The following is a 201,349-nucleotide window of genomic DNA, read 5'->3' as shown; positions in this document are numbered from 1 at the left end:
CCTCGGCGCGAGCCGCAAACTGACCCGCCCCTACCGGCCGCAGACCAACGGCAAGATCGAACGCTTCAACCGCACCCTGCTCGACGAATGGGCCTACCTGCGGCCCTACACCAGCAACACCGAACGAACAGCAGCCCTGACAGACTTCCTGCACACCTACAACCACCACCGCAGCCACACCGCACTCGGCGGCCACCCACCCATCACCCGCGTCAACAACCCCGCGGGCCAATACATCTAGGCGCTTCTTTCAGGGCGTGCGCGCGGGCGGTGGTGTCCGCGGTTCACAGCGGTTGGAGTCTCTTGACTTCAACCGCTGTTGAGGTTGGAGGGTGGGGGCATCGAATCGATTCCCACGTCCGGGAGGACCAGATGCACGCCGTTGTTCTTCATGAGTTCGGGCCCGCCGCGAACCTCTCGTACGAGACCGTGCCGGACCCGGAGCCCGGGCCGGGGCAGGTGCGGATCGTGGTGCGGGCCGCGGGGGTGCACTTCATCGAGACCGTGATGCGGGCCGGTGCCGCCAGTGATCTCGCGCCGCCGCTGCCCGAGTTGCCGTCGATCTTCGGGGGCGAGGTCGCCGGGGTCGTCGACTCGGTGGGGGCCGGGGTCGGGCCGGAGTGGCTGGGTCGGTCCGTCGTGACCGCGAAGGGGAGCCCGGGTGGGTACGCCGAGCTGGCCGTCGCCGATGTCGGGGCGCTGCACGCCGTGCCCGAGGGACTCGGGTTCGAGGCCGCCGTCGCCATGGTCGTCACCGGGACCACCACCATCGGGCTGCTCGATGTCGCCGAACTCCGTCCGGATGACGTGGTGTTGGTGACGTCGGCCGCCGGGGGTGTGGGGCGGCTCGTGGTGCAGTACGCGCATGAGATGGGGGCCGTGGTCGTCGGTGCCGCGGGTGGGGCCGCCAAGGTCGCCGCCGTGCGCAAGCTCGGGGGCGGGGGCGGGGCCGAGGTGATCGGTGTCGACTACGACGAGGACGGATGGGGCGACGAGGTGCGCGCGCGGATCGGCGGGCGGCGCGTCAGTGTCGTGGTCGACGGGGTGGGCGGGGAGAAGGCCGCCGCCGCGTTCGAACTGCTCGCCGACGGGGGCCGGTTCGTGTCCATCGGGTCCGCGTCCCAGGTGGAGTTCGTGCCGGGTGACGCGGTGCTCGCCGAGCGCGGCATCACGTACCGGAACGCGCTCCTTGAGCTCCTCGGGAGCCCCGAGGAGCGGCCCGACCAGGAGCGGCGCGCCCTCGCTGCCGCCGCGGCGGGGCGGCTCACCCCCGCCGTCCAGTCGTTCCCGCTGGCCCACGCCGCCGAGGTGCACGCCGCGCTGGAGCGGCGGGAGACGACCGGCAAGGTGGTGCTGGTCCCGTGATGCCGTGGCGGCTCGGCGTCTTCCTGCCTACGGCGTCCTGACCCGCTCGGGGGACTTGAGCAGGTCGACCATGCGGGACAGGCCGTCGGCGCCGTACCCCTCCGCGACCGCGCGCTCCAGGAGCGCCCGCAGCGGCGTGAACAACTGGTCGCTGACGCCGTGTTCGGCCAGCGTCTCGGTGAAGTTGGGCAGCACCGCCAGGTTCATCTCCAGGTTGGACACGTCCGTGAGGTGCTGCCCGGAGTCGATGGACGCGGCGGTGCCCGGCACGATCCCCTGGGTCATCGCGACGACCCAGTCCGAGAGGAGTGGCGCGAAGTCCTTCGCGGGGACGCCCGCGCTGCCGACCAGCGCGTAGGCCTGGGCGACGCCGATGGCCATGCCGTACATGCCGGTGAGCAGCGACAGGTCCCACAGGGCGGCGAGGCCCGCGTCGGTGCCGACCCACTTGGTGTCGGCGAGGGCGGCAAGCGTGTCGCGGTGGCGCGCGTACGCCTCTTCGTCGCCGCTGTAGAGGATGTACGCGCCGGGGCCCGCGATCATCTGCGGTACGGCCATGATGCCGCCGTCGACATAGGCGATCCCGTGCTCCTGCGCCCAGGCCGCCAACTCCCGGGCCTGGGACGGAGTTCCGTTGGTCAGGTTCACCAGGGTGCGGCCGCGCAGCTCCGCGGCGAGTGGCTCGAACAGCTCGCGCACGCTGTCGTTCGTGGTCAGGCAGGCGATCACGAGCGGGCTCGCGGTGACCCCGGCCGCGGGGGTGTCGGCCGGGGTCGCGCCCTGTGCGACGAGCGGTCCCGTCTTGGCCGCCGTGCGGTTCCAGACCGTCGTGGGGTGGCCCGCCTTCAGCAGGGCCGAGGCCAGGGCGGAGCCCATCAGGCCGAGGCCCAGGACGGAGACGGGGCGGTGGGTCGGGGTGAGGTCGGTGGCGGGCACGGGAGCTCCTTCGAGGGTGGTGCGGAGGGGGCGCCGAGCGCGCCGGTCTCGCTGAGGTGTTCCGGGGAACACCTCGATCCTCGCCGTGCCCGCACTGTCCGACAAGTACCGACTATTTTGTGAGGTACTCACCAGAAGGTAAGTAATGGCTGGCCGGGGGCCAGTGGCTACCAGGCCAGCGCGTTGGCCGCCGTGGACTGCCAGTACGTGACGAACGCCGAGTCGTCCACGTACACGCCCCCGGCGGGCAGCTTCGGCTTGGCCATGGCGCCGACGCCGCCGTTCATCGCGCGGTTGGAGAAGAGGACGCCGAGCTTCTTGGTCTTGAAGCCGCCTGCGCCCTCGGGGGACTCCGTGCGGATGCCCGCGTACGCCGACTTGCCCGGCTCCAGGGTGACCGTGGCCTGCGGCACGCTGTCGCGCAGGACGCTGGTGGCGGAGTGCGACTGGCCGAAGCGCAGGAACGGGGCGCCGTACGCGTAACAGGTCTTGGTGCCGGTGTTCTTGGCCCGCAGGAGCAGGTGGTCGACGGGGCGGTCGACCTTCTTCACCGTCACCTTGGTGTTGGCGGCGGTGCAGGTGACCGGGGCCGCCGTGGCGCCGGTGCCGCTCGCGGACGCGCTGCTCGCGAGGGCCGGGACGGAGAGGGCCGCGGTCAGGGCGAGGGCGGTGGCCGCGGTGCGGGTGCGGAGAGTGGTGCGCATAGTGGTGCCTTCTCTTGTTGGTCGCGTGCTGGTTCGGTCGGTGGGTGTGCTGCGGTACGTCAGTACGTGCGTGCGTCCGTCAGGACGTGAGCGCGTCCGCCGAGCTGGTCAGCCAGTACGTGACGCGCAGCTTGTCGTCGATGTGCACGCCCTTGGCCTGGAGCGCCGCGTCGGCGAACTTGTCGCTGCCCTGGAAGCCGATCTGGAGGCTCTGCGCGGTGCGGCCCTCGCCGCCGCTGCCGTCGCCCGCCGAGAGGATCGCGGCCGCGTAGCCCTTGCCGCCCGGCTTGAGCGAGGTGACCGCCTGCGGCTTGCTGTCCTCGATGACCGGCGGGACCGACTGGGCGCCGTCGAACTTGAGGATCGGGTAACCCGCCAGGTCGCACATCTTGGCGCCGGTGTTGCTGATCGTGAGCAGCATGTAGTTGAGCGGGCGGGACACCGGTGTGGCGGTCACCGAGGTGTTGTCCGCGGTGCAGGGCACGCGGTTGGCGGGGTCGTGCGGGTCGGACCCCGTCCCGCCGCCCGAGTTCTCCTTGGCGCCGGACGAGCCGGAGCCCTCGCCGCCGGAGCTGCCGCCCGGGTCGCCGCCGCCCGCACCGTCGGTGCCGCCGGCCGCCTCCCCCGCCCCGCTCTTCTCCTGGCCCGATTCCGGGGCGGTCGAGGAGGAGTTCGCGGCGCCTTCGTCCCGCGTTCCGGACGCGTCGTCGTTGCCGCAGGCGGCGAGCGTGAGCGCGGCGAGGGCGAGTGTCGCGGCGGCGAACAGGCCGGCGCGGGGGCGGCGGGCGGAGGCAGACATGGGTGATCTCTTCCTTCGGAATGTGACGGGGGCTACGTGCGCCGCGCCGAGGACTTGGCGGCAGCGGCGTGTTTGGATGACCCAAGCTTGTGCGGCGTGTTGTCCCGGTGGCCAGAGCGGCCGGACAACGAGGGACACTGGAACGCTCGTACCGGCTCTGACCTGCGGGAACAGGGTTTCCTTGGAACGGTCGGCTGGAATGGCGGACAGGGTGGAGGAAGAGTGGGGTCGGGTGATCTCGCGGCGCTGCTGCGGGAATTGAAGGACCGGTCGGGGCTCAGCTACGGAGTCCTCGCCAAACGGCTGCATGTGAGTACGTCGACGCTGCACCGGTACGTCAACGGCACCGCCGTGCCGACGGAGTTCGCCCCGGTGGAGCGGCTCGGCCGCCTCTGCAGAGCGAGCCCCGACGAGTTGGTGGAGCTGCACCGGCGGTGGATCGTGGCCGATGTGTCGCGGGGGCGGAAGGCGGAGGGGGCCGCTGGGGCCGCCGGGGCTGTGGAGGTCGACGGGGTTACGGGGGCCGCAGGGGCTGTTGGGGCCTCTGGAGCTGCTGAGGCTGCTGGGGCTGACGAGGCCACCGAGCCCGCTGAGCCGGTCGCGTCAGCCGAGCCGGTCGAGCCCGTGGAGGCTACCGTGCCCGTGGAGGCCACCACGCCCACCGAAGCCGTTCCCGCGTTCCAGCCCGACCCTGACCCTGATCCCGACCCTCACCCGGAAGCCGACCCGGCACCGGCCCCCCGCCCGGAGTCCGAGCTCCCCTCGGTCTCCAGCACCCCCGCCCCCGCGACCACGGCCACCGGGGCACGCCGAAGCGGCCGTCTGTCGCGCCCGCGCCGACGGCAGCTCGCCGTCGTGGGTGCCGTCGGCGTCGTCCTCGCCCTCGGCGGCACCGCGCTCGCGCTGCAGAACGCGTCCGGCGAATCGGGCGACGGGCGGGACAAGAAGGCCGACCGGGCCGTGCCCTCGGCGGACCTGGATCCCTCCGGCACAGGGCGGAACCGGGACGAGAACCCGTCCGCCACACCCTCCGCCAAGGAGGACCAGGACGACAAGGACGAGAAGGGCAAGAAGGGCGAGGCGAAAGGGAAGGGCGAGGAGAGCGAAGGGAAGGGCGGACAGGGCAAGGGCGGCACGTCATCGGGCGGCGGCCAGAGCGGCACCGGCTCCTCCGGCGCCGCGAAGGGCACCCCCGTCACCGCCCGCGTACGGCCCTTCCCCTACTACCCGAACCCCTGCAGCCAGCACTTCCTCATCGACCGCGAGCCCGGCGACATGCTGCAGCCGCCGTCCGAGCGGGAGGCGCCGACCTGGGTGCGGGCCATGGGCGGGGTCCAGGCCGCCGGTGGCTTCGTCGAGGTCACCCTGCAGGGCACCGGCGAGGACACCGTCGTACTGGAACGCGTCGACGTCGACGTGCGGCGCAAGAGCGCGCCGCTGAAGTGGAACAGCTACCAGTCGGGCAACGGCTGCGGCGGCCCCGTGGGCATCAAGTCCTTCAACGTCGACCTCGACACGGCCCAGCCGACCGCCGTCCCCAAGTCCGGGCAGCGGAAGTTCCCCTACAAGGTGAGCGAGTCCGACCCCGAGGTCTTCTACTTCGAGATCAACACCGAGAACTACGACGTGCAGTGGTCCCTGAACCTGCAGTGGTCCAGCGGCGGGCGCAGCGGGGTGCTGCGGATCGACGACGCGGGCAGGCCGTTCCGCACCAGCGCCGACGAGGGGCGGCCGGAGTACAAGTGGCCGAACGGGGCCACGAAGTGGAGCAGGGAGGAGCCGCAGTCGCCCGACCAGGGCTGAGCGGACACCGCCCGGGCCCGTGGGAGGCCGCGGGCCCCAAGGAGACCGGGGCCGCGGTGGAGCCCCGCCGTCCGCATTCCGAAAAGGGTGTTGCGGGCGGCGGTCACCTGTCTACCCTGCCGGGACCCACGTACCGGGAGGGACCCACGATGACCGTCGCCAGCAGTGCCACCGCCCCCACGCCGCCGCTCGCCGCGCGTGCCGCCGCCATCGGCGGCTCGCCGGTACGGGACATCCTCGCGGTCACCGCCCGGCCCGAGGTCATCAACTTCGCGGGCGGACTGCCCGCGCCCGAACTCTTCGACGCGAAGGGCGTGGCCGCCGCATACCAGGCCGTGCTCGCCGAGGCGCCCGGGCGGGCCCTCCAGTACTCGACGACCGAGGGCGAGCCCGCGCTGCGTACCGCCGTCGCCGAGCGCTACACCGCCCGTGGCCTCGCCACCGGCGCCGACGACATCCTCGTCACCACCGGCTCCCAGCAGGCCCTGTCCCTGCTCGCCACCGCCCTCGTCGAGCCCGGCGACACCGTCCTCGTCGAGAACCCCTGCTACCTCGCCGCCCTTCAGGTCTTCGCCTTCGCCGGGGCGCACGTCGTGGCCGTCCCCGGCGACGCCGACGGCGTCGACCCCGAGGCCCTCGAAGCGCTCGTCGTCGAGCACCGGGCGAAGCTGCTGTACACCGTCCCCACCTTCCAGAACCCGACCGGGCGGACCATGCCCGCCGGGCGGCGGACCGCCCTCGCCGAGGTCGCCGCCCGGCGCGGGCTGTGGATCATCGAGGACGATCCGTACGGGGAGCTGCGGTTCGAGGGGGAGCGGGTGCCGTGGATCGCCTCCTGCCCGGGCGGGGAGGACCGGACCGTGGTCCTCGGGTCCTTCTCCAAGGTGATGGCGCCAGGGCTGCGGCTCGGGTGGCTGCGGGCGCCCGCCGAGCTGCGGCGGGCCTGTGCCATCGCCAAGCAGGCCGCCGATCTGCACACTCCCACCGTCAATCAGCTCGCTGCTGCCTGGTACTTGGAGCGGTACGACCTGGACGCGCATGTGGGGCGGGTGGCCGCCGTCTACGGGGAGCGGCGGGACGCGATGCTGGCGGGGCTCGGGGAGGCGTTGCCCGCCGGGTCGGAGTGGAATCGGCCCGAGGGCGGGATGTTTCTCTGGGTGCGGCTGCCTGAGGGGTACGACGCGACGGAGCGGTTGCCGGGGGTCGTCGGGCACAACGTGGCGTACGTGCCGGGGGCGCCGTTCTATGGCGGCGCCCCGGACCCGCGGACCCTGCGGCTGTGCTTCGTCACCCAGACGCCCGAGGAGATCGGCGAAGGCCTGCGGCGGCTTCGGCGGGGGCTGTCGTGACAACCCCCGCCGGGGTGGTCACAGGCGCTCAGGGGTCCTGATGCCCAGCAGTGCCATTCCCTGGTGCAGCGTCCGTGCCGTCAGGTCGCACAGGAACAGGCGGTTCTCGACCTGGGCCGGGGTGTCCGCCTTGAGGACCGGGCACTGGTCGTAGAACGTCGTGTACAGGGACGCCAGTTGGTAGAGGTACGCGGCCAGCTTGTGCGGGGCGTACTCGGCCGTGGCGTCCGCGAGGACCTCGCCGAAGGCGTCCAGGTGCAGGCCCAGCGCCCGCTCCGCCGGGGCGAGTTCGACCTCGGGGTGGGCGACGGGGCCCGCGCCCTCGGCCTTGCGGAGGATCGACTTGATGCGGGCGTACGCGTACTGGAGGTAGACCGACGTGTCGCCGTTGAGGGACACCATCTGGTCCAGGTCGAACTTGTAGTCCCGGTTCGCCGACGTCGACAGGTCCGCGTACTTCACGGCGCCGATCCCGACGTACCGCCCGTTCTCGACGATCTCCTCCTCGGAGAGGCCGATCTTCTCGGCCTTCTCGCGCACGACCGCCGTGGCCCGCTCGACCGCCTCGTCGAGGAGGTCCTCGAGCCGGACCGTCTTGCCCTCACGCGTCTTGAACGGCTTGCCGTCCGCGCCGAGCACCGTGCCGTAGCCCATGTTGTGCGCGGTGACGTCGTCGTTCAGCCAGCCCATCCGGCGGGCCGCCTCGAAGACCATGCGGAAGTGCAGCGACTGGCGCACGTCCACGACGTACAGGAGCGACGTCGCGTGCAGGTCCACGACCCGGTCGCGGATCGCGGAGAGGTCGGAGGCCGCGTAGCCGAAGCCGCCGTCGGCCTTCTGCACGATCAGCGGCACCGGCTGGTCGTCCTTGCCGCGGATCTCGTCGAAGAAGACGACGAGGGCGCCGTCGGAGCGGACGGCGACGCCGGACTCCTCCAGGAGGCGGGCGGTCTCCGGCATCATGTCGTTGTACGCGGACTCGCCGACGATCTCCTCGTCGCGGACCTCCATGTCCAGCTTCTCGAAGACCGAGTAGAAGTAGACCTTCGACTCGTCCACGAACCGCTGCCACAGGTCGAGGGTCTCCTTGTCGCCGGACTGCAGCGCGACGACGCGCTTGCGGGCCCGCTCCTTGAACGCCTCGTCGGCGTCGAAGACCGCGCGCGAGGCCTTGTAGACCCGGTTCAGGTTCGACATGGCCTGGTCGCCGTCGGTGTCGGTCTCCGGGGCCAGCTCGCTCGGGTTCTCGATCAGATACTGGATGAGCATGCCGAACTGGGTGCCCCAGTCGCCGATGTGGTGGCGGCCGATCGTCTTCTCGCCGGTGAAGTCCAGCATGTGCCGCAGGGCGTCGCCGATCACCGCGGAGCGCAGGTGGCCGACGTGCATCTCCTTCGCCACGTTCGGCTGGGCGTAGTCGATGATCGTCGTGCCCGGCGCGTCCTTGAGCGGCACGCCGAGGCGGTCGCCGTCGGCGGCGCGGGCGGCGAGGGTCCCGGTGATCGCCCGGTCGGTGACCGTGATGTTCAGGAAGCCGGGGCCGGAGACCTCGACGTCGGCGAGCAGGTCACCGTTGGTGATCCGCTCCACGACCTGGCCGGCCAGCTCCCGCGGGTTCGCCTTCGCCTTCTTCGCGAGCGCCAGAATCCCGTTGGCCTGGAAGTCGGCCCGGTCGCTACGTCGCAGCAGCGGGTCCGCGGAACCGGCCTCCGGCAGGGCAGCCGAGAGGGCGTCCGCGAGGCGCTGGTGGACGGAGGCGGTGAGGGACGTGACCGGGGCCATGAGCTTCCGTTCTCGTAAAAGGGGGTGCGTCAGGGTGAGCGTCAAGTGTCCCATGGGGAGAGGCGCCGGTTCGCCTCCATAAACGCGACCCGCCCGTCGCGGCCGAGCGCCCCCGGCCCCAGCGCCGGAAGCGACCCGCCCGCCCCGGGGGAAGCAACCCCGGAGCGAGTCCTTCCGTCTGGGACAATGGCTTACGCCAGATTCCCTGAATCCCGAGGAACAAGAGGACGTGCCGATCGTGGCTCAGAGCACCGATACCACCGACTGGGTCTCCCGCTACGCGGACGAGGTCATCGCCGAGTCGGAGCGTCGTGCCCCGGGCAAACCGGTTACTGTCGCCTCCGGCCTGTCCCCCTCCGGCCCCATCCACCTGGGCAATCTGCGCGAGGTCATGACCCCGCACCTGGTCGCCGACGAGATCCGCCGCCGGGGCCACCAGGTCCGGCACCTGATCTCCTGGGACGACTACGACCGGTACCGCAAGGTCCCGGCCGGTGTCCCGGGCGTCGACGAGTCCTGGGCCGAGCACATCGGCCGGCCGCTGACCTCCGTGCCCGCGCCCGCCGGGTCGGCGTACGCGAACTGGGCCGAGCACTTCAAGGCCGCGATGGCCGCGTCCCTCGCCGACCTCGGCGTCGAGTTCGACGGGATCAGCCAGACCGAGCAGTACACGTCGGGGACGTACCGCGAGCAGATCCTGCACGCGATGCGGCACCGCGCCGACATCGACGCGATCCTCGACCAGTACCGCACCAAGAAGGACCCGGCCAAGGGCAAGAAGCAGCAGAAGCCCGCCGACGAGGCCGAGCTGGAGGCCGCGGAGGGCTCCGGCGCGGCGAGCGAGGACGACGGCAGCGGCGGCTCCAGCGGGTACTTCCCGTACAAGCCGTACTGCGGTCAGTGCGGCAAGGACCTGACCACGGTCACCTCCTACGACGACGACTCCACCGAGCTCGCGTACGTCTGCACGGCGTGCGGCTTCGAGGAGACCGTCCGGCTGAGCGAGTTCAACCGCGGCAAGCTGGTCTGGAAGGTCGACTGGCCGATGCGCTGGGCGTACGAGGGCGTGATCTTCGAGCCGTCCGGCGTGGACCACTCCTCGCCGGGCTCGTCGTTCGTCGTCGGCGGGCAGATCGTGCGGCAGATCTTCGACGGGGTGCAGCCGATCGGCCCGATGTACGCGTTCGTGGGCATCAGCGGCATGGCCAAGATGTCGTCGTCGCGCGGCGGCGTGCCGACCCCGGGCGACGCCCTGAAGATCATGGAGGCGCCCCTGCTGCGCTGGCTGTACGCCCGCCGCAGGCCCAACCAGTCCTTCAAGATCGCCTTCGACCAGGAGATCCAGCGGCTCTACGACGAGTGGGACAAGCTCGCCGCGAAGGTCGCCGACGGCTCCGCGCTGCCCGCCGACGCCGCCGCGTACGCGCGCGCCGTGGGCACGGCCGCAGGACCGCTGCCGACGACCCCGCACCCGCTGCCGTACCGCACGCTCGCCTCCGTCGCCGACATCACCGCCGGGGCCGAGGACCAGACGCTGCGCATCCTCTCCGAGCTCGACCCGGCCGACCCGCTGGCGTCCCTCGCCGAGGCGCGGCCGCGGCTCGACAAGGCCGAGGCGTGGATCAACACGCACGTCCCGGCCGACCAGCGCACGGTCGTGCGGGACGAGCCCGACAAGGAGCTGCTCGGCTCCCTCGACGAGGAGGGCCGCGAGTCCCTGCGGCTGCTCCTGGACGGCCTGGACTCGCACTGGTCCCTGGACGGCCTGACGCACCTCGTCTACGGCGTCCCGAAGGTCCGCGCGGGCTTCGCGGCCGACGCCGGGCCCAAGGAGCTGCCGCCGGAGATCAAGACGGCCCAGCGGACGTTCTTCGCGCTCCTCTACCACCTGCTGGTGAGCCGGGACACGGGGCCGCGCCTGCCCACGCTGCTGCTCGCCGTGGGCGCGGAGCGGGTGCGGAAGCTGCTCGGCGCGTAGGCGTACGGCTGGACGTACTCGCGTACGGCGTGCGGGGGGGGCGGGTCCATTCCGGGCCCGCCCCCTTCGTGCGCTGCCGCCGGGTGCATCCTTCGGACTATCCCGGTTTCGGCCCCGGGCACGACGTACCGGCAGGTCGAGGTGGTGATGCTTGATCCATGAAGGAAATCATCGCCATCATCGGTTGGATCGTCGGCGTCCAGGGCGCACTCGGCCTCGCGGGACGCCTCTTCGGGGACGGCCCCTGGGGACTCGTCCACAAGTGGTGGGACGTGCCCACCGCCGGGTACGCCGTGCTGCTCGCCGTCGGGGCCGTGCTGGCGTTCTACGGGGAGCAGGGGCGGGCGCGGGCCCGGCGTTAGCGGCGGTCGCCGTCAGGTCGGGGGCGGCGCCTGCGGCGTACGACGAGGAAGGCGCCTGCGGCGGCCACGGCGAGCGCGCCCGCTGTGACGGCGGCCACGACGGTCGTCGTGTCCGAGTCTTCTTCGGCCTCGGTCCCGGCTTCGGCCCCGGCTTCGTCGGCGCACTTGGAGCCGTCGGCCGGTCCGCCCGCCTCGACGGTCAGCTTGCCCGCCTTCGTGTCCTCGCCGGGGTGCACCGGCTCGGTGAAGCGGACGGTGTACGTACCGGGTTCGGCGTCGCAGCGGACCTCGGCGCGGGCCTCCAGCGAGACCTTGCCGGTGGACTTCAGCTCCACCGGCCCCTCGAAAGCCTCGGACCGCACGGTCGCACCGTCGTCGAGTTCCGGGTTCACCGTGGACAACTTGACCCGGGCGCCCGGGAGTACCGAACTCGGCGTGATGGTCAGTCCGCCGCTGCCGTCCGAATTCGCGAGCGCGCTGTCCGCGAGGGCGTTATCCGTGAGGACGCCATCCGCGAAGGCGCTCGGAATGGCCGCGAGGGAAAGCGTGAGCGTGAAAGCTCCCACAACGGCGGCGTATATGCGTGGCATACGATGCAGTCCTCAGGTTCGGACAACCGAGTTGATTCCGGTCGCGGGATCCGTTCGTTGCGATCCTACCCAGGGGGGCCCTGAGCAGCGATTTTGACCAGGCTGCCCAGTCATTCGGAACGTGCTCGAATCCGTGCCGCGAGAGTTTTCCAATGCCGGGCGACAGAAGGTCAGTTGTGCGAATATCTCGTGGGCCGCGTACGGTCGCCGTGGGGGTGGGTGGCGTATTGCTGGCCGCGCTGGCGACGTCGACCATTGCCGCTACCGCCGCCGTTTCTCCCTCCGTTTCCGTTCCCCCCTCCACCTCCGTTTCCGCCTCTGCTGCTGCCGCTGTGGAGGGCAAGGAGCAGTGGGCAGTTGAGGACGCCGAGGCGTTCTGGACGTCCCGGCGCATGGAGTCGGCGACTCCGGCGCCGACTGTCGAGGGGAACGCGACGGGCGGCGCCGAGGCCCCTGCCGACGCCCCCGCCGAGGTCGCTGCCGACCGCCGCACCGCCGCCCGCGCCGGTGCCGCCCAGCGCGGCGCCCCCGCCCCTGCCCCGCGCGCGGCGGCCTCCGGCACGTACTACAAGGGCTCCAAGACCATCGGCGTGCTCTACTACGTCGACAACGGCCTGGCCTCGCACCACTGCACCGCCAGCGTCGTGCACAGCCCCAAGGGCAATGTGATCCTCACGGCCGGGCACTGCGGCAACGGCAGCAAGTACGCCTTCGTGCCCCAGTACCGCACCGGCAAGTCCCCGGCCCAGCAGCCGCACGGCATCTGGGCGGTCGACCGGGTCTTCAAGGACCCCCGGCGCACCGACACCGGCCCCGGGTCGAACCTGGACTTCGCCTTCGCCACCGTCAAGCCCGACGAGCGCGGCCGTCAGGTCGAGCAGATCACCGGCGCCAACAAGCTCACGCGGACGCCCGGCTACCAGGTGCGGGTCACCGTCATCGGCTATCCGAAGGTGCGGTACGACCCCAAGGACCAGGCGGTCAAGTGCGGGGCGAAGACGACGCGGCTGGCCGGGTACAAGCAACTGCGCATGAAGTGCGGCGGGTTCCACGGCGGCACGTCCGGCAGCCCGTGGCTGCTGGACTACGACGAGCGGACCAGGACCGGCAAGGTCGTCGGCAACCTCGGCGGGGTGGGCGGCGGCGGAGCGACCTCCGACGTGTCGTACGCCCCGTACTACGACGACGAGGTGTTCAAGCTCTACCAGGACGCCGTCGACAACGTCGCCGAGGTGCGGCGGCCGCCGCTGCCGTACAGCCCCGGCACCGGCGAGACCTGGCAGCACGCCAAGCGGTTCGCCTCCGGCGACTACACCGGCGACGGCAAGGCCGACCTGATCGTCGTGTGGACCGACGGCGAAGTCACCCTCCACACCGGCGACGGCAAGGGCGGCTTCTCCGGTGAGCGGCGGCTCAAGGCCGCAGGCGGAACCTGGAAGCACGCCACGGCCATCACCGGCGGCGACTTCACCGGCAGCCGCCGCTCCGACCTGATGGTGCGCTGGTCCGACGGCGAGGTCACCCTCCACCCGGACCTGAGCACCGCCGGATTCGGCCGCGAGATCAAGCTCGCTCGCGCCGGGTCCACCTGGAAGCACGCCGCGCAGATCACCGCGGGACGCTTCACCGCCAACAAGCGGACCGACGACGTGGTCGTCCGCTGGAGCGACGGCGAAGTCACCCTCTACAGCGACGTGGACGGCCGCGGCTTCAAGAAGGAGAACAAGCTCAAGAAGCCCAACGGCACCTGGAAGCACGCCACCCTGCTCACCGGCGGCGACTTCACCGGCAATACCCACTGGGACCTCATCGTCCGCTGGAGCGACGGCGAACGCACCCTCTACCAGGACGTGACCGCCACCCGCCTCGGCAAGGAGACCCGGATGCAGGCCCCCAACGCCCGCTGGAAGCAGGCCAAGGCCATGACCGCCGGAAACTACAACGCCAACGGACGTCCCGACGACCTGATCGTCCGCTGGGCCGACGGCGAGGTCACGCTCTACGCCGACACCAGCACCAGGCTCGGTGCCGCACGCACCCTCGTACCGCCGAAGACGTCCTGACGGCCGCTGGATCGCCGCTGACGCACGCACCACAGGGCCCCGGGATCGCACCCCCGGGGCCCTGTGACGTGTCTCAGACAGCGTGCGCCGCCCGGCTGGTCTCAGTCGGCGTACGTCTCTCAGACGGTGTGCGCGGTCCAGCCGATGGTCTCGCTCGCGTGCTTGCCGTCCGCCGTGACGCCCCCGCCGTAGATCTCATTGAGGCGGATCTTGAATCCGGTGTTGCTCACCTCGTGCAGCCGGACTCCCGGCGTCTCGGGGCCGTTGAAGGTCTGCACCGTGACCTGCACGATGATGTTCGAGCCCGCGGGGAACGGGGTGGGGAAGTCGACCCGCTTGAACGTGTCGGTCTTGCCGCCCTGTGTCTCAAGGGAGTGCGCCGAGTCCAGGTTCAGCTTGCCGCTTTGGACCATGCTCATCGCGTCAGCCCTTCGTCCGTGCCCTCCGGAGGCGCCGGTCGGCGCCCCGGATGCCGCTGTGGGGGACAGCCGATTCAAGCGCCGCATCCGGTGCGCCGGTAAGTCCCTTTCACGACAGTTCCGAAGGCGGGCCCGGGCAGGGGGCGAGGGCACCCCCGCACCGTCACCGCCAGGGCCGCAGCCGGGGCCGCCAACCCGGTACCGCCCGGCGGTAGGCCTCGTACTCCGCGCCGAAAGTGCGGCTCAGCCTCGGCTCCTCGTACCAGGTGGCGAAGGACCACATGACCGCCCCGGCGATCAGGGCATACGTCAGCAGGGCGGGGCGGGCGAGGAGGAGGGACTGGCCGGTGATGGCGGTCACCACGGCCAGGTACATCGGGTTGCGTACGTAGCGGTACAGGCCGCCCACCACCAGGTGCTCCGTCGGTGCGAGGGGTGCCGGGGTGCCGAGGCCCTCGACCACGAATCGTACGAAGGCATGTGTCAGCACCACTGCTGCCGCCGCGACGGCCACGCCGCCCGTCACGCGTACCGGCAGCCACCAGTCACCGCTCTGCCAGCGCGTCAACCACCACGGGACCAGGCCCGCCACCGTGCCCGGGGCGAGGGCCATGAAGAGTGAACTGCCCACTGCCGCCGCCGACTTGCGCATGGGGTCAGCATGGCGGGGTGTGCGCCGTCACGCGATGTGTTCCTCGGCGTCCAGGTTCTGCTGGTAGCGGTCGCGGAAGCCGCGGAGGTACGGGCGGAGGGTGCTCTCCTGGAGGGGGCCGCCTGCCTGGCCTGTGACTCCGTAGAGGTCCATCAAGTACAGGCTGAACTGGCGGGCGTTGGGGTAGTCGCCCATTTCGCTGACGTACTTGCGGAAGGCGGTGAAGTACGCCTCCTCGCGGGTCATGTCGTCGGGGAGGCCGGAGCCTTCCGCCGCCGCGGGCTCGGGGAGGGGCTCCGGGTCCGGCTCCGGGGCGGGTGCGGGGGCCTGCTCCTCGCGCGGGCCCGGGATGAGGTGGCCGTTCGCGAGGGGGCGGGTGCGGCCGGGGCCTGCGGGGACGCGGAAGCCCGAGCCGTCGTCGACGACTTCGGGGGCCTCGTCGAGGGCTTCGTGGCCCTGGCCGGGGTGGGGCCGGCCCTGGGCGTGCTGCGGGTGCTGCTGGTTCTGCGGGAACTGCCGGCCCTGGGCGTGCTGCTGGTTCTGCGCGTATCGCTGCTGGTCGTACGCCTGCTGGTCGGCGTACTGCTGCTGCTCGTACGCCAACTGCTCGTCATAGCCCTGCTGCTGGGCCTGTTCCTCGTACCACTCGTCGTACGGGGCCTCCGGGTCGTACGACATCGGTCCTTCGCCGTACTGCTGGGGCGGCTGCGGGGCCGCGAACCACGGGCTCACGTGGGCGCCGGGCTGCTGCTCCTCGGGGTGCTGCTCCTCGGGGTGCTCCGCGGGGGCGGGCTCGGGCTCCGGGAGGGGCTTGGGCTCGGGGGCGGGGTCCTTGGTCAGGGCGGGCGGGGCCGCGGCCCCGGCCTTCGTCAGCTCCGGCTGGGACGGGCCCGGCTGGGACGGGGTCAGCTGGGGCGCGGGCGGGAACAGGGCGGGTTCGATGCCGGCGGCGGCGAGGCCCGCGGGGGCCGTCTCGGCGAGGGGGACGCCGTAGCGGGCCAGGCGCAGCGGCATCAGGGATTCGACCGGGGCCTTGCGGCGCCAGCCGCGGCCGAAGCGGGAGCGCAGGCGGGCCTGGTAGACCAGGCGCTCCTGCTCCAGCTTGATGACCTGGTCGTACGAGCGCAGCTCCCACAGCTTCATGCGGCGCCAGAGGAGGAACGTCGGCACGGGGGAGAGCAGCCAGCGCGTCATGCGCACGCCCTCCATGTGCTTGTCGGCCGTGATGTCCGCGATCCGCCCGATCGCGTGCCGGGCCGCCTCGACCGCGACCACGAAGAGCACCGGGATGACCGCGTGCATGCCGACGCCCAGCGGGTCCGGCCAGGCTGCCGCGCCGTTGAAGGCGATGGTGGCCGCGGTGAGCAGCCACGCCGTCTGGCGGAGCAGCGGGAAGGGGATCCTGATCCAGGTCAGCAGGAGGTCGAGCGCCAGCAGGACGCAGATGCCCGCGTCGATGCCGATGGGGAAGACCATCGAGAAGGTGCCGAAGCCCTTCTTCTCGGCCAGCTCCCGCACGGCCGCGTACGACCCCGCGAAGCCGATCCCGGCGATGACCACCGCACCGAAGACGACGACCCCGATGAGTATCCGGTGCGTACGTGTCAGCTGCATCGCGGCCACCCGCGAACCCCTCCCTGTCCATGCCCGTCCGGCTGTCCCAGTCCGGCGTGTTGCGAGCGACAGCCTGGCACATGTGTGCGTGCGCCCGTGTGCCGGTACGGCAGCCGAGGCGTGATCGGGCACGGCGGGAGCCCGGCCGCGTGGGCGGCCGGGCTCCGGTAACTCCTGGGCGTGAGCGCCGAGTCGGGCTGATCCCCCGCGTGCGAGGGGGCTCGGGCTACTCGCTCTTGGGCTTCGCGTCGGTCTCCGGCTTCGCGCCGGAGCCGTCCGAGCTGTCCGAGGACTTGTCGTCCTTGGCGGGCTTGTCGTCCTTGGCCGAGCCGGACGGCTTGTCCGCGCCGCCTGCCTTGTTCGCCGCCGCGACCGCCGCGACGGCCTCCTTGGCGGCCTTCTCGGTGGCCTTGGCGAGGGTGGACGCGTCCGGGGACTTGTCACCGGCGAGGCCGGCGCCGTTGTAGTCGACCGTGACGACGGCGTTCTCCACGCGGGCCACGAGCGTCTGCTGCTTGAAGGTGTCCTTCTCCTTCTTGACGTCGTAGCTGACCAGCGTCGCCTGGTCGCCGACGCCCGGCACCGGCGTGGTCTTGACGCCCTTGGCGTCCTTGGCCGCCTGGGCGTCGGTGACCTGCTTGGTGAAGTTGCCCTGGGCGCGCTTGGCGCCGCTGCCGAGCGACTGGTCGGACTCGAAGCGGTTCAGCGAGACGCGCAGCCAGCGGAACTGGGAGCCGTCGACGCCGTTGTTGTCGAGGCTGTCCCAGGTGCAGTTGCCGCGCGTGGACACGTCGTCCGACGTACCCGTCTTGCCCGCCTTGTTCTTCGCGGCCGGGACCAGGTCGCCGAGCGTCTTCTTGGAGAGCGTGTCGCAGGGCTCGGGGAGCTTGGCGAACGCGGCCTTCTCCACGGTCGCCGCCTTGTCGCCGGAGCCACCGGAGTCCTCGGACCCGCCGGAGGCGGACGCGGAGGCCTTGTCGCCGCTGTCCTTCTTGTCCCCGTCCGACCCGGAGTCGCTGCTGCAGGCGGAGGCGAAGAGGATCACCGGTACGGCGGCTGCGCCCACAAGTACGCGGGTGAGTCGCTGACGCTGTCGCTGTGCGGGTCGGTGCATGGTTCCTTCACTCGTGTTCGCTCTTGGCGGCCGTGCCGTTCGATGGGGTCGTTGAGTCACCGTACGCGGTGTGCGACGCGGGTGACCCGGCTTCCGGGCAGCCCGTACGCGCTCGGAACAGCCGTCAGCCGTCGAACCTGTCGGCGAGGTTTTCCGCCAGTTCGCGCGCGTTGTCCTGCATTTCCTTGGAGTCGGGGACCTCGGTGCGGCGGGCCGGCTGCTCGTCGTACTCCACCGTCACGATCACGTTCGACGTGCGGAACACCACAGTCACGGTGCGCTGCCGGGTCGCCGACGCGGCGGTGGTCAGGACGTCGTCCAGGAACGCCTCGTCGCCGAGGTCGTCCAGGGTGCGCGGCTCGTACCCGGCGGGCGTCCCGTCGTCCGCCGCCGAACCGCCGTCCGGCTCGTCATCGCCCTCGGCCGCGTCGGCGCCGTCGCCCTTCTCGGCGGAGACGTGCGCGGCGGCGGGGGCGCCCTCGGCGCTGGGGGAGCCGCTGGAGCCGTCTGAGGGGTCCGAGCTGCCCGGCTTGCCGGATCCCTTGGGGTCCTTGGTGCCACCGGACCCGCCCGGGGTGCCGGAATCGCCCGAATCGCCCGACTCCTCGGGTTCCTCGTCCGACCCCGACGAAGACGGCTCCGGAATGTCCGCGTCCCGCAGCTTCGTCCGGTACAGCTCCTGCGCCCGCGTGTCGTCGCTGACCGTCCCGTCGTACGACACCACGCGCTCGAAGTTGACGAGCAGGTGGTGCGTGGCGTCGGCCGACTCGATCTTCCAGCGGCAGCCCACGCGCCGGTCGGTGTCGTACGTCACCGTGGGGGACCCCGCGTACGCCTTCTCGCGCTGCTTGGCGTCCTCGATGTCCTTGATGCCCGGCAGCATCGAGTCGAGCGTCGAGTTGTCGACCGCGCCGCAGGGCTCGGGCAGGGTGCGGTACTTGCCGGGCTCCGCGGCCGCCGTGGAGCTGCCGGAGTCGCCGGACTTGCCGTCGTCGCCCCCGCCGGTCCCCGAGCCGCCGCTGCAGCCGGCGAGCAGCGCCACGAGGAGTGCGGCTGTGCCCGGTACGTAGACCCTCCGCTGCACCGTGCTGGCTCCTCTCGACGTGGACGGGTCCGGCCCGGCCCGTGCGGGCCGGCCCACCGGGCCTGTCCGGCCTGGTTATTCGGTTGCCGCCGACGGACGGCCGGTGGACACAATGTGTATCGCACGCGCCGCTGTGGATGCCGGTCCGTTATCCCATACGTCGACCTTGGCACCGGTATTTGCGTTTCAAGTCTTTTGTTGTTGTACGGGGGAAAGAGGAAGCTATGTCGTACGTGGAGATGCCGGGAGCGAACGTTCCCATCCGGATGTGGGCGGACCCCAAGACGGTCGAGGGCGCCGCGATGCAGCAGCTCCGCAACGTCGCGACGCTGCCGTGGATCAAGGGCCTTGCCGTCATGCCGGACGTCCACTACGGCAAGGGCGCGACGGTCGGCTCCGTGATCGCGATGCGGGGTGCTGTGTGCCCGGCGGCGGTGGGGGTCGACATCGGGTGCGGGATGTCGGCGGTGCGGACGTCGCTGACGGCGGCGGACCTGCCGGACGACCTGTCACGGCTGCGGTCGAAGATCGAGCAGGCGATTCCGGTGGGGCGGGGGATGCATGAGGATCCGGTCGAGCCGGGGCGCTTTCATGGGATGGCCACGGGGGGTTGGGACGACTTCTGGGGGCGGTTTGATGGGGTGGCTGAGGCGGTGAAGTTTCGGCGGGGGCGGGCGGTAACGCAGATGGGAACCCTTGGCCAAGGAAATCATTTTGTCGAACTCTGTATTGATGTGTCGGGTTCGGTCTGGCTGATGCTGCACTCCGGCTCCCGGAACATCGGCAAGGAACTGGCCGACCACCACATCGGCGTGGCCCGCGAACTGCCGCACAACCAGGGCCTGGTGGACCGGGACCTGGCCGTCTTCGTCGCGGACACTCCGCAGATGGCGGCGTACCGCAACGACCTGTTCTGGGCGCAGGAGTACGCGAAGTACAACCGCGCGCTGATGATGGCGCTCTTCAAGGACGTGGTCCGCAAGGAGTTCAAGAAGGCCGCGCCGACCTTCGAGCAGGAGATCTCCTGCCACCACAACTACGTGGCGGAGGAGCGGTACGACGGCATGGACCTGCTGGTCACCCGCAAGGGAGCGATCCGCGCGGGCTCCGGGGACTACGGCATCATCCCGGGCTCGATGGGCACCGGCTCGTACATCGTGAAGGGTCTCGGCAACGAGGCGTCCTTCAACTCCGCGTCGCATGGCGCGGGCCGGAAGATGAGCCGCAACGCCGCGAAGAAGCGGTTCTCCACCCAGGACCTGGAGGAGCAGACGCGGGGCGTGGAGTGCCGCAAGGACTCCGGCGTCGTGGACGAGATCCCGGGGGCGTACAAGTCCATCGACAAGGTCATCGAGCAGCAGACGGACCTGGTCGAGGTGGTGGCCAAGCTGAAGCAGGTCGTGTGCGTGAAGGGCTGAACTGCGGGCGGGGCCCGGGCCGTTGTCGGCCCGGACCCCGCTGCTCAGTACGTCGACTCGCGTTCGGGGTGGGGCGGGGTGCTGCTGAAGGCGGGACGCCTACTTCGCGTGCATGACCGCGTAGATCATGACGAAGGCCACGATGTGGATGCCGAAGAGGAAGTAGGCGAGGTACCACCACACCAGGCGTTCGTTCTTCTTCTCCTGGGCGAGGCGGCGGGACTCCTGCTCGTGGCGGAGGCGGTCCAGCGGGTCGGGGGAGTCGGGCGAGCCGCCGGGGGTGCCGGGGTCGTCGGCGGCGTAGGTCATCACTGCTCCCGGTGGACCTTCGTGTTGGACGCCTGGGCGCGGGGGCGGACCACGAGGAGGTCGATGTTCACGTGCGGCGGCCGGGTGACCGCCCAGGTGATCGTGTCCGCCACGTCGTCGGCGGTGAGCGGCTCGGCCACGCCCGCGTAGACCTTCGCGGCCTTCTCCGCGTCGCCGCCGAACCGGTTCAGCGCGAAGCCCTCCGTCTTGACCATGCCGGGGGCGACCTCGATCACCCGGACCGGGGTGCCGACGATCTCCAGGCGCAGGGTCTCGGCGAGGACGTGCTCGGCGTGCTTGGCGGCGACGTAGCCCCCGCCGCCCTCGTACGTGCCGTGGCCCGCCGTCGAGGAGACGACGACCACGGTGCCGTCGCCGCTCGCGGTGAGGGCCGGGAGCAGGGCCTGGGTGACGTTCAGGGTGCCGATGACGTTCGTCTCGTACATCTGGCGCCAGTCCGCCGGGTCGCCGGTCGAGACGGGGTCGGCGCCGAGCGCGCCGCCCGCGTTGTTCACCAGGACCGCGATCTCGCGGAACGCCGTCGCGAAGGTGTCGACGGCCGCGCGGTCGGTGACGTCGAGCTCGTACGCCGTCGCGCTGTGCCCGGCGTCGCTCAGCTCGGCGGCGAGGGCCTCGACGCGGTCCTTGCGGCGGGCCGTCAGGACGACCCGGTACCCGGCCGCCGCGAGGCCGCGGGCCGTGGCCGCGCCGATGCCGCCGCTGGCACCCGTGACGATCGCGATGCCGGGCTTGGCGGGCGTTGCGGCGGACATGCGGGCTCCCTGGGGGTCGCGGTGGTGCGGGGCGGGCTGGTGCGGGGCGGGTTCGCGTCGTACGTGCGTTCCGTGCCGCCTCGGCCAGCATAGGCGCGCCCCGTCCGGGGCCGACGGCCAGTCGCCTGGGTCCCCGCTAGTCCCCGCGCGGGGCGTACATGATCACCGCCATGCCCGCGAGGCAGATCAGCGCCCCCGTCACGTCCCAGCGGTCGGGCCGGTAGCCGTCCGCGACCGCGCCCCACGCGATCGAACCGGCCACGAAGATCCCGCCGTACGCGGCCAGGATGCGGCCGAACTCGGCGTCGGGCTGGAGCGTCGCCACGAAGCCGTACGCGCCGAGCGCGATGATCCCGGCGCCGATCCACACCCAGCCCTTGTGCTCGCGAACCCCCTGCCATACCAGCCAGGCGCCGCCGATCTCGAAGAGCGCGGCGACGGCGAACAGGGCGGCGGAGCGGGCGACGAGCATGGTCAACAGGGTGGCATGTGGGGGGTTGGGGGGTCCGGAGCGGCGGCGGGTGGCATGTATGGCGGTGGTGTGGATGGCGGTGGTGCGGACGCCGGTGGTGCGGGTGTCGGTGCCGCGGCTGCCGGTGGTCCGCGCCGCCCGGGCCCGTTCGGGTCCGGGCGTGTTCGGTCGGGTCCGGTCGTGTTCGTCGTGGAGGTAGTCGTGCGGGTGCTCTGTGTGGGGGCCGTGGTCGCGGGGGCGGTGCTGTGGGGGATCGGGGGCGCCGGGGCCGCCGGGGCCGTCGTGGACGCGGTACCGGAGGCGGATGTCGCGTACCACGGGCAGGTGGCCATGACCCGGGGGCTCGCGGCGGTCTCCCTGACGCCGGAGAACCACGGCCCGGACGATGTCCCCGGCGCCACGGTCCGCCTCGTCTGGTCGGTGCCGCTGGCGGACGGCATGCGGCTGCCGGACACGTGCGTGCGGGCGGGCGAGCGGGGCGTGCTGTGCCGCACGGGCGCGCTGCCCGCGGGAGCGCGGGGCGAGCGGCTGCACCTCGCGGTCCGGCTCCGCGGGGCGCCGCGCGAGGTGACGGTGACGGTGGGCACCGTCTGGAACGGCGGCGCCGTCGACCACAATCCGCGCAACAACGAGCATGCGGTGCTGGTGCTCGACACCGGGGACTCGTACTACTTCTGACTACTTCTGACCTGGCTGTCCGCGGTTCCCGGGGCTGCTCTCGGCTACTCCTGGCCGGGCCCGGGCGGGCCCGTCAGGTCAAGGCGCCAGTCGTTGCACCGCATCCAGTGCCCCTTCGGATACTCCATGTCCTCCTCGCCGAGCAGCGTGAAGCCCGCCGTGCGGCAGACGCCGTTGGACGCGGGGTTGTCCACGGACGGGAACGCGTGCAGGTGCCGGTGCAGGGCCGCGCCGCGGGCCTCGGCCACCACCAGGCGGACCGCCGTGCCCGCGATGCCGTGGCCCTGGAACTCGGGGACCACGCCCCAACCTGCCTCCCACACCTCCTCGCCCCGGTGGGTGGTCTCCCAGAAGCCGACGATGCCCGCCGACGCCCCCTCGGGGCCCGCCGCGATCCGGAACATCCGGCCCCGGCGGCCGTCGTCCAGGCCCAGATACCGCTGGTGCCGGTCGAGCAGCTTCTCGTGGGTCTCGGGGCCGCCCAAGTGCGCGGTCATCGCTGCCGAGTTGTGCCGTACGAGCAGCTCGAAGTCGCCCTCCGACCAGGGCGCGAGCCGGATGTCCTGAGCCTGTGTTCTCTCCATGACCTCACGGTAGGCGGAGGGTCTGACAACGCCCCGGGACCTGCCGCCCGCCGGGCTGTCGCGCTCGTTCGAGACGGGCCGTGCCCCGCTGCGTACCGCCGTCCCATGAACACCACCCACCAGACCGGAGACCTCCTGGCCCCCACCGCCCGCGCGATGGGCGTCCTCGGCGAGCCGGTGCCGGTGCCCGAAGGCGCCTCGGACTTCGACCGGCTGCTCGCGGCGACGGGCCGGGACCCGCACTGGAGTTGAGCCCGGCCGACCAGAGCTGAAGCCGCCCGCAGCACAACAGCACAAGCGGCACAGCAGCGCCGGAGCACCGCCGTGCCTCACGGCGCCCGCAGCGCCTCCACGGCCATCCGTGCCGCCGTCCCGATCACCGAGTCCGCCGACGGCAGCGTCGCCGCCGTACGGGCGGCGCGGGTGAAGACGGCGACGGCGTAGCGGCCCCCGTCGGGGTACTCGACGACGCCGACCTCGTTGCGCACGGTCGGCAGGCTGCCGGTCTTGCCCGCGACGTGGACGTCGTCGAAGGGGAACCCGGCGGCGAGGCGGTGCGGCCAGACCTGGAGGCCGAGGACGCGGCGCATGGCCAGGCCGTGCTCGGGGGTGCAGGCCTCGTCCCGCCACACCGCGCCGAGCAGGCGGGTCATGTCGCGCGGCGTGCTGTGGTTGGTGCGGGCGGGGTCCAGCGCGCGCAGCCGGGCGATGACGTACGGGTCGGTCAGGGCCTGCGCGCCGCCGGGGCCCGCGTCCTCGCGCATGGACGCGAACATCTCGCGGAAGCTGTGCACGGCGCGGGTGCGGCCGAGGCCGAGGCGGGCGGTGGTCGCGTTGACGGCGTCGAGGCCGACGCGGGCCAGGAGGAGTTCGGCGGCGGTGTTGTCGCTGACGGCCATCATCAAGTAGGCGGCGTCGCGCAGGGACATCCGTACGGGGTCGAGCATCGCGGACAGGCCGGTCGGCCCTGACGTGCGGTCGCCGGGCGGGCACTCGACCTGTTCGGTGAGGTCAAGGCGCCCCGCCGCGGCCTGCTCGTGCAGCGTGACGAGGACGCACAGCTTGTGGACGCTCGCGGTGACGACGGGCTGGTCCGCGCCGACGCCGACCTCCGCGCCGGTGTCGATGTCGACGGCGTGCAGGCGGCCCGTGACGCCGGCCTCGGCGAACGCCTCCTGGAGGCGGATGGGGGTCGTGGTCACAGCCAGTACTCCGCGGTCGGGCGCAGGTGGAGCGGGCGCGGGGGCGCGTCGGCGGTCAGGGCGGCGGTGTCGCGCAGGGCGCGCGTGACCGCTGCCGCGAACGTACTCACCGCGGTGTCGCCGCGCCCCTTCGGCCAGGCCACCGAGTGCCGCCAGGCCAGCGGGGCACCGGCGAGGGGCCGCCAGACGATGTCGGGGTCGGTGCCCGGCGGGTGCACGGGGTGGGCGTCCTTGGGGCTGAAGGCGACGGCGTGCGAGGACAGGATCAGGCCGCGGACGAAGCTGGCGCCCTGGCCGTGCCGGACGGCGGTGGGGGTGTAGCCGTCGCGGGCGCAGGTGGTGAGGAGGTCGTCGTGCAGGGCGGGGGCCGCGCTGCGGTGGAAGAGGACCAGGTCGTAGCCGGTGAGGGCGGTGAGGGGGACCTCCGGCAGGGCGGCGGCGGGGGCGCCGCGCGGCAGCAGCACGCCGACCTCGCGGCGCAGCACCGGGCCGAGTTCGAGGCCGGTGACGTCGCAGGGGTGGTGGATGAGGCCGACGTCGAGGTCGTGGGCGGCGAGCTGGGCGAGCTGTTGGGTGGTGGTCAGCTCACGCAGCTCCAGTTCGACGCCCGCGTGCTGCTGCTGGAAGTCGGCGAGGAGCGCGGCGACGGTCTCGCCCGCGACGTCCGGCGGGAGTGCGGCGCGCAGCAGTCCGCTCTCGCCGTCGCGGATGCGGCGGGCGGTGGCGAGCAGGGCCTCGGAGCGGGCGAGCAGTTCGCGGGCCTCGTCGAGGAGCAGCGTCCCGGCCTTGGTGATGGTGACCTGTCTGCTGGTGCGTTCGAAGAGGCGCACGCCGAGGTGGCGCTCCAGGCGCTGGACGCGTTGCGACAGGGGTGGCTGGGCCATGCCGAGGCGCTCGGCGGCCCGACCGAAATGTGACTCTTCCGCAACAGCCACAAAGCACTCCAGGTGCCGCATCAGGTCCACAAGCAGCAATGATATCGCGGATTAATCAATGGGTGAGTGATATCGAACTTGGACATAGGGGGTGGGTCGCTGTTCTGCTCGGGGCATGACCCCGCTCTCTTCGGTGCGGCCCGCGCCCGCCCTCGTACGTCGTCGAAGCTCCGTGCGCCGCTGGTCCGGCGTCCTCGTGGTGGGCCTCGCCCTCGCCACGGGCTGCTCCACCGCATCCGAGTCCGGCTCCGCGGACTCCTCGGCGTCCTCGGCGTCCTCGGCGTCCTCGGGCTCCGGCAAGTCGGCGGCCGCCGCCGACACCCGCGAGCACCTCCGCGTCGACGGCACCACCCGCGACTACCTCCTGCACCGGCCCACCGCGCCCGCCTCCGGCCCCCGCCCCCTCGTCATCGCCTTCCACGGCCGCGGCGCCGACCCCGCCGAGATGCGCGAACTGACCGGCCTGAACCAGGCGGCCAAGGCCCGCGGCATGCTGGTCGCCTACCCCGAGGCCCTGCGCAGGACGTGGGGCGCGGGCGCGGCCCCGTCCCGGTCGCGCCCGGACCCCGACGCCGACGTGCGCTTCACCCAGGCCCTGGTCGACAAGCTGGTCCGCACGGAGCGGGCCGACCCCCGGCGGGTGTACGTCGTGGGGTTCTCCAACGGCGGCTCGATGGCGCTGCGGGTGGCGGCGGACCGGCCGAAGCTGGTGGCGGGTGCCGTGTCCGTCGCGGGGCAACTGCCCACCGGGCGGGACGAGGTGCGGCCGTCCGGGCCGGTGCCGGTGATGGTCGTCTACGGCGCCAAGGACCCCGTACGCCCCGTGACCGGCCTGGCCCGCCCGGGACCCGCGCCCCAGGGGCAGGAGCCGATCATGGCAACCAAGTCGGCCCGCTCAAGCGTCAAGGATTTCGCCACCGCGGGGCGTACCGAGGGCCCGGCCGAGCAGTCCCACAAGGGCTACGACCGCACCGTGTGGCGCCCCGGCCCCGGAACGGTCCCCGCCGAACTCCTCGTCGTGCGCGACGCGGGGCACACCTGGCCCGGTACGCGCGTCACCCCGCCCAAGGGCTTCGGCCCCGCCAGCAAGGCGCTGGACACCACCGGCACGGTGCTCGGCTTCCTCACCGACCAGAGCCCGCGGCCCCCGCACGAGGCCAAGACCCAGGAGCGCAGCGACCGATGAACGAGAGCGACCGATGAACGAGAGCGACCGATGAACGAGAGCGACCGATGAGTGTGAGCGACCGATGAACAAGACCGTCCGCCGCGCAGCCGTCTTCTGCGGGCTGCTCGTCCTCGCCCTGCTGGTGCGCGCGACCTGGGTGCAGTTCGTCAGCGCGCAGACGCTCGCCGAGCACGACCAGAACCGGCGCGTGAAGATAGCCGACTTCGGCCAGCCGCGCGGCGACATCATCGTCGGCGGCGAGGCCATCACCGGTTCCGTGGCCACGGCCGGATCGGACTTCAAGTACAAGCGGGTCTTCAAGGAGGGCCCGATGTACGCGCCGGTCACCGGCTTCTTCTCGCAGTCCCAGGGGCAGACGTTCCTGGAGGGCGTGCACAACGACCTGCTCAGCGGCAAGGACAGCAGGCTGCTCGGCTCGCCCCTGGATGCCCTGACCGGTGAGAAGCCCCAGGGCGGCGACGTGGTGACCACCATCGACCCGAAGGCGCAGAAGGCGGCCTACAAGGGCCTCACCGACCTGGACGCCAAGGGCGCGGTGGTCGCCCTCGACCCGCGCACCGGCAAGATCCTGGCGCTCGCGAGCACACCCTCGTACGACCCCTCGGTGTTCTCCGGGATGTCCGGCAAGGACGGCAAGGCGTTCCAGAAGCTGAACAAGGACAAGACGAAGCCGCTCAACAACCGGGCGTTCCGCGAGACGTACCCGCCGGGATCGACCTTCAAGATCCTCACCGCGGCGGCCGCCCTGGAGCACGGCACGGTCACCGACATCGACAAGCCGTCGCGGGCCCGCGCCCCCTACCGGCTGCCGCAGAGCACGACGGAGATCGGCAACGTGGTGCCGAACGACATGTGCGACAAGGCCTCGATGCGGACCGCGATGCAGTGGTCGTGCAACAACGTCTTCCTGGACGCGGCGCTGCGGACCGGCAAGGACTCGATGCGGGAGACGGCGGAGCGGTTCGGCTTCAACGAGGAGCAGTTCATGCCCGTACGGACGGTCGCGAGCGGCTATCCGGAGCGGCTGGACAAGCCGGGGACGGCGCTCACCGGCATGGGCCAGGGCAGCGTCACCACCACCCCGCTCCAGATGGCCATGGTCACCGCGGGCCTCGCCAACGACGGCAAGGTCATGAAGCCGTACCTGGTCGAGGAGTTGCGCGGCGCCGACCTCTCGACGATCGAGAAGGCCGAACCGGAGGAGCTGGAGCAGGCCGTCTCGCCGGAGAACGCGCGCAAGGTGCAGGACATGATGGAGTACACGGTCACCGACGGCACCGGCGACAAGGTGGCCATCGACGGCGTCACCGTCGGCGGCAAGCCCGGTACCGCGCAGCACGGCGCGGACGTGCGCGACGAGCGGCCGTACGCGTGGTTCGTGTCCTACGCCAAGCAGTCCGACGGCACCTCGCCGGTGGCGGTCGCCGTGCTCGTCGACCCCGAGGACATGGACATCTCCCGCTCCGAGATCGCGGGCGGCAAGCTGGGCGCGCCGATCGCGAAGGCGGTGATGCAGGCGGTCCTCAAGCGGTCCTGACCGCGCTCCGGACTGCGCCTGGTGTGGTCGCCGCCGTGCGGCTCAGGGCCACACCAGGCAGTACGCCTGGTGCCCCGCGTCGTGCAGGCGGTGGCTGAAGTCCTGCCACTCGTGCAGGAGTTGGTAGACGTTGAAGGCGTCCCGGGGGCCGCCGCGGTCGGGGACCGTGGACCAGATGAAGGCCGCCGCGCCGACCGACTCCTCGCCGATGCCGCGCAGCGGGTCGACGACCGTCATGGGGAGCTTGACGACGGCGTAGTCGGGGTGGAGGACGACCAGTTCCAGCGGCGGGACCTTGTGCAGGGGTATGCCCTCGATGCCGGTCAGGACCATCGCGGCCACCGTCTCCGGCTTGATCTTGGTGAACATGCCGCCCATGCCCAGCTCGTCGCCGCCGAGCTCCTCGGGGCGCATCGAGATGGGGACCCTGGCCGCCGTGGCACCGTCGGGGGCGCCGAAGTATTTGTAGGTCACCCCCACCCCGCCGCTCCTGTTTCCCGCCCGGTCACCCTGCACCCTGTCCGGCGTCCGCTGCTCGGGGGCCGGGACCGCCTCGGCCTCTCGCCGGTGCTTGCCCCGCCGGGCACGCCGGGGACCGAGGCCGTCGGTCCCCTCGCCCAGTCCGCCACCGCGCTGCATATCTCCACCCGACTGCTTTTCTAGAGCGCGCGGACCCCGCCGCGCAACCCGATCATCGTGTCAGTGACCTCCCCCACGGTCACCCGCCGAAACGTGGGGTGAAACACCAGTCCACCGGATTTCCGCAGCACGGCCCCACGGCGAGGCCGACAGTGCGGAAAGCCGCCGCACAGGAGGCCCGGCCACGATGTCCGGACCCTCTGACACCATGGTTCATGTGAGCTTCCCGTATAGCGCCCCAGTTTCGCAGACTCTCTTCGACCGTGCGGCGGCCGTGACGCCCGGCGGTGTGAACTCGCCCGTCCGCGCCTTCCGCGCCGTGGGTGGTACGCCCCGTTTCATGGTGTCCGGTACCGGTCCGTACCTGACGGATGCCGATGGCCGCGAGTACGTGGACCTCGTGTGTTCATGGGGACCCATGATCCTCGGGCACTCCCATCCCGAGGTCATCGCCGCCGTCCAGGAGGCCGTCGCCCGCGGCACCTCCTTCGGTACGCCGGGTGAGGGCGAGGTCGCCCTCGCCGAGGAGATCGTCGACCGGGTGGCCCCGGTCGAGCAGGTCCGCCTCGTCTCCAGCGGCACCGAGGCGACGATGTCCGCCATCCGGCTGGCCCGCGGCTTCACCGGCCGGGCCAAGGTCATCAAGTTCGCCGGGTGCTATCACGGGCACGTGGACGCGCTCCTGGCCGCGGCCGGGTCGGGCGTCGCCACCCTCGGCCTGCCCGACACGCCCGGCGTCACCGGCGCCCAGGCGGGCGACACCATCGTGCTGCCGTACAACGACCTGGAGGCCGTGCACGAGGCCTTCCACACCCACCCCGGCGAGATCGCCTGCGTGATCACGGAGGCCTCGCCCGGCAACATGGGTGTGGTGCCGCCGCGGCCCGGCTTCAACGAGGCCCTGAAGTCCGCGTGCGCGAAGAACGGCGCGCTGTACATCTCCGACGAGGTCATGACCGGATTCCGGACAAGTAAAGCCGGATGGTTCGGAGTTGACGGTGTCACGCCCGATCTCATGACCTTCGGAAAGGTCATGGGCGGCGGATTCCCGGCCGCCGCTTTCGGTGGCCGCGCCGATGTGATGGGTCATCTCGCGCCGGTCGGCCCGGTTTATCAGGCGGGCACGCTGTCCGGGAATCCGATCGCCACGGCCGCCGGGCTCGCGCAGTTGCGCCTCCTCGACGACGCCGCGTACGAGAAGGTGGACGCGGTCTCCCTCGAACTGCGCGGACTCGTGAGCGAGGCGCTGAACAAGGAAGGCGTCGCGCACCGGGTGCAGAACGCCTCCAATATGTTCTCCGTGTTCTTCACCGACCGCGAGGTGCGGAATTACGACGACGCGAAGACGCAGGAGTCGTTCCGCTTCACCCCGTTCTTCCACTCGATGCTGTCGCAGGGCGTCTATCTGCCGCCGTCGTCCTTCGAGTCCTGGTTCGTTTCCACCGCCCATGACGAGCGTGCCGTCGAGCGCGTCGCCGCCGCCCTGCCGGCCGCCGCGCGCGCGGCGGCCGCTGCCACGAATTCCCCGGAGGCCACCGCATGACCGCGGCCAGCACGAGTGCGGGCAGTGAGATCACCGTCGTCCACCTGATGCGCCACGGCGAGGTGCACAACCCCGACGGGATCCTCTACGGCCGCCTCCCCGACTACCACCTCTCCGACCTCGGCCGGCAGATGGCCGACCGCGTCGCCGAGCACCTGTCCGCCAGGGACGTCACGCACGTCGTGGCCTCCCCCCTGGACCGGGCCCAGGAGACCGCGACCCCCATCGCCAAGGCGCACGGCCTGGACCTGGCCTCCGACGGGCGGCTCATCGAGGCGGACAACGTCTTCGAGGGCAAGACCTTCGGCGTCGGCGACGGCGCCCTGAAGAACCCGGAGAACTGGAAGCACCTGGTCAACCCGTTCAAGCCGTCCTGGGGCGAGCCGTACATCGAGCAGGTCGTGCGGATGATGGGCGCCCTGGACGCGGCCAAGGACGCCGCGCGCGGGCACGAGGCCGTGTGCGTCAGCCACCAGCTGCCGATCTGGATCGTGCGCAGCTTCGTGGAGAAGCGGCGGCTCTGGCACGACCCGCGCAAGCGGCAGTGCACGCTCGCCTCTTTGACGACGTTCACCTATCGCGGCGACAAGATCGTCTCCGTGGGTTACTCGGAACCTGCCCGGAATCTTGTCCCTAAGCACCTTCTCGCGGGCGCCAAGCCGGTGAAGGGAAAGAGCAAGGCATTCGGAGCGTGACGCCCAAGCCGCGCCGGTAGGACGGGGTCCGGCTAAGGGGGCTTGTGTTTGCGGGGAATCTGCGGACCGGCTGTGGCTGGTCACGCAGTTCCCCGCGCCCCTTTCGGGGCGCCCTGTTACGCCGGGTGTTCGCTATGCGTTGGCTGTGTGTTCGCTGTGTGCGCCGGGTAATGACGCGAACACCCTATGGCGCGGAATGTCTTCCCTCTGTAATAGACCCCATATTGATGCTCCTGTTCGGAACCCGGCTCTTCGTCGCACCCTCTAAGGGGTTGTCCTTCAGCCAGGAGGACCAAAAGCGCGACGAATGGGGTTGGAATGCGGGACGACAGCCGCACGGACCGGGACCGCGGAGTACCGGCGATGCGCCGGACCTCCCTGAGTCGCCGGGGGGCGCTCGGCCTGGGGGCCGGTGCGGCGGCGGCCGTGGGCCTTTCGGCCTGCGGCTCCGGTTCCGGTGATGCGGGATCGGGCGCGGACAACGCCAAGGAGGGCAAGCCGGGTACGCCGAGTCGCCCGGCGAAGCCGATCGGCGACGGTTCCACGGCGTTCACGGGCAAGCAGCCGAACCAGCCCGAGAAGCCCCGCCCCCTGGAGCCGGGCGAGACGCCGCCGCAGTTCGTCGTCTTCTCCTGGGACGGCGCCGGCGAGGTCGGCAACGGCCTGTTCCCGCGCTTCCTGAAGCTGGCGAAGGAACACGACGCGCGGATGACGTTCTTCCTCTCCGGGCTCTACCTCCTCCCCGAATCCAAGAAGCGGCTCTACCGGCCGCCGAACAACGGCGTCGGCGCCTCCGACATCGGCTACCTCACCGACGGCCACATCAAGGACACGCTGAAGTACGTGCGCCAGGCCTGGCTCGAAGGCCACGAGATAGGCACCCACTTCAACGGCCACTTCTGCGCGGGCACCGGCTCCGTCGCCAACTGGACGTCCGCCCAGTGGCAGTCCGAGATCGACCAGGCGAAGTCGTTCGTGACGAAGTGGCGCACCAACACCGGCTGGGACGACCTGCCGCCGCTGCCCTTCGACTACGAGAAGGAACTCATCGGCGGCCGCACCCCCTGCCTGCTCGGCCAGGACAACCTGCTGCCGACCGCCAAGAAGCTCGGCTGGCGCTACGACGCCTCCTCGCCGGGCGGCCGCCAGAAGTGGCCGGACAAGAAGATGGGCATCTGGGACCTGCCGCTGCAGGCCGTGCCGTTCCCCGGCCACACCTTCGAGGTCCTGTCGATGGACTACAACATCCTCGCCAACCAGTCGAAGAACTCCACGAAGGCCCCGCCGTCCAACTACCCGGGCTGGCGCAAGCAGGCCACCCAGGCCTACCTCAAGGGCTTCCAGCGCGCCTACGAGTCCAACCGGGCGCCGTTCTTCATCGGCAACCACTTCGAGGAGTGGAACGGCGGCATCTACATGGATGCCGTCGAGGCCGCCCTCAAGGGCATGGCCGGCAAGAAGGACGTACGCCTGGTGTCCTTCAAGCAGTTCGTGGACTGGCTCGACGTGCAGAAGCCCGAGGTCCTCGCCAAGCTGCGCGGCCTCGAGGTCGGACAGCAGCCCGCGGGCGGCTGGAAGACCTTCCTGGGCGGCGACTCGTCGGCCAACGAGGGCGACGCGGAGAAGGACCCCGGCAACGCGGCCTGAAAGGGGACTTTCCGCTACTGCGGGGGGCGTCGAAGATCCCCGGAACGGGCATGCGAAACTTTTCACATGAGTGCCGCCCGCCGCGCCCCCCGCAGCCAGAACCGCAGCCTCCGCCGAAGCGTCCGCAGCCGTCGCAGTCGTGCGACGCTGCTGGCGGCAGGCGCCGCGGCGGCCGCGCTGGCCCTCTCCGCGTGCTCCTCGGGTGGCACCTCCGGCGGCTCGGGGAAGACCAACTTCCTCACCGGCAAGGACGGCATCGCCACCGTCAAGAAGGGTGACCGGCACGACGCCCCGGGCATCGACGGCGAGACTCTCGACGGCAAGAAGCTGAGCATCGACGACTACAAGGGCAAGGTCGTCGTCCTCAACGTCTGGGGCTCCTGGTGCCCGCCCTGCCGGGCCGAGGCGCCGAACTTCGTGAAGGTCGCCGCCGACACCAAGGACGACGTGCAGTTCGTCGGCATCAACGCCCGCGACCCGGAGAAGGGCCCGGCGATCTCGTTCGAGAAGGACTACAAGGTCGCCTACCCGAGCCTGTACGACCCGATGGGCAAGCTGATGCTGCGCTTCCCCAAGGGCACGCTGAACCCGCAGTTCATCCCCTCCACGATCGTCATCGACCGGGACGGGAAGATCGCGGCGCGCTCCCAGCAGCCCCTCAACGAGGAGAAGCTGCGCAAGATGGTCGACCCCCTGATCGCGGAGAAGTGAGCGCCTTGTCCGCCACTCTCGCCGCCACCACGCTCGCCTCGTACGGCCAGAACGACACCGTCCTGAACGGGGCGCTCCTGTTCGCCGTGCCGGTCGCCGTCCTCGGCGGGCTCGTGTCGTTCTTCTCGCCGTGCGTCCTGCCGCTCGTGCCCGGCTACCTCAGTTACGTGACCGGGGTCAGCGGCACCGACCTCGCCGACGCCCGCCGCGGCCGGATGGCGGCGGGCGCGGGCCTCTTCGTGCTCGGCTTCACCGTCGTGTTCGTCTCCAGCGGCGCGCTCTTCGGGTACTTCGGCCAGAACCTCCAGGACTACCAGAGCGTCATAACGCGGGTCCTCGGCGTCCTGATGCTCGTGCTCGGGTTCTTCTTCATGGGCCTGATGCCCTGGCTCTCGCAGCGCGAGTTCCGCTTCCACAAGAAGCCCGCCGTCGGTCTCGCGGGCGCGCCGCTGCTCGGCGCGCTCTTCGCCGTCGGCTGGGCGCCGTGCGTCGGGCCGACGCTCGCGTCCGTGAACCTGCTCGCGATGGACCAGGCGAGCGCCGGACGCGGGGCGCTCCTGAACGTGGCGTACTGTCTGGGACTCGGGCTGCCGTTCATCATCGCGGCGGTCGCCTTCCGCAAGGCGCTCGGCGCCTTCGGCTGGGTCAAGCGGCATTACGTATGGGTGATGCGCGTCGGCGGCGGCATGATGATCGTGACCGGGCTGCTGATGCTGACCGGCGTCTGGGACAGCGTGCTCCAGCAGATGCAGGTCTGGAGCAACGGTTACTCGGTGGGGATCTGATCCATGAGCAAGACGACGACCAGCGCCGCCAGCGCCGCCAGCGCCGCCAGCGCCGCCAGCGACGCCACCGGCGCCCAGGACGAACACGGCGACCTCGGCGCCGCGGGCGCCCAGCTCTCCACCGCCCCCCTCGATGACGCCGCGGGCCCCGCAGCTGGGCCGAACATGCCCGCGCTCGGCGTCACCGGCTGGATCCGCTGGTGCTGGCGGCAGCTCACGTCGATGCGGGTCGCGCTGCTGCTGCTCCTGCTGCTCTCGCTCGGCGCGATCCCCGGCTCGCTGATCCCGCAGGAGGGCACCGACGAGCTGAAGGTGCAGGACTTCAAGGAGGTCCACAGCACGCTCGGGCCGCTCTACGACAAGCTCGGGCTGTTCCACGTCTACAGCTCGGTGTGGTTCTCCGCGATCTACATCCTGCTGTTCGTGTCCCTCATCGGCTGCATCGTGCCGCGTACCTGGCAGTTCGTCGGCCAGCTCCGCGGCCGCCCGCCGGCCGCGCCCAAGCGGCTCACCCGGCTGCCCGCGTACACCACCTGGCGCACCGAGGCCACGCCCGACGAGGTGCACGAGGCCGCGCGGCGGCTCCTGAAGCAGCGGCGCTTCCGCGCCCACCAGGTCGGCGGCTCCGTCGCCGCCGAGAAGGGCTATCTCCGCGAGGCCGGGAACCTGGCCTTCCACGTCGCGCTCATCGTGCTCCTGCTCGCCTTCGCCGCCGGACAGCTCTTCAAGTCCGAGGGCGGCAAGCTGATCATGGAGGGCGACGGCTTCTCCAACACCCTCACGCAGTACGACGATTTCAAGTCCGGCAGCCTCTTCGACACCGGGGAACTGGCGCCGTTCAGCTTCAAGCTCGACCGCTTCGAGGGCTCGTACGAGAACTCGGGTCCCGAGCGCGGCACCGCCCGCACCTACAAGGCCCACGTCACCTACAGCGAAGGCGCGCACGGCCCCGAGAAGAAGAAGACCATCGAGGTCAACAAGCCCCTTGAGGTCGACGGCTCGAAGGTCTACCTGATCGGCCACGGCTACGCGCCCACCGTCACCGTCCGCGACGGCAGGGGCAAGGTCGTCCAGCGGGTGTCCGTGCCGCTGCTGCCCATCGACTCGATGGGCACCGCCACCGGCGCCATCAAGATCCTCGACGGCTACCGGAACAAGGACGGCGAGAAGGAGCAGCTCGGCTTCAACGCCTTCTTCGTGCCGACGTTCGCCGGTGAGGGCAACGGCCAGATGTTCTCCCAGTTCCCCGCGCCCTTCAATCCCCGGCTCGCGCTGTCCGCGTACCACGGCAGCCTCGGGGTGGACTCCGGTGTTCCGCAGAACGTGTACCAGCTCGACACGCGGAAGATGACGAAGTTCAAGGACGCCAAGGGCGAGCTCCTGAAGAAGCGGCTCAAGATCGGCGAGACCCTGAAGCTGCCCGACGGCGCCGGCTCGATCACCTTCGAGAAGGAGCTCAAGCAGTGGGCGAGCTTCCAGATCTCGCAGGAGCCCGGCAGCACCTGGGCGCTCGGCGGTGCGATCGCCGCCATCGCGGGCCTCGCCGGGTCCCTGTTCATCCAGCGCCGCCGCGTGTGGGTGCGGGCGACCGAGGGCCCCGACGGCGTCACCGTCGTCGAGATGGCGGGCCTCGGCCGCAGCGAATCGGCGAAGGTGCCCGAGGAGCTGGGCGCGCTGGCCGCGCACCTGCACGAACAGGCACCGAGCGCACCCGACGCGGACACCCCGTCCGACCCCGACCCCACCCCCGATGTTGTTCCTGCCGAAGGGGCTGAGAAGTGACTCTCGCCACCACCCTCGCCGCCGAGCCGAACGAGAACCTCGCGCACATCAGCAATGTGCTGATCTACTCCGCGATGGCCGTCTATCTGCTGGCCTTCTTCGCGCTCATGGCGGAGTGGCTGTTCGGCAGCCGCAGCAAGGTCGCCCGTACCGCCGCCGCGCTCACCGAGCAGTCGCAGCGGGCCGAGGAGTCCGCGGCCAAGGCCTCCGCACCCGCCGTCACGGTCCGCTCCAAGGGCGGCACGGCCACCCTGGAGCGCCCGAAGCCGGCGGCCAAGGAGGCACCGAAGGTCGTCACCCGCGCCGCCGCCGGCAGCCGTGACGTGCCGGACGGCCCCGGTGCCGCCGCCGGTGACGCGCAGGGCGACCTCTACGGCCGCATCGCGGTCTCGTTCATCGCCCTCGGCTTCCTCATCGAGGTGGGCGGTGTCGTCACCCGCGCCCTCTCGGTGGAGCGCGCGCCGTGGGGCAACATGTACGAGTTCAACATCACCTTCTCCTCGGTGGCCGTCGGTGTCTTCCTGACGCTGCTCGCCCTGAAGAAGAACGTCCGCTGGATCGGCCTGCCGCTGATCACCTCGGTCCTGCTCGACCTCGGCCTCGCCGTCACCGTCCTGTACACCGAGTCCGACCAGCTGGTCCCGGCGCTGCACTCGTACTGGCTGTGGATCCACGTGTCCACGGCGATCTTCTGCGGCGCCGCGTTCTACGTCGGCGCGGTCTCCACCGGCGCGTACCTCTTCAAGGACAGCTACGAGGCCAAGCTGCAGCGCGGCGGCACGCCGGGCCGGTTCGCGACCTCCGTGATGGAGCGGCTGCCCGCGGCGGCCTCGCTCGACAAGTTCACGTACCGCATGAACGCGGCGATCTTCCCGCTGTGGACGTTCACGATCATCGCGGGCGCGATCTGGGCGGGCGACGCCTGGGGCCGCTACTGGGGCTGGGACCCCAAGGAGGTCTGGTCGTTCATCACCTGGGTGGCGTACGCCTGCTACCTGCACGCCCGCGCCACCGCCGGGTGGAAGGGCCGCAAGGCCGCCTACCTGGCCCTGATCGCCTTCGGCTGCTGGCTGTTCAACTACTACGGCGTCAACATCTTCGTGAGCGGCAAGCACTCGTACGCCGGCGTCTGATCCGGTACCCCGGCGAGCGGCCGGTTCCCGTGACCCAGGTCACGGGAACCGGCCGTTGCCGTAGGGACAGGTAGGGGGACGTGGAGACGAATCTGGGGGAATCAACGGAACAGGCGCCGCCGCCGGAAGCCGCGGAGCGCCGCGCGCGCCAACAGGCCCTGCGCACCCGCATACGGGACGGCGACGCCGACGCGTTCGGCGAGGTCTTCGACACTTACGCGCGGTCCGTCTACAACCACGCGTACCGCCTGACGGGGGACTGGTCGACGGCCGAGGAGGTCGTCTCGCTGACCTTCCTGGAGGCGTGGCGGCTGCGGGACCGCCTGGACGTGGACGGGGGTTCGGTACGGCCGTGGCTGCTCGGGATCGCCACGAACGTGACCCGCAACCAGCGCCGCGCCACGCGCAGACACACCGCCGCCGTCGCCCGGCTCCCGCGCGCCGAGGCCGTCGCCGACTTCGCCGACGAGGTCGCCGGGCGCGTCGATGACGCGGGGCAGCTCGCCCTCGTCCAGGCCGCGCTGAAGAAGCTGCGGCGCCCGGAGCGGGAGGTGCTCGCGCTGTGCGTGTGGTCGGGGCTCGGGTACGAGGCCGCGGCCGCCGCGCTCGGCATCCCGGTGGGGACGGTGCGGTCCCGGCTCTCCCGGGCCCGTACAAAACTCGCGAAAGCGTTGGAACCGCCCGCGAGGCGCGGACAGGTGAGAGAGGACCGCGGCACCGCGGTCAGGCCCATCCAGGAGGGACACCGATGAAGTCCGAAGCCGAACCCGACTTCCCGACCTTCCCGCCGCCGAGCGAGCGGGACCTCCCGCCGGGCCGTCACCTTCTGCTCAAGGAGCACCTGATGACCGAGATCCGGCAGTCCGAGGCCCAGACCTCCGGGGCCCAGACCTCCGGGGCCCCCGGGACCCGCGAGCCCGCTCAGCGGCGGCGGAAGCAGTGGCTGCGGCCCGCGCTCGTCGCGGGCGCGGTGGCCGCCGCCGTCGCGGCGGGTGTCCTGGTCGCCTCGCCGTTCGGAAGCGAATCGGCCCAGGCCGGACCGCCGTCGAAGGAGACCGTGAAGATGCTGGAGGCCATCGCCGACGCGGCGAAGCGCTCGCCCGCGCCGAAGAACGTCCGGGACGACCAGTTCGTCTACATCAAGAGCAAGGTGGCCTACAGCTCCGACGAGGGGCTTGACCCCCTGCACCAGCGGGAGCACTGGCAGTCCGTGGACGGCAGGCACACGGGGCTGCTGCACGAGCCGCGGAACGACCACGACAACGTGCCCATGAAGCCGGAGCTGCCGCTGTCCTCGTCGGACAGCAACTACCGCAACCTGGAGAAGCTGCCGACCGACCCGGTCAACATGCTCGACTGGCTGAACAAGGTGGCCGACGAGGACAGCAACGGCAAGCCCTTCGTGGTCGTCGGCGACATCACGCGGGAGGCCCTGATGCCGCCGGAGCAGGCCGCGGCCCTCTACCTCGCCGCCGCGAAGATCCCCGGCGTGAAGCTGGTGGACGACGCGGTGGACGCGGCGGGGCGGCACGGGGTCGCCATCGCCCACGAGGACGACGGGGAGCGCACGGAGCTGATCTTCGACAAGAAGACCAAGGCGTACCTGGGCGAGCGCACCGTCCTCACGGAGGACAAGCCGTATGCCGAGGAGGGCGAACTGATGGCCAGCACCGCTGTCCTGGAGCGGAAGGTCGTCGACAAGGCGGGCCAGCGTCCGTAGGCCGACAGGACCTGGCGGGACGCTGCCGGGTACGTGACCCCGGGGGACGTGTGCGTGAGGCTGGACCCATGAGCGAAAGCAACGTAGCTGTCGAACAGGGGACGAGCCGGACACGGGGGGACGCGCACACGCTCCACTGGGTGCTGCTGCTGCCGCACCCGGTGGAGGCGGTATGGGAGGCGGTGGCCACCCCGGAGGGACTGTCGGGGTGGCTCGCTGCCGCCGACGTGTTCGAGCCGCGGCTCGGCGGGGCGGTGACGCTGCGCTGGCTGAACTCCCAGGACCAGGCGGCGGGCACGCACTCGGGGCACGTCACGGCGTGGGACCCGGACGTCGTCGCCGAGTACACGGTCGACCTGCACGGGCGGTGCCGGTTCCACCTGGAGCCCGCGGGCACCGGGCTGGCGGCGCTGCGGTTCACCAACGAGATGGTCGGCGACGACTCGCTGCGGCGCGACTGCCTCGCGGGGTGGCACCAGCACTTCGAGTACCTGGTGGACGCGCTGGCCGGACGGCCGGTGGACTGGTCGGCGTGGAGTCCGGAGCGGTTCCGGGAACTGCGGCGCAGCTACGACTAGTCGGCCGTCGGCCGGTCGGCCCCTGCCGGGTCGGCCGACCCGGCGACGCGCAGCAGCAGCTTGCCCGTCGTCGTGCGGCCGCCCATCAGCTCGTGCGCCCGCGCGGCCGCCGCCAGCGGGAACTCGCCGGTGACGGGCAGCGTCACGGTGCCGTCGGCGACCGTGCGGACGGCGCGCCCGGCGATCTCGCGCAGCACCTCGGGCGCCGTCTGCGCCAGCGTCAGGATCGAGAACCCGGCGACCGACCGTGCCCCCGGGTACAGCTCAGCCTGCCCCACCCGCCACGGCTCGGCGGAGCCGGCGTTGCCGAAGGAGACGAGGCGGCCGAAGACGGCGAGCGCCGCCAGGCCCGCGCGGAACGTGTCGCCGCCGACCGGGTCGAGGACCAGGTCGACGCCCCGGCCGCCGGTGGCCGCGCGCGCCGCGTCGGCGAAGCCGTCGCCGACGAACACCTCGTCGTAGCCGTGCTTGCGCGCGTACTCGGCCTTCGCGGCACTCGACACCACGCCGAACACCCTGGCCCCCGCCGCCTTCGCCAACTGCCCGGCCACCGTGCCGATACCGCCCGCCGCGCCCTGCACCAGGACCGTCTCGCCCGCGCGCACCCGGCCGACCTCGTGCAGCAGGGCGTGGGCCGTGGGCAGCACGGTGGGGAGGGTCGCGGCGGTACGGAGGTCCACGCCGGGCGGCAGCGGGAAGGCGGTCGTGGCCTCGGCGAGCGCCACCTCCGCGTACGCGCCGCCCGCCGTCAGGGCCGCCACCTCCTGGCCGACGTCCAGTCCCACGACGCCCGCGCCCACCGCCCGGACCCGGCCGGACACCTCGAGGCCCGGCACGAACGGCAGCCCCGGCACCCGGTAGCCCTCGGCGCGGGCCTTGAGGTCGGCGAAGTTCACGCCGGCGTACGCGACGTCGACGGTGACCTGGCCGGGGCAGGGCTCGGGGACGTCGGTCTCGACGGTCCGCAGGACGTCGGGGCCGCCGAACTCTTCGATCTGGACTGCGCGCATGGGGGTGCCTCCGGGAGCCGGGTGTTCGATCCTCGTTGAACACCCAGGACTGTATGGTTTGGATCGAACACTCGGCAAGTGGGGAGGCGGTGCGGCGTGGTGGGTACGGAGGGCACGCAGGGTGCGAGGCATCGGGCGGCGCCGGTGCACGCGCGGCTCGCGGACGTCACCGTGCAGGAGGCGCTCGCGGCCCTGGCCGATCCCGTACGGATGCGCCTGGTACGGGAGTTGGCGTCCTCGCCGGAGTGGACGCGGGCCTGCGGCAGCTTCGACGTACCCGTCGGGAAGGCCGCGCTCAGCCACCACTTCGCCGCACTGCGGGCGGCGGGGGTCGTCGAGCAGCGCGACGAGGGGGCGCGGCGGGTGAACCGGTTGCGGCGCGCGGAGTTCGACGCGCGGTTCCCGGGGTTGCTGGAGCTGGTGCTGCGGGGGGACTGAGGGGACTGCGGGGGACTGCGGGGGCTACGGGGTGGGCCGGGGAGCGGGCCGGGCGGACGCTCGGCTCACGGTCAGTCCATCGTGATCGCGTCCAACTGCGCCCGCAGGTACGTGTGCGAGTCCGTGCCGCGTACGTCCGTGCCCGGGTCGCACTCGTAGAAGTACACCAGCGACATCAGCTCCTCCGCCGGGGCGTCCGCCGGGGGCGGGAGCACGCGGTGGCGGCCCGAGCGCCAGCGGCCCGACGTCCAACGCGCCATCAGGTCGCCGACGTTGATGGTGAACGCCTCCGGGTCGTGCGGGGCGTCCTGCCAGCCGTCGGCGTCCGTGAACACCTGCAGGCCGCCCCGGCCCGCCTGGCGGTCCAGGACCGTGACCGTGCCGAAGTCCGTGTGCGGGCCGATGCGGAACTGGCCCGGCTCCGGTTCGCCCACGGTGTCCCGGCCGGGGTACCAGTTGATGTTGAAGCCCCAGGTGGGGTGGCCTGTGTGCCGGGTGAAGCGGTCCTCCGGCTCGCCGAGGACCACGGCGAGAAGTTCGAGGATCGCGTCGGAGAGTGCCCTCATCCGGGTGAGGTACGTCTCCACGTCGGCGCGCAGGTGGGGGGTTTCGCTCGGCCAGGTGTTGGGGGCGAACCACTCCGCGTCGATCTCGGGGTCGCCGGTCGGGTCGTCCGCGGCGAAGGAGAGGGATTCCTTCAGGTCGGGTGGGGAGGCGGCGCCTTCGGCGTAGCTGTTGGCCTCGGCGCCCGGGCCCAGCCAGCCCCGGCTGCCGACCTTCACCGCGTAGGGCTCCTTGGCGGCCGGTGGGAGCCGGAAGAACGTGCGGGCCTCGGCGCGGATGGTGTCCCTCAGCTCCGGGCTCACCCCGTGCCCCTTGACCAGCAGGAAGCCCGCTGTGCGCAGGGCTTCGTCGACCGTTTCCGTGACCTCGGCGGCCAGCCGGGTACGGGCGGCCGGGGTGCCGGTGAGCCAGGGGTGGAGGTCGATGGTGGGGATCGTCATGCCCTCATGCTGCCCGCGCGGGACGCCCCAGTCCCGCCCCTTCCCGAAACCATGGGCTCCGCCCCTGGACCCCGGGGGCGGGTGCCCCTTCGGGTGGGACAGTCCCCCCGATCGGCGGTGCGCGCCTCGTCCTCAAACGCCGGACGGGCTGAAAGCTACTTCGCCGACGTGGGCTGATGGTGCACCGGGCAGGCGGTGCGGACCACCCCGGCCGAAGTAATGGCGGGGGTGGGTGGGAGAGAGCCCGTCCGGTGTTTGAGGACGAGGCGCGCAGCGCCGATGAGGGGGGAACGGGGACGGAGCCCCCATAGGGCGACGCCGGTCAGGCGTCGTCGCGCGGATCGCGGTCCTTCTCCAGTCCACGGAGGAAGTCCGGGTTGTCGTCGGGGGCGACCCAGCCACCCCGACGCCCCCGCCCGCCGCCGTCCCGCCCGGCCGCAGGCCGCTTCTTGCCGGTGACGAACCAGGCGATGGGCCCGAGGAGCACCTCGCCGAAGAGGAGCACGATGATGACCCACACCACCTTGGGCAGGTGGCGGACTTCCTTCTCGGGCGTGTTCAGGACGTCGATGAAGGCGTAGATCCACACGGCCAGGACCAGCAGGAACGGCAGATACCTGAGCATGCGCTGGAGTTCCCCCAAGGAGCGGAGTACGGGCGCCGACAGCCGGCCGATGCGCCCCCGGTGACCTGGCCAGGGTAGCCGGTGACCGATACTTGACCGCATGGCTTATGACGATCTCCGCTCTCTGCTCCGGGCCCTGGAGCGCGAGGGCGATCTCAAGCGCATCAAGGCCGAGGTCGACCCGTATCTGGAGGTCGGCGAGATCGTCGACCGGGTGCAGAAGGCGGGCGGCCCGGCGCTGCTGTTCGAGAACGTCAAGGGCAGCGCGATGCCCCTTGCGATGAACGTGTTCGGCACCGACCGACGGCTGCTCAAGGCCCTCGGCCTGAAGTCGTACGGCGAGATCAGCGAGAAGATCGGCGGCCTGCTGAAGCCGGAGCTGCCGCACGGCTTCGTCGGCGTACGGGAGGCCTTCGGCAAGCTCGGCGCGATGGCGCACGTACCGCCGAAGAAGGTGAAGGACGCGCCGGTGCACGAGGTCGTGCTCCGGGGCGAGGACGTGGATCTCGACCAGCTGCCCGCGCTGTTCACATGGCCGAAGGACGGCGGTTCGTTCTTCAACCTGGGGCTCACCCACACCAAGGACCCGGAGAGCGGTGTCCGCAACCTCGGGCTCTACCGCCTCCAGCGCCACGACAAGCGCACCATCGGCATGCACTGGCAGATCCACAAGGACAGCCGGAACCACTACCAGGTGGCGGCGCGACGGGGCGAGCGGCTGCCGGTCGCGATCGCCTTCGGGTGCCCGCCCGCCGTGACGTACGCGTCCACCGCCCCGCTGCCCGGCGACATCGACGAGTACCTGTTCGCGGGCTTCCTGCAGGGCAAGCGCATCGAGATGGTCGACTGCAAGACGGTGCCGCTGCAGGTGCCCGCCCAGGCGGAGGTCGTCATCGAGGGCTGGCTGGAGCCCGGCGAGATGCTGCCGGAGGGGCCGTTCGGCGACCACACCGGCTTCTACACGCCGCAGGAGCCGTTCCCCGCGCTGACCATCGACTGCGTGACGATGCGCAAGCGGCCGCTGCTCCAGTCGATCGTCGTGGGGCGGCCGCCGACGGAGGACGGCCCCCTCGGCCGGGCCACGGAGCGGTTCTTCCTGCCGCTGCTGAAGATCATCGTGCCGGACATCGTGGACTACCACCTCCCCGAGGCGGGCGGCTTCCACAACTGCGCGATCGTCGCGATCGACAAGAAGTACCCGAAGCACGCGCAGAAGGTCATGCACGCGATCTGGGGCGCGCACATGATGTCCTTGACCAAGCTGATCGTCGTCGTGGACTCCGACTGCGATGTCCATGATCTGCACGAGGTGGCGTGGCGGGCGCTCGGCAACACGGACTACGCGCGTGACCTGTCGATCGTCGAGGGACCCGTCGACCACCTCGACCACGCCTCGTACCAGCAGTTCTGGGGCGGCAAGGCGGGGATCGACGCGACGAAGAAGTGGCCCGAGGAGGGCTACACCCGGGACGGAGGCTGGCCCGACATGGTCGAGTCCGACCCGGACACGGCGGCGAAAGTCGACCGCCGCTGGAGGGAGTACGGCCTGTGAGTTCCGCGTCCGCCGCACTGCCGCAGCAGCCCGGCCGCACCAAGGCGTTCCTGCGCCTGGTCATGATCGAGCACTCGGTGTTCGCGCTGCCCTTCGCCTACATCGCCGCCCTGACCGCGATGTTCCAGTGGGACAAGAACATCCACTGGGGGCGCCTGCTGCTCGTGACGATCTGCATGGTGGGCCTGCGTACGTTCGCCATGGCCGCGAACCGGATCATCGACCGTGAGATCGACGCCCGCAACCCGCGCACCGCGCACCGCGAGCTGGTCACCGGCGCCGTCACCGTGAAGTCCGCCTGGACCGGCGCGCTGATCGCGGTCGTCGTGTTCCTGGGCTCCGCCGCGCTGCTCAACCCGCTGTGCCTGGCGCTCGCGCCGATCGCCGTGATCCCGATGGTCGTCTACCCGTACGGCAAGCGGTTCACGAACTTCCCGCAGGCCATCCTCGGCATCGCGCAGGCCATGGGGCCCATCGGCGCCTGGCTCGCGATCACCGGCGAGTGGTCGTGGACGGCCGTCATCCTGGGCCTCGCGGTGGGCGTGTGGATCGGCGGCTTCGACCTGATCTACGCCTGCCAGGACGTGGACACCGACCGGGAGGTCGGCGTCCTCTCGGTGCCCGCCCGCTTCGGCATCCCCGCCGCGGTCTGGGGGGCGCGCGCCTGCCACCTCGTCACCACGGCGCTGTTCGTCTGGTACGCCGTGGAGACCGACGCGGGCGCCTTCTTCTGGCTCGGCCTGCTCGTCGTCGCGGGGGCCTTCCTCTACGAACACAGCATCGTGCGCCCGCACGACCTGTCCCGCCTCAACCGTGCCTTCTTCCAGGTCAACGGCTTCATCGGGATCGCCCTGTTCGCCTGCGCCCTGCTCGACCTGCTCGTCCGCGGCCTGACTGTCTGACGGGCCGTGGGCGGGCGCGGGCGCCCATGGATAGGCTTCACAGTGTGAATGCAGGAGATACGCAGCGTAGGCCTTGGATCGTGGGGGTGTCCGGCGCGTCCGGTACGCCGTACGCCGCTTCGGTGCTGCGGGGGCTGCTCGCCGCCGGGGAGAGCGTGGACCTGGTGGTGTCGCGGGCCTCGCGCCTGACGCTGCTCGACGAGACGGGCATCGCGTTCCGGGACGCGCACTGGCGCGACGACCTCGGTGACTGGCTGGCGCGTGGCGCCGACGGCAAGCCGGGGACGTTCCGGGTGCGTACGGACGACGTGCGGTACTGGGCCGCGGGGGATCTCGCGGCGGGGCCGTCGTCGGGGTCGTACGCGACGAAGGGCATGCTGATCGTCCCGGCGTCCACGGCGTGCGTGGCCGGGGTGGCGCTCGGGCTCTCGAAGGACCTGCTGCAGCGCTCGGCGAGCGTGACGCTCAAGGAGCGGCGGCCGTTGGTCGTCTGCGTACGGGAAACACCGCTGAACGGGCAGACGTTGAAGCACTTGGTGAGCCTGGACGAGGCGGGCGCGATCGTGCTGCCCGCCTCTCCGGCGTTCTACGCGGGGGCGACGCACATCCAGGATCTGGTGGACTTCGTCGCCGGGCGGGTGCTCGACGCGGCGGGGGTGCCGCACGAGCTGTACCGCCGGTGGGAGGGCGAACTCGGCGGTGCGTCGGGAGCGGGTGGCTCCCGGCCGGCCGAGGGCGGCTCCGGTGGCGCTTAGCGCTTCTTCGCGGCGCGCGGCTTCTTGCCGGCCTTGCGCGCGGCGGTCGGGGACTGGTGGGCACGCGAGCGGTTGGCCAGATCCTGCAGCTCGCGCATACGGGCGTAGGCCATCTCGATCGTGTACACGGGGAAACACTCTCCTGAAGTTCGAAGGATCGTCGCCGATCCGCTGAGTTTTCGAAAGATTCACAGGGGCTCGACCCTGTTACGCCTTAGATTCTACACGTAGACTCGAAAAAACGCTAAATAATGAAAGGCATCGACCTATGGACGCCGTGGACAGGCAGCTCATCCAGGCTCTGCGCGAGAACGGCCGCGCCTCCTACGCCGAGCTCGGGCGCCTCGTCGGCCTCTCCGGCCCCAGCGTCACCGACCGCATCAACCGCCTGGAGGCGGCCGGCGTCATCACCGGCTACCGCGCGACGGTCGACTCCGCGTCCCTCGGCCTCGGCGTCATCGCGCTGATCGGCATCTCGCTGTCCGACGCCGCCGACCACGAGGACGTGGCGCGGCGGCTGAAGGACCTGCACGAGATCGAGGACTGCTGGTTCATCGCGGGCGACGACTCGTACATGCTCAAGGTGCGGGCCTCCGACGTGGACGGCCTGGAGAAGACCATCCGCAGGCTCAGCGGCACCAAGGGGGTCTCGCGGACGCGGACCACGATCGTGCTCTCCACGAAGTGGGAGAACCGGGTCGGGGAGCTGCCGGAAGAGGTGTAGGCGCGCGTCGCCGTCGGGGCACCTCCCGCCCGGAGGGCCGGGACGCACCGAGTACGGTTGGTCGGGTCTGTCGCAGGTCGTCGGAGAGAGTTAGAGGTACGGCAATGGACGCAGGGCTCAAGCGCGCTCTTGAGGAGAAGGTCCGCGCCGGTGAGCGGCTGACCCGCGAGGACGGCATCGCGCTGTACGAGTCCGACGACCTGGCCTGGCTCGGCGGGCTCGCCCACGAGGTGCGCACCCGCAAGAACGGCGACGTCGTGCACTTCAACGTCAACCGTCACCTCAACATGACGAACGTGTGCACCGCCTCCTGCGCGTACTGCTCGTTCCAGCGCAAGCCGGGCGAGAAGGACGCGTACACGATGCGCATCGAGGAGGCGGTCCGGCTCGCCAAGGCGATGGAGGGCGAGAACCTCACCGAGCTGCACATCGTCAACGGGCTGCACCCGAACCTGCCGTGGCGCTACTACCCGCGCTCGCTGCGGGAGCTGAAGGCCGCGCTGCCGGACGTCTCCCTCAAGGCCTTCACGGCCACCGAGATCCACCACTTCGAGACCATCTCGGGGCTGAGCGCCTCGGAGATCCTGGACGAGCTGATCGACGCGGGCCTGGAGTCCCTCACCGGCGGCGGCGCGGAGATCTTCGACTGGGAGGTCCGGCAGCACATCGTGGACCACCGCACCCACTGGGAGGACTGGTCCCGGATCCACCGGCTCGCCCACGAGAAGGGGCTCAAGACCCCGGCCACGATGCTCTACGGCCACATCGAGGAGCCGCGGCACCGCGTCGACCACGTCCTGCGGCTGCGCGAGCTCCAGGACGAGACCGGCGGCTTCCAGGTCTTCATCCCGCTGCGCTACCAGCACGACTTCGTCGACGTGCAGGACGGCAAGGTCCGCAACAAGCTGCAGGCCCGGACGAAGATGGCCTCCGGGGCCGAGGCCCTCAAGACCTTCGCCGTCTCCCGGCTCCTCTTCGACAACGTGCCGCACGTCAAGGTCTTCTGGGTCATGCACGGCGTCGCCACCGCGCAGCTCGCCCTGCAGCACGGCGCCGACGACATGGACGGGTCCGTCGTCGAGTACAAGATCACTCACGACGCCGACAACTTCGGCACGCCGAACAAGCTGACCCGGGACGACCTCCTCGACCTCATCCGCGAAGCGGGCTTCCGGCCCGTCGAGCGGAACACCCGCTACGAGACGATCCGCGAGTACGCGGGGCCCGACCGCGAGCTCCGCGAGGCGCCGCAGCCCATGCGGTTCTGAGGGGAGCACCCCCCTCCTGCCCGGTCGAGGGATCGTGCTTCACTGGATGGGCTCGTCCAGTCCGGGCACGGCCGGGCTATTTCGGAACGGAAGAGTGGATTGACATGCTCCGCTACACGCTGATGCGCCTCGGGGTCTTCGCGGGCTGCTTCTTGGTCGTCTGGGGCCTCGTCTACTCCGGCGTCGTACCGCGCGGCCTCGGTGGCTCCAACCTGCTGTGGGTCGCCCTGCTCGCCCTGGTGGTCTCGGCGCCGATCAGCTTCGTCCTGCTGCGCAAGGAGCGCGACCGCGCTTCGGAGAAGGTCGTGGCGAAGGTCGACAACGTCAAGGCCAGCCTGGAGCGCAACCGCACGCAGGAGGACACCGCCGACGACAGCGCGCGCACCGCGCAGTCGTAAGGTTCGTCACAGGCGCCCACGCACGCAGAGAACCCTGGTACCGGAGCATGTCGCTCCGGTACCGGGGTTTCGTCGTTTCTGGGACCCTTGGGACCCCTCCTACCTCAAACAAGTCCTTTGATGAACTCAAAGTTCAAGTGTTAACGTGTTCGACATGAAGACAGCAGCCGCCCACCGCATCGCCACGAGCGTCCCGCTCGTGGCGCGGCTGCACGTCGATCTCTGCCGCTGCATGTCCGCGGCCTGTTGCCGCGTCTGAACCACCGAACAGACCCACAGCAGCCCCCCGAACAGACCCACTGCAGCGGTGCCCGTCGGCCCTTCGCGGTCGCCGCTCCTCAGTCCCCCGTCTTTACCCGGAGTGTGTCCGTGTCCGCGAATTCCGCGTCCCCCGCCGAACCCAAGCCCGGCTTCCAGATACCGAAGTTCCTGAAGCTGCCCTTCTGGGCCCAGATCCTCGGCGGTCTGGTGCTCGGCGTGCTGCTCGGCTGGCTGGCCCGCAGCCAGGACATCGACTGGCTGGTCACCACCCTCGCGAAGGTCGGCGACACCTTCATCGGCCTGCTGAAGCTGGCCGTGGCCCCGCTGGTGTTCTTCGCCATCCTGATCTCGATCACCAACCTGCGGAAGGTCAACAACGCCGCCCGGCTCGCGTCCCGCACGCTCCTCTGGTTCATGATCACGTCGCTGATCGCGGTCGCCATCGGCCTCGTCATCGGCCTGGTCACCAACCCGGGCGCCGGCACCGGCCTGACCCCGAAGGACGGCGCCAAGCCCGAGCACACGGGCTCCTGGATCGACTTCCTCACCGGGATCATCCCCAGCGACGTCATCACGCCGTTCACCAAGCTGAACGTGCTGCAGATCGTGTTCATGGCCGCCGTCGCGGGCATCGCCATCCTCAAGATCGGCGACACGAAGGCCAAGCCGATCCTGGACCTCAGCGAGTCCGTCCTCGAACTGCTGCAGAAGGCCCTGTGGTGGGTCATCAAGCTGTCCCCGATCGGCACCATCGGCCTCATCGGCTTCGCCATCGCCGACTACGGCTGGAACCTGATCAGCAAGTACGCGACGTTCACCGCCGACATCTACATCGGCTGCGCCCTGGTGATGTTCGGCGTCTACCCGCTGCTGCTCGCGTTCGTGGCCAAGGTCAACCCGCTGCAGTTCTTCAAGGGCGCCTGGCCCGCCATCCAGCTCGCCTTCGTCTCCCGCTCCTCGGTCGGCACCATGCCGGTCACCCAGAAGGTCACCGAGCGGCTCGGCGTACCGAAGGAGTACACGTCCTTCGCCGTGCCCTTCGGCGCCACCACCAAGATGGACGGCTGCGCCGCGATCTACCCGGCCATCGCCGCGATCTTCGTGGCGCAGATCTTCGATGTGCAGATGGGCATCAAGGAGTACCTGCTCATCGCGTTCGTGTCGGTCGTCGGCTCCGCCGCCACCGCCGGTCTGACGGGCGCCACGGTCATGCTGACCCTGACCCTGTCCACGCTGGGCCTGCCCATGGAGGGCGTCGGCCTGCTGCTCGCCATCGACCCGGTCCTGGACATGATGCGCACGGCCACGAACGTCGCCGGTCAGGCGCTCGTCCCGGTCGTCGTCGCGGCCCGCGAGAACATCCTCGACAAGGAGGCGTACGACAACGCGTCGGCGTCCCCGCTGGACGCGCCCGACGCCGGCCCCGCGCGGGAAGAGCCGCTGCCCGTCGCCGCGTAGCTCCCGCGCCGCTCTGCCGCCACTGTGCCCCGCACCGGAATTCCGGTGCGGGGCACGCTCGTTGCGGGTAGGGCTGGGGGCGGTGCGGTGAGGTGGCCGCCAGGTGACCTCCGGGCGTCAGGAAGACCGCCGTACGCTGATCCGTGGACGGATGGTGCGGGAGGCGGGGGCCGGGGTGTCGGATGTGAAGGTCGTGAGGGCCGTGCAGGCTGCGAAGAACGGGGGCAAGCCGGTGCGGCAGAAACGGATGCCGCGGGCCGTGCGGGAGCGGCAGATGCTCGACGCCGCCGTGCACACCTTCGGGCAGCGGGGCTACCGGGCCGCCTCGATGGACGAGATCGCCGAGCTGGCCGGGGTCTCCAAGCCGCTCGTGTACCTGTATCTGAACTCCAAGGAAGAGCTCTTCACCGCCTGCATCCGGCGGGAGGCCGCCGCGCTCATCGAGGCCGTCCGCGACGGCGTCACCCCCGGTGAGCCCGCCGACCGCCAACTCTGGGACGGGCTGCGGGCGTTCTTCACCCACACCGCCGAACACCCGGACGCCTGGGCCGTCCTGCACAGCCAGGCCCGCACCGTCGGCGAGCCCTTCGCCGCCGAGGTGAACGTCATGCGCGAGGAGATCGTCGCCTTCGTGACGCTGCTCATCGCGGAGGCCGCCCGCGCCGCCCACCAGGACCCCTCCCTGCCCGACCGCGAGGTCGCGGGCCTCGCCCACGCCCTCGTCGGCGCCGCCGAGTCCCTCGCGGGCTGGGCCATCACCCAGCCGTCCGTGTCCGCCCACCAGGCCGCGGCGACGATGATGAACTTCGCCTGGGCGGGTCTCGGCGATCTGATGGAGGGGCGGTTCTGGTCACCGAACCCGTGACGTGGACCCGGCCGGTCGGCCCGCGCAGCTCGAACGCGGCGCCCTCGGCCGCGTACGTCACCGTGCCGGGCAGCAGCACCGGTGCCCTGAACTCGGCGTAGGCGCACAGGTACGCGCCGGCGCCGTACGTCGCCTCCGCCTCGCGCTGGTGCTCCGCCACGCAGCGCGCGAACGTCCACATGCCGTGCGCGAGGGCGCGCGGGAAGCCGAAGCCGCGGGCCGTGAGCGGGTGCAGGTGGATGGGGTTGCGGTCGCCGGAGACGGTGGCGTAGCGGCGGCCGAGGTCGGCGGGCAGGTGCCAGTCGGCTTGGGCGGGCAGGTGGGTGGTGGGCGCCCGGTCGGGGGTGCGGTCCGGTGGCCGCTCGCCGGTCGCGCGATGGCGGGACAGGTAGGTGCTGCGGGACTCCCACACCGTCTCGCCCGCCACCGCCGCGCTCGTGGTGATCGTCGCCTCGGTGCCGCGCCGGTGGGGCGCCAACCGCGTCGCGCACGTGGTGAGTTCGAGGTCCTCGTCGGGGAGCGGGGCGCGGTGCTGGACGATCTCCACGGATGTGTGCACGAGGCCGAGCAGGGGGAGCGGGAAGTCGCGGGCCGCCATCAGACGCATGGTCTGGGGGAACGCGAGGACGTGCGGATAGGTGGGGGGCAAGGGGGCGCCGCCGGTCGGGCCGTCGCCGTCGCCGACTTCGCTCCGGTTCCCGCTGTCCGGGCCGGGCCCGCCGCCCGGTCCGGCGGCGAAGCCGCAGAGTCGTTCGTACGCCACGAGGCGGTCGACGTCGGTCCGGACGCGGGCCGTCGCGGGGCCCGGCAGCGGGGCGTCCGGGCGGGGCCGCTTGAACGGGGACCGGACCGCTCCCCGGAGCAGGGTGAGCGCGAGCGAAGCCATGAGGGGGGACCCTTCTTGTCGCTGGGGGGCGGGGAGTCGGGCGGGGCGGGTGCGGCGGGGGTGCTGGGAGGCGGCGAAGCCGCGGGCCGTGAAGCCGCGGGCCGTGAAGCCGCGGGCCGTGAAGCCGCGGGCCGCCGAGGCCGGATGTCCGGGGCCGGGCGCCCCGGGCCCTAGGGCGTTTCTGATGGCTCTTGGTCGGCCGCCAGGGAGATCGTCGGCGCAACGGGAGCTGCCCCGCGAGGTGCTGCTCGCCCCGGCGCCCACACCCGTGACAGCCATCTGACGGTTTCAAGAGCCGTCAGAAACGCCCTAAGCGCCGAGGAGGCTCTGGCCGCAGACCCGGATGACCTGGCCGTTCACCGCGCCGGTCGCCAGCCACGCCGTCGTCTCCGCGACGTCGACGGGGAGGCCGCCCTGGCCCAGGGAGTTCATGCGGCGGCCCGCCTGGCGGATGAGCATCGGGACGGCCGCGGTCATGCGGCTCTCGATGAAGCCGGGCGCCACGGCGTTCACCGTCACGCCGTGCTCCGCGAGGGCCCGGGGCGCCAGGGAGCGGACGAAGCCGACGATGCCCGCCTTGCTCGCCGCGTAGTTGGTCTGCCCGGCGTTGCCCGCGAGGCCCGCTATGGACGCCGTGGCGACGATCCGGCCGCCCCGGCGCACCGTGCCGGACTTCAGCAGGAAGTCCGTCGTGCGCAGGACGCTCGTGAGGTTCACGTCGAGGACCGAACTCCAGCGGTCCGCCGCCATGTTGGTGAGCCTGCGGTCCCGGGTGATGCCCGCGTTGTGCACCAGGACGCCGAGGCCGCCCGGCAGCGCGGCGGCGATCCGCTCACCGGCGTCGTCCGCGGTGATGTCGAGGGGCAGCGCGGTGCCGCCGACGCGCTCGGCGACGCGGCACAGGTCCGGTTCGGCGGACGGCACGTCGAGGACGACGACGTGGGCGCCGTCGCGGGCCAGGACCTCCGCCACGGCCGTTCCTATGCCGTGGGCGGCGCCGGTCACGAGGGCGGTGCGGCCGGCCAGCGGGCGGGCGGGGTGGGGCAGTTGGAGGACGGCGCCGGGGGCGGTGGCGTCGGCTTCCCCGGCCCGCACCGCGTGCTCCGCGCCCCCGGCGTACGCGGAATCGGCTGCGCAGCCGCCGGACTCGACGGACTCGGCGTACTCAGCGGACTCGCCGTACTCCGAAAGATCCCCGACCTCCACCACCTGCCCGCTCACGTACGCCGACTTCGGCGAGAGCAGGAAGCGCAGCGTCGCCTCGGCGGCGGGCGCCGACGGGGTGCGGACGAGCTGGACCGTCCTGCCGCCGCCCAGCTCCTTGCCGAGGGAGCGGACGAAGCCCTCCAGGGCCTGCTGCGCCGCCGCCTGGTGGTGGTCGGCGGGGGACAGGGGCGCGCCCAGGACCACCACGCGCCCGCAGGGGGCTATGGAGCGGACGACGGGGTGCAGCGTGGCGTGCACGTCGGTGAGCGCGGCAACCGTGGAGACGCCGGTCGCGTCCAGTACGACGGCGGCGGGGCGACGGCTGCCCAACGGGCCGTTGTGCGGGGGCAGGCCGGTGCGGGTGAGGCTCTCGTGCAGGCCGGGGAGCGGGATGTCGCCCGCGGTGAGGAGCAGGACCGGGCCTTCGAGGGCCGGACGCAGGGGCGACCAGCGGCGCAGCGGGACCGGCTGGGGCAGGCCGAGTCTGCGGGTCAGGAAGCGGCCGGGGGCGGTGTGGGTGAAGGTCGCGTAGCGGTCGGCCATGGGGCAAGCTCCCGGCTCGGTGCTGGATCTGGTTTCGCGGTCCTGCGCGCGCGATGCTGAATTTACTTCCGAGTAAGGTTACTTGGGGGTCAGGGGGCTGGTCGAGGGGGCGGCCGGTGCCTGATCGAGGTGGTGAGAGGGCTCGTACCGGCGCGTTTCCGGGGCGGGCGCCGGGCCCGGACGAGCCGTCCGCGGTCACGGAGCGTGACTGGGCTGAACGGGCGGGGTGGGCCGGGGGCACCTAAGGTGACCGAAGGGGAACCGCACCTCTTGGAGGTCGCTGTGCGCAGCACACCCGCGCTCACCGCCGTCGCAGCCCTGGCCCTGGCCCTCACCGGCCTGCCCGCGGCAGCCGACCCGTCCGAGCCCGCGAAGGCGGACCTCAAGCGCTTCTACACGCAGAAGATCAAGTGGGCGGCCTGCAAGCCCGACGTGCAGAACCTGTCGGAGGACGTGACCAAGGACAAGGACGTCAGCTGCGGCAAGGTCAAGGTCCCGCTGGACTACGCGCGCCCCGGCCGGGGCACCATCGGCCTGGCGCTCCTGAAGATCAAGTCCAGCGGCGACAAGCGCGGCTCGCTCCTGGTGAACTTCGGCGGCCCCGGCGGGGCGGGCGTGTCCGGGCTCGCGGACGCCAAGAAGGACTTCGGCTACGTCGGCAAGGGCTACGACGTCGTGGGCTTCGACCCGCGCGGGGTGGGCCTCAGCGAGCCGGTCAGCTGCGGCGGCGACCCGGAGCCCGGCGACGACGTGGCGGACCCCGGCGACGCCTCGGCGGTGCTGGCGGAACTGCGCCGGACGGCCGCGGAGTGCGCGCAGGAGTCCGGCCCCGTGCTGCCGCACATCGGCACCGTGAACGTCTCCCGCGACCTCGACGTCATGCGCCAGGCCCTCGGCGACAAGAAGCTCAACTACCTGGGCTTCTCGTACGGGACGCGGCTCGGCGCGGTGTACACGGCGCAGTTCCCGAAGAAGGTCGGCCGGATGGTGCTCGACGGCGTGGACACGCTGACGGAGGACGTGGCCGAGCAGGGCCTGGTCGGCGCCGAGGGACGGCAGACCGCCCTGGACAACTTCATCCTCTGGTGCACCAAGAACGCGGGCTGCGTCCTCGGCGAGGACTCGCGCAACGCCCGGCACGCCATGACCAAGCTCATCGAGGACCTCGACGCGTACCCGCTGAAGGCCATGGACGGCCAGGAGTTCACCGGCCAGGACGTGGTGAGCGTGCTCGGCACCGCGCTCTACAGCAGGCAGGCCTGGCCCGCCCTGTCCCAGGCGCTGGGCGCGCTGCTCGCGGACGGTGACCCGCGGGCGCTGCTTCGGATGGGTGGCTCGGTGGGGGCGACGGGCGGGCGTACGGAGATCCCCGCGGACAACTCCGCCGCCGCGCTCATGGCCGTGAACTGCGCGGACGACCCCGACCGGCCGGACGCGAAGAAGGTCGAGAAGGAAGTCGGCCGTCTCCAGGAGGAGTTCGAGGAGGCGTCGCCCGTCTTCGGCAAGTCGATGCTGCTGCCCGTGCTGCTCTGCTTCGGGCGGCCCGCGGGTACGGACTACATTCGCGCCGACGTACGTGACGTCGACACCCCGAAGTTCCTGCTCGTCGGCACCCGCGGCGACCCCGCCACGCCGTACCGCTGGACGGTGGAGACCGCCGAGCGGCTCGGGTCCGCCGCCGTCGTCCTCGACAACAAGGGCGACGGGCACACCGGTTACTTCGGCTCGAAGTGCGTGAAGGACAAGGTGGACGCGTTCCTGCTGTACAAGCAGATGCCGAAGGACGGGAGTTCGTGCGCGGCGGAGTGACCGGGGGGCCGTGGCTACGGGCTCGGTGGCGCCGTACGGGCCGCCGGGTCCAGGCTCAGCATCGCCGTCTCGTCCGCGCTGCCCGGCTCCGCCTGGTAGGTGATCAGGCGCTGGCCGCCGGTGCGGGCGAGGCGCATCACCTCGAACGTGAGGGTCATCGGGCCCGCCTTGGGGTGCGCGAAGGACTTCACGCCGCCGCTGCGCTCCCGCACCTCGTACCGGTCCCACATGCGCGCGAACTCCGGTGACTTCAGGCAGAGTTCACCGACCAGGGCGGCCAGTTGCGGCGAGTCCGGGTCGCGGCCGCCGACCGCGCGCAGGTGCGCCACGGACTGGGCGACGGTCTCCTCCCAGGGCACGTACAGCTCGCGGCCCACGGGGTGCAGGAACAGATAGCGGGTGATGTTGCGCTGCTCGGCGGGCCAGTCGAACAGGCCCGGCAGCAGACGGCGGCCCGGGGTGTTCGCGGCGAGCAGGTAGTTGTGCGGGCTCACCACGTACGCGGGCAGCGGGCGCAGCGCCTCCAGCATCCGTACGACGGTGTCGCGCACCGTGAACTCGGTGGTGGGACGCGGCTCCGTGAGGCGGCCCGACGCCAGCTCGGCCAGCTCGTGCAGCCGCTCGTGGGCGTCGCCGGACAGGCGCAGGGCGCGGGCCAGGGAGTCGATCACGGCCGGGGAGGGGTTGGTCTCGCGGCCGCGTTCCAGGCGCGTGTAGTAGTCGACGCTCACCCCGGCGAGCGTCGCCAGCTCCTCGCGGCGCAGCCCCGGGGTGCGGCGCAGCCCCGTCCCGGCCGGGAGGCCCGCCTCCGCGGGGCTGACCTGGGCGCGGCGGGCGCGCAGGTAGCGGCCCAGCTCGGTGCCGCTTCTCTCCGGGGAAGTGCCGTGCGTCATGGGTCCAGTGTCCGTGACGCGGCGGAGAAGTGGGGGGCCGTGTCAGGGCCAGGAACGCCGCGGTCTGCCGGGGGTGGGCGCGGGCGGGGATCGTGAATCCCGGTCAGTTCCTGATCGAGGACTCCGCGGCCCCCGTGTCCGTCGTACCGAGTCCCCCGTACCCGTCGTACCGAAAGGCCCGTCATGACCTCCGTCCTCCGCCCGGACCAGCGCGTCCACCCGTCCGAGGCGGTCCCGTCCCCGGCAGCAGCGTCTTCGGCAGCCCGGCCCTCGGCCTCCGCGTCCCCGGCCTCCGCGTCCCCGGCCCCCGCGCCCTCGGCCCCCGGGCCCGCGCGCCGAGCCACCCTCGCCCTCGTGGCCTCCCTCCTCGGCTTCACCGTCATCACGGTCGACGTCTCGGCGGTGAACATCGCGCTGCCCGGCATCCGGGCCGACCTGCACGGCGGGATGACCGGCCTGCAGTGGGTCGTGGACGCGTACACGCTGATGTTCGCGGCGCTGATGATCTCGGCGGGGGCGCTCTCGGACCGGGCGGGGGCGCGGCGGGCGTACGCCTGGGGGACGGGCCTGTTCGCGCTCGCCTCGCTGGCCTGCGCGCTGGCGCCGGGCATCGGGTGGCTGATCGCGGCGCGGGTGGCGCAGGGCGCGGCGGCGGCGGTCGTGATGCCCGCCTCGCTCGCGCTGATCCGACAGGCGTACGACGACCCGCGGGCCCGGGCCCGGGCCATCGCGCTGTGGACGGTGGGCGGTTCGGTCGCGATGGCGGCGGGCCCGGTGCTCGGCGGGGTGCTGTCCGAGACGGTGGGCTGGCGCGCGGTGTTCCTCCTCAACCTGCCCGTCGGCGCCCTGGTCCTGGCCCTCCTGAGCCGCACGGCCGGGTCCCCGCGCCGCCCGGCCCCGCTCGACGTACCCGGCCAGCTCACCGCCGTCACGGCCCTCGCCGGACTCGCGTACGCCGTCATCGAGGGCGGCCACGCGGGCTGGACGCACCCGACGGTCCTCGCGGCCGGCGCGGTCGCGGTCGCCGCCGGACTCGCGTTCCGCGCCGTCGAGAAGCGCCACCGCGCCCCCATGGTGCCGCTGCCCCTGCTGCGCCAGCGGGAGGTCGGCGTCTCCCTCGCGGTCGGCTTCGCCGTGAACGCGGGCTTCTACGGGGTGGTGTTCCTGCTCGGCCTGTACTGCCAGCAACTGCTCGGCATGTCGGGCATCACGACGGGCCTGATGTTCGTGCCGCTCGCCGTCCTCATCACCTCGACGAACCTCGTCTCACCGCGCCTCGCCGAACGCGTGGGCCGCCGCCCGGTGATCGTGACCGGCCAGCTCATCCTGGCCGCGGCCATGTTCGCGCTCCTCCCCCTGGCCGCGGACACCCCCCTCTGGCTGGTCCTCCTGCTCCTCGCCCCGACAGGCATCGGCGGCGCCCTCGCCGTCCCCGCCCTCACGGCCCTCCTCCTCGACGTCGTCCCCGGCCACCGCGCGGGCACCGCGTCCGGCCTCCTCAACTCCCTGCGCCAGACGGGCGGAGCGCTGTCGGTGGCCCTGTTCGGCGCCCTGATCGGCGGCGCGGACGGCGGCACCGGCGGGTCCGGCTTCGCGGTGGACGGGATGCGGCAGGGGCTGGTGGTGGTGGGCGTGACGCTCCTGGTGACGGCGGGGCTTTCGGGGTGGCTGCTGCCGCGGGGGCGGGCGACGGCTTCTTGAGCGACCTGCTCTTGAGCCACCTGCTCTTGAGCTACGCGGACCCGGCCTGATCCGGCCCGACCCGGCCTACTTGGACTCGACCCGTCCCTGCGGGTCGGGTTCGGCTGCCAGGGCCTCAAGTGCCGTCTGCCAGGCGGTATCCCCGGGGTGGAGCCGGGTGCGGAGGTAGGCCCAGGTGAGCTGCTGGACGGCGGTCACGCGGGCGGGGCTCTCGTCGGTGGTCTCGGCGACGTCGTAGCCGGAGACGCCGCCGAGGCCGTGCTCGCCGCCGAAGAGGGTGAGCAGGGACTTGGGGCCGGGGGCGAGGGTGTACGGATCGGCGTGCCAGGACGGGCCGTTGACCGTCAGGTGGGTGGAGTCGTCCCGGTCACCGGCGACCACGAGCGCGGGGGCCGTCATCTTCGAGAAGTCCGTGGTCGTGAGGAACGGCAGGCTCTCCGCCATGGACCCGGTGAGGGCGTCCCCGCCCCGGCCGGGCGCGCCGAGCAGTACGCCCGCCGTGATCCGGGGCTCGGTCAGGTCCACCTCCGTGCCGTCGTCCGGGTCGGTGAGGCGGGCGCCGAGGAGCAGGCTCGCGGTGTGTCCGCCCATGGAGTGCCCGGCCACGGCGACCCTGGCGCGGTCCAGGCGGCCGGGGAGTCGGGGGACGGCGGCCTCGATCGCGTCGAGGTGGTCGAGGACGTGGCGCATGTCCTCGGCCCGCGAGCGCCAGAACATGGGCGCCCCGGGGGTGTCGGGGGCCAGGCGCAGGGACCTGGAGCTGAGGTGGGTCGGCTGGATGACCGCGAAGCCGTGTGCCGCCCAGAAGTCGGCGAGGGGGGCGTAGCCGTTCAGGGAGGAGAGGTGGTTCGAGAAGCCCTGGCCGTGCGAGAGGAGGATGACGGGCAGGTCGGCGCCGTCGCTTCCGGTCGCGGGGACGGAGACGCGCAGGTGCAGGTCCACGGCTCGGCCGGGAGTCGGCAGGACCACCGGGCTGACGGACAGGACGGGGGCCGGCGAGCCGAAGAGGTCGGCCGCGCGGGTCGATGCGCTCATGGGGTGTTTCCCTTCGATGGCCGCTGCCGCGGGACTCGTGCGGTCGCCGGTGGGCAGGGCGTACGGGAGCGTCCGGCTTCGGCTAGGCTGAAGCGGAACGTTGTTCCGATTAATATACGGAACCGTGTTCCGTTTCAGCAAGGGCCTTCGGGCGAGGGTCATCGGAAGGGCCTTCGGGTGCGGGCCGACGCAAGGGCCTTCGGGTGGGGGCCGTCGGAGGGAGAGTGCGGTGCCTGCTGCGAATGAGTCGGCCGCGAAGGGGTCCGCCGGGGCCGGGGCGGACGCGTCCGGTGGGACCGGAGTCGGGACGGCGTCGGGCCGGAGCAAGCGTGCCGACGCGCTGCGCAACCAGCAGACGCTGCTCACCGCCGCCGCGTCCGTGTTCGTCACCTCGGGCGTCGACGCCCCGATCCGCGAGATCGCGGCCAGGGCGGGCGTCGGCGTGGGCACGATCTACCGCCACTTCCCGACCCGGGCGGACCTCGTCGTCGCCGTCTACCGCCATCAGGTCGAGGCCTGCGCCGAGGCGGGCCCGAGCTTGCTGGCCGAGGCGGCATCCCCCTTCGAGGCGCTGCGCCAATGGGTCGACCTGTTCGTCGGCTTCCTGGTCACCAAGCACGGCCTCGCCGGTGCGATGCGGTCGGACAGCAGCGGTTTCGACGCGCTGCACGGGTACTTCCTCGACCGGCTCGTGCCCGTCTGCGCGGACCTGCTCGACGCGGCGGCCGAGGCCGAGGAGATCAGGCCCGGCACGGAGGCGTACGAGCTGATGCGGGGGGTCGGCAACCTCTGTATCGGCCGGGACGACGATCCCCGTTACGACCCGCGGCGTCTGGTCGAGCTGCTCCTGCGGGGCCTGCGGCGCGGACAGGAGTCCTGAGGGCATGGCGTACGTACGGACGTACGGAATTGCCGTGAGCCCCTGACGTACGGAGCTGCCGTAAGCCCCTGACGTGCGGAAACGGTGCAGCCGCCCGCCCGAAGGCGGACGGCTGCACCCGACAGCACGGTCCCCGCTAGCAGTTGCCCTTCGCGGACTTCCCCGCGAACCGCTCCGCCAGCCACTGTGCCGCCAGCGGCGACTGCGTGATCACGCCGGTCACGTGCTCACCGATCGGGACGGTGTGCCACTCCACGTTCGCCTTGCGCGCGCACCAGTCCTTGCGGACCTGCTGGCCGACGCCGTACGGGATGAGCTCGTCGCCGAGCGCGTGGTAGAGGTACACCGGCGCGTCGGGGGCGCGGGTGCCGACCTGGGACTCGCGCAGGCGCTGCTGCCAGTCCGGCTGGTCGAGGGGGTTCTTGACCGTCATGTCCTTGATCCGCTTGAACGAGCCGAGGACCGCCCCGTCCGCCACGCAGCTGTTGCGCAGCGCGCCGATCAGCGCCTTTCCGGCCGGGTTGAGGTACGACTCCAGCTTCAGTTCGGGGAAGGCCGCGTTCTGGCCGATCGCCGCCATGAAGATCAGGCCCGAGCCGTACGAGCCGTCGTTGAAGGCGGCCACCTTCTGCAGGTCCCCGGGCACGCCGCCGGTCGCCGTGCCCTTGACCTTGAGGTCGGGGGCGTACGAGCCGTGCAGCTCGGCCGCCCACGAGGAGGCCTGGCCGCCCTGCGAGTAGCCCATGATGCCGACCGGCGAGTCCTTCGAGAGGCCCGCCTCGGGCAGCCGGATCGCGGCGCGGGCGGCGTCGAGGACGGCCTGGCCCTCGGCCCGGCCCACCGTGTACGTGTGGTCGCCGGGCGTGCCGAGGCCCTCGTAGTCGGTCACGGCGACCGCCCAGCCGCGCAGGGTGAGCTGCTGGATGAGGTTGGCCTCCATCGTGGTGCCCCGGGGGAATCCGGCGCTCGGCGCGCAGTGGTCGCCGACGCCGACCGTGCCGACGGCGTAGGTGATCAGCGGCCGGGGTCCGGTGCGGCCGTCCTGCGGCACGATGACCGTGCCGGAGACGGTGTTCGGGGCGCCCTTGGCGGTGGTCGAGCGGTAGTGGATCTTCCAGGCCTTGGTGTGGGTGGGCTGGCCGGGGAGGGGGTGGAAGGCGCTGGGTTCGGAGCTGAGGACGTCGCCCGGGGCGGCGGTGGGGGCGCGGTCCTCGGCGGCGGCCTTCGCGTCCTCCGCGTGCGCGGTGGTCGTGAGGGTCGCGGCCGCCAGACCTGCGGCGGCGACTAGAGCGACCGTTCTAAAGCTGGTGGGTAGGTGCATGCGGCTCTCCCGACTGTTCGTGGGGGAAAGAAAGGTCGAGCGGGTCGAGCGGGTGGAGCGGGTCGAGGGGGGACGGGCAGGGATTGGGTACAGGCGTCGACCGTAGTGACTGCTGAGTAAGTTCCGGGCTGACGGGAACGCTCAGCTTCGTTGACCTGGTGTATCAGCCCTGCCCGAGCGGGGCGGTGAACCTACGGCGTGCGCCCCCGGCGCGTCGGCGCGGTCGGCCTCCGCCGGGTCGGGGGCGTGGGCCTCCGCGACCTCCTGCCCGCCCGGCACCTCCGCCCGATAAGCCCCCGGCGTCGTCCCCGTCCACCGCCGGAACGCCCGGTGGAACGCCGTGTCCTCGGAGAACCCAAGGCGCGCCGCGAGCCGTGCGATCGGCTCGCGTCCCTCCGCGAGCCCCGCGATCGCCGCGTCCCGCCGCACCGCGTCCTTCAGCCGCTGGTACGAGGTCGACTCCTGCGCGAGGCGGCGGCGCAGCGTCGCCGGGCTCACCGCGAGCCGCGCCGCGATCTCGCCGAGCGACGGCAGCCGCGGCGAGGTGCGCAGGCCCACGGCGAGGGCCCGCCGTACCTGCTCGGCGACCGTCGTCCCGTACTCCCGCCGCGACAGCAGGTCGAACGGCGCCCGCCGCAACATCGCCGCCAGCGCGTCCTCGTCCCGCACCAGCGGCGCGGCCAGCCAGTGCGGGGCGAGTCCGGCGCCGGTGCGCTCCGCGCCGAACCGGACGGGGCAGCCGAACAGCTCCTCGTACTCGTCCTTGTGCGGGGGCGGCGGATGCCCGAAGTCGGCCCAGCGCAGCTCGATGCGGCGGCCGATCAGCCAACTGCACAGCCGGTGCCAGATGATGACCAGGCACTCGGCGAGGAAGAAGTCCTGGTCGAGGTCGTTGCGTACGGTGAAGACGACGCCGTCGTCCGTGCGTGTCAGGACGAGGTCCGGGCCGCCGGGGAACAGCCCGTAGAACGTCACCCCGCGCTCCATGGCCGCCCCCAGATCGCGGCAGCCGAGCGTGGCGTAACACATCATCGCGAACGTCCCCGGCCTGCTCGGCGACGACCCGAGCCCCAGGAACTCGTCCTCCGTGGCCCGGTACAACTCCCGGAACAGCCGCGCGAACTGGGCCGCGGTGACGCGGGCCCGATCGTCCCCGAGCAGCAGCGGCGGTATCTGCGCGGCCTGCAGCAACGGCACCGTGTCGACACCCCCGCGCTCGGCACCGCGCAGCACGGCCCGCACATGGTGCACGGTGATCGTCCGCCTCGCCATGGCCCCGACGTTAGCCGCCGGGGGCGAACTCAAGAAGGGCGCCGGGGGCGGGTGCCGTCGCCGGGAGCCCGGTGCGCGCGGGTGGCGGCGGCCTGGGCGGCCTTCCACACGCGACGCGTGCGGTCACCGACGGGGCAGTAGTCCGTGGTCCGGCAGGACGGACAACTCTCCAGGTGGCCCAGGTAGTCGGCGTAGATCCTGGTCGCCCGCTCGTCCGGGTCGGACGTCGTGGGGTTCACGGCTGCACCGTCCGCAGGGGCAGTGGTTCGGCGATGTCGAGGAGCGCCCGTAGTCGGGCGGTGGCGCACAGGCTCCCGGGGAACGGCGGCAGCACCACCCAGCACGCGAGCATCGACACGCGGCCGGGGCGCGGGACGCCGAGATGGCTGCCCGTGCCCAGCCGCTCTTCGTCACCCTGCCAGCGGGAGTCCGGTGCCACGAGGACGTAGTACGGGCTGGGGCCGCTGCGAAGGTCGCGGATGACAGGGCCGTGCAGCCACTCGGCCAGGGCCGCGGCCACCGTTTCCGGTACGTCGCTGCCCACCGCCGCGTGCACCCGCTCGGACGGAACGCGAATCGCGTCGAAGCGTCGGCCGAGCGGCAGCAGCGCCACACCGTGGTTGCTCCACTCCGAAACGGCCTGCCGCGGCACGGGGTGCGCCCTGGCGAGCCAGTCGGCGATGGCTCCTCGGTCCGGGCTCTGCTCCCGCTCGATGCTTCTCGGGACTGGCTCGGGGGCCACAGCCTCGCCCATGTCGACTCCCTCGCGGTCGGCCATGTCCCCGGGGCCGTTCGCGCGGCGGCCGGGGTGGTGTTGTGACTGCCGACGCTAGGGGCACACTGTCGAGGCCAGCCAGCGATGTGCAGCGATGTGCGTAGCACTCTTTGAAGGGCGGCAGCACTGATGTGCGCTCTTGACGACGTACGGCCCGGGCGGGAACTTGGTGCACATCAGCGCACCCATTTCAACGCTGGAGACAGCCATGGACTTACGGTTCATCGGGATCGACCCCGACACCGGGAAGAACGGGTCACCCACGGCCTGGGTGGACCAGGAGAACGCGGACATCGTGATCCAGAGCTACACCGCCGACCAGCGGACGCGATCCCAATGCGAAGCCCGGACAGCACCGGGGCACGTGCCGGGCATCCCCGACCACGAGACCGTGATCCGCGTTCCTGCCCGCCTGGTCCCGGTTCTGAGGGAGGCCTGCGATGCCGCAGAACGCGCTCAGCTTTGACGACCTTCTGGAGACCGCGCAGCACTCGGCGGTCCACCTTGAGATGCGTGATCAGTACGCCGTCGGTGACGAGGCCGATGACTTCCACTCCTGGGCGCGAACCGGCCGTCGGGACGTCGACCCCGGTTCGGAGTACTGGGCACCCTGGGTGGACATGATCTCCAGGGCGGTCGCCCGTGGTGTGGTCGTGCGCCGTGCGCGGATCGTGTCCGAACCAGTCACCGACTACATCCGCTACGAGCACGCCGGGGCCGTCGTCAACGTCGCGGCCGGGGAACAGGTCAGATGGCTGCCCCGTCCGCGTGCGGTCGACTTGCTGCTGCCGGGCGCGGACCTGTGGATCTTCGACGGCAGGCGAGTGCTGTTCAACCACTTCACCGGCGACGGGAACTGGGCCGACCCGGACATGGAGTTGCGCTCCGAACCAGGCATCGTCACACAATGCGTGGACGCGTTCGAAGCCGTCTGGGACCGCGCCATCCCGCACGAGCAGTACGAGATCCACTGACAGAAGGCACCACGGCCAGCTCATGCCCATCTCCCCGTCCTCCTCGGCCCATGCCGCCCGCGAGAACGTGGTGCGGCGGCTTCGAGACCTGCGGAGAAGCGCCGGTCTGACGGTCACTGAGCTGGCCGCCCGATGCGGCTGGCACCACGCCAAGACCAGCCGGATCGAGAACGCGCACACCCCGCCCTCGCCCACGGACATCCGGCTGTGGTGCCGCGCGACCGGCGCCACGGAACACGCCCCGGACCTGATCGCCGCCTCTCAGAACGCCGAGTCGCTCTATCGCGAGTGGCGTCGCCGCGTTCGGACAGGCCTGGCCCGGTTGCAGGCCGACTACACCGAGCTGTACCGGTCGACCGAGCTACTTCGCACGTACTCCCCGGTGCTCATCCCTGGACTGCTCCAGACGGAGGGGTACGCAACAGCCCTGTTGAGCAGGAACGCCCAGCTCCTGGACGTCCCCGACGACGGGGCGGACGCCGCAGCCGCACGCGTGCGGCGCTCGCAGGTCATCCACGAGCCGGGCCACCGCTTCGTGTTCGTGATCGAGGAAGCGGTGCTCCACTACCGACTCGGTGATTCGGACGCGATGGCCGCGCAGTTGGGATACCTGATGACCGCCGGTGCGCTCCCTCAGGTGTCGTTCGGGATTGTCCCGACGGCGACGCGCGAGCGTGTGCTGTCGCCGCAGGAGATGTTCGACGTACACGACGACACGCTGGTGTCGGTCGAGCTGATGTCCGCCGAGGTGAATGTCACCCAACCATCCGAGATCGCCTTGTACGTGAAGGCATTTGAGCAACTCCGGAGCATGGCTGTGTACGGCGCCGAAGCGCGGGCTTTGATCGTGAAGGCGATCGAGTCGCTGCGTTGACCCTGGGCGGGGGGGCGGGCCCGGCCACACCCCTGAGCGCCCCGGCCAACACCGCTGACGTTTCCCGTCATCCCGCCCGGCCTTCGGTCCTCCCTAGCGTCGTACGCATGACTCCCCCTTCCGCGCCACCGCAGGCCGAACGCCCCCGGACCCTGTCCGTCCTCGCGGAGTGGGCGGCCGACCGCCACGGCGGGCTGCCCGCGCTGCGGTTCAAGCGGGACGGCGGCTGGCAGGAGGTGTCGTACGAGGGGCTGCGCGCCGCCGTCCGGGACGTGGGCCGCGCCCTTCTCGGCCTCGGCGTCGCCCCCGGCGACCGCGTCGCGATCCTCGCCGAGACCCGCGTCGAGTGGACGTACGCCCACTTCGGCGCCTTCGCCGCGGGCGCGGTCGTCGTGCCCGTGTATCCGACGGCGGGCGACGACGAAGTGGCCTGGGTGCTCGGTGACTCCGGCGCGTCGGTGGTGCTCTGCGAGGACGCGGCGCAGGCGGCGAAGGTGGAGCGGCTGCGGGGGAAGCTGCCGGGGGTGCGGGAGGTCGTGGCGATGACGGGGACGGAGGCGTACGCGGCGGCCGCGCCCGGCACCACCGACGCGCCGCAGGAACGGGCCGACGACCTCCTCGCCCGCGCCCACGCCCGCGCGCCCGGCGATCCCGCCACCATCATCTACACCTCCGGCACCACCGGCCCGCCCAAGGGCTGCGTCCTCACCCACGGCAACATCGGCGCCGTACAGGACGCCTCGCTGCCGCTGATCGAGGGCGGCCCGGGCGACGCCACGTACCTCTATCTCCCGCTCGCCCATCTCCTCGCGCAGCTCATCGAGTTCACCACCCTGATCGAGGGCGGCACGCTCGTGTACTTCGGCGGCCGGATCGAGGACGTCGTCGCCGAGCTGGCCGAGGCGCGGCCCACGCATCTGCCGTCCGTGCCGCGCCTCTTCGAGAAGATCCACTCGGTGGTGCTCTCGCTCGCGGAGTCGCAGGACGGCGGGCGCGCACGCTTCGAGGAGGCGGTACGGATCGGGGTCCTCGCCGCCGACGGGGCGCTGCCCGACGAACTGCGGGACGCGTACGAGGCCGCCGACAAGACGCTGTACGGGCCGGTCAGGCAGGCGCTCGGCGGGCGCGTGCGGTGGGCGCTCACCGGTGGCGCGCCGATCGCCCCGCACGTCCTGGACTTCCTGCGGGCCTGCGGGATCCGGGTCTTCGAGGGGTACGGGATGACCGAGTCCGGCGGCGTCATCAGCCTCAACCACCCGGCCGCCGTGCGGTACGGCACCGTGGGGCGGCCCATCGCGGGCTGCGAGGTGCGCATCGCGGACGACGGCGAAGTACTCGCGCGCGGCGCCAACGTCTTCCCCGGGTACCACGCCGACGAGCCCGCCACCCGCGCCGCCCTCGACGCCGACGGCTGGCTGCACACCGGTGACCTGGGCTCCCTCGACGAGGACGGCTACCTGCGCATCACCGGCCGCAAGAAGGACCTCATCATCACCTCGGCGGGCAAGAACCTCACCCCGTCCCTGTCCGAACTCGCCATCCAGGCCTCCCGGTTCGTCTCCCGCGCGGTGATGGTGGGCGACCGGCGGCCCCACCCCGTCGCCCTCATCACCCTCGACGCGGAGGAGGTCGCGGGCTGGGCCACCCGGTCGGGCCTGACCCTCGCCGAGCCGGTGTCGGCCGACCCGAGGGTCCGCGCCCTCGTCCAGGAGGCGGTCGACGCGGCGAACGCGCGGGTGTCGCGCCCGGCGAGGATCCGCGCCTTCGCCGTCCTGGACGAGGACTTCTCCGTGGCGGACGGGCTCCTGACGCCGAGCCTGAAGGTGCGGCGGCGGGCGGTGGTGGAGCGGTACGGCGCGGTGGTGGAGAGGTTGTACGCGGAGGGCGGGGGTTCTTCTTGAGGTGAGGGGTTCTCACTCTGGGGAGCAGCGCCTGAGTTAGAACCCCTCACCTACGAAATGCCCACGAGCCGCAGCAACGCAGTCGCCCCCGCCGCACCCACCACGACGAACGCGAACGGCGCGCGCCGCCACGCGAGGACACCCCCGACCAGCACCCCCAGCGGACGCGCCCAGCCCGCGAAGTCCTGCCCCTCGGTGAGCGCACCGGTGGCGAGCAGCGCGACGAGCAGCACGGTCGCGCCCACGGCCAGCAACTCCTGTACGCGGACGGGCAGTTCGACGCGGCCGTGCAGGAGGGGGCCGGCCAGGCGGAAGGCGTAGGTGCCGGCGGCGAGGACCAGGACGCAGAGGAGGTAGGCGTTCATGAGGGGGTTCCCGGGGAGGCGGGGGCGGGAGTTTCGGGGGCCTGGGCCTGGGCCTGGGCCTGGGCTTGGGCTTGGTCCTGGGGCTGGGCTTGGTCCTGGGCCGGAGCCAGGGCCACGTCCGGCACCGGAGCCGCAGCAGCCGTCGCCTTGCCCGGACGCCGCCGTATCGCCACGAGCCCGAGCAGCGCGAGCAGCACCGGCGCCCCCGCGGGCAGCACCGGCGTGGCCGCCACGGCGATCACCGCGCCCAGCGCCCCGGCCCTGCGCGCGTTGCCGCTGTCCCGCAGTGCGGGCATGACAAGGGCGAGCAGCACCGCCGGGAACGCGGCGTCGAGCCCGAACCGCCCGGTGTCGCCGAGCACCGACCCGGCGAGCGCGCCGCCGAGCACGCTCACGTTCCACATGGCGAAGAGACCGATTCCCGATATCCAGAACGCGGCCTTCCGGCTCCGCCGGTCCGGCTGGGCGAGGACGAACGCGGCCGTCTCGTCGGTGATCAGGTGGGCGCCCACGAGGCGTGCGGCCCAGGACCGGCCGAGGCTGTCGGCGACGGCCAGGCTGAAGGCGGCGGTACGGGTGTTGAGCAGCAGGCCGGTGGCCGCGGCGGCCGCGGCGCCGCCGCCCGCGGTGAGCACGGCGACGGCGCTGAACTGGGCGGAGCCCGCGTACACGAGCAGGGACATGGTGACGGGGACCCAGACCGGCAGGCCGTCCGCGACGGCGATCGCGCCGAAGGAGACGCCGACGATGAGGTCGGCGGCCCATACGAGCGCGATGTCGCGCAGGACGCCCGGGGGCAGGTCGGAGAACCGGACAAGCCCCGTCGTTCGCTCTACGGGGTCATCCGTTCGGTGTGGCGAACGCATGGCACGTAGCATGAACAGACGGGGAAGCGTTCGTCAAGCCGAACGATTGGTACTCTGTACCGAACGATCCGGCTCGCCCGACTGACAGCTCAGGGAGTGTGCACCGCATGACCGACCTCGGCGACGGCACCAAGGACCCCCGCCCGGGCGGCGGGCGGACATCCGAGGGCCTGCCCCGCGAGTGGATCGCCGCGGCCCTGCGCCGGGAGCGCACCCGCGCCGGACTCTCCCTCTCCGAACTGGCCAAACGCGCCGGAATCGCGAAGTCCACGCTGTCCCAGCTGGAGGCGGCGACGGGTAACCCGGGCATCGAGACGGTCTGGGGGCTGGCCGTTGCCCTCGGCGTGCCGTTCAGCGTCCTAGTGGAGCCACCGGGCCCGGCCGTCACCGTGATCCGCGCGGGCGAGGGCCCGACGATGCACGCCGAGCAGGCGTCGTACGCGGGCACGCTGCTGTCCGCCGGACCGGCCGGTGTGCGCCGCGACATCTACCACGGCGCGATGGAGCCCGGCTCTGTCCGGGAGTCGGAGCCGCACATCCCCGGCTCCGTGGAACACCTCGTCGTCAGCACGGGGCGCCTGGCCGCGGGCCCGCGCGGTGAGGCGGTCGAGCTGGCGCCCGGCGACTACATGTCGTACCGGGGCGATGTCCCGCACGCGTACGAGGCGTTGGCGCCGGGGACGACGTTCGTCCTGGTGATGCAGCACGTCTGAGTCGGCCCGGGACGGGGGTGGGTCCGGGGCGGAGCTCCGGTTTCGGGAAGGGGTGGGACGGGGCAAGCCTCCCCGGCAGGGGGCCACCTCACCCCTTGCGTGACCTCCCCCCAGGCCTGGAGGTCAGCAACTGCTCACGCAGCGCCGTGAGTTGATGCGAGGTCTCCACGGCCCGCCCCTCGTCCAGCGTGGTCAGCGCCAGCAGCAGCACATCGGCGACCACCAGCGCGGTGAGCGCCTCCGTGGTGATCCCCGTGGGTGTGTGCGGCGCGGTGAGGACGGCGTCCACCCGCTCCCCGTACACCTCGGCCAACTCATCGGTGACCAGCACCACCCGGGCCCCCACGGCCCGAGCCCGGTCGATCAGCACGGAGAGCTCGGGCAGTGCCCGTCCGGGCTGGAAGATGACGACGGCGTCCGCCCGCCCCAGCGCGAGGAGGTCGTCGGCGAGCGCGAACCCGGTCGCCCCCACATGCCGCGCCCGCCGTCCGATGCGGCCGAGCGCCAACGCCAGGTGCCGCGCGGCGAGTTCGGACGCGGCGACCCCGAAGCAGTGGATCCCGTCGGCCTCGGCGAGCACCCCGACCGCCGTGCGCAGCGCCTCGTCCGAGGTGAGGCGGCGGGTGTGCTCGATCCGCTCCTGCGCCTCGTCGAAGACCTCGTCCCAGATGCCGCCGAGGTCCCGGCCGACGTGTGCGATGCGCTGGGCGAGCCGCACCTCCGGGGCCACGCTGGAGGTGAAGTCCGCCGTCAGGTCGCGCTTGAGCGCGGGCAGCCCCGCGTACCCGAGGCGCTGGAGGGCCCGGACGACGGTGGCGTTGCTCGTCCCGCTGGCCGAGCCCAGCTCCTGTGCGGACGCGAACAGCAGGGACTCGGCGGGGGCGCCCGCCAGATACTGCGCCACTGCCCGCTCGGACGCGGACAGCGCCTCCCACTGATCCCGCACGGCGGCCCGCAACCGGGCCAGACCCCCCGCGGCACCGTCCCCGCCGGGCCCTGACCCGCCCGGCCCCGCCGTGCCGCTCCCGCCGCCCGCGCCGCCGTCCTCGCCCTCAGGCACCCCTGAAATCTTCATTACAGCTATTGACTCCCGTGTGATGCCCGTTACTCTCCTGGACAACGCATTCCAAGGAGAGAGAGTTCCGTAACCGACGTTACAGGACGGCGGTCCCGGGGACCTCTCCGTCGCGAGGAGAAGCATGGCACCGCGCACCACCCCCGCAGGCCCGACCGACCCGCTCCCGGCCACCCCGCCTGCGGCCGACCAGGCCGCCCCACTCCCGGTCGACCCGTCCAGAACCCTCCCCCTCATCGAGATATCAGGCACCCCCACCGCCCGTGGCCGCCAGTACGGCGAAGCCGTCCGCCCCCAGCTCCACGCGTCCCTCGCGTACTACGAGGCCGCCTTCGGCCAGTCGGCCGGGCTGACCTGGGAGCAGGTGACCGCCCGCGCGGCCCGCTGGCTGAAGCCCGTCGAGGAGTACGCGCCGCACCTCGCCGAGGAGATGGCCGGGATCGCCGAGGGCGCGGGCGTCGGCCTCCTGGACGTCCTGGCCCTGAACGCCCGCGGCGAGGTGATCTACGACCGCTCGTTCAAGGACATGCCCACCCCCCGGACGGAAGAAGAACCCCCGGACGGCTGCACCTCCTTCGCCGCCTACGGCGAAGCCAGCGGCGACGGCCACGTCTACGCGGGCCAGAACTGGGACTGGCGCGCCGGAGTCGCCGACACCGTCGTCATGCTGCGCGTCGTCCAGCCGCCGCACCCCACCCTGATCATGCAGGTCGAGGCCGGCCAGATCGGCCGCCAGGGCGCCAACTCCGCCGGGATCGCGCTCAACGCCAACGGCCTCGGCGGCCGCTTCAGCGACGCGGTCGGCCTGCCGCAGACCGTCGTACGCCGTAGCGTCCTGGACCAGCACGCCGTCACCGACGCCGTCGACGTGCTGTGCCGCACCCGCGCCCACATCGCCTCGAACGCCCTGCTGACCTGCCGCGAGGGCTTCGCCCTCGACCTGGAGACGACGCCCGCCGGGCACGGCTGGATGTATCCGACGGAGGGGCTGCTCGTGCACGGAAACCACTACCAGGCGGGCGTTCCCGCCGCCCTCGCCGACGGCTACCGCCCGCTGTCCCCGGACTCCCTCGTCCGCGTCCCGCGCGCCGAACAAGGCCTGCGCGCCCTGCGCACCGCCACCGGCCCCGACGAATCCCTGAAGATCATCAAGCAGGCCATGTCCGACCACCTCGGCCACCCCGAGTCGCTGTGCACGCACCCCGACCCGCGCCGCCCGCCCGTCAAGCACTGGGCCACCCTCGTCTCCTCCTGCGTGGACCTGACGACCGGCGACTACCGCGTCACCGCGGGCACCCCCTGCGACCGCGACTACCAGCACCTTCCGTGGAACCTCTACGACGGCCCGTACGGAGATGTGAGATGACCACGAAGCGCCCGACGGGCCTGCAGCGCCCGAAGTGGCCGGCGCGTCCGCGTGCCGTCGGCGCCGGGCTCACCGCGACCGCCCTGCTCGCCGTCGCGGGCTGCGCCGGTGCCGACACCTCCGCCCTCGGCGGCAAACCCGCCGACGCCGCCCGGCTCAAGCTGTCCGCCACCACCCCGCCCGCCCGCGGCCAGCTCGACCGCGCCGACTGGCTCCTGGAGGACGAGCCCGACTCCCTCGACCTCGACACCCAGGGCACCAGCGCGGGCCGCGTCGTCCTCACGAACGTCTGTGAGCGGCTCTACCAGCTCCAGCCCGACATGAGCGTCAAACCGTTCCTCGCGGAGCGGGCCCGAACGCCCGACAGCCGCACCCTCGTCCTGACCGTCCGCGACGGCGTCACCTTCCACGACGGCTCGAAGCTCACCGCCGCCGACGTCCTGTGGAGCCTGAAGCGGCACGCCGACCCGGACATGGAGCAGGCCGACGAGTTCGGCAACGTGCAGAAGATGGAGCAGACCGGCGCGCGCGAGGTCACCGTCCGCTTCAAGCAGCCCGACGCCCTGTTCACCAAGGCGCTCGCCGGGGACGCGGGCATCGTCTGGAACCCGCGCCGAGTGCGGGCCGCGGGCAAGGAGTTCGGCACCCCCGGGCACGGCGACGCCTGCTCGGGTCCGTACCGCCTCAAGAGCTGGAAGTCCGGCGACTCCCTCACCATCGAGGCGTACGACGAGTACTGGGGCAAGCAGCCGCTGACCCGGCGCGTCGACTTCCGGTGGGCCTCCGACAGCGCCCTGGTGAACGCCCTGAAGACGGGCGCCGCCGACGGCGCGTACGCCGAGTCGCCCAACACCGCCGCCGCCCTGCGCACCACCAAGGGCCTCAAGCAGTACTACGGCCCCTCCACCGCCTCCCTCGTCCTCATTCCGACCGCGCGCGGCGGCCTCAAGGACCCCGCGATCCGGCGCGCCCTGTCCCTGGCCCTGGACCGCCAGGGCATCGCGAACTCCGGGTACGGCGGGCTCGTCCAGCCGTGGGCCGCGCCGGTCGGCGCGGGCGCCTGGGGGTACGAGAAGGAGCACTTCGCCGCCGCCCAGCGGAAGTTGACGGCCGTCGCCCCCGTCTCGCCCACCGCCGACGACCTCGCCGAGGCCAAGAAGCTGGTGAAGGAGGCGGGCGCGCCGGACGACCCGATCGTCATCGGCACCGACAGCAGCCAGGGCCGCACGGTCGTCGCCAACGCCACCCGCGCCGCCCTCCAGCGCATCGGCCTCAAAGCCCGGATCAAGACCGTCCCGCCCGCCCAGTTCGAGGAGTTCTACAGCGACCCCGGCGCCCGCGCCGACATCGACGCCCTCGTCGGCGACTGGTACATCTCCAAGTCCGACCCCATGGGCTTCTACGACAACGGCCTCTCCGACTCCGCCAACAACTGGGTCGGCTTCAAGGACGCCACGTACGACCGCCTGACGCACCGCGCCCTCGCCACGCTCGACGACGAGCGCCGGGCTCGGCTCGCCACCGACCTCCAGCGGCGGTTCGTCGACGCGGCCGTGTGGATCCCGGTGGCGCAGGTGCCGACCGCGCTCGTCCTCAGCGACGAGCTGACCGGCCCGCCCGCCTCCCAGGCGTACCTCTACTACCCGTGGGCCGCCGAACTCGGCCCGCGAAAGGCCGGGTGAGTCCCATGGCCCTTCGCCTCGCACTCCGCGTCGGCCGCCGCCTCACCGGCGTCCTCGCGACGCTCCTCGCCGCCTCGTTCGTGATTTTCGCCGCCGTGTACGCGGCGCCGGGCGACCCCGCCGTGTTCCTCGCGGGCGGCCGCGACAAGCTGACGCCCGAACGGCTCGCGCAGGTCCGCGCCGAGTACCACCTCGACGAGCCCCTCTTCGTCCAGTACGGCCGCTGGCTCTGGGACTGCGTCCACCTCGACCTCGGCCGCTCCTTCAAATACAGCGACCAGGTCGCCGACCTCGTGGCCGCCCGCTTCCCCACCACCCTCCAACTCGTCCTGTACGCCACCGTCCTGTTCGTCGTCCTCGGCGTCGGCGCGGGTGTCCTCGCCGCCGTCAAGCGGTCCACCTGGGTGGACTCGGCGGTGGTGGGCGCCACGACGCTCGCCGCGTCCGTGCCGTCGTTCGTCGCGGCCATCGCGCTGGTGTCCTTCTTCGGCGTACGACTCGGCTGGTTCCCGGTGACCGGCAGCGGCACCGGCTTCCTCGGCACCGTCCGTCATCTCACGCTCCCCGCCCTGTCGTTGGCACTCGGCGCGCTCGCCCTCGTCAGCCGCGTCACCCGGCAGGCCATGGTCGACGCGGCCGCCTCCGACCACGTCGAGGCCGCCCGCGCCTCCGGCGTCCCCGAACGCGACATCGTCCGCCGCCACGTCCTGCGCAACGCCCTCGGCCCCATCGTCACCATGTGCGGCCTCGTCATGGCGGGCATGCTCGCCGGAACCGTCGTGGTCGAGACCGCCTTCGGCCTCAGCGGCATCGGCTCCCTCCTCGTCGGCGCGATCAACACCCACGACTTCCCCGTGGCCCAGGCCGTCCTCCTCCTGATGGTCACCGGATACATCGTGGTCACCACGCTGGTGGACGCGGTCCACCCGCTCCTGGACCCCCGAGTCGAAGGGGCGCACCGATGACCACGACCCCGACCGAAGGAGCGGCCCGATGACCGCGATCCTCGACGACACCCCGTCCCCGCCCCTGCCGGCCGTCCGCGGACGACGCCCCGCCGGCGTCCTGGTGGCCGGAACCCTCCTCGCCCTGGTTGTCATCGCGGCAGTGTGCGCCCCCCTCCTGGCCCCCTACGCCCCCGACACCATCGACCTCTCCTCCTCCCTGGTCGGCACCGGCCACGACCACCTCCTCGGCACCGACTCCTCCGGCCAGGACCTCCTCTCCCGAGCCCTGTTCGGAGCCCGCAGCAGCCTCATGGCCCCCCTGGCCCTGCTCGCGGTCGCCGGAGTCCTCGGCGTCACCCTCGGCGTACTCGCGGCCTGGCGCGGCGGCTGGGTGGACGTCCTCGTCTCCCGCCTCACGGACGTGATGTACGCCTTCCCCGGCCTGCTGTTCACCGTCCTGATCATCGCGGTGTTCGGCGCGGGCATGACGACATCCGTCCTGGCCCTGGGCCTCGCCTTCACGCCGACCGTCGCCAAGTACACGCGCTCCCTGGCCCTTTCGGAGGCCCGCAAGCCGTACGTGGACGCCTACCGCGTCCAGGGCATGGGCGGCCTCCGCATCTGCGCCGCCCACGTCGTCCCGAACCTCGCCCGCGCCATCCTCGGCTATCTGGTGGTCCTCTTCGGCGAGGCCCTCATGTCCCTCGCGACCCTCTCCTACCTGGGCTTCGGCGCCCAACCCCCCTCCTCCGACTGGGGCCTGATGGTCCAGGAGGGCCAAGCCGCGATCGTCCAGGGCGCGATGCTGCCCGCACTCGTACCCGGCACAGCCATCGCCCTGGTGGTCGTGTGCTTCAACGTCGTCGGCGTCTGGGCCGCCGACCGTCTGGGGAGGCAGTGATGAGCGAAATCCGCGTGCCGGGCACGGGTGGTCCGGGTGCGGCGCCCGACGCCCTGCTGGAGGTCACCGACCTGACCCTGCGGCTCCCCGGCGCCGCCCGCCCCGTCCTCGACTCCGTCTCCCTCACCGTCGCGCCCGGCGAAGTCGTGGCGCTCGTGGGGGAGTCGGGGTCCGGTAAGTCGACGACGGCGAAGGCCGCCCTCGGGCTGTTCCCGCCGGGGGCGGTGGCCTCCGGTTCCGTACGTTTCGACGGCGCCGAAGTGCTCGGCCTCACCGGCGAACGCCTGCGCGCCCACCGCGCCCGGGGCGTCGCCCTGGTCCACCAGGACCCGCGGGCCGCCCTCAACCCGGTGCGCCGCGTCGGCGACTTCCTGGTCGAGCGGGGCGCGAGCAGGTCGGAGGCCGTCGAACTGCTCGCCTCCGTGGGCCTGCCGGACCCGGAGCGCCGGGTGCGCCAGCGGCCGCACGAGCTGTCCGGCGGCATGCTGCAGCGCGTCGTCATCGCGGGTGCCCTCGCGGCCCGCCCGCGCCTGCTCCTCGCCGACGAGGCGACCAGCGCGCTGGACGTCACCACGCAGGCCGACATCCTCGCCCTCCTGCGCGGGCTGCGCGCGGAGCACGGGCTCGGGCTGCTCTTCATCACGCACGACCTGCACCTGGCGGCGGCGTACAGCGATCGTGTGTACGTCATGTACGCGGGCCGAGTCGTCGAATCCCGTACCGCCGGGGCCCTCTTCACCGCCCCCGCCCACCCCTACACCCAGGGCCTCCTCACCTGCTCCCCGACCCTCGGCGACACCGGCACCCCGCTCCACCCCATCCCCGGCCGCCCCCCGTCCCTCTCCGACACCTTCCCGGGCTGCCCCTTCACCGACCGCTGCGCCCACTCCCAGCCGACCTGCGAGACCTGGGCCCCGATCCAGGTCGCCCTTCCCGATGGCGGCACGGCGGCCTGCGCCCTCCTGGCCGACAGCGACCGGCCGGTCCCCTCTGTGGGCAGCTGGTCCGCCCGGAGGGCGGAACGGGTGGGCACAGCCCCGTCCAACGGCACCGACACGGCCCAGGTGATCCACGAATGACGTCCCACCTCCTGCAGGCGGACAGCCTCAGCAAGACCTACCCCCTGCCGGGCGGCAACTCCCACCAGGCGGCGGCCGACGTTTCCTTCACCGTCCCCCCGGGCGGAGCCCTGGGCATCGTCGGCGAATCCGGCTCCGGCAAGACCACGGTGGCCAGAATGCTGGTCGGCCTCGTCCGCCCGGACCACGGCACGATCACCGTGGCGGGCAGGGCCAGGGAACCCCGTCCCCCGAGGGGCACAAAGGCCCGCCTGGCCAGGGCGAGGGAGATCCAGATGGTCTTCCAGGACCCCTACGTCTCCCTGGACCCCCGGCTCACGGCAACCCAATGCCTCCGTACGGCACTCCGCCTCCACGGCCGGCCGGACACGAAGGCCACGGAGCTCCTGGACCGGGTGGGCCTCGGCCCGAGAGAGGCCGACGCCCGCCCGCGGGACCTGTCCGGCGGCCAGCGCCAGCGCCTGGCGATCGCCAGGGCCCTCGCGGTGGATCCCAGGATCCTGGTCCTGGACGAGGCGGTCGCGGCGCTGGACGTGTCGATCCAGGCGCAGATCCTCCAGCTCCTGGCGGAGATCAGGGCGGAGACGGGGGTGGCGCTGGTGTTCGTGAGCCACGACCTGGCGGTGGTGCGGCACGTCACGGACGAGGTCCTGGTGATGCGCGCGGGCAGGGTGGTGGAGCGGGGCCCGACGGCCCGGGTCCTCTCGTCCCCCGAGGACCCGTACACCCGCCTCCTCCTGGCCTCCGTCCCGACGGCGGAGGGCTGGGACCCGACGGACGCGGCCCGCGCCCGCGCGTCCCTGGACTCGGCGTAGCCCTTGCGGGGGCGCCCCAGTCCCGCCCCTCCCCGAACCCGGGGCTCCGCCCCTGGACCCCGGCCCCCGCCGACGTCCCCTCCGGGTGGGACAGCCCCCGCCGATCGGCGCTCCGCGCCTCGTCGTCAAACGCCGGACGGGCTGAAACTGCCGGGTCGGGCCGAGAGGGCCGCTCCGGCAAGCCACCAGCCCGTCCGGCGCTTGCGGACGAGGCCGAAGGCCGATCAACGCCCACCACGGCACCCACGGCAGAAAAAGGCAGGAGCCCCGCTGCCTCCACAGGATGTGGGGGCGCAGGGCTCCTTGGGTACTGCTTCCGTTCCGGATCAACCCACCAACTACGCGGGGGTGACGTTCTCCGCCTGCGGGCCCTTCGGACCCTGCGTGACGTCGAAGGTCACGGCCTGGTTCTCCTCAAGGGAGCGGAAACCGCTGGCGTTGATCGCGGAGTAGTGCACGAAGACGTCGGGGCCTCCGCCTTCCTGGGCGATGAAACCAAAGCCCTTTTCGGCGTTGAACCACTTCACGGTTCCGGTAGCCATAAGCCCTCCTTGGGCCAAAGGGTTGCCCTGCTCCAGAACCTGCGATTGTTGAAACAACTGCAAAAGTCTGAAAACGACGAGAGCCTGCGGGTCACATGCTCCGCAGGCTCTGTACTGCAAGGGAAACCAAACTGCAACTTGCGGTGAGCTTAGCACGCAGGCACCCGGAAGCAATAGGGATCAAGATCACGTCACCCGGAGGTTTGACGGGATCTCAAGCAGGGTTGACGGAGGCGCTCCGGGCCCCCGGCGACCGCACCGTACCGCGACGGGTCTAGCCTCACCGATGTGGACAATTCTCCCCCTGACACCTCGGACGGGGGCGCCTCGGACGGGGCCGCCCCGGCCCGCACCGCGCGGCCGCGCGTCGGCCACATCCAGTTCCTGAACTGCCTGCCCCTGTACTGGGGTCTGGCCAGGACCGGCACCCTGCTCGACTTCGAGCTCACGAAGGACACCCCGGAGAAGCTCAGCGAGCAGCTGGTGCGCGGGGAGCTGGACGTGGCGCCGGTGACCCTGGTCGAGTTCCTGAAGAACGCCGATGATCTGGTCGCCTTCCCGGATCTGGCTGTCGGCTGCGACGGGCCCGTCATGTCCTGCGTGATCGTTTCGCAGGTGCCGCTGGACCGCCTGGACGGGGCACGGGTCGCGCTCGGCTCGACCTCGCGTACCTCCGTACGGCTCGCGCAGCTCCTCCTCGCGGAGAAGATCGGCGTACGGCCCGACTACTACTCCTGCCCGCCCGACCTCGGCCTGATGATGCAGGAGGCGGACGCCGCCGTCCTGATCGGGGACGCCGCGCTGCGCGCGAACCTCATCGACGGCCCGCGGCTCGGCCTGGAGGTCCATGACCTGGGCCGGATGTGGAAGGACTGGACGGGCCTGCCGTTCGTCTTCGCGGTGTGGGCCGCGCGGCGCGACTACCTCGCGCGTGAGCCGGAGGTCGTACGGGAAGTGCATCAGGCGTTCCTCGCGTCGCGGGACCTGTCCCTGGACGAGGTCGCGAAGGTGTCGGAGCAGGCCGCGCGCTGGGAGGCGTTCGACGCGGGCGTGCTGGAGCGGTACTTCACGACGCTGGACTTCCGCTTCGGTGCGGCGCAGCTCGCGGGGGTGGCGGAGTTCGCGCGCCGCGTCGGGCCGTCGACCGGGTTCCCGGCGGACGTGAACGTGGAACTGCTGCGGCCGTAGGGCCGGTGGCGGCCCCGGGGTCCGTGCGCCCCGGGGCCCGGCCGGTCAGGCGGCCGGTACGGGCGCCTTCATGTGCTCGCTGATCCACTGGATCGGCCCGTTCCCCATGCCGGGCACGTACGAGTGGGCGCTGTGGGTGCCGCCCTGGATGACGTTCAGGCGCGTCTTGACCGGGCCCTTCCCGTACTCCTTCATGAACGCCTCCAGGTTCGCCTGCCCCTTCTCCGCCGTTCCGACCTGGAAGGCGATGTCGACCTCGGGGCCGCCGCGCGCGATCAGGCGCCGGGCGAGCCGCCCCGGGTCGTTGGCGAGGCGCTCCGTCTCGTGGCCTCGCCACAGGGGCGAGTCGGGCACCGTGTCCGGGCCGCTCGCGATGACCGCCCGGAACCGGTCCGGGTGCTTCAGGACCGACTTCAGGCCCACGAATCCGCCCGACGACGAGCCCATGAAGGCCCAGCCGTCACGCGAGTCGAAGGTACGGAAATTCGCCTTCACGAAATCCGGCACGTCATCCGTCATCCAGGTGCCCATTCGCGGCTGTCCCGGTATGTCACTTCCGTCGTAATAGAACTTGTCATCGGGATTGAGGACGGGCATCACGACGACGAACGGCAGGCTCTTTCCTTGTCGTGACCACTTCGCGATGGAGCTCTCCAGCTTCAGGTCGGTGCCCATCCAATAGTTATTGGGGTAGCCGGGGCCGCCGGGCAGCGCGATGAGTACGGGGAAGCCGCTGTGCGCGTACTTCGGGTCGAAGTATTGCTTGGGAGCCCAGACCCATACCTTTCCGGTGAACCCCGACTTCTTGCCGCGCAGCGTCGTCACGCCGATCTTGGTGCCGTCTTCCAGGGTGCTTTCCGTGACGAAGTCCGCGCGCGGCCCCGTCGGCATCCGGCTGCCGCTGGCCTTCGCCCGCTGGGTGGCACCCGGGTCCGGGGAGGCGGACGACTTCGGGTTGTCGAACGTGACCGGCTCGGGCTCGTCGGACGAGCAGCCGGAGAGGACGGCCACGGCCAGTGCGGCGGCCACGAGGGCGGCTGGGCGGGTCGGGCGGCGGTTCATGGCGCTCCAAGAAGGCGTGCGGGGCGTACGGGGAGACGTGCCGTACGGGGAGTCGTGCGGGGAGCCGTACGGGGCAATCTGGTCATTTACGGATAGATAGATGGCGGCGGGCCGCCGTCCGTTCCCGGCTGCGCGCCCGCGCGCCCCGCCGCATTACGCTGGCCGTCGACACGGGCACGCGGCGGACACCGGCGGACGCCGGGGGACCAACCGGCGGGCGCCGCGTGGGCATGCGGTCAGCGCGTCTGGGGGAGGCCTTCGCCATGCACCCGCTCGAAGCGGACGAACCCGCCGTCATCGGCCCCTACCGGCTGCTCGGACGCCTCGGCTCCGGCGGCATGGGACGGGTCTACCTGGGCCGCAGCACCGGCGGTCGCACCGTCGCCGTGAAGATCGTCCACCCGCACTTCGCCCTCGACGAGGAGTTCCGCGCCCGGTTCCGCCGCGAGGTCGACGCGGCGCGGCGGGTCGGCGGCGACTGGACCGCCCCCGTCCTGGAGGCCGACCCGGAGGCGTCGGTGCCGTGGGTGGCGACGGCGTACGCGGCCGGGCCGTCCCTGACCGAGGCGGTGCGGGACGGCGGCGCCCTGCCCGAGCACTCGGTACGCGTCCTGGGCGCGGGCCTGGCCGAGGCCCTCGCGCACGTCCACGGCCTCGGCCTGGTCCACCGCGACGTGAAGCCCTCCAACGTGCTGCTCACCATGGACGGCCCCCGCCTCATCGACTTCGGCATCGCCCGCGCCACCGACGGCACCGCCTCCCTCACCTCGACGGGCGTGTCCATCGGCTCGCCCGGCTACATGTCCCCGGAGCAGATCCTCGGCAAGGGCGTCACCGGCGCCGCCGACGTCTTCTCCCTCGGCGCCGTCCTCGTCTACGCCGCGACCGCGGGCACCCCCTTCCCCGGCGACTCCTCCGCCGCCCTGCTCTACAAGGTCGTCCACGCGGAGCCCGAACTCGGCTCCCTCACCGGCGACTTCCACGACCTCGTCGCCGCCTGCCTCGCCAAGGACCCCGCCGACCGCCCGGCCCCCGCCGCCCTGGCCCGCCACCTCGCCCCCGAGGGCGCCGCGTCACTGGTGGCGGCGGGCTGGCTGCCGGGGCCGGTGGTGGAGCGGGTGAGCCGGAGCGCGGTGCGGCTGCTCGACCTGGAGGTGGACCACACCGGCGGCGCGGACGGCGGGAACGGGTCGGGTGCCGCGCCGGTTCCGCTGTCGGGGCCGGTGCCGTTCACCGGGGCGGCGGGGGTGTTCGGGCCGCCGGATGCCTCGTACGGGGCGCAGGGCGGGGCGGGGCCGTACGGGGGTGTGGCTCCGGCGAGGACCGACGCGGGGGCGCCCGCTGCGGCGCCGGTCGACGGAGCGGTCGGCGGGGGGTCGTTCGGCGCACCGGCCAACGCCGCACCGGCCAACGCGACCCCGTCCAACGCAGCAGCCAACGCACCGGCGAACGCGGCCCCGTCCGACGCCCCGCCCACCGGCGGCCTCTCGCTCTCCGTCGCCGCGACATCCGCGCCCGTGAGCCCCGACGGCCGTGGCCGCAGGGTGAGTTGCACGGTGGCGCTCGCCGTCGCCGGAGCGCTGGCGGCCGTCACCGTGGGGTCGGTCTTCGTGTTCAACCTGCTGCCGGGGGACGGCGGCGGCGCCAAGGACTCGGCGGGGCGCCAGCCGAGCGCGACGGGAGACGCGGGGGAGACGGGCGCGACGGGTGTCGTGCCGGTGCGCTACCTCGGCGAGTGGCGCGGCAAGGCGTCGGCGCGCGAGGGCCTCGTACCGCTCGGCACGTTCGACGTGACCGTACGCCAGGTGCCGCGGGCCGGGCAGCGGATCGGCGCGGTGACGCAGACGGACCTCGTCGGCGACAAGTGCGTGGACATCCTGACCCTCAAGTCGGCCTCGCCCAAGGAGCTCGTGGCCACGGGCGTCGGCGCCAAGGACAACCCGGACCAGTGCTCCCAGGCCTCCCATACGGTGCGATTGCGACCGGTCGGGTCGGAGCTGCAGTACACCTCCGAGGACCCGAAGGCGGGGGATCCGGCGGCGCGGCTCGCGAAGGTCAAGTGACCGTCGACGGCCCGTGGCGCCCGTGGGCCGGGGGACATATGTGCACCTGCAGGGCTATGGGGGATTAGTCGACTGGTGGGAATTGTGCGGAAGTCGGGGGATCGCCGGGGCTGGTAAACCTGGGATTGACAGGTGCGGTAGCGTCCCACGTGGCAGTTGAGATTCTTTACTTTCGTGATACGGGGAGGTACCGATGGCTGACGACATCGACCGCGGTGCAAAACTCGAGAAGCTTCAGAAGCTGTACGAGGCGTTCCAGAAGAAGGAGGGTGAGGTCCGCGACCTGATCCACCTCCTGGACGGCCAGGCCAACGACAGCCACGGCTTCTGGAAGGGTCCGGGCGCTGACCGGTTCCGCGACGACTGGCGTGAGTTCAAGCCGCAGCTGAACCGCCTCGCGGACTCGCTGGGCGACGCCTACAAGTCGGCCAAGAACAGCCACGACCGGATCGAGCAGGCAACGTCGGTCTGACGTGGCGCTCTGACGCCGCGGTACGCGAATGAGGGGGCCACCGGCAACGGTGGCCCCCTCACTTGCGTGGTCCGCCCCGGATACGCGCGTGGTCCGTGTCGGCGCGGGCGCCTGCCTCTCGGCGGGCGCCCGCCGCGCCTCAGGCGTCGAGGATCGCCTGCACCGGCATCATCTGCCCGCTGCGCACGAGAATGCCGCGCCCCACCGGCCCGCCGCCGGACCCGGTCGGCACCCGGACGTTGAACAGCTCGCCGTCCGACGCGCTCTGCGGGGACAGGATCAGCCCCTGGCGGGAGCGGCGCGCCTCGACCACGAAGCCGCGGTACTGCGAGCCGAGGGTGTCCGTGGCGCCCGCCGCGATGACCGCGATGCCGCCGTCGCGCCCGTTCTGCGCGACCTCCTCCAACGGCCGGTCCAGGGAACCGTCGTAGAGCATGTCCGCGTCGTCCGCCACGACGGCGTACTTGCCGTCCGCACGCTCGATCAGGTCCTTCAGGTCGCGTTCCGAGCTGTCGGCGGTCAGGACGCCGAGCACCCCGGCCTCGCCCTCCAGTGATCGCAACGGCGAACGGCGGGGGGTGACGAGGATGAGCGGCACCTGGTTCGCGAGGAGGGTCCGGGCCGCCACGAGGAGCGCCGTGGAGCGGCCGGATTTGGGCGGTCCCGCGATCACGAAGCCGGGGCCCGACTCCTCCAAGTCGATGCCGATCGGCTCCAGTTCGTCGCCGCCCACGCAGAACAGCGCCCACAGCGGCGACGGCGGCACGAACGCCGGGTCGAGGGCGCGGGTCTGCTCCAGGGTGATGCGCATGGGCAGTTCGTCCACGCGCAGCGGACGGCGCTCGCGCGGCGGCGTCGGGTGCCTGCGCTGCGCCTCCTGGGCGATCTCCCGCAGGGCCGCGACCTGGGCCTGGCCCGAGGGGTCCGGCGCGAGGAGGGCGATCTGGCTCTCCTGGACGCCGTGGTCGGTCAGGCGCAGGGCACGTCCGGACGGCATGTCCTTGGGCACCTCACGGGCGGACAGGCCCGCCAGGGAGTACTCGTTGGCGTCCGTGAGCCGCAGGATCAGCTTGTCGGCGAACGACGGTGAGATCTGCCCGCTGAAGCCGCTGCGGTCGGCGGTCATGACGACCTTGACGCCGACCGCGGCGCCCTCCCGGAAGATCTTCACGATCATGTCGACGAGCCGGCCGTAGTCGATGCTCTCCAGGGCCGCGACGTAGCCCTCCCAGTTGTCGAGGAGCAGCACCATCCACGGCAGCCGGTCCGCGGGCGCGGCGATGGCCCGCTGCTCGGCCGCGCTGGAGAGGCCCTCCAGGGCGAGGAACTGCTGGCGGCGGGAGATCTCGGCGGACAGCCGGTCGAGCAGGCGGCGCACCCGGTCGGGCTGGTCGCGGGTGACGATGGCGCCGCAGTGCGGCAGGTTGGCCAGCGGGAGCAGGGCGTTGGCGCCGCAGTCGATGCCGTACATGTGCACGTCGGCGGGCGAGGTGTCGCGCGCCAGCGATCCGGCGAGGCTGCGCAGCGCCGTGGACCGGCCCGAACGCGCGCCACCGGCCAGCATGATGTGCTCGCCGTGCACCAGGTCGAGTGCGAGGGGCGTACGGCGCTGCTGTGCGGGCAGGTCGGTGAGGCCGATGCGGATGGGCGCCACCTCGTCGGCCGCGCGGGGCTCCTCCTCGGGGGCGTCCGGCAGCTCGCCCAGCCAGAGCAGGTCGGGCAGCGGGGGCAGCCACGGGCTGCGCTGCTCGCCGAAGCCCATCAGCTCGGCGCCCTCGCGGATCGCGCCGACCAGCACGCTCAGGTCCGTGACCAGCGTGCCGTCGTCGTCGTTCGTGGCGAGCCGGGGCGCCGGGCGGCCGAACGCGGCCCAGTCCACCGGGAACGCGGTCGCCTTCGGCCGGTCGGAGTCGTTGCTGGGCCTGCGGCCACCGATCCGCGCGGACTGCACGGCCACGAGGGACTGCGCCCCGGACCGTACGTAGGCACGTCCTGGCGTGGACTTGGCGATGGCGCCCGCGTCCGGGGCGTCGATCACGTCGGAGGACTCGCCGCCGTCGGTCACGCGCAGGGCGATGCGGAGGTTGGTGTTGGCGCGGATGTCGGCGCTCACCACACCGGCGGGCCGCTGGGTGGCCAGGATCAGGTGGACGCCCAGGGAGCGGCCGCGGCGGGCGATGTCGACGAGGCCCGCGATGAAGTCGGGGAGTTCGGCGACGAGGGACGCGAACTCGTCGATGATCAGGACGAGCCGGGCCATCGGTTCGAGCTCGGGGCGGATCTTGCGGGTGTCGTTGTAGTCCTCGATGTCCTTGGTGCCCGTGTCGAAGAGGATCTCCTCGCGCCGCTTGAGTTCGGCGGCGAGCGAGGCGAGGGCGCGCTCGGTGAGGTGGGCGTCGAGGTCGCTGACCATGCCGACGGTGTGCGGCAGTTGGGCGCAGTCCTGGAAGGCGCTGCCGCCCTTGTAGTCGATGAGGACGAAGTTCAGGGCGTCGGGGCGGTTGGCGAGCGCCAGCGAGGCGATGATCGTCTGCAGGAGTTCGGACTTGCCCGCGCCGGTGGTGCCCGCGACCAGGGCGTGCGGTCCGTCCTTGCGGATGTCCAGGGTGAAGACGCCGTCGGCGGCGATGCCGATGGGCACCGAGGTGGTGGAGCCGCCCTGGCGCCAGATCTTGGCGACGTCCGCGCCCGCCGGGTCCGGCATGCCGAGCAGCGAGAGCAGCCGGGCCGCCGTCGGCAGCGCCGCGTCGGCGTCGTCCTGGCTGACGTCGCGCACCGGCGCCAACGACCGCGTCACCAGCTCGCACCACGCGCCGGACACCTGGTCGGCCAGGACGTCACCGACGTCCTCCAGGCCGCCGCCGCTGATCCGCACATGGCCCGGCCGGTCCGGCAGGCCGATCACGGCCGCCTTGCACTCCTCCGGCAGCAGCCGGTCGTCCTCGTCGATGCAGACCGCGAAGATGCCGTGCTGCGGGCCCTCCTGGAGCAGTTGCGGTACGCCGGGCATGCGCCGCAGCAGCCGCGCACCGTCCAGGACGAGCAGCGTGAACGGGTCGGGGCGCAGCCGGTTGGAGGCCCCGAAGTCCGACGAGCTGGCCTTGCGGCGCTCCAGCTCGGCCTGCAGCTCGTGGATGCGGCGGCCGACGACCTCCGGCTCCGCGCCGACCAGCGACAGGCAGTCCTGGCCGCTCTGCGGCGCCGTGTGCGGCAGCCAGTGCGCCCAGTCCCAGGCGGCCTTGGCGTCGGGGTTGGCGGAGAGCACGACGAGGGAGAGGTCGCGGGGGCTGTGCAGGCCGGTGGCCTGGGCCAGCAGCCAGCGGGCCACGGCGAGGCCGATGCGGCGCTCACCGGCCACGCCGATCACGCCCAGTTCGGGCAGCGGCAGGACCACGGGGACGTCGGCGATGAGGGGCGGCTGCGGCGGGTCGTCGAAGCTGCTGCCCTTGGCGGCCCGCAGCTCGATCTCGGCGGGCAGTTCGGCGAGGCCCACGCGGAGCTGCAGGACGTCGGGGTCGACGAGGCGCCGCTCCCACAGGCGACGGCGCGGGCCGGTCGCGTACAGGAGGAGTTCCGCCGGGTCCGGGTGGGCGGCGCGGCGGGCCCGCTGGTCGTTCTTGCCGAGCTCGATCACCTGCGCGTCGAACTCGACCAGGGCGCGCTGGTAGTCCTTCACTTCCTGCTTGTACTTCTTGCGCGTGTGGCGGGCCTCGCTGAACCAGTAGCCGAGCATCATCAGCGGGCTCATCGCGCAGAACAGCAGCGTGTAGACCTGCTTGGTCATGAAGTACATCGTCAGGCCGAAGATGGCGGGGATGAACGACGTGATGAGCTGCAGCCGCGGCCCCTCGCCCTTCACCGGCTCGGCGGGCACGGTGAGCCGGGGGCGGTGCCGCAGCGGGGAGAAGCGGGGCGGGCGGTTGTAGGCGTACCCGCCGTCGTCCGTCGGTGCCAGGTGCGCGTCCGGGGCCTCCGCCTCCGCCAGGACGAGGCGGGTGTCGCCGACGCGGATGAGCTGGCCCGCGGGCCAGGGGCAGTCGGTGGCGACGGGGGAGTCGTCCAGTGCCAGGGGTACGCCGTCCTGCGGATGCAGCGTGACCTCACCGCTGACGTTCACCGACAGGCGGAACGCGAGGCCGGGGACGGACGGGTCGGCCACGGGGAGCGTGCAGGCGGGGTCGGAGCCGACGCTCACCGTGCCCGCCTGGACGCGGGTGATGCGGCCGGTGTCCGGGCCGCCGCACACCCGCAGCTCGAACCGGCCCGCGGGCTCGCCCGCGCGCAGGAACGGGCCGATGGAGTCGTCCGTGGTGACGCGCACACCGTCGCGCAGCGCGGAGGACGCGGGCGCCGCGGGGTCGTGCAGCGTCCCGTCCACCCACAGGCTCGGCGGGCCCCCGAACCCCTGGGCCTTCGGCGCGGCGGGCCCGACCCCCAGCGACGCGGGAAACCGCCCCGTGACCACATTGCTGGAGTCGGCCGCGACGGTGAGACAGGCCGCGGCGTCGGCGACCGTCGCGTCCTCCTCGACGGCCAGGAACACGTCCTGCGCCGCCGCGCCCTCCCGCACGACGGTCACCATTACCCGCATACCGACAAATTCCTCTCGGCCTCAGCCCGCACTCACCACAACCACGACAAAGCGACGCCCGAACTCCCGGGCGCCTTCACTCGCCTTACTTGTCCTTCTTGGGATCCTTGGCGTCCTTGACGGCCTGGTCGCATTGCCGGGCCACTTCGCGCAGCGCCTCGGCGACGTTGTCGCATTTGGTCTTCCAGCCGCCCAGGTCGCCACGCACATCGTCCGCGTGCGGCCCGGCCCACTCCTTCATCTGTTTCGTCGAGAAGTCGCGCGTGGCCTTCGGCAGGTCCTCGATATGGTCCGCGAGGCTGCGCAACTGCCCAGCCCTTTTCGCCTGCTCCTGCAGCTCTGGATCCGCCACCTCGACTACCTCCCCGTTGGACTGGCGATACCGGTACGAGAGTACTCAGCGGCCCTCGGCGGTGTCGAAGGGCGGGATCGCGGGGGTGTGCGGGCGTGGAGTTCGCCGCGGTCTTTGCCGGGTTCCGTTGCAGTGAGTTGCCTGCTTTGGGGGGCTTGACCGGATATCGCTATTGGCGGAACTGCGGACCCTGTGGATAGCGTCAATCCGTCGGACGCGGCTCTGCGGTGGCGTCGGGAAGCGGCTTCGGTAAGCAAGGGTGCGGAAGCGTGTATTCCGTGGAGAAGCCGACGAAAATGTGATCCGCCTTAGGCGCGCACCGCGCCCGGGTACCGTACGCCGCACTCGACAAGCGCACGTCCCGCGATGTCTTCCGAGGATCAGAGGACCAGAGGAGTAGAGAAATGCCTGCTATGGATCCGGCCCGACGGCGACTGCGTCTCGCGGACGCGCACATCAGTGTGCTGGGACTCCTGGTGGAGGAGGGGGAGGTGCCGGCCGAGCTGGCGCAGGCGCGGGCGGAGTTGCGGGACGCGGGCATCCTGGACGCGGACGAGAAGATCTCGGCGGAGCTGTATCCGCTGGTGTCGACGCTGATGGAGCCGCACGTCATCGCCCGCGTGGAGATGACGGGCCCGCAGGGCGTGTCGACCAGCGGCGCGGTGGTCGGCAACGACTTCGTCTTCGCGCACGAGGGCTGGCCGGGCGAGGAGGAGTCGGAGTACGTCCCCGTGGAGCCGGAGATGCTCGTCTTCGCGCTGTCCCGGATGGTCGACCTGCACAAGGGGCCCGCCGACATCACGGACGCCGACGACGTCGGTGAGGAGATCGTCGCCACCATGGGCGTGCTCGACGCCGTCCTCGACCGGATGGAGTCCGAGGGCCACGAGGAGCACGCCGCCATCGCCGAGGCCGTGCGCGCCCCGGCCCGCCTGGCCGAGGTCCTCTCGCACCTCAACTGCATGTGGCGGATGACGGTCGCCTGGCCCGGTGGCGAGGACGTCCCGGACGGCCTCGGGGTCTCCGCGATCGCCGTCTGGGACTGCGGTCTCGAGGGCTACTGGATCCGGGAGGCACCGGCCGAGCCGGTCCGCGAGGGCCAGGTGGACGAGAGCAGTGAGCTGAAGGTGCGCCGCGTCACCGCCAAGGAGATCTGGGAGCTGATCACGGACCTCCTGCCCGATCAGGAGCAACTCCTCGTCGACCCGGCCGCGTAGGCCAGGCGGTCGTCCGAACGCAAGCCGAAGCGGTCGCCCGCAGGGAAGCCGCATGCAAGCCGAAGCGGTCGCCCGCAGGGAAGCCGCACCAGCACACGCGACGCAGTCAGGTTGGACTCAGGGGGACAAGTGACGGACAGCTCCATGCGCCTGGCCAAGCCGGCGGATCTTGAGCAGCTGGCGAAACTGATCGACGGCAAGGGCAACTTGCAGGACCGCCTGGACGAGGCCTTCACGCGCGCCTCGACCCTCGGCGTCCGGGACAAGCTCGCCCCGATCAACCCGATGTCGTCCTGGGTGACGACGACGGCTCCCGATCTGCGCAGGCGGGCGGCCATCATCCGGGCGGGGGACGGCGACCCGCTCGCCGCGGCCCTGTACGCGGGCTTCACGGCGGAGCAGCTGAAGGACGCGAACCTGCCGCCGGACATCATGCTCATCGCGAACGCCTCGGTGGCCAACGGCGGGAAGTTCGACCCCAGCTGGCTGAAGAAGGGGGAGCACGAGACCCTCAGCGACTGGATCACCCGCATCAAGGGCGAAGCCGTCGCGAAGATCACGGGCAATGAGAACCTGGGCGAAGTCGTCAGCGACTACATCGAGTTGACGGCGCTCGCCTCCACGGTTCCCGGAGCCTTCAAGGTCGCGGCATCGGGCACGTGGGGCCTCATCAAGTACTTCAGGAAGGGCGAGTTCCTGAAGGCGCCCGGTACGACGCTCGCGCAGATCCTGAAGGGCCAGGCGCCGAGCTACATTCCGTCGAGCATCGCCCGGCAGGGCGCCGCGATCGGCGCCAGGACACCGGCGGCGATCCTCAACGTCATGACGGGAGCGGACAACTACGCCGCCCTGGCCGGCAAGACCTGGGCGTGGGAAGCCAGCCTGCTCAAGGTCGGAAAGGGCGCGGCCGCCCTGAAGACGGCCACCGGCGGCAGCCGCCTCGCGGCCTTCGCCGCCGGTGCGGGCGCGGCGGCGAAGACCTCCGGCTGGTGGCGGGCCACCGGCATCGCCGGCAGCATCGCCGCCACCGGCATCGGCGCGTTCGACCTCGTCCAGCAGGGCAACCCCGTCGAGGCCTTCAAGCGGGACAAGGCCGGGTACATCTCGGACGTGTCCGGCGTGGCCTTCAACGCCTCCCTCACCGCCGCCATGATCGCCCCCAACCCGGTGACCATCGGCGCCGCCGCGGTCACGGGTGTCGTGTACGGCGTCTCGTCGGTGATCGACAACTGGGACAAGGTAAAACAGTTCCCCGGCAAGGTCGCCGAGGCCGGTACCTGGGCGAAGAACAAGGTCGGGGAAGGGTTGGACAAGGCCAAGGAAGGCGGCAAGAAACTTTTGAAGAAGCTCAATCCGTTCGGTTAGCGCGGCCGCACGGCCGACGGTGGCCGGGAAGTCGTACGGCCTCGGTGTCAGGAAAGTGGAGAAGGTCGGGAATGGTGAACGACGGGTTTTCCTTCGAGCTGCGGCGCGGTGAGCCGACGGGCCAGGTCCGGCTCCGCGACCGGGTCTACTGGTGGACCGGGGAGGTCGGCAACCTGGGCGGCGTCGAGCTGGCGTACCCGGCGCGCGAGGTGGTGCCCGTGGCCGACCGAGGGCTGTACGTGGGCACGGCGGTACGGGGCGACAGCATCCCGCCGTCCACCTTCCAGGGCCTCGGCTACACCGTGCGGCCGCGCCTGGCCCGCGGGGTGCTGACCGTCGCGGGCCAGGCGGCGACGTTCTCGCGGAGCACGTGGAGCACCGACAGGAGGGGCCGGGCGCTGCGGATCGCGGCGCTCGGGCGGGAGTACACGTACCGCGAGGACCGCGACAAGAGGCATCACACGCTGGAGCGCGCCGGTGCCTCCGTCGTGATGACGCGCTCCGGGTGGAAGAACCCGAAGACCATCTCCGGCACCACCGCCGGTGCGACGGACTCGGTGGACCTGAGCCTGGCGATCCTCTTCGAGGGCATCTACACCCGCAACTTGTCGCTGGGCGGAGCGATGATCTCCGCGCCCGGAAGGCTCTTCTCCCGCGTCGCCTCCTGAGCCCGCCCGCCCGGCCGGCGCGGGCCCGCCCGCGCCCCCCCAAGCGGCCCCGGCCCACCCCGGCCCACCCCGGCCCCCCCGTCCCTGTACCCCACACCCACCCCGCCATCAGGGGCGGGAGTACCACAAGCGAGACTGAGCGGCATGCCTTCACTCGACAGCTCCCGCGGCCGTTTCAAGTTCGCCGACCGCCACATCGCCGTCTTCGCCCACCTCCTGGAGAAGGAGACCCCGCCCGCCGAGCTGCACCACTCCCTCGGTGAGCTTCAGCAAATCGGTCTCGTGGGCGCCGAGGGTGAACTCTCCCCGCTGCTCCTGGAGTTCCTCACCGCGCTGGCCCGGCCGCTGGTGATGATCCAGGCCGAGGTGACCGGTCAGCACGGCACCCTCGTCCACGGTCTCGTCGTGGGGCAGGACGCCGTGTACTCGCACGACGCCTGGCCCGGCGAGGAGGAGTCGGAGTACGTACCGATCGAGCCGAAGACCCTGGTGTGGGAGCTGGCCCGCAAGGTGAAGCTGCGCCGGGGCGAGCAGGACGAGTCGGAGATCTCGGGCGTCACCGAGATCACCACGACGATGGGCGCCCTCGACGCGGTGTTCGCCGCGCTGGAGGGCGGGTCCGACGACCTGGACACCGCGAAGGCCGCGGCCGTCTCCGCCCTGGCCGCGGCGAGCGACCTCGCCGAGCCCGAGCTCACCGCGCTCGTCGACCTCACCCTGTCCCTGGACTCGACGTGGCGCGTGACCACGGCCTGGGGCGACGAGCGGGCGCAGGCGGCGGGCGAGTCGGTGCGCTCCATCGCCGTGTGGGACTGCGGCCCGCACGGGCACTGGCTGCGGGTACAGCCCGCGGAGCCGGTCCAGGAGGGCCAGGTCGGCCCCGAGAGCACGCTGCGGCTCGTGCGCTCCAACGCCGGTGAGGTCTGGGACAAGCTGGCCGACCTGCTGCCGGACAAGGCGGATCTTGTCGGTACCGGAGCGTCGGCCTAGCGCACGCGGTCACGCTCACAGCCGCGGTCCGGCGCACGGTCACGCGCACAGCCGCGGTCACGCTCGCACTCAGGGGGATGAGAAATGCGCAACGTCAATCCGGACGACCTGGATCAGCTCGCCAAGCTCATGGACGGCAAGGGCGGTCTGGCGGACAAGCTGGACGAGGCCTTCACCCGTGCCTCGACGCTGGGTGTCACCGACAAGCTGGGCCCCATCAAGCCCATGCGGTCCTGGGTCACCACGACCCCGCCCGACCTGCGCAAGCGCGCGACGCTCGTCCGCGGCGAGCAGCTCTTCGAGCGTGGCCACCGGGAGACGTACAGCGACTGGCTGGCGCGGATCGAGGCGTATTACCTCGCGAAGGTGCCCGGTCTCAAGGACCTCGGCGAGAAGGACATCGAGGCGTTCATCAAGACCGCCATGGAGGTCACCGGAGCTGCCAAGATCGGCGGCCTGACGCTGGCCGCGAGCCTCGGCATGGGCAACGTCTTCCTCAAGAACTCCTGGAAGCAGGGCCTGCTGCGGGCGGCCGTGGAGTCCTCCTGGCTGGGCAGAGGGTCCTTCCGCGCCGCCCTGCAGCGCAGCCTGCTGCGGATCCCCGCCGGTGAGCTGCGGTCGCTGTCGGCGCCGGGCAGCTGGCTGCCGGGACAGCTGGGCAACTTCTTCACCCGCAGCAGGCTCTACCAGCAGGCCAGCCGCGTTCCGTTCACGGCGGGGCTGCGGGCGGACCTGCTGTCGCGGGGCTGGGACGGGTTCCGCGCCCTGCCCGGGGTGCGCTCACCGCTCGTCACCCGGGGCATCAACTTCCTGGTCGGCTCGGACGCGCTCGCGGCCCGGTACGGCGGGCTGACGCACTCCGGGGCGTTTGTGACGCGCTCGGGGCAGGCCAACCTGTTGCGCATCGGGCGTTCGGCCGCGTACTTCCAGCGGCTCAACAACGCCCGGCCCGCCGTCATCGCGGCGGGCAAGACGGCGTCCCCGTTCCTCAAGGGCCTCGGCGCGGCGAGCAAGGCGGGTGGCTTCCTGCGCGTCGCCGGTGTCGGCGCCAGCGCCCTGTCGACCGGCGTCAGCGCGGCCAACGTCTGGGCGCAGGGGAATCCCGTCGAGGCGTTCAAGAAGAAGGGGGCCGGATATGTCGCGGATGTGGCGGAGGTCGGCTTCAACGCGTCCCTGACCGCCGCGATGGTCGCCCCCAACCCGTTCACCATCGGCGCCACCGTGGTGACCGGCGCCATCTACGGCGGGGCCAAGGTCGTCGAGCACTGGGACGACATCAAGGAGGGCGCGGGCAAGGCCAAGGACTGGGTCGGGGACAAGGCGAAGGACTTCGGCAAGAGCGTGGCGAAATCGAAGCTGAATCCCATGAACTGGTAGCCGCGCGAGCTGCCGCGGGCCCGTGCTCCACAATGGGGAATCATGTCGGAATTTCAGTTTGAGCTGGAGTGGTACCGGGGCAGGAAGCTCCCCGGCCACGCCACCAAGGTGCACGGGCTGACCGGGACGGTGGGTTCCTTCGGGGACGTCACCGTGGAGGTCGAGTGGCGCAAGCCGGGCCTCAAGGGCGGCCACCGGCAGTACGAGGTGCGGTTGTACGGGGAGCGGATGCCCGACGTGGTGTACCGGACGGTGGGTCCCCCCAAGCCGAGCCTGCGGAACGCGCGGTTCGACGTGGCCGGTGAGCGCGTTCCGCTCGACTACAACGCGAAGGCGCTCCGGAACAAGGACCGGGCGCTGCGGATGACGTGCCAGGGGCGGTCGTACGAGTACGTGGTGGCGGGCTTCGAGCGCGGGGCGACGCTCAGCCGTCCCGGGGTGGAGATCACCATGACCCGCGGCAAGAACCCGCGGGGCAAGAGGCACGGCAGCTTCGGCGCCGTGACGGGCGAGGCGGAGGCGGACGCGCTCGACCTGGCCCTGGCGATCGTCTTCGAGCACATCGAGACGCGTGAACTCACGGCGTCGGAGCGGGTGACGGGGCTGCTGGGCAGGGTGCTCGACCCGCGCCCCGGGGAGTCCAGCTACTAGCCGGTCCAGCTACCAGCCGGGGCCCGGCCCGGGCACCGGCTAGTAGCGACGTGGCCTCACCCCGGAGGGCTCAGCGCAACGCCCCCGGGGGCCTCAGCACAACGGCAGCCCGTCGAACTGCGCCGCGAGCCCCCGCTTGGTCTTGAACTTCTGGCCCGGCTTGAGGGTGTTGCAGCCGGAGTCGGGGGCGAAGGACCAGCGGACCTTGACCCGCTTCGTCGACGAGCACTTGTTCGTGACGTACGCGGTCTGCGAGATGATCCCCTTGTCGACCTTGACCTTGACGCACGAGGGGGCGGCGGCGCGCGCCTGCGCCGGTGCCGCGTGGGCCGTGCCGGTCATGGCGAGCACGGCGAGGCTGGTGGCCCCGACGGCTATGGACCGCTTTGCGAGCGAAAGCGTGCGCAACGTGATGTCTCCCATCGGTGAACGGGTCCCGGCCGCTGCCCGCCTCCGCGGAGAACGGGACGTCGACGGCAGCGGACCGGCCTTGGCACCGCCAGACTCTACTGGCCGGATTCCACCGCTCTTGAGCCGCTCCTCGACTCACCCGCGCCTCAGTGCTGCTGAGGCTGTGTGACCGGGTGCAGCGGGGCGGACAGGGCGTGCAGGAAAGCGGCGCGGTCGCGGGTGGCGACGGTCAGGAACTCCCCGCGCCGGGTGGCGATGACCACGCTGTCCATGCCCATCGGCAGGCCCCAGGCGCCACCCATGAGCCGGGGGTTGGCGTGGCTGCCCTTGGCGTCGGGGGAGAGGACGTTGGGGGTGTTCAGCGAGGTGGCGTAGCGCTGAGGGGCGCTGGGGAGCTGGCCCTGGGCGGCGGCGCGGACCGACGCCGGGTCGATGTCCGTCAGCGGGAGGCGCTCGCGGCCGACGCGCAGCGTCGTGGCGTCGATCTCGATGCGGTGGTAGATCCGCTTCGATATCGGCACGGCGAGACACGGCAGCAACAACAGGAGGAAAGCCCCGGAGACCCCAAGCCAGACACCGAAGTCGTCAGGCAGGGTTTCCACCCCCATGTAGCCAATTCCGGCCAGATAGATGCCAATGCACACACTGGACCAGGTCTTCGGCGATTTCTCGACGTACGTCATGTTTCTTCCTTGTCGGATCCGGCCTGGTAAGAGGCGCTGCGGGCGATCCGACGCTACTCAAACGGCGTGCGGTTTCGCCAGAGCGAACGCCGCCGACGTGAGGCGTCGATCGGCCCGGCGCCGACGTGGGCGTACCGTCGCCCCATGCTTCTCTGGCTCAACGGCCCCTTCGGCGGGGGCAAGACGCAGACCGCGTTCGAGATCCAGCGGCGGCTGCCGGGCAGCGTCGTCTGTGATCCGGAGTACGTCGGGTTCGGGCTGCATCGGATGCTGCCGCCCGCGTTGCGCGGTGACTTCCAGGATCTGCCGGTGTGGCGGCAGGCGGTGTACGACGTGCTCGATCTGGCGCTGGCCAAGCACGAGGGGACGGTGATCGTCCCGATGACGGTGGTCGAGCCCGCGTACTTCCAGGAGACCGTCGGGCGGTTGCGTGAACGCGGGCACGACGTACGGCACTTCGCGCTGCTCGCCGACCGGCGCACCGTGCTGAAGCGGCTGCGCGAGCGCGGTCTCGGGCATGTCGTGCGGGTCGTCGGCGGGCGGGACGTCCCGCTGCGGCGTGAGAGCTTCGCCGTCTCGAAGCTCGACCTCTGCCTGGAGCGGCTGCGGGAGCCGGAGTTCGCCGAGCAGGTGTGGACGGATCACGTCTCCGTCGCGCGGACCGCCGACCGGATCGCCGCGTCCACGGGACTCACCCTCGCACCGAACACGGACAACGCGGTGCGGGGGCGGCTGCGGCGCGCGTGGACCGGCGTCAAGCACATGCGGTTCGACTGAGGCGGCGCGCGGGGTGGGGGAGCGTGGGGGCGCCTTCGCCGTCGTGCCGTCGTGGCCGCCCGCCGGCTCACCGGAGCCGGTGGGCGGCCACGACGACGTCACCTCGTCACCGGCGGCCGAGCGCCCGCTTCAGTCGCTTGCCGGACGGCGACTCGTCCAGCGTCTTCCACAGCTTCGCCGAGCTGGTGGACGTGTAGACGCCGGGAGCGCCCTGGTCGCCGCAGCCGTCGCCGTAGGAGACCACGCCGATCTGGATGGGGTCCTGGCGGCCGGGCACGGTGCGGAAGATGGGGCCGCCGCTGTCGCCCTGGCAGGAGTCCTTGCCCTCGACTCCGGCGCAGAAGTTGACCTTGGAGCTGTAGCCGTTGTAGCTGACCTTGCACTCGTTGTGGGAGAGGATCGGCACCTTGACCTGGCGGAGCCGGTCCGGGGTGTGGGTCATCGCGGTGTCCGTGTTGCCCCAGCCCGCGACGGTCGCCTTCTGGCCGGGGCGCAGCAGCGAGTCGGTGCCCTGGGTGGGCAGCTTGACCGGGCTGATGCCGCGGACCGGCTTGTCCAGCTGGATGAAGGCGACGTCGTACGCCTCCTGGCCCTTGAGGTAGCGGGGGTGGACGACGATGCTGCCCCGGCTGCCGGTGCCCTTCGTCTTGGCGTTGCGTATCTGGCCCTGTCCGCTCTTGGAGAGGACCGTACGGCCGACGGCGACCTGCACGGTCTTCGCCTTGACCGGCTTGCCCGCGTCGTCGACGAGGCAGTGTGCCGCCGTCATGACGACGTCTGCCGAGATGAGGCTGCCGCCGCAGAACTGGCGGTCGAAGGCGCTGCCGGACCCCTTCTCCAGGACGGCCACCATGAACGGGTAGGCGTCGTTGGAGACTTCGGTGCCGCCGATGATCGCGTTGGCGGCGGGCGCGCTGGTCGCCACCAGGGCGAGGGCGGTCGCGGCGGTCGCGGCGGCGAGGGTGGCGCGGGACGCGCGGCTCGTGCTGGTGGTGTCACCGGCCGCGCGGGTGGTGCGGGAAGGACGTGAAGGAAAGGAAAGTCTCATGGGGGTTGAATTTCTCTTTCGATGGATTTGTTGAGTTTTGCAGCGCCTTGTCGGAGCCGATACGGGACCGGCATACGTGCAGATTCGGCGCCGAAGAGTGAGAGGGCGCCGCGCGAGGGCGGGTTCATCCCGGCGTGCGGATCTCTCCGCCAACGCATCGTGCAAGTCGGATAGTTCGGGCATGTCGCCCCTGGGGTGGGGCGGTGCGGCAAATTTGTGCGGAGGTTCTGGGGAGGTGTGGCAATCGTCCGGTGCGTCCGGCCGCGCGCCGCGGTGACCCGCCCGCTCCGTCTCACGTTCCGCTCGGGGCCCCGGGAACCGCTTCCGCCCCTCCTGGCGTCGTTCTGGTGCCCGAGGGATGGGTGTACGGGGCGTGCCGGGGCGAGCGGGGTGGGGATTCCGTTGGCGGGATGTCGTCGCCCGAAAGGGTTGCGTGCAAAGCGAGTTGGTTCGCAATTGCATATGGGGGTATGTTGACGCACTCCCGGCGTGACGTCGGAACCAAGGGGCCCGTATTGCGCGTGAATAACGATGAACCGTGTGAGCTTCGCGATCCATAACGCGCCTTGAGGGGCTTATGTGCTGCTGATACGGTGCGATGGCTTGACACCGCGCCTGAGGCTGACGGGCCGATGGAACCCCGGCCGAGGCGTATGCGAGTCGCATCTGGGTGTCTCAAATGACGGATTTTTCTGGGTCGTACGGGGAGCGGTTGCGTGAAGATCCAAGAGCGTACGGGGGCGGGCAACAACCGTTCCGCCGTGTCGGCTCCGGCAGGCGTCGGTGAACGCCTTCCCACTGCGCCTCGCGAGCGCAAACCGGCGCTGGCCGCTCTGGCAGTCCTGCTCATCCTGGTCGGCGCGCTCGGCGCCACGGTGCTCGTACTGCGGGCGGGGGACCGGGTCGAGGTCGTCAAGGTGACGGAGCGGATCGCGCCGGGCGAATCGGTCAACAAGGACAACTCCACCTCGGTGATGGTCGCGGCGGACTCGGACGTGCACTACGTCAAGTACTCCAAGCTCAGCGCGCTGTCGAAGCTCAAGGCCAAGACCACGCTCTACCCGGGCACCGTCGTGGTGGGCGAGATGTTCGACGACAAGGGCGGCCTCCCCACGGGCAAGGCCTCCGTGGGCCTCTCCCTGAAGGAGGGCCAGTACCCCTCCACGCTCCAGCAGGGCGACACCGTCGCCCTCTACCGGGTCGCCGCGAACGGCTCCTCCAGCTCCGACGACGACAAGGGCACCGGCGGCGGCAACTCGTCCAGCCGTACGCCCCTCGTCGCCGACGCCCGGGTCGGCCTGGTCAACAGCAACAAGGACTCGACCATCAGCACCGGCAACCTGAGCATCACCGTCCTCGTCGACAACGAGGACGTCGCCGCGGTCACCAGCGCCGCGTCGCTCGGTGAGGTCGCCGTGGCGGTTGTCCCCGGCGCCGACAAGTAGAGGCGAGTAGAGGAGACATGGCCCTCATCGCCCTCGCCGCCGACAAAGGCTCCCCCGGCGTCACCACCGCGGCCGTAGCGCTCGCGGCGGTGTGGCCGCGCCGGGTGCTCGTCGCGGAGACCGATCCCGCGGGCGGCGACCTCGTCTACCGCAGCGCCGCCGCGCACGGCGGCCCGCTCAACCCGAACACCGGCATGCTGTCCATCGCCGCGACGGCGCGCCGAGGCCTCGTACCGGATCAACTGTGGGACCACACCCAGCCGTTGTCCGGCGGCCTTGAAGTGCTCGTCGGGCTCGGCACGTCCGAGCAGGCCGCCGGGCTCGTCGGGATCTGGCCGACGCTCGGGCGTGCCTTCGCCCAGCTCGCCGACTCGCCGAACGCCCCGGCCGACGTCATAGCCGACTGCGGGCGGATCGCGGGGGACAGCCCGGCGATCGAGCTGTTCCCGCACGCCAACCTGGTGCTGCTGATCTCGCGTACGGAGCCGGAGGCCATCGCCCGGGTACGGGACCGGGCCGCGGCGCTGTCCGCGAAGCTGCACGGCGGGCCGCGTGGCGCCGCCACCCTCGCGACCCCGCTCATCGGCGTCGTCCTGATCGCCGACCCGGGGAACTCCGGGAAGCTGGTGCACCAGGTCAACGAGATGCTGATGGCCGCGCAGACCGGCGCCCGGGTCGTCGGCACCCTCGCCGACGACCCGGCGGGCGCCGACCAGTTGGCCGGGCGTAAGCGCGGACGGCTCGACAAGTCGATGCTCATCCGGTCGGCCCGCAAGGTCACCGTCGACCTGTACCAGCAGTACGGCGCGGCCTGGGCGAATCCGGCCGCGGGCCCGGCCGCGGGCCCGACGGCGGGTGCCGGGCGATGAGTGCGGTCGACCACCAGCTGGTGAAGCGGTTCCGGCAGGACGCCGGTGACCGCATCGCCGAGCAGCGCCGCCTGGACCAGGTGTCCGGCGTCACGCCGATGTCCAGCGAGGACGAGCGGCAGTACGCCCGCGCCGTCATCGCGCAGATCCTGGAGGAGTACGCGCGCGGCGAGATCAACGCCGGGCGCACCCCGCTGGACGCCGAGACCGAGGAGCAGTACGCGGCCGCCGTGCACGCCGCGCTCTTCGGCGTCGGCCGCCTGCAGCCGCTCCTGGACGACCCCGAGGTCGAGAACATCGACATCAACGGGTACGACCAGGTCTTCGTCGGGTACGCCGACGGGCGCGAGGCCAAGGCCGAGCCGGTCGCCGAGACCGACGAGGAGCTGATCGAGCTCATCCAGATCCTCGGCGCCTACTCCGGTCTGTCGTCGCGGCCCTTCGACTCCGCCAACCCCCAGCTCGACCTGCGCCTGCCCGACGGCTCCCGCCTCTCGGCCGTGATGGACGTGACCCGGCGGCCCGCGCTGTCCATCCGGCGCGCGCGCATGGGCAAGGTGTTCATGTCCGACCTGGTGGGGAACGGGACGCTCACGCCGGACGTCGCGCACTTCCTGGCCTGTGCCGTACGGGCGCGCAAGAACATCATGATCGCGGGCGCCACGAACGCCGGAAAGACGACGCTGCTGCGGGCCCTCGCCAACGAGATCCCGCCGCACGAGCGCCTCATCACCGTCGAGCGCGCCCTGGAGCTCGGCCTCGACACGTTCGCCGATCTGCACCCCAACGTGGTGGCGTTCGAGGAGCGGCTGCCCAACTCCGAGGGGCAGGGCACCATTTCGATGGCCGAGCTGGTCCGCCGGTCGCTGCGCATGAACCCCTCCCGCGTCATCGTCGGTGAGGTGCTCGGCGACGAGATCGTGACCATGCTGAACGCGATGTCGCAGGGCAACGACGGCTCGCTGTCCACGATCCACGCCAACAGCTCAAGCGAGGTCTTCAACAGGATCTCGACGTACGCGCTGCAGGCTTCCGAGCGGCTGCCCATCGAGGCCAGCCAGATGCTCGTCGCGGGCGCCGTGAACTTCGTCGTCTTCATCCAGCGGCGCAACAACTACCAGACCGGCGGCAAGCTCCAGCGCATGGTGACGTCCGTCCGCGAGGTCAACGGCGTCGACGGCCGGGTGCTCTCCAGCGAGGTCTTCGCCGAGGCGCCGGACGGCCGGATCGTGCCGCACGCGCCGATCGCCTGCATGGACGACCTCGCCGCATTCGGCTACCGGCCCGCCGGGCAATGGGGGTGAGCACGACATGAACGCACTCGGCTCCATGGGCGGCGTGTTCTCGCTGCCCGTGCTGTACGGACTGGCCTGCGGTGTCGCCGTCGGCGGCGGCCTCGCGCTGCTCGCGGTCGCGGTCCGCGGACTGCCCGTCAAACCGGCCCACGAGAAGCAGCGGGCCAGCCAGCGGATGAGTGAGCTCGTCCGCTTCGTCGGGCAGCGCGGCTCCATCGCGATCGGCGTCGGCCTGGTCGTGCTGCTGCTGACGCGCTGGGCGGTGGCCGGCATCGCGTCCGGCATCCTCGTCTTCTTCTGGGACAAGCTGTTCGGCGGCGCCGCCGAGGAACGCCTGCAGATGAAGCGGGTCGAGGCGCTCGCCGCCTGGACCGAGTCGCTGCGCGACACCATCGCGGGCGCGGTCGGCCTGGAGCAGGCCATTCCGGCGTCCGCGCGGGCCGCGGCGCCGGTGCTGCGGCCGCACCTCGACGCTCTCGTGGACCGGCTGCGGGCGCGCACCCCGCTGCCCGAGGCCCTGCAGGTGCTCGCCGACGAGATCGACGACGCCTCGGCCGACATCATCGTCGCGGCGCTCATCCTCAACGCCAAGCTGCGCGGGCCCGGCCTGCGCCAGGTCCTCGGCGCGCTCGCCAAGTCGGCGCGCGAGGAGGTCGACATGCGCCAGCGCGTGATGGCGCAGCGCGCCTCGACCCGCCGCTCGGTGCAGATCGTCGTGGCCGTGTCCATCGCCTTCGTGCTGGGCCTGTCCATCTTCAACCGCGAGTTCGTGTCGCCGTACAGCACGCCCGTCGGGCAGCTCGTGCTCGCCTGCGTGTGCGGCCTGTTCGCGCTCGGCTTCTGGTGGCTGCGCAAGCTGTCGACGGTCGAGACGCCGGACCGTTTCCTCGTACGCGACGAGCCGGGCGTCCAGTTCGTACGTCCCCGGGGACCGGGCGGCGCCCCGCTGCCCGGCGCCGTGGGCCCCGAGGGCGCGCCCGGCCAGCAGCCGCTGCCGCCGCACGCCAACACCACCGAGGGGGTACGCCGGTGAACCTGACCATGCCGATCGTCATCGGCGCCACACTGGGCCTCGGCATCTTCGCCCTCGTCCGCGCGCTGATGCCGTCCAAGCGCAGCGCGGTCGCCACGGTCGCGCGCATCGACGCGATGCGGGCGCGCGGCGCCGCGTACGAGTCCGCGCACCGCACCGCGGACGCCGAGGTCACCGGGCGGCTCGGGACGCTACGGGCCCGGGTGGGCGCGCGGGCCGCCGAGTTCTACGTCCAGCAGGGCTGGGAACTGCGGTCGCTGCGGGCCGACCTGGCGGTGCTCGACCGGAGCTGGGAGAAGTTCCTGGCGACGAAGGTGCTGCTCGCGGCCACCGGCATCGTCTTCGGCCCGTTCCTCTTCGCGATCATCCTGACCCTCGGCTTCGGCCGCAGCCCCATCATCCCGGTGTGGCTGGCCCTGATGTTCGGGGTGCTCTTCTTCTTCCTGCCCGACCTCGAAGTGCGCAGGGACGCGCAGGAGAAGCGGCGCGACCTGCGGCGCGTCATCGGCGCCTACCTGGACCTGGTCTCCATGAGCCTCGCGGGCGGCCGCGGCCTGCCCGAGGCGCTGATGGCGGCCGCCGAGGTGTCCGACGGGTGGGCGACGCAACGTATCCGCAACGCCCTGGCGGACGCCCGGATCACCGGCATCAGCCAGTGGCAGGCGCTCGGCTCGCTCGGCGAGCAACTGGGCGTCGAAGAGCTCAAGGACCTCTCCGCGTCGCTCGCCCTGGTCGCGGACGACGGCGCGAAGGTACGCGAATCGCTCGCGTCCCGCGCCGAGACGATGCGCCACCGCGAGCTCGCCGAGATCGAGGGCAGCGCGGGCGAGAAGTCACAGTCGATGCTGGTGGCACAGCTGTTGCTGTGTGCGGGATTTCTGGTGTTCCTCATCTTCCCGGCGGCGATGCGCGTGTTCCAGGCCTGAACCCCCGTCCCGACGACGGGGACACGTCGAAGAGCGCTCCACAGACCCGTACATCCCCCCACACACTCTGCTTTCGAGAGGACAACTCACCATGAACGGACGGAACCTCAGCACCGGGATCCCGGCGGTCGACTTCCTCGTGACCTTCCTGCAGGGGCGCGTGCAGCGCGCCCGCTCCGGCGAGCTCGACCGCGGCGCGTCCGCCGTCGAGTGGGTCATCATCTCGGCGGTCGTCGTGGCGATCGTCGGCGTGGTCGCCGCGATCATCAACAACGCGCTCAAGGGCGGCGCCGACAAGGTCAGCGACTGCATCGAGGGCGCCGACGCCAGCAAGACCTGCTGAGCGGGCGACGGACGACGGTGACTGGCTGTTGACGCGATGAAGGACGACGGGGGCGGGAGCGGGCGAGGGGTGAACCGCGACCGGATGCCGGGATTCGTGCGCCGAAGGGTGGAGGCCGCCTCCACCCGCGGCGAATCCGGCATGACCGCGATCGAGTTCGTGCTGCTCACCCCGGTCCTGTTCTTCCTGATCTTCGCGACGGTGCAGTTCGCGCTCTACTTCTTCGCCGACCACGTGGCCCAGGCCGCGGCCCAGGCGGGCGCGCGCAAGGCCCGCGCCACGGCCGACGAGAACCCGGGCGGCTGGCGGGGCGAGGCGACCGACGTCGTCGACGCCTACATCCGCCAGCTCGGCCCGAAGCTCGTCCTCGGCCCCGACGTGCAGACGCTCCAGCCGGAGCAGAACACGGTCGGGGTGGAGATCACGGCGGACGTGCCGTCGGTGTTCCCCGGACTCGACCTGAAGGTGCACGCGCAGTCTTCGGGGCCGGTGGAGCGGTTCGTGGAGGAGGAAGGGTGAGGCGGGGGGTGCGGGACGCTGCCGCTGGTGAGCGGGGGCGCTCGGGGGAGCGGTGCTTCTCGGACGAGCGAGGGCTCTCGACCGTTGAAGTGGTCATCCTGGCGCCGGTGATGATCCTCTTCATCCTGGTCCTGGTGGCCTTCGGGCAGCTCGTCGACGGCCGGGGGGCCATCGACGGGGCGGCCCGCGACGCCGCCCGCGCGGGCTCCATCCAGAAGGACCAGGGCACCGCGATGGCCGAGGCGCGCAAGGCCGCCAAGGCGGACCTGGAGGACGTCTGCTCGGGGCCGGTGCACGTCGTCCAGAAGAGCGCGGGCTTCCAGCCGGACACCCTCTTCACGGTCGAGGTGAGCTGCGAGGTGCGGGGCCTGGAGATGCTGGGGCTCGACATCCCGACGACGCTGGAGGCGAGCTTCAGCTCGCCGCTGGATCCGTACCGGAGGTCGGCGTGAAGGCGGCAGCGGTGGTACGGGGTTTCGCGGGGGCACGGGGCTTCGCGGCCGTACGTGGCTGGGTGGGCGTACGTGGCTGGGTGGGCGTACGCCGGGCCCGCCTGGACGACCGGGGCTCGGGCGCGGGCGCCGTCATCGTCTTCGCCCTCGTCTTCCTCACCCTGTCCGCGTTCGTGATCGACGGCGGCCTGTCCATCTCCAAGCGCGAACGCGCCGCCGACATCGCCGAACAGGCCGCCCGGTACGCCGCGCAGGACCTCGACACCGAGGGCCTGTACGAGGGCGCGAAGGGCGCCCCCATCAACTACGAGAACTGCGACGCCCGGGTCAAGAAGTTCGCCCGCGAGATGGGCCTGACCGGCCCGGACGTGGCGGCCACCCACTGCGTCACCGCCACCGCCGAACAGGTGGAGGTCGAGGTCGAGATGACCTACAGCCCCGTCTTCACCGGGATGTTCTTCGGCGGGGACGTGACGGTGCACGGGCGCGCGGCGGCGGAGAACGAGATCGGGTAGCAGCCGGACCGGGGCCGGGGGACCGGCCGCGGAGTTGTCCACAGCAGAGTTATCCACAGCCCCTGCCGGGGCGTCGGCACCTTCCGTAACATCGCCCGAGTACGAACCCGAGTACGTACAGACGCATCGCACACCACGCATCCCACCCAAGGATCAGGACCAGGACACCCGCCATGGCGCGACGTACCACCCCAAGCTCGACGGGTCCGAGGAACCGGACGCCTCAGCCCCTGCCGGGGCGGCGGCGCTCGGCAGGTGACTTCGTCAAGGCGTTCTTCGCCTTCGTCGCTCTCGCCGCGCTGATCGTCGGCGTGCCCGGGGCGCTCGCCTACTTCGTGGGCTGGCCGCTGCCGGGCGGGGCGCCGTCGCTCGACTGGCTCCAGCAGGAGATCACCGTCAGCACGTTCATCAACGTGCTGACCGTGGTGGTCTGGCTGGCCTGGGCCCAGTTCGCCGCGTGCGTGCTCGTCGAGGTGAAGGCCGCGCTGTCCGGCGTCGGCATGCCCGGGCGGGTGCCGGGCGCCGGGGGGAGCCAGCTGCTCGCGCGCCAGCTCGTCGCGGCGCTGCTCCTGGTGGGCGCCACGGCGGCCAGCTTCGCGCCGGGGCTCTCGCAGTTCGGACAGTCCCTGGAAGGCAACCAGAAGCCGGCCGCGGCCACCGCGCAGCAGACGCCGGGCGTCCTCGGGCAGGACCAGCAGGCCGCCGCGGCCACCGCCGCGGGCGCCCTCGCCGAACAGGCGGGCCAGGCCGGGGCCAAGGCGGGCACGGGGCAGGACGGGGACACGAAGTTCTACCGGATCCAGCCCCCGGAGGGACGCCACCACGACTCGCTCTGGGAGATAGCGGAGCGCCACCTGGGTGACGGGCGGCGGTACAAGGAGATCTACCAGCTCAACAAGGACCGCGAGCAGCCCGACGGTTCGCGGCTCTCCGAGGCCAGCCTGATCCGGCCCGGCTGGATCATGGAAATGCCCGCCGACGCGCACGGCGGCGAGCTGGTGCACATGCCCGACGAGGCCCCGAAGGTGTCCGAGGAGGTCCGGGAGCAGATCTCGGACTACGCGAAGACGGGGGACCAGCGGCAGGGCGGCGGCGCCCAGGAGAGCGGCGGCGACCGGCAGGGCAGCGGTGACCGGCAGGGCGGCGGCGGTTCCGTCGACCAGGACACGGCGCACATCACGATCCCCGAGCAGCGGCCGGAGGGCGGCGCGCGCGAGGACGGGCAGGGCGGCGGCAAGGAGACCGGCCGGGAGGCCGACACCCCCGCCACCGACTCCGGCTCCAACTCCGACTCCGCATCCGAGGACTCCGGCTTCGGGCTGCCCGAGGCGCTCATCGGGGCGCCGCTGCTCGCCGCCGGACTGCTCGGCGCCCTCGGCCGCCGCCGTCGGCACGCGCTGTGGCAGTCGGCGATGGGCGCCGTCGGCCTGCGCCGCGGCATGGAGCCGCCGACGCCGACGGGCTCCGCGGCCGACGCGCAGGACGCGCTGCTCGTGGGCGCCGACCCCGAGGGCGTACGCCTCCTGGACCGCTCCTTGCGCGGCCTCGCCGCCGCGCTCACGGAGGAGTCCCGGCCGCTGCCGACGGTGTACGCGGCCTGGCTCAGCAACGGCGACCTGCACCTCCAGCTCGCCCAGGCCTCCGGACGGCCGCCCGCGCCCTGGCAGTTGGGCCAGGACGAGACGTTCTGGACGCTCGCCCGCACGGACGCCGAGCGGTACGGGGACGTGGACACCGCCGCGCCCTACCCGGGCCTGGTCTGCCTCGGCACCATGGACGACTCGCGCCTGCTGCTCAACCTGGAGGCCGTGCCCGGCATCGTGTCGCTCGGCGGCACCGCGGCCGACCGGGCGGCCGTGTTCGCGTCCGTCGCCGCCGAACTGGCCACCAACGGCTGGTCGGACCGCATGACCATCACGCTCGTCGGGTTCGGCGAGGACCTGACCGCGCTGGCGCCGAACCGGCTGCGGCACCTGGAGGACGTCGAAGCGCTCATCGAGACGATGGACGCCGAGACCCGGCAGCGGCGCGGGGCGCTCGGCGCCGCCGGGCACGACTCCGTCCTCACCGGCCGCACCGGCCCCGCCCAGCACACCCGCTGGGCCCCGCACCTGGTGCTGCTCGCCGACGGGCCGAGCCCCGAGGACGCCGCCAAGCTCGCCGAACTGGCCGCCGACGCCAGCCGCCTCGGCATCGGCTACCTGGTCGGCTCCGACTCCGGTGAGCTGCCCGGCGCCGCCTGGGAGATGAAGGTCACCGGCGAGGGCAAGCTGCTCGCCCCGCTGCTCGGCCTGGAACTGGAGGCCCAGCTCCTGCCGGACGCGCTGCGGCGCGCCGTCGTCGAGCTGTTCGTCGCGGCCGACCCGCGGCCCGAGGGCGGCGGCGACGGCTCCGACGGCGGGGCCGCCGTCGCGCCGCCGTTCCTCGTCGACGTCAGCGAGCAGGGACGGCCCGCGGTGTACGCGCGGCTCGTCGGCAGCTACGAGATCATCGGCCTGGAGACGCCCGACGGCGAGCGTAGTCCGCTCCTGCACGAGGCGCTCGCGCTCCTGCTGCTCCACCGTGAAGGGGTGCACCCGCGCGTGCTCGCCTCCGCGCTGTGGCCGCGCGGCGTCACCGACGACGTGCGGGACGCCCTCGTCGACCGGCTGCGGGACTGGCTCGGCAGCGAGCCCGACGGCACGCCTCGGCTGCGCGCCGACGCCACCGGGCGGCTCACCCTCGCCAAGTCGGTCGTGTCCGACCTCGACGTACTGCGCTCGCTCTACCACGAGGCCACACAGGGCCGGGGGTCCGGCAACCGGGCCGTGCGCGGGCGGATGCTCACCGACGCGCTCGTCCTCGTCCGGGGGCCGCTGCTCGCCGACCGGGCGCCCGGTCGGTACGGGTGGCTCACCCACGAGATCATCGACGCCCAACTGCCGTTGCTCGTCGCCGACATCGGGCTCGCCCTCTCCGAGTTCCACCTGGAGAAGGACCGCGTCGAGAAGGCCATCGAGGCACTGACCGCGGCGCTCGGCTCCGCGCCGGGCGACGAGCGGCTCTGGCACGAACTCCTTCGCGCCACCCACGCCGCGGGCGACCCGGCCCGCCTCCAGGCCCTCGCCGCCGACCTCGTCGCCCGCAGCGGCGCCCGCGGGGTCCCGCCCCGGACGGAGGCCCTCCTCGATGAACTCCTCCCGGGCTGGCGAGCGGGCCTCGCCTCAACGGGGTGACCCCACCCGCGCCGCCGCGGCCCCCCCTGGCCGCCGCTGCGCCCGCCCTCTCCCACCCCCGAACCGGAGCGCACCGTGCAGCAGACCCTGATCGTCGTGGGGGCCGCCCTCTGGGGTGCCGCCGCAGGCCTGGTGTTGCCGCGCGCCGCGTACCGGTTCTCCGTCCCGCCGGGTGAGCCGTGGCGCAGCCGCTGCCCGAGCGGCGAGCACGAGGTCACGGGCTGGCTCGGCCCTGCGCCGGACGGCTGCGGGGGAGAAGGGGGCGAGGGGGCCGAGGGCGAGGAGGCCGAGGGCCGTCCTCGTCGCCAGGCGCTGCTCCTCGCCCTGATCACCGCCGCGGCTTGCGCAGCCCTCGCCGCAGCCACCGGCCCCCGCCCAGAACTGGTCGTATGGCTCCTCCTCACCCCACCCGGAGTCCTCCTCGCGACGGTCGACTTCGCAGTGATGCGCCTGCCCGACGTCCTGACCCTCCCGATGGGCGCCGCGTCCCTGGCCCTGCTGGGCGTCGCCGTGGCGCTGCCGGACCACGGCGGCTCCTGGACGACCGCGGCGCTGGGCGCGCTCGTCCTGAGCGGCGGGTACTTCGTCCTGTTCCTGATCAACCCCAACGGCATGGCGTTCGGCGACGTGAAGCTCGCGGTGGCGCTGGGCGCCGTGATGGGCTGGTACGGCTGGGGCGTACTGCTGCTCGGCACGTTCGCGGGCTTCGTGTTCGCGGGGGTGTACGGCGGCTGGCTGGTCGCGGTGCGCAAGGCGGGCCGCCGGACGGCGATCGCGTTCGGCCCGTTCCTGCTGGGCGGCACCTTCGCCGGACTGCTCCTCGGGGCGTACGCGGCGTAGGCGCCCCGCCCTGGTGGGGAGCCCCCCGCTCCCCACCGCAAAAGGCCCAGGGGCCTGGCGTACGCTGAAGAGGATCTGTCCGCCCCATTTGGACCTTACGAAAGGGACGCCCCGGTGACCGAGAAGGCCGACCTTCAGTCCGTTCTCGACCGCGCCGCCGCCGGTGGACGGATCAGTGCCGAAGAGGCGCTCGACCTGTACCGCGACGCCCCGCTGCACGCGCTCGGCGCCGCCGCCGACGCCGTGCGCCGCCGTCGCTACGCGGGCACCGAGCACATCGCGACGTACATCATCGAGCGGAACATCAACTACACGAACGTCTGTGTGACGGCGTGCAAGTTCTGCGCGTTCTACGCCGCCCCGAAGGACACCAAGAAGGGCTGGACCCGCGACCTCGACGACATCCTGCGCCGCTGCGCGGAGACCGTCGAGCTCGGCGGCACGCAGATCATGTTCCAGGGCGGCCACCACCCGGACTTCGGCGTCGAGTACTACGAGCACCACTTCAGCGCCATCAAGAAGGACTTCCCGCAGCTGGTCATCCACTCCCTCGGTGCCTCCGAGGTCGAGCACATGGCCCGTATCTCCAAGGTCACGGTGGAGGAGGCGATCCAGCGGATCAACGCCGCCGGGCTCGACTCCTTCGCGGGCGCCGGCGCGGAGCTGCTCCCCGAGCGCCCCCGCAAGGCCATCGCCCCGCTCAAGGAGTCCGGCGAGCGCTGGCTCGAGATCATGGAGACGGCGCACGGCCTCGGCGTCGAGTCGACGTCCACGATGCTCATGGGCACCGGCGAGACCAACGCCGAGCGCATCGAGCACATCAGCATGATCCGCGACGTACAGGACCGGACGGGCGGCTTCCGCGCCTTCATCCCGTACACGTACCAGCCCGAGAACAACCACCTCAAGGGCCGCACGCAGGCCTCGGTCTTCGAGTACCTGCGCATGATCGCCATCGCGCGCATCTTCCTCGACAACATCGCGCACATCCAGGGCTCCTGGCTCACCACCGGCAAGGAGGCCGGCCAGCTCACCCTGCACTACGGAGCCGACGACCTCGGCTCGGTCATGCTGGAGGAGAACGTCGTCTCCTCCGCCGGCGCCAAGCACCGCTCCAACCTGCGCGAGATGATCGACATGATCCGTACGGCGGACCGCGTCCCCGCCCAGCGCGCCACCACGTACGAGCACCTCGCCGTCCACGACGACCCGGCGAACGACCCCGTCGACGAGCGCGTCGCCTCGCACATCTCCTCCACCGCGATCGAGGGCGGCACGGCCCACCCGGAGCTCAAGCTCCTGGCTGCGAACTGACGCCGTCTTGCTGACGGTTCACCGGGTACGCGGGGTCGGGGCGGCCGCGGGCGACATCGTCCTCGGGCACGCCGTCGTCGTCGACGGCGCCCGCTTCGCGGCCGTCGGTCCGTACGAGGAACTCCTCGCGGCGTACGGCGAGCGGGCCCGCGTCCGGGACTGGGGCGACGCGATCCTGACCTCGGGCCGCTTCGAGCCGGACGCCGTCGCCCTCCTGGAGTCCGCGTACTGGCCCGACCCCCGCGAGGCCGACGACCTCGGCACCGCCGCCCTGACCGGCGCCGCCCTCGCCACCCTGGACATTCCGGATACCCGCTGGGGCGCGAGCGCGCGACGGGGCGTCCAACGCCTGCTGGCGGCGGGCACCACCGCCCTGGCGGGCCCGTTCACCCACCCCTCGGTCCGCACCGCCGTCGCACGCTCGGGGCTCCGCGACCACCCGGTGGCACCGCCCGAGGCCGGGGGAGAAGCGGACTTCGCCGTGCTGACCCCGGACGGCACCTGCCTGGCGACGTCGATCGGCGGCCGCCTGGTGTACCGGCGCCGCTGAGGCGATGGGCAAGGTGGCGCCCTGAAGGGGCGCGGGGAACTGCGCGAGCAGCCAAGAAACAACCCGCACTCGCCAGAGCACCGCGCACGGCAGACGCTCTCGCGAAGAGCCCGCCGCAGGCGAAAGAGCCCTCGGCCAGGAGCGAAGACCGGCCTGACACAATAAGCCGGGTGACCCGAGCCTCCTTGGACAAGCAGCCGCACGAAGTCGCCTCGATGTTCGACGACGTGGCGGAACGGTACGACCTGACCAATGACGTGATCTCGCTCGGCCAGGCCCGGCTCTGGCGGAAGGCGGTCGCGCAGGCGGTCGACGCGCGGCCCGCGCAGAAGGTCCTCGACCTCGCCGCGGGCACGGCCACCTCCTCGCAGCCGTTCGCGCAGGCGGGCGCGTACGTCGTGCCGTGCGACTTCTCGCTGGGCATGCTGCGCGTCGGCAAGCAGCGGCACCCGTGGATGCCGTTCACGGCGGGCGACGCGATGAAGCTGCCGTTCAAGGACGACACGTTCGACGCCGTCACGATCTCCTTCGGCCTGCGCAACGTCCAGGACACGGGCGCCGCGCTGCGCGAGATGTACCGCGTGACGCGGCCCGGCGGACGCGTCGTCATCTGTGAGTTCTCCGAGCCCACGTGGGGTCCGTTCCGCACGGTCTACATCGAGTACTTGATGCGCGCGCTGCCGCCCGTCGCGCGCACGGTCTGCACCAACCCGGACGCGTACGTCTACCTCGCCGAGTCCATTCGTACCTGGCCCAACCAGCCCGAACTCGCCGCCCTGTTGCAGGACGCGGGCTGGTCGAAGGTCGCGTACCGGAACCTGACCGGCGGAGTCGTCGCGCTGCACCGGGGGTTCAAGCAGAACTAGCCTCTCCGCGGGAGAGTTGACGGGAACCGTTTGCCGGAGAAGATGTGTCAGTTGATATGTCCCGGCCACTTGCCGTGGCCGGGGCGTGACGGTCGGCACACGCCGATCACGTCCCCTGATGTATCTCCCCATAACGGAGCCTTCCGATGGCGTCGAATTGCCCCGAGTGCGGGGCTCCAGCTCCCGACGAGGCCCGCTTCTGCATGAGATGCGGGCGCGAACGCACACCGGTTCCCGCGGAGCCCTCGGACGCGGTGCCGTCCGAGTCCCCGACGGAACCCGAGGACTCGGTCCCGGCCGAAGCCCCCTCCGACGAAGCCCCCTCCGACGAAGCCGACAAGGACGAGAAGGCAGACGCGGCCGCCGCCCCAAGCAAAGCCGTCAGCGTCGACAAGGCCGTCAGCGTCGACAAGGCCGTCGACACCGACAAGGCCGACGCGGCTGCCCCGGCCGCCCCCGCTGAAGCCCCCGCTGAAGCCCCCGCTGAAGCCCCCGCTGAAGCCCCCGCTGAAGCCCCCGCTGAAGCCCCCGCTGAAGCCCCCGCCGAAGCCCCCGAAGTCTCAACGCACCCCGCGACCCTGGTGGTTCCCCCAGCCCCGGATTCGCCCGCGGCCCCCGCTCCCGCCGCCCCTGCCGCCGCTCCGGCACCCCCGGCCGCACCCCCGCCCCCGGCCGCCGCACCGGTGCCGGCCGCGCCCCCGCTCACCCCGCCTCCGCCGCCCGGCTTCACGCCGGCCCCGGCCGCGCCCTCGCCCGTGGGCACCTTCGTCGGGCGGGCCGTGCGCGGCGACTGGGCCGGGTCCGTGCAGGCCGCGCTCTGGCCGGTCGCGTTGCTGCTGCTCACCGCCGTGGGGTGCGCCATCCCCACGTACGGCCAGGACAGCGACAACATCGTCGTCGGCTTCGCCGACCGGATGCGGGTCTCGCTCGCGGTGGCGCTGCAGGCGGTGGGCGGCGACGTGACGCTGAGCGGCCGGGAGGAGCGGAGCGTCGACAGTTCCTCGCTCTCCTCGTCGGACTCCGCGGTCGACGGCACGGTGTCGGTGGATCTGGTCCCGCTGACGATCACGGCGCTGTTCGTCGTCGCGCTGCTCATCGGCGTACGCGTCCTCCACAGCCGACTGCGGCACCGCGCCGCGCTGTACGGCACGGGCGGTCCGGGTACGACGGCCGGGCTCGAAGCGGCCGTCCGCGTGAGCGTGTTGACGGCGCTGGGTGTCCTGATGCTCGGGCTGTTCGCGCAGCCGGAGATCAAGGACGTCGAGGTGTCGTCGGGCCCGTTCCTCGCCATGCTCGGCGCGTTCGGGCTCGCCCTTCTCGTGTCCGCCGCGGTCCTGCACCGCGACGACCTCGCGCACTGGCTGGTCGCGCGCCCCGGCGTGCACACGTTCGTGCGCGCCGCGCGTGTGGCACTGCGCGCGCTCGCCATCGTGCTGGTCATCGCCTCCGCGGTCGGCTACTTCGCCTTCACCCAGATCGATGATCTGACCGACACGTCGGACGCGCGCGACTCCGGCGTCTCGCCGTACCTCGTCGCGCTGCTCCTGCTCCCGAACCTCGGCCTCGCCGCGCTCGGCGTCGGCTGGGGCGCCCCCTTGGAGGCGGAGGCCAACGGGCGGCGCTCGGCGTACGGCGACAACGCCGAGAGCCATTCGTTCGGGTTCTCCGAACTCAGCGACCTGTTCAACTCCGGCGCGGTCGTGGGCGCGTTGGCCCTCGGTCTTGTGTGCGCGCTGACGATCGGCGTGCTCGCCGCCCGCCGGTGCGCGGGCCGGGGCGAGCAGATCCTGGCCGGAGGCCTTTTCTTCGGCCTCTACCTGCTGCTCACCGCGGTCGGCGGCTTCAAGGTGGAGACGTCGGCGAAGGAGGTCGGATACGGCGGTGACTCCGCCAAGGCCGGTCTCGAAGGCGGCGTGAGCATTCCGGACGCGCTGCTGTTCGGGCTGCTGTGGGTGGCCGGTGCGCTGGTCGTCGGGCCGCTGCTGGTGCGGATGGCCGGGCAGGGCGGTGGCGTGGGCGGGCCGCCGGTGCCGCCCGGACCGCCTGGTTCCGGTGGGTCGTTCGGTGCCGGTGGGCCGTTCGACGGTTCGGCCGGTGGCGCGGGCGGTGGTCCGGCCCAGGGCCCCGACGCGCACGCCGCACCGACCCAGAGCGGCTTCCCGATCCCGGGGCCGGGGACTCCGCCGCACGGCACCCCGCCACCCGGCGCCGCCCTCGCCGCGTACGACCCCGCCTTCCAACTCGGCCACCCGCAGGCGCCCCGGCCCGGTTCCGGCGGGCCGCGCGGGCGGGCCGGGGTCTGGGTGGCCACGCTCGTCGGCGCCCTCGTCATCGGCGGCGGCACCGCGGCCGGGCTCCTCCTCTGGCAGGACGACGACAAGTCCGACGCCAAGGGGAAGAACGACCGCCCGGCGGTCAGCCGCACCGAGGACCCGGTCCCGCCGCCCAGCTCGGACGCGCCCACCGGTGACTCGGCGGGGCCCTCGACCGACGAACCGTCGACCAGCACCGGCGGCACGGACGGGATCACGGCCGGGAACACCGGCGGCAGCACGGACGGGAGCACGGGCGGCGGCGCCGACGATGCCCTCGTGCCGCCCGGTTCGGAGCGCGTGAACGACCCGAAGGGCTTCTCGTTCGCTGTTCCCGACGGCTGGCGCCGGTCGAGCGGCGACAACCCGACCCAGGTCACGTACGGGGGCCTGACCGTCCCGGAGAACTTCCAGGTCGGCGTCATCGACAACGCCGACTACACCTCGTACGGGAACATGAAGAACATGGAGGTGCACGCCAAGAAGGACCCGGACAAGTCGGACTACCGGCGCGTCCGCCTGGCGGACACCACCTTCCAGGGTCGCCCGGCCGCGGTCTGGGAGTACACGTACAAGGACCGGGCCGGCCGCACGATCCACGCGATCAACCACAGCTACATCGCGGACAACGGCACCGAGTACGCCCTCCAGCTCTCCTGGCGCGAGGACTTCTGGCCCGCCGGACACGGCGCGAAGACGCACCAGACGGCGCTGGACACCTGGCGCCTCACCGAATAAGGCTCCGGCGTACGGAGGTTGAGGCGGCGCGCGCCCCCGGGCGCGCGCCGCCTCAGTCGCTTCTGGTGCTGCTGGTACGTCGGGGGTGCCTCAGGGGCCCCCGACGCTGCCGACACCCACCTCCGGCTGCCCCGACTCGTCCAGCTCCCGCCGCAGTCCGCCGCCCGGCGGCCCCGGGCGCCGCGGCTCGCGCACGCCCGCGCCGCCCCCGCCCCCGTGCGGCCCGAGGTCGAACCACACCGTCACGACGGCTCCGCGCGGGATCTCGGCGTCGGGCGGGGGGTACTGGCGTACCACGTAGTCGAGGACCAGGTCGTCGAAGCCGGGCCGGTCCGGCGCCGCGAGCCGCACCCCGTGCTTGGCGGCCGTCTCGCGCGCGTCCATCGCCATCAGCCCCACGAAGCGCGGTACGCGCACTTCCGGCGGCCCGGCGGACCCGGGTGTATTCGGCACAGGCGTCACCCCCCAGCGGTATGGGCAGGGTAACTCCGGCACGCCCGGGGGCAACCCCGGCCGACCCGCGATCCCGGCCGGGAGGAGTGCGGCCCCGGCCGGGGCGCGCGCTACAGCGACAGCCGGTAGCAGTACGCCGTCACGCCCGTGCTGGGCGACGTGAACGTCTCCGCGCGCTCCATGCCGAGGCGCCGCGCGACGGCCATCGACCGCTCGTTGCGTATGTCGATCATCGCCACCACCGACCGCACGCCCGCCGCCCGCACCCGCTCCAGGGTCGCGCGGGCCGCCGCGGTCGCGTAGCCGTGCCCCCACGCCGCGCGCGCGAGCCGCCAGCCGATCTCGATCTCGCCGGTCGGCCCCCACTCCCGGGGCCACGGCATGGCACCGGCGAAGCCCACCGGATCGCCCTCGGGGTCGAGCAACGTCCACAGGCAGAAGCCGAGTTCCGCGTCGTGTCTGCGCTGGCGCGCGGTCAGCTCCTCGTACGTGGACCGTTCCGAGCTCCAGCCGCCGACGAACGCCATGACCTCCGGGTCGTCGAAGAGGCGGTGCCAGACGAAGGCGTCCTCGTCGGTCGGGACGCGCAGCCGGACGGCCGGCGGCGTGACGTCCACGGTGCCCGTGTCGCTCACGGGGCTTACGTCGCTCACGTCGCTCACATCGCTCACAAGTGGCCCTTCGCCGGGTTGATCGGTACCGCCTCATAGACTGCCCATATCCCGTGCCGGTCGGCACACAGATTTCGAGCCTTGGGGAGAACCCGCCGTGACCGAGCCCCTCTCCGAACACACCGCTGACGTCATCGTCGTCGGGGCCGGGCCAGCCGGTTCGACCACGGCGTACTACCTCGCGAAGGCCGGCCTCGACGTACTGCTCCTCGAAAAGACCGCGTTCCCGCGGGAGAAGGTCTGCGGTGACGGGCTCACGCCCCGAGCCACCAAGCAGCTCGTGTCGATGGGCATCGACATCTCCGAAGAGGCCGGTTGGCTGCGGAACAAAGGACTCCGCATCATCGGGGGCGGTGTACGGCTCCAGTTGGATTGGCCGGATCTCGCCTCTTACCCGGACTACGGCCTGGTCCGCAAACGCGACGACTTCGACGAGCAGCTCGCGCGGCAGGCGCAGAAGGCGGGCGCGCGCCTGCACGAGCGCTGCAACGTGGGTGCCCCGATCATCGACGACCGCACCGGCCGCATCACCGGCGTGCACGCCAAGCTCGGCGAGGACAAGACGCCGGTGACCTTCCACGCGCCGCTGGTCGTGGCTGCGGACGGCAACTCCACGCGGCTCTCGCTCGCGATGGGCCTGCACCGCCGCGAGGACCGTCCGATGGGCGTCGCCGTGCGCACGTACTTCACCTCGCCGCGCCACGACGACGACTATCTGGAGTCCTGGCTGGAGCTGTGGGACCGCCGCGGCGCCCAGGACCGGCTGCTTCCCGGCTACGGCTGGATCTTCGGCATGGGCGACGGTACGTCGAATGTCGGCCTCGGCGTCCTGAACACGTCGGCTGCCTTCAAGGAGCTCGACTGGCGCGAGATCCTCAAGGCCTGGTGCGCCTCGATGCCCGAGGACTGGGGCTACACGCCCGAGAACATGACGATGCCCATCCGCGGCGCCGCCCTGCCGATGGCCTTCAACCGCCAGCCGCACTACACCCGCGGCCTGCTGCTCGTCGGCGACGCGGGCGGCCTCGTCAACCCGTTCAACGGCGAGGGCATCGCGTACGCCATGGAGTCCGGCCAGATCGCGGCCGACGTCATCGTGCAGGCCCACGCCCGCGCCACGCCCGCCCAGCGCGAACTGGCCCTCCACGACTACCCGAAGACGCTCAAGGAGGTCTACGGCGGCTACTACACGCTCGGCCGCGCCTTCGTGAAGCTCATCGGCAACCCGAAGGTCATGAAGATCGCCACCCAGCGGGGCCTCACCCACCCGATGCTGATGAAGTTCACCCTGAAGATGCTGGCGAACCTCACGGACCCGCGCGGCGGCGACGCGATGGACCGCATCATCAACGGCCTCAGCAAGGTAGCTCCCAAGGCCTGACCCGGCCCCTGGGCCCCGCGTGGACGCACGGGGGGCCCAGGAGCCCGTGTGCCGCCACCGACGGGACGTCGAAGGGCCGGAACCCCGCTGGGGGGTTCCGGCCCTTCGTGCGTACGTCGTGGACGTACGCGAAAGCGTCAGAGGACGCGCACCGCGCCCGAGGCCGGGTAGCCGGACAGGTCCTGGATCACGACGCCCTTGCCGGGGTTCGCGGCGTCCAGGTACTGGCCGCCACCGATGTAGACACCGACGTGGTACGCCGAGCCCGCGCCGCCCCAGTAAAGGATGTCGCCCACCTGGAGGTTGGAGAGCGAGACGGGGGTGCCGGCCGTCGACTGGGCCTGCGAGACGCGCGGCAGGTCGACGCCGACCTGCTTGAACGCGGCCTGCACGAGGCTGGAGCAGTCCCACGCGTTGGGGCCGGAGGCGCCCATGACGTAGGCGTCGCCGAGCTGCGCCTTGAGGAAGCTGATGACCGTGCCGACGCTGCCGCTGGCGGGCGCGGAGGCGTTGGAGGACGAGCCCGCGGACGAGCCGCCGCCGGAAGAGGAGGAGGACGGCGCGGAGGACGTGCTGAGCCGGGTGCGCTCGGCGTCCCGCGCGGCGCGCTCCTGCGCGGCCTTGCGCTTGGCCTCGGCCTCGGCCTTCTTCTTGGCCTCCGCCTTCTTGGCGTCCGCCTGGTCCTTGGCGGCCTGCTTGGCCGCCTTCACGGCCGCGGCGTCCTGCTGGGCGCGGGCCTCGTAGCTGTCGGCGGTCTGGGCCGTCGCGTCAGCGGACTGGGCGATCTGCGCGGACAGATCGGCGGTGAGGGTGGGCAGCTCGATGGTCTCGGTCACCGGCTCGGCGGCGTTCGCCGTACCAGCGGCGGCGGCCACTGCCAGGGTGCTGAGGACGCCACCAGCAACTCCGGCGCGCAGAGCCATCTTCGACGCGCTGCGGCGGGGCTTCCGGTGGCTGGGTATGTGAGCGGTGTGGGACATGAGAACAACCGCTATCAGGGACACAGGGTTCCCTTCAAGAAACGTGTGCTGCGCCACAGTTGCCCGGCGCGCGGCTGAATCCCGGGCGTGTCGCATCTTATTGACGCCGTAACGGGCAATGCGGACAGTCGTGATCACGCCTGTGATCACGGGTTTTCCGCGTTACGTCCGAATTGCCCATGGACTACCACCCCCTACGCCGGTTGGCCAAGCCCGGTTGTTTGGCCGGTAGTTCGCGTGTGGCGCAGGTCACTCGGGGGGTGCGATGAACCTCCCTGAGACCTCACCGAGACCGGGCCGAGATCTTCCGCTCGCGTGCCGGTGCCGGAAGTCGGCGCCGAGGGGCCTCGCGCGCGCGTGGGATGACGCGTGGGGTGAGTGGCCGAGTGAGGTGAGTGCGTGGCGAGACGCGTCGCCCTCGCGCGCGCGTGCGTGCGCGCGTGTTGAAGCTGATGTCGGCGGCCTCGCGCGCGCATGCGTGGGAGGGCGCCCGACTCGCGAGGCGAGGTGCCCGACTCGTGAATCGATGCACACGTCCACACTCGTCCACATCTCTGCCGCCAAAGTGTGAACGCGCTCCTCTATCAAGCGTCCGCGTCCAGCGCCAATTTGCCTGTAGCGGCCATCTCTTGATAGTGCAACCCCGCCTCGACCAGGCCTTACGCGGCAGGATGTCACCTCTGGTGATCACTCAGGCGCTTCGCGTACGAAGATCACCGCTCATCCGACTTCATGATCCTTCGTCAGGTGGTGGAGATCACAAAGCCGTTGTCGCACCCCGTGTCGCAGATCACAGACCGGCAGGCATAAGATGCGGGGCAGTTGGGCTTGTGACCTGCTTCACATGTAAGCGATCTTCGCGTGCGAGTGATCTTCGCGAGTCCGATGCAACCGCCAGCAGTCAGTGCCGACTGAGAGGAGCGAGGAGCGGTGAACGCCTATGCGCCCATCCTCGTACTGGGAGCCCTCGGGGCAGGCTTTGCGATCTTCTCCGTGGTCATGGCCACGCTTATCGGTCCAAAGCGGTACAACCGCGCGAAGCTCGAGGCCTACGAATGCGGGATCGAGCCGACCCCCACGCCGGCCGGCGGCGGGCGCTTCCCCATCAAGTACTACCTGACGGCGATGCTCTTCATCGTCTTCGACATCGAGATCGTCTTTCTCTATCCCTGGGCCGTCACCTTCGACGCCCTGGGGATCTTCGGGCTCGTGGAGATGCTGCTCTTCGTGCTCACCGTCTTCGTCGCCTACGCGTACGTATGGCGGCGGGGCGGTCTGGAATGGGACTGAGGAGCCACTGAGCATGGGACTCGAAGAGAAACTGCCGAGCGGATTCCTGCTGACCACCGTCGAGCAGGCCGCCGGATGGGTGCGCAAGTCATCCGTCTTCCCCGCCACGTTCGGCCTCGCGTGCTGCGCCATCGAGATGATGACGACCGGCGCCGGGCGCTATGACCTGGCGCGCTTCGGCATGGAGGTCTTCCGCGGCTCACCGCGGCAGGCGGACCTGATGATCGTGGCCGGGCGCGTGAGCCAGAAGATGGCGCCCGTCCTGCGCCAGGTCTACGACCAGATGCCGAACCCCAAGTGGGTCATCTCCATGGGGGTCTGCGCCTCGTCGGGCGGAATGTTCAACAATTACGCGATTGTGCAGGGCGTGGACCATGTCGTCCCGGTCGACATCTATTTGCCCGGCTGTCCGCCCCGGCCCGAGATGCTGATGGACGCGATCCTCAAGCTGCACCAGAAGATCCAGACCTCCAAGCTCGGCGTGAACGCCGAGGAAGCGGCCCGCGAGGCGGAGGAGGCGGCTCTCAAGGCCCTCCCCACCATTGAGATGAAGGGCCTGCTGCGGTGAGCGACGCGCACGTGAACGGCACCGGCGAGCACCCCGAGGGCACGGTGCCCGCCCCCCGTGACACCTCCGGCGACGTCATCGGCGTCCGCAGGGGCATGTTCGGCGCCAACAACGGCGGCGACACCTCCGGGTACGGCGGCCTGGTCCGCACCATCACGCTGCCCGGCGCCTCCTCGCGCCCCTACGGCGGCTGGTTCGACGAGGTGGCCGACGAACTCGAAGGGGCCCTGGAGGAACAGGGACTCGTCCCCGAGAACGCCATCGAGAAGACGGTCGTCGACCGCGGCGAGCTGACCTTCCACATCGCCCGCGAGCACCTCCTGCGGGTCGCGCAGACCCTGCGCGACGACCCGGCGCTGCGCTTCGAGCTGTGCACCGGCGTCAGCGGAGTGCACTTCCTGGAGGACAAGGGCCGCGAGCTGCACGCCGTCTACCACCTGCGCTCGATCACCCACAACCGCCTGATCCGCCTCGAAGTCAGCGCCCCGGACGCCGATCCGCACGTCCCCTCGCTGGTCGCCGTCTATCCGACGAACGACTGGCACGAGCGCGAGACGTACGACTTCTTCGGGCTGATCTTCGACGGCCACCCGGCCCTCACGCGGATCATGATGCCGGACGACTGGCAGGGCTTCCCGCAGCGCAAGGACTACCCACTCGGCGGCATCGCCGTCGAATACAAGGGCGCCCAGATCCCGGCTCCGGACCAGCGGAGGTCGTACTCGTGACTTCTCCTCACACCGCTCCCCACGCAACCCCTCGCGCCACGACCGAGGGCACCGTCTACACGGTCACCGGCGGCGACTGGGACGAGGTCGTCCAGTCCGCGGCGAGGGCCGACGACGAGCGCATCGTCGTCAACATGGGTCCGCAGCACCCCTCCACGCACGGCGTGCTCCGGCTCATCCTGGAGATCGAGGGCGAGACGGTCTCCGAGGCCCGCTGCGGCATCGGCTATCTGCACACGGGCATCGAGAAGAACCTGGAGTACCGCACCTGGACCCAGGGCACCACGTTCGTCACGCGCATGGACTATCTGACGCCGTTCTTCAACGAGACGGCGTACTGCCTGGGCGTGGAGAAGCTGCTCGGCATCGAGGACCAGATCCCCGACCGCGCCACGATCCTCCGGGTGCTCCTGATGGAGCTGAACCGGATGTCCTCGCACCTGGTCTGCATCGCCACCGGCGGCATGGAACTCGGCGCCACGACGATCATGATCTACGGCTTCCGCGATCGTGAACTCATTCTCGACATCTACGAGCTGATCACCGGCCTGCGCATGAACCACGCGTACATCCGGCCCGGCGGACTCGCCCAGGACCTGCCGCCCGGCGCGGTGGACCAGATCCGCGAGTTCGTGAAGAAGATGCACAAGAACCTTCCGGAGTACGACAAGCTCGCCACCGGAAACCCCATCTTCAAGGCCCGCATGCAGGACGTCGGCTACCTCGACCTGGCCGGCTGCATGGCCCTCGGCGCCACCGGCCCGGTCCTCCGTTCCGCCGGCCTCCCGCACGACCTGCGCAAGGCCGAGCCCTACTGCGGCTACGAGACGTACGACTTCGACGTCCCCACCGCCGACACCTGCGACTCCTACGGGCGCTTCCTGATCCGCCTGGAGGAGATGCGGCAGTCGCTGCGCATCGTCGAGCAGTGCCTGGACCGACTGGAGCCGGGTCCGGTCATGGTCGCCGACAAGAAGATCGCCTGGCCCGCCCAACTGGCCCTCGGCCCGGACGGCCTCGGCAACTCGCTCGACCACATCAAGAAGATCATGGGCACCTCCATGGAGGCCCTGATCCACCACTTCAAGCTGGTGACGGAGGGCTTCCGGGTACCGCCCGGCCAGGCCTACACCGCCGTCGAGTCGCCCAAGGGCGAACTGGGCGTGCACGTCGTCTCCGACGGCGGCACCCGCCCCTACCGGGTCCACTTCCGCGACCCGTCCTTCACCAATCTGCAGGCCATGGCGGCGATGTGCGAAGGCGGCCAGGTCGCCGACGTCATCGTCGCCGTCGCGTCCATCGACCCCGTGATGGGAGGCGTCGACCGGTGACCACCACCCCCGAGGGCGTCAGCCTGGGCATGCCCCAACTGCCCCCGCCGGACTACCCGGACGATGTCCGCGCCCGCCTCGCGGCGGACGCGCGCGAACTCATCGCCCGCTACCCCGACTCCCGCTCGGCGCTCCTTCCGCTGCTGCACCTCGTGCAGTCGGAGGAAGGGCACGTCACTCGCACCGGCATGCAGTTCTGCGCGGACATGCTGGACCTGACCACCGCGGAGGTGACGGCGGTCGCGACCTTCTACACCATGTACCGCCGCAAGCCGTCCGGTGACTACCAGGTCGGCGTCTGCACCAACACGCTGTGCGCGGTCATGGGCGGCGACGCCATCTTCGAAGCCCTCCAGGAGCACCTGGGCGTCGGCAACGGCGAGACGACTGACGACGGCAAGGTGACGCTGGAGCACATCGAGTGCAACGCCGCCTGCGACTTCGCCCCCGTGGTGATGGTCAACTGGGAGTTCTTCGACAACCAGACCCCGGGCAGCGCCAAGCGCCTCGTCGACGACCTCCGCGCGGGCGCCCGCGTCGAGCCGACCCGCGGTGCCCCCCTGTGCACCTTCAAGGAGACGGCCCGGATCCTCGCGGGCTTCCCGGACGAGCGCCCCGGCGCCGTCGAGGCGACCGGCGGCGCGGGCCCCGCCTCGCTGATCGGGCTGCGCCTGGCCAAGGGCGAGGCACCCCCCGCGCGCGTGGTCAACCCGCGCACGGGCGGACCGGAGGGCACCCAGCCGACTGCCGAGGAGGGGGAGTGATGACGTTGGCCGCCGAGATCGACAACGAGACCAGCCCGGAGAAGCTGCTCGCGCCGGTGCTTTCGGCCTTCTGGGACGAGGACAAGTCCTGGACGCTGGAGACCTACCGCCGCCACGACGGCTATGAGGGGCTGCGCAAGGCTCTCGCGATGGCGCCGGACGACCTGATCGCCTATGTGAAGGACTCGGGCCTGCGCGGCCGCGGCGGCGCGGGCTTCCCCACCGGAATGAAGTGGCAGTTCATTCCGCAGGGCGACGGCAAACCGCACTATCTAGTTGTCAACGCCGACGAGTCGGAGCCAGGGACCTGCAAGGACATCCCGCTCCTCTTCGCGAACCCGCACAGCCTCATCGAGGGCATCGTGATCGCCTGTTACGCGATCCGTTCTTCGCATGCGTTCATCTATCTGCGGGGTGAAGTCGTCCCCGTGCTGCGGCGGTTGCACGAGGCCGTCCGTGAGGCCTACGCGGCGGGCTATCTCGGCAAGAACGTCCTCGGCAGCGGACTCGACCTCGAACTCACCGTGCACGCGGGCGCGGGCGCGTACATCTGTGGTGAGGAGACCGCGCTGCTCGACTCGCTGGAAGGCCGCCGTGGCCAGCCGCGACTCCGTCCCCCTTTCCCTGCGGTCGAGGGCCTCTACGCATGCCCCACTGTTGTCAATAACGTCGAGTCCATCGCGTCGGTTCCCGCGATCCTGAATCGCGGAAAAGACTGGTTCAAATCGATGGGGAGCGAGAAGTCGCCCGGCTTCACGCTCTATTCGCTCAGCGGGCACGTCACCTCGCCCGGCCAGTACGAGGCGCCGCTCGGCATCACGCTGCGCCAGCTCCTCGACATGAGCGGCGGCATGCGGGCGGGCCACCGCCTCAAGTTCTGGACGCCGGGCGGCTCCTCGACGCCGATGTTCACCGACGAGCACCTCGACGTGCCGCTCGATTACGAGGGCGTGGGCGCCGCCGGATCCATGCTCGGCACCAAGGCCCTGCAGTGCTTCGACGAGACGACCTGCGTGGTGCGGGCCGTGACCCGCTGGACCGAGTTCTACGCCCACGAGTCCTGCGGCAAGTGCACGCCCTGCCGCGAAGGGACGTACTGGCTCGTGCAGTTGCTGCGCGACATCGAGGCCGGCAAGGGCGTCATGTCCGACCTCGACAAGCTGAACGACATCGCCGACAACATCAACGGCAAGTCCTTCTGCGCCCTCGGCGACGGCGCCGCCTCGCCGATCTTCTCCTCGCTGAAGTACTTCCGCGAGGAGTACGAGGAGCACATCACCGGCCGGGGCTGCCCCTTCGACCCCGCCAAGTCCACGCTCTGGGCCGACCGGAGCGGCCGGTCCGACACCCACACGGAGGTGAACGCATGACAGTGACCACCAATAGCGCTCCCTCCGGGGGCGGGGAAGCGGCGGTTCCGCCGGAGGACCTGGTCTCGCTGACGATCGACGGCATCGAGATCAGCGTCCCCAAGGGCACCCTGGTGATCCGCGCCGCCGAACTCCTCGGCATCGAGATCCCGCGCTTCTGCGACCACCCGCTGCTCGACCCCGCCGGTGCCTGCCGTCAGTGCATCGTCGAGGTCGAGGGCCAGCGCAAACCGATGGCCTCCTGCACCATCACCTGCACCGACGGCATGGTGGTGAAGTCGCAGCTCACGTCGCCGGTCGCCGAGAAGGCGCAGCGCGGTGTGATGGAGCTGCTGCTCATCAACCACCCGCTGGACTGCCCGGTCTGCGACAAGGGCGGAGAGTGCCCGCTGCAGAACCAGGCCATGCAGGTCGGCGAACCGGACTCCCGGTTCGAGGGCAGGAAGCGCACGTACGAGAAGCCCGTACCGATCTCCACACAGGTGCTGCTGGACCGTGAGCGGTGCGTGCTGTGCGCACGCTGCACCCGCTTCTCCAACCAGATCGCGGGCGACCCGATGATCGAGCTGATCGAGCGCGGCGCGCTCCAGCAGGTCGGTACGGGCGACGGTGACCCCTTCGAGTCGTACTTCTCCGGGAACACCATCCAGATCTGCCCGGTGGGCGCGCTCACCTCGCACGCGTACCGCTTCCGGTCGCGTCCCTTTGATCTGGTGTCGTCGCCTTCGGTGTGCGAGCACTGCGCGGGCGGCTGCGCGACGCGTACGGACCACCGGCGCGGCAAGGTCATGCGGCGGCTCGCGCAGGACGACCCGGAGGTCAACGAGGAGTGGATCTGCGACAAGGGGCGCTTCGGCTTCCGGTACGCGCAGAAGCCGGACCGGTTGACCACGCCGCTGGTGCGGGACGCCGACTCCGGAGAGCTCGTTCCGGCGTCGTGGCCCGAGGCGCTGGAGGCGGCGGCCAAGGGGCTCGCGGCGGCCCGGGGGCGTGCCGGGGTGCTGACCGGTGGTCGGCTCACCGTGGAGGACGCGTACGCGTACAGCAAGTACGCGCGCGTGGCGCTCGGTACGAACGACATCGACTTCCGTGCGCGGGTGCACAGCAGTGAGGAGGCCGACTTCCTCGCGGCGCGTGTCGCCGGGCGCGGCCGGGACCTCGACGGCACCGGAGTCACGTACGGCGCCCTGGAGAAGGCCCCGGCGGTGCTGCTCGCCGGGATCGAGTCCGAGGAGGAGGCGCCCGGCGTCTTCCTGCGGCTGCGCAAGGCCTGGCGCAAGCACGGTCAGCGCACCTTCTCGCTCGCCACGTACGCAACCCGCGGCCTGGAGAAGGCCGGTGGCACGTTGCTGCCCGCGGCGCCGGGCACCGAGACCGAGTGGCTGGACGCGCTCGCCGCGGGCGTGGGCCTCGCGGACGACGGCGCCAAGGCCGCCGAGGCGCTGCGCTCCGAAGGCGCCGTGATCGTCGTCGGGGAGCGGCTCGCCAGCGTGCAGGGCGGCCTCACCGCCGCCGTGCGGGCCGCGGCCGCGACCGGCGCCCACTTGGTGTGGATCCCACGCCGCGCGGGTGAGCGCGGGGCGATCGAGGCGGGCGCCGTGCCGTCGCTGCTTCCGGGCGGCCGCCCGGCCACCGACCCGCGCGCGCGGGACGAGGTCGCCGGTGCCTGGGGCGTCGCCGAACTCCCGCACCGCTACGGCCGGGACACCGGCCAGATCATCGAGGCCGCCGCGACCGGCGAGCTGGGCGCGCTGCTCGTCGGGGGTGTGGACGTCGCCGACCTGCCCGACCCGGCACGCGCGCGTGCGGCACTCGACGAGGTGGGCTTCCTGGTCTCCCTGGAGCTGCGGCCGAGCGAGGTGACGGAACGTGCCGACGTGGTCCTTCCGGTGGCCGCCGTCGCCGAGAAGCCGGGCACGTTCCTCAACTGGGAGGGCAGGGCCCGGCTTTTCGAGGCCGCGCTGAAGCCGGACCAGATGACCCGCAAGTCGTCCCCGGCCGACGCCCGTGTCCTGCACATGCTGGCCGACGCGGGCGACATCCACCTGGGCCTGCCCGACCTGCTGACCGTCCGGCGCGAGTTGGACCGGCTCGGCGGCTGGGACGGGCCGCACGCCACCGAGCCGTTGGAGACCGGGGCCCAGCCGCCCCGGCCCGCCGCCGGTGAGGCCGTTCTCGCCGGTCACCGGCTGCTGCTCGACCAGGGTCGGCTCCAGGAGGGCGACGACGCGCTCGCGGGCACGCGGCACGCGGCCGTGGCCCGGCTGTCGGCGGCCACCGCGGCCGAGATCGGCGTCAAGGGCGGCGACACGCTCACGGTCACCGGACCGGCGGGCGCGACCACGCTGCCGCTCCTTGTCACCCAGATGCCCGACCGGGTGGTCTGGCTCCCGCTGAACTCGACCGGGGGAGGCGTCACTTCGGACACCGGCGCCTGCCCGGGCGATCTGGTCCGCGTCGGCCCGGCCGGCCTTGCGGTCCCCGCCGAGGCCACGGAGGTGACGTCGTGATGCTGCAGGCAGTGCACACCGCGCAGGCATCGGTGCCGCTCGCGGCCGAGGACCTGTCGATGTTCGGCCGGGACCCGTGGTGGCTGATCGGCCTCAAGGCCGTCTTCTGCTTCGCGTTCCTGATGGTGATGGTGCTGTTCTCCATCGTGTGGGAGCGCAAGGTCGTCGCCTGGATGCAGTTGCGCATCGGCCCGAACCGGCACGGCCCCTGGGGCATGCTCCAGTCCCTCGCCGACGGCATCAAGCTGATGCTGAAGGAAGACCTGGTCGTCAAGCGCGCGGACAAGGTGGTCTACATCCTCGCGCCGGTCGTCGCCGCCATTCCGGCCTTCATGGCGATCGCGGTGATCCCCTTCGGGCCCGCGGGCAACGAAGTGTCGATCTTCGGGCACCGCACCACGATGCAGCTCACCGACCTGCCGATCGCGATGCTCTACATCCTCGCGGTCGCCTCGGTCGGCATCTACGGCATCGTGCTCGCGGGCTGGAGCTCCGGCTCCACGTACCCGCTGCTCGGCGGCCTCCGCTCGTGCGCGCAGATGATCTCCTACGAGATCGCGATGGGCGCCGCGTTCGCCTCCGTCTTCCTGTACTCCGGGTCGATGTCGACGTCGCGGATCGTCGAGGCGCAGGAGGGCCGCTGGTACGTCCTGCTGCTCCCGGTCTCGTTCCTGATCTACATCGTGACGATGATCGGTGAGACCAACCGCGCCCCGTTCGACATGCCGGAGTCCGAGGGCGACCTCGTCGGCGGCTTCAACACCGAGTACTCGTCGATCAAGTTCGCGATCTTCATGCTCGCCGAGTACATCAACATGATCACCGTCTCGGCCGTGTCCGTGACGCTCTTCCTGGGCGGCTGGCGGGCTCCCTGGCCCATCAGCACCTTCTGGGAGGGCGCGAACCACGGCTGGTGGCCGATGGCCTGGTTCGTGATCAAGGTCCAGCTGCTGTTGTTCTTCTTCATCTGGCTGCGCGGCACGCTGCCGCGCGTGCGCTACGACCAGCTGATGAAGCTCGGCTGGAAGGTCCTCATCCCGGTGTCGGTGGTGTGGCTCATGCTCGTCGCCACGGTGCGGGCGCTGCGCAACGAGGACTACGACTTCAGCGAGATCGCGCTCTACGTAGGCGGCGGAGTGCTCGCCCTGTTGTTGCTCTCCGTACTCATCGACATCTTCCGCGACAAGCGCGAGAAGCAGGAGGCGGCCGAGGACTCCGAGTCCGAGGCGTCCGGTGCCTTCGACCCGATGGCCGGCGGATTCCCGGTGCCGCCGCTACCCGGGCAGACCCTGCCGCCCGTGCCGCGCCGACGCCCGCGCCACGAGCGGGAGCTGATTGTCAGTGGTGGGCCCGATACTCAAAGTGACGGAAAGGAGGCGTCCGATGGCTGAGCAGTCGAACATGCCGGACCGGCCGAAGCGCTCGCAGCTGCCCGAGCAGCAGCAGGCGGCCGACCCGCAGCAGTCGAACCAGTCCAACCAGGGGTTCCAGAACCCCGTCGCGGGCTTCGGCGTGACCTTCAAGGCCATGTTCAAGAAGCGGCTGACCGAGCAGTATCCGGAGCAGCAGAAGACCACCGCACCCCGGTTCCACGGCCGGCACCAGCTCAACCGCCATCCGGACGGCCTGGAGAAATGCATTGGCTGCGAGCTGTGCGCCTGGGCCTGCCCCGCGGACGCCATCTACGTGGAGGGCGCGGACAACACCGAAGAGGAGCGCTACTCCCCGGGCGAGCGGTACGGCCGCGTCTACCAGATCAACTACGCCCGCTGCATCCTCTGCGGCCTGTGCATCGAGGCGTGCCCCACGCGCGCGCTGACGATGACGAACGAGTTCGAGCTCGCCGACAGCAGCCGCGAGAACCTGATCTACACCAAGGAGCAGCTCCTCGCCGGCCTCGAAGAGGACATGGTCGACTCGCCGCACGCGATCTACCCCGGCATGGACGAGGGCGACTACTACCGCGGCCTGGTCACCCAGGCCGCGCCGGGCACGGTGCCCCAAGTGGCCGTCTCCAAGGGTGAGAAGCCCGTCTCCGGAGAGGGCGCCGCCGAGGGGACCGGCTCCGGTGAAGGGGCCGGGGCCTCGCGCGAGCAGGGGGTGGGCGCATGACCGCCGTCGCGGCCTACACCACCTCCACCGGCGAGGCCCTGCAGTTCTGGGTGCTCGGCACGGTCGCCGTGATCGGCGCGCTGTGCACGATCCTGATGCGCAAGGCGGTGCACAGCGCGCTCTGTCTCGCCGGGACCATGATCATCCTCGCGGTGTTCTACCTGGCCAACGGCGCGTACTTCCTGGGCATCGTCCAGATCGTGGTCTACACCGGCGCGATCATGATGCTGTTCCTCTTCGTGGTCATGCTCGTCGGTGTCACCGCCGCCGACTCCCTGAAGGAGACCATCAAGGGTCAGCGCTGGCTGGCGGCCCTGTGCGGATTCGGCTTCGCCATCCTGCTGTTCGCGGGCATCGGCAACGCCTCCCTGAAGGACTTCAACGGCCTGGCCAAGGCGAACGCGAACGGCAACGTGGAGGGGCTCGCGGCCCTCATCTTCACGAAGTACGTCTTCGCCTTCGAGATCACCGGCGCCCTGCTGATCACGGCGACGGTCGGCGCGATGGTCCTCACCCACCGCGAGCGCACGGAGCGCGCCAAGACCCAGCGCGAGCGCGCCGAGGAGCGCGTGCGCGCGGGCAAGCACCTGCCGCCGCTGCCCGCCCCGGGTGTGTACGCCCGGCACAACGCGGTGGACATCGCGGGCCTGCTCCCCGACGGCACCCCCTCGGAGCTCACGGTCAACCAGACGCTGCGTGAGCGCGGCCAGATCCGTGACGTCTCCAGCGAGGCGCTGAACGACCTGCGGGCCCTGGAGCAGCGCGCCTCGGACCGCCTGGAGCGGCCAGGACCGCTCCGTACGGGCAGCGGCAGGGCCGGCGAGTCCGCGTCCGACCCGGTCGCCGCGGCGGCGGGCGAGCAGACCGAGGAGGCGTCGAAGTGAATCCCGTCAACTACCTGTATCTGGCGGCCCTGCTGTTCGCGATCGGCGCCACCGGCGTGCTGATCCGGCGGAACGTGATCGTCGTCTTCATGTGCGTCGAGCTGATGCTGAACGCCTGCAACCTCGCGTTCGTCGCCTTCGCCCGGCTGCACGGCAACCTGGACGGCCAGATCATCGCCTTCTTCACGATGGTCGTCGCCGCCGCGGAAGTCGTGGTCGGGCTCGCGATCATCGTGTCGCTGTTCCGCTCCCGTCACTCGGCCTCGGTCGACGACGCCAGCCTGATGAAGCTGTAAGGGGTCGCTAGCACCGTGGACACAGAGAATTTGATTGCGCTGCTGGTAGCGGCGCCTCTGCTGGGAGCGGCCGTACTGCTGTGCGGCGGGCGCCGGTTGGACCGAGTGGGCCACTGGATCGGCACGGCGCTCGCGGCCGTCTCCTTCGTGATCGGGCTCGTGCTCTTCACCGACATGCTCGGCAAGGGGGCCGAGGACCGGTCCCTGCACCAGCACTTGTTCAGCTGGATCCCCGTAGAGGGCTTCCAGGCGGACGTCGCCTTCCAGCTCGACCAGCTGTCGGTGACGTTCGTCCTGCTGATCTCCGGCGTGGGCACGCTGATCCACCTGTACTCGATCGGGTACATGGAGCATGACGAGCGCCGCCGCCGCTTCTTCGGCTACCTGAACCTGTTCCTCGCGGCGATGCTCCTGCTGGTCCTCGCCGACAACTACCTGCTCCTGTACGTCGGCTGGGAGGGCGTGGGCCTCGCCTCGTACCTCCTGATCGGGTTCTGGCAGCACAAGCCCAGCGCGGCCACCGCGGCCAAGAAGGCCTTCCTGGTCAACCGCGTCGGCGACATGGGCCTGTCGATCGCCATCATGCTGATGTTCACCACCTTCGGGACGTTCGCCTTCGAACCCGTCCTGGAGGCCACCGGTGAGACGAGCGAGGGCAAGCTGACGGCGATCGGCCTGATGCTGCTGCTGGCGGCGTGCGGCAAGTCCGCGCAGGTGCCGCTGCAGTCCTGGCTCGGGGACGCGATGGAGGGCCCGACCCCGGTCTCGGCCCTGATCCACGCGGCGACGATGGTGACCGCCGGTGTGTATCTGATCGTGCGCTCCGGGGAGATCTTCAACGGTGCCCCGGACGCGCAGTTGGCCGTCACCGTCGTGGGCGCCGTGACGCTCCTCTTCGGTGCGATCGTCGGTTGCGCGAAGGACGACATCAAGAAGGCCCTCGCCGGTTCGACGATGTCCCAGATCGGCTACATGATCTTGGCCGCGGGCCTCGGCCCCATCGGCTATGTCTTCGCGATCATGCACCTGGTGACGCACGGCTTCTTCAAGGCCGGGCTCTTCCTCGGCGCCGGTTCGGTCATGCACGGCATGAACGACGAGGTGGACATGCGGAAGTACGGGGGCCTGCGCAAGTACATGCCGGTGACCTTCGTGACCTTCGGTCTCGGCTACCTCGCCATCATCGGCTTCCCGGGCCTGTCCGGCTTCTTCTCCAAGGACAAGATCATCGAGGCGGCGTTCGCCAAGGGTGGTACGGAGGGCTGGATCCTCGGCTCCGTGGCGCTGCTCGGCGCGGCCATCACGGCGTACTACATGACACGCGTGATGCTCCTGACCTTCTTCGGAGAGAAGCGCTGGCAGCCGGACGCGGAGGGCAACGCGCCGCATCCGCACGAGTCGCCGAAGTCCATGACGATCCCGATGATCCTGCTCGCCTTCGGATCGGTGTTCGCCGGTGGCTTCTTCAGCGTCGGCGACCGCTTCATGCACTGGCTGGAGCCGGTCACGCACCACGACCACGGCGACTCCCCGCTGAGCGCCGCCACGGTCACGGGCGCCACCATGGTGGTCCTGGTCATCGGCGTCACCCTGGCCTGGCTCCAGTACGGCCGCCGCCCGGTGCCCGTGGTCGCCCCGCGCGGCTCGCTGCTCACCCGCGCGGCCCGGCGCGACCTGCTCCAGGACGACTTCAACCACGTGGTCCTGGTGCGCGGCGGCGAGCACCTCACGCGCTCCCTGGTGTACGTCGACCACACCCTGGTCGACGGCGTGGTCAATGGCACGGCGGCCTCGGTCGGCGGGCTCTCCGGACGGCTGCGCAAGCTGCAGAACGGCTACGCCCGCAGCTACGCGGTCTCGATGTTCGGCGGCGCGGCGGTCCTCATCGCCGCGACCCTGCTGATGAGGGCGGTCTGATACCGATGTCGTTTCCTCTGCTGACAGCGACGGCCGCGCTTCCCGCGGTCGGCGCGATCGCCACGGCGGCCGTCCCGGCCGCCCGGCGGACCGCCGCCAAGTGGCTCGCGCTGTTCTTCTCGCTGGCCACGCTCGCGCTGGCCGTCGTGGTCGCCGTCCGGTTCGACCCGGACGGTGACCGCTATCAACTGACCGAATCACGCGCCTGGATCAAGGACTTCGGGGTGCGGTACGAACTCGGGGTCGACGGCATCGGCGTCGCCCTGATCGCGCTCACCGCCCTGCTGATCCCCTTCATCATCTTGGCGGGCTGGCACGACGCCGACCCCCTGGAAACGAAGTCGTCGCGCTGGCGGCCGACTCAGGGCTTCTTCGCCCTGATCCTGGCCGTCGAGGCGATGGTGATCATCTCCTTCGAGGCCACCGACGTCTTCCTCTTCTACATCTTCTTCGAAGCCATGCTCATCCCGATGTACTTCCTCATCGGCGGCTTCGGAGACCGCGCCCACTCGGGCAGCGACGAGAACGCCTCGGCACAACGCTCGTACGCGGCCGTGAAGTTCCTGCTCTACAACCTGGTCGGCGGCCTCATCATGCTGGCCGCCGTGATCGGGCTCTACGTAGTCGCCGGGAACTTCTCGCTCCAGGAGATCGCCGAAGCGCGGGCCAACGGCTCGCTGGACATGGCGACCAACACCGAGCGACTGCTGTTCCTCGGCTTCTTCTTCGCCTTCGCGGTGAAGGCCCCGCTGTGGCCGCTGCACACCTGGCTGCCGAACGCGATGGGCGAGGCCACGGCCCCGGTCGCCGTGCTGATCACGGCAGTGGTCGACAAGGTCGGCACGTTCGCGATGCTGCGCTTCTGCCTCCAGTTGTTCCCGGAGGCCAGCAAGTGGGCGACGCCCGTCATCCTCGTCCTGGCGTTGGTGAGCATCGTCTACGGAGCGCTGCTCGCCGTCGGCCAGCGCGACATCAAGCGCCTGGTGGCGTACGCGTCGATCTCGCACTTCGGGTTCATCATCCTCGGCATCTTCGCGATGACGTCCCAGGGGCAGTCCGGCGCGACGCTCTACATGGTCAACCACGGCATCTCCACGGCCGCCCTGATGCTGGTCGCCGGCTTCCTGATCTCCCGCCGCGGCTCGCGTCTGATCGCGGACTACGGAGGAGTGCAGAAGGTGGCGCCAGTGCTCGCGGGCACCTTCCTGATCGGCGGTCTGGCCACGCTGTCGCTGCCGGGACTCGCGCCCTTCGTGAGTGAGTTCCTGGTCCTGGTGGGCACGTTCGCGCGCTATCCGGCGGTCGGGATCATCGCGACCTTCGGCATCGTGCTCGCCGCGCTCTACACCCTCGTGCTCTACCAGCGGACGATGACGGGCCCGGTGAAGCCGGAAGTCGCGTCGATGCCCGACCTGAAGGTGCGCGAACTGGCCGTGGTGGCCCCGCTGATCGCCCTCCTGATCGTCCTCGGTGTCTATCCGAAGCCGGTCACCGAGCTGGTGAACCCCGCGGTCAAGCACACCATGTCCGACGTACAGAAGAAGGACCCCAAGCCCGACGTGGAGGCCGCCAAGTGAGTGCGACAGCCGTCCACAGCCTGTGGACAACGACGGCCGCGGCGTCTGTGAACGATGGCATCGACAAGATCGACGCGCCGAACATCGAGTACGGCCAGCTCGCGCCGACCTTGATCGTCATCGGCGCCGCCGTCATCGGAGTGCTCATCGAAGCCTTCGTGCCGCGCAAGTCCCGTTACTACGCCCAGTTGTTCGTGGCCGTCGTCGCCCTCGCCGCCGCCTTCGCCGCGGTCGTCGCCCTCGCGGCCGGGGGCTACGGCACCACGAAGGCCCGCATCGCGGCGATGGGCGCCATCGCCGTCGACGGTCCCGCGCTGTTCCTGCAGGGCACCATTCTCCTCGCCGGAATGGTCGCGATCTTCACCTTCGCGGAGCGCAGGCTCGACCCGGTGGCGCACGGCAACCGCGTCGACTCCTTCGTGGCGCAGGCCGGAGCCGTGCCCGGCAGCCCGGGCGAACAGGCCGCCACCAAGGCCGGATTCGCCACCACCGAGGTGTTCCCGCTGGCGCTGTTCGCCATCGGCGGCATGCTGGTCTTCCCCTCGGCGAACGACCTGCTGACCTTCTTCATCGCCCTGGAAGTCTTCTCGCTGCCGCTGTACCTGCTGTGCGCCCTGGCGCGCCGCAAGCGGCTCATGTCGCAGGAAGCGGCCGTGAAGTACTTCCTCCTCGGCGCCTTCGCCTCCGCGTTCACCCTGTTCGGCATCGCGCTGATCTACGGCTACGCGGGCTCGGTGTCGTACGGCACCGTCGCGAAGGTCGTCGACGGCACGATCACCACGGTCGACCCCGCCCTCGCGGGCACCATGGGCAACGACGCGCTGCTCCTCATCGGCTCCGCGATGATCGTGATGGGCCTGCTCTTCAAGGTCGGCGCGGTGCCGTTCCACATGTGGACGCCCGACGTCTACCAGGGCGCGCCCACGCCGGTGACGGGCTTCATGGCGGCGGCGACGAAGGTGGCCGCGTTCGGCGCGCTGCTTCGTCTCCTTTACGTGGTGCTGCCGGGGCTGCGCTGGGACTGGCGGCCGGTGATGTACGGCGTCGCCGTGATCACGATGCTGGGCGGCGCTATCGTCGCGATCACCCAGACCGACATCAAGCGGCTCCTCGCGTACTCGTCGATCGCGCACGCGGGCTTCATCCTCGCGGGTGTCATCGCGACGACCGAGGACGGCGTCTCGTCGGTGCTGTTCTACCTGGGTGCGTACTCCTTCGTGACGATCGGCGCGTTCGCGGTGGTCACGCTCGTACGGGACGCGGGCGGCGAGGCGACACACCTGTCGAAGTGGGCGGGGCTCGGCCGCCGCTCGCCGCTGGTCGCCGCGGTGTTCGCCGTCTTCCTCCTCGCCTTCGCGGGCATCCCGCTGACCTCCGGGTTCTCGGGGAAGTTCGCGGTGTTCAAGGCGGCTGCCGAGGGGGGCGCGGGCGCGCTGGTCGTGGTCGGTGTGATCTCGTCCGCGATCGCGGCGTTCTTCTACATCCGCGTGATCGTCCTGATGTTCTTCAGCGAGCCGAAGGCGGACGGCCCGACGGTCGCCGTGCCGTCGCCGCTGACGATGACGGCGATCGGGGTCGGGGTAGCGGTGACGCTGGTGCTCGGTGTGGCGCCGCAGTACTTCCTCGATCTGGCCGGCCAGTCGGGAGTCTTCGTCCGGTAGTCAGGGCTTCGGCTCCGCTTGCCTCGTGTACGTGCCGCCCGGTGTCCCGCAGCTCGCGGGAGGCCGGGCGGTGGCGTGTGCGGGGCCTGGGGCGGGGTGCGGGCCGGGCGGGGCGTCGCGGGCAGCCGGGCGGCGCGGCGGCGGGGTGGCGGAGGTGGTGCGGCGGCGGGGTGGCCAATTCTTCACACCGCGGGGGCGAGCCTGTGGATAACTTCGTGGGCTGTCGGCGCGGACCCCTATCGTGGACGCAGTGGTGGAAGCACGCGGTGGTCGAGGCGTGACGTACGGGGGCTGGGCGATGTATGGGATCGGTGGCATGACAGAGATGGACGAGGGCGCGAGTCGGTTCGCGGAGCCGGACCCGTTCGACGACCCCTTCGGGGACCCGGAGGAGGACCCCTTCGGCGACCCGGGTGAGGACCCGTTCGCGGACGCGCACCTGGGTGCCGGACCGGGCGCGAGCGCGGGCGTGGGCGCGGCCGCGAGCGCCTCGGGCAACGCCCTGGAGACGCTGCACCGCGTCTTCGGGTACGACGCCTTCCGTGGCGAGCAGGAAGCGATCATCGACCATGTGGTCGCGGGCGGCGACGCCGTCGTCCTCATGCCGACCGGCGGCGGCAAGTCCCTCTGCTATCAGATCCCGGCCCTGGTGCGCCCCGGCACCGGCGTCGTGGTCTCCCCGCTCATCGCGCTGATGCAGGACCAGGTGGACGCGCTCAGGGCCGTCGGCGTGCGGGCCGGGTTCATGAACTCGACGCAGGACTTCGACGAGCGCCGGGTGGTGGAGGCCGAGCTGCTCGCGGGCGAGCTGGACGTGCTCTACCTGGCACCGGAGCGGCTGCGCCTGGACGCCACGCTCGGCCTGCTCTCCCGGGCCAAGATCTCCGTCTTCGCCATCGACGAGGCGCACTGCGTCGCCCAGTGGGGCCACGACTTCCGCCCCGACTATCTGTCCCTGTCCGTCCTCGGCGAGCGCTGGCCGGACGTGCCCCGCATCGCCCTGACCGCGACGGCCACGGACGCCACGCACCGGGAGATCACCCAGCGCCTGGCCATGCCCGACGCCAAGCACTTCGTGGCGAGCTTCGACCGGCCGAACATCCAGTACCGGATCGTGCCGAAGGCCGAACCGAAGAAGCAGCTCCTGTCCTTCCTCAAGGAGGAGCACGAGGGCGACGCGGGCATCGTCTACTGCCTCTCGCGCAACGCGGTGGAGCGGACCGCCGAGTATCTCCGCGCCCACGGCATCGAAGCGGTGCCGTACCACGCGGGTCTGGACGGCGGGACGCGCGCGCTGCACCAGTCGCGGTTCCTGCGCGAGGACGGCCTGGTGGTGGTCGCCACGATCGCCTTCGGCATGGGCATCGACAAGCCGGACGTCCGCTTCGTCGCCCACCTCGACCTGCCCAAGTCGGTCGAGGGGTACTACCAGGAGACGGGCCGCGCGGGCCGCGACGGCATGCCCTCGACGGCCTGGATGGCGTACGGCCTCCAGGACGTCGTCCAGCAGCGCAAGCTCATCCAGGGCAGCGAGGGCGACGAGGCGTTCCGGCGCCGGGCGGCCGCCCACCTGGACGCCATGCTGGCGCTGTGCGAGACCGCCCAGTGCCGCCGCGCCCAGCTCCTGACCTACTTCGGCCAGGACCCCACCGCCCGGTCCTGCGGGAACTGCGACACCTGCCTCACCCCACCGGAGACCTGGGACGGCACGGTGGCCGCCCAGAAGCTCCTGTCGACCGTCGTGCGGCTGCAGCGGGAGCGCGGCCAGAAGTTCGGCGCGGGCCAGATCATCGACATCCTCCTGGGCCGCAGAACCGCCAAGATCATCCAGTTCGACCACGACCAGTTGTCCGTCTTCGGCATCGGCGAGGAGCTCGCCGAGGGCGAATGGCGGGGCGTCGTCCGGCAGTTGCTCGCGCAAGGGCTGCTCGCGGTCGAGGGGGAGTACGGCACGTTGGTGCTGACCGAGGCGAGCGGCGCCGTGCTCGGCCGGCAGCGGGAGGTACCCCTGCGCAAGGAGCCCAAGAAGCCCGCCACGGCGGCGCGTTCGGGGTCCAAGGGGGAGCGCAAGGCGCGGGCCGCCGCCGCGGTGGCCGAGTTGGCCCCCGAGGCCGTCGCCGTCTTCGAGGCGCTGCGGGCCTGGCGGGCCGCGCAGGCTCGGGAGCTGGGGGTGCCCGCCTACGTCATCTTCCATGACGCGACGTTGCGGGAGATCGCGTCGGTGCGGCCGACGTCCGTCGGGGAGCTGGGGGGTATCGGCGGGGTCGGTGAGAAGAAGTTGGCCACGTATGGGGACGGGGTGCTGGAGGTGGTGGCGGGGGTGGGGGAGTAGGCCCTGGCGGGGCTTTCCCCAGCCCCTCCCCTTCCCGAAACCGGGGGCTGCGCCCCCGGGCCCCCGCTGATCGGCGCTTCGCGCCTCGTCCTCAATCTCCCCCAAGCTCTTAAGGAGCAGGGGGGACCCCCACGACGGGCTGAGAATGTGCGGGCAAGTTTTCAGCCCCTCCGGCGTTTGAGGAGCGGGGTCTGGGGCGGAGCCCCAGTTTCGGGAAAGGGGCGGGTCTGGGGCGCCCCGAGAGGCCCCCGGGCCTCAGCCCCGCGTAGCCGCGATCCGCCCCGTGACCTCGCCCAGGCCCACCCGGCTTCCCCCCGGCCCGGGGGCCCACGCGGTCATCGTGACGACGTCGCCGTCCTCGAGGAACGTGCGCTTGCCATCGGGAAGTTCGAGGGGATCGCGCCCGTTCCAGGTCAGCTCGATGAGGGAGCCGAACTGGTCGGGGGAGGGTCCGCTGACGGTGCCGGAGCCGTAGAGGTCGCCGGTGCGCAGGGAGGCACCGTTGACGGTCATGTGGGTGAGCTGCTGTGCGGCGGTCCAGTAGACGGTGGAGAAGGGGGGTTCGGAGATGACGTGACCGTTGAGGGAGACGGTGATGCGGAGGTCGTAGCCGCCGGGCTCGTCGGCGACGGACTCGGCGGAGTCGTCGAGGTAGGGCAGCAGCGCCTCGGTGCGCGCGGGTGGCGCGACGCGGGCGGCGTCCAGGGCCTCCAGGGGCGTGATCCAGGCCGACACGGAGGTGGCGAAGGACTTGCCGAGGAAGGGGCCGAGGGGGACGTACTCCCAGGCCTGGAGGTCGCGGGCGGACCAGTCGTTGAGGAGGCAGAGCCCGAAGACGTGCTCGCGGAAGTCCGTGAGGGGCACGGGCGTCCCCAGCGTGGAGGGCGCGCCGACGACGAAGCCGACCTCGGCCTCGATGTCGAGCTTGGTGGAGGGCCCGAAGACGGGCGCGGTGTCGGCGGGCGCCTTGCGCTGGCCGGTGGGGCGCACCACGTCTGTGCCGGAGACCACGACGGTGCCGGACCGGCCGTGGTAACCGATGGGCAGGTGCTTCCAGTTGGGGGTGAGCGGGGTGGGCGCGTCCGGGCGGAACATCCGGCCCAGGTTCGAGGCGTGGTGCTCGGAGGCGTAGAAGTCGACGTAGTCCGCGACCTCGAAGGGCAGGTGCAGGGTGACGTCGGAGAGGGGGTGGAGCAGCGGGCGGACGACGTCGCGGTGGGCGGGGACCGTCACCCAGGCGGTGAGGGCGCGGCGGACGTCGCTCCAGGTCCGGCGGCCGGCGGCGAGCAGCGGGCCCAGGGTGGGCTGGGCGAGCAGCGAGACGTAGGGCGAGCCGAGGGCGGCGCCTGCCGCGCCCGCGTCCAGGACGTACGAGCCGAGGCGGACGCCGACGCGGCGCCCGTCGGCGGCGGCAGAACCGGGCGCCGACCCGGGCGCGGGGTCGGTGGCTGACCCGGCCGGGGAGAAGACCCCGTACGGAAGATTGTGCGGGCCGAAGGGGTCGCCCTCGGGGAGGTCGAGCGGGTTCTGCTCGGACATGCGTTCCTGCCTCGCTTTCCAATCTGAGTGCTCACACGTTACGTCGGAAGCTTCTCCAGGGGCAGTGTCTAAAGAGTTCGCAATGTCCGGATAAACCGGGGGTGGAATGGTCAGTTCCTGCATAGCTTCCTTTGGGGGACACGGACAGGGGTGGGTCCGGTTCGGTGCCAGGGAACGCGTGGGGGGACCCGTGACCATTTCCAGGGGCGGCATGGGCTTACGACCAGACCGCGAAGTGCCCGGCCTCATCGTGAAGTTCGGCGACTACCCGTTGCACCACGGTGGAGTGGGGGCGATCCGCAGCCTGGGGCGGCTCGGCATCCCCATGTACGCGATCACCGAGGACCGGCACACGCCTGCCGCCGCGTCCCGCTACCTCACGCGCGCGTTCCCGTGGCGGACCACCGGCATCGAGGACCCGGCGTACCTGGTGGACGGGCTGCTGCGGATCGGACGGCGGATCGGCAGGCCGACGGTGCTGATCCCGACGGACGAGGAAGCGGCGGTGCTGATCGCCGAGCACCAGCGGGAGCTGGCGGAGGCGGACTTCGGGGGGTTCCTGTTCCCGCCGGTGGTACCCGCGCTGCCGCGGCGCCTCGCCAGCAAGCAGGGGCTGCACGAGCTGTGTGTGGAGCACGGTCTGGCGTCGCCCGCGTCGGTGTGCCCGCAGAGTCAGGAGGACGTAGAGAAGTTCGCCGCGACGGCCCGGTTCCCGGTCATCGCCAAGAACAGGGAGGCGTTCCAGCGTCGCGAACGGCCCGCCGTGAACGGCACCACCCGCATCAACACCCCCGAAGGACTGCTGAAGCTGGCCCCCGGCTGGGGCGAGCGGCCCGGCGTGATCCTGCAGGAGTACCTGCCGCGCGAGCAGGCCGAGGACTGGGTGGTGCACGCCTACTTCGACGCGGACTCCACCCCGCTCGCCCTGTTCACCGGCGTGAAGGTCCGCTCCTGGCCGCCGCACGCGGGCATGACGGCGATGGCGTACGTCGTCGACAACCCGGAACTCGCGGACCTCGCCGCGCGTTTCATCAAAGAGATCGGCTTCACCGGCATCATCGACCTCGACCTCCGCTTCGACCGCCGCGACGGTCAGTACAAACTGCTTGACTTCAACCCACGCATGGGCGCCCAGTTCCGCCTCTTCGAGAGCGAGTCGGGGATCGACGTCGTCCGGGCGATGCACCTGCATCTGACCGGCCGTCCCGTCCCCGAAGGGGAGCAGCGCGCGGGACACCGCTATGTCGTGGAGAACATCGACCTGCCCGCCTATCTCGCCTACCGCCGCAGCGGCTATGTGACGCCGCACGCCCCGTCCCGTGCCAGCGGCACGGAGCTGGCGTGGCTCGCGGCGGACGACATGCTGCCGGTCTTCACGATGCTTGCGCGTTTCGTACGGCCAGGAGCGAAGCATCTGTTCCAACTGTGGCGGACCAACCGCCGCGGCGGCACGACCACGAAGTGACGGTGCGCCCGTGCGACGGCACGGCGCACACAACGTCCCGGGGAGGGACTTCGTGAATCAACCAGTCCAATCAGCGCAACCAGTCGTCGTCATCGGAGCGGGCCCCTACGGCCTGTCCACAGCGGCGCACCTGCGGGCCCGGGGCATCCCGGTGCGCGTGTTCGGCGAGCCGATGGTGAGCTGGCAGGCGCACATGCCCGCGGGCATGTTCCTCAAGTCGACCCCCGCGGCGTCGACCATAGACGCCCCGCAGCGCGGCCACACTCTCGTCGACTACTGCGCCGCGGAGGGCCTGTCCCCGCTGGTCACGGACGAGGACATCATCCCCGTCGAGACGTTCGTCGGGTACGGGCAGTGGTTCCAGGAGAAGCTCGTGCCCGACCTGGAGCGGGTGCGGGTGATGTCCGTCGACCCCCGTCCTGCCGGGGGCTTCGAGCTGAAGCTGGACTCCGGGGAGCAGTTCGCCGCCCGCGCGGTCGTCGTCGCCACTGGCCTGTCCGGCCTGTCGCGGCTGCCGTCCGAGCTGGCCGCGGCCGCGCCGGACGGCCCCTCGCCCGCGGGCCCCGTCTCGCACAGCGCCCAGCACCACGACCTCTCGCGGTACGCGGGCCAGGACCTGCTCGTCGTCGGCGCCGGGCAGTCCGCCCTGGAAACGGCGGTGCTCGCCGCGGAGGCGGGCGCGCGGGTGCGGGTGGTGGCGCGCGGGCGGCGCTCGGTGGCGTTCGGCGGGCCGCCCTGGGAGCAGCCGAAGCTGCGCCCGGAGTCCCCCTTCGGCCGCGCCTGGTCGCTGTACGCGCTGAGCTACTACGCCGGGGGATACCGCCACCTCCCGGCAGCCACCCGGCATTACCTCACCCGCCGCGTCCTCGGCCCGCTCGGTGCCTGGTGGCTGCGGGAGCGGTTCGAGCGGAAGGTCGAGGCCCGCGAGGTGCGGCGCATCGTGACGGCGGGCACGCGCGACGGCCGCCCCGTGCTCAGCGTCGAGACCCTCGGCGGCCGCGCCCGGGAGCTCGCGGCCGACCACGTCATCGCCGCGACGGGGTACCGCGTGGACCTGGCCGCCCTCAGCTTCCTCGGCCACGGCCTGCGCGCCCGCCTCGCCACCAGCCGCGGCACGCCCAAGCTGGGCGCGGGCTATGTCTCGTCGGTGCCCGGTCTGTACTTCACGGGCATGCTCGCCGGGTCGTCGTACGGTCCGGTGATGCGGTTCGTGTGCGGCACGGAGTTCGCCTCGCCGCGGCTGGCGGGGCATCTGGCGGCGGCTTATCGGGGGGCGTGAGGGCGGGTAGATCGGGAAGCGCGGGCCCGGTCCGCCGGGCTCAGCGCTCGACCGTCGTCGTCCGGGCTCAGCGCTCGACCATCACTGTCTGGGCTCAGCGCGCGACCGTCGCTGTCTGGGCTCAGCGCTCAACCACCGGCATCGGTGCGGGCTGGACCTTCCGCATGCGCTCCGGCGTCCAGTAGTCCGCCGCGGAGGTCCCGCTGTGCTCGACCTCCTTGCTGCTCACGGTGTCCGACCCCTTGCCGGGCGTCGCGCGGGACTCCTTGCCGGTTGCCGTGTCCGACACCGCAGCCCCCGGGCGTGACTCCCGGCCGCTGCCGTCCGAGCCCGTGTCCGCGGCCGCTGCCTGCCAGGTGAGGAGCCCCGTGAGCAGCGCGGCGGAGGCGGCGGCGGTGACGGCGAGCTTGCGGGCCGGGCGGAGAGTCATGTCGTTCCTTCGTGCCAGGTGACGTACGGAGGCCTTCCCGCGTACGGAAGACCGGCTTGCGTCTGTGCGACGTGCGCGCGGCACAAACGGTTCCCCGCCGCTACTGCTGCACCTCGCGCACCCACGCCCGCAGCCCCGCCATGAACCCCTCCCGCTGCTCCGCCGGGAGCCCCGCGAGGGCGCGAAGCAGCGGCTCGCCCCGGCGGGCGACGAACGACTCGAGCAGCGGGCGGTACTCCTCGGCGAGGGACACGAGCACCCGGCGGCGGTTCGTCTCGTCCGGGGTGCGCGTGACGATGCCCGCCCGCGCCAGGCCCCCGACCAGTTCGCTCGCCGTCGGCAGGGACACCTGGAGCCGGCCCGCGATACCGCTGACGGTCAACGGTTCGTCGGCCGCCAGGAGCTGGGGCAGCACCGCGCCATGACGCGGCGTCAGCCCATGGCTCTCCATCGCCTCGCGCAGCGGCTCCGGCATCAGCGCGCTCACCGCCGCGCCCCGGAAGTACGGCTCGAGCAGGGGCACGAGCCCCACGATCCGGATCTCGACGGGGGTGAGGGGAAGGGCGGGACCGGCCGTCGCCTTCCTCGGCCCTGGCCCCGGCCCCGGCCGTGGTCCTGTTCCTGGCCCCGGCCCTGTTCCTGGCCCCGGTTCTTGCGCGCTCTGCATTCCGTGAGTGTAGTTTGTTTGGGAGTCCAAACTGTTTGGGTATCCAAAGTATTACGAGCGCGGTGCGACCTACGAGATTCCTGAAGGTGAGTGAGCATGCCGACGATCAGCTACCACGACGCCGTCAACGACGCGTTGGAACGACTGGAGGACCTCGGCTACGAGCGCGGCGTCGGCGTCGACCTCGCCAACCACGGGCCGATGGGCGCCGAGGCCGTCGCGGTGCTCGGGCACGGCGACGAGGTGGCCCGCTGGATCGGGCGCTATCGGCGCGCGCTCGACCACCACGAGCGCCCCGCCGCGCGCTTCGTCCTCGACCCCGCCGACGAGGCGTCGTGGCGTCCCGCGCTGGGCGATTTCGGCCGAGCGGGGGACTGGGAGCGGCTGTTCGCGCGTGAACTCGCCACGGATGCCTGGCGCGACGTCCTCGCCCGCTGGTGGCCGCGCCTGCTCCCCGGCCTCTTCGCCGGACTGACGCACGGCCTGATCCGGACGGCGCACGCGGTACGCGGACTCTCCGTCGCCGGGGACGCGCCGACGCCGCTCCAGCTCGACGAGTTGGCCAGGGGCCTGGCGTACTGGGCCGCTCGCTACCGTGCGCTGCCCGGCAGCCCCGCCCTGCGCGGCCCTCACACCGTCCCGGCGGCCGTCGCCGCGCTGCCCCGCGTCCCGCTCGACGGCCCGCGCGGACCGGCCGTGGCCGCCGGTCGCCTCGACGCCCTCGACCGACTCCCCGGCTACACCGAGTCGTTGGAGTGGCTGGCGCCGCACCCCGCGTCCCGCCTGCTCGGCGACATGACGCTGCAGTTCGCCGATGTGTATCTGGGCCACCCCGAGGTCTTCCCGGTCCCGCTCGTCCACGGCCTCACCGCGCCCGCCGCGGCGCGCCTCGTGCTGCCGCACCTGCCACGGGAGTTGTACGAGCCGACGCTCGCGCAGTTGTGGCAGGTCCAGTCGGCCTTCCTCCTGGCCTTCACCACCGACCGGCGGGACGAGGAGACGGCGGCCTGGCGGGCCGAGGCGGCCGACCTGCCCCCGCTCGACGAGCTCGGCGCCCGGGCCGTCGAGCACGGCGACGAGCACGTCATCAAGTTCACGGAGGCGTGCCTGCGGGAGTACGCACTGCGGCCCGACACCCGCTATCCGGCGGCGGCGTACGCGGCACAGCGCCGGATACCGCGCCTGGACGAAGGCGGGGGCGTGGGGGTGGTGGCGGCTGGGACGGGGGACTAGGGGGGCGCGGCGGACGCGGGGTAGCGGGCCGGGGGCGGTGTGCGGCTGGGGCTGCGCGGGCCAGGGGCGGCGAGGGCCAGAGGCGGCGGAAGGTGGGGGGCGGGCGAGGCTGCGTTGGGCCGAGGGGGGACGGGGGCAACGGGGCGGGCCAAGGGCGGCGGGCCTAGGGAGGGGGGTGGGTCGAGGGCGGGGCGGGGCGACAGGCGAGCGAGGGGGTGAGGGGCCAGCGAGGGGGCGGCAGATCAGCGAAGGGGCGACGGACCGGTGAGGGCGGCCGGGCCGGCAAAGGGGTGACGGCCAGAGCGGAGAGGTCACGGATCGGCGAGGGGGCCACGGGCCATTGAGGGAGGCCGGGGTAATGCGGGCGTGACCGGCCAGCGAGGGCGGGCGAGGGGTCGGTGAGGGGGTGACGGACCGGCGGGGGTGGGCGGACCGGCGAGGGCCGAGCGGCCAGAGAGGGTGGGTGGGGCGACGGGACGGCGGTCCGGGGTGGACTGTCCGCCCGCGTGGGGGAGTTCGGGACCGGCGTGAAGGCGTGCGCGCGGCCGTGGGGTGGTTCGGCGCGACTCGGGTGGTGTGGGGTCGGTCCGGATGGGGCGTTCCCGGGTCGCCTCGTTCCGGTGAACCGGGGGCGGGCCGTCAAGCCCAGCGCGCAGATGCACCCCGGGCGCGTGTCAACGGGTGTATCCGGGCCCACACCCCGGTGTCTGCCGGGAGTGCGCCGGGCGCACCCGATCCGTCACAGCTCCTGCCACACGGCTTACCGACCGGCGTCAGATCCGTATTCTTCGGATCATGGCCGTTCCCCTCGCATATGCCCTCATCGCCACTGACCTCGACGGAACCTTGCTGCGCTGCGACGACACGGTGTCCGACCGGTCGCGCAAGGCGCTGGCCGCCGCGAGCGAGGGCGGCGCACGGCACCTCGTCGTCACCGGACGCCCCGCGCCCCGCGTGCGCCCGCTCCTGGAGGAGCTCGGCTGCGACGGGCTCGCCGTGTGCGGGCAGGGTGCGCAGCTCTACGACGCCGGGAGCGGCCGCATGGTGTGGTCGGTGACGTTGGACCGGGAGCTGGCGGAGGCGGCGCTCGGGAAGATCGAGGCGGAGGTCGGGCAGGTCTTCGCGGCGGTCGACCAGGACGGTGTCGACGGCCTGACGTTGATCGAGCCCGGGTACGAGATGCCGCACCCGACGCTGCCGGCGGTGCGGGTACCCCGGCGTGACGTGCTGTGGGAGGAGCCGATCAGCAAGGTGCTGCTGCGGCACCCCGCGCTCGCGGACGACGAGTTGGCGGCGGTGGCCCGGGACGCGGTGGGGTCCCTGGCGACCGTGACGATGTCGGGGCCGGGCACGGTGGAGCTGCAGCCGTGCGGTGTCACCAAGGCGACGGGGCTGGCCCTCGCGGCGGAGCGGCTGGGGTTGAGTGCCGCCGACACGATCGCCTTCGGGGACATGCCGAACGACATCCCCATGTTCGCGTGGGCCGCGCACGGGGTGGCCATGGCCAACGCGCATCACGAACTCAAGGCGGTGGCGGACGAGTTGACGGCGTCCAACGAGGAGGACGGGATCGCGGTGGTGCTGGAGCGGCTGCTGGGGTGAGGGGGCCGCGCGGTTCGCCGTGCGGCCGCGTCCCGGCCTTCGGCGCCGCGCTCCGGCCTCCGGTGCTGTGCTCCGGTCTCCGGTGTCGCGCCCTGGCCGCCTCGTTCCTCCCCCGGTCTCCGGTGCCGTGCCCCGGCCGCCTCGCCCGTCCCCCGGTCTGCACTCCGGCCCGTGGCCGGAAACGTACACGCGTCAGATCTCTGGCCGGATGTCGTCGCGCCCCCTCCGGCGGGGGGCCGGCGCCGGGTGGGCGGGGGCGTCGAGGGCGCTCCGTTGGTCGGGCCGCGCGTGCGTACCGGCGGTGTGCCGGGTGAGGGGCGAGGGGTGGGACGGGGGCTCGGTGGGCGGTCGGGGGAGGGTGGCATCACTCCCGCCATGTGGGGCACATCGTTCTCTGTGGAGTATTTCGGTCATTCCATGTCTATCGGGCACGCTGGTCTCCTCTGCTCGGGCAGGCGCTCGCTGTGATCGAAAGGCGACCGGATACGCTGACTTGAGTGATGGCAGCGACACATCGACAAACCGTGTCATCGGCGAATGATCGACCGAGTGATCGACTTGTGATCGTCAGCAGACAGGAGAACCCCTCGTGACCGTCGTCGGGCCCTTCGGGCTGAGCGTGCGGGACCAGGCTCTCGAAGCCGATGTCCAGGCCGGGTTGGCGGCTGTCGAGGAAGGCCTGCTCGAGGCCACCAAGAGCGAGGTCCCCTTCATCACCGAGGCCGCGCAGCACCTCGTGCGCGCGGGCGGCAAACGTTTTCGGCCACTCCTGGTGATGCTCACGGCGCAGTTCGGCGACCCGTACTCGCCCGGTGTGGTGCCGTCCGCCGTGGTCGTGGAGCTGACGCACCTCGCGACGCTGTACCACGACGACGTGATGGACGAGGCCGATGTGCGCCGGGGGGTGGCCAGCGCCAACCAGCGCTGGGGCAACTCCGTCGCGGTCCTCACCGGCGACTTCCTGTTCGCGCGCGCGTCCCACACGCTGGCCGACCTCGGCCCCGAGGCGGTCCGGGTCCAGGCCGAGGCGTTCGAGCGGCTCGTCACCGGGCAGATCCTGGAGACGGCGGGGCCCTCCGACGGGCGTGACCCCGTCGACCACTACCTTGAAGTGCTCGCGGGCAAGACCGGTTCGCTGGTCGCCGTCGCCTGCCGGTTCGGCGCGATGATGTCGGGGGCCGACGAGACGGTCGTGGACGTCCTCACGCAGTACGGGGAGCGGCTCGGGGTCGCCTTCCAGCTCGCCGACGACGTACTGGACATCGCGTCCGAGTCCATCGAGTCCGGGAAGACGCCCGGCACCGACCTGCGGGAAGGGATTCCCACGCTGCCCGTGCTGCGACTGCGGGAGCGGGTCGCGCGGCTCGGGCTCGCGGAGGACGTCGCGCTGTGCGAGCTGCTCGACTCCGATCTCACGGATGACGCGCGGCATGCGGAGGCGTTGGCCCGGCTGCGGGTGCATCCGGCTCTTGAGCTGGCTCGTCGGGACACGGTGCGGTACGCCGAGGAGGCTCGGGCCGCGTTGGCCCCGCTGCCTGAGTGCGACGCCAAGGCGTCGTTGGTCGAGCTCTGCGACCTGGTGGTCCACCGGGCGGGGTGAGGCTTGGGGCTTCGCCCCTCTGTCCCCGGTGCCCCTCTCCCCGCGTCATGGGCGCCGTCGGAGTGGGCTGTGCCCACCCGTTCCGCCCTCTGGGCGGACCAGCTGCCCACAGAGGGCAACGCGCAGGCGGGTCATGTGATGCAGGTCACATGAAATTGCTCACCCTGGATTGAGTCCAGGGTCAGATCCGTTCCGTACCCATGCCCAGAAGCTGACGCAGGGGGCGTTGGCTCGGGTACGGGGAGATTTCACGTGATGGGCACTATCAGCAGTTCTACGAAGAACCGTCGTCGCACCCTGCTCGGCATCGGTGTCGCGGTTGCCGCGGCCGCCGGGGTGACTGCCGCCGTCCTGCCCGCGACCGCGGACAGCGGCAGCGAGTCGCAGGGCTCGAAGAGCGGTGCGCACGGCAGTGCGCACAGCGGCAGCGCGCAGAGCGGTGGCGTCGAGGTGCGGACCGGTGCCGCCGTCCGCGGTGGCGCCCTCTTCGTGGCCAGCATGAACGGGGCCAACGAGGTGCCCGTTCAGGGTGGTCCCGCGGTGGGGGACAAGGACGGTGCGGCGCTGGAGTTCGTGAAGGTCAAGGGCGACAAGGTGTCCGTCACCGTCAAGTGGCGCGGTACCGCCAAGCCGACCGCGCTCCACATCCACCAGGGCGTCAAGGGCACCAACGGCGGCATCAAGATCGACTTCACCAAGCTCCTGGACAAGGCCGAGCGCCATCGGGTCACCGGCACCGTCAAGGTCGCCGACGCCGCCCTGCTCAAGCAGCTCAAGGCGGACCCGAACGGCTTCTACGCCAACCTGCACACCGCCGAGTTCCCCGGCGGAGCCGTCCGTGGCCAGCTCCACAAGGTGACCGCGAACGTCTCCCTCGACGCGGCGGCCCGCAGCTTCCAGGCGTCCGTGGTCAAGGGCAAGCAGATCTACCAGTGCAAGAAGGCCGAGGACGGCTCGGGCGGCTTCACCTTCCAGCAGCGCGACGTCCGCGCGACCCTCGGCGGCCGCATCGCCCACGACTTCGTCGCGCCGAACTCCGGCACCCCGCGCTGGGTCGCGCCCGACCGCAGCGGCGTCACCGGAAAGCTGATCTCCAGGACGCCCAACGGCGCGCAGAACATCGCCGAACTCGACCTGGAGGCCAAGCAGGTCGGCAAGAAGCGCGGGCTGCTCGCCGGTACGACCGAGATCCTGCGGCTGAACACCGTGGGCGGCGTTCAGCCGTCCGGAGGGTGCGAGGAGGGCCGGATCGTGGCGGTGCCGTACGGCGCCGACTACGTCTTCGTACAGCGCTGACCGGGCGGATGGCGCTGACGGCGCCCGGACCTGCCGAAACCGGTGCCAGGGCCGGGCCGGGGCCACCCCGGTCCCGCGCCGAGACCATGTGACGTACGTGTGCGGAACTCCCCCGTGCCGCACGGTCGTCACCGTCCCGGGCGGTGCCTCCCCTTACGGGACGGGGGAGGTGCCGCCCCTTTTTGTCATCCCAGAGCAGTACGCGGAGTTGCTCCCGGGGTCTGACGCTTCCGCGTGGCCGATTTGGGCGGATGGAGACAGACGAAGACAGGTACCGACAACCACATCCTGACCAATTCGGGTGAGAATGGCGGCGCGGGGTGGACGAGTGCACGCGAGGAACGAATCGCCGCCGCCGACGACGGAGGTAAGGCACACAATGGCACCGTACGAACCGGAGCAGGACACCACCGAGGCGGACGAGCTCAGCGCCGGCCGCCGCAAGGCCGCGCGTTACGTCGTCCCGCTCGCGGTGGCGGGGGTGGCCGCGGCGACCATCGGGCTCGTCCCGGCACTCGCCACGTCGGGCGACCCGGACCTGCCGAAGATCACCGCGCAGGAACTCATCGAGAAGATCGCCGCGTCGGACACCGAGCAGCTCTCCGGCACCGTGAAGATCAGCACCGACCTGGGTCTGCCGTCGTTCGGCTCCGGCCTGACCGGTGGTTTCGCGCCGGGCGGCGGGGACGAGGGCGGCAAGGGCGCCGCCGACCCGAGCGCCAAGCTGATGGAGCTTGCCTCCGGCACGCACACCCTGCGGATCGCGGCCGACGGCCCGGACAAGCAGAAGCTGTCGGTGCTCGACGACGCCGCCGAGTACAGCCTGATCCACAACGGCGACGACGTCTGGGCGTACGACAGCGCGTCGAACGAGGCGTACCACGCCAAGGACGGCGGCAGGGCGGGCGCCGACAAGAGCCACAGGGGCGGCAAGGGCGCCGGGAAGGACCTGCCGAAGGAACTTCCGGCCACGCCCAAGGAGTTCGCCGAGCAGGCCCTGAAGGCGGCCGAGAAGTCCTCGACGTCCGTCGAGGTCGACGGCAGCGCGCAGGTCGCGGGCCGGGACGCCTACCGCCTGGTGCTGAAGCCGAAGGACTCCGGTTCGACGGTCGGGCAGATCACCATCGCGGTGGACGAGAAGACGGGTACGCCGCTGAAGTTCACGCTGTCCCCGGCCGGTGGCGGCTCCGCCGTCGTCGACGCGGGCTTCACGAAGGTCGACTTCGGCAAGCCGTCCGCGGCCACCTTCGACTTCAAGCCGGCGAAGGGCACGAAGGTCACCGAGGAGGACGGGAAGGACGGCAGGTCCGGCAGGCCCGGGCACTCCGGCGAGGACTTCGAGGGCTTCAAGGGCGAGGGCCCCGAGGGCCTGAACGTCATCGGCGACGGCTGGACGTCCATCGCCGAGCTGAAGCTGCCGGGCGGCCAGGGCCTGCCCACGTCGGCCGCCGGGTCCGACGAGGTGCCGCAGGAGGCGGCGAAGTTCCTGGACTCCCTCGGCGACAAGGTGAACGGCGACTTCGGCTCGGGCACGGTCTTCAAGACCCGCCTGATCAACGCCCTGGTCACCGACGACGGCAAGGTGTACGTCGGCGCGGTCACGAAGGACGCGCTGGTCAAGGCGGCCAACGCGGCGCAGTAGGGCGCGGCCGACAGCAGGTGAGCGGGCGGTGGTGGGGGTACCGGGCCGGTACCCCCACCACCGCCCCGTCGGTCGTCCGGGCACCGGCACCGCACCAGCGGCGCCACCGGCACCGGACAAACAGCGTCACCGGTACCGGACAAGCGGCCGCACCAGCGGCGCCACCGGCACCGGACAAGCGGCCGCACCCGGCCGGACAACAGGAGGAGCACGGTGCCGAGCACCAGCGGGACCCCCACGGGCAGCGTGATCGAGACGTCCGGCCTGACCAAGCGGTACGGCAAGCACCTCGCCGTGGACGGCCTCGACCTCAGTGTCCCGCGCGGCAGCGTCTTCGGGTTCCTCGGCCCCAACGGCTCGGGCAAGACCACCACGATCCGCATGCTGATGGGTCTGATCGAGCCGACTTCCGGCCGCGCCAAGGTCCTCGGCCGTCCCATGCCGCACGACACCCGCAGGGTCCTGCCGCACGTGGGCGCGCTCATCGAGGGCCCCGCGCTGTACGGCTTCCTGTCGGGTCGCGACAACCTCCTGCGGTACGACTCCGCCGACCCGACCGCCGACCCCCGCACCCGCAAGGCGCGCGCCGAGGCGGCCCTGGACCGGGTCGGCCTGACCGCCGCCGCGGGCAAGAAGGCCAAGGCGTACTCGCTGGGCATGAAGCAGCGCCTCGGCCTCGCCGCCGCCCTTCTGCAACCCCGTGAGCTGCTCGTCCTGGACGAGCCGACGAACGGGCTCGACCCGCAGGGCATGCGCGAGATCCGCTCCCTGGTGCGGGAGCTGGCGTCCGACGGGACCACCGTCTTCCTCTCCTCGCACCTCCTCGACGAGATCGAGCAGGTGTGTACGCACGCGGCGGTGATGACCCAGGGCCGCCTGATCACCCAGGGCCCGGTCGCCGAACTCGCCGCGGGCGCGCGCGGACGGCTCACGGTGACGACCCCGGACACCGGTGACGCGGCCCGCGTACTGAAGGAACTCGGCGTGGCCGACCTGGTCGTCACCGAGGACCGCGTCACGGGCGAGCCGCCCGGCACGGACCTCGCCGACGTGAACGCCGCACTGGTCGAGGCGGGCGTCCGCGTCCGTGGATTCGGCGTCGAACGGGCCTCCCTGGAGGACGCGTTCGTCGCGCTGACGGGAGAGGGATTCGATGTCGCGGGCTGAAGTGACGGCGGGGGCGGCCGGGGCGAGTGGGGCGGACGGCGTGCGCGCCGCGACAGCGGCGACGGCGAAGGAGACGGACACCGGGCACCCCGCCGGACCCGGCAGCCCCCCGCGCCCCGTCCGCCTCGCCTGGACCCTCGGCCTGCTCCGCAGCGAGCTGTCCATCACCTTCCGCCGCTGGCGCACCCTCGCGCTGCTCGCGGTGCTTGCCGCCGTGCCCGTGCTCGTGGGCATCGCCGTGAAGATCGAGACGGGCGACGGCGGTTCGGTCGGCGGCGGCGGACCGGACGGGGGCGGCGGGCCCGCGTTCATCGCGCAGGTCACCAACAACGGCCTGTTCCTCGTGTTCACGGCGCTCGCCGCGACCCTGCCGTTCTTCCTGCCGATGGCGATCGGCGTGGTCGCGGGCGACGCGATCGCGGGCGAGGCGAGCGCCGGGACGCTGCGCTACCTGCTGGTGGCGCCCGCGGGCCGCACCCGTCTGTTGTTGGTCAAGTACGCCACCGCACTGACGTTCTGCCTGGTCGCGACGTTGGTGGTGGCGGCGTCCGCGCTGGCGGTGGGGGCGTTGCTGTTCCCGCTCGGGGAGGTCACGACGATCTCCGGGACGCGGATCAGCTTCTCGGACGGGCTGCTGCGGGCCCTGCTGATCGCGCTGGTCGTGGCCGCCTCACTGATCGGGGTCTCGGCGCTCGGCCTGTTCGTGTCGACGATGACGAGCAGCGGCATCGCCGCGATGGCGACGACCGTGGGCCTGCTCATCACCGTCCAGATCCTCGACCAGATCCCGCAGCTGCACGCGATCCACCCCTACCTGTTCTCGCACTACTGGCTGTCCTTCGCCGACCTGATGCGCGACCCGGTCTACTGGGACGACCTGGTGAAGAACCTCGGCCTCCAGGCGCTGTACGCCGGGGTGTTCGGCTCGGCGGCGTGGGCGCGGTTCGGCGTGAAGGACATCGCTTCGTAGGCCGGGCCTACTCGCCGTACTCCGACGACCCGAACGGGAACCGCGCCACCGGAATGTCCTCGCGGGCGAAGAACGTCTTGGCGCGCGCCATCGCCTCGGTGTCGTCGAGCACGTGCCCGGGCCGGGTGCCGTTGCCGAGCAGGACGCCGCCGAAGCGCATCGGGAAGAACGCGGCGGTGTTGAGCAGCGTGCCGACCAGCGGGTCCGCCGCGGCCTCGTTGCGGTCCGCGAGCGCGGTGACGCCCCACAGGGTCCGCTTGGCCAGCTCGGCCTTGAAGTCGAGCTCCGGGGTCTCCAGCCAGGCGTCCCAGTAGTCGAGGTAGCGCTTGACGGTGGCCGACAGCGAGTACCAGTACAGCGGCGACGCGATCACGATGTCCGTGGCGGCGAGGGTGGCGTCCAGGAGCAGCGCCTCGTTGTCGCCCTCCGGGCGGGGGCGGGCGCGCGGGGTCGTGTCGTCGTGGCGCAGGTCCTGGAAGTCGGGGAGCGGGTGGTCGGCGAGCTCGATCCAGCGCTGCTCGACGTCGGCGGGCAGCTGCTCGGCGGCCTTGCGGGCCAGCATGGCGGTGTTGCCGTCGGGGCGCGCGCTGCCGTGGACGAAGAGGAACTTGCGGGTGGCCATGGCTCTCCCTGGGATGACGTGCGCGCTGCTTGCGCACAGCGAATGCCTGCGCGTGCACTATATGCACGCGCAAGCATTCGCGTCCAGGGATCTATGTCCGGGGCCTGGGAGGGCAGCCTCCGGGGGGCCTGGGAGGGCAGCCTCCGCGGGGGCCCAAGGGGGGCAGCCTCCGCGGGCCTAGGAGGAAAGCCCCCACACCGCGTACGCGACCGCGTCACTGTTGCGGTCGAGCGCCGTGTCGTTGATGTTCGCCGTGGTGTCGCACGACGAGTGGTAGCAGCGGTCGAAGGCCTGGCCGGCCGTGCCGCCCCACTTCTGGGCCTGCGCCGAGGACTTGGCGGTGCTCGCGCCCGCGAAGACGCCGCCGACCGGGACGCCCGCGTTCTTGAACGGCGCGTGGTCGGAGCGGCCGTCGCCCTCGCGGTCGGGCTCGGTGCTCACGTTCTTGGTCGCGTAGTACGCCTTGAACGTCTTCTCGATGGTGGGGTCGTCGTCGTACACGAAGTAGCCCGGGTTCGGCGAGCCGACCATGTCGAAGTTGAGATAGCCCTTGATCTTCGTGCGCTCGGCGGCGGGCAGGCCGCGCACATAGTTCGAGGAGCCGATCAGGCCCAGCTCCTCCGCGCCCCACCAGGCGAAGCGCAGGTGCTTGGTGGGCTTGTACTGCGTACGGGACACCGTGAGCGCTGTCTCCAGGACGGCGGCCGAGCCCGACGCGTTGTCGTTGATGCCGGCGCCGCGGCTGACGCTGTCGAGGTGCGAACCGGCCATGAGGATCTGGTTGGCGTCGCCGCCGGGCCAGTCGGCGATCAGGTTGTAGCCGACGCGGCCGCTGGTGGTGAACTGCTGCACGGTGGTGGTGAATCCGGCGGCGTCCAGCTTGCCCTTGATGTAGTCGATCGAGGCCTTGTAGCCCGCGCTGCCGTGCGACCGGTTGCCGCCGTTGGCGGAGGCGATCGACTGGAGTTGCGAGAGGTGGGCCTTGACGTTGGCCACGGGGATGTCCGGGGCGGCGGCCGCGCGCGGTGGCGCGGTCGGGCCCGTGGATCCGGTGGCCGCGGTGGATATCGCGCTGGTCGTCAGAAGGGCGGCGGCGGCGATGACGGCCGCGGCCGCGCTGCGTCCGGTGACGGAGAGTCTCATGTGGGGGGCTCCGGCTTTCCGTGAGTTGAATTCCGAATGAGCCTGGAGTGCCCGATGGTGGAGTGGTGTTGAGTTCACGTCAAGAGCGGGATCCGGACGGGGTGTTCCGCATACCGGTTCACCGGATCACCGCGCCGGGGCCTCAAGCTCCGCCCGTACCGCGGAGATTCACAGGTCAGGCGGTACGAGGACGCGCCAGCCGCGTGCGTACGTGTCCGGCACCCGGACCCGCTCCCAGTCCCGCGCCCAGGCCGGCGCCGCGTGCTCCCGCAGGACGAGCACGTCGGGCCGCCGCCGGTCGCCGGGCCGCCGCTCGTTCGCGCGCGGGGCGGGCTCGCACCCGGCCACGTACGCCAGCGGGATCACCGACGTGTTGCCGCCGAGGAGACAGGGCGCCCGCACGCCCCGCTCGTGCACGACCGCGGCCACCCGCGCCCAGTCCGCCCGCGCCTCCGACTGGATGCGGACGTTGGAGTCGACGAGCGAGCCCTGCATCGCCAGATGCCCGGCGAGCAGCCCCGCGAGCACGCCCCCGGCGACCGCGGGCCGCCGCGCCGCCCGGGCCCGCCGCACGGCCGCCAGCACCCCGAGCCCCGCGGGCACCGCGAGCAGCGCGTGCGTGGGCAGCAGGAACCGGGGCGCGGTGTACGGCACCACGAGGACGTACGGCAGCGCGGCGCACAGCCCCACGGCGAGCGCGAGCAGCCCCGCCGTGGCCGTCCGCCGGAACCGCCGCACCGACCGCAGCCCCAGCGGCAGGAACACGGCGAGCAGCACCCACCACGTCATCGACGGCACCCGCACCCCGTCGCCCTCGCACGGACGGCACAGCAACGGCCCGTCGATCGCCGTGAACTGGTGCAGCAGCGAGTCCGTGAACCGCAGCCCGCCCTGCACTTCGCTCGCGTCGCTGAGCCGTTCGCTTACGCCACCGAAGCGAACGTACGCCTCGATCAGCCACGGCAGCAGGCCCGCCCCGAGGCCGCCGACCACGGCGAGTGCCCGGCCGCGCGAGCGCCACAGCGGCAGCAGGACGGCGGCGGCGAGCAGCGGCGCGCCCACGGCGACGCCGTCGTTGGGCCGCATCAGGGCGGCGACGAGGAGTCCGGCGGCGATGCCCGCGTACGTACGGGGCGTCGGGCTCCGGTGCAGGAAGAGGCCGACGGCGGCCGCCGCGCCCATGGCCGTGTAGTGGTTCGGCATCGCCGCGTCGGCGTAGAACACCGCCGTCCACAGGCCGCCGTACAGCGCGGCCGCGACCCCCGCCACGTACGGCAGCCGCGGCACGGCCCGCAGCCAGGGCCGGAACCCCAGATACAGCGCGGTGGTCGCGAGCGCCGTCAGCCACATCTGGAGCAGGACGACCGAGTCGCTCCAGGAGGCGACGGGCGCGAGCAGCACCGGCACGCCCCGGGTGCGGGGCGCGCTGAAGGGCACGCCGGGTGCCTGGTCGGGGGCGTAGGGGCCGAAGCGGCTGGCGTAGACCAGCTCGTCCCAGCCGAGTCGCAGGTCAAGGGGGACCAGGGTCAGCGAGGCGAGTGCGAAGAGCGCGCACACGGCGATGAGCAGCCGATGGGCCAACTGTTCGCGGTCGCGACGGAGGAGGCGGTCGCGCTGCGGTTTCCACTGCTCGACGACGGACACGGGACCACGGTAGGAAACGAGGCGCGGTGGGGGCAGTACGCGTGCTGCCGGGCGTGGCGCGGGTGGCGCGATGACGCCGGTGCAGGGCGGGCCTGGCGCGGTTCACGGCGTGGGCTGTTCGGGCGAAGGGCCGCTCCGCCGCGAGGATGACCCCATGCACATAGGTATCGCGTTGCCGCAGTACGGAACCCACGCCCGCGCCGAGGTCATCGCCTCGTTCGCGCGGGACGCGGAGGCCGCCGGGTTCGACTCGCTGTGGGTCGGCGACCGCTCGCTGGCCCCGGTCGAGCCCAGCGACCTGTACCCCGGCCACACCCCGGACCACCCGTACCCGTCCGAGTACAAGACCTTCCTCGACCCGCTCGTCGCGCTGACCGTCGCCGCCACGGCGACCACCCGGGTGCGCCTCGGCACGAGCACCCTCAACGCCCCCTGGTACCCGCCCCTGTTGCTGGCCCGCTCGCTGACCTCCCTGGACCAGGTCAGCGGCGGCCGCCTGGACGCCGGGCTCGGCATCGGCTGGCTGCGGGACGAGTACACGGCCGTGAACGCCGACTTCCGCAAGCGCGGGGCCCGGCTCGAGGAGATCCTCGACATCCTGGCGGGGATCTGGGCGCAGGAGGTCTTCGGGCACAAGGGCGAGCACTGGGAGATCCCGCGCTCGTACGTCGGGCTGCGCCCCGCCCAGAACCCCGGACCGCCGCTCTTTCTGGGCGGGTTCAGCCCGGCCGCGATGGCCCGCGTCGGCCGCAGGGCCGCCGGGTGGGTCGGCGTCGCGATGCCCGCCGAGGCGCAGGCGGGGCTGTGGGGCATCGCGCGGCGCGCCGCCGAGGACGCGGGCCGCGACCCGGACGCGCTGCGCCGCCACATCCGCCACAACCCGAAGCCCGGGGCGACGCCGGAGGAGATCGCCGCCGCGCTGCGCGGGGTGCGGGACACCGGCGCGGAGAGCTGCTTCGTGGACCTTCAGCAGTGCGTGCGGGAACCGGGGGAGGCGCTGGAGCTGGGGAGCGCGGTGCTGGAGCGGGTGCGGGCGTCTTAGGCCTGTCCGACGGGTCGGCGCTCGGACAGCTCCGTACCGGCCCCGGCTCCGTACCGGCCCGGGGTCTTCGTACCGGCCCGGGGTCGTGGGCCGGTACGGGGGCGTGCTCGGGCTCCGGCAGGGCCGGTGCGGGGCGTGCTCAGGCCGCGGCGGGGCGGCGCATCGCCCACAGCGTCGGGCCGCCGCCCGGCAGCTCCACCTCGCCGAGCACCGTGAAGCCGAAGTGCTCGTAGACCGGGAGGTTGGCCGGCTTGGACGACTCCAGGTAGACCGGCAGGCCGTCCGCGTCGGCCTTGGCGAGGCCCGAGCGGAGCAGCGCGGAGCCGTGGCCCTGGCCCTGCGCGGCGGGGTCGGCGCCGACCACGGCCAGGTACCAGTGCGGCTCCTGCGGGCCGTGCTCGGCGGCCAGCTCGACCGCCTCGCGGAACAGGGGCGCGCGGTCGCCCAGGATCTCCGTCAGCTCCTGGACGGTCTCCGCGTCCGGCACGGCCTTGTCCTGCGCGCCCGGCGGCACCCAGAACGAGGCAGCCGACTCGGTGCGCTCGCAGACGCCGTGGCGACCGTACTGCCGGGTGAAGATCGTGGCGAAGTAGCGGCCGAGGCCCGCCTCGCGCGTGGCCTCGTCCGGGAAGAACCAGCGCATCATCGGGTCGTCGTCGAAAGCCCGGGTCAGGGTGGCGCTGATCGCGGCGGCGTCGTCGATCGTCGCAGGGCGCGGGGAGTTCGCCGCGTTCGCCGCATTCGTTGTATTGGTCATCGACATGCGGCTCATTGTGCACTCGGTGATCTTCAGAGCTTTGGCCAGGGGTAGGCGTTCACGGGGGTCGGGATCCGGGCGGGTGCGGACCAGGTCCGACGCTGGGCGAACGCCCGGTTCCGGAACGGTGGTCGGGGGTGCGCTCAGGGGCCGAAGCGGCGGCGGTACGCCGAGGGGCTCAGGCCCGTCTCGCGGCGAAGGCGGGCCCGCAGGTTGGCCGCCGTGCCGAGGCCGCTGCGGTGCGCGACCACGTCGAGCCGTTCCTCGCCGCGCTCGATGAGGCGGCACGCCAGTGCGGTGCGCTCGCCGTTCAGCCAGGCCAGTGGGGTGGTGCCGAGCTGCGCGCGAAAGCGCCGGTGCAGCGTGGCCGGGCTGACGGCGGCCCGCGCGGCGAGGTCCGGCACGGTGAGGGGGTCGCCGAGCCGCTCCTGGGCCCAGGCGAGCAGCGGCGCGAGGGATTCATCGGGTACGTCGGGGACGGGGCGCTCCACGAACTGCCGCTGGCCGCCGTCCCGGTGGGCGGCGAAGACCAGGCGCCGCGACACGGAGTTGGCGACCTCCGCGCCGAAGTCGCGGCGCACGAGGTGCAGTCCGAGGTCGAGCGCGGCGGCGCTGCCCGCGGCGGTGAGGATGTCGCCGTCGTCGACGAACAGGACGTCCGGTTCCAGGTGGACGGTGGGGAAGCGGCGCCGGAAGTCGTCCGCCCACTGCCAGTGCGCGGTGGCCCGGCGGCCGTCCAGGACCCCGGCCTCGGCCAGCGTGAAGGCGCCGCTGCAGAAGCCGACGAGCCGGGCCCCGCGGGCGTGGGCGCGGCGGACGGCGTCGAGGACGGCGGGGCGGCGCGGGACCTCGGTGTCGGGACGGTTCGGCACGATCAGGGTGTCGGCGGTGTCGGCGGCCCCGAGGTCGGCGACCCCGGTGAGGGTGAAGAAGCCGTCCCGCATCAGGGTGCGCGGCTCGGGCGAGCAGAGCGTGAACGCGTACAGCTCCCGCCCGAGTTCGGGCCTGCGCAGGCCGAAGACCTCGGCGGCGCAGCCGAGCTCGAAGGGGTTGGAGTTCTCGTCGACGATGACGACGACGTGGTGCGGGGCCCTGCCGTCGCCGCTCCCGCTCCCGCTGCCGCTGCCGCTGTCGCCGCTGCCGCTGTCGCTGCTGTCGGCTCGGTGGCGGCGACCCGGCCCGGAGCCGTGAGAGTTTTCTTGCGCCATATGCGATTTCTAGCACTCGTGGTGCCGCGGGCCAAGGCCCACGATGAGTCCATGACCAACGAAACCGCAGCTCACAGCCACGAGAACACCGCTGAAGGCCACGAGAGCACCGCTCACAGCCGCGAAGCCGCCGCTCACAGCCACGCAGCCGCCGCCCATGGCCGCGCGCCCATCGCCCTGCGCGCCGCCCTGGCCTCCTTCGACGCGCTGTGGAGCCCCCGCATCGTCACCCAGGTCAACGACTACGACGTCCGCGTCGCGAAGGTCGAGGGTGAGTACATCTGGCACGTGCACGACGACACCGACGAGTTCTTCCTGGTCCTGGAGGGCGAGTTGGACATCGCCCTCAGGGAGCCCGCCGGGGAGCGCACGGTCACCCTCGCCAAGGGCGCGGTCTTCACCGTCCCGCGCGGCACGGAGCACAAGCCGATCGCCCGTACCGGCGCCTCGATCCTGCTGTTCGAGCCCACCGGGACGCTCACGGTCGGGGACAGCCACGAGGCCGTACCCGACCGTGTGGACGCGACGACGGGCCACGCGCTGGGCGTCTGAATCACCCGCGCCGCACGCCTCCACCGCATGCCTTTACCGCACGCCCTTACGGCACGCCCTCACTGCACGCAGAACTCGTTGCCCTCCGGGTCCGTCAGCACCACCCACTCGCCGCCCTGCTCCTTCACCCGGCGCTGCACGGCCGCGCCGAGCCCCTCCAGGCGGGCCACTTCCTCGTCGCGGGTGCCGGGCGCGGCGTGCACGTCCACGTGCAGCCGGTTCTTGCCGGACTTCACCTCCGGGACGCGCTGGAAGAGCAGCCGCCGCCCGAGGCCCGTGCCGGTCTCCGCGTCGACGGGGTCGTCGGGGTGCCGTACGGCGATGAGGTCGCGGAAGCTGCGGCGGCCCCGGAAGTCGACGGTCTCCGCCTCCGTCACGGCGCCGAAACCGAGCAGCCGCTCGATGAGGGCGCTGTTGTCCTCGACCTCGTACCCCAGCGTCTCGCCCCAGAAGGCGGCCTGGGCGTGCGGGTCCTGCGCGTCGATCACGAGTTTCCAGTGCAGGGTCATGGTCTCATCGTAACCACTTATAATGGTTACGTGGCGGACATGCGGCAGGACGGGCCGGGAGCAGGGGACGCGGGTGCGGTGGCGCGGAAGGGCGAGCGGGCGCCGGGCGTGATCATGCGTCCGCCGGACGGGCAGGTCTACCGGTTCGATCCGGGCGCGCTCTGCCTGGAGCTGCTCGCGACGGGCGGCCCCGGCGACTTCGCCCGCTTCGAGACGCTGCACGAGCCGTCGGACCTGGTCGCGTGGGCGGGCGGGAGCCGCCTCGGGCCCTGCCTCGAACTAGCCGTCACGGAAGCGGAGTTGGCGTCGGTCCGGCGCCTGCGCGACGCGCTGTTCCTGTTCACGGCCGACCAGGCGCACGGCCGCCCCCGGGACCCCCGCCACCTCGCCGCGATCAACGCCGCCGCGGCCGAGCCCCCGCTCGTCGCCCGCATCGCACCGGACGGCACGCGCGCGTGGGCCCCCGGCGGCACCGGCGCCGGCCTCCTGTCGACCGTCGCCCGCGACGCCGTCGACCTCTTCACCGGCCCGTACGCCCCCCGCGTACGCGAATGCGCCTCCCTCAACTGCTTCCTGCTCTTCGTGGACACCTCACGCCCGGGGCGGCGGCGCTGGTGCGCGATGGAGCGCTGCGGCAACCGCGCGAAGGCGCGCACGCACCGGGCGACCCGGACGGCCCCGAAGGGCCAGGCGGCCCCGAAGTCCTAGGCGGCCCCGGAGGGCCCAATCGCCCCGCAGGCCTAGCGGTCCGCGTCCGCCTCGCGCGCGTCGTACGCGGACCGCGCCGCCGCGATCTCCCCCTGGTGCTCCTCCGTCCACGTCACCAGGGACTGGATCGTGTGGTGCAACGTGCCGCCGAGGGGCGTGAGTTCGTACTCGACGCGCGGCGGTACCACCGGATGCACCGTGCGCAGCACGAGCCCGTCGCGTTCCAGTTGGCGCAGGGTGACCGTCAGCATGCGCTGGCTGATGCCGTCGATCTCGCGGCGCAGCTCCGTGAAGCGCAGGCGGCGCCGGTCCAGGAGCGCGATGACCAGGAGCGACCACTTGTCGGCGACGCGGTCCAGGATCTGCCGGACCTGGCAGTCCTCGCGGGTGTCCCACTGGAAGGGGTCGGCGTCCCCGTAGTCGACGCCGCCCGCCCCGGCCGCCCCGTTCGGCCCGGCCGCGCCCTGCACGGTGCCCACGGTGCCTCCGGAGTTACTCGGTGACTTCAAAGTGCCTTCTTCCATACCTGTCGATGCTGCCCCACGATTCCCTTGGTTACAAGAAGGAACCGGCCGTCGGTTGAGTAACCGACCGTCGGGGACCGACACCCCGAGACCAAGGAGCCATCATGGGCGCCCGCGCCTGGGCACTGCTGCTCGTACTCTGCGGAACGATCTTCCTGGAGGGCATTGACATCGCCATGGTCGCCATCGCGATCCCCTCGATCCGGTCCGACCTGGGCCTTTCGACCGGCACGGCGGCGTGGGTCGTCAGCGGTTACGTCCTCGGGTACGCGGGCTTCACCCTGCTCGGCGGCAGGGCGGCCGATCTGCTCGGCAGGCGGCGGATGTTCCTCACCTGGCTCGGCGTCTTCATGGTCTTCTCGGGGCTCGGCGGCTTCGCGACCGAGGGGTGGATGCTGGTCGTCGCGCGGTTCGTGACGGGCGTGGCGGCGGCGTTCATGACGCCCGCCGCGATGTCGATCATCACCACCTCGTACGCGGAGGGCCCCGAGCGGAACAAGGCGCTGCTGGTCTTCGCCGGGACCTCGGCGGGTGGCTTCTCGCTCGGTCTGGTCGTCGGCGGGCTGCTCACCGAACTCGGCTGGCAGTGGGTGTTCTTCACGCCGGTGCTCTTCGCGGGCGCCATCCTCGCGGCGGCGCTCCGGCTCATCCCGGCGGAGCCGCCCCGCCCGGCCACCGGGCCCTCGCGGCGGTTCGATCTGCCGGGGGCCGCGGCGGCGGCCGGGGCCATGCTGCTGCTCGCCTTCGGCGTCGTGCGGCTCGAACACGGCTTCGCGGACTGGCCGTTGACGGTCGCAGCGGCTCTCGCGGGGCTGCTGCTCGTCGGGGCCTTCGTGGGGATCGAGCGGCGCACGGCGGATCCGCTGGTGCGGCTCGGGATCTTCCGCACCGGGTCCGTGGTGCGGGCCGGGCTCGGGGCGCTGCTCTACCTCGGGGCCTTCATGGGCTTCCAGTTCGTCCTGACGCTCTACCTCCAGGACCTGCGTGGCTGGTCGTCCTGGCAGACCGCCGTCGCGATGATCGTCCTCGGCTGCGACGTGATCCTCTCGCCGACGCTCACCCCGCGCCTGGTCCGGCGGTTCGGCAACGCGCGCGTGATCCTCGGCGGCTTCCTCATGGCCGCCGTCGGCTACGGCCTCTTCCTGCCGGTCGGCGCGGACTGGCCGTACGCCGCGATGTTCCCGACCCTGCTGCTCGCGGGCACCGGCTTCGCCCTCACGCTCGGCCCGCAGATGATCGCGGCGACGGACGGCGTCGCGATGCGGGAACAGGGCCTCGCGAGCGGGCTGTTGCAGACGGCCACGCAGTTCGGCGCGGCGATCGGGATCTCGGCGGTGACGGCTGTGTACGGGCTGGTGTCGGCGGGGGCGCATGAGGGGTCGGGTGCGGATCTGTCGGCGTTCCGCTGGGCGTTGGTCGTGCCGGTGGTCATGGTGGTCCTTGGCGCGGTTGTCGCGCTGGTCGGGGTGCGCAGGAGCCGGGGCGACAGCAGCGGCGGTGCCCGGACCGTCGCGGGCACCCCTCAGCCCGCCTCCCGCAGCGCCCCGGCCTCCCCCCGCCCCGCCGTCAGCGAGGCCCGATAACCGCTGGGCGCGATGCCCCGGATCCGCTTGAACGCGTCGCTGAAGCCGAACCCGTCGGCGTACCCCACCCGCGCGGCCACCGCCGCGACCGTCGCGCCCGGCTCCCGGAGCAGGTCGGCCGCGAGCGCCATGCGCCACTCGGTGAGGTACGCCATCGGGGGCCGCCCCACCAGGTCGGCGAAGTTCCGGGCGAAGGCCGCGCGGGACACCTGGGCGTGCGCGGCGAGCGACGCCACCGTCCAGGCCCGGCCCGGCTCGTCGTGCATGGCGCGCAGGGCCGGGCCCACCACGTCGTCGCCGAGCGCCCGGTACCAGGCGGGCGGGCGGGCCTCGGGCAGGTCGAACCACTCCCGCAGGGTGCAGGCGAGCAGCCAGTCCAGCATCCGGTCCATCACGTACTGGCGGCCGGGCAGGTCGGCGGCCACCTCCTGGGCGATCAGCTCGACGATCGCCAGGCACTCCTCCTCGCCCGGCACGGCGAGCAGCGGCGGCAGCGCGTTGATCAGCCGCCGTCCGCCCCACCCGTCCCACTGGTAGGCACCGGTGACCACTTCCGTCTCGTCGGTGCCGCCCACGGCGAGGCCGAAGGGGCCGGCCGTGCAGATGGCCGCGTCGCCGACTCCCAGGATCCGTGCCTCCCCCGCCACCGTGACGCGGGCCTCCCCACGCAACACCATGACCAGCGTCAGCGCGGCGGGCAGCGGCTTCGGCTCCCAGGCCCCGCTCAGCACCGTACGGTCGAATCGCGCGCCGTCCGCGCGGACACCGCGCAACAGGTCCCCCAGAGCGTCCATGCCCCTACCGTAAACGGCCGCCCGGCCCGGAATCGGGCGCCCGGCCCGGCGGGACGGTCGCCCATGGGGCGCGAGACGGACACCGGCGGGGACCGTGAGACGGACACGCATGCGGCCGAGACGGTCGCCCATGTCCCCAGGTCCGGCGCGGGGGTTGGCTGGTCGCATGACGACGACACCTGACACGACACCTGACTCGGCATCTGACGCGAACGCCCCCATCCTCGTCCTCGGCGCCACCGGCAAGACCGGGCGCCGCATCGTGCCCCGGCTGCGCGCGGCGGGCCACAGCGTGCGGGCCGCGTCCCGCTCCGGCGAGACCCGTTTCGACTGGAACGAACGCTCTACTTGGTCGCCGGTCCTGTCCGGAGTGCGCGCCCTCTACCTCGTCGCGCCGGAGGACCCGGAGCCTGTCGTCGATTTCGTGGCGCAGGCCGCGGCGGCGGGCGTACGCCGCTTCGTGGTCCTGTCCGGGCGCGGTGTCGACGTGTCCGGCGAGGCCTTCCTGCCGGGCATGTGGCGGGCCGAGCGGGCCGTCGCGGAGGCGGGCGTCGACTGGACGGTGGTCCGGGCCAACAACTTCGCGCAGAACTTCTCCGAGGACTACTTCCACGCGCCGCTCCTCGCGGGCCGCCTCGCCCTGCCGGTCGGCGCCACGGCGGAGCCGTTCGTCGACGTGGCGGACATCGCGGACGTCGTGGTCGCGCTGCTCACCGAGGACGGCCACACGCACCGCGTGTACGAACTCTCGGGCCCGCGCGCCCTCACCTACGCCGAGGCGGTCGCGGAGGTCGCGGCGGCGTCGGGCCGCCCGATGCGCTACGAGCCGGTCACGCCGGAGCAGTTCCGGGCCGGGCTGACCGCCGAAGGCGTGCCCGAGGCCGCCGCCCAGGAGCTCACCGACCTGTTCACGTTCGTCGCCGAGGGCCACCTCTCACCGCTGGCGACCGGCGTACGCGACGTGCTGGGCCGCGAGCCGCGGGACTTCACCGAGTACGTGAAGGAGGCGGCCGCAGCGGGAGCTTGGCGCTAGCGGAGGCATCCGGGGCGGCTGCGGTGTCCGGGGCGGCGGTGTCCGGGGCGGCGGCTGCCAAGGCTGCCGCCCGCACCGCGTTGCGCCGCGCGTTGCGCAGCCCGTCGAAGGTCAGCAGCACCAACGCCAGCCACACCAGCGCGAACCCGGCCCACCGCTCGGGCGGCATCGCCTCGTGGAAGTAGAGGATGCCGAGCAGGAACTGGAAGACGGGCGCCAGGTACTGGAGCAGCCCGAGCGTGGACAGCGGCACCCGGATCGCGGCGGCACCGAAGCAGACCAGCGGCGCTGCCGTCACCACGCCGGTGGCGGCGAGCAGCGCGGCGTGCCCGAACCCTTCGGAGGCGAACGTGGCGTCGCCCTGCCAGCCGAGCCACGCCACGAAGGCGATCGCGGGCAGGAACTGCACGGCGGTCTCGGCGGCGAGCGACTCCAGGCCGCCGAGGTTCACCTTCTTCTTGACCAGGCCGTAGGTGGCGAAGGAGAAGGCGAGGCAGAGGGAGATCCACGGCGGGCGGCCGTAGCCGAAGGCGAGGACCAGGACGGCGGCGAGGCCGACGCCGACGGCCGTCCACTGCACCGGGCGCAGCCGTTCGCCGAGCAGCAGGACGCCGATCGCGATGGTGACCAGGGGGTTGATGAAGTAGCCGAGGGAGGCCTCGACGACGTGGCCGGAGTTCACGGCCCAGATGTAGACGCCCCAGTTGAGGGTGATCACGGCGGCGGCCACCGTCACCAGGCCCAGCCTGCGCGGCTGGCGCAGCAGTTCACCGGCCCAGGCCCAGCGGCGTACGACGAGCAGGGCGACGCCGACCACGATCAGCGACCATGCCATCCGGTGGGCCAGGATCTCGCCCGCGCCCGCGGGCTTGAGCAGCGGCCAGAACAGCGGTACGAGGCCCCACATGCCGTACGCGGCGAAGCCGTTCAGCAGGCCTATGCGTGCCTCGGCTTTCGCCTGCGCTGGGGTCACGGCTCCTCCTTCGTGCGCGGACAGCCGCTCGCTGCCGAGCACGAAGGTAGCGCTCCCGGGGGGCGGCTGTCATGTCCGTATCGCAATACGGTCGTGACAGCCGTCTCCGGCGTGCTTCAGCCCTTGAGCGCCGCCGCCACGGCCTCGCTCATCGGTGCCGTCGGGCGTCCGATCAGGCGGGCCAGATCGCCGCTGCCCCCGACGAGCAGGCCGCGCGCTATCGCCGCGTCCACGCCCACGAGGAGCGCGGCGATCGGCTCCGGCATCCCGGCGCCGGTCAGCACGGCGAGGTGCTCGGCGGGGGAGACCTCCTGGTACGTGACGGGCTTGCCGGACTGCGCGGCGACCTCGGCGGCGTACTCCGGGAAGCTCCACGCCACGTCCCCGCTCAGCTCGTACGCGGCGCCCTCGTGCCCGGTTCCGGTCAGCACCGCGACGGCCGCCGCGGCATAGTCGGCACGGGCTGCCGAGGCCACCCGGCCCGCGCCCGCGCTGCCGACGACGGCGTCGTGGGCCAGCACCGGAGCCAGGTGCTCCGTGTAGTTCTCGTGGTACCAGCCGTTGCGCAGGAAGGTGTACGGCAGGCCGGAGGCGAGCACCGCCTGCTCGGTGACCTTGTGCTCGGCGGCCAGGTCGAAGTCGGCGGCGGGCCCGCCGAGTACGCCCGTGTACACCAGGTGCGCGACGCCCGCGGCCCGCGCCGCGTCGATCACGGCCCGGTGCTGCGGCACCCGCTGGCCGACCTCGCTGCCGGAGATCAGCAGCACCTTGTCGCCCGCGCCGAAGGCCCCGGCGAGCGTCTCGGGCGCGTTGTAGTCGGCGACGCGCAGTTCCACGCCGCGCGCGGCGAGGTCGGCGGCCTTCTCCTTGTTCCGTACGACGGCGGCGATCTGCCCGGCGGGCACGCCCGCGTCCAGCAGGCCCTCGACGACGAGGCGGCCGAGGTGTCCGGTGGCTCCGGTGACGACGATGCTCATCTCGAAATCTCCTATTTACCCTGTTCAGGGCCGTTGCGATTCGGTATGCCACTCACCTTAGCTCCGGCACTAACTATCCGTAAGTACCCACTTTGAAGTAAGGTACTGGCATGGCCGTAAGCAGCAGCATCCGGAACGCCCAGGGCGAGCAGATGTGCCCGCACCGCCTCGTCCTGGAGCACGTCACCAGCCGTTGGGGCGTCCTCGTCCTGATCGCCCTCGCGGAGCGGTCGTACCGCTTCAGTGAGCTGCGCCGAGAGATCGGCCGCGTCAGCGAGAAGATGCTGACCCAGACCCTGCAGACGCTGGAGCGCGACGGCATGGTGCACCGCGACGCCAAGCCGGTCATCCCGCCCCGCGTCGACTACTCCCTCACCGAGATGGGGCACGAGGCGGCCGCGCTGGTGCGCGCGCTCGGCGGGTGGGCGGACCGGCGCATGGACGACGTGCTCGTGGCGCGCGAGAAGTACGACGCGGCGCGGTCCTGAACGCCGAAGCGGCCCCATTCTGAACGTGAGGCGGCCCGGTCCTGGGATCAGGACCGGGCCGCCTCACGTTCAGAACCGGGCGCTCCGCGCGCCGAACGGGCGGGCTAGCCGACGACCGTCCAGGTGTCGCCACCGGCGAGCAGCGCCGCGAGGTCGCCCTTGCCGCGCTGCTCGATGGCCGCGTCGAGCTGGTCGGCCATCAGCGTGTCGTACACCGGCCGGTCCACGCTGCGGAAGACGCCGATCGGCGTGTGGTGCAGGGTGTCGGGGTCGGCGAGGCGGGACAGGGCGAAGGCCGTGGTCGGGGACGCGGAGTGGGCGTCGTGGACCAGGATGTCGCGCTCGTTCTCCGGCGTGACCGCGACGACCTTCAGATCGCCGGTGGCCGGGTCGCGGACGACGCCCTTGGAGCTGTCCGTGCCGAAGCGGATCGGCGCGCCGTGCTCCAGGCGGATCACGGCCTCCTCGGCCTGCTGCTTGTCCTTCAGGACCTCGAAGGCGCCGTCGTTGAAGATGTTGCAGTTCTGGTAGATCTCCACGAGCGCCGTGCCCGGGTGGTCGGCGGCCTGGCGGAGCACCTCGGTGAGGTGCTTGCGGTCGGAGTCCACCGTCCGCGCCACGAAGGACGCCTCCGCGCCGATCGCGAGCGACACCGGGTTGAAGGGTGCGTCGAGCGAGCCCATCGGTGTCGACTTGGTGATCTTGCCGACCTCGGAGGTCGGGGAGTACTGCCCCTTGGTGAGGCCGTAGATCCGGTTGTTGAACAGCAGGATCTTCAGGTTCACATTGCGGCGCAGCGCGTGGATGAGGTGGTTGCCGCCGATGGACAGCGCGTCGCCGTCACCGGTGACGACCCAGACGGACAGGTCGCGCCTGCTGGAGGCGAGGCCCGTCGCGATGGCCGGGGCGCGGCCGTGGATGGAGTGCATCCCGTACGTGTTCATGTAGTACGGGAAGCGGGACGAGCAGCCGATGCCGGAGACGAAGACGATGTTCTCCTTGGCCAGGCCGAGCTCGGGCATGAAGCCCTGCACGGCGGCCAGCACCGCGTAGTCGCCGCAGCCGGGGCACCAGCGCACTTCCTGGTCGGACTTGAAGTCCTTCATGGACTGCTTGCCCTCGGCCTTGGGCACGAGCTTCAGAAGCGTCTCGGAACCTGTGGGCCCCGCGAGCGTGGTGTCAGCCATCGATGGCCTCCTTGAGAGCCGTGGCGAGCTGCTCGGCCTTGAACGGCATGCCGTTGACCTGGTTGTACGAGACCGCGTCCACCAGGTATCGGGCGCGGACGAGCGTGGCGAGCTGGCCGAGGTTCATCTCGGGGATCACCACCTTGTCGTAACGCCTCAGGACCTCGCCCAGGTTCCGAGGGAACGGGTTGAGGTGGCGCAGATGCGCCTGCGCGATGCTCTGCCCGGCGGCGCGCAGTCGGCGTACCGCCGCCGTGATCGGCCCGTACGTCGAACCCCAGCCGAGGACGAGCAGGTTGGCGTCGCCGGTCGCGTCGTCGACCTCCAGGTCGGGCACCTCGATGCCGTCCACCTTGGCCTGCCGGGTGCGGACCATGAAGTCGTGGTTGGCCGGGTCGTAGGAGATGTTGCCCGTGCCGTCCTGCTTCTCGATGCCGCCGATGCGGTGCTCCAGGCCCGGCGTGCCCGGGATCGCCCACGGCCGCGCGAGGGTCTTCGGGTCGCGCAGATACGGCCAGAACACTTCGGTGCCGTCCGCCAGCGTGTGGTTGGTGCCGGAGGCGAACTGCGTGCGCAGGTCGGGCAGTTCGTCGGTCTCCGGGACCCGCCACGGCTCGGAGCCGTTGGCCAGATAGCCGTCGGACAGCAGGAAGACCGGCGTGCGGTACGTGACGGCGATCCGGGCCGCCTCGATCGCGGCGTCGAAGCAGTCCGCCGGGGTGCGCGGCGCGACGACCGGCACCGGGGCCTCGCCATTGCGGCCGTACATCGCCTGCAGGAGGTCCGCCTGCTCGGTCTTGGTCGGCAGGCCCGTGGACGGGCCGCCGCGCTGGATGTCGACGATCAGCAGCGGCAGCTCCAGGGAGACCGCGAGGCCGATGGTCTCCGACTTCAGCGCCACACCGGGACCGGAGGTGGTCGTGACGGCCAGCGAGCCGCCGAAGGCCGCGCCGAGCGCCGCGCCGATGCCCGCGATCTCGTCCTCGGCCTGGAAGGTCCGCACGCCGAAGTTCTTGTGCTTGCTCAGCTCGTGCAGGATGTCCGAGGCCGGCGTGATCGGGTACGAGCCCAGGTACAGCGGCAGGTCCGCCTGGCGGGCGGCCGCGATCAGGCCGTACGACAGGGCCAGGTTGCCGGAGATGTTGCGGTACGTGCCCGTGGGGAACGCCTTGGCCGCGGGCGCCACCTCGTAGCTGACCGCGAAGTCCTCGGTCGTCTCGCCGAAGTTCCAGCCCGCGCGGAACGCGGCGATGTTCGCGGCGGCGATCTCCGGCTTCTTGGCGAACTTGGTCTTGAGGAACTTCTCGGTGCCCTCGGTCGGCCGGTGGTACATCCACGAGAGCAGCCCGAGCGCGAACATGTTCTTCGACCGCCCCGCGTCCTTCCGCGAGAGGTCGAACTCCTTCAGCGCCTCCACCGTCAGCGTGGTCAGCGGCACCGGGTGCACCTGGAAGCCGTCCAGCGAACCGTCTTCCAGCGGCGAGGTCTCGTACCCCACCTTCTGCATGGCGCGCTTGGTGAACTCGTCCGTGTTCACGATGACCTCGGCGCCGCGCGGCACATCGCCGATGTTCGCCTTCAGGGCCGCCGGGTTCATCGCGACCAGCACGTTCGGCGCGTCGCCCGGGGTGAGGATGTCGTGGTCCGCGAAGTGCAGCTGGAACGACGACACGCCGGGCAGCGTCCCGGCGGGGGCGCGGATCTCGGCGGGGAAGTTCGGCAGCGTCGACAGGTCGTTGCCGAAGGACGCCGTCTCGGAAGTGAACCGGTCACCCGTGAGCTGCATGCCGTCACCGGAGTCACCCGCGAACCGGATGATCACCCGGTCGAGGCGGCGTACATCCTTCTCGCCCGCAGCGGCCCTGCGCTGCTCTCCTACGACGGCTCCGTCGGCCTGCTCGGCCGGGCTACTGACCTGGCTGGTCACTGAACTGGACCTCCCTCGAGGCGGCTGTGCGGGAGCGGCAGGCCGCCCTGCCCTCCCATCGCCCACCCTACGTCGGTAAGGGTCACCTTCTTAGGGCCGCTCGCATGGTGGACGCACCTTTGAGACAGCTTGATGCCCTGGTTTGTCATGCTGTGACTCGCCCCCCGGCCTTTCATGAAGACGCTCTCCGCTCATCCTTTGGTTCTAGGACCGTGCTGCGGTGGTGCGGTGTCGCTGTGCGTGACCTTGTCCCGGTGGCGGGACGACGGGCCGTCGGTTCAGGACCGGAGCTCAGTGCTCGCCATCAGGAATTGAGATAGGTCAGGACCGCGAGTACCCGCCGGTGGTCCCCGTCACTGGGCGAGAGCCCGAGCTTCAGGAAGATGTTGCTGACGTGCTTCTCGACGGCGCCGTCGCTGACGACCAGCTGGCGGGCGATGGCCGAGTTGGTCCGCCCCTCCGCCATCAGACCGAGGACCTCCCGCTCGCGCGGGGTGAGGCCCACGAGGACGTCCTGCTTGCGGCTGCGCCCGAGCAACTGCGCCACCACCTCGGGGTCGAGCGCGGTGCCGCCCTGGGCGACGCGCACGACCGCGTCCACGAACTCCCGGACCTCGGCGACCCGGTCCTTGAGCAGATAGCCCACGCCCCGGCTGGACCCGGCGAGCAGCTCCGTCGCGTACTGCTCCTCCACGTACTGCGAGAGCACCAGCACACCGAGCCCCGGATGGCGCTGGCGCAGCAGCACGGCTGCGCGCACCCCCTCGTCGGTGTGCGTCGGCGGCATCCGCACGTCCGCGACCACGACGTCCGGCAGCGTGCCCTGTTCCGCGAGCTCGGTGATCGTCTTGATCAGCGCCTCAGCGTCCCCGACCCCTGCGACGACGTCGTGCCCACGGTCGGTCAGCAACCGGGTCAGGCCCTCCCTGAGCAGCACTGAATCCTCGGCGATGACCACCCGCACCTTGTCCTCCACGATGTTCCGGACCCCCACAGCCTGTCCCCGCCCCATTGACAGGCTCCAGCATCCCAGCATTCGGACGAGCCCGCGCCGGGCTGAGGTGAAGAGTGTCGTACGACTCCGAGATGGGCTCCGCCGTTACGGGGCGCGCCTGCGGCGCCTTTCAGCCCGCCATGGTCACTTCTCAGCCGACCCGGCGAATCTTTCAGCCCGTCGTGGGAGTCCCCTGCTCCTCAAGAGCTCGGGGGAATTTGAGGACGAGGCGCGAAGCGCCGGTTGGGGGCGGCCTGTCCCCGCGGCCTGGTCCAGCGGCCTGTCCCCGCGGCCTGGCCCACCCGGAGGGGACACCCGCCCCCTCCGGGTCCAGGTGTCCCCTCCGGGTGGGCCAGGGCGCCCCCTCCGGGTCCAGGCGCCGCGCGAGCCCTCAGCCCCGCCAGGGCAACTCGGCCGTGATCAACGTGGGCCCCCCTACGGGCGACTCGACCACCAGGATCCCGTCCACCGCGTCCAACCGCTCGGCGAGCCCCGCAAGCCCGGACCCGGCGGACACATCGGCCCCACCCCGCCCGTCATCACTGACCTGCAGCATCAACCGATCCTCGACCTTCCACACGTCCACGGACGCCCGCCCCGCCCCACTGTGCTTGCTGATGTTCTGCAGCAGCTCGGACACGGTGAAGTAGGCGATGCCCTCGATGGCGGCAGCGGGCCGTGCGGGCAGGTCCACCTCGACGTCCACCGGCACGGTGCACCGGGCCGACAGCGCGGAGAGCGCGGCGTCGAGTCCCCGGTCGGTCAGCACGGCGGGGTGGATCCCGCGCGCCAGGTCCCGCAGCTCCTGCAGGGCGACCTTCACCTCGCCGTGCGCCTCGTCCACCATCCGGGCCGCCGCCTCCGGGTCCTCGGCCAGCTTCTCCTTGGCGAGCCCGAGGTCCATGGCGAGGGCGACGAGCCGGGCCTGCGCGCCGTCGTGCAGGTCCCGCTCGATGCGCCGCAGGTCGGCCGCGGCGGTGTCGACGACGACCCCCCGGTCCGACTCCAGCTCGACGACACGTGACACCAGGCGGGAGGGGCCGAGGAGGCCGATGACGAGCAGCCGGTCGACGGTGGTCAGGGCGCGGACGATCCAGGGCGTGGCGAGCGTGACGAGCAGGCCGGTACCGGCGGTGAGGCCGATTTCAAAGGGGTTGTCCAGGTATATCCGGTGACCGTCGTCTCCGTAGAGCTGGATCCCGTCCTGCCCCCCGTAGACCGGGAACAGCCAGAACCACAGCGGGTACGTCAACATCGCCCAGCCGTACGTCCAGAAGATCGCCGTCACGACGAACGAGAAGACCGCCCACGGCATGTGCAGCACCGCGTACAGGACGTGCCGCCAGGAGACGCCGCTCTTGAGGACGGCCCCCATCCACGCCATGAAGCCGCGGTCGCGGGGCTGCAGCGGGTGCGGGTTCTGCACCTCCACGTCGAGCAGGGTCCGGGCCCGGATCCGCTCCAGGGCGCCGAACCCGCGGCAGGCCGTCAGCCCCAGGGCGAGCACCGGAATGCCGATGAACGTGACCAGCAGCCCCACTCCGACGGACAGCATCGTGACCGCGAAGACGAAGGAGACGATGCTGATCGGGAACGAGAGCAGCACGTACAGGAGCTCACGCCAGGTGCGCCCTTCGAGCGGTGCGCGCAGCCCGACCGGGAGGCGCTGCAGCAGGCCCTCGCCGCGCCCGCCGCCGTGGTGGCTGCCGCGGCCCCGGTGGTCCTCGACGTCGGCTTCCATGACGTGTCCGTACCCCTGTCCGTAGTCCGTGGCCATCGGTGTCATCCGTTTCTGCTCGGCCCCGCGCGGCCTCAGCGTGCTCCGCGTGGGCTTCCCCGTGTCGTACCCCCAGAGTGCGCGCCGGCGCCCAGTCACGACCATGGAGTGGGTCGGCGTCTTGAACGGGGGGTTTTCCCTACCCCGCGAGTGGTGCGAGGCGCCGCGGGCGCAACCGGCACGACCGGCACGACCGGCCCGCACCGGCACAACGTCCCGCCCCGGGACAGCCGTCAGCCCCGGGACAGCCGTCAGCCCCGGGACAGCCGTCAGCCCTCGTTGCGATCCCGCCACGGCAGCTCCGCCGTGATCGTCGTCGGACCGTCGGGCGGCGAGTCGATGATGAACAGGCCGTCCACCGCGCCGAGCCGGTCCGCGAGGCCCGCCATGCCCGTGCCGCCGTCCAGGCTGGCGCCGCCGTGGCCGTCGTCCCACACCTGTATGAGCAGGCGCTGGTCGGAGCGCCACACCTCGACGCTCGCCGTCCGCGCCCCACTGTGCTTGCTCACGTTCTGCAGGAGTTCGGAGACGGTGAAGTAGGCGATGCCCTCGATCGCGGCCGCCGGCCGCGTCGGCAGGTCGGCGGTCACCTTCACCGGCACCGTGCAGCGCGAGGCGACCGACGACAGCGCGGCGTCGAGGCCGCGGTCGGTGAGGACGGCCGGGTGGATGCCGCGCGCCAGGTCCCGCAGCTCCTGCAGCGCCAGCTTCACCTCGCCGTGCGCCTCGCCGACCATCGCCGCCGCCGCTTCCGGGTCCTCGAGGAGCTTCTCCTTGGCGAGGCCGAGCCCCATCGCGAGCGCCACGAGCCGCGCCTGCGCGCCGTCGTGCAGGTCCCGCTCGATGCGCCGCAGGTCGGCCGCGGCGGTGTCGACGACGACCCCCCGGTCCGACTCCAGCTCGGCGATGCGCCGCTCCAGTTCGTCGGAGCGCGACAGCAGCCCCCGCACCATCGCCCGGTCGGCGTTGGCGAGCCCCCGCGCGATGAACGGCAGCACCGGCCACAGCAGGAACACCCCGACGCTCATGACGGTGAACGTCACCACGGCCCACGGCAGCCGGATGAAGCAGTACAGCATCGTCCGCCAGCCCACCGGGTCCTTGAGGGTGGACCAGAGCCAGTTGAGGAAGCTGCCGCCGCGCCGTGACGGCGACGGCATCGGGCTCGGCTCCTCGATCCGGACGCCGAGCAGCAGCCGCGCCCGCCAGCGCTCCGCCTTGCCGATGAGGCGCGCGCCGAACAGCGCGAACGCGAGCAGCGGCAGGCCGATCACCGTCACCGAAAGGACGCCGCCGATGCCCAGCGCCGTCACCACGTACATGAAACCGGCGATGCCGATCGGCAGGTTCACCAGGAGATGCGCGATCTCCTTCCAGGTGTGCACGTCGTAGGCGAAACGGGCAGGTGGCGGGCCCTCTCGCGGGGCCTCCAGGGACGTGGTGCTTGCGGTCATACCGCAAAGGGTGCCCGCCGCGCCGCGCTCGCGCCATGAGGGGGACCGCCGGATCGCACTGTGGATAACCCCACCCGGCCCATGCTTGGCCATGACGGTCTGCTTACCTCGTCTTTAGCAGGCCCTAGACTCCCGTGCGTACAGATCGTCGAACAGGCGTGACGGCAAGTCGCTTCGTGGAACCGGCGTGGCGGCGCAGCGGTAACGCGCGTGCGGGACACGCGTGGGAGTCGAGTGTGGGCAGTGAGTTTCGGGAGTGAGGGGCTGAGGTGCCAGTGACGACGCACCACACGGACGTCGCGGCGAGCTACTTCGAGTCGTACTCCGTCGTCGGGCTGCTCGCCGTCGTGGGCGTGCTGTTCGTCGCCGTGGCCTTCGGCGCGGGCCGGCTCCTGCGGCCCGTCGTACCGACCCCGGAGAAACTGCTCACCTACGAGTGCGGCGTCGACCCCGTCGGCGACGGCTGGGCCCACACCCAGGTCCGCTACTACGTCTACGCGTTCCTCTACGTCATCTTCGCCGTCGACTCGATCTTCCTCTTCCCGTGGGCGACGGTCTTCGCCGCGCCCGGATACGGCGCCGCGACCCTCGTCGAGATGTTCATCTTCCTCGGCTTCCTGGCCGTGGGCCTGCTGTACGCATACAAGAAGGGCGTCCTCACATGGACGTGAACCAGGAGCCCGCGCCGCAGGCGGAGCCCGTGCTCCTCCCGGAGCCGAAGAGGCTGGGCGTCCTGTCCCGCCTCGCCCCCGAGCCGATGAAGGTGGTCCTCAACTGGGGCCGCCGCTACAGCCTGTGGGTCTTCAACTTCGGCCTCGCCTGCTGCGCCATCGAGTTCATCGCGGCCTCCATGGCCCGGCACGACTTCATCCGCCTCGGCGTGATCCCGTTCGCGCCCGGCCCGCGCCAGGCCGACCTGATGGTCGTCTCCGGCACGGTCACGGACAAGATGGCCCCCGCCGTGAAACGCCTGTACGAGCAGATGCCGGAGCCCAAGTACGTCATCTCGTTCGGCGCCTGCTCCAACTGCGGCGGCCCCTACTGGGACTCGTACTCCGTCACCAAGGGCGTCGACCAGATCATCCCCGTCGACGTGTACGTCCCCGGGTGCCCGCCGCGCCCGGAGGCGCTGCTCCAGGGCATCCTCAAGCTCCAGGAGAAGATCGCCCGCGAGTCGCTCGGCGAGCGCTACGGAGCGAGCGGGGCGCGGCCGTCCACGGCGGCCCTGCGGAGCGGCCTGGTCGCACCGCCCGTGCCGGGCGCCGCGCCGGTGACGGGGGAGGACGCCGGATGACCGGCTGGCTGCCCGCTCCCGTCGAGGAGCTGTTCGGCGCTGAGGCCACCGCCGAGGAGTCGTACGAGGTCCTGACGGTGGACGTGCCCGTGGCCTCCTGGACCGACGCCCTGCGCACCGCCCGCGACGAGCTCGGCTGCACCTACTTCGACTGGCTCAGCGCCGTCGACGAACCGGGCACCGGCTTCCGCGTGTCCGCACACGTCGTCGCCCTGTCCCCGGTGCGCCGCCTGCTCGTCCGCACGACCGTGCCGCACGAGGCGCCCACCCTGCCGACCGCCGTCGACGTCTACGCGGGCGCGGCCTGGCACGAGCGCGAGACCCACGAGATGTTCGGCGTCGGCTTCGACGGCCACCCCCACCTCGTACCGCTGCTGCTGCCCGAGACCTTCGAGGGCCACCCGCTGCGCAAGGACTTCGTCCTCGCGGCGCGCGTCGCGAAGGCCTGGCCGGGTGCCAAGGAGCCCGGGGAGTCCGAGCACGGCGGCCCGAAGCGACGCCAGATGCTGCCGCCCGGCGTGCCCGACCCCAACGAGTGGGGCCCGCTGAAGGGACAGCTTCCGGCCGCTCCCGCACGGCCCGCGCGCGGGGCGGGGCGGGGCGCGGGGGAGCGCCCGGCACGGCGTACGCGGACGACGGGCGAGGGGTCCGCCAGCCAGACGGAGGCAGCCCCTCCGGCACGGCGTGCGCGGAGCGTTTCGCAGGGGTCGGCTTCGCAGCAGGCGGAGGGTGCGGCGGGGGAGCCGGCGGCTCCGGTGCCTTCGGGTGGTCCGGCGGCTCCGGCGGCTCCGGGTGGTCCGGCTGGTCCGGCCGCCCCGGTTGCTCCGGCTGGTCCGGCGGCCCCGGTCGACTCGACCGCCCCGGCCGCTCCGGTCGACTCGACGACCCCCGCTGGTCGGGCGGCTCCGGCAACGGAACCCGTGGCGCCCCCGAGGGCGAAGGACGAGGCTCCCTGGCACAACGCGCGCCCAGCCTTCGACGAGATCACTCCGGAAGCCGCGCAGGCCGCGAAACCGGAGGCTCCGGAAGCGCCGAAGACTCCCGAAGCATCGGAGGCTTCTGAGGCCGCGGAGGCTCCGGCCGCACAGGCTCCGGAAGCCGCCGCACAGGCTCCGGAAGCCGCCGCACAGGCTCCGGAAGCCGCCGCAGAGGCTTCTGAGGCCGCAGAGGCTCCGGCCGCAGAGGCCCCGCCAACCGCAGAGGCCCCCGTCGCCCCGGCCGAGCCCGATGCTCCGGAGGCACCGAAAACCGAACCGGCCCCCGCCCCCGACGACCCCGAGAACCGCCCAGGAGGCCCGCAGTGAACGACGCCCTCGACGTCGCCCTGCGACTCCTCGTCGTCTTCGTCGTCTTCCTCACGCTGCCCCTGGTCATCGGCCAGACCGAACACAAGGTGATGGCCCACATGCAGGGCCGCCTCGGCCCCATGTACGCGGGCGGCTTCCACGGCTGGGCCCAACTCGTCGCCGACGGCGTCAAGTTCGCCCAGAAGGAAGACATCGTCCCGGCCGACGCCGACCGCCGCGTCTTCCAGCTCGCCCCGGCCGTGGCCCTCCTCCCGTACCTGCTCGTGCTGCTCGCCATCCCGATCGGCCCCGGCGAGGGCGCCGTCGGCGAGGTCATCGACGCGGGCATCTTCTTCGTGCTCGCCGTCATGGGCGTCGGCGTCCTCGGCTCCCTGATGGCGGGCTGGGCCTCGGCCAACAAGTTCTCCCTCCTCGGCGGTCTGCGCACCGCGGCCCAGCTCCTCGCGTATGAGCTGCCGATGCTGCTCGCCGCCGCGTCCGTGGCGATGGCCGCGGGCACGGTCTCGCTGCCCGGCATTGTGGCCGCCTTCGAGTGGTGGTGGCTGCCCTGGCAGATCGTCGGCGCGATCGTCTTCTTCGTCGCCGGGCTCGCCGAACTCCAGCGCCCGCCCTTCGACATGCCGGTCGCCGACTCCGAGATCATCTTCGGCGCGTACACCGAGTACACGGGCCTGCGCTTCGCCCTCTTCCTGCTCGCCGAGTACGCCGGGATCGTCGTCCTGTGCGGCCTGACCACCGTCCTGTTCCTGGGCGGCTGGCACGGCCCGTGGGGCGCCGACGGGCTCGGCTGGGTGTGGACGCTCCTGAAGACCGCCGTCCTCGCGTTCATCGTGATCTGGCTGCGCGTCACCTACCCCCGGCTCCGCGAGGACCAGCTCCAGAAGCTCTCCTGGGTCCTCCTCGTCCCGCTCGCCCTCGCGCAGATCGCGCTCACCGGAATCGTGAAGGTGGCGATCAACTGATGCCCCCGGTCCCAGGGTCAGGCCTAGCAAAGGGCCTCGCCGTCACCCTCCGTACGATGACGAAGAAGACCGTCACCGAGCAGTACCCCGAAGTGCAGCCCGAACTGCCGCCCCGCACCCGCGGCGTCATCGGCCTCTTCGAGGAGAACTGCACGGTCTGCATGCTGTGCGCCCGCGAGTGCCCGGACTGGTGCATCTACATCGACTCCCACAAGGAGACGGTCCCGGCGGCGGCCCCCGGCGGCCGCGAGCGCAGCCGCAACGTCCTCGACCGCTTCGCGATCGACTTCTCGCTGTGCATGTACTGCGGCATCTGCATCGAGGTGTGCCCCTTCGACGCGCTGTTCTGGTCCCCGGAGTTCGAGTACGCCGAGACCGACATCCACGAACTCACCCACGAGCGCGACAAGCTCCGCGACTGGATGTGGACCGTCCCCGCCCCGCCCGCCCTGGACCCCGGCGCCGAGGAGCCCAAGGAACTCGCCGCCGCCCGCAAGGCCGCCGACAAACTGGCCGCCGAGCAGGAACCCGAGCCGGACACCGCGCCCGCGCCCAAGCCGGAGGGGGACGAGTGAACCTCCACGTCGCCGCCGACGCCCCCCAGGGCTTCCTCTCCCCGACCGGCGTCGAGATCGCCTTCGTGCTCGTCGGCCTCGTCACCCTGGGCGCCGCGATCATCACCGTCACCACCCGCCAGCTCGTGCACGCCGCGCTCTGGCTGGTCGTCGCGCTCGGCGGCCTCGCCGTCGAGTACCTGCTCCTGACCGCCGAGTTCATCGCCTGGGTCCAGGTCCTCATCTACGTCGGCTCCGTCGTCGTCCTCCTCCTCTTCGGCCTGATGCTCACCCGGGCGCCCATCGGCCGCTCCCCGGACGCCGACTCGGGCAACCGGCCCGCCGCCCTCGCCGTGGCCCTCGCCGCTGCCGCCGCCCTGGTCTGGGTCGTCGTGGACGCCTTCCGCACCCAGTGGATCAAGCTCGACAAGCCGCAGGGCACCACCGACGTCACCGGCTCGGTCCTCTTCCGGCACTGGGTCCTGCCCTTCGAGGCCCTCTCGGTCCTGCTCCTCGCCGCCCTTGTCGGCGCGATCGTCCTCTCCCGCAAGTCCAAGGACGAGCCCGGCGGCAACGGCCGCCAGAACCGGAACGGCCGCCCGACCCCGAAGGCCCCCAGGGCCCAGTCGGACCCGAAGGCCCAGTCGGCCCAGACGAGCCAGTCGGGCCAGACGAGCCAGTCGGGCCAGACGAGCCAGTCGGGCCAGACGAGCCAGTCGGGCCAGACGAGCCAGTCGGACCAGGCGGACCAGACGGAGAGGACCCGCTGATGCACCTCGCCTATCCCGCCGTCCTCGCCGTCCTCCTCTTCTGCGTCGGCCTGTACGGCGTCCTCGCCCGCCGCAACGCGATCCTCGTCCTGATGTCCGTCGAGCTGATGCTCAACGCCGTCAACCTCAACCTGGTCGCCTTCGACGTCTGGCTGCGCGACGCCCTGCACTCCGGCCAGGCCCTGACCCTGTTCACCATCGCCATCGCCGCCGCCGAGATCGGCATCGGCCTCGCGATCGTCCTCGCCGTCTACCGCAACCGCGGCACCTCCGCCGTCGACGACCTCCGCGACACCGCCGAACTGCCCGACGACGGCGGCGACGGCGATGACGACGGCGACTCCGAAGGCGCCGCCGCCGAGGAACCCGACGAGGCCGACGAGCCCGGCGTGTCCGCTCCGGCCAAGGCGTCGCAGAAGGCTGAGGCCACCGCGTGACCACGACCACCCTCGCCGTCCTCGTCCCCCTCCTGCCGTTCCTCGGCGCCGTCGCCGGTCTGCTGCTCGGCCGCACCGTGCCCGGCCTGGTCCGGCCCCTCGCGGTGCTGCCCGCCCTGACCTCGCTCGGGCTCGCCGCCGTCGTGGCCGCGCGCCAGGGCGGCGACAAGGCCGTGGACGCGGCCACCCAGCTCACCCCCACCGGCTCGGTCCCCATCGACCTCGCCCTGCACATCGACGGCTTCGCGGCCCTCGTCGCCGTCCTCGTCGGCGTCGTCGCCTCCTGCGTGCAGATCTACTCGACGGCCTACCTGCGCGACGACCCGCGCTACCCCTCGTACGCCGCCCTCGTCTCCCTGTTCACCGCCGCGATGCTGCTCGTCGTCTACTCCGGCGACCTGATGGTGCTCCTGGTCGGCTGGGAGATCATGGGCATCTGCTCGTACTTCCTCGTCGGCCACTACTGGGAGACGCCCGAGGCCCGCGCCGCGTCCCTCAAGGCCTTCCTGGTCACCAAGCTCGGCGACGTCCCCTTCCTGATCGGCCTGTTCGCCCTCGCCGTGGACGCGGACTCGTTCCGGATCACGAAGATCCTTGCCGCCGTCGCGAACGGCGGCCTCGACCACCCCACCCTCATCGCCCTGCTGCTCCTCGCGGGCGTCGCGGGCAAGTCCGCGCAGTTCCCGCTGCACACCTGGCTGCCCGACGCGATGGCGGGCCCCACGCCCGTCTCCGCGCTCATCCACGCCGCGACGATGGTCGCCGCCGGTGTCTACTTCGTCGCCCGGCTCCTCCCGGTGTTCGCCGCCTCCGCGGCGGCGCTGGTCGTCCTCGCCGTCATGGCCGCCGTCACGATGGCCGGCTCGGCCCTCGCCGCGCTCGCGCAGGACGACATCAAGCGCGTCCTCGCGTACTCGACGATCGGCCAGCTCGGCTACATGACCGGCGCCCTCGCCGTCGGCGACCGCGGCGCCGCCGTCTTCCACCTCCTGTCGCACGGCGCTTTCAAGGCGCTCCTGTTCCTCGCCGCGGGCGTGATCATCCACGCCGCGGGCACCAACTCGCTGGCCGCGATGTCCCGCATGAAGGACCTGCGCGACCGTGTCCCCGACGCCTACTGGACGATGACCGTGGCGCTCTTCGCGCTCGCCGCGATCCCGCCGTTCAGCGGCTTCTTCTCCAAGGAGGCCGTCCTCGGCGCCGCCGAGCACACGGCCACCGGCCACACCGGGACCGCCCCCGCCGCGGCGGGCTGGATCGTTCTCGTCGCGGGCCTGGCCGCCGCCCTGCTGACCGCCGCGTACGCGACCCGCCTGTGGCTGCTCGCCTTCCACGGCAGGGGAGCCGAGGCCCCGGACCACGGCAGGCAGCCCGTCGCCATGACCTCCGTCCTGTGGGTCCTCGCTGTCCCCTCGCTCGCCTTCGGCGTGACCGTCGGCACCCTCCCGGACTGGTTCGACGGCCACAAACTGGCCCCGACCCTCACCACCTCCGTCCTCGGCACGGGCGTCGCCCTCGTCGGCGCCCTGGTCACGTACGGCGCCTGGCGACACACCACGGCCCTCGCCGCCCGCGTCCCGATCGGCGCGGTCGCCGCGCACCCGGACGCCGACGCGAGCCAGGTCGAGGCCGAGGCCATCGCCACCCACGCCCCGGCGTACGGCGACGTCGCGAGCGCCCCCGACCCGGCGGACCCGGGCCGCCTCCTGCTCGGCCCGCTGCACCGCCACGCCGCCGTCGGCTTCCACCTCGACGCCCTCTACGCGGCCCTGTTCGTCCGCCCCGTCCAGGCCGCCGCCGGCCTCGTCCGCTTCCTCGACCGCGAGGTCGTCGACACGTACGTCCGCGCCGCCGGCACCGCACCCCGCTGGCTCGGCGCGGCCGTCCGCCGCGCGCAGACCGGCAACGTGCAGACCTATCTGAGCGCGCTGCTCGCGGGCACCGTCGTCCTGGCGGTCGCCGCCGTCCTCGTCGCCACCGCCGGAGCGTGAGCAGCAGTGATCGGTATCAGTGAGTCAGTGATGCAGTTCCTTCTCGCGTTGATCGTCGTCGGCCCGCTCGTCGGCGCCGTGGCCGCTCTCCTCCCGGCCCCGCCCGGGCTCAAGGGGAAGTCCCCGGACCAGGCCGTGCTGCGCCACGGTGTGACCGTGACCGGCGTGATCCTGCTCGCCGCGATCGTCCTCGCGCTCGGCTTCGACCACGACCACCCATCGAAGATGCAGGCGACGACGGACATCAGCTGGATCCCCGCGCTCGACGTGCGCATCCATCTCGGCATCGACGGCATCTCCCTCCCCCTTCTGGTCCTGACCGCGCTGCTGACCTTCCTCTGCGCGCTGTACAGCTACTTCAAAATGCCGACCGGGCCGTCCCCCAAGGCATTTGTGGCGCTGATCCTCGTCCTGGAGTCCGGCACCCTCGCGACCTTCGCCGTCCTCGATCTGCTGCTGTTCTTCCTCGCCTTCGAGATGGTCCTCATCCCGATGTACTTCCTCATCGCCCGCTGGGGCGGCGCCCAACGAACGCAGGCCGCCTGGAAGTTCATCCTCTACACGCTGCTCGGCTCCGTCGTCATGCTGCTCGGCCTGCTCCTCATCGGGCTGAGGGCGGGCACCTTCGACATGGTGGCACTCGCCACTGACAACGACCGTGAGCTGAGCACATCCGTGCAGGTCATCGCCGTTCTGGCGATCGGGATCGGGCTCGCGGTCAAGACGCCGATGTGGCCGCTGCACAGCTGGCTCCCCGACGCCCACACCGCCGCGCCCACCGTCGGCTCGGTCCTGCTCGCCGGCGTCCTGCTGAAGATGGGTACGTACGGGTTCGTCCGGATCCTGCTGCCGATCGCGCCCGACGGGATGGAGACGTTCGCGCCCTACCTCGCCGCGCTCGCCGTCGTCGGGATCATCTACGGATCGCTGGCCTGCCTGGCCCTGGCGCGGCCCGGCGCGAAGGGCGACCTCAAGCGCCTCATCGCGTACTCCTCCGTCGGCCACATGGGCTTCGTGCTCCTCGGCATCTCGACCATGACGCCGACCGGCGTGAACGGAGCGCTGTTCGCCAACATCGCCCACGGCCTCATCACCGGCCTGCTGTTCTTCCTGGTCGGCGCGCTCAAGGACCGCACCGGCACGAGCGACCTCGACACCCTGGCCAAGGAGTCCGGCGCCGCCCTGTACGGCAAGGCGCCGCGCCTCGGCGGCCTGCTCGCCTTCGGCGCCGTCGCCTCGCTCGGGCTGCCCGGACTCGCCGGGTTCTGGGGCGAGATGCTCGCCCTGTTCGGCGCGTTCAAACCCGCCGACGACCTCAGCCGCCCGGCGTTCCTCACGTTCATGGCGATCGCCGCGTTCGGCACCCTGCTCACGGCCGCGTACATGCTCATCGTCGTACGCCGTGTCTGCATGGGCCCGACGGCGACGGTCCAGGAGGCACCGCGGCTCGCCGACGTCCAGGGCTACGAATTCGCCGCCTGGACCCCGCTCGTCGCCCTCACCGTCCTCGCCGGCCTCTGGCCCGCGGCCCTCCTCGGCCTCACCGACCCGGCCGTCCAGCAGCTCCTCGCAGGAGGCAAGTCGTGATCGCCGCCGAATCCACCGCGAGCCTCATCCAGTCCGTCGACTGGGTGGCCGTCGCACCGCCCACGATCGTGGCGGTCGTCGGCCTCGTGGTCCTCGTCGCCGACCTGTTCCTGAGCGAGCGCAACAAGCACCTGCTCGGCTGGATCTCCCTCACGGGCCTGGTCGCGGCGGGCCTGTTCCTGCTGCCGCTGACCGGCTCCGGCGCCGGCCGCTCGACGTTCTGCCTCAGCGGCCCCCGGGCCACCGCCTGCAGCTACACGGTCGACGAGTTCACCCTCGTCATCCAACTCCTCGTCATCGGCGGCGCGCTGCTCACCGCCCTCCTGTCGCTGACCGCCCTCAAGGACGCGCGGAACGCCGACAAGGAACTCCCCGAAGGGGAGTACTGGTTCCTGCTGCTCTCCTCGGCCGCCGGCGCCGCCCTGCTGCCCGCCTCCCGCGACCTCGCGACCCTCGTCGTCGCCCTGGAGGTGGCGTCGCTGCCCGCCTTCGCGCTCGTCGGCCTCAAGCGTGGCGACAAGCGGTCCTCCGAGGCGGCCCTGAAGTTCTTCCTGTCCTCGGTGACCGCGACCGCCGTGACCCTCCTGGGCGTCAGCTTCGTGTACGCCGCGACGGGCACCATGCACCTCACCGAGCTCGGCGAGAAGCTCGGGAACGTCGACGGCCAGTTGGACACGCTCGCGCAGACCGGCGTCGTCCTCACCCTCGTCGGCTTCGCCTTCAAGGTGGCCGCCGTCCCCTTCCACTTCTGGGTGCCCGACACCTACGTAGGCGCGCCCTTGCCCGTCGCCGCGTACCTCTCGGTCGTCGGCAAGGCGGTCGGCTTCACCGGCCTGATCCTCGTCACGGTCGTCGCCTTCCCGGAGTACGCCGACGTCTGGGGCCCGGCGCTCGCCGCGCTCGCCGCCCTCACGATGACGATCGGCAACGTCGCCGCCCTGAGGCAGCAGCCCACGCGCGCGTACAGCGCGGTCCGGCTGCTCGCCTGGTCCTCGGTCGGCCAGGCGGGCTACCTCTTGGTGCCGATCGCGGCGGCCGGGTACGCCGACCGCCACACCGACGTCCTGGAGACCACCGGCGCCACCGTCGCGTACGCCCTGATGTACGCCGCCGTGAACCTCGGAGCGTTCGCCGTCGCCGCCCTGGTCGGCCGCACGCAGAAGCTGAACCGTGTCAGCGACTACCGGGGCCTGTACGCGAAGAGCCCCCTGTCGGCCCTGGTCCTGGCCTTCTTCCTGCTCTGCCTCGCCGGGCTGCCGCCGGGCATCATCGGCCTGTTCGCGAAGGTCACCGTGTTCTCCACGGCGGTCGACGCGGGCCTGGGCTGGCTCGCCGTCGTGATGGCGGCCAACGTGGTGATCGCGCTCTACTACTACCTGCAGTGGACGGCCCTGCTGTTCCGCGCCCCCGCGGGCGAGCCCGCCAAGCACCACGTCCCGGCTCCCCTCACCGCGGCCATCGCGGTCACCGCCGTGCTCGGCGTCGCCCTCTCCGGGGCGCCCCAGCTCGTCCTCCAGTTCGCGGAGCACGGCGTCCGCTGAGCACGGGGCACGGCGTGGGCCGGGCACGGGGGCACGGCCTCGGCTGAGCACAGCGCACGACGCCCGCCGAGCCGGGAGTACGACACCGGCCCGGCCCCGTCACCCGCGCGGCCCACACCGCTCCTGAGCGCACAAGGGAACTAGCACCCTCCGCCTGGCGTTGACCAGTAAGGGAGGGTCCACTGAACAGTGGAAGCACCAGCCAGCAGAGGGTTCCCCCGCGCACCACCAGGAGGGCGTACCGTGCACCGCCGGACCAACGGGCTGAAGACCGCCGTACTCCTCGGGGGACTGTCCGCACTCATCATCGTCATCGGCAGCTTCTTCGGGCGTATGGGCCTGATCATCGCGCTCTTCGTAGCGGTCGGTACGAACGCGTACGCGTACTGGAACAGCGACAAGCTGGCCCTGCGCGCGATGCGGGCGCGCCCGGTGAGCGAGTTCGAGGCCCCCGAGCTGTACCGGATGGTGCGCGAGCTCTCCACCCAGGCCCGCCAGCCCATGCCCCGCCTCTACATCTCACCGACCGAGGCGCCGAACGCCTTCGCGACCGGCCGCAACCCGCGCAACGCGGCCGTCTGCTGCACGGACGGCATCCTGCGCATCCTCACCCCGCGCGAGCTGCGCGGCGTCATCGGCCACGAGCTGAGTCATGTCTACAACCGGGACATCCTGATCTCCTCGGTCGCCGGAGCACTCGCCTCGGTCATCATGTTTCTGGTCAACTTCGCCTGGCTGATTCCGATTGGCCGCTCGAACGACAACGACGGGCCCGGCATCTTCGGCATGTTGTTGATCATGCTTCTCGGCCCGCTCGCCGCGTCCATCATCCAGCTCGCCATCAGTCGTTCCAGGGAGTACGAGGCCGACGCGTCCGGCGCGCAGCTCACCGGCGATCCGCTGGCTCTCGCCAGTGCCCTGCGCAAACTCGACGCCGGTACCAAGCAGTTGCCGCTGCCGCCGGAGCCCAGGCTCGAAACGGCGAGCCATATGATGATTGCCAATCCGTTCCGGCCCGGACAGGGCATGTCGAAGCTGTTCTCCACCCACCCGCCGATGGCGGAGCGCATCGCCCGGCTCGAGCAGATGGCAGGTCGTCAACAGTGAAGACAGTTCTGAACGTCATCTGGCTCATCCTGTGCGGCCTGTGGATGTGCTTGTTCTACCTGTTCGCGGGCGTACTGCTGTGCATCACGATCATCGGCATCCCGTTCGGCCTCGCGTCGTTTCGCATCGGCCTGTTCGCGCTGTGGCCCTTCGGCCGCAAGGCGGTCGAGCGCAGGGACGCGGGCGCGCCCTCGCTGATCGGCAACGTCCTGTGGGTGATCCTCGCGGGCTGGTGGCTCGCCCTCGGCCACGTCTTCACCGGCCTGCTGCTCTGCGTCACGATCATCGGCATCCCGCTGGGCCTCGCCAACTTCAAGATGATCCCCATCTCGTTGCTGCCGCTGGGCCGCGAGATCGTGCCCACGGACGAGCCGTTCACGGCGGCTTCGTTCGGCACGTCCGCAGCGGGCGGCCCGCAGGGGCCGCCGCCCGGCGGCCAGGGCTGGTAGGACGCGCCGCCTCCGCCGCCGAGCGGTCGGCGGGGTGCTCGCCGCACCGGTCGGCAGTCGCCCCCGACGGGCTGCGGTCGCCCATGCCCCTCACCGCGGCGCCGCGCCCCCGACCTTCTTCCGTACCCCGTACGCGGCGGCCCCCACGGCCAGCACCGCCGCACCCGTCACCACCGAAGCCCCCGGCAGCGCGAACGCCAGCGTCACACACCCGGCGAGGCCCACCGCGGGCCCCACGCGCGCGCGGAGCGCCGAACCCAGCGTCCACGCGGACGCGTTGGCGATCGCGTAGTACACGAGCACCCCGAACGACGAGAAGCCGACAGCGCCCCGCACATCCACCGTCGCCGCCAGCACGGCGACCACCACGCCCACCGCCAACTCCGCGCGGTGCGGCACCTGGAAGCGCGGATGCACCGCCGCGAACACCCCCGGCAGATGACGGTCCCGAGCCATCGCCAGCGTCGTCCGCGACACCCCGAGGACCAGCGCGAGCAGCGAACCGAGCGCCGCCACCACCGCCCCCACCCGCACCACGGGAACCAGCCCCGGCACCCCCGCCGCCCGCACGGCGTCCGCCAACGGAGCCGAGGCGTCCGCGAGCCCGCCGGGCCCGAGCACCGAAAGGACCGCCACCGCCACGCCCGTGTACACGCACAGCGCGATGCCGAGGGCCGACGGCACCGCCCGCGGAATGGTCCGCGCCGGATCGCGTACCTCCTCGCCGAGCGTCGCCACGCGCGCGTACCCGGCGAAAGCGAAGAACAAGAGCCCCGCCGCCTGCAGCACCCCGCCGAACCCGCCGTCGGAGAGCCCGACCTCGAGGCGCCCCGCGTCCGCGCCCGCCGACCCCAGACAGACGCCGACCACCGCCACGAGCACCGCCAGCACCACGACGACGATCGCCCGGGTCAGCCACAGCGACTTCTGCACGCCCAGGTAGTTCACGGCGGTCAGCACGAGGACGGCGGCCACCGCGACCGCGTGCGCCTGCCCCGGCCACGCGTACGCCCCCACGGTCAGCGCCATGGCCGCGCACGAGGCCGTCTTGCCGACGACGAACGCCCAGCCCGCCAGATACCCCCAGAATTCCCCGAGCCGCTCCCGCCCGTACACATACGTCCCGCCCGACGCCGGATAGCGCGCCGCGAGCCGAGCCGAGGCCACGGCATTGCAGTACGCGACGACGGCGGCGACGCCGAGCCCGATCAGCAGCCCCGAACCGGCCGCGCCCGCCGCGGGCCCGAGCACGGCGAAGACCCCGGCGCCCACCATCGCGCCGAGCCCGATCACGACCGCGTCGAAGACCCCCAGGGTCCGCCGCAGCCCCACCGCCCCAGGAGCACCCTGGGGCCCCACCCGCTGTGTCATGTGCCGCACCCTACTGACACGGGGGAACCGCACGCGCCCCGCGCTACGTCCCTTAGGGCAACAACGCGCGAAAAGGTACGAAGAGCCACACACACGCAGCCACACGCACGCAGCGACACGTACGCAGTCAGACGCACGAAAAGGCAGGTCACCATGGGCATCATCAGCTGGATCGTTCTCGGGCTGCTCGCCGGTGCCACCGCCAAGCTCCTGCTCCCGGGCCGCGACCCGGGCGGCTTCATCGGCACGACGCTGATCGGCGTCGCCGGAGCCTTCGTGGGCGGCTGGATCTCCGCGCGCTTCCTCGACCGCCCGATCGCCGACCACTTCTTCGACGGCGCGACCTGGGCCGCGGCCATCGGCGGCTCCCTCGTCCTCCTGATCGCCTACCGCATCCTCTTCGGCCACTCACGCCGCTGACGAGCGCACGACACAGACTGCAGCCAGCAGCAAGGGCGGGCACCCGATCCGGGTGCCCGCCCTCCGTCGTACTTCAGCAGACCGGCCGGCCCACGAACCAGCCGACCGGCCCACGAACTACCGGTAGTTCACGAACTGCAGCGCGAAGTCGAAGTCCTGACCCTTCAGAAGCGCCTGTACGGCCTGCAGGTCGTCGCGGCTCTTGGAGCTGACGCGCAGCTCCTCGCCCTGGACCTGTGCCTTGACGCCCTTCGGGCCCTCATCGCGAATGATCTTCGCCACCTTCTTCGCGTTCTCCTGGGAGATGCCCTCCTCGATCGAGGCGAAGATCTTGTACTCCTTGCCGGACAGCTGCGGCTCGCCCGCGTCCAGCGCCTTCAGGGAGATGCCACGCTTGATCAGCTTGGACTGGAAGACGTCGAGGATCGCGTTGACCCGGTCCTCCGAGTTGGCCTCCATCAAGATCTTCTCGCCGGACCAGGAGATCGAAGCACCGACGTTCTTGAAGTCGTAGCGCTGCGAGATCTCCTTGCCCGTCTGGTTGAGGGCGTTGTCGACCTCCTGCCGCTCGACCTTCGAGACGATGTCGAAACTGGAGTCGGCCATGTCCTGTGGCTCCTTGTATCGGGGTCTGCGTACTCAGCGGGTACACGGCCTTCTAGTCGCCGACCGCATCCGTAAAGCCTAGCCACTGGCTCCCCGCCGGGTGCCGATCAATCGGGTGGCGAAGCACCCCCGGTCATCAGGTATCGTTTACGTCGTTGCCACGGAGCACCGCGCAGAGCGGCCCCGGGCAGCAAACCCTGGCGGTGTGGCTTCGCCTTCCCAGGTTCGAATCCTGGCGCCGCCACATGAAGGAGACCCTCTCCGTTTGCAGAAATGCAAGCGGAGGGGGTCTTTTCGTTCTGACCTTTCCGGCTCCGGCCTGCTGCGCGAAGGCTCCGGCTCCCGCAGGTCCGGCCCCGACGTGGGCACACTGGGACCTATGTCGTCGTCCAGCTCGTCCCGTCGCAGACACTGCCCCGTGTGCCGTCGTGAAATCGCGGTCGTGGGTGGGAGGTTCGCCCGCCACGATCCGCCGGGGCCGCGCGGTGCCGGGGACCTGGTCTCGTGCCCGGGCTCCCGGCAGCACGCGCAGCTCGGCGCCGCGCAGCCCGCGCTCGACGGGTACGTGGTGCCGGAGTTCCCGGGGCAACTGCCGCTGTTCTGACGCCCGGCAGCGGTGCCGGGAGCTAGTTGCCCGCGACCGACTTCGCCGCCACCGAGACCGGCGTCGAGCCGCTGATGAGTTCCAGGGTCAGGCCCGCCGTCGCCGGGGTCTCCAGGAGCTCCGCGAGCACCGCGGCCACGTCGTCGCGCGGGATCGGGCCGCGGCCGGTCGACGCCTCCAGGCGTACGAGGCCCGTACCGGCGTCGTCCGTCAGCATGCCGGGACGCAGGACCGTCCAGTCCAGGGCGTCGCGGCCGCGTACGTACGCGTCGGCCTCGCCCTTGGCCCGCAGGTAGGCGTCGAAGATGTCGTCGCCGGGGTGGTCGGGGTCCGCGCCCATCGACGACACCACGAGGTACCGGCGGGCCCCGGCCCGCTCCGCGGCGTCCGCGAACAGGACGGCCGCGTCCCGGTCCACGGTGTTCTTGCGGTCCACCCCGCTGCCGGGCCCCGCGCCCGCCGCGAACACGGCCGCGTCCGCGCCCTCCAGGTGCCGGGCGACCTCGTCCACGGACGCCGACTCCAGGTCGCACAGCACCGGTTCGGCGCCCGCGTCCCGGAGGTCGGCCTCGTGCGCGGAGTTGCGGATGAGCCCTGCGGCTTCGTCACCGCGCGCGGCGAGCAGTCGCTCCAGCCGCAGCGCGATCTGACCATGACCTCCAGCGATGACAATGCGCATGCTCCCGACCGTACGGCAGCCCGCACATGATCGCGGCCGGAACGACCCGCAGCGCGGGCCACATGCCGCACGGCCCACCCCTCCGGAGGCGTAGGGGCCACTCGGCGGCGTACGGAGAGCGTGCAGCGCCGAGCGCGGCACCTCAGGAGACGCGTCGCGGCACCCTCAGGAGGCGTATCGCGGCACCCGCATGAGGCGATTCGCGGCACCCTCAGGAGGCGCACCGCAGCACCGCGGAAGGCGCCCCGCCCGGCCCCTCACGAAGCCACCCCGCCCCCCTGCCCCCGCCCCTGCCGAGGCAGGTCGAGCGCCACCGCGGCCGCCGAGTCGCAGTACTCCCGCACCGCGCTGGTCCGCGCCACCACGCGCCCCCGGTGCACCACGATGCGGCTGTACGCCAGGGACAGCGCCCCGGCGAGGGTGTCGCCGCGTACCGCGAGGAGCTCCGCGGGGAACCCCGCCTCCACCCTGACCTCGGGCAGCCCCATCGCCGCCCGCGCCGCCGAACTCACCGCGTCGTAGGCCTCCTCGGGGCGCAGCCCCTGCCGGGACGCGAGGAGGTACGCGGCCTCCAGCGGATCCCCGCGGCCCACCGGGTTCGCCACGTCCCGCAGCGCCCCGCTGCCCGCCGCGACCCGCACCCCGGCGGCCCGCAACAGCCGAATCGGGACCGTCCCGCCGTCCTCCGCCCCCGCGCGCCCCGCCCGTGCCCCGTGCGCCGTGCTCCCGCAGCCGCCCTGCGGCAGGCACACCACCGTCACACCGGCCGCCGCCAACTGCTCCGCGGCCCGCGCGGCCACGTCGGCCGGCAGCCGCCCGAGCCCGCCGCACGGCCCGATCGCCACCCCCGGCCGCAGGCCTCCGGCAGCCGCCGCGAACCGCGCGAGCCGGGCCGGATCCGCGCCGTCCGTATGCAGGTCGACCGCGCAGCCGTGCTCCGCCGCGAGGTCGAGCACCGCCTCCGCGTACCCCGTCGGATCGGGGTCCAGATCGGGACAACCGCCCACTACGGAGGCGCCCATTTTCACCGCGTCCCGCAGCATCGCCATCCCGTCCGCGCCCGCCACCCCGGTCAGCAGCCGCGGCACCGCCACCACCGACAGATCGGCGAGCCCGCGCAGCGAACGCCGCGCCTGCAGCACCGCCTGCAGAGCGTCCAGGCCCTGCACGTCACCGATCCGCACGTGCGAACGCAGCGCCGTCGCCCCGTGCCCGAGCTGCAGCAGGGCCGCCTCGGTGGCGCGCCGCTGCACGTCCTGGACGTCCCCCGGGACCGGGCCCTCCGCGAGCGCGCTGAGCGCCGTGTCGCTGTGCGCGTGCGGCTCGGCCGCCGCGGGCAGCAGGAGATAGCCGCTCAGGTCCAGGCGCCCCGCGTGCGCGGCGAGGCTGCCCGCCGTGCCGACGGCCTCGATACGGCCTTCGCCGAGGCGTACGTCCACGGTCCTGCCGTCCGTCAGCCGCGCCCCGCAGAGCAGCAGCGCGGAGGTTGGCGCGGAAGGTGTCCCGGAGGGCGGTGCGGACGGCGACACCGAAGGCGGCGCGGAAGGTGCCGGAGCCGGGGAGCCCGCAGGGCCCGGGGAGTCGCACGCGTCCCGGGAGTCCTGAGAGCCCGAGCCCCGGAAGTCCTGAGAGTCCTGCGGGTCCCGGGAATCGGGGGAGTCGGGGGAGTCGGGCGAAGAGGGCTGCTGCGGCTGGCTGTCAGGCATCGCGCTCCTGGTGCTCGGGGGCGGCTGCAGGCGGCTCGAGGCGTGCCGGGACGCGACCCGAGGGCGCGCGTGGACGGCGGCCCCTAGGCACGCAAGATCACGCAGCGTGGGTCGAGCCTAGGACGGCGGGGAGCCCGCTTCGCGGAGGAGCGCAATAGTCGTACTGCTGTGGTGCGAGGGCCTGGTGATCCCTGGTGAGGCGGGTGGGACGGCCTTTTTCGGGTCGCTGTCATGCCCCCGGACGGCCCTGGCGAAACGGATTTGGGCGATCGGCGGCCGACCGTGTAATGTCTTCATCGCTCGCCCCAATAGCTCAGTCGGTAGAGCGTCTCCATGGTAAGGAGAAGGTCTGCGGTTCGATTCCGCATTGGGGCTCTGATGTGTGAAGGTTCCTCGCTTCCGGGCGAGGGGCCGAAGCGCATCGCAGCGGTGTAGCTCAGTCGGTAGAGCAAGCGGCTCATAATCGCTGTGTCACCGGTTCAAGTCCGGTCACCGCTACCCTTAGTAGCCGATTGTGGGGTCGGTCCTCCGATCGGCTACTCTTTTATGCGTTCATCCGTCCATCCGTCCGTCAAGGAGCACTCACGTGGCTGCCACAGACGTCCGCCCGAAGATCACGCTGGCCTGCGTGGAGTGCAAGGAGCGGAACTACATCACCAAGAAGAACCGGCGTAACAACCCGGACCGACTGGAGATGAAGAAGCACTGCCCGCGTTGCAACTCGCACACCGCGCACCGCGAAACGCGATAAAAACAGGCTAGTACTTGAGGCCGCCCCCGATCACTGGGGGCGGCCTCGAGGCGTTTCCGGACCCGCCCTGCCGCCGCCCCGGCGTCGGCGCCGTCCACATCCGTACCGAGAACCCAGCTGCCAGGAGGTGCCGAGCCATGGCGCTCGACCAGTCCTTCGTGGGGCGGTCCTACCCGCCCACCGACCCCTATGAGGTCGGCCGCGAGAAGATCCGCGAATTCGCGGTCGCCGTGGGTGACGCCAACCCCGCGTACGCCGACCCGGAAGCCGCCAAGGCGCTCGGCCACCCCGATGTGCTCGCCCCGCCGACCTTTGTGTTCGCGATCACCTTCAAGGCCGCGGGCAAGGTCATCGAGGACCCGCAGCTGGGGCTCGACTACAGCCGAGTCGTGCACGGCGACCAGAAGTTCACGTACACGCGTCCCGTGTACGCGGGCGACCGGCTCACGGTGACGTCGACCATCGAGGCCATCAAGTCCATGGCGGGCAACGACATCCTGGACATCCGCGGCGAGGTCCACGACGCGGCGGGGGAGCACGTCGTGACCGCCTGGACCAAGCTCGTCGCGCGCGCGGCGGAACCCGCCGCAGAAGGGGCGTGACGCCATGACCGCGAAGATCGCATACGACGACGTCGAGGTCGGCACCGAACTCCCGGCCCGGACCTTCCCGGTGACACGCGCCACATTGGTGCAGTACGCGGGTGCCTCCGGGGACTTCAACCCGATCCACTGGAACGAGAAGTTCGCGGTCGAGGTCGGCCTGCCCGACGTCATCGCGCACGGCATGTTCACGATGGCCGAGGCCATCCGCGTCGTGACGGACTGGACGGGTGACCCGGCCGCTGTCGTCGAGTACGGCGTCCGCTTCACCAAGCCCGTCGTCGTCCCGAACGACGACAAGGGCGCCACGATCGAGGTCAGCGCCAAGGTCGCGGCCAAGCTCGACGACCAGCAGGTCCGAGTCGACCTGCTGGCCAAGAGCGGCGACCAGAAGGTGCTCGGCATGTCCCGGGCTGTTGTACGGCTGGCCTGAGCGACGGGGCCGAAAGGCATCAGGTAAGGGGCGTCCGCCATTGCGGGCGCCCCTTACGCGTACCGCTCCCGCCCCTCACCGCCCCTCGCCTCGTCTCATCGCACTTCGTCCCGTCTCACCGCACCTCACCCCGCTTCTCCGCAGCCACCGCTTGACATGGTTAGTGATTGGACACTAACTTAGTCGCATGGTCAGGATGAGCGCAGAGGAGAGGCGCGAGAGCGTCATCCGTGCGGCGATGAGCGAATTCGCCAGCGGTGGGTACTACGGGACGTCGACCGAGGCGATCGCCAAGCGCGTCGGGGTCTCGCAGCCGTATCTCTTCCGGCTCTTCCCGAGCAAGAAGGCGATCTTCCTGGCGGCGTCGGCGCGCTGTCTGGAGGAGACCCGCCAGGTCTTCGAGAAGGCAGGTGAAGGCCTGCACGGCGAGGAGGCCCTGCACGCCATGGCCATCGCGTACTCGCAGCTCATCGCGGACGACCCCGACAAGCTGCGGATGCAACTCCAGACGTACGTCGCCGTGGCGGCCGCCGAGGCCTCCGGGGACCACGAGTTCGGCGAGATGGTGCGCGCCGGATGGATGGAGATCTGGGAGGCCGCGCATCTGCCGCTCGGGGCCGATGCGGACGAGACGACGACGTTCATGGCGTACGGGATGCTGATCAATGTCCTGTCGGCCATGGGATTTCCGCCCGAGCACCGGGTCTGGGAAGGGATGTACCTCTCGGCTCAGCCGCGGGAGCCGTCCGCCTAGGCCTGTCGGGCCCCGGCGCGCCATGTCACCACCCTGTCGGGCCCGCGGGCCCGTCGGGGAGCATTATGCCCGCGAAAGTTAGTCATTAATAACTAACCTGATACTCGCCGTCATGGGGGAGCGATGTCACAGCAGACAGCACACCGCGGGGGGACCGTCTGGGCCCTCGTCATCACCAGCGTCGCCGGATTCATGGCGGCCCTCGACAACCTCGTCGTCACCACCGCGCTGCCCTCCATCCGCAAGGACCTGGGCGGCGCGATAGAAGACCTCGAATGGACCGTGAGCGCCTACACCCTCACCTTCGCCGTGCTGCTGATGTTCGGCGCGGCCCTGGGGGACAGGTTCGGGCGCCGCAAGCTCTTCGGGATCGGCCTCGCGATCTTCACCGGAGCCTCCGCCGCGGCGGCCCTCGCGCCCGGCCTCGACGAGCTGATCGCGGCCCGCGCGGTGCAGGGCGTCGGCGCCGCGATCATGATGCCGCTCACCCTGACGCTGCTCACGGCCGCGGTGCCGGCGGCCAAGCGCGGGATGGCGTACGGGATCTGGGGCGCCGTCAACGGCCTCGCGGTCGCCAGCGGCCCGCTGATCGGCGGCGCGCTCACCGAGCACGTCTCCTGGCAGTGGATCTTCTGGCTGAACGTTCCGCTGGGCCTGGCCCTGCTGCCGCTCGCCCGGATGCGCCTCACGGAGTCGTACGGCACCGGCGCCCGCCTCGACATCGTCGGCACGCTGCTCGCCAGCGGCGGCCTCTTCGGCATCGTGTACGCCCTGATCCGCGGCAACATCGACGGCTGGACCAGCGCGCCCGTCCTGATCGGTCTGGCCGCGGGTGCCGCGCTGCTCGGCGGCTTCGTGCACCACGGCATCCGCAACGAGAACGCGATGCTCCCGATGCGGCTCTTCCGGAGCCGGGCGTTCTCCGCGATCAACGCGGCCAGCCTGCTGATGTTCGTCGGGATGTTCGGCTCGATCTTCCTGCTCAGCCAGTTCCTGCAAGGGGTGCTCGGCTACTCGCCGACCGAGGCGGGCCTGCGGCTGCTGCCCTGGACCGGCATGCCGATGATCGTCGCGCCGATCGCGGGCTACCTCTCCGACCGCATCGGCGGCCGCCCGATCGTCACCGCAGGGCTCGCCCTCCAGGCCATCGGCCTCGGCTGGTTCGCGGTCGTCCTGTCGCCCGACGTGTCGTACGCCGCGCAGCTCCCCGCCCTGATCCTCAGCGGGATCGGCATGGCCCTGTACTTCGCCCCGGCCGCCAGCCTGGTCATGGCCAGCGTCCGGCCCGCCGAGCAGGGCATCGCCTCCGGGGCGAACAACGCGCTGCGGGAGGTGGGCGGGGCGCTCGGTGTCGCGATGCTGGCCTCGGTCTTCACCTCGCAGGGCGGGTACGAGTCGCCGGTGGCGTTCGTGGACGGGCTCGAGCCCGCGCTGTGGGTGGGAGCGGCCGTGGTCGGCGTGGGGGCGGTCGCCGCGGCGGTGCTGCCGCGGCGGCGGGCCGGGGCGGCGGGCGCCCCGGCGGAGGCCCCGGCTGAGGAGCGGGTGCCGGTCTCCGTGTGAACGGGGGGCATGTGGGGGCTGCGCCCCCTGCCCCCCTGTCGGCCCCTCGGGCCTCGTCCCCAAGCGCCGGACCGGCTGAAACCAGCCGGCCCGGCGCTTGCGGGTGAGCGGGTGGCGCGACCGGCGAAGCCGCCCTGCGGCCCGGCGCCGCCATGACCGGGCACGCCCCGCAAGGCCTCGCGGCCGCGCCCGTACCCTTGTGCGTGTGCAGGTACTCCACGATGCCCCCCTCGCCCCGCTGACCACCTTCCGGCTCGGTGGGCCCGCTGCCCGTCTGATCACCGCGACGACCGACGCCGAGGTGGTCGCCGCCGTCCGCGAGGCCGACGACTCCGGGACTCCGCTGCTGATCGTCGGCGGTGGGTCGAACCTGGTCATCGGCGACAAGGGCTTCGACGGCACCGCCCTGCGGATCGCCACCACCGGCTTCGCCCTGGACGGCACGCGGCTCGAGCTCGCCGCCGGTGAGGTCTGGACGGACGCCGTGGCGCGGACCGTCGACGCGGGTCTCGCGGGCATCGAGTGCCTGGCCGGCATCCCCGGCTCCGCGGGCGCGACGCCGATCCAGAACGTGGGCGCGTACGGCCAGGAGGTCTCCTCGACGATCACCGAAGTGATCGCGTACGACCGGAAGGCCCGCGAGACGGTCACCATCGCGAACGCGGACTGCGAGTTCTCGTACCGCCACAGCCGTTTCAAAGCCGCACCCGACCGCTTCGTGGTCCTGCGCGTCCGCTTCCAGTTGGAGGACGCGGGCGGGATGAGCGCCCCGATCGCCTACCCGGAGACGGCCCGTACCCTCGGTGTCGAGGCCGGAGACCGGGTGCCCGCCGCCGTGGCCCGCGAGACCGTCCTGAAGCTGCGCGCGGGCAAAGGCATGGTGCTCGACCCCGAGGACCACGACAGCTGGTCGGCCGGGTCGTTCTTCACCAACCCGATCCTCACGGAAGCGGAGTTCGCCGTCTTCCACGCGCGCGTGGCGGAGCGGCTCGGCCCGGACACCGCCCCGCCCGCGTACCCGGCGGGCGACGGCCACGTGAAGACCTCCGCGGCCTGGCTCATCGACAAGGCCGGCTTCACCAAGGGCTACGGCCAGGGCCCCGCCCGCATCTCCACCAAGCACACCCTGGCCCTCACCAACCGCGGCGGCGCGACCACGGAGGACCTGCTCGCCCTGGCCCGCGAGGTCGTCGCGGGCGTCCGGGACGCGTTCGGCATCACGCTGGTCAACGAGCCGGTGACGGTCGGCGTCAGCCTCTAGGGCCCCGCCCGGCAGCCTCCGGGCCCCCACCCAGCAGCCGCCGGGCCCCGCGCCCGGACCGCCCCGGCCCCGCGCCGGCCCCGCGCCGAGCGCCCCTCACCCCTCCAGCCACTCCCCGATCCCCGCCAGCAGCTTCTCCTGCACATCCGCGGGCGCCGCCGACCCCCGCACCGACTGCCGGGCGAGCTCGGCCAGTTCGGCGTCGTCGAAGCCGTGGTGCCGCCGGGCGATCTCGTACTGCGCGGCCAGGCGCGAGCCGAAGAGCAGCGGGTCGTCGGCGCCCAGCGCCAACGGCACCCCGGCGTCGTACAGCGTCCGCAGGGGTACGTCCTCGGGCTTCTCGTAGACGCCGAGGGCGACGTTGGACGCCGGGCACACCTCGCACGTCACGCCCCGCTCGGCGAGCCGCTTCAGGAGCCGCGGGTCCTCGGCCGCCCGCACGCCGTGTCCGATGCGCCGCGCGTGCAGGTCGTCGAGGCAGTCCCGGACCGACGAGGGCCCGTTCAGCTCGCCGCCGTGCGGGGCCGCGAGCAGGCCGCCCTCGCGGGCGATGGCGAAGGCGCGGTCGAAGTCCCGCGCCATGCCGCGCCGTTCGTCGTTGGAGAGCCCGAAGCCGACGACGCCGCGGTCGGCGAACCGCACCGCGAGCCGGGCCAGCGTGCGGGCGTCCAGGGGGTGCTTCATGCGGTTCGCGGCGACCAGGACGCGCATCCCGAGCCCGGTCTCGCGCGAGGCCGTGTCGACGGCGTCCAGGATGATCTCCAGGGCCGGGATGAGCCCGCCGAGCCGGGGAGCGTACGACGTCGGGTCGACCTGGATCTCCAGCCACCCCGAGCCGTCCCTGATGTCCTCCTCGGCCGCTTCCCGCACCAGGCGCTGGATGTCCTCGGGCTGCCGCAGACAGGACCGCGCCATGTCGTAGAGCCGCTGGAAGCGGAACCAGCCCCGCTCGTCGGTGGCCCGCAGCTTCGGCGGCGTCCCCCCGGTCAGGGCCTCCGGCAGGTGGACCCCGTACTTGTCGGCGAGCTCAAGCAGCGTCGAGGGCCGCATCGACCCGGTGAAGTGCAGGTGCAGATGGGCCTTCGGCAGCTCTCTTACGTCTCGTACGCGCTCCATTCCAGGATCTTGCCGTACGGGTGGGGTGCCCCGGTAGCGGCTTTCCTCATTCGTGGCCTGCCCTGAACAAAGAAACGGACCCCACCGCAGCACGTGCTGCGGCGGGGTCCGATCGGCTGTGCGGACGACTCAGTCGCGCGCTTCCGCCAGCAGCTTCTGGATCCGCGAGACGCCCTCGACCAGGTCCTCGTCACCCAGGGCGTACGAAAGCCGCAGATAGCCCGGCGTCCCGAAGGCCTCGCCCGGTACCACCGCGACCTCGACCTCCTCCAGGACGAGCGCGGCAAGATCGACGGAGTTCTGCGGGCGCTTGCCGCGGATCTCCTTGCCGATCAGCGCCTTCACCGAGGGGTACACGTAGAACGCGCCCTCGGGCTCCGGGCACACCACGCCGTCGATCTCGTTCAGCATCCGCACGATCGTGCGGCGGCGCCGGTCGAAGGCCTCACGCATCTTGTCGACGGCCGTCAGGTCACCGGAGACGGCGGCGACGGCGGCGGCCTGCGCGACGTTGGAGACGTTGGACGTGGCGTGCGACTGGAGGTTCGTCGCGGCCTTCACGACGTCCTTCGGGCCGATGATCCACCCCACGCGCCAGCCGGTCATGGCGTACGTCTTCGCGACGCCGTTGACGACCACGCACTTGTCGCGCAGCTCGGGCAGGAGCGCGGGCAGGGACGTGAACTCCGCGTCTCCGTAGACGAGGTGTTCGTAGATCTCGTCCGTCATCACCCACAGGCCGTGCTCCAGGGCCCAGCGGCCGATGGCCTCCGCGTCCTCGCGGCTGTAGACGGCGCCCGTCGGGTTGGACGGGGACACGAAGAGGACGACCTTCGTGTTCTCCGTGCGCGCGGCCTCCAGCTGCTCCACGGAGACGCGGTAGCCGGTGGTCTCGTCGGCGACGACCGGAACCGGGACGCCGCCCGCGAGGCGGATCGACTCCGGGTACGTCGTCCAGTACGGCGCCGGGACGATGACCTCGTCGCCCGGGTCGAGGATCGCGGCGAACGCCTCGTAGATGGCCTGCTTGCCGCCGTTGGTCACCAGGATCTCGGAGACCTCGGGTTCGTACCCGGAGTCGCGCAGCGTCTTCGCGGCGATCGCGGCCTTCAGCTCGGGCAGACCGCCCGCGGGCGTGTAGCGGTGGTACTTCGGGTTCTTGCAGGCCTCGACGGCCGCTTCGACGATGTAGTCCGGGGTCGGGAAGTCCGGCTCGCCCGCGCCGAAACCGATCACCGGGCGCCCGGCGGCCTTGAGGGCCTTGGCCTTGGCGTCGACGGCGAGGGTCGCGGACTCGGAGATCGCGCCGACTCGGGCGGAGACCCGGCGCTCGGTGGGAGGAGTGACAGCGCTCATGCGCCCATCGTTCCAGACCCGAAACGGCCCCGACACACGGGTTTCCAGGACCGTCCGTTCCGGAGCCGGATCCCATCGTGTTCGACGGGGCGCCCCGGACCACGTACACTCACTGGTCGTTGGCCCTCACCGGCCGCACCTTCCAAGAGCACTCGGTGCACATGGTCGGATGCTGTAGGTTGGGGGAAATCAAAGGGTCGTAGCTCAATTGGTAGAGCACTGGTCTCCAAAACCAGCGGTTGGGGGTTCAAGTCCCTCCGGCCCTGCTACACACACCTTCGCCAGGATGTGTGCGCATGTACGTACCGCAATGCACCGCCGTGCGGCTCAACCGGGCGCGGCACGGCCACGACCCGGAATCAGGTGAGACGAGTGACGGACGCCGTGGGCTCCATCGACATGCCTGATGCCCAGGACGAGGCGCCGGACTCCAAGAAGAAGGCGCGCAAGGGCGGCAAGCGAGGCAAGAAGGGTCCGCTGGCCAGGCTGGCGCTCTTCTACCGACAGATCGTTGCGGAGCTCCGCAAGGTCGTCTGGCCGACGCGCAGCCAGCTCACGACGTACACCACGGTCGTGATCGTCTTCGTAGTCATCATGATCGGTCTTGTGACCGTGATTGACTATGGGTTCAGCCACCTCATCAAGTACATCTTCGGCTAGGCCGAGAGCGAAGGGCGCCGCACCAGGCGCCCCTTTCGCGTGTTCCACCCCCATGTATCCAGGAAGAAGCAGCCACCGTGTCTGACCCGAACCTGAACGACGCCGTTGAGCCTCGCGCAGAGCACGCGGAGTCCGTGGAGGACCAGCTCGACATCGTCGAGGCGGCGGACGCCGAGGACCCGGACCAGGCCGAGGCTGCCGACGTCGCCGCGGGCGAGCCCGCCGAAGAGGCGGCCCTGCACGTCGAGTCCGACGAAGAAGCGGCGGCCGGTGGCATCGACGTCGCCGAGACCGACGAGGACGCCGAAGCGGCCGAGGCCGTCGCGGACGAGGACTCCGACGAGGACGCGTCCGCCGAGGACGCCGCAGCCGACGAGTCCGCCGAGGACGCCGAGGACGCCGAAGAAGAGGTCCCCGCCGAGCCGGTCGACCCCATCGCCGCCCTGCGCGAGGAACTCCGCGGTCTGCCCGGCGAGTGGTACGTCATCCACACCTACGCCGGTTACGAGAACCGTGTGAAGACCAACCTCGAGCAGCGCGCCGTCTCGCTCAACGTCGAGGACTTCATCTTCCAGGCCGAGGTGCCGCAGGAAGAGGTCGCCCAGATCAAGAACGGCGAGCGCAAGACCATCCGTCAGAACAAGCTCCCCGGCTACGTCCTGGTGCGCATGGACCTGACGAACGAGTCCTGGGGCGTTGTCCGCAACACCCCCGGCGTCACCGGCTTCGTCGGCAACGCCTACGACCCGTACCCGCTGACGCTGGACGAGATCGTCAAGATGCTCGCCCCGGAGGCCGAGGAGAAGGCCGCCCGCGAGGCCGCCGAGGCCGAGGGCAAGCCCGCTCCGCAGCGCAAGGTCGAGGTCCAGGTCCTGGACTTCGAGGTCGGCGACTCGGTCACCGTCACCGACGGCCCGTTCGCCACGCTGCAGGCCACGATCAACGAGATCAACGCCGACTCGAAGAAGGTCAAGGGCCTCGTCGAGATCTTCGGCCGCGAGACCCCGGTCGAGCTGAGCTTCGACCAGATCCAGAAGAACTAGCCAGAACCAGCGGAGCTAGCTCGAAGATCTTCGCGCAGAGCCCCTGACCGGCGGGAAACCGCTGGTCGGGGGCTTTGTCGTGGCTATCGGCGAGCAAATGTGTGCCACGCCACAACCATCGGGTGCCCAAGGCTGTCTCACTTGTAGACGGAAACACCCGGTCCCTTCCTCCACGACACCTCAGCACGCTTATGGGGACCCTTGTCTCCATCAGCGGTGATTTGTGGTGCTCTGCGGCGATATCTCCGCAGGGGTTTCGCCGCGGGGATCTCGCCGCGGGACATGGCGGGCTCGGGTGCCTTCACCGACGAGCAAGGGGGACCACCTGATGCGTGCCCGTAAGACCGCGATTGCTGCCTCCGCCTGCGCCTTCGTCCTGCTCGGCGCCGGTTCGGCGCTGGCCGGAACCGGCCCCGCGCCCGCGCCCGACGCCAGAAAGGCGGCGCCCCAGTCGACCGCGCCCTCGGCGGACGGCAACCCGCGCAGCCTCAAGGCCCAGGCGGCCGGGGTCTGTTCCGACGCCTACCAGATCGGCACCACCGCGTACATCGACAGGAAGGGAGCGCACGCCGCGTCGGTGAAGCAGTTCTACTCGCCCAGCTGCAAGAAGAACTACGGCTACGTCTGGGTGTGGCAGAGCTTCCGCGACAAGGTCAAGGACTACGACGTCAGCACCGGGGTGTACAGCTACGCCCGGGACGAGATCGTCGGCCAGGACTGGTGGAACAAGACCAACGTCCAGGAGTTCTGGTCGCTGCCTGCCGCCACCGCCAACGAGTGCACCTCCGCGGTCGGCGAGCTGCGCGCCCCCGGCGACCCGCTGCCGGGCCACGCCATGACGTCCAAGCGCTGCTGAGCACACCCCCTGCCCGGCGGCCACAGCCGGGTGCCGAGGCCGCTGGCCCCGCCCCTCCGAGGGGCGGGGCCAGCGGGCTGATCAGCTATTGGTTTGGGCCCCGCCGAGATACCCGTTATCGTAGGGCGGTATGCCTCCATCCGGATGATCGCGACTATCGATGATCATCGCCTCGGATGCGGCTCAACACTCTCACTAGGACCCGGAGAGAGCAATGCCTCCCAAGAAGAAGAAGGTCACGGGGCTTATCAAGCTCCAGATCCAGGCCGGCGCCGCCAACCCGGCTCCGCCGGTCGGCCCCGCGCTGGGCCAGCACGGCGTGAACATCATGGAGTTCTGCAAGGCGTACAACGCCGCGACCGAGTCGCAGCGTGGCTGGGTGATCCCGGTGGAGATCACGGTCTACGAAGACCGTTCCTTCACCTTCATCACCAAGACGCCGCCGGCCGCCAAGATGATCCTCAAGGCCGCGGGCGTGGAGAAGGGCTCCGGCGAGCCGCACAAGACCAAGGTCGCCAAGATCACCGAGGCGCAGGTCCGCGAGATCGCCACCACCAAGATGCCCGACCTCAACGCGAACGACCTGGACGCCGCGTCGAAGATCATCGCCGGCACCGCCCGTTCCATGGGCATCACGGTCGAGGGCTGATCCCAGCCCTACTCGACGGAGTCGCACCGTCGACCCCGTGACCTGAGTGGCAGGGCCACGCGCTGGCCCGGACCACGAACTCCCCACCTGAACCTCAGGAGTAGAAGTGAAGCGCAGCAAGACTCTCCGCGCTGCGGACGCCAAGATCGACCGGGAGAAGCTGTACGCCCCGCTCGAGGCCGTCCGTCTCGCCAAGGAGACCTCCGCGACCAAGTTCGACGGCACCGTCGAGGTCGCCATGCGTCTGGGCGTCGACCCGCGCAAGGCCGACCAGATGGTCCGTGGCACCGTGAACCTCCCGCACGGCACCGGCAAGACCGCCCGGGTCCTGGTCTTCGCGACCGGTGACCGTGCTGCGGCCGCGGAAGCCGCTGGGGCCGACATCGTCGGCGCCGACGAGCTGATCGACGAGGTCGCGAAGGGTCGCCTGGACTTCGACGCCGTCGTCGCCACCCCGGACCTCATGGGCAAGGTCGGCCGCCTCGGCCGCGTGCTCGGTCCGCGTGGTCTGATGCCGAACCCGAAGACCGGCACCGTCAC

At 71.7% G+C, this 201,349-nt stretch carries 191 protein-coding genes, 4 tRNA genes and 2 pseudogenes (1 of these 197 cut by a window edge); 131 read left to right on the top strand and 66 right to left on the bottom strand.

The features are described 5' to 3' along the window. On the top strand, positions 1–241 hold a 241-nt coding region (locus tag IE274_RS23420; protein WP_190117786.1), incomplete at its 5' end, for an integrase core domain-containing protein. 131 nt (positions 242–372) lie between these two features. Further along, positions 373–1,365 carry a zinc-binding dehydrogenase gene (locus IE274_RS23415; protein ID WP_190117785.1) on the top strand — a complete coding sequence of 331 codons (993 nt, stop codon included), beginning with the start codon at positions 373–375 and terminating at the stop codon, positions 1,363–1,365. Between the two features lie 27 nt (positions 1,366–1,392). Here IE274_RS23415 and IE274_RS23410 read toward each other — a convergent pair whose 3' ends face one another. The 3 genes from IE274_RS23410 to IE274_RS23400 form a co-directional block, all read right to left on the bottom strand. Further along, positions 1,393–2,301, bottom strand: a complete 909-nt coding sequence (locus IE274_RS23410) for an NAD(P)-dependent oxidoreductase (RefSeq protein ID WP_190117784.1) — start codon at positions 2,299–2,301, stop codon at positions 1,393–1,395. Positions 2,302–2,468: 167 nt separating this feature from the next. After that, on the bottom strand, positions 2,469–3,005 hold the full coding sequence (locus IE274_RS23405) for a DUF4232 domain-containing protein (protein ID WP_190117783.1): 537 nt from the start codon (positions 3,003–3,005) through the stop codon (positions 2,469–2,471). 79 nt (positions 3,006–3,084) lie between these two features. Then, a complete protein-coding gene (locus tag IE274_RS23400; protein ID WP_190117782.1) occupies positions 3,085–3,804 on the bottom strand; it encodes a DUF4232 domain-containing protein in 720 nt (239 codons plus the stop codon). Positions 3,805–4,026: 222 nt separating this feature from the next. Here IE274_RS23400 and IE274_RS23395 point away from each other — a divergent pair, with 222 nt between their 5' ends. Together IE274_RS23395 and IE274_RS23390 are read left to right on the top strand one after the other, a co-directional pair. Beyond that, positions 4,027–5,607, top strand: a complete 1,581-nt coding sequence (locus IE274_RS23395) for a helix-turn-helix domain-containing protein (RefSeq protein ID WP_190117781.1) — start codon at positions 4,027–4,029, stop codon at positions 5,605–5,607. 149 nt (positions 5,608–5,756) lie between these two features. Further along, the gene (locus IE274_RS23390) at positions 5,757–6,956 is read left to right on the top strand and encodes an aminotransferase-like domain-containing protein (protein WP_190117780.1); all 1,200 of its coding nucleotides are present in this window, start codon (positions 5,757–5,759) and stop codon (positions 6,954–6,956) included. Positions 6,957–6,974: 18 nt separating this feature from the next. Here the strand turns inward: IE274_RS23390 and argS are convergent, their stop codons facing one another. Then, positions 6,975–8,738: an arginine--tRNA ligase gene (gene argS, locus IE274_RS23385; RefSeq protein WP_190117837.1), complete on the bottom strand. Its 1,764-nt coding sequence runs from the start codon at positions 8,736–8,738 to the stop codon at positions 6,975–6,977. 229 nt (positions 8,739–8,967) lie between these two features. Here argS and lysS point away from each other — a divergent pair, with 229 nt between their 5' ends. Together lysS and IE274_RS23375 are read left to right on the top strand one after the other, a co-directional pair. Then, complete coding sequence (gene lysS, locus IE274_RS23380) at positions 8,968–10,716, top strand: lysine--tRNA ligase (RefSeq protein ID WP_190117779.1); 1,749 nt, start codon at positions 8,968–8,970, stop codon at positions 10,714–10,716. Positions 10,717–10,874: 158 nt separating this feature from the next. Beyond that, positions 10,875–11,078, top strand: coding sequence for a hypothetical protein (locus IE274_RS23375; RefSeq protein WP_190117778.1), 204 nt, complete (start codon positions 10,875–10,877; stop codon positions 11,076–11,078). On the opposite strand, the gene IE274_RS23370 is transcribed toward IE274_RS23375, so the two are convergent. Then, complete coding sequence (locus IE274_RS23370) at positions 11,075–11,668, bottom strand: hypothetical protein (protein ID WP_190117777.1); 594 nt, start codon at positions 11,666–11,668, stop codon at positions 11,075–11,077. The two genes, IE274_RS23375 and IE274_RS23370, sit on opposite strands and share 4 nt — an antisense overlap. Positions 11,669–12,000: 332 nt before the next feature. On the opposite strand from IE274_RS23370, the gene IE274_RS23365 reads away from it, so the two are divergent. Further along, on the top strand, positions 12,001–13,731 hold the full coding sequence (locus IE274_RS23365; RefSeq protein ID WP_229909738.1) for a trypsin-like serine peptidase: 1,731 nt from the start codon (positions 12,001–12,003) through the stop codon (positions 13,729–13,731). A 119-nt stretch (positions 13,732–13,850) separates the two neighbouring features. On the opposite strand, the gene IE274_RS23360 is transcribed toward IE274_RS23365, so the two are convergent. From IE274_RS23360 to IE274_RS23340, 5 genes are all read right to left on the bottom strand, one after another. After that, a complete protein-coding gene (locus IE274_RS23360; protein WP_190117776.1) occupies positions 13,851–14,150 on the bottom strand; it encodes a hypothetical protein in 300 nt (99 codons plus the stop codon). Positions 14,151–14,313: 163 nt separating this feature from the next. Then, positions 14,314–14,802: a methyltransferase family protein gene (locus IE274_RS23355; RefSeq protein WP_190117775.1), complete on the bottom strand. Its 489-nt coding sequence runs from the start codon at positions 14,800–14,802 to the stop codon at positions 14,314–14,316. A 27-nt stretch (positions 14,803–14,829) separates the two neighbouring features. Next, complete coding sequence (locus IE274_RS23350; protein WP_190117774.1) at positions 14,830–16,416, bottom strand: DUF2637 domain-containing protein; 1,587 nt, start codon at positions 16,414–16,416, stop codon at positions 14,830–14,832. Between the two features lie 226 nt (positions 16,417–16,642). After that, complete coding sequence (locus IE274_RS23345; protein WP_229909737.1) at positions 16,643–17,530, bottom strand: DUF3558 domain-containing protein; 888 nt, start codon at positions 17,528–17,530, stop codon at positions 16,643–16,645. Positions 17,531–17,654: 124 nt separating this feature from the next. Then, complete coding sequence (locus IE274_RS23340; protein WP_190117773.1) at positions 17,655–18,614, bottom strand: DUF3558 domain-containing protein; 960 nt, start codon at positions 18,612–18,614, stop codon at positions 17,655–17,657. Positions 18,615–18,838: 224 nt separating this feature from the next. Here IE274_RS23340 and IE274_RS23335 point away from each other — a divergent pair, with 224 nt between their 5' ends. Beyond that, positions 18,839–20,032, top strand: a complete 1,194-nt coding sequence (locus tag IE274_RS23335) for an RtcB family protein (RefSeq protein WP_190117772.1) — start codon at positions 18,839–18,841, stop codon at positions 20,030–20,032. A 99-nt stretch (positions 20,033–20,131) separates the two neighbouring features. On the opposite strand, the gene IE274_RS23330 is transcribed toward IE274_RS23335, so the two are convergent. The 3 genes from IE274_RS23330 to IE274_RS23320 form a co-directional block, all read right to left on the bottom strand. Then, on the bottom strand, positions 20,132–20,341 hold the full coding sequence (locus IE274_RS23330; RefSeq protein ID WP_190117771.1) for a hypothetical protein: 210 nt from the start codon (positions 20,339–20,341) through the stop codon (positions 20,132–20,134). After that, complete coding sequence (locus IE274_RS23325) at positions 20,341–21,114, bottom strand: SDR family NAD(P)-dependent oxidoreductase (protein WP_190117770.1); 774 nt, start codon at positions 21,112–21,114, stop codon at positions 20,341–20,343. The genes IE274_RS23330 and IE274_RS23325 overlap by 1 nt, the downstream gene beginning before the upstream one ends. A gap of 136 nt (positions 21,115–21,250) precedes the next feature. After that, positions 21,251–21,586, bottom strand: a complete 336-nt coding sequence (locus IE274_RS23320) for a YnfA family protein (protein WP_190117769.1) — start codon at positions 21,584–21,586, stop codon at positions 21,251–21,253. A 180-nt stretch (positions 21,587–21,766) separates the two neighbouring features. Here IE274_RS23320 and IE274_RS23315 point away from each other — a divergent pair, with 180 nt between their 5' ends. Further along, a complete protein-coding gene (locus tag IE274_RS23315) occupies positions 21,767–22,264 on the top strand; it encodes a hypothetical protein (RefSeq protein WP_307822196.1) in 498 nt (165 codons plus the stop codon). Positions 22,265–22,308: 44 nt separating this feature from the next. Here IE274_RS23315 and IE274_RS23310 read toward each other — a convergent pair whose 3' ends face one another. Continuing rightward, positions 22,309–22,848 carry a GNAT family N-acetyltransferase gene (locus IE274_RS23310; protein ID WP_190117768.1) on the bottom strand — a complete coding sequence of 180 codons (540 nt, stop codon included), beginning with the start codon at positions 22,846–22,848 and terminating at the stop codon, positions 22,309–22,311. 105 nt (positions 22,849–22,953) lie between these two features. Here IE274_RS23310 and IE274_RS23305 point away from each other — a divergent pair, with 105 nt between their 5' ends. Then, on the top strand, positions 22,954–23,100 hold the full coding sequence (locus IE274_RS23305; RefSeq protein ID WP_372447271.1) for a hypothetical protein: 147 nt from the start codon (positions 22,954–22,956) through the stop codon (positions 23,098–23,100). 77 nt (positions 23,101–23,177) lie between these two features. On the opposite strand, the gene IE274_RS23300 is transcribed toward IE274_RS23305, so the two are convergent. Together IE274_RS23300 and IE274_RS23295 are read right to left on the bottom strand one after the other, a co-directional pair. Next, positions 23,178–24,050: a serine hydrolase gene (locus IE274_RS23300; RefSeq protein ID WP_372447272.1), complete on the bottom strand. Its 873-nt coding sequence runs from the start codon at positions 24,048–24,050 to the stop codon at positions 23,178–23,180. After that, positions 24,047–25,015 carry a LysR family transcriptional regulator gene (locus IE274_RS23295; RefSeq protein WP_229909736.1) on the bottom strand — a complete coding sequence of 323 codons (969 nt, stop codon included), beginning with the start codon at positions 25,013–25,015 and terminating at the stop codon, positions 24,047–24,049. The genes IE274_RS23300 and IE274_RS23295 overlap by 4 nt, the downstream gene beginning before the upstream one ends. Positions 25,016–25,100: 85 nt before the next feature. Between IE274_RS23295 and IE274_RS23290 the strand changes: the two genes are divergently transcribed. Together IE274_RS23290 and IE274_RS23285 are read left to right on the top strand one after the other, a co-directional pair. After that, positions 25,101–26,171 (top strand): CE1 family esterase, encoded by a 1,071-nt coding sequence (locus tag IE274_RS23290; RefSeq protein WP_190117767.1) that lies wholly within the window; start codon positions 25,101–25,103, stop codon positions 26,169–26,171. Between the two features lie 64 nt (positions 26,172–26,235). Further along, positions 26,236–27,711: a peptidoglycan D,D-transpeptidase FtsI family protein gene (locus IE274_RS23285; protein ID WP_190117766.1), complete on the top strand. Its 1,476-nt coding sequence runs from the start codon at positions 26,236–26,238 to the stop codon at positions 27,709–27,711. A 42-nt stretch (positions 27,712–27,753) separates the two neighbouring features. Here the strand turns inward: IE274_RS23285 and IE274_RS23280 are convergent, their stop codons facing one another. Then, the gene (locus IE274_RS23280; RefSeq protein WP_190117765.1) at positions 27,754–28,350 is read right to left on the bottom strand and encodes a hypothetical protein; all 597 of its coding nucleotides are present in this window, start codon (positions 28,348–28,350) and stop codon (positions 27,754–27,756) included. 208 nt (positions 28,351–28,558) lie between these two features. Between IE274_RS23280 and hemL the strand changes: the two genes are divergently transcribed. From hemL to IE274_RS23230, 10 genes are all read left to right on the top strand, one after another. Next, a complete protein-coding gene (hemL, locus tag IE274_RS23275) occupies positions 28,559–29,893 on the top strand; it encodes a glutamate-1-semialdehyde 2,1-aminomutase (protein ID WP_372447273.1) in 1,335 nt (444 codons plus the stop codon). Then, positions 29,890–30,588 (top strand): histidine phosphatase family protein, encoded by a 699-nt coding sequence (locus IE274_RS23270; RefSeq protein ID WP_190117763.1) that lies wholly within the window; start codon positions 29,890–29,892, stop codon positions 30,586–30,588. The genes hemL and IE274_RS23270 overlap by 4 nt, the downstream gene beginning before the upstream one ends. A gap of 363 nt (positions 30,589–30,951) precedes the next feature. Then, complete coding sequence (locus tag IE274_RS23265) at positions 30,952–32,235, top strand: polysaccharide deacetylase family protein (RefSeq protein ID WP_190117762.1); 1,284 nt, start codon at positions 30,952–30,954, stop codon at positions 32,233–32,235. Between the two features lie 66 nt (positions 32,236–32,301). Continuing rightward, positions 32,302–32,946: a TlpA family protein disulfide reductase gene (locus IE274_RS23260; protein ID WP_190117761.1), complete on the top strand. Its 645-nt coding sequence runs from the start codon at positions 32,302–32,304 to the stop codon at positions 32,944–32,946. 5 nt (positions 32,947–32,951) lie between these two features. Beyond that, the gene (locus IE274_RS23255) at positions 32,952–33,731 is read left to right on the top strand and encodes a cytochrome c biogenesis CcdA family protein (protein WP_229909735.1); all 780 of its coding nucleotides are present in this window, start codon (positions 32,952–32,954) and stop codon (positions 33,729–33,731) included. A gap of 3 nt (positions 33,732–33,734) precedes the next feature. After that, the gene (gene resB / locus IE274_RS23250; RefSeq protein WP_190117759.1) at positions 33,735–35,513 is read left to right on the top strand and encodes a cytochrome c biogenesis protein ResB; all 1,779 of its coding nucleotides are present in this window, start codon (positions 33,735–33,737) and stop codon (positions 35,511–35,513) included. Next, on the top strand, positions 35,510–36,646 hold the full coding sequence (ccsB, locus tag IE274_RS23245) for a c-type cytochrome biogenesis protein CcsB (RefSeq protein ID WP_190117758.1): 1,137 nt from the start codon (positions 35,510–35,512) through the stop codon (positions 36,644–36,646). The genes resB and ccsB overlap by 4 nt, the downstream gene beginning before the upstream one ends. A 158-nt stretch (positions 36,647–36,804) precedes the next feature. Further along, the gene (locus tag IE274_RS23240) at positions 36,805–37,398 is read left to right on the top strand and encodes an RNA polymerase sigma factor (RefSeq protein ID WP_190117831.1); all 594 of its coding nucleotides are present in this window, start codon (positions 36,805–36,807) and stop codon (positions 37,396–37,398) included. Beyond that, on the top strand, positions 37,395–38,366 hold the full coding sequence (locus IE274_RS23235; RefSeq protein ID WP_190117757.1) for a CU044_5270 family protein: 972 nt from the start codon (positions 37,395–37,397) through the stop codon (positions 38,364–38,366). The genes IE274_RS23240 and IE274_RS23235 overlap by 4 nt, the downstream gene beginning before the upstream one ends. Positions 38,367–38,434: 68 nt before the next feature. Then, on the top strand, positions 38,435–38,944 hold the full coding sequence (locus IE274_RS23230; RefSeq protein WP_190117756.1) for an SRPBCC domain-containing protein: 510 nt from the start codon (positions 38,435–38,437) through the stop codon (positions 38,942–38,944). Here the strand turns inward: IE274_RS23230 and IE274_RS23225 are convergent. Further along, positions 38,941–39,954, bottom strand: coding sequence for a quinone oxidoreductase family protein (locus tag IE274_RS23225; RefSeq protein WP_190117755.1), 1,014 nt, complete (start codon positions 39,952–39,954; stop codon positions 38,941–38,943). The two genes, IE274_RS23230 and IE274_RS23225, sit on opposite strands and share 4 nt — an antisense overlap. Before the next feature lie 96 nt (positions 39,955–40,050). On the opposite strand from IE274_RS23225, the gene IE274_RS23220 reads away from it, so the two are divergent. Beyond that, a complete protein-coding gene (locus IE274_RS23220) occupies positions 40,051–40,392 on the top strand; it encodes an ArsR/SmtB family transcription factor (RefSeq protein WP_372447274.1) in 342 nt (113 codons plus the stop codon). A 71-nt stretch (positions 40,393–40,463) separates the two neighbouring features. Here IE274_RS23220 and IE274_RS23215 read toward each other — a convergent pair whose 3' ends face one another. Further along, the gene (locus IE274_RS23215; protein WP_190117754.1) at positions 40,464–41,396 is read right to left on the bottom strand and encodes an isopenicillin N synthase family dioxygenase; all 933 of its coding nucleotides are present in this window, start codon (positions 41,394–41,396) and stop codon (positions 40,464–40,466) included. A gap of 322 nt (positions 41,397–41,718) precedes the next feature. Beyond that, positions 41,719–42,021 (bottom strand): PLDc N-terminal domain-containing protein, encoded by a 303-nt coding sequence (locus IE274_RS23210; RefSeq protein ID WP_190117753.1) that lies wholly within the window; start codon positions 42,019–42,021, stop codon positions 41,719–41,721. A 100-nt stretch (positions 42,022–42,121) separates the two neighbouring features. Between IE274_RS23210 and IE274_RS23205 the strand changes: the two genes are divergently transcribed. The 3 genes from IE274_RS23205 to IE274_RS23195 are packed head-to-tail and all read left to right on the top strand — an operon-like array spanning position 42,122 to position 45,230. After that, positions 42,122–43,573, top strand: a complete 1,452-nt coding sequence (locus IE274_RS23205) for a menaquinone biosynthesis decarboxylase (protein ID WP_190117752.1) — start codon at positions 42,122–42,124, stop codon at positions 43,571–43,573. Further along, positions 43,570–44,475 (top strand): menaquinone biosynthesis prenyltransferase MqnP, encoded by a 906-nt coding sequence (gene mqnP, locus IE274_RS23200; protein ID WP_190117751.1) that lies wholly within the window; start codon positions 43,570–43,572, stop codon positions 44,473–44,475. The genes IE274_RS23205 and mqnP overlap by 4 nt, the downstream gene beginning before the upstream one ends. 26 nt (positions 44,476–44,501) lie before the next feature. After that, positions 44,502–45,230 (top strand): UbiX family flavin prenyltransferase, encoded by a 729-nt coding sequence (locus tag IE274_RS23195; protein ID WP_190117750.1) that lies wholly within the window; start codon positions 44,502–44,504, stop codon positions 45,228–45,230. Here the strand turns inward: IE274_RS23195 and IE274_RS40095 are convergent. Continuing rightward, on the bottom strand, positions 45,227–45,358 hold the full coding sequence (locus IE274_RS40095) for a hypothetical protein (protein ID WP_267885485.1): 132 nt from the start codon (positions 45,356–45,358) through the stop codon (positions 45,227–45,229). The two genes, IE274_RS23195 and IE274_RS40095, sit on opposite strands and share 4 nt — an antisense overlap. Before the next feature lie 140 nt (positions 45,359–45,498). Between IE274_RS40095 and IE274_RS23190 the strand changes: the two genes are divergently transcribed. The 5 genes from IE274_RS23190 (at position 45,499) to IE274_RS23170 (ending at position 50,204) form a co-directional block, all read left to right on the top strand. Further along, the gene (locus IE274_RS23190; protein ID WP_190117749.1) at positions 45,499–45,954 is read left to right on the top strand and encodes an Lrp/AsnC family transcriptional regulator; all 456 of its coding nucleotides are present in this window, start codon (positions 45,499–45,501) and stop codon (positions 45,952–45,954) included. Between the two features lie 104 nt (positions 45,955–46,058). Beyond that, positions 46,059–47,222, top strand: coding sequence for an aminofutalosine synthase MqnE (gene mqnE, locus IE274_RS23185; protein ID WP_190117748.1), 1,164 nt, complete (start codon positions 46,059–46,061; stop codon positions 47,220–47,222). Positions 47,223–47,326: 104 nt separating this feature from the next. After that, complete coding sequence (locus IE274_RS23180; protein ID WP_190117747.1) at positions 47,327–47,620, top strand: DUF4229 domain-containing protein; 294 nt, start codon at positions 47,327–47,329, stop codon at positions 47,618–47,620. Positions 47,621–47,989: 369 nt separating this feature from the next. Beyond that, the gene (locus IE274_RS23175; RefSeq protein WP_190117746.1) at positions 47,990–49,339 is read left to right on the top strand and encodes a dicarboxylate/amino acid:cation symporter; all 1,350 of its coding nucleotides are present in this window, start codon (positions 47,990–47,992) and stop codon (positions 49,337–49,339) included. Positions 49,340–49,586: 247 nt separating this feature from the next. Continuing rightward, positions 49,587–50,204: a TetR/AcrR family transcriptional regulator gene (locus IE274_RS23170; protein ID WP_190117829.1), complete on the top strand. Its 618-nt coding sequence runs from the start codon at positions 49,587–49,589 to the stop codon at positions 50,202–50,204. Here IE274_RS23170 and IE274_RS23165 read toward each other — a convergent pair. Then, positions 50,095–51,090: a MaoC family dehydratase gene (locus tag IE274_RS23165; RefSeq protein WP_190117745.1), complete on the bottom strand. Its 996-nt coding sequence runs from the start codon at positions 51,088–51,090 to the stop codon at positions 50,095–50,097. The two genes, IE274_RS23170 and IE274_RS23165, sit on opposite strands and share 110 nt — an antisense overlap. 309 nt (positions 51,091–51,399) lie before the next feature. Then, entirely contained in the window at positions 51,400–52,839 is a 1,440-nt protein-coding gene (locus IE274_RS23160; RefSeq protein ID WP_190117744.1) for a 3-oxoacyl-ACP reductase, read from the bottom strand. Between the two features lie 282 nt (positions 52,840–53,121). On the opposite strand from IE274_RS23160, the gene IE274_RS23155 reads away from it, so the two are divergent. Next, complete coding sequence (locus IE274_RS23155) at positions 53,122–54,648, top strand: alpha/beta hydrolase (protein ID WP_229909734.1); 1,527 nt, start codon at positions 53,122–53,124, stop codon at positions 54,646–54,648. Positions 54,649–54,662: 14 nt separating this feature from the next. On the opposite strand, the gene IE274_RS23150 is transcribed toward IE274_RS23155, so the two are convergent. Next, positions 54,663–55,541: a helix-turn-helix transcriptional regulator gene (locus tag IE274_RS23150; RefSeq protein ID WP_190117742.1), complete on the bottom strand. Its 879-nt coding sequence runs from the start codon at positions 55,539–55,541 to the stop codon at positions 54,663–54,665. A gap of 354 nt (positions 55,542–55,895) precedes the next feature. Between IE274_RS23150 and IE274_RS23145 the strand changes: the two genes are divergently transcribed. Continuing rightward, positions 55,896–57,242, top strand: a complete 1,347-nt coding sequence (locus IE274_RS23145) for an MFS transporter (protein WP_190117741.1) — start codon at positions 55,896–55,898, stop codon at positions 57,240–57,242. Between the two features lie 66 nt (positions 57,243–57,308). Here IE274_RS23145 and IE274_RS23140 read toward each other — a convergent pair whose 3' ends face one another. Then, the gene (locus tag IE274_RS23140; RefSeq protein ID WP_190117740.1) at positions 57,309–58,277 is read right to left on the bottom strand and encodes an alpha/beta hydrolase family protein; all 969 of its coding nucleotides are present in this window, start codon (positions 58,275–58,277) and stop codon (positions 57,309–57,311) included. 340 nt (positions 58,278–58,617) lie between these two features. On the opposite strand from IE274_RS23140, the gene IE274_RS23135 reads away from it, so the two are divergent. Further along, positions 58,618–59,157, top strand: a complete 540-nt coding sequence (locus IE274_RS23135; protein WP_229909746.1) for a TetR/AcrR family transcriptional regulator — start codon at positions 58,618–58,620, stop codon at positions 59,155–59,157. Positions 59,158–59,293: 136 nt separating this feature from the next. On the opposite strand, the gene IE274_RS23130 is transcribed toward IE274_RS23135, so the two are convergent. From IE274_RS23130 to IE274_RS23115, 4 genes are all read right to left on the bottom strand, one after another. After that, complete coding sequence (locus tag IE274_RS23130) at positions 59,294–60,478, bottom strand: lipase family protein (RefSeq protein WP_190117738.1); 1,185 nt, start codon at positions 60,476–60,478, stop codon at positions 59,294–59,296. 141 nt (positions 60,479–60,619) lie between these two features. Beyond that, entirely contained in the window at positions 60,620–61,750 is a 1,131-nt protein-coding gene (locus tag IE274_RS23125; protein WP_190117737.1) for an AraC family transcriptional regulator, read from the bottom strand. Between the two features lie 29 nt (positions 61,751–61,779). Beyond that, positions 61,780–61,989, bottom strand: a complete 210-nt coding sequence (locus IE274_RS23120; protein ID WP_190117736.1) for a hypothetical protein — start codon at positions 61,987–61,989, stop codon at positions 61,780–61,782. Further along, positions 61,986–62,504, bottom strand: a complete 519-nt coding sequence (locus IE274_RS23115) for a hypothetical protein (protein WP_229909733.1) — start codon at positions 62,502–62,504, stop codon at positions 61,986–61,988. The genes IE274_RS23120 and IE274_RS23115 overlap by 4 nt, the downstream gene beginning before the upstream one ends. 229 nt (positions 62,505–62,733) lie before the next feature. Here IE274_RS23115 and IE274_RS23110 point away from each other — a divergent pair, with 229 nt between their 5' ends. The 4 genes from IE274_RS23110 (at position 62,734) to IE274_RS23095 (ending at position 66,274) form a co-directional block, all read left to right on the top strand. Next, the gene (locus IE274_RS23110; RefSeq protein WP_190117735.1) at positions 62,734–62,991 is read left to right on the top strand and encodes a hypothetical protein; all 258 of its coding nucleotides are present in this window, start codon (positions 62,734–62,736) and stop codon (positions 62,989–62,991) included. Beyond that, entirely contained in the window at positions 62,966–63,499 is a 534-nt protein-coding gene (locus IE274_RS23105; RefSeq protein ID WP_190117734.1) for a DUF6879 family protein, read from the top strand. The genes IE274_RS23110 and IE274_RS23105 overlap by 26 nt, the downstream gene beginning before the upstream one ends. Positions 63,500–63,521: 22 nt before the next feature. Further along, the gene (locus tag IE274_RS23100) at positions 63,522–64,373 is read left to right on the top strand and encodes a helix-turn-helix domain-containing protein (protein WP_190117733.1); all 852 of its coding nucleotides are present in this window, start codon (positions 63,522–63,524) and stop codon (positions 64,371–64,373) included. A 107-nt stretch (positions 64,374–64,480) separates the two neighbouring features. After that, on the top strand, positions 64,481–66,274 hold the full coding sequence (locus IE274_RS23095) for an AMP-dependent synthetase/ligase (protein ID WP_190117732.1): 1,794 nt from the start codon (positions 64,481–64,483) through the stop codon (positions 66,272–66,274). A gap of 50 nt (positions 66,275–66,324) precedes the next feature. On the opposite strand, the gene IE274_RS23090 is transcribed toward IE274_RS23095, so the two are convergent. Further along, positions 66,325–66,639, bottom strand: coding sequence for an AzlD domain-containing protein (locus IE274_RS23090; protein ID WP_190117731.1), 315 nt, complete (start codon positions 66,637–66,639; stop codon positions 66,325–66,327). Between the two features lie 137 nt (positions 66,640–66,776). After that, positions 66,777–67,505: pseudogene (locus tag IE274_RS23085) on the bottom strand (AzlC family ABC transporter permease); the annotation flags it as partial. 107 nt (positions 67,506–67,612) lie between these two features. Here IE274_RS23085 and IE274_RS23080 point away from each other — a divergent pair. After that, entirely contained in the window at positions 67,613–68,218 is a 606-nt protein-coding gene (locus IE274_RS23080) for a helix-turn-helix domain-containing protein (protein WP_229909732.1), read from the top strand. Positions 68,219–68,306: 88 nt separating this feature from the next. Here IE274_RS23080 and IE274_RS23075 read toward each other — a convergent pair whose 3' ends face one another. Further along, positions 68,307–69,185, bottom strand: coding sequence for a MurR/RpiR family transcriptional regulator (locus IE274_RS23075; protein WP_190117826.1), 879 nt, complete (start codon positions 69,183–69,185; stop codon positions 68,307–68,309). Positions 69,186–69,417: 232 nt separating this feature from the next. Here IE274_RS23075 and IE274_RS23070 point away from each other — a divergent pair, with 232 nt between their 5' ends. From IE274_RS23070 to IE274_RS40090, 6 genes are read left to right on the top strand one after another with little or no spacing between them, the layout of a single operon-like run. Further along, positions 69,418–70,659 (top strand): C45 family autoproteolytic acyltransferase/hydrolase, encoded by a 1,242-nt coding sequence (locus tag IE274_RS23070; RefSeq protein WP_229909731.1) that lies wholly within the window; start codon positions 69,418–69,420, stop codon positions 70,657–70,659. Then, positions 70,656–72,341, top strand: a complete 1,686-nt coding sequence (locus IE274_RS23065) for an ABC transporter substrate-binding protein (protein WP_229909730.1) — start codon at positions 70,656–70,658, stop codon at positions 72,339–72,341. Before IE274_RS23070 ends, IE274_RS23065 begins: the two co-directional genes overlap by 4 nt. Before the next feature lie 5 nt (positions 72,342–72,346). Beyond that, positions 72,347–73,306, top strand: a complete 960-nt coding sequence (locus IE274_RS23060; protein WP_190117730.1) for an ABC transporter permease — start codon at positions 72,347–72,349, stop codon at positions 73,304–73,306. A 28-nt stretch (positions 73,307–73,334) separates the two neighbouring features. Next, on the top strand, positions 73,335–74,189 hold the full coding sequence (locus tag IE274_RS23055; protein ID WP_190117729.1) for an ABC transporter permease: 855 nt from the start codon (positions 73,335–73,337) through the stop codon (positions 74,187–74,189). Next, positions 74,189–75,268 (top strand): ABC transporter ATP-binding protein, encoded by a 1,080-nt coding sequence (locus tag IE274_RS23050; protein WP_190117728.1) that lies wholly within the window; start codon positions 74,189–74,191, stop codon positions 75,266–75,268. Before IE274_RS23055 ends, IE274_RS23050 begins: the two co-directional genes overlap by 1 nt. Next, complete coding sequence (locus tag IE274_RS40090) at positions 75,265–76,083, top strand: ABC transporter ATP-binding protein (RefSeq protein WP_190117727.1); 819 nt, start codon at positions 75,265–75,267, stop codon at positions 76,081–76,083. Before IE274_RS23050 ends, IE274_RS40090 begins: the two co-directional genes overlap by 4 nt. 338 nt (positions 76,084–76,421) lie before the next feature. Here the strand turns inward: IE274_RS40090 and IE274_RS23040 are convergent, their stop codons facing one another. Beyond that, a complete protein-coding gene (locus tag IE274_RS23040) occupies positions 76,422–76,625 on the bottom strand; it encodes a cold-shock protein (RefSeq protein WP_016645643.1) in 204 nt (67 codons plus the stop codon). Positions 76,626–77,000: 375 nt separating this feature from the next. Between IE274_RS23040 and IE274_RS23035 the strand changes: the two genes are divergently transcribed. Beyond that, positions 77,001–77,813: a menaquinone biosynthetic enzyme MqnA/MqnD family protein gene (locus IE274_RS23035; protein WP_372447275.1), complete on the top strand. Its 813-nt coding sequence runs from the start codon at positions 77,001–77,003 to the stop codon at positions 77,811–77,813. 45 nt (positions 77,814–77,858) lie between these two features. Here the strand turns inward: IE274_RS23035 and IE274_RS23030 are convergent, their stop codons facing one another. Continuing rightward, positions 77,859–78,875 (bottom strand): alpha/beta hydrolase, encoded by a 1,017-nt coding sequence (locus IE274_RS23030; RefSeq protein WP_190117725.1) that lies wholly within the window; start codon positions 78,873–78,875, stop codon positions 77,859–77,861. 263 nt (positions 78,876–79,138) lie between these two features. Between IE274_RS23030 and IE274_RS23025 the strand changes: the two genes are divergently transcribed. Further along, positions 79,139–80,938: a serine/threonine-protein kinase gene (locus tag IE274_RS23025; RefSeq protein ID WP_190117724.1), complete on the top strand. Its 1,800-nt coding sequence runs from the start codon at positions 79,139–79,141 to the stop codon at positions 80,936–80,938. Positions 80,939–81,131: 193 nt separating this feature from the next. Further along, positions 81,132–81,410 (top strand): WXG100 family type VII secretion target, encoded by a 279-nt coding sequence (locus tag IE274_RS23020; protein ID WP_051811534.1) that lies wholly within the window; start codon positions 81,132–81,134, stop codon positions 81,408–81,410. Positions 81,411–81,549: 139 nt separating this feature from the next. Here the strand turns inward: IE274_RS23020 and IE274_RS23015 are convergent, their stop codons facing one another. Further along, a complete protein-coding gene (locus IE274_RS23015) occupies positions 81,550–86,001 on the bottom strand; it encodes a type VII secretion EssC family protein (RefSeq protein ID WP_190117723.1) in 4,452 nt (1,483 codons plus the stop codon). 85 nt (positions 86,002–86,086) lie between these two features. Then, on the bottom strand, positions 86,087–86,353 hold the full coding sequence (locus tag IE274_RS23010; RefSeq protein WP_190117722.1) for a hypothetical protein: 267 nt from the start codon (positions 86,351–86,353) through the stop codon (positions 86,087–86,089). Between the two features lie 404 nt (positions 86,354–86,757). Between IE274_RS23010 and IE274_RS23005 the strand changes: the two genes are divergently transcribed. The 6 genes from IE274_RS23005 to IE274_RS22980 all read left to right on the top strand — a co-directional run bounded on the left by IE274_RS23005 (position 86,758) and on the right by IE274_RS22980 (position 92,621). Then, the gene (locus IE274_RS23005) at positions 86,758–87,570 is read left to right on the top strand and encodes a hypothetical protein (RefSeq protein ID WP_190117721.1); all 813 of its coding nucleotides are present in this window, start codon (positions 86,758–86,760) and stop codon (positions 87,568–87,570) included. Positions 87,571–87,699: 129 nt separating this feature from the next. Continuing rightward, complete coding sequence (locus tag IE274_RS23000) at positions 87,700–88,935, top strand: mucin-2 (protein WP_190117720.1); 1,236 nt, start codon at positions 87,700–87,702, stop codon at positions 88,933–88,935. A gap of 71 nt (positions 88,936–89,006) precedes the next feature. Continuing rightward, positions 89,007–89,603, top strand: coding sequence for a hypothetical protein (locus tag IE274_RS22995; protein ID WP_190117719.1), 597 nt, complete (start codon positions 89,007–89,009; stop codon positions 89,601–89,603). 144 nt (positions 89,604–89,747) lie between these two features. Next, complete coding sequence (locus IE274_RS22990) at positions 89,748–90,593, top strand: hypothetical protein (protein ID WP_190117718.1); 846 nt, start codon at positions 89,748–89,750, stop codon at positions 90,591–90,593. 84 nt (positions 90,594–90,677) lie between these two features. Next, on the top strand, positions 90,678–91,970 hold the full coding sequence (locus tag IE274_RS22985; protein WP_190117717.1) for a PE-PGRS family protein: 1,293 nt from the start codon (positions 90,678–90,680) through the stop codon (positions 91,968–91,970). 42 nt (positions 91,971–92,012) lie between these two features. Further along, the gene (locus IE274_RS22980) at positions 92,013–92,621 is read left to right on the top strand and encodes a hypothetical protein (RefSeq protein WP_190117716.1); all 609 of its coding nucleotides are present in this window, start codon (positions 92,013–92,015) and stop codon (positions 92,619–92,621) included. 93 nt (positions 92,622–92,714) lie between these two features. Here the strand turns inward: IE274_RS22980 and IE274_RS22975 are convergent, their stop codons facing one another. Both IE274_RS22975 and IE274_RS22970 read right to left on the bottom strand, forming a co-directional pair. Continuing rightward, entirely contained in the window at positions 92,715–93,029 is a 315-nt protein-coding gene (locus IE274_RS22975; protein WP_198897927.1) for an alpha-amylase inhibitor, read from the bottom strand. 149 nt (positions 93,030–93,178) lie between these two features. Next, positions 93,179–93,715, bottom strand: a complete 537-nt coding sequence (locus tag IE274_RS22970) for a hypothetical protein (protein WP_190117714.1) — start codon at positions 93,713–93,715, stop codon at positions 93,179–93,181. Between the two features lie 144 nt (positions 93,716–93,859). Here IE274_RS22970 and IE274_RS22965 point away from each other — a divergent pair, with 144 nt between their 5' ends. After that, positions 93,860–94,492, top strand: a complete 633-nt coding sequence (locus IE274_RS22965; RefSeq protein ID WP_190117713.1) for an AAA family ATPase — start codon at positions 93,860–93,862, stop codon at positions 94,490–94,492. 106 nt (positions 94,493–94,598) lie between these two features. Here IE274_RS22965 and IE274_RS22960 read toward each other — a convergent pair whose 3' ends face one another. After that, on the bottom strand, positions 94,599–95,540 hold the full coding sequence (locus IE274_RS22960) for a S1 family peptidase (protein ID WP_190117712.1): 942 nt from the start codon (positions 95,538–95,540) through the stop codon (positions 94,599–94,601). Positions 95,541–96,256: 716 nt separating this feature from the next. Between IE274_RS22960 and IE274_RS22955 the strand changes: the two genes are divergently transcribed. The 16 genes and pseudogenes from IE274_RS22955 (at position 96,257) to IE274_RS22885 (ending at position 112,772) form a co-directional block, all read left to right on the top strand. Further along, positions 96,257–96,985: a hypothetical protein gene (locus IE274_RS22955; protein WP_190117711.1), complete on the top strand. Its 729-nt coding sequence runs from the start codon at positions 96,257–96,259 to the stop codon at positions 96,983–96,985. A gap of 17 nt (positions 96,986–97,002) precedes the next feature. After that, on the top strand, positions 97,003–97,854 hold the full coding sequence (locus tag IE274_RS22950) for a hypothetical protein (RefSeq protein WP_190117710.1): 852 nt from the start codon (positions 97,003–97,005) through the stop codon (positions 97,852–97,854). Continuing rightward, positions 97,851–99,158, top strand: a complete 1,308-nt coding sequence (locus tag IE274_RS22945; RefSeq protein ID WP_190117709.1) for a TadA family conjugal transfer-associated ATPase — start codon at positions 97,851–97,853, stop codon at positions 99,156–99,158. The genes IE274_RS22950 and IE274_RS22945 overlap by 4 nt, the downstream gene beginning before the upstream one ends. Positions 99,159–99,165: 7 nt before the next feature. After that, a complete protein-coding gene (locus tag IE274_RS22940) occupies positions 99,166–100,182 on the top strand; it encodes a type II secretion system F family protein (protein ID WP_190117708.1) in 1,017 nt (338 codons plus the stop codon). Beyond that, on the top strand, positions 100,179–101,108 hold the full coding sequence (locus tag IE274_RS22935; protein WP_190117707.1) for a type II secretion system F family protein: 930 nt from the start codon (positions 100,179–100,181) through the stop codon (positions 101,106–101,108). Before IE274_RS22940 ends, IE274_RS22935 begins: the two co-directional genes overlap by 4 nt. Positions 101,109–101,199: 91 nt before the next feature. Beyond that, positions 101,200–101,451, top strand: a complete 252-nt coding sequence (locus tag IE274_RS22930; protein WP_190117706.1) for a hypothetical protein — start codon at positions 101,200–101,202, stop codon at positions 101,449–101,451. 84 nt (positions 101,452–101,535) lie between these two features. Beyond that, positions 101,536–101,970, top strand: coding sequence for a TadE/TadG family type IV pilus assembly protein (locus IE274_RS22925; RefSeq protein ID WP_190117823.1), 435 nt, complete (start codon positions 101,536–101,538; stop codon positions 101,968–101,970). Between the two features lie 8 nt (positions 101,971–101,978). Then, positions 101,979–102,422, top strand: a complete 444-nt coding sequence (locus IE274_RS22920; protein ID WP_190117822.1) for a TadE/TadG family type IV pilus assembly protein — start codon at positions 101,979–101,981, stop codon at positions 102,420–102,422. Between the two features lie 62 nt (positions 102,423–102,484). After that, positions 102,485–102,937: a TadE/TadG family type IV pilus assembly protein gene (locus IE274_RS22915; protein WP_190117821.1), complete on the top strand. Its 453-nt coding sequence runs from the start codon at positions 102,485–102,487 to the stop codon at positions 102,935–102,937. Between the two features lie 173 nt (positions 102,938–103,110). Beyond that, positions 103,111–106,152 (top strand): BTAD domain-containing putative transcriptional regulator, encoded by a 3,042-nt coding sequence (locus tag IE274_RS22910; RefSeq protein WP_190117705.1) that lies wholly within the window; start codon positions 103,111–103,113, stop codon positions 106,150–106,152. A gap of 75 nt (positions 106,153–106,227) precedes the next feature. Further along, positions 106,228–106,992 (top strand): prepilin peptidase, encoded by a 765-nt coding sequence (locus IE274_RS22905; RefSeq protein ID WP_190117704.1) that lies wholly within the window; start codon positions 106,228–106,230, stop codon positions 106,990–106,992. A 114-nt stretch (positions 106,993–107,106) separates the two neighbouring features. Next, a complete protein-coding gene (mqnC, locus tag IE274_RS22900; protein ID WP_190117703.1) occupies positions 107,107–108,306 on the top strand; it encodes a cyclic dehypoxanthinyl futalosine synthase in 1,200 nt (399 codons plus the stop codon). Between the two features lie 7 nt (positions 108,307–108,313). Continuing rightward, the gene (locus tag IE274_RS22895) at positions 108,314–108,856 is read left to right on the top strand and encodes an imidazolonepropionase-like domain-containing protein (protein ID WP_190117702.1); all 543 of its coding nucleotides are present in this window, start codon (positions 108,314–108,316) and stop codon (positions 108,854–108,856) included. Positions 108,857–109,026: 170 nt separating this feature from the next. Then, a complete protein-coding gene (locus IE274_RS22890; protein ID WP_190117701.1) occupies positions 109,027–109,722 on the top strand; it encodes a demethylmenaquinone methyltransferase in 696 nt (231 codons plus the stop codon). A 146-nt stretch (positions 109,723–109,868) separates the two neighbouring features. Beyond that, positions 109,869–109,937 (top strand): annotated as a pseudogene (locus tag IE274_RS40400) (zinc-ribbon domain-containing protein); the annotation flags it as partial. Between the two features lie 39 nt (positions 109,938–109,976). Then, positions 109,977–112,772: a serine/threonine kinase C-terminal domain-containing protein gene (locus IE274_RS22885; RefSeq protein ID WP_190117700.1), complete on the top strand. Its 2,796-nt coding sequence runs from the start codon at positions 109,977–109,979 to the stop codon at positions 112,770–112,772. Positions 112,773–112,862: 90 nt separating this feature from the next. Here IE274_RS22885 and IE274_RS22880 read toward each other — a convergent pair whose 3' ends face one another. Beyond that, positions 112,863–113,225, bottom strand: a complete 363-nt coding sequence (locus tag IE274_RS22880) for a PASTA domain-containing protein (protein WP_229909729.1) — start codon at positions 113,223–113,225, stop codon at positions 112,863–112,865. 110 nt (positions 113,226–113,335) lie between these two features. Beyond that, on the bottom strand, positions 113,336–113,842 hold the full coding sequence (locus IE274_RS22875) for a GNAT family N-acetyltransferase (protein WP_190117819.1): 507 nt from the start codon (positions 113,840–113,842) through the stop codon (positions 113,336–113,338). 151 nt (positions 113,843–113,993) lie between these two features. On the opposite strand from IE274_RS22875, the gene IE274_RS22870 reads away from it, so the two are divergent. After that, positions 113,994–115,277, top strand: coding sequence for a geranylgeranyl reductase family protein (locus tag IE274_RS22870; protein WP_190117699.1), 1,284 nt, complete (start codon positions 113,994–113,996; stop codon positions 115,275–115,277). A 137-nt stretch (positions 115,278–115,414) separates the two neighbouring features. Here IE274_RS22870 and IE274_RS22865 read toward each other — a convergent pair whose 3' ends face one another. Beyond that, on the bottom strand, positions 115,415–116,257 hold the full coding sequence (locus IE274_RS22865; RefSeq protein ID WP_190117698.1) for a C40 family peptidase: 843 nt from the start codon (positions 116,255–116,257) through the stop codon (positions 115,415–115,417). 930 nt (positions 116,258–117,187) lie between these two features. Here IE274_RS22865 and IE274_RS22860 point away from each other — a divergent pair. From IE274_RS22860 to recQ, 15 genes are all read left to right on the top strand, one after another. Beyond that, the gene (locus tag IE274_RS22860) at positions 117,188–117,547 is read left to right on the top strand and encodes an NADH-quinone oxidoreductase subunit A (protein ID WP_003992243.1); all 360 of its coding nucleotides are present in this window, start codon (positions 117,188–117,190) and stop codon (positions 117,545–117,547) included. A 13-nt stretch (positions 117,548–117,560) separates the two neighbouring features. Continuing rightward, positions 117,561–118,115 (top strand): NuoB/complex I 20 kDa subunit family protein, encoded by a 555-nt coding sequence (locus IE274_RS22855; RefSeq protein ID WP_016640165.1) that lies wholly within the window; start codon positions 117,561–117,563, stop codon positions 118,113–118,115. Next, positions 118,112–118,843, top strand: a complete 732-nt coding sequence (locus IE274_RS22850) for an NADH-quinone oxidoreductase subunit C (RefSeq protein ID WP_190117697.1) — start codon at positions 118,112–118,114, stop codon at positions 118,841–118,843. The genes IE274_RS22855 and IE274_RS22850 overlap by 4 nt, the downstream gene beginning before the upstream one ends. Next, positions 118,840–120,174: an NADH-quinone oxidoreductase subunit D gene (locus IE274_RS22845; RefSeq protein WP_190117696.1), complete on the top strand. Its 1,335-nt coding sequence runs from the start codon at positions 118,840–118,842 to the stop codon at positions 120,172–120,174. The genes IE274_RS22850 and IE274_RS22845 overlap by 4 nt, the downstream gene beginning before the upstream one ends. Beyond that, on the top strand, positions 120,171–120,938 hold the full coding sequence (gene nuoE / locus IE274_RS22840; RefSeq protein ID WP_229909728.1) for an NADH-quinone oxidoreductase subunit NuoE: 768 nt from the start codon (positions 120,171–120,173) through the stop codon (positions 120,936–120,938). Before IE274_RS22845 ends, nuoE begins: the two co-directional genes overlap by 4 nt. Then, entirely contained in the window at positions 120,938–122,308 is a 1,371-nt protein-coding gene (gene nuoF, locus IE274_RS22835) for an NADH-quinone oxidoreductase subunit NuoF (RefSeq protein WP_190117695.1), read from the top strand. Before nuoE ends, nuoF begins: the two co-directional genes overlap by 1 nt. Beyond that, on the top strand, positions 122,305–124,818 hold the full coding sequence (locus IE274_RS22830) for an NADH-quinone oxidoreductase subunit G (protein WP_190117694.1): 2,514 nt from the start codon (positions 122,305–122,307) through the stop codon (positions 124,816–124,818). Before nuoF ends, IE274_RS22830 begins: the two co-directional genes overlap by 4 nt. Further along, complete coding sequence (gene nuoH, locus IE274_RS22825; protein WP_190117817.1) at positions 124,818–126,209, top strand: NADH-quinone oxidoreductase subunit NuoH; 1,392 nt, start codon at positions 124,818–124,820, stop codon at positions 126,207–126,209. The genes IE274_RS22830 and nuoH overlap by 1 nt, the downstream gene beginning before the upstream one ends. Beyond that, on the top strand, positions 126,202–126,930 hold the full coding sequence (gene nuoI, locus IE274_RS22820) for an NADH-quinone oxidoreductase subunit NuoI (RefSeq protein ID WP_372447081.1): 729 nt from the start codon (positions 126,202–126,204) through the stop codon (positions 126,928–126,930). The genes nuoH and nuoI overlap by 8 nt, the downstream gene beginning before the upstream one ends. Next, on the top strand, positions 126,927–127,814 hold the full coding sequence (locus IE274_RS22815) for an NADH-quinone oxidoreductase subunit J (protein WP_190117693.1): 888 nt from the start codon (positions 126,927–126,929) through the stop codon (positions 127,812–127,814). The genes nuoI and IE274_RS22815 overlap by 4 nt, the downstream gene beginning before the upstream one ends. After that, positions 127,811–128,110, top strand: coding sequence for an NADH-quinone oxidoreductase subunit NuoK (gene nuoK / locus IE274_RS22810; RefSeq protein WP_030359114.1), 300 nt, complete (start codon positions 127,811–127,813; stop codon positions 128,108–128,110). The genes IE274_RS22815 and nuoK (IE274_RS22810) overlap by 4 nt, the downstream gene beginning before the upstream one ends. A gap of 15 nt (positions 128,111–128,125) precedes the next feature. Continuing rightward, positions 128,126–130,027 (top strand): NADH-quinone oxidoreductase subunit L, encoded by a 1,902-nt coding sequence (gene nuoL, locus IE274_RS22805; RefSeq protein WP_190117692.1) that lies wholly within the window; start codon positions 128,126–128,128, stop codon positions 130,025–130,027. A gap of 5 nt (positions 130,028–130,032) precedes the next feature. Continuing rightward, positions 130,033–131,604: an NADH-quinone oxidoreductase subunit M gene (locus IE274_RS22800; RefSeq protein ID WP_190117691.1), complete on the top strand. Its 1,572-nt coding sequence runs from the start codon at positions 130,033–130,035 to the stop codon at positions 131,602–131,604. After that, on the top strand, positions 131,601–133,265 hold the full coding sequence (gene nuoN / locus IE274_RS22795; protein ID WP_190117690.1) for an NADH-quinone oxidoreductase subunit NuoN: 1,665 nt from the start codon (positions 131,601–131,603) through the stop codon (positions 133,263–133,265). Before IE274_RS22800 ends, nuoN begins: the two co-directional genes overlap by 4 nt. Before the next feature lie 316 nt (positions 133,266–133,581). After that, on the top strand, positions 133,582–135,597 hold the full coding sequence (gene recQ, locus IE274_RS22790) for a DNA helicase RecQ (protein ID WP_190117689.1): 2,016 nt from the start codon (positions 133,582–133,584) through the stop codon (positions 135,595–135,597). A 255-nt stretch (positions 135,598–135,852) separates the two neighbouring features. Here the strand turns inward: recQ and fahA are convergent, their stop codons facing one another. Further along, entirely contained in the window at positions 135,853–137,136 is a 1,284-nt protein-coding gene (gene fahA / locus IE274_RS22785; RefSeq protein ID WP_190117688.1) for a fumarylacetoacetase, read from the bottom strand. A gap of 211 nt (positions 137,137–137,347) precedes the next feature. Here fahA and IE274_RS22780 point away from each other — a divergent pair, with 211 nt between their 5' ends. Both IE274_RS22780 and IE274_RS22775 read left to right on the top strand, forming a co-directional pair. Then, positions 137,348–138,601 (top strand): carboxylate--amine ligase, encoded by a 1,254-nt coding sequence (locus IE274_RS22780; protein WP_190117687.1) that lies wholly within the window; start codon positions 137,348–137,350, stop codon positions 138,599–138,601. Positions 138,602–138,653: 52 nt separating this feature from the next. Continuing rightward, positions 138,654–139,880: an FAD-dependent oxidoreductase gene (locus tag IE274_RS22775; RefSeq protein ID WP_190117686.1), complete on the top strand. Its 1,227-nt coding sequence runs from the start codon at positions 138,654–138,656 to the stop codon at positions 139,878–139,880. A gap of 121 nt (positions 139,881–140,001) precedes the next feature. On the opposite strand, the gene IE274_RS22770 is transcribed toward IE274_RS22775, so the two are convergent. Both IE274_RS22770 and IE274_RS22765 read right to left on the bottom strand, forming a co-directional pair. Continuing rightward, positions 140,002–140,310 carry a hypothetical protein gene (locus tag IE274_RS22770; protein WP_190117685.1) on the bottom strand — a complete coding sequence of 103 codons (309 nt, stop codon included), beginning with the start codon at positions 140,308–140,310 and terminating at the stop codon, positions 140,002–140,004. 100 nt (positions 140,311–140,410) lie between these two features. Next, positions 140,411–140,833 (bottom strand): MarR family winged helix-turn-helix transcriptional regulator, encoded by a 423-nt coding sequence (locus IE274_RS22765; protein ID WP_229909727.1) that lies wholly within the window; start codon positions 140,831–140,833, stop codon positions 140,411–140,413. 240 nt (positions 140,834–141,073) lie between these two features. Here IE274_RS22765 and IE274_RS22760 point away from each other — a divergent pair, with 240 nt between their 5' ends. From IE274_RS22760 to IE274_RS22730, 7 genes are all read left to right on the top strand, one after another. Next, positions 141,074–142,210 (top strand): questin oxidase family protein, encoded by a 1,137-nt coding sequence (locus IE274_RS22760; protein ID WP_190117683.1) that lies wholly within the window; start codon positions 141,074–141,076, stop codon positions 142,208–142,210. A 795-nt stretch (positions 142,211–143,005) separates the two neighbouring features. Beyond that, positions 143,006–143,812 carry an HAD family hydrolase gene (locus IE274_RS22755; RefSeq protein WP_190117682.1) on the top strand — a complete coding sequence of 269 codons (807 nt, stop codon included), beginning with the start codon at positions 143,006–143,008 and terminating at the stop codon, positions 143,810–143,812. A gap of 589 nt (positions 143,813–144,401) precedes the next feature. After that, the gene (locus tag IE274_RS22750) at positions 144,402–145,412 is read left to right on the top strand and encodes a polyprenyl synthetase family protein (protein WP_190117681.1); all 1,011 of its coding nucleotides are present in this window, start codon (positions 144,402–144,404) and stop codon (positions 145,410–145,412) included. Between the two features lie 255 nt (positions 145,413–145,667). After that, positions 145,668–146,708, top strand: coding sequence for a CHRD domain-containing protein (locus IE274_RS22745; protein WP_190117680.1), 1,041 nt, complete (start codon positions 145,668–145,670; stop codon positions 146,706–146,708). 379 nt (positions 146,709–147,087) lie between these two features. Then, on the top strand, positions 147,088–148,350 hold the full coding sequence (locus IE274_RS22740; protein ID WP_190117679.1) for a LolA family protein: 1,263 nt from the start codon (positions 147,088–147,090) through the stop codon (positions 148,348–148,350). A 213-nt stretch (positions 148,351–148,563) separates the two neighbouring features. Next, the gene (locus IE274_RS22735) at positions 148,564–149,517 is read left to right on the top strand and encodes an ABC transporter ATP-binding protein (RefSeq protein ID WP_190117678.1); all 954 of its coding nucleotides are present in this window, start codon (positions 148,564–148,566) and stop codon (positions 149,515–149,517) included. Beyond that, complete coding sequence (locus tag IE274_RS22730; RefSeq protein WP_190117677.1) at positions 149,504–150,487, top strand: ABC transporter permease; 984 nt, start codon at positions 149,504–149,506, stop codon at positions 150,485–150,487. The genes IE274_RS22735 and IE274_RS22730 overlap by 14 nt, the downstream gene beginning before the upstream one ends. A gap of 7 nt (positions 150,488–150,494) precedes the next feature. Here IE274_RS22730 and IE274_RS22725 read toward each other — a convergent pair whose 3' ends face one another. The 3 genes from IE274_RS22725 to IE274_RS22715 all read right to left on the bottom strand — a co-directional run bounded on the left by IE274_RS22725 (position 150,495) and on the right by IE274_RS22715 (position 153,896). Beyond that, the gene (locus IE274_RS22725; RefSeq protein WP_190117676.1) at positions 150,495–151,109 is read right to left on the bottom strand and encodes a flavodoxin family protein; all 615 of its coding nucleotides are present in this window, start codon (positions 151,107–151,109) and stop codon (positions 150,495–150,497) included. A 177-nt stretch (positions 151,110–151,286) separates the two neighbouring features. Continuing rightward, positions 151,287–152,252: a M28 family metallopeptidase gene (locus IE274_RS22720; RefSeq protein WP_190117675.1), complete on the bottom strand. Its 966-nt coding sequence runs from the start codon at positions 152,250–152,252 to the stop codon at positions 151,287–151,289. Between the two features lie 168 nt (positions 152,253–152,420). After that, positions 152,421–153,896 (bottom strand): hypothetical protein, encoded by a 1,476-nt coding sequence (locus IE274_RS22715; protein WP_229909726.1) that lies wholly within the window; start codon positions 153,894–153,896, stop codon positions 152,421–152,423. Between the two features lie 154 nt (positions 153,897–154,050). Between IE274_RS22715 and IE274_RS22710 the strand changes: the two genes are divergently transcribed. Further along, the gene (locus IE274_RS22710; protein WP_190117674.1) at positions 154,051–154,938 is read left to right on the top strand and encodes a TIGR03619 family F420-dependent LLM class oxidoreductase; all 888 of its coding nucleotides are present in this window, start codon (positions 154,051–154,053) and stop codon (positions 154,936–154,938) included. 139 nt (positions 154,939–155,077) lie between these two features. Here IE274_RS22710 and IE274_RS22705 read toward each other — a convergent pair whose 3' ends face one another. Together IE274_RS22705 and IE274_RS22700 are read right to left on the bottom strand one after the other, a co-directional pair. Continuing rightward, complete coding sequence (locus tag IE274_RS22705) at positions 155,078–155,710, bottom strand: GNAT family N-acetyltransferase (protein WP_190117673.1); 633 nt, start codon at positions 155,708–155,710, stop codon at positions 155,078–155,080. 128 nt (positions 155,711–155,838) lie between these two features. Then, entirely contained in the window at positions 155,839–156,903 is a 1,065-nt protein-coding gene (locus IE274_RS22700) for a GlxA family transcriptional regulator (RefSeq protein WP_229909725.1), read from the bottom strand. 171 nt (positions 156,904–157,074) lie between these two features. Between IE274_RS22700 and IE274_RS22695 the strand changes: the two genes are divergently transcribed. After that, positions 157,075–157,455, top strand: coding sequence for a cupin domain-containing protein (locus tag IE274_RS22695; RefSeq protein WP_190117813.1), 381 nt, complete (start codon positions 157,075–157,077; stop codon positions 157,453–157,455). Positions 157,456–157,514: 59 nt separating this feature from the next. Here IE274_RS22695 and IE274_RS22690 read toward each other — a convergent pair whose 3' ends face one another. Further along, a complete protein-coding gene (locus IE274_RS22690) occupies positions 157,515–157,964 on the bottom strand; it encodes a VOC family protein (protein ID WP_190117672.1) in 450 nt (149 codons plus the stop codon). A gap of 114 nt (positions 157,965–158,078) precedes the next feature. Here IE274_RS22690 and IE274_RS22685 point away from each other — a divergent pair, with 114 nt between their 5' ends. Further along, complete coding sequence (locus tag IE274_RS22685; RefSeq protein WP_190117812.1) at positions 158,079–158,672, top strand: CGNR zinc finger domain-containing protein; 594 nt, start codon at positions 158,079–158,081, stop codon at positions 158,670–158,672. Between the two features lie 32 nt (positions 158,673–158,704). Here IE274_RS22685 and IE274_RS22680 read toward each other — a convergent pair whose 3' ends face one another. Next, a complete protein-coding gene (locus tag IE274_RS22680; RefSeq protein ID WP_190117671.1) occupies positions 158,705–159,196 on the bottom strand; it encodes a winged helix-turn-helix transcriptional regulator in 492 nt (163 codons plus the stop codon). A gap of 104 nt (positions 159,197–159,300) precedes the next feature. On the opposite strand from IE274_RS22680, the gene IE274_RS22675 reads away from it, so the two are divergent. Next, positions 159,301–160,779: an MFS transporter gene (locus IE274_RS22675; RefSeq protein WP_190117670.1), complete on the top strand. Its 1,479-nt coding sequence runs from the start codon at positions 159,301–159,303 to the stop codon at positions 160,777–160,779. Here IE274_RS22675 and IE274_RS22670 read toward each other — a convergent pair. Continuing rightward, positions 160,719–161,573 carry an AraC family transcriptional regulator gene (locus IE274_RS22670; protein ID WP_190117669.1) on the bottom strand — a complete coding sequence of 285 codons (855 nt, stop codon included), beginning with the start codon at positions 161,571–161,573 and terminating at the stop codon, positions 160,719–160,721. The two genes, IE274_RS22675 and IE274_RS22670, sit on opposite strands and share 61 nt — an antisense overlap. Before the next feature lie 166 nt (positions 161,574–161,739). Between IE274_RS22670 and IE274_RS22665 the strand changes: the two genes are divergently transcribed. Then, positions 161,740–162,606 carry an NmrA family NAD(P)-binding protein gene (locus IE274_RS22665; RefSeq protein ID WP_190117668.1) on the top strand — a complete coding sequence of 289 codons (867 nt, stop codon included), beginning with the start codon at positions 161,740–161,742 and terminating at the stop codon, positions 162,604–162,606. Here IE274_RS22665 and rarD read toward each other — a convergent pair. Both rarD and IE274_RS22655 read right to left on the bottom strand, forming a co-directional pair. After that, positions 162,560–163,579 carry an EamA family transporter RarD gene (gene rarD / locus IE274_RS22660; protein WP_229909724.1) on the bottom strand — a complete coding sequence of 340 codons (1,020 nt, stop codon included), beginning with the start codon at positions 163,577–163,579 and terminating at the stop codon, positions 162,560–162,562. The two genes, IE274_RS22665 and rarD, sit on opposite strands and share 47 nt — an antisense overlap. Before the next feature lie 116 nt (positions 163,580–163,695). Next, complete coding sequence (locus IE274_RS22655; RefSeq protein WP_190117667.1) at positions 163,696–164,556, bottom strand: SDR family oxidoreductase; 861 nt, start codon at positions 164,554–164,556, stop codon at positions 163,696–163,698. A gap of 110 nt (positions 164,557–164,666) precedes the next feature. On the opposite strand from IE274_RS22655, the gene IE274_RS22650 reads away from it, so the two are divergent. Beyond that, complete coding sequence (locus IE274_RS22650; RefSeq protein WP_190117666.1) at positions 164,667–165,044, top strand: winged helix-turn-helix transcriptional regulator; 378 nt, start codon at positions 164,667–164,669, stop codon at positions 165,042–165,044. Positions 165,045–165,148: 104 nt separating this feature from the next. Here IE274_RS22650 and IE274_RS22645 read toward each other — a convergent pair whose 3' ends face one another. From IE274_RS22645 to IE274_RS22625, 5 genes are all read right to left on the bottom strand, one after another. Further along, positions 165,149–166,231, bottom strand: coding sequence for a 2-oxoacid:ferredoxin oxidoreductase subunit beta (locus tag IE274_RS22645; protein WP_190117665.1), 1,083 nt, complete (start codon positions 166,229–166,231; stop codon positions 165,149–165,151). Further along, entirely contained in the window at positions 166,224–168,158 is a 1,935-nt protein-coding gene (locus IE274_RS22640) for a 2-oxoacid:acceptor oxidoreductase subunit alpha (RefSeq protein WP_190117664.1), read from the bottom strand. The genes IE274_RS22645 and IE274_RS22640 overlap by 8 nt, the downstream gene beginning before the upstream one ends. A gap of 304 nt (positions 168,159–168,462) precedes the next feature. Next, positions 168,463–169,170 carry a response regulator transcription factor gene (locus IE274_RS22635; protein WP_233103110.1) on the bottom strand — a complete coding sequence of 236 codons (708 nt, stop codon included), beginning with the start codon at positions 169,168–169,170 and terminating at the stop codon, positions 168,463–168,465. Between the two features lie 373 nt (positions 169,171–169,543). Next, entirely contained in the window at positions 169,544–170,929 is a 1,386-nt protein-coding gene (locus tag IE274_RS22630; RefSeq protein WP_190117663.1) for a sensor histidine kinase, read from the bottom strand. 269 nt (positions 170,930–171,198) lie between these two features. Beyond that, the gene (locus IE274_RS22625) at positions 171,199–172,383 is read right to left on the bottom strand and encodes a sensor histidine kinase (protein ID WP_190117662.1); all 1,185 of its coding nucleotides are present in this window, start codon (positions 172,381–172,383) and stop codon (positions 171,199–171,201) included. Between the two features lie 269 nt (positions 172,384–172,652). Between IE274_RS22625 and IE274_RS22620 the strand changes: the two genes are divergently transcribed. The 12 genes from IE274_RS22620 (at position 172,653) to IE274_RS22565 (ending at position 184,382) form a co-directional block, all read left to right on the top strand. Then, entirely contained in the window at positions 172,653–173,054 is a 402-nt protein-coding gene (locus IE274_RS22620; protein WP_190117661.1) for an NADH-quinone oxidoreductase subunit A, read from the top strand. Further along, positions 173,045–173,677, top strand: a complete 633-nt coding sequence (locus tag IE274_RS22615; RefSeq protein ID WP_190117660.1) for an NADH-quinone oxidoreductase subunit B — start codon at positions 173,045–173,047, stop codon at positions 173,675–173,677. Before IE274_RS22620 ends, IE274_RS22615 begins: the two co-directional genes overlap by 10 nt. After that, a complete protein-coding gene (locus IE274_RS22610) occupies positions 173,674–174,981 on the top strand; it encodes an NADH-quinone oxidoreductase subunit C (RefSeq protein WP_190117659.1) in 1,308 nt (435 codons plus the stop codon). Before IE274_RS22615 ends, IE274_RS22610 begins: the two co-directional genes overlap by 4 nt. Further along, entirely contained in the window at positions 174,978–175,946 is a 969-nt protein-coding gene (locus tag IE274_RS22605; RefSeq protein WP_190117658.1) for a complex I subunit 1/NuoH family protein, read from the top strand. Before IE274_RS22610 ends, IE274_RS22605 begins: the two co-directional genes overlap by 4 nt. Continuing rightward, the gene (locus IE274_RS22600; RefSeq protein ID WP_190117657.1) at positions 175,946–176,521 is read left to right on the top strand and encodes a NuoI/complex I 23 kDa subunit family protein; all 576 of its coding nucleotides are present in this window, start codon (positions 175,946–175,948) and stop codon (positions 176,519–176,521) included. Before IE274_RS22605 ends, IE274_RS22600 begins: the two co-directional genes overlap by 1 nt. Further along, on the top strand, positions 176,518–177,270 hold the full coding sequence (locus IE274_RS22595; RefSeq protein ID WP_190117656.1) for an NADH-quinone oxidoreductase subunit J family protein: 753 nt from the start codon (positions 176,518–176,520) through the stop codon (positions 177,268–177,270). The genes IE274_RS22600 and IE274_RS22595 overlap by 4 nt, the downstream gene beginning before the upstream one ends. After that, complete coding sequence (gene nuoK, locus IE274_RS22590; RefSeq protein ID WP_190117655.1) at positions 177,270–177,707, top strand: NADH-quinone oxidoreductase subunit NuoK; 438 nt, start codon at positions 177,270–177,272, stop codon at positions 177,705–177,707. The genes IE274_RS22595 and nuoK (IE274_RS22590) overlap by 1 nt, the downstream gene beginning before the upstream one ends. Then, complete coding sequence (locus IE274_RS22585; protein ID WP_190117654.1) at positions 177,704–179,698, top strand: NADH-quinone oxidoreductase subunit 5 family protein; 1,995 nt, start codon at positions 177,704–177,706, stop codon at positions 179,696–179,698. The genes nuoK (IE274_RS22590) and IE274_RS22585 overlap by 4 nt, the downstream gene beginning before the upstream one ends. A gap of 6 nt (positions 179,699–179,704) precedes the next feature. Continuing rightward, positions 179,705–181,285 (top strand): NADH-quinone oxidoreductase subunit M, encoded by a 1,581-nt coding sequence (locus tag IE274_RS22580; RefSeq protein WP_190117653.1) that lies wholly within the window; start codon positions 179,705–179,707, stop codon positions 181,283–181,285. Beyond that, positions 181,282–182,826, top strand: coding sequence for an NADH-quinone oxidoreductase subunit N (locus IE274_RS22575; RefSeq protein WP_372447077.1), 1,545 nt, complete (start codon positions 181,282–181,284; stop codon positions 182,824–182,826). Before IE274_RS22580 ends, IE274_RS22575 begins: the two co-directional genes overlap by 4 nt. A gap of 243 nt (positions 182,827–183,069) precedes the next feature. Further along, positions 183,070–183,933: a zinc metalloprotease HtpX gene (gene htpX, locus IE274_RS22570; protein ID WP_190117652.1), complete on the top strand. Its 864-nt coding sequence runs from the start codon at positions 183,070–183,072 to the stop codon at positions 183,931–183,933. Further along, positions 183,930–184,382, top strand: a complete 453-nt coding sequence (locus IE274_RS22565; RefSeq protein WP_190117651.1) for a YccF domain-containing protein — start codon at positions 183,930–183,932, stop codon at positions 184,380–184,382. The genes htpX and IE274_RS22565 overlap by 4 nt, the downstream gene beginning before the upstream one ends. Positions 184,383–184,472: 90 nt before the next feature. On the opposite strand, the gene IE274_RS22560 is transcribed toward IE274_RS22565, so the two are convergent. Beyond that, positions 184,473–185,753, bottom strand: coding sequence for an APC family permease (locus tag IE274_RS22560; RefSeq protein ID WP_190117650.1), 1,281 nt, complete (start codon positions 185,751–185,753; stop codon positions 184,473–184,475). Between the two features lie 153 nt (positions 185,754–185,906). On the opposite strand from IE274_RS22560, the gene IE274_RS22555 reads away from it, so the two are divergent. After that, positions 185,907–186,173, top strand: coding sequence for a GlsB/YeaQ/YmgE family stress response membrane protein (locus IE274_RS22555; RefSeq protein ID WP_030359052.1), 267 nt, complete (start codon positions 185,907–185,909; stop codon positions 186,171–186,173). A 117-nt stretch (positions 186,174–186,290) separates the two neighbouring features. Here IE274_RS22555 and IE274_RS22550 read toward each other — a convergent pair whose 3' ends face one another. After that, complete coding sequence (locus tag IE274_RS22550) at positions 186,291–186,779, bottom strand: YajQ family cyclic di-GMP-binding protein (protein WP_190117649.1); 489 nt, start codon at positions 186,777–186,779, stop codon at positions 186,291–186,293. A 114-nt stretch (positions 186,780–186,893) separates the two neighbouring features. Between IE274_RS22550 and IE274_RS22545 the strand changes: the two genes are divergently transcribed. Continuing rightward, positions 186,894–187,023 (top strand) — tRNA-Cys (locus tag IE274_RS22545). A 135-nt stretch (positions 187,024–187,158) separates the two neighbouring features. Then, a complete protein-coding gene (locus IE274_RS22540; RefSeq protein WP_033263997.1) occupies positions 187,159–187,383 on the top strand; it encodes a hypothetical protein in 225 nt (74 codons plus the stop codon). 22 nt (positions 187,384–187,405) lie between these two features. Here IE274_RS22540 and IE274_RS22535 read toward each other — a convergent pair whose 3' ends face one another. Beyond that, on the bottom strand, positions 187,406–188,062 hold the full coding sequence (locus IE274_RS22535; protein ID WP_190117648.1) for an SDR family oxidoreductase: 657 nt from the start codon (positions 188,060–188,062) through the stop codon (positions 187,406–187,408). A 257-nt stretch (positions 188,063–188,319) separates the two neighbouring features. Continuing rightward, entirely contained in the window at positions 188,320–189,768 is a 1,449-nt protein-coding gene (locus IE274_RS22530) for an amidohydrolase family protein (RefSeq protein WP_229909723.1), read from the bottom strand. A 302-nt stretch (positions 189,769–190,070) separates the two neighbouring features. Between IE274_RS22530 and IE274_RS22525 the strand changes: the two genes are divergently transcribed. The 8 genes from IE274_RS22525 to IE274_RS22490 all read left to right on the top strand — a co-directional run bounded on the left by IE274_RS22525 (position 190,071) and on the right by IE274_RS22490 (position 195,129). After that, positions 190,071–190,143: transfer RNA gene (locus IE274_RS22525), tRNA-Thr, on the top strand. A gap of 50 nt (positions 190,144–190,193) precedes the next feature. Next, a tRNA-Met gene (locus IE274_RS22520) sits at positions 190,194–190,266 on the top strand. An 88-nt stretch (positions 190,267–190,354) separates the two neighbouring features. Then, positions 190,355–190,519 carry a 50S ribosomal protein L33 gene (gene rpmG / locus IE274_RS22515; protein ID WP_003956487.1) on the top strand — a complete coding sequence of 55 codons (165 nt, stop codon included), beginning with the start codon at positions 190,355–190,357 and terminating at the stop codon, positions 190,517–190,519. 137 nt (positions 190,520–190,656) lie between these two features. Continuing rightward, entirely contained in the window at positions 190,657–191,121 is a 465-nt protein-coding gene (locus IE274_RS22510; RefSeq protein WP_190117647.1) for a MaoC family dehydratase N-terminal domain-containing protein, read from the top strand. 4 nt (positions 191,122–191,125) lie between these two features. Continuing rightward, the gene (locus IE274_RS22505; protein WP_190117646.1) at positions 191,126–191,554 is read left to right on the top strand and encodes a MaoC family dehydratase; all 429 of its coding nucleotides are present in this window, start codon (positions 191,126–191,128) and stop codon (positions 191,552–191,554) included. A 187-nt stretch (positions 191,555–191,741) separates the two neighbouring features. Beyond that, positions 191,742–192,308: a TetR/AcrR family transcriptional regulator gene (locus IE274_RS22500; protein WP_190117645.1), complete on the top strand. Its 567-nt coding sequence runs from the start codon at positions 191,742–191,744 to the stop codon at positions 192,306–192,308. A 123-nt stretch (positions 192,309–192,431) separates the two neighbouring features. Next, positions 192,432–193,868, top strand: coding sequence for an MFS transporter (locus IE274_RS22495; RefSeq protein ID WP_190117644.1), 1,437 nt, complete (start codon positions 192,432–192,434; stop codon positions 193,866–193,868). Between the two features lie 199 nt (positions 193,869–194,067). Beyond that, positions 194,068–195,129 (top strand): UDP-N-acetylmuramate dehydrogenase, encoded by a 1,062-nt coding sequence (locus IE274_RS22490; protein WP_268255582.1) that lies wholly within the window; start codon positions 194,068–194,070, stop codon positions 195,127–195,129. A 96-nt stretch (positions 195,130–195,225) separates the two neighbouring features. Here the strand turns inward: IE274_RS22490 and IE274_RS22485 are convergent, their stop codons facing one another. Both IE274_RS22485 and IE274_RS22480 read right to left on the bottom strand, forming a co-directional pair. Then, on the bottom strand, positions 195,226–196,245 hold the full coding sequence (locus tag IE274_RS22485; RefSeq protein WP_190117642.1) for an adenosine deaminase: 1,020 nt from the start codon (positions 196,243–196,245) through the stop codon (positions 195,226–195,228). Positions 196,246–196,374: 129 nt separating this feature from the next. Next, positions 196,375–197,601 (bottom strand): pyridoxal phosphate-dependent aminotransferase, encoded by a 1,227-nt coding sequence (locus tag IE274_RS22480; protein ID WP_190117641.1) that lies wholly within the window; start codon positions 197,599–197,601, stop codon positions 196,375–196,377. Positions 197,602–197,794: 193 nt separating this feature from the next. Here IE274_RS22480 and IE274_RS22475 point away from each other — a divergent pair. The 6 genes from IE274_RS22475 to rplA all read left to right on the top strand — a co-directional run. After that, a tRNA-Trp gene (locus IE274_RS22475) sits at positions 197,795–197,867 on the top strand. 106 nt (positions 197,868–197,973) lie between these two features. Continuing rightward, complete coding sequence (gene secE / locus IE274_RS22470) at positions 197,974–198,261, top strand: preprotein translocase subunit SecE (protein WP_190117808.1); 288 nt, start codon at positions 197,974–197,976, stop codon at positions 198,259–198,261. Between the two features lie 77 nt (positions 198,262–198,338). After that, complete coding sequence (gene nusG / locus IE274_RS22465; protein WP_190117640.1) at positions 198,339–199,304, top strand: transcription termination/antitermination protein NusG; 966 nt, start codon at positions 198,339–198,341, stop codon at positions 199,302–199,304. Between the two features lie 328 nt (positions 199,305–199,632). Then, positions 199,633–200,160, top strand: a complete 528-nt coding sequence (locus tag IE274_RS22460; protein WP_190117639.1) for a hypothetical protein — start codon at positions 199,633–199,635, stop codon at positions 200,158–200,160. Between the two features lie 214 nt (positions 200,161–200,374). Continuing rightward, positions 200,375–200,809: a 50S ribosomal protein L11 gene (gene rplK / locus IE274_RS22455; protein ID WP_016645192.1), complete on the top strand. Its 435-nt coding sequence runs from the start codon at positions 200,375–200,377 to the stop codon at positions 200,807–200,809. Positions 200,810–200,915: 106 nt separating this feature from the next. After that, positions 200,916–201,349, top strand: partial view of a 50S ribosomal protein L1 gene (gene rplA / locus IE274_RS22450; protein WP_055698213.1) — the 5' portion only. The gene runs 289 nt beyond the window's last position; the window shows 434 of its 723 coding nt (coding positions 1–434); the start codon lies at positions 200,916–200,918; its stop codon lies off the right edge, out of view.

This window comes from Streptomyces flavofungini, assembly GCF_014650815.1.
Classification (GTDB): domain Bacteria; phylum Actinomycetota; class Actinomycetes; order Streptomycetales; family Streptomycetaceae; genus Streptomyces; species Streptomyces flavofungini.
This window is presented reverse-complemented; position numbering and strand designations above follow the sequence as displayed.

Excerpts from the sequence above, each read along its gene's own strand:
- IE274_RS23415 (WP_190117785.1), top strand. The coding sequence starts at position 373 with ATGCACGCCGTTGTTCTTCATGAGTTCGGGCCCGCCGCGAACCTCTCG.
- IE274_RS23405 (WP_190117783.1), bottom strand. The coding sequence starts at position 3,005 with ATGCGCACCACTCTCCGCACCCGCACCGCGGCCACCGCCCTCGCCCTG.
- IE274_RS23400 (WP_190117782.1), bottom strand. The coding sequence starts at position 3,804 with ATGTCTGCCTCCGCCCGCCGCCCCCGCGCCGGCCTGTTCGCCGCCGCG.
- IE274_RS23390 (WP_190117780.1), top strand. The coding sequence starts at position 5,757 with ATGACCGTCGCCAGCAGTGCCACCGCCCCCACGCCGCCGCTCGCCGCG.
- argS (WP_190117837.1), bottom strand. The coding sequence starts at position 8,738 with ATGGCCCCGGTCACGTCCCTCACCGCCTCCGTCCACCAGCGCCTCGCG.
- IE274_RS23375 (WP_190117778.1), top strand. The coding sequence starts at position 10,875 with ATGAAGGAAATCATCGCCATCATCGGTTGGATCGTCGGCGTCCAGGGC.
- IE274_RS23370 (WP_190117777.1), bottom strand. The coding sequence starts at position 11,668 with ATGCCACGCATATACGCCGCCGTTGTGGGAGCTTTCACGCTCACGCTT.
- IE274_RS23360 (WP_190117776.1), bottom strand. The coding sequence starts at position 14,150 with ATGAGCATGGTCCAAAGCGGCAAGCTGAACCTGGACTCGGCGCACTCC.
- IE274_RS23355 (WP_190117775.1), bottom strand. The coding sequence starts at position 14,802 with ATGCGCAAGTCGGCGGCGGCAGTGGGCAGTTCACTCTTCATGGCCCTC.
- IE274_RS23350 (WP_190117774.1), bottom strand. The coding sequence starts at position 16,416 with ATGCAGCTGACACGTACGCACCGGATACTCATCGGGGTCGTCGTCTTC.
- IE274_RS23345 (WP_229909737.1), bottom strand. The coding sequence starts at position 17,530 with ATGCACCGACCCGCACAGCGACAGCGTCAGCGACTCACCCGCGTACTT.
- IE274_RS23335 (WP_190117772.1), top strand. The coding sequence starts at position 18,839 with ATGTCGTACGTGGAGATGCCGGGAGCGAACGTTCCCATCCGGATGTGG.
- IE274_RS23330 (WP_190117771.1), bottom strand. The coding sequence starts at position 20,341 with ATGACCTACGCCGCCGACGACCCCGGCACCCCCGGCGGCTCGCCCGAC.
- IE274_RS23325 (WP_190117770.1), bottom strand. The coding sequence starts at position 21,114 with ATGTCCGCCGCAACGCCCGCCAAGCCCGGCATCGCGATCGTCACGGGT.
- IE274_RS23320 (WP_190117769.1), bottom strand. The coding sequence starts at position 21,586 with ATGCTCGTCGCCCGCTCCGCCGCCCTGTTCGCCGTCGCCGCGCTCTTC.
- IE274_RS23310 (WP_190117768.1), bottom strand. The coding sequence starts at position 22,848 with ATGGAGAGAACACAGGCTCAGGACATCCGGCTCGCGCCCTGGTCGGAG.
- IE274_RS23305 (WP_372447271.1), top strand. The coding sequence starts at position 22,954 with ATGAACACCACCCACCAGACCGGAGACCTCCTGGCCCCCACCGCCCGC.
- IE274_RS23290 (WP_190117767.1), top strand. The coding sequence starts at position 25,101 with ATGACCCCGCTCTCTTCGGTGCGGCCCGCGCCCGCCCTCGTACGTCGT.
- IE274_RS23285 (WP_190117766.1), top strand. The coding sequence starts at position 26,236 with ATGAACAAGACCGTCCGCCGCGCAGCCGTCTTCTGCGGGCTGCTCGTC.
- IE274_RS23280 (WP_190117765.1), bottom strand. The coding sequence starts at position 28,350 with ATGCAGCGCGGTGGCGGACTGGGCGAGGGGACCGACGGCCTCGGTCCC.
- hemL (WP_372447273.1), top strand. The coding sequence starts at position 28,559 with ATGGTTCATGTGAGCTTCCCGTATAGCGCCCCAGTTTCGCAGACTCTC.
- IE274_RS23270 (WP_190117763.1), top strand. The coding sequence starts at position 29,890 with ATGACCGCGGCCAGCACGAGTGCGGGCAGTGAGATCACCGTCGTCCAC.
- IE274_RS23265 (WP_190117762.1), top strand. The coding sequence starts at position 30,952 with ATGCGCCGGACCTCCCTGAGTCGCCGGGGGGCGCTCGGCCTGGGGGCC.
- IE274_RS23260 (WP_190117761.1), top strand. The coding sequence starts at position 32,302 with ATGAGTGCCGCCCGCCGCGCCCCCCGCAGCCAGAACCGCAGCCTCCGC.
- resB (WP_190117759.1), top strand. The coding sequence starts at position 33,735 with ATGAGCAAGACGACGACCAGCGCCGCCAGCGCCGCCAGCGCCGCCAGC.
- IE274_RS23235 (WP_190117757.1), top strand. The coding sequence starts at position 37,395 with ATGAAGTCCGAAGCCGAACCCGACTTCCCGACCTTCCCGCCGCCGAGC.
- IE274_RS23230 (WP_190117756.1), top strand. The coding sequence starts at position 38,435 with ATGAGCGAAAGCAACGTAGCTGTCGAACAGGGGACGAGCCGGACACGG.
- IE274_RS23225 (WP_190117755.1), bottom strand. The coding sequence starts at position 39,954 with ATGCGCGCAGTCCAGATCGAAGAGTTCGGCGGCCCCGACGTCCTGCGG.
- IE274_RS23215 (WP_190117754.1), bottom strand. The coding sequence starts at position 41,396 with ATGACGATCCCCACCATCGACCTCCACCCCTGGCTCACCGGCACCCCG.
- IE274_RS23210 (WP_190117753.1), bottom strand. The coding sequence starts at position 42,021 with ATGCTCAGGTATCTGCCGTTCCTGCTGGTCCTGGCCGTGTGGATCTAC.
- IE274_RS23205 (WP_190117752.1), top strand. The coding sequence starts at position 42,122 with ATGGCTTATGACGATCTCCGCTCTCTGCTCCGGGCCCTGGAGCGCGAG.
- IE274_RS23195 (WP_190117750.1), top strand. The coding sequence starts at position 44,502 with ATGGATAGGCTTCACAGTGTGAATGCAGGAGATACGCAGCGTAGGCCT.
- IE274_RS23190 (WP_190117749.1), top strand. The coding sequence starts at position 45,499 with ATGGACGCCGTGGACAGGCAGCTCATCCAGGCTCTGCGCGAGAACGGC.
- mqnE (WP_190117748.1), top strand. The coding sequence starts at position 46,059 with ATGGACGCAGGGCTCAAGCGCGCTCTTGAGGAGAAGGTCCGCGCCGGT.
- IE274_RS23180 (WP_190117747.1), top strand. The coding sequence starts at position 47,327 with ATGCTCCGCTACACGCTGATGCGCCTCGGGGTCTTCGCGGGCTGCTTC.
- IE274_RS23170 (WP_190117829.1), top strand. The coding sequence starts at position 49,587 with ATGCCGCGGGCCGTGCGGGAGCGGCAGATGCTCGACGCCGCCGTGCAC.
- IE274_RS23165 (WP_190117745.1), bottom strand. The coding sequence starts at position 51,090 with ATGGCTTCGCTCGCGCTCACCCTGCTCCGGGGAGCGGTCCGGTCCCCG.
- IE274_RS23160 (WP_190117744.1), bottom strand. The coding sequence starts at position 52,839 with ATGGCCGACCGCTACGCGACCTTCACCCACACCGCCCCCGGCCGCTTC.
- IE274_RS23150 (WP_190117742.1), bottom strand. The coding sequence starts at position 55,541 with ATGACGCACGGCACTTCCCCGGAGAGAAGCGGCACCGAGCTGGGCCGC.
- IE274_RS23140 (WP_190117740.1), bottom strand. The coding sequence starts at position 58,277 with ATGAGCGCATCGACCCGCGCGGCCGACCTCTTCGGCTCGCCGGCCCCC.
- IE274_RS23130 (WP_190117738.1), bottom strand. The coding sequence starts at position 60,478 with ATGCACCTACCCACCAGCTTTAGAACGGTCGCTCTAGTCGCCGCCGCA.
- IE274_RS23125 (WP_190117737.1), bottom strand. The coding sequence starts at position 61,750 with ATGGCGAGGCGGACGATCACCGTGCACCATGTGCGGGCCGTGCTGCGC.
- IE274_RS23115 (WP_229909733.1), bottom strand. The coding sequence starts at position 62,504 with ATGGGCGAGGCTGTGGCCCCCGAGCCAGTCCCGAGAAGCATCGAGCGG.
- IE274_RS23110 (WP_190117735.1), top strand. The coding sequence starts at position 62,734 with ATGGACTTACGGTTCATCGGGATCGACCCCGACACCGGGAAGAACGGG.
- IE274_RS23105 (WP_190117734.1), top strand. The coding sequence starts at position 62,966 with ATGCCGCAGAACGCGCTCAGCTTTGACGACCTTCTGGAGACCGCGCAG.
- IE274_RS23100 (WP_190117733.1), top strand. The coding sequence starts at position 63,522 with ATGCCCATCTCCCCGTCCTCCTCGGCCCATGCCGCCCGCGAGAACGTG.
- IE274_RS23095 (WP_190117732.1), top strand. The coding sequence starts at position 64,481 with ATGACTCCCCCTTCCGCGCCACCGCAGGCCGAACGCCCCCGGACCCTG.
- IE274_RS23090 (WP_190117731.1), bottom strand. The coding sequence starts at position 66,639 with ATGAACGCCTACCTCCTCTGCGTCCTGGTCCTCGCCGCCGGCACCTAC.
- IE274_RS23080 (WP_229909732.1), top strand. The coding sequence starts at position 67,613 with ATGACCGACCTCGGCGACGGCACCAAGGACCCCCGCCCGGGCGGCGGG.
- IE274_RS23070 (WP_229909731.1), top strand. The coding sequence starts at position 69,418 with ATGGCACCGCGCACCACCCCCGCAGGCCCGACCGACCCGCTCCCGGCC.
- IE274_RS23065 (WP_229909730.1), top strand. The coding sequence starts at position 70,656 with ATGACCACGAAGCGCCCGACGGGCCTGCAGCGCCCGAAGTGGCCGGCG.
- IE274_RS23060 (WP_190117730.1), top strand. The coding sequence starts at position 72,347 with ATGGCCCTTCGCCTCGCACTCCGCGTCGGCCGCCGCCTCACCGGCGTC.
- IE274_RS23055 (WP_190117729.1), top strand. The coding sequence starts at position 73,335 with ATGACCGCGATCCTCGACGACACCCCGTCCCCGCCCCTGCCGGCCGTC.
- IE274_RS23050 (WP_190117728.1), top strand. The coding sequence starts at position 74,189 with ATGAGCGAAATCCGCGTGCCGGGCACGGGTGGTCCGGGTGCGGCGCCC.
- IE274_RS40090 (WP_190117727.1), top strand. The coding sequence starts at position 75,265 with ATGACGTCCCACCTCCTGCAGGCGGACAGCCTCAGCAAGACCTACCCC.
- IE274_RS23040 (WP_016645643.1), bottom strand. The coding sequence starts at position 76,625 with ATGGCTACCGGAACCGTGAAGTGGTTCAACGCCGAAAAGGGCTTTGGT.
- IE274_RS23030 (WP_190117725.1), bottom strand. The coding sequence starts at position 78,875 with ATGAACCGCCGCCCGACCCGCCCAGCCGCCCTCGTGGCCGCCGCACTG.
- IE274_RS23025 (WP_190117724.1), top strand. The coding sequence starts at position 79,139 with ATGCACCCGCTCGAAGCGGACGAACCCGCCGTCATCGGCCCCTACCGG.
- IE274_RS23020 (WP_051811534.1), top strand. The coding sequence starts at position 81,132 with ATGGCTGACGACATCGACCGCGGTGCAAAACTCGAGAAGCTTCAGAAG.
- IE274_RS23015 (WP_190117723.1), bottom strand. The coding sequence starts at position 86,001 with ATGCGGGTAATGGTGACCGTCGTGCGGGAGGGCGCGGCGGCGCAGGAC.
- IE274_RS23005 (WP_190117721.1), top strand. The coding sequence starts at position 86,758 with ATGCCTGCTATGGATCCGGCCCGACGGCGACTGCGTCTCGCGGACGCG.
- IE274_RS22995 (WP_190117719.1), top strand. The coding sequence starts at position 89,007 with ATGGTGAACGACGGGTTTTCCTTCGAGCTGCGGCGCGGTGAGCCGACG.
- IE274_RS22990 (WP_190117718.1), top strand. The coding sequence starts at position 89,748 with ATGCCTTCACTCGACAGCTCCCGCGGCCGTTTCAAGTTCGCCGACCGC.
- IE274_RS22985 (WP_190117717.1), top strand. The coding sequence starts at position 90,678 with ATGCGCAACGTCAATCCGGACGACCTGGATCAGCTCGCCAAGCTCATG.
- IE274_RS22980 (WP_190117716.1), top strand. The coding sequence starts at position 92,013 with ATGTCGGAATTTCAGTTTGAGCTGGAGTGGTACCGGGGCAGGAAGCTC.
- IE274_RS22970 (WP_190117714.1), bottom strand. The coding sequence starts at position 93,715 with ATGACGTACGTCGAGAAATCGCCGAAGACCTGGTCCAGTGTGTGCATT.
- IE274_RS22965 (WP_190117713.1), top strand. The coding sequence starts at position 93,860 with ATGCTTCTCTGGCTCAACGGCCCCTTCGGCGGGGGCAAGACGCAGACC.
- IE274_RS22960 (WP_190117712.1), bottom strand. The coding sequence starts at position 95,540 with ATGAGACTTTCCTTTCCTTCACGTCCTTCCCGCACCACCCGCGCGGCC.
- IE274_RS22950 (WP_190117710.1), top strand. The coding sequence starts at position 97,003 with ATGGCCCTCATCGCCCTCGCCGCCGACAAAGGCTCCCCCGGCGTCACC.
- IE274_RS22945 (WP_190117709.1), top strand. The coding sequence starts at position 97,851 with ATGAGTGCGGTCGACCACCAGCTGGTGAAGCGGTTCCGGCAGGACGCC.
- IE274_RS22940 (WP_190117708.1), top strand. The coding sequence starts at position 99,166 with ATGAACGCACTCGGCTCCATGGGCGGCGTGTTCTCGCTGCCCGTGCTG.
- IE274_RS22930 (WP_190117706.1), top strand. The coding sequence starts at position 101,200 with ATGAACGGACGGAACCTCAGCACCGGGATCCCGGCGGTCGACTTCCTC.
- IE274_RS22925 (WP_190117823.1), top strand. The coding sequence starts at position 101,536 with ATGCCGGGATTCGTGCGCCGAAGGGTGGAGGCCGCCTCCACCCGCGGC.
- IE274_RS22910 (WP_190117705.1), top strand. The coding sequence starts at position 103,111 with ATGGCGCGACGTACCACCCCAAGCTCGACGGGTCCGAGGAACCGGACG.
- IE274_RS22865 (WP_190117698.1), bottom strand. The coding sequence starts at position 116,257 with ATGTCCCACACCGCTCACATACCCAGCCACCGGAAGCCCCGCCGCAGC.
- IE274_RS22855 (WP_016640165.1), top strand. The coding sequence starts at position 117,561 with ATGGGACTCGAAGAGAAACTGCCGAGCGGATTCCTGCTGACCACCGTC.
- nuoF (WP_190117695.1), top strand. The coding sequence starts at position 120,938 with ATGACGTTGGCCGCCGAGATCGACAACGAGACCAGCCCGGAGAAGCTG.
- IE274_RS22830 (WP_190117694.1), top strand. The coding sequence starts at position 122,305 with ATGACAGTGACCACCAATAGCGCTCCCTCCGGGGGCGGGGAAGCGGCG.
- nuoH (WP_190117817.1), top strand. The coding sequence starts at position 124,818 with ATGCTGCAGGCAGTGCACACCGCGCAGGCATCGGTGCCGCTCGCGGCC.
- nuoI (WP_372447081.1), top strand. The coding sequence starts at position 126,202 with ATGGCTGAGCAGTCGAACATGCCGGACCGGCCGAAGCGCTCGCAGCTG.
- IE274_RS22815 (WP_190117693.1), top strand. The coding sequence starts at position 126,927 with ATGACCGCCGTCGCGGCCTACACCACCTCCACCGGCGAGGCCCTGCAG.
- IE274_RS22800 (WP_190117691.1), top strand. The coding sequence starts at position 130,033 with ATGTCGTTTCCTCTGCTGACAGCGACGGCCGCGCTTCCCGCGGTCGGC.
- recQ (WP_190117689.1), top strand. The coding sequence starts at position 133,582 with ATGACAGAGATGGACGAGGGCGCGAGTCGGTTCGCGGAGCCGGACCCG.
- fahA (WP_190117688.1), bottom strand. The coding sequence starts at position 137,136 with ATGTCCGAGCAGAACCCGCTCGACCTCCCCGAGGGCGACCCCTTCGGC.
- IE274_RS22780 (WP_190117687.1), top strand. The coding sequence starts at position 137,348 with ATGGGCTTACGACCAGACCGCGAAGTGCCCGGCCTCATCGTGAAGTTC.
- IE274_RS22770 (WP_190117685.1), bottom strand. The coding sequence starts at position 140,310 with ATGACTCTCCGCCCGGCCCGCAAGCTCGCCGTCACCGCCGCCGCCTCC.
- IE274_RS22760 (WP_190117683.1), top strand. The coding sequence starts at position 141,074 with ATGCCGACGATCAGCTACCACGACGCCGTCAACGACGCGTTGGAACGA.
- IE274_RS22755 (WP_190117682.1), top strand. The coding sequence starts at position 143,006 with ATGGCCGTTCCCCTCGCATATGCCCTCATCGCCACTGACCTCGACGGA.
- IE274_RS22745 (WP_190117680.1), top strand. The coding sequence starts at position 145,668 with ATGGGCACTATCAGCAGTTCTACGAAGAACCGTCGTCGCACCCTGCTC.
- IE274_RS22740 (WP_190117679.1), top strand. The coding sequence starts at position 147,088 with ATGGCACCGTACGAACCGGAGCAGGACACCACCGAGGCGGACGAGCTC.
- IE274_RS22730 (WP_190117677.1), top strand. The coding sequence starts at position 149,504 with ATGTCGCGGGCTGAAGTGACGGCGGGGGCGGCCGGGGCGAGTGGGGCG.
- IE274_RS22725 (WP_190117676.1), bottom strand. The coding sequence starts at position 151,109 with ATGGCCACCCGCAAGTTCCTCTTCGTCCACGGCAGCGCGCGCCCCGAC.
- IE274_RS22720 (WP_190117675.1), bottom strand. The coding sequence starts at position 152,252 with ATGAGACTCTCCGTCACCGGACGCAGCGCGGCCGCGGCCGTCATCGCC.
- IE274_RS22710 (WP_190117674.1), top strand. The coding sequence starts at position 154,051 with ATGCACATAGGTATCGCGTTGCCGCAGTACGGAACCCACGCCCGCGCC.
- IE274_RS22705 (WP_190117673.1), bottom strand. The coding sequence starts at position 155,710 with ATGAGCCGCATGTCGATGACCAATACAACGAATGCGGCGAACGCGGCG.
- IE274_RS22700 (WP_229909725.1), bottom strand. The coding sequence starts at position 156,903 with ATGGCGCAAGAAAACTCTCACGGCTCCGGGCCGGGTCGCCGCCACCGA.
- IE274_RS22690 (WP_190117672.1), bottom strand. The coding sequence starts at position 157,964 with ATGACCCTGCACTGGAAACTCGTGATCGACGCGCAGGACCCGCACGCC.
- IE274_RS22685 (WP_190117812.1), top strand. The coding sequence starts at position 158,079 with ATGCGTCCGCCGGACGGGCAGGTCTACCGGTTCGATCCGGGCGCGCTC.
- IE274_RS22680 (WP_190117671.1), bottom strand. The coding sequence starts at position 159,196 with ATGGAAGAAGGCACTTTGAAGTCACCGAGTAACTCCGGAGGCACCGTG.
- IE274_RS22675 (WP_190117670.1), top strand. The coding sequence starts at position 159,301 with ATGGGCGCCCGCGCCTGGGCACTGCTGCTCGTACTCTGCGGAACGATC.
- IE274_RS22670 (WP_190117669.1), bottom strand. The coding sequence starts at position 161,573 with ATGGACGCTCTGGGGGACCTGTTGCGCGGTGTCCGCGCGGACGGCGCG.
- IE274_RS22665 (WP_190117668.1), top strand. The coding sequence starts at position 161,740 with ATGACGACGACACCTGACACGACACCTGACTCGGCATCTGACGCGAAC.
- IE274_RS22655 (WP_190117667.1), bottom strand. The coding sequence starts at position 164,556 with ATGAGCATCGTCGTCACCGGAGCCACCGGACACCTCGGCCGCCTCGTC.
- IE274_RS22650 (WP_190117666.1), top strand. The coding sequence starts at position 164,667 with ATGGCCGTAAGCAGCAGCATCCGGAACGCCCAGGGCGAGCAGATGTGC.
- IE274_RS22645 (WP_190117665.1), bottom strand. The coding sequence starts at position 166,231 with ATGGCTGACACCACGCTCGCGGGGCCCACAGGTTCCGAGACGCTTCTG.
- IE274_RS22635 (WP_233103110.1), bottom strand. The coding sequence starts at position 169,170 with ATGGGGCGGGGACAGGCTGTGGGGGTCCGGAACATCGTGGAGGACAAG.
- IE274_RS22630 (WP_190117663.1), bottom strand. The coding sequence starts at position 170,929 with ATGGCCACGGACTACGGACAGGGGTACGGACACGTCATGGAAGCCGAC.
- IE274_RS22625 (WP_190117662.1), bottom strand. The coding sequence starts at position 172,383 with ATGACCGCAAGCACCACGTCCCTGGAGGCCCCGCGAGAGGGCCCGCCA.
- IE274_RS22615 (WP_190117660.1), top strand. The coding sequence starts at position 173,045 with ATGGACGTGAACCAGGAGCCCGCGCCGCAGGCGGAGCCCGTGCTCCTC.
- IE274_RS22610 (WP_190117659.1), top strand. The coding sequence starts at position 173,674 with ATGACCGGCTGGCTGCCCGCTCCCGTCGAGGAGCTGTTCGGCGCTGAG.
- IE274_RS22600 (WP_190117657.1), top strand. The coding sequence starts at position 175,946 with ATGCCCCCGGTCCCAGGGTCAGGCCTAGCAAAGGGCCTCGCCGTCACC.
- nuoK (WP_190117655.1), top strand. The coding sequence starts at position 177,270 with ATGCACCTCGCCTATCCCGCCGTCCTCGCCGTCCTCCTCTTCTGCGTC.
- IE274_RS22560 (WP_190117650.1), bottom strand. The coding sequence starts at position 185,753 with ATGACACAGCGGGTGGGGCCCCAGGGTGCTCCTGGGGCGGTGGGGCTG.
- IE274_RS22555 (WP_030359052.1), top strand. The coding sequence starts at position 185,907 with ATGGGCATCATCAGCTGGATCGTTCTCGGGCTGCTCGCCGGTGCCACC.
- IE274_RS22550 (WP_190117649.1), bottom strand. The coding sequence starts at position 186,779 with ATGGCCGACTCCAGTTTCGACATCGTCTCGAAGGTCGAGCGGCAGGAG.
- IE274_RS22540 (WP_033263997.1), top strand. The coding sequence starts at position 187,159 with ATGTCGTCGTCCAGCTCGTCCCGTCGCAGACACTGCCCCGTGTGCCGT.
- IE274_RS22535 (WP_190117648.1), bottom strand. The coding sequence starts at position 188,062 with ATGCGCATTGTCATCGCTGGAGGTCATGGTCAGATCGCGCTGCGGCTG.
- IE274_RS22530 (WP_229909723.1), bottom strand. The coding sequence starts at position 189,768 with ATGCCTGACAGCCAGCCGCAGCAGCCCTCTTCGCCCGACTCCCCCGAC.
- IE274_RS22510 (WP_190117647.1), top strand. The coding sequence starts at position 190,657 with ATGGCGCTCGACCAGTCCTTCGTGGGGCGGTCCTACCCGCCCACCGAC.
- IE274_RS22505 (WP_190117646.1), top strand. The coding sequence starts at position 191,126 with ATGACCGCGAAGATCGCATACGACGACGTCGAGGTCGGCACCGAACTC.
- IE274_RS22500 (WP_190117645.1), top strand. The coding sequence starts at position 191,742 with ATGGTCAGGATGAGCGCAGAGGAGAGGCGCGAGAGCGTCATCCGTGCG.
- IE274_RS22495 (WP_190117644.1), top strand. The coding sequence starts at position 192,432 with ATGTCACAGCAGACAGCACACCGCGGGGGGACCGTCTGGGCCCTCGTC.
- IE274_RS22485 (WP_190117642.1), bottom strand. The coding sequence starts at position 196,245 with ATGGAGCGCGTACGAGACGTAAGAGAGCTGCCGAAGGCCCATCTGCAC.
- IE274_RS22480 (WP_190117641.1), bottom strand. The coding sequence starts at position 197,601 with ATGAGCGCTGTCACTCCTCCCACCGAGCGCCGGGTCTCCGCCCGAGTC.
- IE274_RS22460 (WP_190117639.1), top strand. The coding sequence starts at position 199,633 with ATGCGTGCCCGTAAGACCGCGATTGCTGCCTCCGCCTGCGCCTTCGTC.
- rplK (WP_016645192.1), top strand. The coding sequence starts at position 200,375 with ATGCCTCCCAAGAAGAAGAAGGTCACGGGGCTTATCAAGCTCCAGATC.